Annotated in this window: 210 protein-coding genes and 1 pseudogene (2 of these 211 cut by a window edge); 79 read left to right on the top strand and 132 right to left on the bottom strand. The window is 67.1% G+C overall.

What is annotated here, in order from left to right; translation table 11 throughout:
* On the top strand, nucleotides 1-748 hold the 3' portion of the coding sequence (locus tag AC24R4_RS15735; RefSeq protein ID WP_400391762.1) for an exodeoxyribonuclease III. 29 nt of this gene lie to the left of the window's left edge; 748 of the gene's 777 nt are visible here — the last part of the coding sequence; the start codon falls outside the window, past its left edge; the stop codon is at nucleotides 746-748.
* A gap of 45 nt (nucleotides 749-793) precedes the next feature.
* On the opposite strand, the gene AC24R4_RS15740 is transcribed toward AC24R4_RS15735, so the two are convergent.
* Nucleotides 794-1195 carry a type II TA system antitoxin MqsA family protein gene (locus AC24R4_RS15740; RefSeq protein WP_487523332.1) on the bottom strand — a complete coding sequence of 134 codons (402 nt, stop codon included), beginning with the start codon at nucleotides 1193-1195 and terminating at the stop codon, nucleotides 794-796.
* A gap of 35 nt (nucleotides 1196-1230) precedes the next feature.
* Entirely contained in the window at nucleotides 1231-1527 is a 297-nt protein-coding gene (locus tag AC24R4_RS15745) for a type II toxin-antitoxin system MqsR family toxin (RefSeq protein ID WP_487523333.1), read from the bottom strand.
* Nucleotides 1528-1689: 162 nt separating this feature from the next.
* Here AC24R4_RS15745 and argC point away from each other — a divergent pair, with 162 nt between their 5' ends.
* Nucleotides 1690-2637 (top strand): N-acetyl-gamma-glutamyl-phosphate reductase, encoded by a 948-nt coding sequence (gene argC, locus AC24R4_RS15750; protein WP_400397479.1) that lies wholly within the window; start codon nucleotides 1690-1692, stop codon nucleotides 2635-2637.
* Nucleotides 2638-2723: 86 nt separating this feature from the next.
* On the opposite strand, the gene AC24R4_RS15755 is transcribed toward argC, so the two are convergent.
* Nucleotides 2724-3188, bottom strand: a complete 465-nt coding sequence (locus AC24R4_RS15755) for an excinuclease ATPase (RefSeq protein ID WP_487523334.1) — start codon at nucleotides 3186-3188, stop codon at nucleotides 2724-2726.
* 109 nt (nucleotides 3189-3297) lie between these two features.
* Nucleotides 3298-4233, bottom strand: a complete 936-nt coding sequence (locus AC24R4_RS15760) for a M48 family metallopeptidase (protein ID WP_400392885.1) — start codon at nucleotides 4231-4233, stop codon at nucleotides 3298-3300.
* 117 nt (nucleotides 4234-4350) lie between these two features.
* Here AC24R4_RS15760 and AC24R4_RS15765 point away from each other — a divergent pair, with 117 nt between their 5' ends.
* Nucleotides 4351-5631 (top strand): muropeptide transporter, encoded by a 1281-nt coding sequence (locus AC24R4_RS15765; RefSeq protein ID WP_400392883.1) that lies wholly within the window; start codon nucleotides 4351-4353, stop codon nucleotides 5629-5631.
* 51 nt (nucleotides 5632-5682) lie between these two features.
* On the opposite strand, the gene AC24R4_RS15770 is transcribed toward AC24R4_RS15765, so the two are convergent.
* The 6 genes from AC24R4_RS15770 to argB all read right to left on the bottom strand — a co-directional run bounded on the left by AC24R4_RS15770 (nucleotide 5683) and on the right by argB (nucleotide 11374).
* Nucleotides 5683-6501, bottom strand: coding sequence for an acyl-CoA thioesterase (locus AC24R4_RS15770; RefSeq protein ID WP_400392881.1), 819 nt, complete (start codon nucleotides 6499-6501; stop codon nucleotides 5683-5685).
* Between the two features lie 132 nt (nucleotides 6502-6633).
* On the bottom strand, nucleotides 6634-7242 hold the full coding sequence (gene metW / locus AC24R4_RS15775) for a methionine biosynthesis protein MetW (RefSeq protein ID WP_400392879.1): 609 nt from the start codon (nucleotides 7240-7242) through the stop codon (nucleotides 6634-6636).
* A complete protein-coding gene (metX, locus tag AC24R4_RS15780) occupies nucleotides 7239-8411 on the bottom strand; it encodes a homoserine O-succinyltransferase MetX (RefSeq protein WP_400392877.1) in 1173 nt (390 codons plus the stop codon). Before metX ends, metW begins: the two co-directional genes overlap by 4 nt.
* A 286-nt stretch (nucleotides 8412-8697) precedes the next feature.
* Complete coding sequence (gene slmA / locus AC24R4_RS15785; protein WP_153949909.1) at nucleotides 8698-9354, bottom strand: nucleoid occlusion factor SlmA; 657 nt, start codon at nucleotides 9352-9354, stop codon at nucleotides 8698-8700.
* Nucleotides 9351-10385, bottom strand: a complete 1035-nt coding sequence (locus tag AC24R4_RS15790) for a pyrimidine 5'-nucleotidase (RefSeq protein ID WP_400392875.1) — start codon at nucleotides 10383-10385, stop codon at nucleotides 9351-9353. Before AC24R4_RS15790 ends, slmA begins: the two co-directional genes overlap by 4 nt.
* 71 nt (nucleotides 10386-10456) lie before the next feature.
* Nucleotides 10457-11374, bottom strand: coding sequence for an acetylglutamate kinase (argB, locus tag AC24R4_RS15795; protein WP_066735077.1), 918 nt, complete (start codon nucleotides 11372-11374; stop codon nucleotides 10457-10459).
* Between the two features lie 157 nt (nucleotides 11375-11531).
* On the opposite strand from argB, the gene AC24R4_RS15800 reads away from it, so the two are divergent.
* Nucleotides 11532-11753 carry a cysteine-rich CWC family protein gene (locus AC24R4_RS15800; RefSeq protein ID WP_400392873.1) on the top strand — a complete coding sequence of 74 codons (222 nt, stop codon included), beginning with the start codon at nucleotides 11532-11534 and terminating at the stop codon, nucleotides 11751-11753.
* Nucleotides 11754-11816: 63 nt separating this feature from the next.
* Complete coding sequence (locus AC24R4_RS15805; RefSeq protein WP_153949911.1) at nucleotides 11817-12758, top strand: LysR family transcriptional regulator; 942 nt, start codon at nucleotides 11817-11819, stop codon at nucleotides 12756-12758.
* A 57-nt stretch (nucleotides 12759-12815) separates the two neighbouring features.
* Here AC24R4_RS15805 and AC24R4_RS15810 read toward each other — a convergent pair whose 3' ends face one another.
* Nucleotides 12816-13313, bottom strand: coding sequence for a copper chaperone PCu(A)C (locus AC24R4_RS15810; RefSeq protein ID WP_400392871.1), 498 nt, complete (start codon nucleotides 13311-13313; stop codon nucleotides 12816-12818).
* A 193-nt stretch (nucleotides 13314-13506) separates the two neighbouring features.
* Between AC24R4_RS15810 and AC24R4_RS15815 the strand changes: the two genes are divergently transcribed.
* Entirely contained in the window at nucleotides 13507-14880 is a 1374-nt protein-coding gene (locus AC24R4_RS15815; RefSeq protein WP_400392869.1) for an ATP-binding protein, read from the top strand.
* Nucleotides 14880-15494, top strand: a complete 615-nt coding sequence (locus tag AC24R4_RS15820; protein ID WP_092602904.1) for a response regulator transcription factor — start codon at nucleotides 14880-14882, stop codon at nucleotides 15492-15494. The genes AC24R4_RS15815 and AC24R4_RS15820 overlap by 1 nt, the downstream gene beginning before the upstream one ends.
* 37 nt (nucleotides 15495-15531) lie before the next feature.
* On the opposite strand, the gene AC24R4_RS15825 is transcribed toward AC24R4_RS15820, so the two are convergent.
* Nucleotides 15532-15858, bottom strand: a complete 327-nt coding sequence (locus AC24R4_RS15825; protein ID WP_400392867.1) for a hypothetical protein — start codon at nucleotides 15856-15858, stop codon at nucleotides 15532-15534.
* 303 nt (nucleotides 15859-16161) lie between these two features.
* Here AC24R4_RS15825 and AC24R4_RS15830 point away from each other — a divergent pair, with 303 nt between their 5' ends.
* Nucleotides 16162-16731, top strand: a complete 570-nt coding sequence (locus AC24R4_RS15830) for a YcnI family copper-binding membrane protein (protein ID WP_487523335.1) — start codon at nucleotides 16162-16164, stop codon at nucleotides 16729-16731.
* 90 nt (nucleotides 16732-16821) lie between these two features.
* Here the strand turns inward: AC24R4_RS15830 and hslU are convergent, their stop codons facing one another.
* The 4 genes from hslU to AC24R4_RS15850 all read right to left on the bottom strand — a co-directional run bounded on the left by hslU (nucleotide 16822) and on the right by AC24R4_RS15850 (nucleotide 21109).
* Nucleotides 16822-18153: an ATP-dependent protease ATPase subunit HslU gene (gene hslU, locus AC24R4_RS15835; protein ID WP_153949916.1), complete on the bottom strand. Its 1332-nt coding sequence runs from the start codon at nucleotides 18151-18153 to the stop codon at nucleotides 16822-16824.
* Nucleotides 18154-18172: 19 nt separating this feature from the next.
* Nucleotides 18173-18709 (bottom strand): ATP-dependent protease subunit HslV, encoded by a 537-nt coding sequence (gene hslV, locus AC24R4_RS15840; protein ID WP_092602898.1) that lies wholly within the window; start codon nucleotides 18707-18709, stop codon nucleotides 18173-18175.
* 261 nt (nucleotides 18710-18970) lie between these two features.
* On the bottom strand, nucleotides 18971-19957 hold the full coding sequence (locus AC24R4_RS15845) for a tripartite tricarboxylate transporter substrate-binding protein (RefSeq protein ID WP_153949917.1): 987 nt from the start codon (nucleotides 19955-19957) through the stop codon (nucleotides 18971-18973).
* 240 nt (nucleotides 19958-20197) lie between these two features.
* Nucleotides 20198-21109 carry an alpha/beta fold hydrolase gene (locus AC24R4_RS15850; RefSeq protein ID WP_400393621.1) on the bottom strand — a complete coding sequence of 304 codons (912 nt, stop codon included), beginning with the start codon at nucleotides 21107-21109 and terminating at the stop codon, nucleotides 20198-20200.
* Nucleotides 21110-21305: 196 nt separating this feature from the next.
* Here AC24R4_RS15850 and AC24R4_RS15855 point away from each other — a divergent pair, with 196 nt between their 5' ends.
* The 6 genes from AC24R4_RS15855 to AC24R4_RS15880 all read left to right on the top strand — a co-directional run bounded on the left by AC24R4_RS15855 (nucleotide 21306) and on the right by AC24R4_RS15880 (nucleotide 28165).
* A complete protein-coding gene (locus tag AC24R4_RS15855) occupies nucleotides 21306-21839 on the top strand; it encodes a Fur family transcriptional regulator (protein WP_400393622.1) in 534 nt (177 codons plus the stop codon).
* 62 nt (nucleotides 21840-21901) lie between these two features.
* A complete protein-coding gene (locus tag AC24R4_RS15860) occupies nucleotides 21902-22987 on the top strand; it encodes a CobW family GTP-binding protein (RefSeq protein ID WP_400393624.1) in 1086 nt (361 codons plus the stop codon).
* A gap of 354 nt (nucleotides 22988-23341) precedes the next feature.
* Nucleotides 23342-24028, top strand: coding sequence for an RNA polymerase-binding protein DksA (dksA, locus tag AC24R4_RS15865; RefSeq protein ID WP_228771094.1), 687 nt, complete (start codon nucleotides 23342-23344; stop codon nucleotides 24026-24028).
* Nucleotides 24029-24246: 218 nt separating this feature from the next.
* On the top strand, nucleotides 24247-25437 hold the full coding sequence (locus AC24R4_RS15870) for a GTP-binding protein (RefSeq protein WP_400393627.1): 1191 nt from the start codon (nucleotides 24247-24249) through the stop codon (nucleotides 25435-25437).
* Nucleotides 25427-25873, top strand: coding sequence for a hypothetical protein (locus AC24R4_RS15875; protein ID WP_400393629.1), 447 nt, complete (start codon nucleotides 25427-25429; stop codon nucleotides 25871-25873). The genes AC24R4_RS15870 and AC24R4_RS15875 overlap by 11 nt, the downstream gene beginning before the upstream one ends.
* A 108-nt stretch (nucleotides 25874-25981) precedes the next feature.
* Nucleotides 25982-28165 carry a TonB-dependent receptor gene (locus AC24R4_RS15880; RefSeq protein WP_400393631.1) on the top strand — a complete coding sequence of 728 codons (2184 nt, stop codon included), beginning with the start codon at nucleotides 25982-25984 and terminating at the stop codon, nucleotides 28163-28165.
* A 586-nt stretch (nucleotides 28166-28751) separates the two neighbouring features.
* Here the strand turns inward: AC24R4_RS15880 and AC24R4_RS15885 are convergent.
* The 24 genes from AC24R4_RS15885 to AC24R4_RS16000 all read right to left on the bottom strand — a co-directional run bounded on the left by AC24R4_RS15885 (nucleotide 28752) and on the right by AC24R4_RS16000 (nucleotide 53247).
* The gene (locus AC24R4_RS15885) at nucleotides 28752-29303 is read right to left on the bottom strand and encodes a GNAT family N-acetyltransferase (protein WP_487523336.1); all 552 of its coding nucleotides are present in this window, start codon (nucleotides 29301-29303) and stop codon (nucleotides 28752-28754) included.
* 2 nt (nucleotides 29304-29305) lie between these two features.
* Nucleotides 29306-30259, bottom strand: coding sequence for an MBL fold metallo-hydrolase (locus AC24R4_RS15890; RefSeq protein ID WP_487523337.1), 954 nt, complete (start codon nucleotides 30257-30259; stop codon nucleotides 29306-29308).
* Nucleotides 30256-30507, bottom strand: a complete 252-nt coding sequence (locus AC24R4_RS15895; protein ID WP_400395819.1) for a DUF1289 domain-containing protein — start codon at nucleotides 30505-30507, stop codon at nucleotides 30256-30258. Before AC24R4_RS15895 ends, AC24R4_RS15890 begins: the two co-directional genes overlap by 4 nt.
* Complete coding sequence (locus tag AC24R4_RS15900; RefSeq protein WP_400395817.1) at nucleotides 30504-31007, bottom strand: YbaK/EbsC family protein; 504 nt, start codon at nucleotides 31005-31007, stop codon at nucleotides 30504-30506. Before AC24R4_RS15900 ends, AC24R4_RS15895 begins: the two co-directional genes overlap by 4 nt.
* 18 nt (nucleotides 31008-31025) lie before the next feature.
* Nucleotides 31026-31958: a hydroxymethylglutaryl-CoA lyase gene (locus tag AC24R4_RS15905; protein WP_153946128.1), complete on the bottom strand. Its 933-nt coding sequence runs from the start codon at nucleotides 31956-31958 to the stop codon at nucleotides 31026-31028.
* Between the two features lie 65 nt (nucleotides 31959-32023).
* Nucleotides 32024-32965 carry a 2-hydroxyacid dehydrogenase gene (locus AC24R4_RS15910; protein WP_400395815.1) on the bottom strand — a complete coding sequence of 314 codons (942 nt, stop codon included), beginning with the start codon at nucleotides 32963-32965 and terminating at the stop codon, nucleotides 32024-32026.
* A 526-nt stretch (nucleotides 32966-33491) separates the two neighbouring features.
* Nucleotides 33492-35543 (bottom strand): acetyl/propionyl/methylcrotonyl-CoA carboxylase subunit alpha, encoded by a 2052-nt coding sequence (locus tag AC24R4_RS15915; protein ID WP_400394560.1) that lies wholly within the window; start codon nucleotides 35541-35543, stop codon nucleotides 33492-33494.
* Between the two features lie 66 nt (nucleotides 35544-35609).
* The gene (bioB, locus tag AC24R4_RS15920) at nucleotides 35610-36650 is read right to left on the bottom strand and encodes a biotin synthase BioB (protein ID WP_400394562.1); all 1041 of its coding nucleotides are present in this window, start codon (nucleotides 36648-36650) and stop codon (nucleotides 35610-35612) included.
* Between the two features lie 37 nt (nucleotides 36651-36687).
* Entirely contained in the window at nucleotides 36688-37437 is a 750-nt protein-coding gene (bioD, locus tag AC24R4_RS15925) for a dethiobiotin synthase (RefSeq protein WP_400394564.1), read from the bottom strand.
* Nucleotides 37434-38654 carry an 8-amino-7-oxononanoate synthase gene (bioF, locus tag AC24R4_RS15930; protein ID WP_400394565.1) on the bottom strand — a complete coding sequence of 407 codons (1221 nt, stop codon included), beginning with the start codon at nucleotides 38652-38654 and terminating at the stop codon, nucleotides 37434-37436. Before bioF ends, bioD begins: the two co-directional genes overlap by 4 nt.
* On the bottom strand, nucleotides 38644-40014 hold the full coding sequence (gene bioA, locus AC24R4_RS15935) for an adenosylmethionine--8-amino-7-oxononanoate transaminase (RefSeq protein WP_400394567.1): 1371 nt from the start codon (nucleotides 40012-40014) through the stop codon (nucleotides 38644-38646). The genes bioF and bioA overlap by 11 nt, the downstream gene beginning before the upstream one ends.
* Nucleotides 40015-40478: 464 nt before the next feature.
* The gene (locus AC24R4_RS15940) at nucleotides 40479-41267 is read right to left on the bottom strand and encodes an enoyl-CoA hydratase/isomerase family protein (RefSeq protein WP_400392456.1); all 789 of its coding nucleotides are present in this window, start codon (nucleotides 41265-41267) and stop codon (nucleotides 40479-40481) included.
* 23 nt (nucleotides 41268-41290) lie between these two features.
* Nucleotides 41291-42217 carry a dienelactone hydrolase family protein gene (locus AC24R4_RS15945; RefSeq protein WP_400392455.1) on the bottom strand — a complete coding sequence of 309 codons (927 nt, stop codon included), beginning with the start codon at nucleotides 42215-42217 and terminating at the stop codon, nucleotides 41291-41293.
* 48 nt (nucleotides 42218-42265) lie between these two features.
* Entirely contained in the window at nucleotides 42266-43873 is a 1608-nt protein-coding gene (locus AC24R4_RS15950) for a carboxyl transferase domain-containing protein (protein WP_400392452.1), read from the bottom strand.
* Between the two features lie 70 nt (nucleotides 43874-43943).
* Nucleotides 43944-44378 carry a YchJ family protein gene (locus AC24R4_RS15955; RefSeq protein ID WP_400392450.1) on the bottom strand — a complete coding sequence of 145 codons (435 nt, stop codon included), beginning with the start codon at nucleotides 44376-44378 and terminating at the stop codon, nucleotides 43944-43946.
* Complete coding sequence (locus AC24R4_RS15960; RefSeq protein WP_400392447.1) at nucleotides 44375-45061, bottom strand: HAD family hydrolase; 687 nt, start codon at nucleotides 45059-45061, stop codon at nucleotides 44375-44377. The genes AC24R4_RS15955 and AC24R4_RS15960 overlap by 4 nt, the downstream gene beginning before the upstream one ends.
* On the bottom strand, nucleotides 45058-45717 hold the full coding sequence (locus AC24R4_RS15965; protein ID WP_400392444.1) for a 2-hydroxychromene-2-carboxylate isomerase: 660 nt from the start codon (nucleotides 45715-45717) through the stop codon (nucleotides 45058-45060). Before AC24R4_RS15965 ends, AC24R4_RS15960 begins: the two co-directional genes overlap by 4 nt.
* 51 nt (nucleotides 45718-45768) lie before the next feature.
* On the bottom strand, nucleotides 45769-46899 hold the full coding sequence (locus tag AC24R4_RS15970; protein ID WP_400392441.1) for an acyl-CoA dehydrogenase family protein: 1131 nt from the start codon (nucleotides 46897-46899) through the stop codon (nucleotides 45769-45771).
* A 12-nt stretch (nucleotides 46900-46911) separates the two neighbouring features.
* Complete coding sequence (locus tag AC24R4_RS15975; RefSeq protein ID WP_400392438.1) at nucleotides 46912-47592, bottom strand: SDR family oxidoreductase; 681 nt, start codon at nucleotides 47590-47592, stop codon at nucleotides 46912-46914.
* A 43-nt stretch (nucleotides 47593-47635) separates the two neighbouring features.
* Nucleotides 47636-48826 carry an acetyl-CoA C-acetyltransferase gene (locus tag AC24R4_RS15980; protein ID WP_400392435.1) on the bottom strand — a complete coding sequence of 397 codons (1191 nt, stop codon included), beginning with the start codon at nucleotides 48824-48826 and terminating at the stop codon, nucleotides 47636-47638.
* Nucleotides 48827-48868: 42 nt separating this feature from the next.
* A complete protein-coding gene (can, locus tag AC24R4_RS15985) occupies nucleotides 48869-49540 on the bottom strand; it encodes a carbonate dehydratase (RefSeq protein WP_092600310.1) in 672 nt (223 codons plus the stop codon).
* Nucleotides 49537-51348: a bifunctional isocitrate dehydrogenase kinase/phosphatase gene (aceK, locus tag AC24R4_RS15990; protein ID WP_400392432.1), complete on the bottom strand. Its 1812-nt coding sequence runs from the start codon at nucleotides 51346-51348 to the stop codon at nucleotides 49537-49539. Before aceK ends, can begins: the two co-directional genes overlap by 4 nt.
* A gap of 124 nt (nucleotides 51349-51472) precedes the next feature.
* Nucleotides 51473-52654 carry an isovaleryl-CoA dehydrogenase gene (locus AC24R4_RS15995; protein ID WP_153946144.1) on the bottom strand — a complete coding sequence of 394 codons (1182 nt, stop codon included), beginning with the start codon at nucleotides 52652-52654 and terminating at the stop codon, nucleotides 51473-51475.
* A gap of 167 nt (nucleotides 52655-52821) precedes the next feature.
* Nucleotides 52822-53247, bottom strand: coding sequence for a MerR family transcriptional regulator (locus AC24R4_RS16000; protein WP_400392429.1), 426 nt, complete (start codon nucleotides 53245-53247; stop codon nucleotides 52822-52824).
* A 176-nt stretch (nucleotides 53248-53423) separates the two neighbouring features.
* Between AC24R4_RS16000 and AC24R4_RS16005 the strand changes: the two genes are divergently transcribed.
* Nucleotides 53424-54500, top strand: a complete 1077-nt coding sequence (locus tag AC24R4_RS16005) for an MBL fold metallo-hydrolase (protein WP_400392426.1) — start codon at nucleotides 53424-53426, stop codon at nucleotides 54498-54500.
* On the opposite strand, the gene AC24R4_RS16010 is transcribed toward AC24R4_RS16005, so the two are convergent.
* From AC24R4_RS16010 to argS, 5 genes are all read right to left on the bottom strand, one after another.
* Nucleotides 54497-55324, bottom strand: coding sequence for a helical backbone metal receptor (locus AC24R4_RS16010; RefSeq protein WP_400392459.1), 828 nt, complete (start codon nucleotides 55322-55324; stop codon nucleotides 54497-54499). The genes AC24R4_RS16005 and AC24R4_RS16010 overlap by 4 nt on opposite strands.
* On the bottom strand, nucleotides 55324-56121 hold the full coding sequence (locus tag AC24R4_RS16015) for an SDR family oxidoreductase (protein ID WP_487523338.1): 798 nt from the start codon (nucleotides 56119-56121) through the stop codon (nucleotides 55324-55326). Before AC24R4_RS16015 ends, AC24R4_RS16010 begins: the two co-directional genes overlap by 1 nt.
* 131 nt (nucleotides 56122-56252) lie before the next feature.
* A complete protein-coding gene (locus AC24R4_RS16020; RefSeq protein ID WP_400394037.1) occupies nucleotides 56253-56891 on the bottom strand; it encodes a thiol:disulfide interchange protein DsbA/DsbL in 639 nt (212 codons plus the stop codon).
* Between the two features lie 114 nt (nucleotides 56892-57005).
* Complete coding sequence (locus AC24R4_RS16025; RefSeq protein WP_400394036.1) at nucleotides 57006-57743, bottom strand: SPOR domain-containing protein; 738 nt, start codon at nucleotides 57741-57743, stop codon at nucleotides 57006-57008.
* Between the two features lie 54 nt (nucleotides 57744-57797).
* A complete protein-coding gene (argS, locus tag AC24R4_RS16030; RefSeq protein WP_400394035.1) occupies nucleotides 57798-59618 on the bottom strand; it encodes an arginine--tRNA ligase in 1821 nt (606 codons plus the stop codon).
* A gap of 186 nt (nucleotides 59619-59804) precedes the next feature.
* Between argS and AC24R4_RS16035 the strand changes: the two genes are divergently transcribed.
* Complete coding sequence (locus tag AC24R4_RS16035) at nucleotides 59805-60125, top strand: DUF1840 domain-containing protein (protein WP_153946150.1); 321 nt, start codon at nucleotides 59805-59807, stop codon at nucleotides 60123-60125.
* A gap of 325 nt (nucleotides 60126-60450) precedes the next feature.
* Here the strand turns inward: AC24R4_RS16035 and AC24R4_RS16040 are convergent, their stop codons facing one another.
* Together AC24R4_RS16040 and AC24R4_RS16045 are read right to left on the bottom strand one after the other, a co-directional pair.
* Entirely contained in the window at nucleotides 60451-60870 is a 420-nt protein-coding gene (locus tag AC24R4_RS16040; RefSeq protein WP_400394033.1) for a hypothetical protein, read from the bottom strand.
* A gap of 72 nt (nucleotides 60871-60942) precedes the next feature.
* Nucleotides 60943-61107 carry a DUF1328 domain-containing protein gene (locus AC24R4_RS16045; protein WP_153946447.1) on the bottom strand — a complete coding sequence of 55 codons (165 nt, stop codon included), beginning with the start codon at nucleotides 61105-61107 and terminating at the stop codon, nucleotides 60943-60945.
* A 281-nt stretch (nucleotides 61108-61388) separates the two neighbouring features.
* On the opposite strand from AC24R4_RS16045, the gene AC24R4_RS16050 reads away from it, so the two are divergent.
* Nucleotides 61389-62780, top strand: coding sequence for a sensor histidine kinase (locus AC24R4_RS16050; protein ID WP_400394032.1), 1392 nt, complete (start codon nucleotides 61389-61391; stop codon nucleotides 62778-62780).
* 72 nt (nucleotides 62781-62852) lie between these two features.
* Here the strand turns inward: AC24R4_RS16050 and AC24R4_RS16055 are convergent, their stop codons facing one another.
* The 5 genes from AC24R4_RS16055 to AC24R4_RS16075 form a co-directional block, all read right to left on the bottom strand.
* Complete coding sequence (locus AC24R4_RS16055) at nucleotides 62853-63260, bottom strand: response regulator (protein WP_400394031.1); 408 nt, start codon at nucleotides 63258-63260, stop codon at nucleotides 62853-62855.
* 70 nt (nucleotides 63261-63330) lie between these two features.
* Entirely contained in the window at nucleotides 63331-63963 is a 633-nt protein-coding gene (locus AC24R4_RS16060; protein WP_061956399.1) for a response regulator, read from the bottom strand.
* A gap of 312 nt (nucleotides 63964-64275) precedes the next feature.
* Nucleotides 64276-64665, bottom strand: coding sequence for a hypothetical protein (locus tag AC24R4_RS16065; protein WP_487523339.1), 390 nt, complete (start codon nucleotides 64663-64665; stop codon nucleotides 64276-64278).
* A gap of 328 nt (nucleotides 64666-64993) precedes the next feature.
* Nucleotides 64994-67741, bottom strand: a complete 2748-nt coding sequence (gene metH, locus AC24R4_RS16070; protein WP_400394460.1) for a methionine synthase — start codon at nucleotides 67739-67741, stop codon at nucleotides 64994-64996.
* A 37-nt stretch (nucleotides 67742-67778) separates the two neighbouring features.
* Nucleotides 67779-68843, bottom strand: a complete 1065-nt coding sequence (locus AC24R4_RS16075; RefSeq protein WP_153946156.1) for a homocysteine S-methyltransferase family protein — start codon at nucleotides 68841-68843, stop codon at nucleotides 67779-67781.
* 240 nt (nucleotides 68844-69083) lie between these two features.
* Here AC24R4_RS16075 and AC24R4_RS16080 point away from each other — a divergent pair, with 240 nt between their 5' ends.
* Complete coding sequence (locus AC24R4_RS16080; protein ID WP_400394462.1) at nucleotides 69084-69476, top strand: rhodanese-like domain-containing protein; 393 nt, start codon at nucleotides 69084-69086, stop codon at nucleotides 69474-69476.
* An 82-nt stretch (nucleotides 69477-69558) separates the two neighbouring features.
* Here the strand turns inward: AC24R4_RS16080 and AC24R4_RS16085 are convergent, their stop codons facing one another.
* From AC24R4_RS16085 to AC24R4_RS16100, 4 genes are all read right to left on the bottom strand, one after another.
* Nucleotides 69559-69816, bottom strand: a complete 258-nt coding sequence (locus AC24R4_RS16085; RefSeq protein ID WP_061956410.1) for a BTH_I0359 family protein — start codon at nucleotides 69814-69816, stop codon at nucleotides 69559-69561.
* A gap of 215 nt (nucleotides 69817-70031) precedes the next feature.
* Nucleotides 70032-70862, bottom strand: a complete 831-nt coding sequence (gene pcaD / locus AC24R4_RS16090) for a 3-oxoadipate enol-lactonase (protein ID WP_400394463.1) — start codon at nucleotides 70860-70862, stop codon at nucleotides 70032-70034.
* A 46-nt stretch (nucleotides 70863-70908) separates the two neighbouring features.
* On the bottom strand, nucleotides 70909-71922 hold the full coding sequence (locus tag AC24R4_RS16095; protein ID WP_487523340.1) for a DUF3108 domain-containing protein: 1014 nt from the start codon (nucleotides 71920-71922) through the stop codon (nucleotides 70909-70911).
* Between the two features lie 25 nt (nucleotides 71923-71947).
* The gene (locus AC24R4_RS16100) at nucleotides 71948-72820 is read right to left on the bottom strand and encodes an IclR family transcriptional regulator (protein WP_400395749.1); all 873 of its coding nucleotides are present in this window, start codon (nucleotides 72818-72820) and stop codon (nucleotides 71948-71950) included.
* Between the two features lie 114 nt (nucleotides 72821-72934).
* On the opposite strand from AC24R4_RS16100, the gene AC24R4_RS16105 reads away from it, so the two are divergent.
* From AC24R4_RS16105 to rfaE2, 6 genes are all read left to right on the top strand, one after another.
* Nucleotides 72935-73915, top strand: a complete 981-nt coding sequence (locus AC24R4_RS16105) for a fumarylacetoacetate hydrolase family protein (protein WP_400395746.1) — start codon at nucleotides 72935-72937, stop codon at nucleotides 73913-73915.
* 166 nt (nucleotides 73916-74081) lie between these two features.
* A complete protein-coding gene (locus tag AC24R4_RS16110) occupies nucleotides 74082-74906 on the top strand; it encodes an enoyl-CoA hydratase/isomerase family protein (RefSeq protein WP_153946161.1) in 825 nt (274 codons plus the stop codon).
* 51 nt (nucleotides 74907-74957) lie between these two features.
* Entirely contained in the window at nucleotides 74958-75860 is a 903-nt protein-coding gene (locus tag AC24R4_RS16115; protein ID WP_487523341.1) for a PhaM family polyhydroxyalkanoate granule multifunctional regulatory protein, read from the top strand.
* 62 nt (nucleotides 75861-75922) lie between these two features.
* Complete coding sequence (locus tag AC24R4_RS16120) at nucleotides 75923-77101, top strand: patatin-like phospholipase family protein (RefSeq protein ID WP_400396149.1); 1179 nt, start codon at nucleotides 75923-75925, stop codon at nucleotides 77099-77101.
* A gap of 132 nt (nucleotides 77102-77233) precedes the next feature.
* Complete coding sequence (locus AC24R4_RS16125; RefSeq protein ID WP_153946162.1) at nucleotides 77234-78079, top strand: ferritin family protein; 846 nt, start codon at nucleotides 77234-77236, stop codon at nucleotides 78077-78079.
* Between the two features lie 94 nt (nucleotides 78080-78173).
* Nucleotides 78174-78668 carry a D-glycero-beta-D-manno-heptose 1-phosphate adenylyltransferase gene (gene rfaE2, locus AC24R4_RS16130; protein WP_153946163.1) on the top strand — a complete coding sequence of 165 codons (495 nt, stop codon included), beginning with the start codon at nucleotides 78174-78176 and terminating at the stop codon, nucleotides 78666-78668.
* Between the two features lie 62 nt (nucleotides 78669-78730).
* Here rfaE2 and AC24R4_RS16135 read toward each other — a convergent pair whose 3' ends face one another.
* From AC24R4_RS16135 to AC24R4_RS16145, 3 genes are all read right to left on the bottom strand, one after another.
* Complete coding sequence (locus tag AC24R4_RS16135; RefSeq protein WP_487523342.1) at nucleotides 78731-79522, bottom strand: SPOR domain-containing protein; 792 nt, start codon at nucleotides 79520-79522, stop codon at nucleotides 78731-78733.
* 62 nt (nucleotides 79523-79584) lie between these two features.
* Entirely contained in the window at nucleotides 79585-80412 is an 828-nt protein-coding gene (locus AC24R4_RS16140; protein WP_400394962.1) for a type III pantothenate kinase, read from the bottom strand.
* Nucleotides 80409-81311, bottom strand: a complete 903-nt coding sequence (locus tag AC24R4_RS16145; RefSeq protein WP_487523343.1) for a biotin--[acetyl-CoA-carboxylase] ligase — start codon at nucleotides 81309-81311, stop codon at nucleotides 80409-80411. The genes AC24R4_RS16140 and AC24R4_RS16145 overlap by 4 nt, the downstream gene beginning before the upstream one ends.
* A 138-nt stretch (nucleotides 81312-81449) precedes the next feature.
* Here AC24R4_RS16145 and AC24R4_RS16150 point away from each other — a divergent pair, with 138 nt between their 5' ends.
* From AC24R4_RS16150 to AC24R4_RS16170, 5 genes are all read left to right on the top strand, one after another.
* On the top strand, nucleotides 81450-82580 hold the full coding sequence (locus AC24R4_RS16150) for an MlaE family ABC transporter permease (RefSeq protein WP_153946166.1): 1131 nt from the start codon (nucleotides 81450-81452) through the stop codon (nucleotides 82578-82580).
* Nucleotides 82577-83437 carry an ABC transporter ATP-binding protein gene (locus AC24R4_RS16155; protein WP_400394958.1) on the top strand — a complete coding sequence of 287 codons (861 nt, stop codon included), beginning with the start codon at nucleotides 82577-82579 and terminating at the stop codon, nucleotides 83435-83437. Before AC24R4_RS16150 ends, AC24R4_RS16155 begins: the two co-directional genes overlap by 4 nt.
* Nucleotides 83437-84378 (top strand): MlaD family protein, encoded by a 942-nt coding sequence (locus tag AC24R4_RS16160; protein ID WP_400394956.1) that lies wholly within the window; start codon nucleotides 83437-83439, stop codon nucleotides 84376-84378. Before AC24R4_RS16155 ends, AC24R4_RS16160 begins: the two co-directional genes overlap by 1 nt.
* Before the next feature lie 77 nt (nucleotides 84379-84455).
* Entirely contained in the window at nucleotides 84456-85148 is a 693-nt protein-coding gene (locus AC24R4_RS16165; protein WP_487523962.1) for an ABC-type transport auxiliary lipoprotein family protein, read from the top strand.
* A gap of 50 nt (nucleotides 85149-85198) precedes the next feature.
* Nucleotides 85199-86482 carry a VanZ family protein gene (locus AC24R4_RS16170; protein ID WP_400394398.1) on the top strand — a complete coding sequence of 428 codons (1284 nt, stop codon included), beginning with the start codon at nucleotides 85199-85201 and terminating at the stop codon, nucleotides 86480-86482.
* A 31-nt stretch (nucleotides 86483-86513) separates the two neighbouring features.
* On the opposite strand, the gene pcp is transcribed toward AC24R4_RS16170, so the two are convergent.
* The 6 genes from pcp to pxpB are packed head-to-tail and all read right to left on the bottom strand — an operon-like array spanning nucleotide 86514 to nucleotide 91374.
* Nucleotides 86514-87176: a pyroglutamyl-peptidase I gene (pcp, locus tag AC24R4_RS16175; RefSeq protein ID WP_400394400.1), complete on the bottom strand. Its 663-nt coding sequence runs from the start codon at nucleotides 87174-87176 to the stop codon at nucleotides 86514-86516.
* Nucleotides 87177-87186: 10 nt separating this feature from the next.
* Nucleotides 87187-88137: a DUF979 domain-containing protein gene (locus AC24R4_RS16180; RefSeq protein WP_400394402.1), complete on the bottom strand. Its 951-nt coding sequence runs from the start codon at nucleotides 88135-88137 to the stop codon at nucleotides 87187-87189.
* Between the two features lie 3 nt (nucleotides 88138-88140).
* Nucleotides 88141-88881 carry a DUF969 domain-containing protein gene (locus tag AC24R4_RS16185; RefSeq protein ID WP_153946172.1) on the bottom strand — a complete coding sequence of 247 codons (741 nt, stop codon included), beginning with the start codon at nucleotides 88879-88881 and terminating at the stop codon, nucleotides 88141-88143.
* Nucleotides 88882-88932: 51 nt separating this feature from the next.
* Complete coding sequence (gene pxpA / locus AC24R4_RS16190; protein WP_092600375.1) at nucleotides 88933-89673, bottom strand: 5-oxoprolinase subunit PxpA; 741 nt, start codon at nucleotides 89671-89673, stop codon at nucleotides 88933-88935.
* 34 nt (nucleotides 89674-89707) lie between these two features.
* The gene (locus AC24R4_RS16195) at nucleotides 89708-90727 is read right to left on the bottom strand and encodes a 5-oxoprolinase subunit C family protein (protein WP_400394404.1); all 1020 of its coding nucleotides are present in this window, start codon (nucleotides 90725-90727) and stop codon (nucleotides 89708-89710) included.
* Nucleotides 90724-91374: a 5-oxoprolinase subunit PxpB gene (pxpB, locus tag AC24R4_RS16200; protein ID WP_153946174.1), complete on the bottom strand. Its 651-nt coding sequence runs from the start codon at nucleotides 91372-91374 to the stop codon at nucleotides 90724-90726. Before pxpB ends, AC24R4_RS16195 begins: the two co-directional genes overlap by 4 nt.
* 394 nt (nucleotides 91375-91768) lie before the next feature.
* Between pxpB and AC24R4_RS16205 the strand changes: the two genes are divergently transcribed.
* The 4 genes from AC24R4_RS16205 to AC24R4_RS16220 are packed head-to-tail and all read left to right on the top strand — an operon-like array spanning nucleotide 91769 to nucleotide 94041.
* Nucleotides 91769-92338: a PAAR domain-containing protein gene (locus AC24R4_RS16205; RefSeq protein WP_487523344.1), complete on the top strand. Its 570-nt coding sequence runs from the start codon at nucleotides 91769-91771 to the stop codon at nucleotides 92336-92338.
* The gene (locus tag AC24R4_RS16210; protein WP_487523345.1) at nucleotides 92335-93021 is read left to right on the top strand and encodes a type VI secretion system amidase effector protein Tae4; all 687 of its coding nucleotides are present in this window, start codon (nucleotides 92335-92337) and stop codon (nucleotides 93019-93021) included. The genes AC24R4_RS16205 and AC24R4_RS16210 overlap by 4 nt, the downstream gene beginning before the upstream one ends.
* Nucleotides 93018-93380, top strand: coding sequence for a hypothetical protein (locus AC24R4_RS16215; RefSeq protein ID WP_487523346.1), 363 nt, complete (start codon nucleotides 93018-93020; stop codon nucleotides 93378-93380). The genes AC24R4_RS16210 and AC24R4_RS16215 overlap by 4 nt, the downstream gene beginning before the upstream one ends.
* Nucleotides 93381-93426: 46 nt before the next feature.
* Nucleotides 93427-94041: a hypothetical protein gene (locus tag AC24R4_RS16220; RefSeq protein ID WP_487523347.1), complete on the top strand. Its 615-nt coding sequence runs from the start codon at nucleotides 93427-93429 to the stop codon at nucleotides 94039-94041.
* 84 nt (nucleotides 94042-94125) lie between these two features.
* Here the strand turns inward: AC24R4_RS16220 and lipA are convergent, their stop codons facing one another.
* The 3 genes from lipA to AC24R4_RS16235 all read right to left on the bottom strand — a co-directional run bounded on the left by lipA (nucleotide 94126) and on the right by AC24R4_RS16235 (nucleotide 96380).
* The gene (gene lipA, locus AC24R4_RS16225) at nucleotides 94126-95115 is read right to left on the bottom strand and encodes a lipoyl synthase (RefSeq protein ID WP_092600383.1); all 990 of its coding nucleotides are present in this window, start codon (nucleotides 95113-95115) and stop codon (nucleotides 94126-94128) included.
* A 65-nt stretch (nucleotides 95116-95180) separates the two neighbouring features.
* Nucleotides 95181-95900, bottom strand: coding sequence for a lipoyl(octanoyl) transferase LipB (lipB, locus tag AC24R4_RS16230; RefSeq protein ID WP_400392658.1), 720 nt, complete (start codon nucleotides 95898-95900; stop codon nucleotides 95181-95183).
* 111 nt (nucleotides 95901-96011) lie between these two features.
* On the bottom strand, nucleotides 96012-96380 hold the full coding sequence (locus tag AC24R4_RS16235; RefSeq protein WP_153946177.1) for a DUF2917 domain-containing protein: 369 nt from the start codon (nucleotides 96378-96380) through the stop codon (nucleotides 96012-96014).
* A 195-nt stretch (nucleotides 96381-96575) separates the two neighbouring features.
* On the opposite strand from AC24R4_RS16235, the gene AC24R4_RS16240 reads away from it, so the two are divergent.
* A complete protein-coding gene (locus AC24R4_RS16240; protein WP_092600389.1) occupies nucleotides 96576-97532 on the top strand; it encodes a transcriptional regulator GcvA in 957 nt (318 codons plus the stop codon).
* On the opposite strand, the gene AC24R4_RS16245 is transcribed toward AC24R4_RS16240, so the two are convergent.
* The 7 genes from AC24R4_RS16245 to AC24R4_RS16275 all read right to left on the bottom strand — a co-directional run bounded on the left by AC24R4_RS16245 (nucleotide 97529) and on the right by AC24R4_RS16275 (nucleotide 105714).
* Nucleotides 97529-98689, bottom strand: coding sequence for a tyrosine recombinase XerC (locus AC24R4_RS16245; protein ID WP_400392647.1), 1161 nt, complete (start codon nucleotides 98687-98689; stop codon nucleotides 97529-97531). The genes AC24R4_RS16240 and AC24R4_RS16245 overlap by 4 nt on opposite strands.
* A gap of 17 nt (nucleotides 98690-98706) precedes the next feature.
* Entirely contained in the window at nucleotides 98707-99378 is a 672-nt protein-coding gene (locus AC24R4_RS16250) for a DUF484 family protein (RefSeq protein WP_153946180.1), read from the bottom strand.
* A 63-nt stretch (nucleotides 99379-99441) separates the two neighbouring features.
* Nucleotides 99442-100584 carry a rod shape-determining protein RodA gene (gene rodA / locus AC24R4_RS16255; RefSeq protein ID WP_153946181.1) on the bottom strand — a complete coding sequence of 381 codons (1143 nt, stop codon included), beginning with the start codon at nucleotides 100582-100584 and terminating at the stop codon, nucleotides 99442-99444.
* A gap of 13 nt (nucleotides 100585-100597) precedes the next feature.
* A complete protein-coding gene (gene mrdA / locus AC24R4_RS16260; RefSeq protein WP_400392650.1) occupies nucleotides 100598-102979 on the bottom strand; it encodes a penicillin-binding protein 2 in 2382 nt (793 codons plus the stop codon).
* A 45-nt stretch (nucleotides 102980-103024) separates the two neighbouring features.
* On the bottom strand, nucleotides 103025-103537 hold the full coding sequence (gene mreD, locus AC24R4_RS16265; protein WP_249640870.1) for a rod shape-determining protein MreD: 513 nt from the start codon (nucleotides 103535-103537) through the stop codon (nucleotides 103025-103027).
* Entirely contained in the window at nucleotides 103534-104532 is a 999-nt protein-coding gene (gene mreC, locus AC24R4_RS16270) for a rod shape-determining protein MreC (RefSeq protein WP_400392652.1), read from the bottom strand. Before mreC ends, mreD begins: the two co-directional genes overlap by 4 nt.
* A 138-nt stretch (nucleotides 104533-104670) precedes the next feature.
* Nucleotides 104671-105714 carry a rod shape-determining protein gene (locus tag AC24R4_RS16275; protein WP_019450345.1) on the bottom strand — a complete coding sequence of 348 codons (1044 nt, stop codon included), beginning with the start codon at nucleotides 105712-105714 and terminating at the stop codon, nucleotides 104671-104673.
* An 841-nt stretch (nucleotides 105715-106555) separates the two neighbouring features.
* On the opposite strand from AC24R4_RS16275, the gene gatC reads away from it, so the two are divergent.
* The 5 genes from gatC to gatB all read left to right on the top strand — a co-directional run bounded on the left by gatC (nucleotide 106556) and on the right by gatB (nucleotide 111565).
* A complete protein-coding gene (gene gatC / locus AC24R4_RS16280; protein WP_092600403.1) occupies nucleotides 106556-106855 on the top strand; it encodes an Asp-tRNA(Asn)/Glu-tRNA(Gln) amidotransferase subunit GatC in 300 nt (99 codons plus the stop codon).
* Nucleotides 106856-106907: 52 nt separating this feature from the next.
* Nucleotides 106908-108407, top strand: coding sequence for an Asp-tRNA(Asn)/Glu-tRNA(Gln) amidotransferase subunit GatA (gene gatA / locus AC24R4_RS16285; protein WP_400392655.1), 1500 nt, complete (start codon nucleotides 106908-106910; stop codon nucleotides 108405-108407).
* Nucleotides 108408-108445: 38 nt separating this feature from the next.
* Nucleotides 108446-108916 carry a hypothetical protein gene (locus tag AC24R4_RS16290; RefSeq protein ID WP_400392657.1) on the top strand — a complete coding sequence of 157 codons (471 nt, stop codon included), beginning with the start codon at nucleotides 108446-108448 and terminating at the stop codon, nucleotides 108914-108916.
* Between the two features lie 26 nt (nucleotides 108917-108942).
* Complete coding sequence (locus tag AC24R4_RS16295) at nucleotides 108943-110031, top strand: dienelactone hydrolase family protein (protein ID WP_487523348.1); 1089 nt, start codon at nucleotides 108943-108945, stop codon at nucleotides 110029-110031.
* 64 nt (nucleotides 110032-110095) lie between these two features.
* On the top strand, nucleotides 110096-111565 hold the full coding sequence (gatB, locus tag AC24R4_RS16300; protein ID WP_400394255.1) for an Asp-tRNA(Asn)/Glu-tRNA(Gln) amidotransferase subunit GatB: 1470 nt from the start codon (nucleotides 110096-110098) through the stop codon (nucleotides 111563-111565).
* A gap of 150 nt (nucleotides 111566-111715) precedes the next feature.
* Here the strand turns inward: gatB and AC24R4_RS16305 are convergent, their stop codons facing one another.
* The 13 genes from AC24R4_RS16305 to AC24R4_RS16365 form a co-directional block, all read right to left on the bottom strand.
* Nucleotides 111716-112714 carry a transglutaminase family protein gene (locus AC24R4_RS16305; protein ID WP_400394249.1) on the bottom strand — a complete coding sequence of 333 codons (999 nt, stop codon included), beginning with the start codon at nucleotides 112712-112714 and terminating at the stop codon, nucleotides 111716-111718.
* On the bottom strand, nucleotides 112711-115428 hold the full coding sequence (locus AC24R4_RS16310; protein ID WP_400394251.1) for a circularly permuted type 2 ATP-grasp protein: 2718 nt from the start codon (nucleotides 115426-115428) through the stop codon (nucleotides 112711-112713). Before AC24R4_RS16310 ends, AC24R4_RS16305 begins: the two co-directional genes overlap by 4 nt.
* A 39-nt stretch (nucleotides 115429-115467) precedes the next feature.
* Nucleotides 115468-118890 (bottom strand): transglutaminase family protein, encoded by a 3423-nt coding sequence (locus AC24R4_RS16315; protein ID WP_487523349.1) that lies wholly within the window; start codon nucleotides 118888-118890, stop codon nucleotides 115468-115470.
* Between the two features lie 96 nt (nucleotides 118891-118986).
* On the bottom strand, nucleotides 118987-119685 hold the full coding sequence (locus AC24R4_RS16320; RefSeq protein WP_487523350.1) for a tetratricopeptide repeat protein: 699 nt from the start codon (nucleotides 119683-119685) through the stop codon (nucleotides 118987-118989).
* Between the two features lie 209 nt (nucleotides 119686-119894).
* Complete coding sequence (locus AC24R4_RS16325; RefSeq protein WP_487523351.1) at nucleotides 119895-120878, bottom strand: YadA family autotransporter adhesin; 984 nt, start codon at nucleotides 120876-120878, stop codon at nucleotides 119895-119897.
* A gap of 221 nt (nucleotides 120879-121099) precedes the next feature.
* Nucleotides 121100-121795, bottom strand: a complete 696-nt coding sequence (gene kdpE / locus AC24R4_RS16330; RefSeq protein ID WP_400395758.1) for a two-component system response regulator KdpE — start codon at nucleotides 121793-121795, stop codon at nucleotides 121100-121102.
* A gap of 1 nt (nucleotide 121796) precedes the next feature.
* The gene (locus AC24R4_RS16335) at nucleotides 121797-124643 is read right to left on the bottom strand and encodes a DUF4118 domain-containing protein (RefSeq protein WP_400395756.1); all 2847 of its coding nucleotides are present in this window, start codon (nucleotides 124641-124643) and stop codon (nucleotides 121797-121799) included.
* Between the two features lie 187 nt (nucleotides 124644-124830).
* Nucleotides 124831-125448: a potassium-transporting ATPase subunit KdpC gene (gene kdpC, locus AC24R4_RS16340; RefSeq protein ID WP_487523352.1), complete on the bottom strand. Its 618-nt coding sequence runs from the start codon at nucleotides 125446-125448 to the stop codon at nucleotides 124831-124833.
* A 15-nt stretch (nucleotides 125449-125463) separates the two neighbouring features.
* Nucleotides 125464-127701, bottom strand: a complete 2238-nt coding sequence (kdpB, locus tag AC24R4_RS16345; RefSeq protein WP_400393750.1) for a potassium-transporting ATPase subunit KdpB — start codon at nucleotides 127699-127701, stop codon at nucleotides 125464-125466.
* Nucleotides 127702-127716: 15 nt separating this feature from the next.
* Nucleotides 127717-129549, bottom strand: a complete 1833-nt coding sequence (gene kdpA, locus AC24R4_RS16350; RefSeq protein ID WP_400393748.1) for a potassium-transporting ATPase subunit KdpA — start codon at nucleotides 129547-129549, stop codon at nucleotides 127717-127719.
* Nucleotides 129549-129638, bottom strand: coding sequence for a K(+)-transporting ATPase subunit F (gene kdpF / locus AC24R4_RS16355; protein WP_400393746.1), 90 nt, complete (start codon nucleotides 129636-129638; stop codon nucleotides 129549-129551). The genes kdpA and kdpF overlap by 1 nt, the downstream gene beginning before the upstream one ends.
* Nucleotides 129638-129808 (bottom strand): hypothetical protein, encoded by a 171-nt coding sequence (locus AC24R4_RS16360; protein ID WP_400393744.1) that lies wholly within the window; start codon nucleotides 129806-129808, stop codon nucleotides 129638-129640. The genes kdpF and AC24R4_RS16360 overlap by 1 nt, the downstream gene beginning before the upstream one ends.
* Nucleotides 129809-130022: 214 nt before the next feature.
* On the bottom strand, nucleotides 130023-130994 hold the full coding sequence (locus AC24R4_RS16365) for a magnesium and cobalt transport protein CorA (protein WP_400393742.1): 972 nt from the start codon (nucleotides 130992-130994) through the stop codon (nucleotides 130023-130025).
* Nucleotides 130995-131241: 247 nt separating this feature from the next.
* On the opposite strand from AC24R4_RS16365, the gene minC reads away from it, so the two are divergent.
* From minC to AC24R4_RS16385, 4 genes are all read left to right on the top strand, one after another.
* Nucleotides 131242-132123: a septum site-determining protein MinC gene (gene minC / locus AC24R4_RS16370; RefSeq protein ID WP_400393740.1), complete on the top strand. Its 882-nt coding sequence runs from the start codon at nucleotides 131242-131244 to the stop codon at nucleotides 132121-132123.
* Between the two features lie 49 nt (nucleotides 132124-132172).
* Entirely contained in the window at nucleotides 132173-132985 is an 813-nt protein-coding gene (minD, locus tag AC24R4_RS16375; protein ID WP_101679758.1) for a septum site-determining protein MinD, read from the top strand.
* A 17-nt stretch (nucleotides 132986-133002) separates the two neighbouring features.
* Nucleotides 133003-133257, top strand: a complete 255-nt coding sequence (gene minE / locus AC24R4_RS16380) for a cell division topological specificity factor MinE (protein ID WP_061959726.1) — start codon at nucleotides 133003-133005, stop codon at nucleotides 133255-133257.
* 397 nt (nucleotides 133258-133654) lie between these two features.
* On the top strand, nucleotides 133655-134737 hold the full coding sequence (locus tag AC24R4_RS16385; RefSeq protein ID WP_487523353.1) for a porin: 1083 nt from the start codon (nucleotides 133655-133657) through the stop codon (nucleotides 134735-134737).
* A 4-nt stretch (nucleotides 134738-134741) separates the two neighbouring features.
* Here the strand turns inward: AC24R4_RS16385 and AC24R4_RS16390 are convergent, their stop codons facing one another.
* Nucleotides 134742-135548, bottom strand: coding sequence for a response regulator transcription factor (locus AC24R4_RS16390; protein ID WP_487523354.1), 807 nt, complete (start codon nucleotides 135546-135548; stop codon nucleotides 134742-134744).
* Nucleotides 135549-135704: 156 nt separating this feature from the next.
* On the opposite strand from AC24R4_RS16390, the gene AC24R4_RS16395 reads away from it, so the two are divergent.
* Nucleotides 135705-136463: a response regulator transcription factor gene (locus AC24R4_RS16395; protein ID WP_487523355.1), complete on the top strand. Its 759-nt coding sequence runs from the start codon at nucleotides 135705-135707 to the stop codon at nucleotides 136461-136463.
* A gap of 103 nt (nucleotides 136464-136566) precedes the next feature.
* On the opposite strand, the gene AC24R4_RS16400 is transcribed toward AC24R4_RS16395, so the two are convergent.
* The gene (locus tag AC24R4_RS16400; protein ID WP_400397114.1) at nucleotides 136567-137556 is read right to left on the bottom strand and encodes a Bug family tripartite tricarboxylate transporter substrate binding protein; all 990 of its coding nucleotides are present in this window, start codon (nucleotides 137554-137556) and stop codon (nucleotides 136567-136569) included.
* 202 nt (nucleotides 137557-137758) lie between these two features.
* The gene (locus AC24R4_RS16405) at nucleotides 137759-138037 is read right to left on the bottom strand and encodes a hypothetical protein (protein WP_153946201.1); all 279 of its coding nucleotides are present in this window, start codon (nucleotides 138035-138037) and stop codon (nucleotides 137759-137761) included.
* Nucleotides 138038-138141: 104 nt separating this feature from the next.
* On the opposite strand from AC24R4_RS16405, the gene AC24R4_RS16410 reads away from it, so the two are divergent.
* Nucleotides 138142-139443, top strand: a complete 1302-nt coding sequence (locus AC24R4_RS16410; protein ID WP_400396940.1) for a M20/M25/M40 family metallo-hydrolase — start codon at nucleotides 138142-138144, stop codon at nucleotides 139441-139443.
* 168 nt (nucleotides 139444-139611) lie between these two features.
* On the opposite strand, the gene AC24R4_RS16415 is transcribed toward AC24R4_RS16410, so the two are convergent.
* Nucleotides 139612-140829 (bottom strand): MFS transporter, encoded by a 1218-nt coding sequence (locus AC24R4_RS16415; RefSeq protein ID WP_487523356.1) that lies wholly within the window; start codon nucleotides 140827-140829, stop codon nucleotides 139612-139614.
* A 258-nt stretch (nucleotides 140830-141087) separates the two neighbouring features.
* On the opposite strand from AC24R4_RS16415, the gene AC24R4_RS16420 reads away from it, so the two are divergent.
* On the top strand, nucleotides 141088-141906 hold the full coding sequence (locus tag AC24R4_RS16420; RefSeq protein ID WP_400395328.1) for an AraC family transcriptional regulator: 819 nt from the start codon (nucleotides 141088-141090) through the stop codon (nucleotides 141904-141906).
* Between the two features lie 51 nt (nucleotides 141907-141957).
* Here AC24R4_RS16420 and AC24R4_RS16425 read toward each other — a convergent pair whose 3' ends face one another.
* Both AC24R4_RS16425 and AC24R4_RS16430 read right to left on the bottom strand, forming a co-directional pair.
* A complete protein-coding gene (locus AC24R4_RS16425) occupies nucleotides 141958-143205 on the bottom strand; it encodes a M20 aminoacylase family protein (protein ID WP_400395325.1) in 1248 nt (415 codons plus the stop codon).
* A gap of 224 nt (nucleotides 143206-143429) precedes the next feature.
* Nucleotides 143430-144278 (bottom strand): fumarylacetoacetate hydrolase family protein, encoded by an 849-nt coding sequence (locus tag AC24R4_RS16430; RefSeq protein ID WP_400395327.1) that lies wholly within the window; start codon nucleotides 144276-144278, stop codon nucleotides 143430-143432.
* A gap of 239 nt (nucleotides 144279-144517) precedes the next feature.
* On the opposite strand from AC24R4_RS16430, the gene gstA reads away from it, so the two are divergent.
* Nucleotides 144518-145144: a glutathione transferase GstA gene (gene gstA, locus AC24R4_RS16435; protein WP_487523357.1), complete on the top strand. Its 627-nt coding sequence runs from the start codon at nucleotides 144518-144520 to the stop codon at nucleotides 145142-145144.
* Nucleotides 145145-145171: 27 nt separating this feature from the next.
* Here gstA and AC24R4_RS16440 read toward each other — a convergent pair whose 3' ends face one another.
* The 7 genes and pseudogenes from AC24R4_RS16440 to AC24R4_RS16470 form a co-directional block, all read right to left on the bottom strand.
* Complete coding sequence (locus tag AC24R4_RS16440; RefSeq protein ID WP_487523358.1) at nucleotides 145172-145957, bottom strand: oxygen-binding di-iron domain-containing protein; 786 nt, start codon at nucleotides 145955-145957, stop codon at nucleotides 145172-145174.
* Nucleotides 145958-146089: 132 nt separating this feature from the next.
* Complete coding sequence (locus AC24R4_RS16445) at nucleotides 146090-146707, bottom strand: glutathione peroxidase (RefSeq protein WP_487523963.1); 618 nt, start codon at nucleotides 146705-146707, stop codon at nucleotides 146090-146092.
* 142 nt (nucleotides 146708-146849) lie between these two features.
* Nucleotides 146850-148340, bottom strand: coding sequence for an MDR family MFS transporter (locus tag AC24R4_RS16450; protein WP_400396347.1), 1491 nt, complete (start codon nucleotides 148338-148340; stop codon nucleotides 146850-146852).
* 319 nt (nucleotides 148341-148659) lie between these two features.
* Complete coding sequence (locus AC24R4_RS16455; RefSeq protein WP_400396345.1) at nucleotides 148660-149100, bottom strand: CBS domain-containing protein; 441 nt, start codon at nucleotides 149098-149100, stop codon at nucleotides 148660-148662.
* 187 nt (nucleotides 149101-149287) lie between these two features.
* Nucleotides 149288-149983, bottom strand: coding sequence for a DEAD/DEAH box helicase (locus tag AC24R4_RS16460; protein WP_487523359.1), 696 nt, complete (start codon nucleotides 149981-149983; stop codon nucleotides 149288-149290).
* Nucleotides 149984-150278: 295 nt separating this feature from the next.
* Nucleotides 150279-151106 (bottom strand): annotated as a pseudogene (locus tag AC24R4_RS16465) (DUF72 domain-containing protein); the annotation flags it as partial.
* 110 nt (nucleotides 151107-151216) lie between these two features.
* Nucleotides 151217-151549: a nucleotide pyrophosphohydrolase gene (locus tag AC24R4_RS16470; protein WP_153946211.1), complete on the bottom strand. Its 333-nt coding sequence runs from the start codon at nucleotides 151547-151549 to the stop codon at nucleotides 151217-151219.
* Between the two features lie 126 nt (nucleotides 151550-151675).
* Here AC24R4_RS16470 and AC24R4_RS16475 point away from each other — a divergent pair, with 126 nt between their 5' ends.
* Nucleotides 151676-152335 (top strand): methyltransferase family protein, encoded by a 660-nt coding sequence (locus AC24R4_RS16475; protein WP_487523360.1) that lies wholly within the window; start codon nucleotides 151676-151678, stop codon nucleotides 152333-152335.
* Nucleotides 152336-152389: 54 nt separating this feature from the next.
* Here the strand turns inward: AC24R4_RS16475 and gyrB are convergent, their stop codons facing one another.
* From gyrB to dnaA, 3 genes are all read right to left on the bottom strand, one after another.
* Nucleotides 152390-154915, bottom strand: coding sequence for a DNA topoisomerase (ATP-hydrolyzing) subunit B (gyrB, locus tag AC24R4_RS16480; RefSeq protein WP_400395002.1), 2526 nt, complete (start codon nucleotides 154913-154915; stop codon nucleotides 152390-152392).
* 184 nt (nucleotides 154916-155099) lie between these two features.
* Complete coding sequence (dnaN, locus tag AC24R4_RS16485) at nucleotides 155100-156215, bottom strand: DNA polymerase III subunit beta (RefSeq protein ID WP_092600480.1); 1116 nt, start codon at nucleotides 156213-156215, stop codon at nucleotides 155100-155102.
* Nucleotides 156216-156545: 330 nt separating this feature from the next.
* The gene (dnaA, locus tag AC24R4_RS16490) at nucleotides 156546-158267 is read right to left on the bottom strand and encodes a chromosomal replication initiator protein DnaA (RefSeq protein ID WP_153946230.1); all 1722 of its coding nucleotides are present in this window, start codon (nucleotides 158265-158267) and stop codon (nucleotides 156546-156548) included.
* Nucleotides 158268-159129: 862 nt separating this feature from the next.
* Between dnaA and rpmH the strand changes: the two genes are divergently transcribed.
* The 13 genes from rpmH to AC24R4_RS16555 all read left to right on the top strand — a co-directional run bounded on the left by rpmH (nucleotide 159130) and on the right by AC24R4_RS16555 (nucleotide 169033).
* Entirely contained in the window at nucleotides 159130-159264 is a 135-nt protein-coding gene (gene rpmH / locus AC24R4_RS16495) for a 50S ribosomal protein L34 (protein WP_008650850.1), read from the top strand.
* 142 nt (nucleotides 159265-159406) lie between these two features.
* On the top strand, nucleotides 159407-159853 hold the full coding sequence (gene rnpA, locus AC24R4_RS16500) for a ribonuclease P protein component (RefSeq protein ID WP_400395188.1): 447 nt from the start codon (nucleotides 159407-159409) through the stop codon (nucleotides 159851-159853).
* Between the two features lie 8 nt (nucleotides 159854-159861).
* Entirely contained in the window at nucleotides 159862-160161 is a 300-nt protein-coding gene (yidD, locus tag AC24R4_RS16505) for a membrane protein insertion efficiency factor YidD (RefSeq protein WP_153946232.1), read from the top strand.
* A gap of 22 nt (nucleotides 160162-160183) precedes the next feature.
* Nucleotides 160184-161860, top strand: coding sequence for a membrane protein insertase YidC (yidC, locus tag AC24R4_RS16510; RefSeq protein WP_400395190.1), 1677 nt, complete (start codon nucleotides 160184-160186; stop codon nucleotides 161858-161860).
* A gap of 126 nt (nucleotides 161861-161986) precedes the next feature.
* On the top strand, nucleotides 161987-162757 hold the full coding sequence (gene tam / locus AC24R4_RS16515) for a trans-aconitate 2-methyltransferase (RefSeq protein ID WP_400395193.1): 771 nt from the start codon (nucleotides 161987-161989) through the stop codon (nucleotides 162755-162757).
* Nucleotides 162758-162851: 94 nt separating this feature from the next.
* Entirely contained in the window at nucleotides 162852-163625 is a 774-nt protein-coding gene (locus tag AC24R4_RS16520; RefSeq protein ID WP_487523361.1) for a CHAD domain-containing protein, read from the top strand.
* Between the two features lie 46 nt (nucleotides 163626-163671).
* Nucleotides 163672-165099, top strand: a complete 1428-nt coding sequence (gene mnmE / locus AC24R4_RS16525; protein ID WP_400396628.1) for a tRNA uridine-5-carboxymethylaminomethyl(34) synthesis GTPase MnmE — start codon at nucleotides 163672-163674, stop codon at nucleotides 165097-165099.
* Nucleotides 165100-165258: 159 nt separating this feature from the next.
* Nucleotides 165259-165945, top strand: coding sequence for a DUF433 domain-containing protein (locus AC24R4_RS16530; protein ID WP_487523362.1), 687 nt, complete (start codon nucleotides 165259-165261; stop codon nucleotides 165943-165945).
* A complete protein-coding gene (locus AC24R4_RS16535; RefSeq protein WP_487523363.1) occupies nucleotides 165942-166346 on the top strand; it encodes a PIN-like domain-containing protein in 405 nt (134 codons plus the stop codon). Before AC24R4_RS16530 ends, AC24R4_RS16535 begins: the two co-directional genes overlap by 4 nt.
* 48 nt (nucleotides 166347-166394) lie before the next feature.
* A complete protein-coding gene (locus AC24R4_RS16540) occupies nucleotides 166395-166874 on the top strand; it encodes a hypothetical protein (RefSeq protein WP_487523364.1) in 480 nt (159 codons plus the stop codon).
* Between the two features lie 101 nt (nucleotides 166875-166975).
* On the top strand, nucleotides 166976-167563 hold the full coding sequence (locus tag AC24R4_RS16545) for a TetR/AcrR family transcriptional regulator (protein ID WP_400397385.1): 588 nt from the start codon (nucleotides 166976-166978) through the stop codon (nucleotides 167561-167563).
* 96 nt (nucleotides 167564-167659) lie between these two features.
* A complete protein-coding gene (locus AC24R4_RS16550; protein ID WP_400397388.1) occupies nucleotides 167660-168220 on the top strand; it encodes an OB-fold protein in 561 nt (186 codons plus the stop codon).
* Between the two features lie 231 nt (nucleotides 168221-168451).
* Nucleotides 168452-169033, top strand: a complete 582-nt coding sequence (locus tag AC24R4_RS16555) for an Sbal_3080 family lipoprotein (protein ID WP_400396190.1) — start codon at nucleotides 168452-168454, stop codon at nucleotides 169031-169033.
* Nucleotides 169034-169064: 31 nt separating this feature from the next.
* Here the strand turns inward: AC24R4_RS16555 and AC24R4_RS16560 are convergent, their stop codons facing one another.
* From AC24R4_RS16560 to AC24R4_RS16575, 4 genes are all read right to left on the bottom strand, one after another.
* Nucleotides 169065-171077 (bottom strand): methyl-accepting chemotaxis protein, encoded by a 2013-nt coding sequence (locus tag AC24R4_RS16560; RefSeq protein ID WP_400396192.1) that lies wholly within the window; start codon nucleotides 171075-171077, stop codon nucleotides 169065-169067.
* Between the two features lie 294 nt (nucleotides 171078-171371).
* Entirely contained in the window at nucleotides 171372-172346 is a 975-nt protein-coding gene (locus tag AC24R4_RS16565; RefSeq protein WP_400393888.1) for a M14 family metallopeptidase, read from the bottom strand.
* Nucleotides 172347-172440: 94 nt separating this feature from the next.
* Entirely contained in the window at nucleotides 172441-173421 is a 981-nt protein-coding gene (locus AC24R4_RS16570) for a Bug family tripartite tricarboxylate transporter substrate binding protein (protein ID WP_400393889.1), read from the bottom strand.
* A 137-nt stretch (nucleotides 173422-173558) separates the two neighbouring features.
* Nucleotides 173559-174494, bottom strand: a complete 936-nt coding sequence (locus AC24R4_RS16575) for a LysR family transcriptional regulator (protein ID WP_400393890.1) — start codon at nucleotides 174492-174494, stop codon at nucleotides 173559-173561.
* 90 nt (nucleotides 174495-174584) lie between these two features.
* On the opposite strand from AC24R4_RS16575, the gene AC24R4_RS16580 reads away from it, so the two are divergent.
* On the top strand, nucleotides 174585-175424 hold the full coding sequence (locus tag AC24R4_RS16580) for a MerR family transcriptional regulator (protein WP_400393892.1): 840 nt from the start codon (nucleotides 174585-174587) through the stop codon (nucleotides 175422-175424).
* Between the two features lie 147 nt (nucleotides 175425-175571).
* On the opposite strand, the gene AC24R4_RS16585 is transcribed toward AC24R4_RS16580, so the two are convergent.
* The 4 genes from AC24R4_RS16585 to AC24R4_RS16600 all read right to left on the bottom strand — a co-directional run bounded on the left by AC24R4_RS16585 (nucleotide 175572) and on the right by AC24R4_RS16600 (nucleotide 179975).
* Nucleotides 175572-176444: a metal-dependent hydrolase gene (locus AC24R4_RS16585; protein ID WP_400393894.1), complete on the bottom strand. Its 873-nt coding sequence runs from the start codon at nucleotides 176442-176444 to the stop codon at nucleotides 175572-175574.
* Entirely contained in the window at nucleotides 176441-177442 is a 1002-nt protein-coding gene (locus AC24R4_RS16590; protein ID WP_400393895.1) for an alpha/beta fold hydrolase, read from the bottom strand. Before AC24R4_RS16590 ends, AC24R4_RS16585 begins: the two co-directional genes overlap by 4 nt.
* On the bottom strand, nucleotides 177439-178332 hold the full coding sequence (locus tag AC24R4_RS16595; protein WP_400393897.1) for an SDR family NAD(P)-dependent oxidoreductase: 894 nt from the start codon (nucleotides 178330-178332) through the stop codon (nucleotides 177439-177441). Before AC24R4_RS16595 ends, AC24R4_RS16590 begins: the two co-directional genes overlap by 4 nt.
* Nucleotides 178333-178400: 68 nt before the next feature.
* Nucleotides 178401-179975, bottom strand: coding sequence for a flavin-containing monooxygenase (locus AC24R4_RS16600; protein ID WP_400393899.1), 1575 nt, complete (start codon nucleotides 179973-179975; stop codon nucleotides 178401-178403).
* Nucleotides 179976-180293: 318 nt separating this feature from the next.
* On the opposite strand from AC24R4_RS16600, the gene AC24R4_RS16605 reads away from it, so the two are divergent.
* From AC24R4_RS16605 to AC24R4_RS16635, 7 genes are all read left to right on the top strand, one after another.
* Nucleotides 180294-180905 carry a hypothetical protein gene (locus AC24R4_RS16605; RefSeq protein WP_487523365.1) on the top strand — a complete coding sequence of 204 codons (612 nt, stop codon included), beginning with the start codon at nucleotides 180294-180296 and terminating at the stop codon, nucleotides 180903-180905.
* Nucleotides 180906-180924: 19 nt separating this feature from the next.
* Nucleotides 180925-182520, top strand: a complete 1596-nt coding sequence (locus AC24R4_RS16610) for a GMC family oxidoreductase (RefSeq protein ID WP_400395027.1) — start codon at nucleotides 180925-180927, stop codon at nucleotides 182518-182520.
* A gap of 213 nt (nucleotides 182521-182733) precedes the next feature.
* The gene (locus AC24R4_RS16615) at nucleotides 182734-183675 is read left to right on the top strand and encodes a TetR/AcrR family transcriptional regulator (protein ID WP_400395025.1); all 942 of its coding nucleotides are present in this window, start codon (nucleotides 182734-182736) and stop codon (nucleotides 183673-183675) included.
* 220 nt (nucleotides 183676-183895) lie between these two features.
* Nucleotides 183896-184792 carry a DUF1571 domain-containing protein gene (locus AC24R4_RS16620; protein ID WP_400395024.1) on the top strand — a complete coding sequence of 299 codons (897 nt, stop codon included), beginning with the start codon at nucleotides 183896-183898 and terminating at the stop codon, nucleotides 184790-184792.
* Between the two features lie 227 nt (nucleotides 184793-185019).
* The gene (locus tag AC24R4_RS16625; protein ID WP_487523366.1) at nucleotides 185020-186408 is read left to right on the top strand and encodes a DUF2957 domain-containing protein; all 1389 of its coding nucleotides are present in this window, start codon (nucleotides 185020-185022) and stop codon (nucleotides 186406-186408) included.
* Between the two features lie 120 nt (nucleotides 186409-186528).
* Nucleotides 186529-187752, top strand: coding sequence for a DUF2957 domain-containing protein (locus AC24R4_RS16630; RefSeq protein ID WP_400393423.1), 1224 nt, complete (start codon nucleotides 186529-186531; stop codon nucleotides 187750-187752).
* Nucleotides 187753-187774: 22 nt separating this feature from the next.
* Nucleotides 187775-188626: an OmpW/AlkL family protein gene (locus tag AC24R4_RS16635; RefSeq protein ID WP_400393419.1), complete on the top strand. Its 852-nt coding sequence runs from the start codon at nucleotides 187775-187777 to the stop codon at nucleotides 188624-188626.
* Nucleotides 188627-188704: 78 nt separating this feature from the next.
* On the opposite strand, the gene AC24R4_RS16640 is transcribed toward AC24R4_RS16635, so the two are convergent.
* Genes AC24R4_RS16640 through AC24R4_RS16650 form a run of 3 tightly spaced genes read right to left on the bottom strand, consistent with a single transcriptional unit; the run spans nucleotide 188705 to nucleotide 194649 of the window.
* A complete protein-coding gene (locus AC24R4_RS16640; RefSeq protein ID WP_153946257.1) occupies nucleotides 188705-190183 on the bottom strand; it encodes an efflux transporter outer membrane subunit in 1479 nt (492 codons plus the stop codon).
* A 2-nt stretch (nucleotides 190184-190185) separates the two neighbouring features.
* Nucleotides 190186-193341 (bottom strand): efflux RND transporter permease subunit, encoded by a 3156-nt coding sequence (locus tag AC24R4_RS16645; protein ID WP_400393417.1) that lies wholly within the window; start codon nucleotides 193339-193341, stop codon nucleotides 190186-190188.
* Between the two features lie 39 nt (nucleotides 193342-193380).
* A complete protein-coding gene (locus AC24R4_RS16650; protein WP_400393415.1) occupies nucleotides 193381-194649 on the bottom strand; it encodes an efflux RND transporter periplasmic adaptor subunit in 1269 nt (422 codons plus the stop codon).
* A 441-nt stretch (nucleotides 194650-195090) separates the two neighbouring features.
* On the opposite strand from AC24R4_RS16650, the gene AC24R4_RS16655 reads away from it, so the two are divergent.
* Entirely contained in the window at nucleotides 195091-195804 is a 714-nt protein-coding gene (locus AC24R4_RS16655; RefSeq protein ID WP_400393413.1) for a TetR family transcriptional regulator, read from the top strand.
* A 55-nt stretch (nucleotides 195805-195859) separates the two neighbouring features.
* Here the strand turns inward: AC24R4_RS16655 and AC24R4_RS16660 are convergent, their stop codons facing one another.
* Nucleotides 195860-196951 (bottom strand): ABC transporter substrate-binding protein, encoded by a 1092-nt coding sequence (locus tag AC24R4_RS16660; RefSeq protein WP_487523367.1) that lies wholly within the window; start codon nucleotides 196949-196951, stop codon nucleotides 195860-195862.
* Between the two features lie 213 nt (nucleotides 196952-197164).
* On the opposite strand from AC24R4_RS16660, the gene AC24R4_RS16665 reads away from it, so the two are divergent.
* The gene (locus tag AC24R4_RS16665) at nucleotides 197165-197857 is read left to right on the top strand and encodes a response regulator (protein WP_092600542.1); all 693 of its coding nucleotides are present in this window, start codon (nucleotides 197165-197167) and stop codon (nucleotides 197855-197857) included.
* 1 nt (nucleotide 197858) lies between these two features.
* Nucleotides 197859-199337, top strand: a complete 1479-nt coding sequence (locus tag AC24R4_RS16670; protein ID WP_487523368.1) for a sensor histidine kinase — start codon at nucleotides 197859-197861, stop codon at nucleotides 199335-199337.
* A gap of 153 nt (nucleotides 199338-199490) precedes the next feature.
* On the opposite strand, the gene AC24R4_RS16675 is transcribed toward AC24R4_RS16670, so the two are convergent.
* The 7 genes from AC24R4_RS16675 to AC24R4_RS16705 all read right to left on the bottom strand — a co-directional run bounded on the left by AC24R4_RS16675 (nucleotide 199491) and on the right by AC24R4_RS16705 (nucleotide 208118).
* Nucleotides 199491-200354: a ChaN family lipoprotein gene (locus AC24R4_RS16675; RefSeq protein WP_487523369.1), complete on the bottom strand. Its 864-nt coding sequence runs from the start codon at nucleotides 200352-200354 to the stop codon at nucleotides 199491-199493.
* A complete protein-coding gene (locus AC24R4_RS16680) occupies nucleotides 200351-200716 on the bottom strand; it encodes a DUF2149 domain-containing protein (protein WP_153946262.1) in 366 nt (121 codons plus the stop codon). The genes AC24R4_RS16675 and AC24R4_RS16680 overlap by 4 nt, the downstream gene beginning before the upstream one ends.
* A complete protein-coding gene (locus tag AC24R4_RS16685) occupies nucleotides 200713-201222 on the bottom strand; it encodes a MotA/TolQ/ExbB proton channel family protein (RefSeq protein WP_400397596.1) in 510 nt (169 codons plus the stop codon). The genes AC24R4_RS16680 and AC24R4_RS16685 overlap by 4 nt, the downstream gene beginning before the upstream one ends.
* 276 nt (nucleotides 201223-201498) lie before the next feature.
* Nucleotides 201499-204696 (bottom strand): efflux RND transporter permease subunit, encoded by a 3198-nt coding sequence (locus AC24R4_RS16690; RefSeq protein ID WP_400395340.1) that lies wholly within the window; start codon nucleotides 204694-204696, stop codon nucleotides 201499-201501.
* Between the two features lie 4 nt (nucleotides 204697-204700).
* Nucleotides 204701-205951: an efflux RND transporter periplasmic adaptor subunit gene (locus AC24R4_RS16695; RefSeq protein WP_400395338.1), complete on the bottom strand. Its 1251-nt coding sequence runs from the start codon at nucleotides 205949-205951 to the stop codon at nucleotides 204701-204703.
* 279 nt (nucleotides 205952-206230) lie between these two features.
* On the bottom strand, nucleotides 206231-206875 hold the full coding sequence (locus AC24R4_RS16700; RefSeq protein WP_487523370.1) for an MOSC domain-containing protein: 645 nt from the start codon (nucleotides 206873-206875) through the stop codon (nucleotides 206231-206233).
* Nucleotides 206876-207104: 229 nt separating this feature from the next.
* Nucleotides 207105-208118, bottom strand: coding sequence for a D-2-hydroxyacid dehydrogenase family protein (locus tag AC24R4_RS16705; protein WP_400395472.1), 1014 nt, complete (start codon nucleotides 208116-208118; stop codon nucleotides 207105-207107).
* 522 nt (nucleotides 208119-208640) lie between these two features.
* Between AC24R4_RS16705 and AC24R4_RS16710 the strand changes: the two genes are divergently transcribed.
* A complete protein-coding gene (locus tag AC24R4_RS16710; protein ID WP_400395474.1) occupies nucleotides 208641-210494 on the top strand; it encodes a phosphoenolpyruvate carboxykinase (GTP) in 1854 nt (617 codons plus the stop codon).
* A gap of 78 nt (nucleotides 210495-210572) precedes the next feature.
* Here AC24R4_RS16710 and AC24R4_RS16715 read toward each other — a convergent pair whose 3' ends face one another.
* The 4 genes from AC24R4_RS16715 to AC24R4_RS16730 all read right to left on the bottom strand — a co-directional run bounded on the left by AC24R4_RS16715 (nucleotide 210573) and on the right by AC24R4_RS16730 (nucleotide 213478).
* Nucleotides 210573-210893 (bottom strand): helix-turn-helix domain-containing protein, encoded by a 321-nt coding sequence (locus AC24R4_RS16715; RefSeq protein WP_487523371.1) that lies wholly within the window; start codon nucleotides 210891-210893, stop codon nucleotides 210573-210575.
* Nucleotides 210890-211222 (bottom strand): type II toxin-antitoxin system RelE/ParE family toxin, encoded by a 333-nt coding sequence (locus tag AC24R4_RS16720; RefSeq protein WP_487523372.1) that lies wholly within the window; start codon nucleotides 211220-211222, stop codon nucleotides 210890-210892. The genes AC24R4_RS16715 and AC24R4_RS16720 overlap by 4 nt, the downstream gene beginning before the upstream one ends.
* Nucleotides 211223-211400: 178 nt before the next feature.
* A complete protein-coding gene (locus tag AC24R4_RS16725) occupies nucleotides 211401-212090 on the bottom strand; it encodes a response regulator (protein ID WP_153946269.1) in 690 nt (229 codons plus the stop codon).
* A gap of 5 nt (nucleotides 212091-212095) precedes the next feature.
* Nucleotides 212096-213478 carry a cache domain-containing protein gene (locus AC24R4_RS16730; protein ID WP_400393279.1) on the bottom strand — a complete coding sequence of 461 codons (1383 nt, stop codon included), beginning with the start codon at nucleotides 213476-213478 and terminating at the stop codon, nucleotides 212096-212098.
* 384 nt (nucleotides 213479-213862) lie between these two features.
* Here AC24R4_RS16730 and AC24R4_RS16735 point away from each other — a divergent pair, with 384 nt between their 5' ends.
* The 3 genes from AC24R4_RS16735 (at nucleotide 213863) to AC24R4_RS16745 (ending at nucleotide 216825) form a co-directional block, all read left to right on the top strand.
* Nucleotides 213863-215938, top strand: coding sequence for a carbon starvation CstA family protein (locus AC24R4_RS16735; RefSeq protein ID WP_400393281.1), 2076 nt, complete (start codon nucleotides 213863-213865; stop codon nucleotides 215936-215938).
* 16 nt (nucleotides 215939-215954) lie between these two features.
* Complete coding sequence (locus AC24R4_RS16740; RefSeq protein ID WP_066734504.1) at nucleotides 215955-216149, top strand: YbdD/YjiX family protein; 195 nt, start codon at nucleotides 215955-215957, stop codon at nucleotides 216147-216149.
* 244 nt (nucleotides 216150-216393) lie between these two features.
* Nucleotides 216394-216825 carry a hypothetical protein gene (locus AC24R4_RS16745; protein WP_400393283.1) on the top strand — a complete coding sequence of 144 codons (432 nt, stop codon included), beginning with the start codon at nucleotides 216394-216396 and terminating at the stop codon, nucleotides 216823-216825.
* Between the two features lie 206 nt (nucleotides 216826-217031).
* Here the strand turns inward: AC24R4_RS16745 and AC24R4_RS16750 are convergent, their stop codons facing one another.
* A complete protein-coding gene (locus tag AC24R4_RS16750) occupies nucleotides 217032-217280 on the bottom strand; it encodes a hypothetical protein (protein WP_400393285.1) in 249 nt (82 codons plus the stop codon).
* 188 nt (nucleotides 217281-217468) lie between these two features.
* On the opposite strand from AC24R4_RS16750, the gene AC24R4_RS16755 reads away from it, so the two are divergent.
* Nucleotides 217469-218392, top strand: coding sequence for a LysR family transcriptional regulator (locus tag AC24R4_RS16755; protein ID WP_092600569.1), 924 nt, complete (start codon nucleotides 217469-217471; stop codon nucleotides 218390-218392).
* 57 nt (nucleotides 218393-218449) lie between these two features.
* Here AC24R4_RS16755 and AC24R4_RS16760 read toward each other — a convergent pair whose 3' ends face one another.
* The 4 genes from AC24R4_RS16760 to AC24R4_RS16775 form a co-directional block, all read right to left on the bottom strand.
* Nucleotides 218450-221155 carry a DNA topoisomerase III gene (locus AC24R4_RS16760; protein ID WP_400393287.1) on the bottom strand — a complete coding sequence of 902 codons (2706 nt, stop codon included), beginning with the start codon at nucleotides 221153-221155 and terminating at the stop codon, nucleotides 218450-218452.
* Between the two features lie 158 nt (nucleotides 221156-221313).
* The gene (locus tag AC24R4_RS16765; RefSeq protein WP_400393289.1) at nucleotides 221314-221721 is read right to left on the bottom strand and encodes a thioredoxin family protein; all 408 of its coding nucleotides are present in this window, start codon (nucleotides 221719-221721) and stop codon (nucleotides 221314-221316) included.
* Between the two features lie 34 nt (nucleotides 221722-221755).
* Nucleotides 221756-222910, bottom strand: coding sequence for a DNA-processing protein DprA (gene dprA, locus AC24R4_RS16770; RefSeq protein ID WP_487523373.1), 1155 nt, complete (start codon nucleotides 222908-222910; stop codon nucleotides 221756-221758).
* Nucleotides 222911-222951: 41 nt separating this feature from the next.
* Complete coding sequence (locus tag AC24R4_RS16775) at nucleotides 222952-224127, bottom strand: LysM peptidoglycan-binding domain-containing protein (protein ID WP_400393619.1); 1176 nt, start codon at nucleotides 224125-224127, stop codon at nucleotides 222952-222954.
* 163 nt (nucleotides 224128-224290) lie between these two features.
* On the opposite strand from AC24R4_RS16775, the gene def reads away from it, so the two are divergent.
* Both def and fmt read left to right on the top strand, forming a co-directional pair.
* Nucleotides 224291-224797, top strand: a complete 507-nt coding sequence (gene def, locus AC24R4_RS16780; RefSeq protein ID WP_092600577.1) for a peptide deformylase — start codon at nucleotides 224291-224293, stop codon at nucleotides 224795-224797.
* 114 nt (nucleotides 224798-224911) lie between these two features.
* A protein-coding gene (gene fmt / locus AC24R4_RS16785) for a methionyl-tRNA formyltransferase (protein WP_400393617.1) crosses the window boundary here: on the top strand, nucleotides 224912-225070 show its start. 843 nt of this gene lie beyond the right edge of the window; only the first 159 of its 1002 coding nucleotides appear in the window; it begins with the start codon at nucleotides 224912-224914; its stop codon lies off the right edge, out of view.

The raw sequence follows: 225070 nt of genomic DNA on the forward strand, positions 1-225070 counted from the left end.
CGGCATCCGTTCGGCCCACAAGAAGGGCTTCTTCGAGTGGATGGGCAAGCAGAACGCCGACATGGTCTGCGTCCAGGAACTCAAGGCGCAGCAAGCCGACATGACCGAGGCGTTTCTGGCGCCACACGGCTATCACGGTTTTTTCCACTACGCCGAAAAGAAGGGCTACAGCGGCGTGGGCCTGTACACACGCCACCAGCCCGAACGCGTGGTCACGGGGTTCGGCTGTGCCGAATTCGACGCCGAGGGGCGCTACGTGGAAGTGCAGTATCCGCACCTTGCGGTCATTTCGGTCTATGTGCCGTCCGGATCGAGCGGCGAAGAGCGCCAGGCGGCCAAGTTCCGCTTCATGGAAGCCTTCCTGCCCCACCTGCTGCAACTGAAGGCCACCGGCCGCGAAATCGTCCTGTGCGGTGACGTGAACATCGCCCACAAGGAAATCGACATCAAGAACTGGAAGGGCAACCTCAAGAACTCCGGTTTCCTGCCCGAGGAACGCGCGTGGATCGGCGCCCTGTTCGACACCCACGGCTACGTCGACGTGTTCCGCCAGCTCGACCCGCGCCCCGAGCAGTACACCTGGTGGAGCAACCGCGGCCAGGCCTACGCCAAGAACGTCGGGTGGCGCATCGATTACCACCTGACCACCGCCAGGATTGCCGCCACGGCCAAAGCCTGCGCCATCTACAAGGACGAGAAGTTCAGCGACCACGCCCCGCTGTCCATCGACTACGACTTTCCGTTGTGATGGGGCGCCCCGGCGCAAGGCCGGGGCGGCTGACGGTTTCCGGCCTCAGATGGAGCGGATTTCGTCGAGCAGGTTCGGGTGGCGGTCGAGCAGCTTCAGAAGCTTGACGAGCGCCAGCGGCGGCTTGGTGCGGCCGGTCTCGTAACGCGAAAACGCGTTCACGCCGCCGCCGAAGATTTCGCCGGCCTCTTTCTGGTCCAGATGCAGCTTCTTGCGGACCGCGATGATGAAGGTGGGATCGACAAGGGACGCGTTGACCTGCTTGTTGAAGGCCAGGGCAAGGTCGTCCAGCCTCTCATGCGCCTCCCGGGAAAGAATCCCTTCGCCGCAGAGCGGACACCACTCGCCGTCCACGTCCTCGAACACTGTCGATTCGCCGCGATAGGCATAAGGCAGATCACGCCGTCCCTTGACGAGTTCGGCGCCGCCACATTCCGGGCATTTCATTTCGTTTCCGTTCCTTGGCCGCTGCCGGCCCGCCATCACCGTATCTTGAACGACACCACCAGCAAGTCGCCCTGAACGGTCAATTTGACGTAAAGGCTCCCATAGGGTGTGCGTGGGTGATACACATCCTGCCAGACGCGGTGGTCCCGATACGTCGTCATGCTCTTGTAGAAGTCAGCGGAACCCAGCTTGTCCACCACCGCCAACGCTTCGGCACGCGACATCGACATGGCCTGGTGTCCTTGTGCGGCCGATGCGGTAAACACGACCCGCCTTTCGGCAATCAGCGCCCTCACCTGGGCCAGCTTGTAATGCGCCGTCGATTTCTCCATGCGAGATTAACCTAGTTGGTTATTTTTCACCAGCCCGGAACGCACCGCGCCAACACGCCTCTTTTGGCGTAAACCCTGCGTCCGGCAGTCAATCTCGCTACAATGCAGGTTCTCCGCCCCCAAGGACAGGAGACTCTTCGCATTTTTCATAGTGAGTCCGCCATGGTTTTCAAAGTGTTCGTCGATGGTCAGGAAGGTACCACCGGTCTCCGGTTGCTTGACTATCTCTCGGGTCGCTCCGACGTGGAGCTGTTGCGCATTGCCGATGACAAGCGCAAGGACCCGCAGGAGCGAGCACGCTTCCTGAATGCCTCGGACGTCTCTTTCCTGTGCCTGCCCGATGTGGCTTCGCGCGAAGCGGTGTCGCTGGTCACCAATCCGGACACGTGCGTGATCGACGCCAGCACGGCGTTCCGCACCACCGACAGCTGGGCCTATGGCCTGCCCGAACTGACCCGCGGCCAGCGCGAGAAGATTCGCGCCAGCAACCGCATCGCCGTGCCGGGCTGCCACGCCAGCGCCTTCGTGCTGGCCGTGCGTCCGCTGGTGGAAGCGGGCCTGATGCCGGCCGATTACCCGATCTCGGCGTTCTCGCTGACCGGCTACAGCGGCGGCGGCAAGTCGATGATTGCCGAGTTCGAAGCCGGCGGTAACCCGAAGCTGAACAGCCCGCGTCCGTACGCGCTGGGCCTGGCGCACAAGCACCTGCCGGAAATGCGCGTGCAGGCCGGCCTGGCCCAGGCGCCGATCTTCAACCCGATCGTCGGCAACTTCCTGAAGGGCCTGTCGGTGACGGTGCCGGTGTATCCGTCGCTGCTGCGCACGCCGGCCAATGCCGAAGCCATCCTCGACATCTACCGCAAGCACTACGAGGGCGAGCAGTTCGTCCGCGTGCATCCGTACAACAGCGACGACAACCTGGACCACGGTTTCTTCGACGTCCAGGCCAGCAACGACACCAACCGGGTGGACCTGTTCGTGTTCGGTAACGAAGAGCGCCTGAACCTGGTGGCCCGCCTGGACAACCTGGGCAAGGGTGCGGCGGGTGCAGCGGTGCAGTGCATGAACGTGCGCATCGGCGCGGACGAAGCCAGCGGCCTGAAGGCTTGACGGCCGCACGCGAGCGCGTGAGGCAAAAAAAACCGGCTCCGCGGAGCCGGTTTTTTCATGGGGCGCCGGGCTGGCGGCAGGCTGGATCAGCCTCCCACCTTGACCAGCGTGGCCTTGAGCGCGACGCCGATATAGGCCGCGCCCTTCGCGCACACATAAGTCTTGTCGCTCGACGTTTCGTCGTCCTTCCAGTTGCTGCGGATCTCCATCAAGGCGTTGTTGCCCGTGCTGCTGGCCCGTTGCTGCAATTCCTGCAGCGCCTCGACGAACACGGTCTGGCACAGTTCGGCATCGGTCGGCACAGGCGTGTCCTGCACCCGGCTCACAGGCCGGCGCACGCGCTTCACCGTCTTGAACAACACCGGATTCTGTGCGCCGTCGAGCCGGTTGAAGCCCCACGACATCTGGATGCCCGGGTCGATCCGGGTCGCCGCCGTGGGCGACTTCAAGGCGGCATCGATCGGCATGTTCATGAGTTGGTCGGCCGCGCTGGCGGCGCCCGATGCCAGTAAAGCGGTTGCGACGAGGGCACTGCGCAATGTCTTGTTCATGGGCCTCTCCCTGGTTGAGTCGATCCTCGGCATCGGCGGCGCCACGCGCCTCGAACGCCACCCGGATGATGCTACCCGATCCGCCGCTGCACGAACCAGATTGAAGTGTTTACTTTTTTAGTGGCCGCCGCTGGTCTTCGTCGCCAGCGTCCACCGGCGCGCCGGCCAGGCCAGCCATGTTGGCCTGATGCGGCGCAAGCTTGTCCATCGGCATGTTCATGGTCTTCGCGTAGATCGGCAGCACCTCTTGCATGTGCGCCTCCAGCACCGCGATGCGGCTGCGGCCCGACGGATGGGTCGACGAGAATTCGTCGCCCGCCTGCAGGAACTTGCCCATCTTCTGCCACAGCGTGATGGCGGCGCGCGGGTCGTAGCCGGCGCGGGCGGCGATGTCCATGCCGATCAGGTCCGCCTCGGTCTCTTCCAGCCGCGAGAACCGCAGCGACAACATCTTGGCGTTGGACCCGATGTCCATGTTGCCCAGGTTGCCGAAGCCGGTCAGCTGCGACACCACGTTGGCCCCCAGATTCGAGATTTCCGCCTGCGCCGCGCGCTGGCGCGCGTGCTCTTCCAGCGCATGGGCAATCTCGTGGCCCATCACCACGGCCACTTCGTCGTCGGTCAGCTTCAATTCGTCGAGCAGCCCCGTATAGACGGCCATCTTGCCGCCAGGCATGCAGAAGGCGTTGATCTGCTTCGCGCGGATGACGTTGATCTCCCACGGCCAGCGGCCGGCGCGCGGGTTCCAGAGCACGGTCTGCGGCAGCAGCCGGATGCCGATCTCGCGCAGGCGCTGCACCTGCGGATCGGCGTCGTCCAGCAGCGTATGTTTGGCGATGGCTTCCTGCTTGACCTGTTCGTACTCGCGGGCGGCCTGCTGGTCGATGACTTCCATCGGCACGATCTCGCGCACCTTCGAATAGCGCCGCTCCACACGCACGCCGTCGTCGGGGGCCGCCACCAGTGCCACGTCCTGGGCCACCACGGGCAGCGCCGGTGCCAGCGCCACGGCGGCCAGGATGACGCGCAGGCAGGACTGACGCATGGTCTCGGGCATGATGGGATTCACGGCGGGGCTCGATGCGAAATAAGTCGTGGCGGGTTCGGGGGCAGCGCGAACGGGTGATGCAATAATACACGCCAGCCTTGGCGCCACCCCATCATGAATTTCCAGACCTATCTCGACATCTTCCGCAACCGCCGCATCGGCGCCATGCTGACGCTCGGTTTTGCCTCCGGCCTGCCGCTGGCACTGACTTCCGGCACGCTGCAGGCCTGGATGACCGTCGAAGGGCTCGACATCAAGACGATCGGCTTCTTCTCGCTGGTGGGCCAGGCCTATATCTTCAAGTTCCTGTGGGCGCCGCTGATGGACCGCTACACGCCGCCGATGCTGGGACGGCGGCGCGGCTGGCTGCTGGTGACCCAGCTGGCGCTGGTGGGCAGCATCGCGGCGATGGCCTTCTGCCCGCCGCACCAGGCCCTGTGGGCGCTGGCGGCACTGGCCACGCTGGTGGCCTTCCTGTCCGCGTCGCAGGACATCGTGTTCGATGCCTACAGTACCGACGTGCTGCGCCCCGCCGAACGCGGGGCCGGCGCGGCGGTCAAGGTGCTGGGCTATCGGCTGGCCATGCTGGTGTCGGGCGGCCTGGCGCTCTACCTGGCCGACCGCGTGCTGGGCTGGTCGAACATGTACCTGCTGATGGCCGCGCTGATGAGCGTGGGCCTGCTCACGCTGATGTGGGCGCCCGAACCGGACACCCCGGCGCGCGCGCCCAGGTCGCTGGAAGAGGCGGTACTCGGCCCGCTGCGCGACTTCTTCGGCCGCCAGGGCGCCTGGTGGCTGCTGCTGCTGATCGTGCTGTACAAGCTCGGCGATGCCTTCGCGGGCAGCCTGTCGACCACCTTCCTGATCCGGGGGCTGGGCTTCGACCCCGGCGAGGTCGGCATCGTCAACAAGACGCTGGGCCTGGCGGCCACGATCATCGGCGCGCTGTTCGGCGGGTCGCTGATGGTGCGGCTGGGGCTGTATCGATCGCTGATGCTGTTCGGCGTGCTGCAGGGGGTGTCGAACCTGGGCTACTGGGTCCTGGCGGTGACGCCGCCGCACCTGTGGACCATGGCCGCGACCATCGCTGTGGAGAACATCTGCGGCGGCATGGGCACGGCGGCCTTCGTGGCGCTGCTGATGACGCTGTGCAACCGCTCGTTCTCGGCCACGCAGTACGCGCTGCTGTCGGCGCTGGCGTCGATCGGCCGCGTCTACGTGGGCCCGACCTCGGGCTACATGGTCGAGGCGTGGGGCTGGGCGCCGTTCTACCTCGGCACCGTCATCGCGGCCGTGCCCGGCGTGGCGCTGCTCTGGGCCATGCGCCACACCGTCCACCGCTACGAAGCCCAGGCGCGCGAGCCGGCAGAGGCGGCGGCGGTCCGGCCGGCATAGTTCAAGGCGCCGGGCCCGTCCGGCCATGGCGCACAGGGGCGGGCCCCGGACTTACTCCTTGTAGTAGACGATCTGGTGCGAGGTGGCGAGCAACGCGCCATCGGGGCTCCAGATCTCGGCGGTCTGGTCGAAGAAGCCCTGCCGGAACACGCGCGCCTGGGCGCTGCCCAGCACGTGTCGGTCGCCCAGCGCGGCCAGCGTGGCCGCATCGGCGTGGAAATACGTGGTCAGCGATACCGTGCCGGCCGGCACAAAGCCCGCCCGCTTGAGGAAGATGCGCGGATAGAACGCGTCGCACCAGGCCGCCATGGCAGCATAGTCCGGCGTGCGCGCCGGTTCGTCGCGGATCCAGAATTGCGTCAGGCTGTCCGGATTCTCCGTGCCCGGCGCGGCCGCGGGCTTGGCGCCCCGCACCGCGCGCATGTCATAGCTGTTGATCCATTTCACGGGTGCGAAGCCACCCATCTTCGGCAACGTCTGGGCGGCGGGCACGTCCGGCATCGCCGCTTCGCCACAATTCCATGTTTCGCGGCGCACCGCGAACACGGCGCTGCCGGTGGTGGTGACTTCGCCGTTCTGCAGCACTTCCAGATGCCAGTGCTGGGTCGACCGGTTGGTCCGCGCCGGCCGGGCGACGATCTCGAACGCCCCTTCCGCAATCGGGCCGGCAAAGTTGACGGTCAGCGCGCTGGGATCGCCCAGCCGCTCGGGATGGATCAGCGCCGCCTGCAGCATCGCTGCCGCCGTGGCGCCGCCGAACGGCCCGATCATGTTCCAGTAGGCCTGGCTGGTATGTCCCCGGAAGCGGTGTTCGCCGGCCGGTTCCAGTTGCAGGGCGTGATCGAGCGGATGCAGGGGCGCTTGCGTCATGGCGGTGGATGCAGGAAAAAAGTACGGTCGTTCGGTAACGACGTACGGTATGCCCGCCAGAAGCTTGCGTCAAGCTAGGGACGCTTCGATTCCGCCCTGCAGCGCGCCGGGCGGAATCTGGGGATACCCATGTCAGGTGGCCGTCACCCGGTACACCGCCAGGCTGCCGCGCCAGTTGACGCCCCAGTTCACGGTCACGCCTTCGTGCATCACCACGCGGTCCAGCACGCGCAGGCCCACCTTGGGCGCCAGTTCCTCGAAATCGCGGATCGTCAGCACGCGCACGTTCGGCGTGTTGTACCACTGGTACGGCAGCGACTCCGACACCGGCATGCGGCCCTGGAACACCGACAGCCGGTGCGGCCAGTAGCCGAAGTTCGGGAACGACACGATGCACTCGCGGCCCACGCGCAGCGTGTCGCGCAGTACCTGCGCCGTGTTGTGGATGGTCTGCAGCGTCTGCGACAGGATCACCGTGTCGAAGCTCTTGTCCTCGAACAGCGCCAGGCCGCCCTCCAGGTTCTGCTGGATCACGTTGACGCCCTTCTGGGCGCAGGCCAGCACCTCTTCGTCACGGATCTCGATGCCATAGGCCTTCACGTCCAGCTCGTCCTGCAGCACGCGCAACAGGCTGCCATCGCCGCAGCCGGCGTCTAGCACGGTGGAGTTTGGCTCCACCCAGCGGGCAATCGCGCGAAAGTCGGGGCGCAGCGCGAGGATATTGGGATTGGCGGCGTTCATGCACCGATCTCCTCGGCAATGCGTTCGTAGTAGGCGCGCATCAGGTTGTGATAACGCGGGTCTTCCAGCAGGAAGGCGTCGTGGCCATGCGGCGCGTCGATCTCGGCGTACGACACTTGCCGCTTGTTGTCGAGCAGCGCCTTGACGATCTCGCGGCTGCGGTTCGGCGCGAAACGCCAGTCCGTGCTGAAGCTGACCACCAGGAACTTGGAGTGCGTCTGGGCCATGGTCTTGGTCAGGTCGCCCTGGAAAGCCAGCGCCGGGTCGAAATAGTCCAGCGCGCGCGTGATCAGCAGGTAGGTGTTCGCGTCGAAGTACTCGGCGAACTTGTCGCCCTGGTAGCGCAGGTAGCTTTCCACCTGGAATTCGACGTCGAACGAGAACTGGATGTCCTCGGCCTTCAGCGTCCGGCCGAATTTCTCGGCCATGTCCTCGTCGGACAGGTACGTGATATGGCCGATCATGCGCGCCACGCGCAGCCCGCGCTTGGGCTTCACGTTGTGCGCGTAGTAGTTGCCGCCGTGGAAATCGGGGTCGGACAGGATGGCGCTGCGTGCCACTTCGTTGAACGCGATGTTCTGCGCCGACAGCTTCGGCGTGGACGCCACCACGATGCAGTGGCGCAGGCGGTCCGGGTACATCAGGCTCCAGGCCAGCGCCTGCATGCCGCCCAGGCTGCCGCCCATCACCGCCGCGAACTGGTCGATGCCGAAGTGGTCGGCCACGCGCGCCTGCGCGTTGACCCAGTCCTCGACCGTCACCACCGGGAACAGCGCGCCGTAGGGGGCGCCGGTGGCCGGGTTGGCGCTCATCGGCCCCGTCGAGCCGAAGCACGACCCGAGGTTGTTCACGCCGATGACGAAGAAGCGGTTGGTATCGAGCGGCTTGCCGGGGCCGACCATGTTGTCCCACCAGCCGATATCGCGCGGGTTGTCGGCGGCGATGCCGGCCACGTGGTGCGAGGCGTTCAGGGCGTGGCACACCAGCACGGCATTGCTGCGCGAGGCGTTGAGCGTGCCGTAGGTCTCGACCATCAGGTCATAGCCGGCGATCTGGCTGCCGTTGCGCAGCTTCAGCGGTTCGGCGAAATGCAGGCGCTGGGGCGTGACGACGCCGACGGAATCGGTCGGCACATCGAGCACGCCAGCGGGAGGAGCGACATCGGTCATGGAGCAGGCCCGCGTCAAGTCAGCAGGCGAAAAAAAACCCGACCGGCCAATGCGTAGGGTTCGCAGCCAAGTCGGGCTTTTCGCGGGATTCCGCGTGTCGGTGCTGGAGCGTGGATGATCCATCCGCGAGGCACCGACCCAACCTCTTTAGCCGCATTTATATTGGCAACCGGAGCATCTTCCCCGGGTGCCGCGCGCCCGCAAGCCAGTCATCAAATCGGCGCGACCCGCACATTATAGTGCAAAGCGCCGGCCGCACGCATGACCGCTTGCCGGCGCGGGGCATTTACCCCAGCAGCACGCGCAGCTGTGCGTCGATGTTGTCGCTCGGCAGCTTGCGGAACCCGCTGCGGGCGTAGCGGTGCCAGTGGCCCTGCACCGTGGCGGTAATCAGCGCCACGCGCCCGGGAATATCGGCGTCGGCCGGAAACGCGGCCTGCGTGACCGCCACCTTCAGGCACTGGCGCAGCGATGCCTCGATGCGGTCCACCATCTGGTTGATGCGTTCCTGCAGGCGCTCGTGCTCGCCCACCAGGGCCTCGCCGGTCAGCACGCGCGTCATGCCCGGGTTCTTTTCGGCAAACGTCAGCAGCATGCGCACGATGGCCTGCACCTGGCGCAAGCCATGTTCTTCCTGCGTGGTGATCTGGTTGATCAGGCCGAACACCGTCTGCTCGATAAAGCCGATCAGGCCTTCGAACATCTGCGCCTTGCTGGCGAAATGGCGATACAGGGCCGCCTCGGACACCGACAGCCTGGCGGCCAGCGCGGCCGTCGTGATCTTTTCCCCGCGCGGGTGCTCGAGCATGCCGGCCAGCGTCTGCAGGATCTGAATGCGGCGTTCGCCCGGGCGTGGTCGCTTGCGCGCCGGGGTCTCCGGCTCGATAGCCGATGGGGCGACTGGCATGAGAGCCTCTGCCTCGCGAGCGATGGTTTGCGTCATGACCCGATTCTCCGCTTTTGTCGTAGGAGTTGATGCATCAATTGTACTTTTATGTCCACATATCCCGGGCGATTGACCACGCGGGCACGCATTCTGGGGCCGTGATCGGCCTGCATCTGTGGCGCCGTTGCCGCAGTCCGGGCACTTGACTCGCCGTCCAGGCCGGCCGACGGGTCCTGGCTCTCGGCCGCGACCAGCGTCACGGAACGCTCCTGGGCCGTGTGGCCCACATGCTGGCGATCCTCGGCCGACAGCATCGACCGCGTGGCGGCATCGCGCGCGGCGCCAGCCTGGGCCGGCACCACATGGGGCCGCGACGGCGCGAGCGTGCGCAGGAAGCCAGTGACCCACGCCGTGCGGATGCCGATGGCCGCATAGTGCTTCAGGTGCGACACGGTGTCCTCCACCAGCACCACGCGGCGCGGCGCCACGCCAATCTGCGTCAGCAGCCGGCGCAGCATGCGCCGGTCGGGCTTGGGCCGCAGATGGCCATGCACCCACATGTCCTCGATCGCCACCACGCGCTCGAAGCAGCGGTCGATCCCGGCCACCGCCATCACCGCCATCGCGTAGTCGCGCGGCGCGTTGGTCACCAGGATCTTGCGGCCCGGCAACCGGCGCAGCGCGGCCACCAGCCCGCGGCGCACGCGCACCATGTCCGCCAGTTCGGGGAAGTCGTGCGCGGCACGCAGGAAATCCGCCGGGTCCACCTGGTGATGGCGGATCATGCCCAGCAGGGTGGCGCCGTAACGCTGCCAGTAGTCCACGCGCACGCGGCTGGCCGTGGCCTCGTCGCTGCCCAGTACCCGCGCCACGTAGGCGGTCATCAGCCGGTTGATGGCCGGAAAGATCGCATGCGAGGCATCGTGCAGCGTGTTGTCGAGGTCGAACAGCCACACCGTATCGCCGGACGCATTCCCTGCCGCGTCGCGCAGCAGATGCCGGCGCGGACGGTGGACGGAAGCCTGTCCGGACGAAAGACGGCGTGCGCGATCCCTGCCGCGACGCTGGGTGGGCTGACGGATAAACACGCCTGGATTGTGAACCTGAATGGAGAGGAAGACCGGGAACCCGCACCCGGCGGGCTCCCTGACGGACGCGCTCAGTGCGAGCGGATCATCGTGCCGAAGGCCTGTTCGGTCAGGATTTCCAGCAGCAGCGAATGTTCGATGCGGCCGTCGATGATGTGGACCGAATGCACGCCGCTCTTGGCGGCGTCCAGCGCCGACGAGATCTTCGGCAGCATGCCGCCGGAAATCGTGCCGTCGGCGAACAGTTCCTCGATCTCGCGCGCCGACAGGTCGGTCAGCAGGTTGCCCTTCTTGTCCATCACGCCCGGGATGTTCGTCATCATGACGAGCTTCTCGGCCTTCAGGATCTCGGCCATCTTGCCAGCCACGACGTCGGCGTTGATGTTGTACGCCTGGCCATCGTCGGAAAAGCCGATCGGCGAGATCACCGGGATGAACGCGTCGTCCTGCAGCGCCTTGACCACGGCCGGGTTGATCGCCTCGATATCGCCAACGTAGCCGATATCGATGAAGGTGCCCGGGTTCTCGCGGTCGGGCATCTGCAGGCGCTTGGCGCGGATCAGGCCGCCGTCCTTGCCGGTCAGGCCCACGGCCTGGCCACCGTACTGGTTGATCAGCATGACGATGTCCTGCTGGACTTCGCCGCCGAGCACCCATTCCACCACTTCCATGGTTTCCTCGTCGGTGACGCGCATGCCCTGGATGAACGTGCCGACCTTGCCGACCTTCTTCAGCGCCTCGTCGATCTGCGGGCCGCCGCCGTGGACCACCACCGGGTTCATGCCCACGAGCTTCAGCAGGATCACGTCGCGCGCAAAGCCGTGCTTGAGCTTTTCCTCGGTCATCGCATTGCCGCCGTACTTGACCACAATGGTCTTGCCGTGGAACTTGCGGATGTAGGGGAGCGCCTCGGCAAGGATTTCGGCCTTGAGAGAGGGGGCGATGGCCGCTACCGACGTGGTGGCAGGCCCAGGATTGTCAGCGTTCATGGCTTCGGACATTCCGTGTGATCTGGAGCAGGTATCATGACGAACCGTCCGCCTGACAAGGCGGTACGGGGCGGGCCGGCATTGCGGGCAGGCGCCGATTCTACAAGAAACCGGCGGCGGCATTGCAATCGCGGCAATGCAACAAGGATACAACGCCATGACCGACCCCTCGACGATACAGACCGGCCGGCTGCGCCCCGTGGAACATTGCAGCGCCTGCGGGGCGGCCTTCGTCTGCGGGTATGCGGCAGGGCTGCCGGAATGCTGGTGCGCCAGCCTGCCCCTGCTGCCGGCGCGCCAGATCGTGCCGGGCCGGCATTGCCTGTGTCCCGACTGCCTGAAACGTCGTCAGGCCGAGACACCGCCCGCTTCATCATGAAAATTTTCGCTCCTGCGTTCGGCGAATGACAAAACGGACGCAGTCCGGTTTAACATTCGCGACATGAATAGCCTACGCGGAATCGATCTCAACCTGCTGGTGGTGCTGGAAGCACTGCTGGCCGAACGCCATATCTCGCGCGCCGCGCTGCGGCTGCAGCTGAGCCAGCCGGCCGTGAGCCATTCGCTGGCGCGGCTGCGGCAGTTGCTGGACGACCCGCTGCTGGTGCGAGGCCAGGGCGGACTGGTGTTGACGCCGCGCGCCCACGAGCTGACCGGCCCGCTGGCCGAGGCGCTGGCGCAGGTGCGCATCCTGCTGGGGCCGGGCGGCTTCCAGCCGGCCACGGCGCGGCGCACGTTCCGCCTGGCGATGTCCGACTATGGCGCCCTGGTGGTGTTGCCCCGCCTGCTGCGCGCCCTGCGCCGGGCGGCGCCCAATATCGACCTGGTGGTGACGCAGTCCAGCCGCGAGACCATGACCGCGCAGATCGCCGACGGCGAGCTGGACGTGGCGCTGGCCGCCTTCTCGTTCGAGCCCGAGGGCGTGCGTACGGCGGTGCTGTTCGATGACGATTTCGCCTGCGCGGTGGATGCGGCCACGGTGCGCGACACCGGCCGGCTCGACCACGTGGCCTACCTGGCGCGCTCGCATGTGCTGGTGACGGCCGCCACCGAGCGCGGCGAGGCCATCGACGCCGCCGTGACGCGACTGGGCGGCCGGCGCAAGATTGCCTGCGCGGTGCCGCACTGGAGCGTGGCGCCGGGGCTGATCGTCGGCACCAACATGGTCCTGACCACCGCACGGCGCAGCCTGGAAGCCCTGGCCGACCCGCGCCTGGCCATCTTCGAGGCGCCGTTTACGATTCCGGGCTTCAGCTACAGCATGATCTGGCCCGAAAAGGCCGAGGCCGATCCCGGCCATACCTGGCTGCGCGAACGCGTGCGCGAGGCCGCCACGTCGGCCGACGCGGACGCCGAAGCCGCCGCCATCAGCCTGCGCGGCTGACCCGGCCGGCCAGACCCGGCGCCGCCGGCCCGGGCCGGTCAGTGCCTGGGGTCCCGGTCAGTGCTTGTGGTCCATGTGGCCGGCGTGGCCGCCCGACTGGGCCGACGCGGTCACGTCGCGCACCTCGGCCTTGACGGTCTGTTCCGTCACCTTGCCGTTCTGTTCGATCTTCAGCGTGATGGGCACCGTATCGCCGGCCTTGAGCTGCTGCTTCAGGCCCATCAGCATCACGTGGTAGCCGCCCGGCTTGAGCTGCACGTCCTGCATCTTCGGCAAGTCCAGCGCCTGGATCTGGCGCATCCGCATCACGTTGTTGTCCATCTTCATTTCGTGCAGCTCGGCCGTGGCCACCGGCGACGACACGCCCACCAGCTTTGCCGCGTCGTGCGCGTGCAGCGTCATGAACGCGCCGGACGCGGTCTGGGCCGGCACCGTGCCGCGCACCCAGGCGTCGCTGACGTCGACCTGCGCCATGGCGTGGGCGCTGGCCAGCAGCCCGGCCAGGCCAAGGGTAACGATGGAAGCGGCACGCGCCGCACGGATTTTGGCTTGCATGGGGAACATCTCCACGATTCGGATCGAAGACGACGATATTGGGGGCGACCATTAGACCATGGCTCGGCGGAGCCCGCCTGTCGCCCTGCCCATCGCCCGGTAACCCCACAGTCTGGCAGCCCCGCCCACGGCCCAGAATGCGGCACGGTGTCGCATGACGGGCAACCCGCCGCAGCATTGCTACACTCGCGCCATGCACGCCTCGATCGACCTGTCCCCCACGCCGCTGCCGGCCATCTTCGGCATGCCGGCGCAACGCCATAGCCTGGTCAGCCTGCGCCGCCTGTGCTGGCTGCGCTGGGCCCTGCTGGCCGGCCAGGCCATGCTGCTGGTGTCGTGCGAATCGGTGGCCGGCATCATGCTGCCGTACAAGCCGCTGCTGTTCCTGTTCACGGTCCAGACCGCGTTCAACCTGTATTCGGTGGCGCGGCTGCGCTGGCACGCCACACGCGGCGCCATGCCCGGCGACGGCGAGCTGATGGTGCAGATGATGGTGGACCTGACCGCGCTGTCGGCCATCCTGTTCTATACGGGGGGCGCCACCAACCCGTTCGTGTCGTTCTACCTGCCCGGGCTGGCCATTGCGGCGGCCATCCTGCCGTGGCGGCTGGTGGTGGTGCTGGCGGTCTACGCGCTGTCCTGCTATTCGCTGCTGCTGCTCGAATACCTGCCGCTGCACCTGCACAACCCCGACAACGCGGTGAACTATCACCTGGCCGGGATGTGGCTGAATTTCGTGGCCAGTGCCGTGATGATCGCGTTCTTCGTGGCGCGGCTGTCGAACGTGCTGCGCCAGCGCGACGCCCAGCTCAACCATGCGCGCGAACTGCTGCTGCGCGAGGCGCGCGTCGAGGCGCTCAACGACCAGGCCGCCGCCGTGGCGCATGAAATCGGCACGCCGCTGGCCACGCTGGCCGTGATCGCTGGCGAATTGCGCGCCGATGCCGAGGACGCCCGGCGCGGCGCCACCGCCGTAGCCGGCTACCTGCCCGATTTGCGCACGATGGAGCAGCAGCTCGAACTGTGCCGATCGATCCTGGCGCGGCTGCGCGAGGACCACGAGACGCTGGCCCCGCAGCGCATCGACGCCTGGATCGCTTCGTTTGTGGAACGCTGGCAGTTGCGCCATCCGCAGGCCAGCCTGCAGGCCGACGTGCTGCCCGATGCCGCGGCGCAGGCCGTGGATACGGCGCGCGTGAGCCAGATCCTGACCATCGTGCTGGACAACGCCGCGCGCAGCCAGTACGGCGAGGGCGGCGCCAGCCGTCAGGCCCCGCCGCTGGCGCTGACCGTATCGGTGGACGACGACGCGCTGGTCTGGCGCGTGACCGACCACGGCAGCGGCATTGCGCCCGCGCTGCGCGCGCAGCTGGGCGAAGCGCCGGTGGCCAGCAGCCACGGCGGCCAGGGCATCGGCCTGTATCTGGCGCAAAGCGCCGCCCGCCAGCTTGGGGGCGGGCTGGCATGGCTCGACAACCCCGCGGGCGGCACGGTGACAGAGCTGCGCCTGCCGCTGGCCGGCGCGGCCGCAAACCCGCTCTCCCCGCAATCCGATTTCCAACCGTAATGACCGACGCACCTGCCGACGCACTGGCCGCCGTACCGGCACCCGACGCCACGCCCTTCCTCGTGATCGATGACGACGAGGTGTTTTCCGGCACGCTGGCCCGTGCGCTGACGCGCCGCGGCTACGCCGTGCAGGTGGCGCACAACGGCGGCAGCGCGCTGGCCCTGGCCGCGAAAACGCCGTTCGCCTATGTCACGCTGGATTTGCATCTGGGGCCGCCGCCGGAGGCCAGCGGCACCGCGCCGGCCGAATCGGGGCTGCATCTGGTGGCGCCGCTGCGCCAGGCGCTGCCCGACGCACGCATCCTGGTGCTGACGGGCTACGCGAGCATTGCCACGGCCGTGGCAGCGGTCAAACAGGGGGCCGACGAATACCTGGCCAAGCCGGCCAACGTCGATTCGATCCTGACCGCGCTGATGGCAGGCGTGTCGGAAGAGGCGGCCGAGGCCGCGCTGGAAGAACCGGTGCCGCTGTCGGTGGCCCGGCTCGAATGGGAGCACATCCAGCGGGTGCTGACCGAGCATGGCGGCAATATCTCCGCCACGGCGCGCGCGCTGAACATGCATCGACGCACGCTGCAGCGCAAGCTGGGCAAGCGGCCGGTGTCGCGCTGATTCCGGCTGGACTGACTTGCCGGCCTGGCGCGCGGCGTTACAGGCGCAGTTGCACGTAGTCCCAGCCCAGGTCGTCGTCCGACGCATCGGCCATGCGCACGGCATCGCTGGCGTGGCGGTCGGCCAGCGTCACCAGCGCGCCCGAGGCCATGGCCGTGGCGGCCACGACGGCGCTGCGCTCGGTCTGGTCCGCGGCCCGGGCCGCGTTGGCGGCCGGCACCGCCGCCGCATGGGCGTCGGTCATCACGCCGGGGCGGATGCAGAGAAATACGGTGGCGGCGGTAATGGCCGCCACGACGCCCGTGGCGGCCATGGCCACCCGGCGCTTGCGCACGCGGTTGCGCTTGAAGAAGGTGGTACGCATGGCTGACTCCCTTTTAGGTGTTTGCGCAGGATGCGGTGGCTCCCGCATCGGTCCCATCGACCAGGACGGTGACAGACAAGGTGCGCAAGGGTCGCATTTTCTTCAGGATCGGCGCCAGTGTGCTTACCAATGCTTACGCGGGTTACGGGCGCGACAACGGGCGGGCCGCCTTTGAAACACCGCTGACTTGAAACCGGCCACGCGCGACCGCCGGCCGTGCTGCGGCACCACGTCGCACGCCGGCGCACGATGCGCAAAGTTAGACTGATGCACTTTGTCACATTCTCGGACGACTCCCGCTCCATGATCCCGCGCCTCCTCGCTGCCGCCCTGCCCTCCGCCCTGCCGACCGCGCTGTCCGTGGCCCTGCTTGTCGCCGCGCCGCTGGCCTCTGCCCATATCGTCTTCGAACAGAAGCAGGCGCCCGCGGGCAGCTACTTCAAGGGCGTGCTGATGGTGGGCCATGGCTGCAATGGCAGCGCCACGAAGTCGGTCACGGTGACCATCCCCGAAGGCGTGCAGGGCGCGCATCCGCAGCCGAAGCCGGGCTGGCAACTCGACGTCCAGCGCGCGAAGCTGGCCAGGCCCTATGCCTCGCATGGCAAGACGGTCGAGGACGATGTGCGCACCATCCGCTGGTATGGCAACACGCTGGCCGACCAGCATTTCGACGAGTTCCGCCTGCTGATGAAGCTGCCCGAGCAAGGCGGCAAGCTGTACTTCCCCGTGGTGCAGGAGTGCGAGAACGGCAAGTCGGAATGGACCCAGGTGCCGGCCGAAGGCCAGAACCCGCGCGAACTGAAGTCGCCCGCGCCGGCGCTTGAGGTGATCCCGGTCGATGCCCATGCCGGGCACGCCGGCCACGCGCACTGACCGGGGCGGCTCGGCCCCGCGCAGGCAAAAAAAAAGAGCCGGACAGTGCAAATTGTCCGGCTCTTCTGTTTTGCGGCGAAGCGCCGCGCGTTACAGCACGTAGCGCGACAGGTCCTCGTTGCCCGCCAGGTCGCCCAGGCGTTCATCCACATACGCGGCGTCGATCGTCACGGTATTGCCCGACGACTTCGTGGCGTGGAACGACAGGTCTTCGAGCAGACGCTCCATCACCGTGTACAGGCGGCGCGCGCCGATATTCTCGACCTTCTCGTTGACCGAGAACGCGATCTCGGCCAGGCGGCGGATGCCGTCCGGCGCGAACTGCAGGTCGACCTCTTCGGTCTTCAGCAGCGCCTGGTACTGCTTGGTCAGGCTCGCGTCGGTCTGCGTCAGGATGGCCTCGAAATCCTGCACCGACAGCGATTCCAGCTCCACGCGGATCGGGAAGCGGCCCTGCAGTTCGGGGATCAGGTCACTCGGCTTGGACAGATGGAACGCGCCCGACGCGATGAACAGGATGTGATCGGTCTTGATCATCCCGTACTTCGTGTTGACGGTGGTGCCTTCCACCAGTGGCAGCAGGTCGCGCTGCACGCCCTGGCGCGACACCTCGCCGCCGCCCACGTCGCTGCGGCTAGCGATCTTGTCGATCTCGTCCAGAAACACGATGCCGTTCTGCTCGACGTTGGCGATGGCCTTGTGCTTGAGCTCTTCCTCGTTCAGCAGCTTGGCGGCCTCTTCGTCGATCAGCAGCCGGAACGCTTCCCGGACCTTCATCTTGCGGCGCGCCTTCTTGCCCTGGCCCAGCCCGGCAAACATCGTGCGGATCTGCTCGGTCATGTCTTCCATGCCCGGCGGCCCCATGATGTCCATGTTCGGCATGCCGGCGGCCACTTCCAGCTCGATGTCCTTGTCGTCGAGTTCGCCCTGGCGCAGCTTCTTGCGGAACACCTGGCGCGTGTTCGAGTCCTTGTCCTCCTGCTGCTGGAAGCCGATGTCACGCGGCGGCGGCAGCAGCACGTCCAGCAGGCGGTCCTCGGCGGCGTCCTCGGCCTTGGTGCGCACCTTCTTCATTTCCGATTCGCGCGTCTGCTTGACGGCCATTTCGGCCAGGTCGCGCACGATCGTATCGACATCGCGGCCCACATAGCCCACCTCGGTGAACTTGGTGGCCTCGATCTTGATGAACGGCGCGTCGGCCAGCTTGGCCAGCCGGCGCGCGATCTCGGTCTTGCCCACGCCCGTGGGTCCGATCATCAGGATGTTCTTGGGCGTGATTTCCTGGCGCAGCGGCTCTTCCACCTGCTGGCGGCGCCAGCGGTTGCGCAGCGCCACGGCCACGGCCTTCTTGGCCTTGTTCTGGCCGATGATGTGCTTGTCGAGTTCGGAAACGATTTCCGACGGGGTCATGGTTTGCGACATGGGAATCCGTTGGGGCGCGTCAGTCGATGGTCTCGATGACGAAGTTGGTGTTCGTATAGATGCAGAGTTCGCCGGCGATGGTCAGGGCCTTTTCGACCACGTCCTTCGGCGACAGCTCGGTGTTCTCGACCAGCGCCTTGGCTGCCGATTGCGCATACGCGCCGCCCGAGCCGATGGCCGCGATGCCGCCTTCGGGGTCGAGCACGTCGCCGTTGCCGGTGATGACCAGCGTGGTGTCGCGGTCCGCCGTGATCAGCATGGCCTCCAGACGGCGCAGCGCGCGGTCCGAACGCCAGTCCTTGGCCAGGTCCACTGCCGCGCGGGTCAGGTTGCCCTGGTATTTCTCCAGCTTCGCCTCGAAGCGGTCGAGCAGCGAGAAGGCATCGGCCGTGCTGCCGGCAAACCCGACCAGCACCTTGCCGTTATAGATGCGCCGGACCTTGCGGGCCGTTCCCTTCATCACGATATTGCCGAGCGTGACCTGGCCGTCACCGCCCAGTGCGACCTGATTGCCGCGGCGGACGCTGACGATGGTGGTGCCGTGATACTGTTCCATGGTGCCTTTGCGTGAGAGGTGTTCTGCGGCTAGGTGGCGCCACATGACCGTCTTTCAAGAGGCGGCTATGCCGGCGACGATCTTCCAATATAGGAAATCGCCGATCCGGACGTCGGATCGGGCCCGACCGGCGCCGGCAGCACATGGCGCCGCGGCAGGCACCCGCAAATGGAAAAAAGGCCACGCATGGCGTGGCCTTTTCGGCACCGGGAGCAACTCCCGGAGGGCAATCGGCTGATCGGTCAGCGAACCCGCCAGCCGTCAGTCGGCATACACGCCGGCCTTCTTGATCACCGGCGTCCACTTGTTGATTTCCGACGTCAGGAACGTGCGCAGCGAATCCGGCGTGGCGCGCTGGGCGGGTACGGCCTCGGCGCCCAGTTCCGCCATCTTGGCGCGGAAGGTCGGGTCCTGCACCGACTTCTGCAGCGCGGCCGACAGCTTGTCGATGATCGGCTTCGGCGTGCCCTTCGGTGCGTACATGGCGTGCCAGATCTTCACTTCCACGCCCGGCATGCCTTGTTCGGCGGCGGTCGGGATGTCCTTGAACGCTTCCACGCGGCGCGACTGCATCGCGGCGTAGGGCTTCAGCGCGCCGGCCTTCAGCTGGCCGGCGATGTTGGTGGTCTGGTCGCACATCAGGTTGACCTGGCCGCCGAGGATATCGGTCAGCGCCGGGGCGGTACCCTTGTACGGCACGGTGGTCAGTTCGGTCTGGAGCGCGCTCTGGAACAGCAGGCCGCACAGGTGCGAGGCCGAGCCGATGCCGGCGTTGGCCAGCGACAGCTTGCTGGCGTTGGCCTTGATGTACGGCACCAGGTCCTTGAACGTGGCAGGCGGCAGTTGCTTGTTGCCCACCATCACCATCGGCACGTCGGCCACTTCACCGACCATCTCGAAATCCTTCAGCGGATCGAAGCCCAGGTTGCGGTACAGCGCCGGCGCCGTGGACATGCCGATATGGTGGATCAGGATCGTGTAGCCGTCGCCCTTGGCCTGCGCCACCTTCTTGGCGCCGATGGTGCCGCCGGCACCGCCCAGGTTTTCGATCACGATGGTCGTGCCCAGGTGCTTGGACATGATCATCGTCAGTTCGCGCGCCACCTTGTCGGTCGGGCCGCCCGCGGCAAACGGCACCACCGCCTGCACCGGCTTGCCGCCCGGGTATTCCTGCGCCTGCGCTCCCGTGAAGACACCCACGCCGGCAACGGCCAGCGCGGCTGCAATATTCAATGCCACTCGTTTCATTACGTCTCTCCTGTTCCCTCTTGGATTCCCCGTTCCAACGCTGCGGGTGCCGCCGGGCTTCGTCGTGGTTCGCGACCCCCGAGCGCGTCGATCCATATCGGAAAAACGCGGTGACCATCGGCACGATGTATGGATTCCAGACAGCGTCAAACCCCGCCGACAGGCGGAGCCGGAGGTGGATGTTAGCAATCGCGAACAAGCCCCAGATATAGGGGCTAACCCGCGAGAAAGTGGCGTTTCTTACGAGAATGTAATGAAACTGAGGATTTCTTCACGCAGCGGCTCGGGCGCTTCTTCGGGCAGGTAGTGACCGCACGGCAGCGGGCCGCCCGTGACGTTTGTCCCCACTTCCTGCCAGAGCTGCAGCGGCTCGAAGCAGCGGGCCACCACACCGTGCTCGCCCCACAGCACGCGCACCGGCATCTGCAGCTTGCGGCCGGCTTCGCGGTCCGCGCGATCGTGGTCGAGGTCGATGGTGGCGGCGGCGCGATAGTCCTCGCACATGGCATGCACGCGCGCCGGTTCGCGCATCGCGGCAACGTAGGCGGCCATGGCATCGGGCACGAACGGGCTCGGGCCCGCACCCGGATGTCGCAGCCCCAGCAGCCGTTCGATCAGGAACGCGGGCTCCGCATTGATCAGCGTTTCGGGGAACGGCGCCGGCTGGATCAGGAAGAACCAGTGCCAGTAGGCGACGGCGAATGCCATGTCGGTGGCCTCGTACATGGCCAGCGTCGGCGCGATGTCCAGCAGCATCAACTGGCTGACCGCGTCGGGATGATCCATGCAGAGCCGATGCGCCACGCGCGCACCGCGATCATGGGCGCACAGCGCAAAGCGCCGGTAGCCAAGCTGGCGCATCACCTCGACCTGGTCCTGCGCCATCGCGCGCTTGCTGTAGACATCGTGGGTGGCGCTGCCCGGCGGCGCGCTGCTGCTGCCGTAGCCGCGCAGGTCGGTGGCGATGACGGTAAAGCGGTCGGCCAGCGCCGGCGCCACCTTGTGCCAGATCAGGTGGCTCTGCGGGAAGCCGTGCAATAGCAGCAGCGGCGGCCCCGACCCGCCCCGGACGCCCCCTATCTCGACGTCGCCCACCTTCAGGCGAAACCACTCGAAATTGGGAAACAGCAACGCGCTGGCGTCGTTCTGCATGACATGGTCTCCGGGGTTGTGGTCTGGCCTGCCTGCCGATCATAGGCTTTTTTCCGCGGCCCAGAAGCTGCCCGGATACCGCCTGAAGACTTCCCAGGCGCCCCCGGACGCCGCCCGGCGGCTTCCCGCCCTGGCCAAAAACCCTGTTTGTGCAACTGAATTGCAACTCGCCGGGGGCTATGGTTAAATCGTCGGCATGAACCGCCCCACCCCTCATCCGCCCGCCACGCCCGCGCCCCCGCCCGACGACGCCAGCGCCGGCGCCGGCCGCCTTGACGCGGCGCAGGCGCGCCTGCGCCAGCTTGGCGCACGTGTGACGCAACCGCGCGTGGCCATCCTGGCGTGCCTGATCGACGCCCAGGCGGCGCTGACGCACCAGGAAGTGATCGACCGCCTGCCGGCCGATGGCGACGTGGACCGCGTGACGGTGTACCGGGTGCTGGACTGGCTGGTGGACCAGGGCCTGGCGCAGAAGCGTGCCGGCAACGACCGCGTCTTCCGTTTCACGCTGCTGGAGCACGAGGCGGCGCGCGCCGAAGTGCATCGCCAGCACAGCCATTTCCATTGCACGCGCTGCGACCGCACGTTCTGCCTGGAATCGGCCGGAAAGTCCGTGGCGCCGAAGGTTCCCAGCGGATTCGCGGTCGATCACGTGGAACTGACGGTCAACGGGGTCTGCGCGGAATGCGGCAAGGTGCGCGCGGAGCCCGGCGGCCATGCCGATCACTGAATAGATATTAGATATAGATACGGGCGACCTCTCGATCCCGGCTTTCCTCGGAGCAGAACAATATGTCCAAACTGATTCCGGTCACGATCCTGACCGGCTTCCTAGGCAGCGGCAAGACCACGCTGCTCAAGCGCATCCTCAACGAGCAGCACGGCATGAAGATCGCCGTGATCGAAAACGAATTCGGCGAGGAGAACATCGACAACGAGATCCTGGTGCAGGACGGCCGCGAGCAGATCGTGCAGATGAGCAATGGCTGCATCTGCTGCACGATCCGGGGCGATCTGGTGCAGGCGCTGTCCGACCTGGTCACCCAGCGCGACGAAGGCAAGCTCGACTTCGACCGCGTGGTGATCGAGACCACCGGCGTGGCCAATCCGGGCCCGGTGGCGCAGACCTTCTTCATGGACGAGGAAATCGCCTCGCGCTACCTGCTGGACGCCGTGATCACGCTGGTCGATGCCAAGCACGGCAACATGCAGCTGGACAAGCAGGAAGAGGCGCAGCGCCAGGTGGGCTTTGCCGACGCGATCTTCATCACGAAGTCCGACCTGGTCGACGCGGCCGGCATCGACGACCTGCGCCACCGCCTGAAGCACATGAACCCGCGCGCGCCGATCCGCACGGCCAATTTTGGCGAAACGCCGATCGACACGATTTTCGACCTGCGCGGCTTCAACCTGAACGAGAAGCTGGAGATCGACCCGGAATTCCTGCACGCCGACGCGCACGACCATGACCACGAGCATGGCGAGCACTGCGGCACCGACTGCGGCCACGACCACGGGCACGACCACGATCACGATCACGGCCATGGCCACGCGCACGACCACCATCACCACCATCACCACACCGACCGCATCGCGTCGTTCGTTTTCCGCAGCGACAAGCCGTTCCACTACGGCAAGCTGGAGGAATTCCTGTCGGGCATCCTGTCGGTCTACGGCGAAAAGCTGCTGCGCTACAAGGGCGTGCTCTATATGGAAGGCGTGGACCGCAAGGTGGTGTTCCAGGGCGTGCACCAGCTGATGGGCAGTGACGTGGGCGCCAAGTGGGAAGACGAAACCCCGGGCACCAAGATGGTGTTCATCGGCGTGGACCTGCCGCGCGACGCCATCCTGAAGGGCCTGGCTGCCTGCCTGGCCTGACTTTCCCCCGGGCGCGCCGCCAGGTGCGCCCGCCGCCGCTTGGGCGGCCGGGCGCAGTGCCACCCCCGGCAGCGCCCGCTACCCTCCCCATGGGTGGGAATATCGGGAAAACTCCTGTCTCTTGTCGGTCTTTCTCCCATATCTCCGAAAAATTTGTTCAAGTACAATAGGCCGGATTTGATACGGGCGGCGCACCTCTGGGCGTAGCCGGTATTTGCAGGGCGGCGGTCGTCGTCAGCATGAGGCACAGCCGCCAGCAGGCGCGGTCGTTGGCTTCGTGCGGAGACCGCCCTCCGCGTGGGGACCAACGATCGATGCGCCGTCACTCTTCGACGCGTTGAGAGAGGTGTCCCCATGACAGCCGCAACAAAGACCAAGGAAAGCCGCAGCAAGACAGGTACCGCTGCGGCGGAGACGCTCAAGGCGCCGCCCGAAAAGGCAACGCCAGCTCCCCGCGGCAGTACGGCGCACGCCGATGCGGGCGAGGCCAAGGGAGGCACGCGAAGCAGCAAGACTGCAGCCAGCCAGAGTGAAACAGCCGCTCCGCGCAAGCGGGCGGCCACTGCACCCGAGCGGACGAAGACGCCGCCGGTCGCATCAACAAGAGAATCAGCAGGAACCATGAGCAGCAACAAACTTCTGACTGAAGCTGAAATCCTGAAGATGAGCGACAAGGATTACATGAACGAGGCGCAGCTCGCCTTCTTCAAGAATCGCCTTGAGCAGCTTCGCGACGAGATCCTCAAGAATGCGGACCAGACCACGGAACACCTGCGCGAGACGGTCATCGTGCCGGATCCGGCGGACCGCGCGACGATCGAAGAAGAACACGCACTCGAGCTGCGCACGCGCGACCGTGAGCGCAAGCTGCTGAAGAAGGTGGAGCAGTCGCTGCAGCGCATCGAGTCCGGCGACTACGGCTGGTGCGAGGAAACCGGCGAGCCGATCGGCGTGCCGCGCCTGCTGGCCCGCCCGACCGCCACGCTGTCGCTGGAAGCCCAGCAGCGCCGCGAACTGCGCCAGAAGCTGTTCGGCGACTGATCGTCTCCGGCGGTCACCCCGCGCGGCTGACCCGCTCCGACGCCCAACGGCCCGGTCTTCCGGGCCGTTTTGCTTTGCGCGCCCGCATCGTCCCGATTGCAATTGCCTTTGTGGCGTCACGGCTACGGCACTACCATTGCGGAATACCGCCAGCCTGTTGCCGCGGCCGGCTTTCTGTTACAGTCGCAACTTTGTTGCAATAACAACGTCCTTTCGTCATGGCCGCTCGCCTGCCTGTCACCGTGTTGTCCGGATTCACCGGCGCCGGCAAGACCACCGTGCTGCATCAGCTGATGTCGCAGCCCGGGGTACGCCTGGCCGTGGTCGACAGCCGTGCCGACCTGCTGGCCGAAGTGGACCGGCTGGCCCAGACGGGCCAGTACGATTTCGCCGTGATCGAGGCCGATCCGACCGACGAACCGCTCGGTATCGCCGAAGGCTTCGCGTTCGAGGACGCCCACGGCGAGCAGTCGCCCGGCGTGGCGCACCTGGACACGCTGGTGACCGTGGTCGATGCCAGCCGCTTCCTGACCGACTATCACGACGCCGACTTCCTGTCGGCGCGCGGCCTGGCCGCCCACGATGACGACGACCGCACCGTGGTGGATGTGCTGATCGACCAGATCGAAGTCTGCGACGTCATCGTCATCAACAAGATCGATCTGGTCGATGCCGGCCAGCTGGGCCGCCTGCACGTGGTGCTGCGCGCGCTGAACCCGCGCGCCAGCATTGTCGATGCCAGCCATGGCAACGTGCCGGCCGCGCAGGTCCTGGGCACCGGCCGCTTCGACATGGAAGCCACGCCCAACGCGGCCGGATGGCAGGCGGCGCTGCAGAACGACGCGGTGCCCGATGCCGCCGGCATTGCCACGCTGGTGTACCGCCGCCGGCGCCCCTTCCATCCGCAGCGGTTTGCCGACCTGATCCACACCGAATGGATGCGCGAGCATGGCGACGTGCTGCGTTCCAAGGGCCTGTTCTGGCTAGCCAGCCGCATGGACATTGCCGGGGACTGGAGCCAGGCCGGCGGTGTCTGCCGCCCTGGCGCGGCCGGTGCGTGGTGGGCCGCGATCGATGCCGAGGAATGGCCGGCCGAGGGTCTGGCCCGCGCCGCCATCGAGGCCGACCTGCTCGAAGACGGCCTGCCCGCCGCCTATGGCGACCGCCGCCAGGAACTGGTGCTGATCGGCGCCGACCTGGACGCGCCCGCGCTGGAAGCCCGCCTGGACACCTGCCTGCTGACCGACGACGAAATGGCGGCCGGCCCCGAAGCCTGGGCGGCGTATCCCGATCCGTTCCCGGACTGGGGCGATGCGTTCGACGACGATCACGATCATGACCACGCCCACGGTGACGATCATGACCACGAGCATGGCGACGGGCCGTGCGACTGCGGGCATGCGCACTGAATTCCCGCTCCTCTCTCGCTGGCGCGCGCGCGGCATCGGCTTCTGGCCGGCGCTGTGGCTGGTTACGTGCCTGCTGCTGGCGCAGCACGTGGGCCTGGTCCACCGCGTGGTGCACGGCGGGCTGCTGAACGCCCCGCAGGCCGCCGCCCAGCTCGAATCCGCCGGTTCCATCGAATCCACCGGCACCCCCGATGCCCCGGATGGCGCCGCCGACGCGGGCCATGCCGAACCGTTTACGGTGAAAATCGGCCTCCACTCGTGCGTGCTGTTCGACGGCGCCACGCTGGCCGACACCCATTTCGGCAGCTTTGCGCTGCCGTCCCTCGCCTTCGGCAAGCCGGTCAAGCCGGCCAACCTGGCCTACCGCTGGCCCGATCTGCCTGCGGCACACGCCTTCCAGTCCCGCGCCCCGCCGGCCGCGTTCGCATTCGCCTGACTTGCAGCCGCGTGTGCGGGGTGACACCCCGCGCCCGCGCACGCCTGACCGGGCGCGCCCCGCATTGCCGTGGCCGCGCCCGCCCATACCGAATTCGAATCGCGAGCCATGTACTCGAACTCCAACCGTACTCTGGCGGTGCGCCGCACCCCGCTGGCGGCCCTTGCCGCATTGATCACCGCGGGCCTGTCCTCGCACGCCATCGCCCAGGCCACCGCTCCGGCCGCGCCCGAGGCCCAACCGGCCGCACCGGCCGCTGCCGCACAACCACCTGCCGCGCAGCCCGCCACCCCGACACTGAAGGAAGTGGTAGTCACCGCCAACCCGCTTGGCAGCGACCTGAACGACATGGTCGCCCCGGTGTCCACGCTGGGCGGCGACGCGCTGGCCGTGCGCCAGGCCAGCACGCTGGGCGAAACGCTGAACAGCATGCCCGGTGTCACATCGAGCTACTTCGGCCCGAACGCCAGCCGGCCGATCATCCGGGGCCTGGACGGCGACCGCATCAAGGTGCTGCAGAACGGCGGCTCGACGCTGGACGCCTCCACGCTGTCCTATGACCACGCGGTGCCCATCGACCCCCTCGTGGCCGAGAAGATCGAAGTGGTGCGTGGCCCGGCCGCGCTGATGTACGGCGGCAACGCCGTGGGCGGCGTGGTCAACGTGATCGACAACCGTATTCCGCGCGATCCGATTACCGGCGTCGGCGGCGCGGCCGACGTCAGCGGCACCATTGGCGGCGACAAGGGCCGCAATGCCAGCGGCCTGCTGGAAGCCGGCAACGGCAAGTTCGCGGTGCACGCCGATGCCTTCGTGCGGCAGACCAGCGACCTGCGGATTCCGGGCTACGCCCGCAGCGGCACGCAGCGCGCCAACCAGCCGCTGCCCGAAGGCGAGAGCGAAGCCTACGGCAAGATCCCGAACACCAACGCCCACCAGGAAGGCGGCTCGATGGGCGGCTCTTACACGTGGGCAGACGGCTTCGTGGGCGCCAACTGGTCGACCTATCGCAACGACTACGGCACGCCGGCCGAGGAACACGCGCGCATCAAGATGCGGCAGGACCGCTTTGCGCTGGAGGGCGAGTCGCGCAACCTGGCCGGTGCCACCAACGGCATCTTCGAATCGGTCAAGGGCAAGTTCAGCTACACCGACTACGAGCACCGCGAGATCGAGGGCGGCGAAACCGGCACGACCTTCAAGAACCACGGCTGGGACGCCCGCCTGGAAGCCACGCACGGCAAGATCGGCAACATGACCGGCGTGATCGGCACGCAGTTCGGCCATACCGACTTCTCTGCCCTGGGCGAAGAGGCGTTCGTGCCGAGCACGACCACCGACAACGCCGCGTTCTTCGTGTTCGAGGAACTGCCGCTGATCCCGTCGGGCGACCTGAAGCTGAACTTCGGTGGCCGCCTGGACCACAGCAAGGTGAAGTCCAGCGCCAACGGCAACGACCGCTTCAGCGATGCCGAGCGCAGCTTCAACGCCGGCAGCGCATCGGCCGGCCTGCTTTACAAGCTCAACCCGGTCTGGACGGTCACCTCGAACCTGTCGTACACCGAGCGCGCGCCCACGTTCTACGAGCTGTACGCCAACGGCCCGCACCTGGCCACGGGATCGTTCGAAGTGGGCGACCCGAACGCCGCCAAGGAACGCGCCACGTCGATCGACCTTGGCATGCGCTTCAAGCAGGGCAACCATAGCGGCAGCCTGTCGGGCTACTACAGCCGCTTCCAGAACTACCTGGCGCTGCTGAACACGGGCGGCTATCGCGACGCCGAAGGCAACGTGGTGGCTGCCGGCAGCGACGGCGCGCTGCCCGAACTGCAGTACATGGGGGTGCCGGCCACGCTGTACGGCTTCGAGGCCGAAGGCAAGACGCGCCTGCTGCAGAAGATGCTCACCACCAGCGATTCGCTGGACTTCGAAGCGCGCGCCGACTACGTCCATGGCGAGAACCGCAGCAACGGCCAGCCGCTGCCGCGCCTGTCGCCGCTGCGCCTGGGCGGGTCGCTGGTCTACGCCGCCGGCCCGTGGGGCGCCCGCGTCAACGTGGACTGGAATGCGCGCCAGAGCCGTGTGCCGACCGGCGATACGCCGACCGACGCGTACACGATGCTGGGTGTGGCGCTGACCTACAAGATGAAGCTGTCGGGCACGCAGACGCTGTTCTATGTCCGCGGCGACAACCTGACCAACACCGAGGCACGCAGCGCCACGTCGATCCTGCGCGATATCGCACCGCTACCCGGCCGCAGCGTGCGGATCGGGATGCGGACGCAGTTCTGACGGCTGCATTGCGGCGGCTTGGTTTGCGCCACTCTCCCGCATCGCGGGAGGGGGTGCGGCGCTTCCATTGACGACATGTCGGCACGCAGGGCCTCGATGCCCTCTCCCCCAACCCCTCTCCCATTGCATGGGAGAGGGGAGCAAACCAGCAGTGCGCGAACGCGCCACTGCCCGGACGCAGCGTACGGATCGGGACGCGGACGCTGCGACCGGGCAGCTTGCGGATCGGGGTGCGGACGCAATTGCCGCGGCTTGGTTTGCTCCCCTCTCCCGCATCGCGGGAGAGGGGCCGGGGGAGAGGGCGCGGCGCTTCCATTGACGACATGTCGGCAAGCAGGGCCTCGATGCCCTCTCCCCCAACCCCTCTCCCATTGCATGGGAGAGGGGAGCAAACCTGGCAGCTTGCGGATCGGAGTGCGGACGCAATTGCGGCGGCTTGGTTTTTGCTCCCCTCTCCCGCCAGGCGGGAGAGGGGCCGGGGGAGAGGGCGCGGCGCTTCCATTGACGACATGTCGGCAAGCAGGGCCTCGATCCCATTGCATGGGAGAGGGGCGCAAACCGGCAGTGCGCGAACGCGCCACGGGCGCTATCGCCCTATCGAAAATGACTCGGGTACCAGCGAATACACCGCCGCCGGCACGGGCCGCCCGCGCAGGATCAGGCGATTGCGGGCGATACACTCGAACGCGGCACCGATCTTCTCGGCGACGGCGCGGCTTGCGAGGTTGGTCTCGACGGCCACGATCTCCAGCCGCGTGAGCCCGAGCGTGTGAAAGCCGTAGCAGGCCATCATCGCCGCCGCGCCCGAAGCCAGCCCCTTGTGCTGCTGGCTTTGCCGGATCCAGTAGCCCAGGTTGCCCGTGTTGTCCTCGCGGCGGATCTGATTGATGGCCACCCCGCCGTAAAGCTCGCGGCCATCGGGCGAGAACACGCCGATATCGTAGGCGGCCCCTTCGTCCATCATCGCCGCGCACCGCTCGAACCACTCGCGCGCATCGTAGATGCTGTAGTCGGCCCGCGCCCACGGCATCCACAGCCCCACCGTCGGCATCGACTCGCGCACCGCCATCACGAACTGGGCCTCGTCGCTGGCCCGGAACGGCCTGAGCTGGAATGCCTGGCTGCGCAGCGGCTGCATGGTCAGTCCCGGTTGGCCACCAGGTTGCCGTCACGCCGCAGCGCGCCCACTTTCTCCAGCGCCTGCAGGGTCTGGTCGAACACCGCTTCCAGCGACTGGCCAGGCGTAAAGCGCGCATGCATGCGCTGCATCAGCGGCGTGGCGGCGAACCATGCGAACAGGGCGTCGCGCGGCAGCGCCTGGGCTTCCAGCAACTTGAACTTGGCCAGCACGCGCATCGCATGCGTGGCGTTGCGCAGAGGATCGGCCCGCAGGTAGTCGAGCCGGCTTCGCGCACGGGCCACGGCGCCGGCCACATCGTCGAACAGGCGGCCATGGCCGGGAATCACCAGCCGGACGTCCAGCGTGTCGATCCGCGACAGGACCGCTGCCTGCTCGGCGAACCCGCTTTCGCCGTCAAGCTCGGGAAAGATCACGCCAAAGCCGTTTTCCCACAGCGCGTCGCCCGAAATCAGGATGCGCTCGGCCGGCGCGAACAGCATCACCGCGTGCGGGTCGTGCCCCGGCGCGGCGATCACGTGCCAGTCGATGCCGCCCAGCTGCAGCGTGTCGCCGTCGTGCAGCACGTCGTCGAACGTGAAGCGCGCGCACTGCTGGCCCGTGGCGTCGAAGGTCAGCGCATCGGTGTCCCAGGCCGAGACCGCCGCAGCCTCGGCGGCAGGGATGGCCGTGCGCGGTTGCCAGCGTTGCTGCAGCGCCGCGTTGCCGCCGCAGTGGTCGGAATGCAGATGGGTGTTGATCACGCGCCGCAGCGGCCGGCCGTCGAGCGCGGCTTCCACCAGCGCCACGGTCTGGGCGGCATGGGTGACGTAGCCGGTATCGACCAGCGTGGTGTCCTGCGTGGCATCATCGATCCACAACACGTTGTTCGCGGACAGCCAGCCGCGTTCGAAGACGCGCATCGTGGCAGGCAGCCCCAACGGCGCCCCCGCGCTCGTCGCGCTCGTCGCGCTCATGCCGCGCTGCCTTCGCAAAGCCGCGGCACGCGCGCCGGCAACAAGGCCCAGACGCGGCGGCGTTCTTCGTCATCGGCACCCGACCAGGCGGCGATCTCGGCGATGGTCCGCAGGCAGCCCTCGCAGTAACCGCTGTCGCGGTCCATCTTGCAGATGCTGCGGCACGGTGACGGCACCGGCGACACGATCTGCGCCGCCGCCGCACCGCGCAACAGGTCAGCCAGCAGCCGGCGACGGGCGGGCGTCATGCCTGGGCCTGCGGGCCTTGCGCCACGTCGGCCACTTCGGCGCCGGTCATGGCCTGAAGCTGTTGCGGCGTCAGGTTGAACACCGCATGGGGATGGCCGGCAGCGGCCCACACGCTGTCGTACCGGAACAGGTCGGCGTCCAGCAGCATCACCGGCTTTACCGCATGGCCGATCGGGCAGACGCCGCCAATGGCGTAGCCGGTCTTCTCGCGCACGAACTTCGCGTCGGCCTTGCCCAGCTTGCCGACGCGGGCTTCCACCTTCGACTCGTCCACGCGATTGCTGCCGCTGGCGATCACCATCACCGGCACATCGTCCTCCACGCGGCGGAAGATAATCGACTTGGCGATCTCCGCCACGGTGCAGCCCAGGCCGGCAGCGGCCTCGGCCGAGGTCTTGCCGGTGGCCGGCAGCATCACCACCGGCCGGTCGTGGCCGATGCCGGCCAGCAGGTCCGCCACGCGTTGCGCGGATTCGGGAAGCGTCGGGTTTTCGCTCATGCTTGTTGTTCTCCTGGTTCAGACACAGACCGTGGCGTCGGCCGCTGCCGCCCACTTGGTCAGCAGCGCCTTGCCCACGCGCGAGCTGTTGGCGCGGCCGATGGCCTGCGAGATATAGTCGCCGGCCCGCACCACGGCCTCCAGATCGATGCCGGTGTGCAAGCCCATGCCTTGCAGCATGTACAGCACGTCTTCGGTGGCCACGTTGCCGGTGGCGCCCTTGGCATAGGGGCAGCCCCCCAGGCCCGCCACCGACGCGTGGAAGATGGCGATGCCCACTTCCAGGCTGGCCAGGATGTTCGACAGCGCCTGCCCGTAGGTGTCGTGGAAGTGCCCGGACAGCCGGTCGATCGCGAATTCGGCCGACGCCGCGCGCATCACTTCCTGCACCTTCAGCGGCGTGCCCACGCCGATGGTGTCGGCAATGTCGATCTCGTCGCAGCCCAGCTCGCGCATGCGGCGAACCACGTCGACCACGGCATGCACCGGCACCTCGCCCTGGTACGGGCAGCCCAGCGCGCAAGAGATGCTGCCGCGCAGGCGGATGCCCGCCTCCTTGGCGGCGACTGCCACCGGCTCGAAACGCGCGATCGATTCGGCGATCGAGCAGTTGATGTTCTTCTGCGAGAACGCCTCGCTGGCCGCGCCGAAGATCACCACCTCGTCGGCACCGGCCGCCACCGCGCCCTCGAAGCCCTTCATGTTCGGCGTGAGCACCGAATACAGCGTGCCGGGCCGGCGTTCGATGCGGGCCATCACCTCGGCCCCATCGGCCATCTGCGGCACCCACTTGGGCGACACGAACGACGCGGCCTCGATATTGACGAAGCCGGCGTCGGTCAGCTTGTTGATCAGCGCCACCTTGACGTCGGCCGGCACCATCGCTTTCTCGTTCTGCAGGCCGTCGCGCGGCCCCACTTCGACGATCTTCACGTATTGGGGGATGGTCATGGTTGTCTCCTCGGTCCCTCTGTCCTCTTGTCCTGCCGCCGTGGCGTTCCTGGCCCGGCCGTGGTCTAGTAGCCGCGCTGCAGGTCCACCACGCCGGCAATCGGCTTGCCTTGCGCCAGCAGGCGGATCTTGCCGGCGATCTGCGCGATGCTGTCCTCGCGCAGCGTCAGCGCGGAAATATGCGGCGTGATCGTGATGCGCGGCTCCTGCCAGTACGGATGCTCGGCCGGCAGCGGCTCGGTGCGGAACACGTCCAGCGTGGCGCCTGCGATCTGCCCGTCCTGCACCGCCGCCAGCAGGTCAGCTTCCACCAGGTGCTGGCCACGCGCCACGTTGATCACGTAGGCGCCCCTGGCCAGCTTGTACAGCAGGCCGGTGTCGATGATGTCCTCGGTGTCGGGCGTCAGCGGCAGCACGTTGACCAGCACCTTCAGGCCATCCAGGAACGCCGCCTGGCCGTCCGCGCCATGGAACGACTGCACGCCCTCGACCGTCCTGGCCGACCGGCTCCAGCCGCGCACCGGGAAGCCGAAGCCGGCCAGCGTGCGCGCGATGTGCGAGCCCAGCGTGCCGATGCCCATCACGCCGATCGTGAAATCGGCACGGCGGTGCGGCTTCAGGAATTTCCACGTACCGGCCTGTTCCTGCGCGGCGTAGGCATCGAGCTTGCGGAAGTAGCGCAGCACGGCGGCGGCCACGTATTCGCTCATCTGGGCGGCCATGCCGGCGTCGTCCAGGCGCACGATCGGCACGCCAGCGGGCAGCGCCTCGGGGTCGTTGTCGCGCAGGCGCAGGATGCCGTCCACGCCGGCGCCGAGATTGAAGACCGCCTTCAGGTCCGTGCGGCCGCGCAGCATTTCCAGCGGCGGGCGCCACACCACGGCGTAGTCCGCGCGCTGGCCCTGGCTTTCCTCCCAGGTCACGCATTGCGCTTCGGGCAACACTTCGGCAAAGCCCTCGATCCACGGCGCGTAGCGGCCATCCGGCACGTACAGCTGCAACTTCATCTCGACTCCATCGTTATACGGGTTAGGCCAACGATTATGCGCGCTTTCGGTTTCGCCGTCGGGCGGGTGTGCGATTACCGGCAGGAGGATGCGCGCCCCGGTGTTGCTCCCCTCTCCCATGCAATGCGAGCGGGGAGAGGGCATCGAGGCTTTGGCAGGCGCGTCTGTACCGGCGGTTTTGCTCCCCTCTCCCATGCAATGGGAGAGGGGTGGGGGGAGAGGGCATCGAGGGTCTGCTTGCCGACTTGTCGACTTTTGCACCGCCGCGCCCTCTCCCCCAGCCCCTCTCCCGCCAGGCGGGAGAGGGGAGCAAACCGTCGGGCAGCAGCGTCTGGACCGGCGGTTTTGCACCCCTCTCCCATGCAATGGGAGAGGGGTGGGGGGAGAGGGCATCGAGGGTCTGCTTGCCGACTTGTCGACTTTTGCACCGCCGCGCCCTCTCCCCCCGCCCCTCTCCCGCCAGGCGGGAGAGGGGAGCAAACCGTCAGGCAGCAGCGTCTTCCGCCTGCGCGAGGGGAGCAAACCGTCAGGCCGTCGCGTCTTCCGCCTGCGCGAATGCCAGCAGCTGGGCGCCCTCGGTCACCTGTTCGCCCACGCCGTAGAGCACCTCGCTGACCACGCCGTCGGCCGGGGCGGCGATGGTGTGTTCCATCTTCATGGCTTCCATCACCAGCAGCGGCGTGCCGCGCGTGACCTTGCTACCCGGCTCGACCATCACGGCGATGACCTTGCCCGGCATCGGCGCGGTCAGCTTGCCGCCCTCGCCCTCGGCTTCCCCGGCGTGCGACAGCGGATCGAGCCACTCCAGCACCGTATGGCGGCCCGCGTGGAACACGTGGAAGGTGTCGCCCTCCAGGTGCACCTGGCCGTGCGTGCGGCGCGTGCCCAGATCCACACGGATGTCATCGGCGTTGAAGGTGTAGGCGAACGGGGCGGCCTGGTCGGCGTAGATCAGCGTGTTGCGGCGCTGATCCGGTATCGCGCGCGCATCGCCCTTGAGTACCACTTCCAGCTTGTGGCCGGCGCCCTCGAAGTACAGCGTGCGCACGTCGCGCGCGTTCAGGCGCCAGCCGCCGGCGTGGGTCCATGGCGAGTGGCGGTCGGCCTCGTCCACGCGGCGCTCGCGCGTCTCGCGTTCGAGCAGCGCCGCCACGGCCAGTGCAATGGCCTCGATGCCGACCGACTTCTGCGGCGGGAACAGCACGGTCTGGTTGCGTTCGATCAGGCCCGTATCGAGATCGGCGGTACGGAAGGCCTCGGACTTGACAAGCCGCTGCAGGAACGCCACGTTGGTGGACAGGCCCACCACGTGATAGTGGGCCAGCGCCTGCGCCATGCGCGACAGCGCCTCGTCGCGATCACGGCCCCAGACGATCAGCTTGGCGATCATCGGGTCGTAGAACGGGCTGATGGTGTCGCCCTCGCGCACGCCGGCGTCTATGCGCACGCCGGCCGGGCCATGGGCGTCGCCGCCGCGCATGAACTGCACGGCCGGCGGCGTGCGCAGGAAGCGCAGCGTGCCCGTCGAAGGCAGGAAGCCCTTGTCCGGGTTCTCGGCGTAGATGCGCGCCTCCAGCGCGTGGCCGTCGATCTTCAGTTGGTCCTGCGACAGCGGCAGCGGCTCGCCGGCCGCCACGCGCAGCTGCCATTCGACGAGATCCTGGCCGGTGATCATTTCGGTGACCGGGTGCTCCACCTGCAGGCGCGTGTTCATCTCCATGAAGTAGAACGAACCGTCCTGGTTGGCGATGAACTCCACGGTGCCGGCGCCCACGTAGCCCACGGCGCGCGCGGCGGCCACGGCGGCTTCGCCCATCGCGCGGCGGCGCTCTTCGGTCATGCCGGGGGCCGGCGCTTCTTCGAGCACCTTCTGATGGCGGCGCTGCACCGAGCAGTCGCGCTCGAACAGGTAGACGCAGTTGCCCTGCGTGTCGGCGAACACCTGGATTTCGATATGGCGCGGGCGCGTCAGGTATTTCTCGACCAGCACCTTGTCGTCGCCAAAGCTGGCCGACGCCTCGCGCTTGACCGACGCCAGCGCGGCCTCGAAGCCGTCACCCGCCTCCACCACGCGCATGCCCTTGCCACCGCCGCCGGCGCTGGCCTTGAGCAGCACCGGATAGCCGATGCGGTCGGCCTCGCGCCGCAGCAGCGCCGCATCCTGGTCTTCGCCGTGATAGCCGGGCACCAGCGGCACCGCGGCCTTTTCCATCAGCTGCTTGGCCGCGCTCTTGCTGCCCATCGCATGGATGGCATCCGCCGGCGGGCCGATGAACACCAGCCCGGCCTCGGCGCAGGCGCGCGCGAAGTCTTCGTTCTCCGACAGGAAGCCGTAGCCCGGGTGAATGGCCTGGGCGCCGGTCTCCTTTGCCATCTCGATGATGTGGTCCGCGCGCAGATAGCTGTCGCGCGCGGCCGCACCGCCGATATGCACGGCTTCGTCGCAGAACGCGACGTGACGCGCGTCGGCATCGGCGTCGGAATAGACGGCCACCGTACGAATGCCGAGCCGGCGGCACGTGGCCGCCACACGGCAGGCAATCTCGCCACGGTTGGCGATCAGGATCTTGTTGAACATGGCTCCTCCCTTTGTCTCCGGGTCAAGGCGAGCCAGGCTCCTTCCGATCGGCAGGTTGTACGTCGCTTACCCCGCGTAACCTTCGGTGCGGATATCGAGACGTGCCAGCAGGGCGCGGTCGCGCTCGGCTTGCGGGTTGCCGGTCGTCAGCAGCTTCTCGCCATAGAAAATGGAATTGGCGCCGGCCATGAAGCACAGCGCCTGCAACGCTTCGTCCATGGCCTCGCGGCCGGCGGACAGGCGCACCATCGCGCGCGGCATCGTGATGCGTGCCACGGCGATCGTGCGTACGAACTCGAACGGGTCCAGGGCTTCGGTGCCCGCCAGCGGCGTGCCCTCCACCTGCACCAGGTTGTTGATGGGCACCGACTCGGGGTACGGGTCCATGTTGGCCAGCTGCGCGATCAGGCCGGCCCGCGCCTCGCGCGCTTCGCCCATGCCCACGATGCCGCCGCAGCAGACGTTGATGCCCGCATCGCGCACATGGCCGATGGTGTCCAGGCGGTCCTGGTACGTGCGCGTGGTGATGATCTTGCCGTAGAACTCGGGCGACGTATCGAGGTTGTGGTTGTAGTAGTCCAGGCCCGCGTCCTTCAGGCGCTGCGCCTGTTCGGCCTTGAGCATGCCCAGCGTCACGCAGGTTTCCAGGCCCATCGCCTTCACCTCGCGCACCATGTCGATCACGGGCTCCAGATGGCGGTCCTTCGGGCTGCGCCAGGCGGCGCCCATGCAGAAGCGCGTGGCGCCGTTGGCCTTGGCGGACCGGGCGGCGTCCAGCACGGCCTCCAGGTCCATCAGCTTCTCGGCCGTCACGCCGGCGTCATGGTGCGCGCTCTGCGGGCAGTAGCCGCAATCTTCCTCGCAGCCGCCGGTCTTGATCGACAGCAGCGTGGACAGCTGGACCGTGTTGGCGTCGAAGTTCTCGCGATGCACCTGCTGCGCACGGAACAGCAGGTCATTGAACGGCAGCGCAAACAGCGCGGCCACGTCGTCCACGCGCCAGGCGTCGCCCTCCCGGGGTGCGGCGGCGGCGATGTTGCGGGCCGACTGGCGCAGTGCTTCGGCGGAGATGGTGGCGACGGTCTGGGTTTCAGCGATTTGGGTCATGTTCTGGGAAGTCGTATTCGGTTTCACGATGCGCGGGTCAGGCGTGACGCGGCGCGGCAAGGTTGGACGGTGCAACCGGCGGCATGCTGGCCAGCAGCGGCGCAAGGTCCAGGTGTTGGGCGGCGACGGCCGGCGCCACCTGCCAGGGCAGCTCGCCCAGCATCGGTGCGTCCAGCGCGTCCTGCAGCGTGACGATGTTCTCGGTGAGCAGCAGCATGTCCGGGTCGATGCGGTTGGCGATCCAGCCGGCCAGCTTCAGGCCGCGTGCGCGCACCGCCTCGGCGGTCAGCATGGCGTGGCTGAGGCAGCCCAGCCGCACCCCCACCACCAGGATCACGGGCAGGTCCAGCATCACGGCCAGGTCGGCGGTATTCCAGCGCACCGCGCCCACGTCCAGCGGCACGACAAAGCCGCCCACGCCCTCCACCACCACCGCATCGGCCCTGGTGCACAGCGAATCGAAGGCGGCGCGGATCGGCCCGCGCGTGATGCGCTCGCCTTCCAGCGCAGCGGCCAGGTGCGGCGATGCCGGCGTGCGGAAGAAGAACGGGCACATCTCTTCCTGCGGCACGATCACCGAGCCCGCCGCGCGCAGCTGATCGACATCGTCGTTCTGCCAGCGGTCGTCGAGCCACTCGCCGCCGGCCGCCACGGGCTTCATGCCCACCGTGCTGTAGCCGGCCCCGTACAAGGCGTGCAGCAGCGTGGCGGTGGCGTGGGTCTTGCCCACGCCGGTGTCGGTGCCCGTGACGAAGCAGGCAAAGCGTTCAGGCTTGTTGGCGATCATGCGGCCTCCTTGTGCCGGCGCGGCATGGCGCGCGCGATGGCGTCGAGCAGGCGCGTCACGTCGGCGGCCGTATGCGAGGCCGACAGCGTGATGCGCAGCCGCGCCGTGCCGGCCGGCACCGTGGGCGGCCGAATCGCGCCCACGCGGATGCCATCGGCTTCCAGCGCCGCCGACAGCGCCAGCGATGCGGCGTTATCGCCGACGATCAGCGGCTGGATCGCGGTATCGCTGTCGCCCAGCGTCCAGCCGGCCTGCGCGGCCAGCGTCGCCAGCCCCTGGCGCAATTGCGCGATCAGTCCGGCCAGGTGCGCGCGGCGGCGGCGCCCTTCGTCGCCGGCGATGATTTCCAGGCTGGTCAGCAGCGCGTGCGCCACGGCCGGCGGCGCGGCCGTCGTATAGATGTACGGGCGCGCCGTGTTGACCAGGTGTTCGATGACGGTCTCGTGCGCCGCCACGAAGGCACCGGCCACCCCGGCGGCCTTGCCCAGCGTGCCGATATAGATCAGCCGTTCCGAGCGCAGGCCCAGATGCTCCAGCACGCCGTGGCCGTTGTCGCCCAGCACGCCGAAGCCGTGCGCATCGTCGACGATGATCCAGGCGTCGTGGCGCTCGGCCAGTGCCAGCAGCGCGGCCAGCGGCGCGAGGTCGCCGTCCATGCTGAACACGCTGTCGGTGACGATCAGCTTCAGCCTGCTCTGGCTCGCCTGCAGCAGCGCACCGAGTGCCTGGGTGTCGCCGTGCGGATATCGCTGCACGTCGGCACGGGCCAGCCGCGCGCCATCGATCAGCGACGCATGGTTGAGCGTCTCGCAGAACAGCGTGGCCTCGGCCGTGCCCAGCGACGTCAGCACCGCCAGGTTGGCCATGTAGCCGGCGCAGAAGTACAGCGCCTGCGCCTGCGGGATATAGGGCGCCAGCCAGCGCGCCAGCGCGTGTTCCAGCTCGGCGTGCGCCAGCGAGTGGCCGCTGACCAGGTGCGAGGCGCCGCTGCCGGCGCCGTAGCGGTGCGCGCCCTCGGCCAGCGCGTGGGCGATCGACGCGTGGTTGGCCAGGCCCAGGTAGTCGTTGCTGCAGAAGGTCAGCAGCGGCGTGGGCGTGGCACCGACGGCCCCGACCGACTGGTGCGGGGCGCAGGCCGTATGCGCGATGCGGCGACGGCGCGTCAGCGACTGCGCTTCGCGCTCGGCGGCCGCGCGTTTCAGGTGGTCAAGCAGCATGGCGGGCCTCCTCGGCGGGTGCCAGCACTGCCTGCAGCGTGTCCAGCAGTTGCGCGCCGAGCCAGTTGGCCAGCGCGGCGTCGAACACATAGGGCGGCATCACGTACAGCGTATTGCCGATGGGCCGCGCCAGCACGCCGCGTTCGCGCGCGGCCAGGTGGAAGCGCGCGGCAAAGTCGGCGCCGGCCGCCTCCGGCTCGATATCGGCGGCCCAGATCATGCCGCGCTGACGCACGTGGGTCACGCGGGCATCGGCGGCAATGCCGGCCATCGCGTCAGCCAGCCATTGCGCGCGCTCGCGGTTGCGGGCCAGCACGTCGTCGGCATCGAACAGGTCCAGCGTGGCCAGCGCGGCGCGGCAGGCCAGCGGATTGCCCGTGTACGAGTGCGAATGCAGGAAGCTGCGCGCGATGTCGTCGGCCACAAAGGCCCGCTGGATTTCCGGGCGCGACAGCACCAGCGACAGCGGCAGGTAGCCGCCCGTGATGCCCTTGGACAGGCACAGGAAGTCGGGCCAGGCATGCGCCGGAACCGGATCGCCGTCGCGGGCCTGCTCCCAGGCGAAGAACGTGCCGGTGCGGCCGCAGCCTACAGCAATCTCGTCGGCGATCAGGTGCACGCGGTAGCGGTCGCATAGCGCGCGGGCGCCTTCCAGGTACGACGGGTCGTACATCCCCATGCCGGCGGCGCCCTGCACCAGCGGCTCGACGATCAGCGCGGCGATCTGGCCGGCACGCTCGCGCAGCAGGGTTTCCAGTTCGGCCAGTGCGCGCCGGGCCACCTCGGCGGCCGATTCGCCACGACCGGCCTGCCGGGCATCGGGCGACATCACCACATGGGCGCGGCGCGTGAGCGGGTCGTAGGCGTCGCGGAAGATCTCCACGTCGGTCACGGCCAGCGCGCCCACGGTTTCGCCGTGGTAGCCATGGCGCAGGCACACGAACTCGCGCTTGGCCGACAGGCCCGTGTTGCGCCAGTAGTGGAAGCTCATCTTGAGCGCGATTTCCACGGCGGAGGCGCCATCGGACGCATAAAACGCGTTGCCCAGCGCGCCGCCGGTCAATGCTTCGAGCCGTTCGGCCAGTTCCACTGCCGGCGCGTGGGTGCAGCCGGCCAGCATCACGTGTTCGAGCGTGTTCAGCTGCGCGACCAGCGCGGCGTTGATCGCCGGGTTGGCGTGGCCGAACAGGTTGACCCACCACGAGCTGATGGCGTCGAAATAGCGGCGGCCATCGGCATCGATCAGCCACGGCCCTTCGCCACGGGCGATGGCCAGCGGCGGCTCATTGGCAGCCGCATCGGGGCGCAGGCGCGTACACGGATGCCAGACAGCCCGCTGGCTGCGTGCCGCGAGCGTCATGTCATCGGCTGCTGCGCCGGCGGGATTGGGGACAGGATGTGTCAAGGGGACCCTCCTTTGATTGCCAGGTCCGCCCATGCCGGCGCCGGTCACGGCAAGGCCGGGACGCGCTGGGGCTGCGGGCGGATTGGGGAGGCTCATGTTAGGAAGGTCCGTCTTGTCTTGGCAAACCAGGCGCTGTCAGCGCGTTGGCGTCAGGTTGAGCGAAATAGCGCGATGTTGCCGGCTGCCGTGCCGCGCATGGCACCTGGAATCCTGCTTCTCGCGGGTAACGTCTGGTAAATGGGGGTTAAAAAAATGTGGCGATGAAACGCTGCTCGTGTTCTCCCCTCTCCCGCACAGCGGGAGAGGGGCGGGGGAGAGGGCATTGCGGTTCAAATTGCCACCGTCGAATCTTGAGCGGCTCGCCCTCTCCCCCAACCCCTCTCCCACAAGTGGGAGAGGGGAGCAGATGTGCCATCCCCCTACTGCGGCTTCCACGATGGGGCGCGCTTTTCCAGGAACGACCGTACGCCTTCGCGTCCTTCTTCCGACGCGCGGATGGCGGCGATGCGGTTGGCGGTGTCGGCCAGCAGGTCGCTGTCGATCTCGCGCCCCGCCACTTCCTGCACCAGTCGCTTGCTTTCGCGCACGGCGTTGGGGCTGTTGGCGGCAAGCGTGGCGGCAATCTCGGCCACTTTTTCGTCCAGGTCCTGCGGCGGCACCACCGCGTGCAGGAAGCCCAGGCGCAGCGCCTCGGCGGCGTCGAAGCGTTCGGCCGTGATGAAGTAGCGGCGCGCGGCCTGCTCGCCCATCGCGCGGATCACATACGGGCTGATCGTGGCCGGCAGCAGGCCCAGCTTCGCCTCGGACAGGCAGAAGTTGGCCGTGGCCGACGCCACCGCGATGTCGCAGGTGGCCACCAGGCCCATGCCGCCGGCGTAGGTGTCGCCCTGCACGCGTGCGATCACCGGCTTGGGGCAGACCCAGACCGTGTGGAGCATCTGCGCCAGCGTCAGCGCATCGGCACGGTTCTCGTCGTCCGAGTAGCCGGCCATCTTCTTCATCCAGTTCAGATCGGCGCCGGCGCAGAAGGCCGGGCCGTTGCCGGTCAGCACGATCGCGCGCACCTCGGGGGTGTCGCCCAGCGCCCGGAAGGCGCCGGTCAGTTCGGCGATGACCGTCTCGTTGAACGCATTGCGGACATCGGGCCGGTTCAGCGTGACCGTGGCGATATGGCGCTCGGCGGTCACTGAAAGCGTCGTGAATTGCATGTCTCCTCCGGGTTCTTCGATTGTCAGGATGTCTGGCCGGCGGTCTTCGATCTGGCGGGCTGGGTCCGTTCGGGTATCTCGTCGAACGGCAGACCCAGCTGCCGGAAGAACGCATCCACCGCCGGCAGCCACACCGCCACGCCCGCGCGGTTGCTGAACAGGCGGTGCGAATCGCCGTCGAACTCGCCCACATCGACGAAGCGCGCATCCTTTGCCGCCCCGCTCGCGTTGGCCTTGTAGCTGTTGAACATGCGCTCGGGCAGCGGCCACGGCCAGTAGCTGTCGTTGTCGCCGTAGATCCACAGCGACGGATAACGCGCCCCGCGCCCGTAATCCCCAAACGCGTCGATCAGGTTGTTTTCCCAGCCCACGCAGTTGTCGTTGCGCAGGCCGCCCGCGAAATTGACCACGCCCACCACGCCGGGGTAGCCGATGGCCGACAGCGCCATGGTCGACAGCCCGCCATGCGACTGGCCGATGACGACGATGCGCGTGGCATCGACATAGGGCTGCTGCACCAGGTAGTCCAGCGCGGCCACCACATCCTCGGCCTGCATCATGCCGTTGCGGCGCACGTCGCAACTGCCGCCCACGTACTGGCCGCCCGACTTCGAAAACCCCTGCCGCATCGGCAGTGCCACCACATAGCCGCGCCGCACGAACTCGGCGGTCTGCGCCGCAAAGCGCGCGCGGCCCTGGAACGCGGGCTTGCCCGGCGCCTTGCCGTGGTTGATCACCACCATCGGAAACGGTCCTTCGCCGGCCGGCCGGAAGATCGTGGTTTCCAGGTCGACGGTGGCGTCCACCCCCACCTTCGGCACCATCACCACCTGCTCGACCGACTGCGCCGGCATCGCCACCTGCGCGATGGCCGGGCCGCACCCGATGGTGAAGGCCAGCGCGGCCAGCGCAACCACTGCGCGGCAGGTGGTGGGGACAACTCGGGACATGACAACAACCAACCTTCCAGAAAAAAACCGATCAGCCAATCAAAAAAACTACATGCGGAACACGCCGAACTTCATGTCGCCAATCGGCGCATTGAGGCTGGCGGAAAGACCAAGGCCCAGCACGGTGCGCGTCTGCGCCGGGTCGATGACGCCATCGTCCCAGAGCCGCGCGCTGGCGTAGTACGGATGCCCCTGGCGCTCGTACTGGTCGCGGATCGGCGCCTTGAACGCTTCTTCGTCGTCGGCGCTCCACTGGCCGCCCTTTGCTTCGATACCGTCGCGGCGCACCGTGGCCAGCACGCTGGCCGCCTGCTCGCCGCCCATCACCGAGATGCGCGCGTTCGGCCACATCCACAGGAAGCGCGGCGAATAGGCGCGGCCGCACATGCCGTAGTTGCCGGCGCCGAACGAGCCGCCGATGATGACCGTGAACTTGGGCACCTGGGCGGTGGCCACGGCCGTCACCATCTTGGCGCCGTTGCGGGCGATGCCTTCGTTCTCGTACTTGCGGCCCACCATGAAGCCGGTGATGTTCTGCAGGAACACCAGCGGGATCTTGCGCTGGCAGCACAGTTCGATGAAGTGCGCGCCCTTGAGCGCCGACTCCGAGAACAGGATGCCGTTGTTGGCGATGATGCCCACCGGGTAGCCCCAGATCCGCGCGAAGCCGCAGACCAGCGTGGTGCCGTAGCGCGCCTTGAATTCGTCGAATTCCGATGCATCGACGATGCGCGCGATGACCTCGCGCACGTCGTACGGCTTGCGCGTGTCGGTGGGGATCACGCCATAGAGTTCTTCCACCGGGTACAGCGGCTCCTGGGGTTCGTGCAGGCGGATCTGGTCCGGCTTGCGGCGGTTCAGGTGCTGCACGATATTGCGGGCCAGGCTCAGCGCATGGTGGTCGTTCTGCGCAAAGTAGTCGGCCACGCCGGACAGCCGCGTATGCACGTCGGCACCGCCCAGGTCTTCGGCGCTGACTTCCTCGCCCGTGGCGGCCTTCACCAGCGGCGGGCCGCCCAGGAAGATCGTGCCCTGGTTCTTCACGATGATCGACTCGTCGCTCATCGCCGGCACATAGGCGCCGCCGGCCGTGCACGAGCCCATCACCACGGCGATCTGCGGGATGCCCTTGGCCGACAGGTTCGCCTGGTTGTAGAAGATGCGGCCGAAGTGGTCGCGGTCGGGGAACACGTCGTCCTGGTTCGGCAGGTTCGCGCCGCCGGAGTCCACCAGGTAGATGCACGGCAGGTTGTTCTGCTCGGCGATCTCCTGCGCCCGCACGTGCTTCTTGACCGTCATCGGGTAGTAGGTGCCGCCCTTGACCGTGGCGTCGTTGCAGACGATCACGCACTCCTGGCCGGCCACGCGGCCGATGCCGGTGATGACGCCCGCGCCCGGGGCGGCATTGTCGTACATGTCGTACGCGGCCAGTTGCGACAGCTCCAGGAACGGCGTGCCCGGATCGAGCAGTTGCTGCACGCGGTCGCGCGGCAGCAGCTTGCCACGGCCCAGGTGCTTGGCGCGGGCGTCCTCGCCGCCGCCTTCGGCCAGCCTGGCGATCTTCTGCCTGAGGTCGGCCACCAGCGCCTGCATGGCCTCGGCATTGGCCTTGAACGATTCCGAGCGTGCGTTCAGTTTGGTTTCCAGCGTGGGCATGTCTCTTCCTGTGTTCTCTTGCTTGTCGTGCCAGTTCAGCCGGTAACGTGCGCCGCGCGGGCGCCGCACGTCATTCCTTTCCTTCCTGTTCCTTCAGGTCGCCATCCACGTAGAGCCAGCGGGCCGGGGTGCCGGGCTCGCGCGGCTCGAAGACGAAGCGGCTCAGCTCTTCCAGCCGGTGCGCGCGCCCGCCCACCTTGTAGCGCGCCACGAAGGCCACCGTGGCGTGCGTGTCGTCCTGCTGCGCGTGGGACTTCACCGTCAGCCCGAGCCAGCGCGTGCCGGCATCGGCCGACAGGTCCTCCGGACACGTCGACACATGCCAGGTCTGGCGCAGCCAGCTTTCGTCGCCCAGCACATAGGCGCTGTAGCGCGAGCGCATCAGCGCCTCGGCCGTGGGCGGCACCGCCTCGCCGCGATGAAAACGGCCGCAGCATGTGGCGTAGGCGCCGTTGCCGCACGGGCAAGGCTCCACGCCGGCACCGGACTGGCGCTTTCTTGTCATGCGATCAGCTCCGGCAGGTCGCGCATGTCGGTGAAGATGGTCTTTACGCCCGCTGCCCGGAGTTCGTCGGCGTCGGTGCGCGCGGCATAGCCGAACACGGTCATGCCCGCCGCCACGCCGGCGGTGGCGCCGGTGGGGCTGTCTTCCACCACGGCGCAGCGCGACGGTTCCACGCCCATCGTGCGTGCGGCCAGCAGGTAGACGTCCGGCGCGGGCTTGCTGTGCTCGACTTCGGTGGCCGAGAAGATGTGCTCGCGCTGGTCGTGCGGATCGACGAACAGCCCCAGCAGGTCGGTATGCGTCAGCTGGAGCTTGACCTTGATGCGGTCCGCGCCCGATGCCACGCACACCGGCAGGCCGCTTGCCTTGATTGCCTCGATCGTCTGGCGGATATGCGGCACCGCTTCCAGTTCCTCGATCAGCGCGGCATCGCGGCGCACGAACCATTCGGACAGGAAATTGCGCGGCAGCGGCTTGCCGAGCCGCGCCTCGATATTGCCAAGCTCGTCGCGCACCGCGCGGCCGAGGAACCACTTCATCGATTCCTCCAGCGTGATCTCGATGCCAAGCTCGTTGAGCACGCGGTTCAGCACGCGATGGACGATCGGCTCGCTGTCGACGAGCACGCCGTCACAGTCGAAGATCACGCAATCGAAGCGTGCGGCCTGGTTTGCTGCGGTCATGCGGGTTTCTTTTCCTTGTTGAGTTCGTTGCCGCCGACGGCGCGCAGTTCGGTCTGCCGCCGGCTTTTCAGGTGGGCCTCGATCTGATCGAAACGGTCGAAGCCCCAGAACGGTTCGCCGTCGATGATCACGAACGGCGAGCCAAATACGCCCTTGGCCATCGCCACGTCGATCTCGGCCTTGAGCTGGTCCTTGATCGGGTAGCTCGTGGCGCCTTCGTTCATCGCCACCGGATCGACGCCCAGCGCCTCGGCCAGCTTCGCCAGTTCGGCCGGCTCCGCGATGTTCAGGTCGTCGACGAACAGCGCGCGGTACACCGCCTTGGCAAACGCGGCCGCCAGGTCGGCGCCGTGGTGGTTCTGCAGCCACAGCATGGCGCGGGCGGCGTGCTGCGTCGGCAGCGGGAAGTGCGTCGGGCGCTTGTACTCGATGCCGTGGAACTGCGCGGTGCGCTCGAAATCGCGCCAGCAGTACTCGCCCTTGAGCGGAATCGACGGCAGCGGCGACGAGCCGGTGGTCTTGAACACCACGCCCAGCAGCACCGGATGCCACATCACACCCCGGCCATACTTCTGGGCCAGTTCGTCGATGCGGGTGCTGGCGAAGTAGCCGTAGGGCGAGGAAAAGTCGAAGTAGAAATCGATCGGTGCGGTCATCGCGGGTGGCTCCGGTTCAGGGGGCGACGGTTTGGGGGAACGGCTGGTCTGTCATCCAAGCGCGCGGGCGATCAGAATCTTCTGGATGTCGCTGGTGCCTTCGTAGATCTGGCACACCCGCACATCCCGATAGATCCGCTCGACCGGGAAATCGTTCACATAGCCGTAGCCGCCGAACACCTGGATGGCGTCCGAGCAGACGCGCTCGGCCATTTCACTGGCGAACAGCTTGGCCATGGCGGCCTCCTTCAGGCAGGGCCGGCCGGCGTCCTTGAGCGATGCCGCGTGCCACACCATCTGCCGCGCCACGTCAATCCGGGTGGCCATGTCGGCCAGGCGGAACTGCACGGCCTGGTGCTGGAACAGCGGCTGGCCGAAGCTCTCGCGCTCCTTGGCATAGGCCAGCGCGGCGTCAAACGCGGCGCGCGCCATGCCGATGCTCTGCGACGCGATGCCGATGCGGCCGCCTTCCAGCCCCGACAGCGCCATCTTGTAGCCGGCGCCTTCCTCGCCCAGCAGGCAGTCGGCCGGAATGCGGCAGTCCTCGAACACGATCTGCGCCGTATCGGACGAATGCTGTCCGAGCTTGTCTTCCAGACGGGCGACGATGTAGCCCGGCGTGCGGGTCGGCACCAGGAAGGCGCTGATGCCACGCTTGCCGGCCGCCTTGTCGGTCACAGCCATCACGATCGCCACGTCGGCATGCTTGCCGCTGGTGATGAACTGCTTCACGCCGTTCAGCACGTAGTGATCGCCATCGCGCGTGGCCGTGGTGCGCAGCGCCGAGGCATCGGAGCCCACATGCGGCTCGGTCAGGCAGAACGCGCCCAGCATCTCGCCACGGGCCAGCGGCACCAGCCAACGCTGCTTCTGCGCGTCGTTGGCGAAGGCCATCAGCATGCTGCACACCGGGCAGTTGTTGACGCTGATGACGGTGGACGTGCCGCCGTCGCCGGCCGCGATCTCTTCCAGGATCAGCGCCAGCGACAGGTAGTCGAGCCCCGCGCCGCCCAGTGCCTCGGGCACCGCCACGCCGTAGGCGCCCAGGCGGGCCAGTTCCTTGTGCACGTCCTTGGGAAAGGTCTTGTCGCGGTCCCACTGGGCCGCCTGCGGCGCGATGACTTCCTGCGCGAACTGCCGCACGGCGTCGCGGATCATTTCCTGCTCGGGGGTCAGCAGCATGAGCGTCGGTCCTTACCAGGGGATGGTCGTGCCATCGTAGTTGTGGAAGCTGCCGTTGTCGTTGTGCGTCAGGCCAGCCAGCGTGCGGCGCATGCCGGCCACACTCTGCTGCGGCGTCAGGTCGGCGTTCGGGCCGCCCATGTCGGTCTGCACCCAGCCCGGATGCAGCGCCACGCAGATCGCGTGGCGGGCATCCAGCGACACGCCCTTGAGCACCGCGTTGGCCGCCGCCTTGCTGACGCGGTACATCCACGCGCCATTGCTGTCCATGCCGCCGATACTGCCCATCTTCGACGACAGGACGGCCAGCACGCCGCCCCGGCCGTGGTTGCCGGTCTCGACGAACGGCAGCAGCAGCGGCAGCGCCATCATCGGCCCCAGCACGTTGGTGTGCATCACGGCGTCGAATTCGGGCTGGGCGATGGGCTGCGCGCCCTCGGTGCGCGGGCCGATCACGCCGGCGTTGTAGATCGCCACGTCGAACGACTCGCCATCGAGCTTCCAGCCCAGCCCCGCCACCGCACCGGCGTCGGTCAGGTCAAGCTGGTGGGCTTCGGCGCCCAGCGCCTTGAGCGCCGCCACGCCGTCGGCGCTGCGCGCGGCAGCCACCACGCGCCAGCCATCGGCACGGTACTGCCGGACGAATTCAAGGCCGAGACCCCGGGAAGCCCCAAGGATGAGCGCGGCAGGCATGGCGAGACTCCTTCTCGTTGTCGTTTGCTGTGGCGTGTGTCGATCAGACGATTTCGATGCCGACGGCCGTGGCCTCGCCCCCGCCGATGCACAGGCTGGCCACGCCGCGCTTGCCGCCGGTCTTGCGCAGCGCGCCGATCAGCGTGGTCATGATGCGCGCGCCCGAGGCGCCGATCGGATGGCCCAATGCGCAGGCCCCGCCATGGATATTGACCTTGTCATGCGGAATCTTGAGGTCGTGCATGGCAGCCATCGGTACGACGGCGAACGCTTCGTTGATCTCGAACAGGTCCACGCTGTCGGTGGTCCAGTCCAGCTTGCGGTACAGCTTGGCGATGGCCTCCACCGGCGCGGTCGTGAACCAGCCCGGCGCCTGTGCGTGCGACGTATGGCCCAGCATGCGCGCGACCGGCACCAGGCCCAGCTGCTTCGCGGTGGATTCGCGCATCATCACCAGCGCGGCGGCGCCATCGTTGATCGACGAAGACGAGGCGGCGGTGATCGTGCCGTCCTTGGCAAAGGCCGGCTTCAGCGACGGAATCTTGTCCACCTTGATGCGGCGCGGGCCTTCGTCGGTATCGATGACCGTGTCGCCGCCCTTGCCCGACACCGTGACCGGGGTAATCTCCCAGCGGAAATCGCCGCCCTCGGTGGCACGCTGGGCGCGGCGCACCGATTCCATCGCGAAGGCATCCTGCTGCGCGCGCGTGAACTGGTACTTGGCGGCACAGTCCTCGCCGAAGGTGCCCATGGCGCGGCCCTTGTCGTAGGCGTCTTCCAGCCCGTCCAGCATCATGTGGTCGTAGATCATGCCGTGGCCGATGCGATAGCCGCCCCGGCCCTTCGGAATCAGGTACGGCGCGTTGGTCATGCTTTCCATGCCGCCGGCCACGGCGATGTCGAACGAGCCGGCCAGCAGGCCGTCGTAGACCGACATGGCCGCGCGCATGCCCGAGCCGCACATCTTGTTGACCGTGGTACAGGCGACGTCCAGCGGCAGACCCGCGCCCAGCGCCGCCTGGCGGGCCGGCGCCTGCCCCTGCCCGGCCGGCAGCACGCAACCGAATACCACTTCCTGCACCTGCTCCGGCTTGATGCCGGCCCGCTCCACCGCCGCGCGGATGGCGGCGGCGCCAAGCTGCGGCGCGGTCAGACTGCTCAGTTCGCTCTGGAACGCACCCATCGGGGTGCGCGCCGCGGAAACGATGACGATCGGGTCGTTCGGGTGTTGCATGTCTGTGTCTCCTCGAAGCAGGTGGGCTTCAGTCGTAGTACTTCAGCGAATCGATGCTTGTGGCGGATCGCCGTATTGCTGCAGGGCCGCGGCAATCTGCGTCTGCAGTTCCTCGTTGCTGCTGGCGGCCATGCCCAGGTCGCGCAGCAGGCCGTCGGACACGCCGTAGATCCAGCCGTGCACCGTCACCTGCTGCCCCCGGTCCCAGGCGTCCTGCAGCACGGTGGTCTGGCAGATGTTGTTGACCTGCTCGATCACGTTCAGCTCGCACAGGCGCGTGTGGGCGTCGTCCTCGCGCAGCACGGTGCCCAGGTAGGCCGAATGCTTGTCGGCCACGTCCTGCACGTGGCGCAGCCAGTTGTCGCACAGGCCCACGCGCTCGCGCTTGAGCGCCACCTTCACGCCGCCGCAGCCATAGTGGCCCACCACGGTGATGTGGCGCACCTTCAGCACTTCCACGGCGAACTGGATCACCGACAGCGCGTTCAGGTCGCTGTGCGAGATCACATTGGCGATATTGCGATGTACGAACACCTCGCCCGGTGCCAGGCCCAGGATCTGGTTGGCGGGCACGCGCGAATCGGAGCAGCCGATCCACAGGTATTCGGGCGCCTGCTGGTTGGCCAGGCGCGTGAAGAATGTCGGGTCTTCCGCGTTGACGCGATCCACCCACTCGCGATTGTTGCGGAACAATTGGGCGATGGCATCACTCATGCTGCCCTCCTTGCGTCGTCGGTTGGAGCTGCGCCGTAGCGATGGATGAAGCGTTCTTGTTGTGGATAGGCAAAGAAGTCATGTACATGGCCGGCCAGCAGCCGGTCCTTGTGTTGCTGCCACATGGCGGCGTCAAAGAAATCGGAATGGTGCCGCAGGAACGCGGCCCGCACGCGCGGGTCCCCCAGCAGGAACGTGCGATAGGTCTCCGGGAAGATGTCGTGCGGATGTACGGTGTACCACACCTCGCCGGACATTTCCTCTTCCTCGTTGCGCGGCTCGGGCACGCGGCGGATATTGCAGTCGGTCAGGTACTCGATTTCGTCGTAGTCGTAGAACACCACGCGGCCGTGCCGGGTGACGCCGAAGTTCTTGTAGAGCATGTCGCCCGGGAAGATGTTCGCGGCGATCAGCTCCTTGATGGCGTCGCCATATTCCCGGATGCCGTGGTCCACCTGGGCGTCGGTGCCTTCGTGCAACCAGATGTTCAGCGGGGTCATGCGCCGTTCGATATACAGGTGGCGCACCACGATTTCGTCGCTGCCGTCGCTGCTGCGCTGGTATTCGAGCATCGACGGCACGTGCCGGGTCAGCTCGCGCAGCAGCGCATCGTCAAAGCGCGACAGCGGGAACGCCACGTTCGAGTATTCGAGCGTGTCGGCCATGCGGCCCACGCGGTCGTGCTGCTTCACGAGCTGGTACTTCGATTTCACAAGCGCGCGCGTGGTTTCCTTGGGCGGCGGAAATGCATCGCGGATCACCTTGAACACGTAGGGGAACGACGGCAGCGTGAACACCAGCATCACCAGCCCCTGGATGCCGGGCGCCACGACGAACTTGTCCGACGAATGCTGCAGATGGTGCAGGAAGTCGCGGTAGAACAGGTTCTTGCCTTGCTTCTGCAGGCCCAGCGACGTGTAGATCTCGGCGCGCGACTTGCGCGGCAGCAGGTCGGCCAGGAAGGTCACGTAGGCCGACGGGATTTCCATGTCGACCAGGAAATAGGCATGCGCGAACGAGAACAGCACCAGCAGCTGTTCCGGGCGCAGCAGCACGGTGTCGAGGACCAGCTTGCCGGACGGCCCGTGGATCACCGGAATCGCCATCGGATAGGTCTGGTCGCCGTTCAGCACCCGGCCGATGATGAACGCGGTCTTGTTGCGGAAGAACAGCGACGACAGCGTATGCACCTGGAAATTGGGCGCCACGCGGAATTCGCCGGCATGCGCGTCGAGCGCGCGCAGGACATAGCCGACGTCGCGCTTCAGGTCCTCGAACGGCGTATCGAGCTGGAAATTGTGGACGATCCGCTCGAAGCAGGCGGCCATGCCCTCGCGGCTGCCCGGGTAGTAGGCCCGGTAGGTCGGCCGGGTGGGCGATTCCTCGTTCTCGATGTACTCGGTCGAGACGGCCGGACGCACGAAGATGAAGTCGTTGTTGAAGTACGACCGGTGCAGGATGCGCGTGCAGACCGAATTGAAGAACGTCTCGGCCAGTTCGGGCTGGTGGTGGTTGGTCAGCAGGCCGATGTAGTGCAGCTTGATCTGCTGCCAGATATCGTCGTCGAGCTGCTCGGCGTCGTATTCGTCCTGCAGCGTCACCACGGCCTCGTGCACCCGGTCGTTGTAGAACGCGATGCGGTCGCGCTGCAGCGCCTGCAGCCCGTGCCAGTCGCTGGCCTCGAAACGCGCCTTGGCCGTGACGCCGGCCTCGCGGAACAGCCGGTAGTGCTTGTCGAATCCGTCGAGCAGGGTCCGCGCCACATCGTAGGCAATCTGCGAGGCGAGCAGCTTGGGGAAGTGGGACATGACGCGAAGGTTCCGGACGGGCGCGAGAGACGGCTGGCAGTCGAAATTGTAACGGCGTTCGGGAGCGACCCCCGGGAGTCATCCACGAACGCCTTATGAGGCACTTTCTGCGTTCTACCTCGGTTTACATCGTCTCCGCGAACAGTTCGCGGCCAATCAGCATGCGGCGGATTTCCGATGTACCGGCGCCGATCTCGTACAGCTTGGCATCGCGCCACAGGCGGCCCACCGGATATTCGTTGATATAGCCGTTGCCGCCCAGGATCTGCACCGATTCGCCAGCCATCCAGGTCGCCTTCTCGGCCGTGTACAGGATGACGGCCGCGCAGTCCTTGCGCACCTGGCGCACGTGGTCGGTGCCCAGGGCGTCGAGGTTCTTGCCCACCGTGTACAGGTAGCTGCGGGCGGCCTGCAGCGTCGTGTACATGTCGGCCACCTTGCCCTGGATCAGCTGGAATTCGCCGATACTCTGGCCGAACTGCTTGCGGTCGTGGATATACGGCGTGACCACGTCCATGCAGGCCTGCATGATGCCGACCGGCCCGCCCGACAGCACGGCGCGCTCGTAGTCCAGCCCGCTCATCAGCACCTTGGCGCCGCCGTTTTCGGCCCCGAGGATGTTTTCCACCGGCACCTCCACGTCCTGGAACACCAGTTCGCCGGTGTGCGACCCGCGCATGCCGAGCTTGTCGAGCTTCTGCGCCACCGAGAACCCCTTCATGCCCTTTTCGACGATGAAGGCGGTCATGCCGCGCGCGCCCAGGTCGGGTTCGGTCTTGGCGTAGACCACCAGCACGTCGCAGTCCGGGCCGTTGGTGATCCACATCTTGGTGCCGTTCAGCACGAAGCGGTCGCCCTTGAAGTCGGCGCGCAGCTTCATGCTGACCACGTCGGACCCGGCGTTCGGCTCGCTCATGGCCAACGCGCCAATCCATTCGCCCGACACCAGCCTGGGCAGGTACTTTGCCTTCTGCGCGGCCGTGCCATTGCGGTGGATCTGGTTCACGCACAGGTTCGAGTGGGCGCCGTACGACAGGCCCACCGACGCCGATGCGCGGCTGATTTCCTCCATCGCGATCATGTGGGCCAGGTAGCCCATATTGGCGCCGCCGTACTCCTCGGCCACGGTGATGCCCAGCACGCCCAGGTCGCCCATCTTCTTCCAGGCGTCCATCGGAAACTGGTCGGTCCGGTCGATCTCGCCAGCGCGCGGCGCCAGTTCGGCCTGGGCCCAGCTACGCACCGATTCGCGCAGCATTTCGATGTCTTCGCCAAGGTCGAATTTGAGGCCGGGAAGTTCGGTCATGGTGTGGTCTCCTGGTTCTGTCGCTGGGTCTGTCTCTGTCGCCGGTTCTGTCGCCAGTGCGGTCGCGGTCGGCGCAAGGTTCGGTATCGGGATGTCGGGAGCTATTTTATTGACGTTTACGTAAACGTCAATTGGCGTTGCCACGAAGTGTCGGCTTCGCGGCGGGATCAGGCCGTGTGGGTGTGGCCCGTGTCATGGTGTGCCGCCAGCAGCGCCTTGCACTGGCGTTCGTGCTGGTCGATCTCGGCCAGCTGGGCCTGGAGGTCGTCGAGCTGCCGCTCCAGCGTGCCGCGATGCTGGGCCAGCAGGTGCAGGAAGCGTTCAAGCTGCGGGGCGGTGTCACGCGGCGACTCGTAGAGATCCAGAATTTCGCGGATTTCATTGAGAGTAAGCCCTAACCTTTTGCCACGCAGCGTGAGCTTCAGGCGCGTGCGCTCGCGGCCGTTGTAGACGCGTTTGCGGCCGCTGGGGCCTTCCCGGTCCGGCGACAGCAGGCCCTGGTCCTCGTAGAAGCGGATCGCGCGCGGCGTCACTTCGAATTCGCGCGCAAGATCGGTAATCGTGTAGGTGGCGGAAGATGGCTGAGCCGACATATGGCGTCCTGCAAAAATGAACGGTCGTTCGCGGATTCGTTGCATCATCAACTTTTTCGTCTAAGATGACGTGCATGGCTTGCGAATTGACGTTAACGTTAGCGTCAACTGTCGCGCATGACAATCCGAACAAGAGCGTGCCGGCCGAGTACGCCGCTATCGACGAGACAAACCCCATGAACGCACTCGAACATCAGCTCCAATATCCGTTTGGCGACACCATGCCCGAACCCGGCACGCGCCAGGAAGTCGCGCCGGGCGTGTACTGGCTGCGCATGCCGCTGCCTTTCGCGCTGGCTCACATCAACCTGTGGCTGCTGCGCGACCGCATCGACGGCCGGGACGGCTGGACCATCGTCGATTGCGGGATCACCAACGACACCATCCAGGCGCACTGGGAAACCATCTTCGCCAATGAGCTGGAAGGCCTGCCCGTGCTGCGGGTGCTGGTCACGCACTGCCACCCCGACCACGTCGGCCTGGCGCACTGGATCTGCAAGCGGTGGGATGTGCGGCTGTGGATGAGCCTGGGCGACTACATGTCGGCCCGCGTGATGGCAGGCGGCTCGGGCGTCGGTTCCAATGCCGGCGGCGACTTCGCGGCCAGCCACTTCGCGCGCCATGGACTGACCGACCCCGACAATCTCGAAAAGCTGCGGGCCCGCAAGAGCTACTACCCGTCGCTGGTGCCGGACCTGCCGACCCAGTACCGCCGCCTGATGGACGGCGACACCGTCCAGATCGGCGCCGATCCGGCCAGCGCGGCGTGGCGCGTGATCACGGGCTACGGCCACGCCCCCGAACATGTGGCGCTGTACAACGCGGCCACCAACGTGCTGATCTCGGGCGATATGGTGCTGCCTCGTATTTCGACGAATGTCAGCGTGTTCGACATGGAGCCCGAGGCCAATCCGCTGCAGCGCTATGTCGATTCGCTGGGCAAGTACCTCGATCTGCCCGAAGACGTGCTGATCCTGCCGTCGCACGGCCGGCCGTTCCGCAATCTCCACACGCGGATCCAGCAACTGCGCGAACACCATGTCGACCGCCTGGCCGAGACGCTGGCCGCCTGCGCCGAGAAACCGTGCAACGCGCACGACATCGTCGGCGTGATCTTCCGCCGCCAGTTCGACATCCACCAGCTGACATTCGCGATGGGCGAGGCGCTGGCGCACCTGCACGCGCTGTGGCATCGCGGCGAACTGGTGCGGCAGGTGGGCGACGACGGCGTCATCCGCTTTACGAAGGCCTAGAACCCTTCCGCCAGCGTCTTCAGGTAGCGCGCGCCGGCCACGGCGCGGCTGCCGTACCACGACAGCATCTCGCCATCCACCAGCAGCACCGGCTTGCCGATCTGCCGCTCCAGCGCGTCGGCGTGGTCCTCGGTGAAGCGGTACGGCTCGGTGGACAGCAGCACGGCGTCCAGGTCGCGCACCAGCGCATCGCTCCAGCGGAAGGTCGGATACCGGTCGCCAGCCGCGTTGGGCCGGCTGCAATCGCCATCGACACACACCTGCGGCGTGGCGTCCGGCCAGGTGGCCCAGTTCACCAGCGCCAGCATCTGGCTGATATAGGTATCGCGCGACACCGTCATCCACGGGTCCTGCCAGATTGCGTAGAGCACCCGCCGCGCGGGCCATGGGCGGCTGCGCAATGCATCGAGCCCGGCCCGCAGGTCGGCCGCCAGCCGGTCCGCCTCGGCCTGCCGCCCGAAGATGCCGCCCAGCAGCGCGTAAAGCGCGAAGTTGTCCGCGGGCCGGCACGGATGGGTGACGATCACATGCGGCACGAAGCTTCGGATATCGTCCACGGTCTCGCGCCGGTTCTCGTCGATATTGACGATCACATGCGTCGGCGCCAGCGCGCGCAGGCGGTCGAGCTTGACGTCCTTGGTGCCGCCCACCTTCGCTACCGCGCGGACTGCCGGTTCCGGATGGATGCAGAAGCCGGTGCGCGCCACGATCTGGTCAGCCAGCCCCAGGTCGAACAGCAATTCGGTGATGGACGGCACCAGCGACGCGATGCGCACGGCGCCTTCGGCCGGGCCGTGAGACTGGCCAACCGCATCGGTCCACATCATGCGCGCCTGGACTGCCGCGGCTTGCGCGGCGCGCGCCGAAACAGCGCGTCGTAGAGCCAGCGCGGCATCACGTGCAGCAGCGACGCCACCACGCCCATCTGCCACGGAATCACCGCAAAGCGCGTACCGGCGCCGATCTTGCGCACGGCCTTCTGCGCAAACACGTCGGCGTCCATCAGGAATGGCATCTTGTACGGGTTATGCGCGGTCATCGGCGTGCGGATGTAGCCCGGCGCGATCGTCACCACGCGAATCCGCTCGCGCGACTGTTCCAGCCGCAAGCTTTCCAGCAGCTTGATCACGGCCGATTTCGATGCGCTGTACGCGCCGCCCCCCGGCAGGCCGCGCACGCCCGCCACGCTGGCAATGCCGACCAGCGTGCCGCGCCAGCCGTCCGGCCCGACCGGCTGCGCGCGCATCGGCGCCAGAAATGGCTGAAATGTGGTCAGCGTGCCAAACCAGTTGGTATCCATCACCGTGCGGAAGACTTCCAGGTCTTCGCGCTCGCTGGCGACGGTGCCCACCGAGACACCGGCGTTGGCGACGACCACGTCAGGGCATCCGACATTGGCCAGGAAGTCGGACGCCGCCGCGTTCATGGCGTCGGCGTCGCGGACATCGACGGCGTAGATGCGCACGGCGGCGGGATCGGGCAGGCTGGCGGCAAAGGCGCGAAGCGCGTCCTCACGTCGGCCCACCAGGCCAAGCGTCGCGCCCTGTTCGGCATAGGCGCGCGCCAGGGCCTGGCCAATGCCGCTGGACGCGCCGGTCAGGAAGATTTTCTGGGGGTTCATGGGTGCGAATATAGCGCGGGTGGCCGTCGAGAGGCCGGCGCGTCAAGGTGCCGGAAGCGCCAGAAGCAAAACAGCCCGGTGCATCGGCTGCACCGGGCTGTTGGTATCGATCCGGCCGGGACGGCGGTCGATCAGAGCTTCTTGTCGCGCACGCCGGTGACCAGGAAGTCCATGGCCTGGACGGCGGCGGACTTGGTGCCGGCGATCGACGGCGAGGTCTCGTACTTGCCCTGCACCACCACGGTCGGCACGCCATCGATCTTGTAGGCGTCGGCGATCTTGTTGGCGCGCTGCGCGGCGGTGGTCACCGAGAACGAGTTGTAGGTGTCCAGCCACTGCTTGCGGTCGATGCCGTTGGCGGCCATGAAATCGGCGATGTCATCGGGGGTCAGCAGGCGCTTGCGCTGCTTGTGGATGGCGTCGAACACCTTGGTGTGCATGGCATCGACCTTGCCCAGCGACTCCAGCGCATAGAAGATCTTCGTATGCGGCAGCAGGTCGTCGCGGAAGGCCACCGGCACGCGTTTGAACACCACGTCCTTGCCCTGCTTCTTGACCCAGGCTTCCAGCTCGGGCTCGAAATCGTAGCAGTGCGGGCAGCCGTACCAGAAGAACTCGGTCACCTCGATCTTGCCGGCCGGCACCGGCTGCGGGGCTTTCAGAACCGTGTAGTCCTTGCCTTCGGTCGGCGCGGCCATGGCGGCGGGCGCGGACATCAGCAGGCCGCCTACGGCGGCAGCGGTGGCGATCAGTGCGGCGATTTTCTTCATGTCAGAAGGGCCTTACGGGTTGAACGTGCTCGACGAGCGATGGGATAGCGTCTAAGACCGGGGCGGCGGCACATGGTTCGCGCCAGCCCGCCCCGGACAGAATATTTCGCCGGATTACTGCTTCGTGAAACGGATCACCGAAGCGTCGAAGCCGGCCGACTGCAGGCGGTCGCGCGCACGGTTCATGTCTTCGATCCGGTTGAACGGCCCCAGCCGGACGCGGTACATCTTGACGCCGTTGACGTCGCGGTCGGTCACCTTGGCCTCGAAGCCCTGCATGGCCAGGTTGGCCTTCTGGCGGTCGGCGTCGTCCTGGGAGCGGAACGCGCCCACCTGCAGCAGGTAGCCCACCTTGTTGGCATCGGCCTGGGCAATCTCGGCGATGGGGTCGGCCACCGGCTTTTCGGCCGGACGCGCGGCGGGCTTTTCGGCCGGCTTCTCGGCCGGCTTGCTGGCCACCGCGCCATTGCTGGCGGGCGCCTCGGCCGGACGGCTGGTGGCCACGGGCGGCTGTGCGGCCGGCTGTTCGGGCTGGCCCACCGGCTTGGCGGGCGTCTTGCTCCACAGCGGCTTGTTCGGATCGGCCGGCTCGGCGCCCGGCTGGGCCTGTTGCGCCTGCTGGGTCGGGTTGGGCAGCGTGCTGGCCACGTTGCCGGGCTCGGTCGGACGCGGCGCCGGGCCGCTGTTGCCATTGCCCTTGAACGGCGCGGGCGACTTGGTGATGTACAGCGCGATGACCACGGCTATGGCCAGGCCGACGATCAGCCCGAGCACCAGGCCCAGGAACGTGCCGCCACGCTGCGTCTGGCGATGGCGGACGGCGCGCGGGGCGCGCTTTGCATTGTGTTGCATGGAGTCCTCTTCGGTGTTGCCGGGGATTATAGAGCCAGTCCGATGACGCGCAGTTCAGGCCGCGGGCGTTTCCTGCTCGGGGGCACGGTCCATCCGTTGCGGCGCCGATACGCCGATCACGGCCAGGCCGTTCTTGAGCACCTGCCGGGTGGCCGCCAGCAGCGCCAGGCGGGCGCGCTTGACCGTTTCATCGTCCACCAGCACGCGGTCGGCGTTGTAGAACGCGTGGAAGTCGCCCGCCAGGTCGCGCAGGTAGAACGCCACCGCGTGCGGCGCCAGTTCGCCGGCGGCGGCGGCCAGCATGTCCGGGAACTCGGCCAGGCGGCGGCCCAGCGCGATGGCCTGCGGGCTCACGTCGGCGGCGGTCACGGCCGCCAGGTCCACGCTGGCCAGTTCCGGCAGGCGCGCCTCCCAGTCGGCGCCGCCCCAGGCCTCGAAGATCGAGCAGATGCGCGCGTGGGCGTACTGCACGTAGTACACCGGGTTCTCGTCGTTCTGCTTCAGCGCCAGGTCCACGTCGAACACGAATTCGGTGTCGGCCTTGCGCGACAGCAGGAAGAAGCGCACGGCGTCGCGCCCGCGCGTGAAGTGCGCCGGCCAGTCGGCCACGCCGGCTTCCAGGCAGCCGCGGATGGTCTCGTCGCCGCCGTTGCTCCATTCGATCAGGTCGCGCACGGTCACGTACGAGCCGGCGCGCTTGGAGATCTTCACCTCCTCGCCGTTCTTCATCACGGTGACCATCTTGTGCAGCACGTAGTCGGGGTAGCCCTGCGGGATGCCGATATCCAGGCCCTGCAGGCCGGCGCGCACGCGGGCGATGGTGCCATGGTGGTCGCTGCCCTGCACGTTGATGACCTTGGCGAAGCCGCGCTCCCACTTGGTGGTGTGGTAGGCCACGTCCGGCACGAAGTACGTATAGGTGCCGTCGCTCTTCTTCATGACGCGGTCCTTGTCGTCGCCGTCGTCGGTCGTGCGCAGCCACAGCGCGCCTTCGCTCTCGTACGTCTTGCCGCGGCCGATCAGCGACTGCACGGCGGCTTCCACGCGGCCGTCGCTGTACAGCGACGATTCCAGGTAGTAGCGGTCGAACTTCACGCCGAACGCCTGCAGGTCGATGTCCTGCTCGTTGCGCAGGTAGGTCACGGCAAACTTGCGGATCGACTCCAGATCCTCGACGTTGCCCGACGCCGTCACGGGCTCGCCGTCCGATGCCGAGACCGTCTTGCCGGCCAGGAAGTCGGCGGCGATGTCGGCGATGTAGTCGCCGTTGTAGGCCGATTCGGGCCAGCCCGCGTCGCCCGGCTTCAGCCCGCGCGCCCGTGCCTGGACCGACACCGCCAGGGTGTGGATCTGCACGCCGGCGTCGTTGTAATAGAACTCGCGATGGACCTTCCAGCCCTGCCAGGCCAGCAGGTTGGCCAGCGCGTCGCCCAGCGCGGCCTGGCGGCCGTGGCCGACATGCAGCGGGCCGGTCGGGTTGGCCGACACGAACTCCACCAGCACCTGGCCATGCTCGCCGGCCGGACGGGCCCCGTAGCGGTCACCGTCGCCCAGCACCGCGCGCAGCACCTCGGCGCGGGCCGCCGGGCTCAGGCGCAGGTTGATGAAGCCGGGACCGGCGATCTCCAGCGCCGCCACCAACGCCGATGCGCGCGGATCGGCGGCAACCGCGTCCACCACCTTCTGCGCCAGTTCGCGCGGGTTGGTCTTCAGTGCCTTGGCCACCTGCATGGCGATGTTGCACGCCAGATCGCCGTGAGCCGCCTGCTTGGGGCGCTCGAACGTGACCGCGGGCAGGGCGGCGTCGGCCGGGGCGAGCGCGCGTACGGCATCGGTGAATGCGGCGGCGAGTTGGGAGGTCTGAACAGGCAGCATGGATGTCTGGGCCTTCGAAAGCGGAAATGCCGCCGGGGCTCGGGCGGGCCAAAAAGTGAAGGCCCCGCCCCGTGCGCCGGCAGTGGAAATCGGGAAACGCGGAATTTTATCAGGTGCTATGCTGACATCATGCGACGACCTCTGCGCCCCGCGCCACCCATGTCGCCACTCGTGAAAGGAAACATCATGCTGATCACCTTCAAATCCCACGCGGCGCAAGACCTGATCATGATGAAGGATCTTGCCATCACGCTGCTTGGCATCATCGGCAAGCATCTGGGCGAACGTGGGGTGATCACGACCGAGGAATTGCCGGCGGCAATCCGCAAGCTGGAAGCCGCCGTCCAGGACGCCAGGAAGGTCCACCCGGCCGACACCACGATACACCCGGGCCCGGAAGACGACCGGGAAGAGGAGCCCCTGCACCTGGGGCAGCGCGCCTACCCGTTCCTGGACATGCTGCGCCTGTCGCAGAAGGAAGGCTCCGACGTGATGTGGGGCGTCTGAGCCCGCATCGCCGCCACCCCCGGCCTGATCGTCAGCCCCACCGGCGCGCCATGCGCGACGCCGGTACGCGTCGCCGAACGGCGGCCCGTCCGCGCCGCCCGCCCCGACTTGCCTCCCCGCAGAAAGCAAACTGAAAGGTTGTCGCCATCGATGGGTGGCGCGCAAAAAAAAGAACCCGGACACCGCTTGGTGCCCGGGCGTCCCGGATCAGGGATATATCCGGAAAGGGGGTTGCTGCAGGGGTAAGGGGAGAGACCCTTGAACGTTTTGTTCTGCCTGCGTATCCCTGGGGCGCCGGCGACCTGGGCCGCCAGCCGCCGGTGATCTATTCGCCGTTGCGCCGGCCGGCCAGCAGCAGGCCGATACAGGCGCCAACCAGCGCGGCCACGCCGACCGCCTTCAGTGGCGAATCCACCACGCGCTGCCGGCCGTGGTCGACGGCCACATCCACCTGATCGCGTGCCCAGTGCATGCCGTCGAGGCTGCGATCGCGAACGCGGCCGCTCAGCTCCTGCGCGCGGGCCCGCAGGCGACGGCCAGCGGCCATGCCTTCGGCGGAGCCTTCGTGCGCCAGCACGTCGATCGTTTGCTGCAGTTGCGCGATCAGCGCCTTGACCTCGCCCGACACCGGCCCGACCGCATCGCGGGTATCACGCGCGGCATTCCGGATCTGGCGCACAGCCGAATCGGCGCTGTCCTGCAAATGATTGATTTCCTTGCGGATCTTTGGATTCTGCGTGAGCATGGGTACTCCTATGTCCAGTCCCTGGCGGAGTTGCCCGCCGGTCCCCCGGTCAGGCAACGCGTGCTGCTGCGCTTACCGTCGACGCACCAGCCCCATTACCGCGGCGACCAGCGCCACGACCAGGAAGATAAAGAACAGGATCTTCGCGATTTCCACCGCGCCGGCCGCAATACCACCAAAGCCGAAAAGCGCCGCCACCAGGGCGACAATGAAAAAGACGAGTGCGTAGTACAGCATGACCAGTCTCCCGAGGTTAGCGAGCACACCCGCCTGGCGGCCGGTGCTGCGTTCGGCTTGCGCCACGGTGCGCAAGCTCATAGCCTCATCGTAGGGTTCCACCCTTGGACCGCACACCGATTCGAGACCGATTCAGATGTCAGCCAAGTCCTACAGCGCGCGCCGCTTCGCGCCGGATGCGGTACGCCAGCCGCCCGGGTACGATTGACCGCACCATGACGATGTGATTCCATGGCCGCTCTTCCGCCCCGGCGCGGCGGCGCATCCACCAGCAACCTCCGATGGCCAAGCATTCCCTACTCCTGAGAAACACCCTGCTGCTCGCCGGCGGCATCGTGCTGACACTGGCCGTGCTGATTGCGTCGGAGACCGGCAACCTGCGCCTGCGCGAGGGCTACACCGAAGCCATCCGCTCGCAGCAGCTGCAAAGCGACCTGGGCGAGCTGATCGCCGAACTGGTCAACGCCGAGGCCGGCCAGCGCGGATACCTGCTGACCGGCAAGGAAAGCTACCTCGACCCGTACTACAAGGCGCTGCCCCATATCAGCGAACTGATGTCGCGCATCCGCCAGCACTACGCCAATGATCCGGAAGGGCTGCGCCAGTTCGGCGAGGCGTCGCAGTTCGTCACGCGCAAGCTCAACGAGATGGCGCTGACGCTGGTCTATGGCAAGCGCGACGTCGATGTGGCGCTGGACATGATTCGCACCGACTTCGGCAAGCAGACCATGGAAAGCGCGCGGCGCGGCCTGGAACACCTGCAGGTGCGCGAATCGGGCACGGTCACCCACAACCTCGAAGCGGCCGAGCACGACCTGCAGCTGTCGCGCTACGGCATCGGGCTGCTGACGGCCATCAACATCCTGCTGCTGGTGGCCGTGGGCATGGGCCATCAGCGCCGCATGACGATGGCCGAGGCCGCGCGCGAACAACTGGAAGAGGAAAGCGCGCGGCTGGATCGCAAGGTGCGCGCGCGCACGCGCCAGCTGTCCGCGCTGGCGGCCCACCTGCAGCGCGTGACCGAGGACGAAAAGACGCGGCTGTCGCGCGAACTGCACGACGAACTGGGCGCCATCCTGACCGCCATCAAGCTCGACCTGCACTGGGTGAAGATGCGGGTGCAGCAGACACACCCCGAGGCGCGCGACAAGATCACGCGCGTGATGCAGCATGCCGACCAGGCCATCCAGATCAAGCGCCGGCTGATCGAAGACCTGCGGCCCACGGTGCTGCTGAACCTGGGGCTGCGCGAGGCCATCGTGCAGCAGGTGGAAGACGTGGGCGCCCGCAACCAGTGGGAAACCCAGGTCGACCTGCCCGAGTCGCTGCCGCCGCTGCGCGACAACGCCGCCATCGCGCTGTACCGGATCGTGCAGGAATCGCTGAATAACGCCAGCAAGTACGCTGAGGCCCGGCATATCTCGGTGTCGCTGGCCTGCACGCCGCAGCAGCTGACGCTGACCATCCGCGACGACGGCCGCGGCCTGCCGCCCGATTTCGACGCGGGCAGCACCGCCGGCCATCATGGGCTACTGGGGATGGAACAGCGGGTGCTGGCGCTCGGCGGCACGATGCACATCGATTCGGCGCCTGGCCAGGGGGTATCGATCCGCGTCGAGGTGCCGCTGACCACGTCGGTCCTGGCGCCGCCGGAAGAGACCACCGAAATCTGAGTGCCCGGCCAGGGCGGATCCGCAGCCGGGGGCGTGGGCCCGCTTCGTCAAACGGCTATCCACAAGTGCAAGCTAGGAGGCGGAGGTCGCGTAGTCCTCGATCACGCGGAACACCTGTTCCAGTTCGAGCGACTTGTCGAAGAAATAGTCGGCGCCGGCCTCGGCGCATTGACGGCGGTACATCGACACCTGCGCATGGTTGGTGTAGACGATGCGGATGCCGGACAGGCCGGCCTTCTGCATTTCGCGCAGCACGTTGATGCCGTTGCCCTGGCGCAGCTGCAGGTCGACGATCGACACATCGTACCGGCCATGGGTGGCCAGCTTCACCGCCCCGCTCTCGGTATCGGCCCAGTCCACCGACTCGACGAACGGAAAGGCCGTCAGATATTCCAGCAGCATGCCCCGCAAGACTTCGGAGTCCTCGATCAGGAGGACCCGCAGCGAACGGTTCGAGGAGGCCGTGGCTTGCTCCGGCATGGCGCTTGGCACCTGTCAGGCGAAGAAATGGACGATCAACGGTTCTGGCACGAGAAATCCAAGGTCCGCCCTATTCCACGAGCCCGTTCTTGATGGCGTAGTAGGTCAGGTCGGCATTGGTCTTCATGCCCATCTTCTCCAGGATGCGGGAGCGGTAGGTGCTCACGGTTTTCACGCTCAGGAACAGTTCGTCGGCGATCACCGAGACCGACTGGCCGCGTGACAGCTTGCAGAAGATCTGGAATTCGCGCTCGGAAAGCGTCTGGTGCACCGGCTGTTCGGTCGGCTTGTCGAGCCCGCCGATCAGCAGGTCCGCCACGGTGGGGCTCACGTAGCGGCGGCCCTGGGCCACCGTGCGGATGGCCTTTACCAGGTCATCCGGCGCCGATTCCTTGGTCAGATAGCCCGACGCGCCGGCACGGATCAGGTTGATCGCGTACTGGTCTTCGGGATAGGTGGACAGGATCAGCACCGGCAGGTTGGGCAACCGCTGCCGGATCAGCTTCAGCACATCGATGCCGTTTCGGTCCGGCATGGAAATATCGAGTACGAGTACGTCGAACTCGCTGTCGCGCAACTGCGCCATCACTTCGTCGCCGCTGGCGGCTTCGCCCGTCACCTTGATGTCGGGTTCCTCTGAAATGAACTGGCGCAGACCGGCACGCACGATCTCATGATCGTCGGCGATCAAGACGCGGATCATCGGTGTCTCCACGGTGAGGGGGGCGGCCCGCCTGCCGAAGCACGGCCCGGGCCGGTTTCCTGCATTGTAGTGCCGGCGCGACGCCGAATATGTCGGTGTCAGGCTGACATGACGCGCCACGGCGACATCCGCAACCCGGGCCGCGCCGCGCCGCGCGCCGGCGCAGGCGGCCGGAAAATGCTGCAGTGCGACGCGTACCCACGTGACGCTTCCCCCAAATGCAAGACGGACGCCCGAAGGCGTCCGTCAGTCCATTTGCATACTGCCGGGATGGGGCGGTCTGGAGGGGCCCGCCCGCATCCCGTCCGGCGCTTACTGGATCTTGGTGCCGGCGTCCGCGCCGGCTCCGGCATTGGCGCCCAGGTCACCCTTCTTCGACTTGGCCTTGGCGTGGCCGGTGTGCTTGCCCTTGTTTTCCTTGTCGGTCGGGGTCGACGACAGCGAGGTGTCGGCGCCCGACTTCGCACCCAGGCCGGCCTTGCTGCCCGGATCCGCCGAACTCGGGCTGGCCGGGGTCACCGCGCCACCGGCCGCGCCGCCGGCATTCAGCCCGGCATTCGGGCTGGCATTCTGCGAGGTGGCGTTCACGGAGGCGCCGACGCCCGCTTGGGTGCCAACCGAGGCACCAGTGCCTTGGGCCATCGCAAACGACGAGGCGGCAGCAATCGACAGGGCGGACAGGGAGATCAGCAGCTTCTTCATGGGAGAGACTCCTTTACTGAATGCTCCGCAGCGAAACATTCGCTGCGGCATTCACGCGGTGTCACGTGAACTGGGTTCCAGTCTATGGAGCCGCCCCGGGCCGGGTGTGAGCACTTGTCAGCTTCTGTAAGCAGTCGTGAAGACATTGCAAACATGGCCTGCCGATCGCCCCGCACGCCGGCCGGGCAACGATTTCATCGTATTTCCCTTATGTTTCAACGGCCGTCGCCGTGGTTTCGGCAGCGGGCGCGCGCCATAAAAAAACCGGGGCGCCGCTGTTACGCGGCGCCCCGGTCATTGCAACTGCTTACAGCTGCGGCGAAGCTGCTTACAGGTTCGGCGCGAGCGCGCGTTCCAGCGTCGTACGGTCTTCGCCGCGCCGCGCCGCCATGTCGTCCAGCTGGTCCTGGCCAATCTTGCCGACGCTGAAGTACGTCGAGTCAGGGTGCGACAGGTAGAAGCCGCTCACCGACGCGGCCGGCGTCATGGCCAGCGACTCGGTAATGCCCATGCCGATCTCGGCGGCGTCCAGCAATTCGAACATCGGCGCCTTGACCGTGTGCTCCGGGCAGGCCGGATAGCCGGGCGCCGGGCGGATGCCGCGGTACGCCTCGGCGATCAGCTGGTCGTTGTTCAGCGTCTCGGCCGCGTCGTAGCCCCAGAGGTCGGTCCGCACGCGCTGGTGCAGGCATTCGGCAAAGGCCTCGGCCAGCCGGTCGGCCAGCGCCTTGAGCATGATCGCGCTGTAGTCGTCGTGGTCGGCTTCGAACTGTGCTTCCTTCTTGTCCACGCCAATGCCCGCCGTGACCGCGAACACGCCGATGTAGTCCGCCACGCCGCTCGACTTCGGCGCGACGAAGTCGGCCAGGCTGCGGTTCGGACGGCGCACGCCGTCCACCACCGGGCGTTCGCTCTGCTGGCGCAGGTTGTGCCAGGTCAGCGCCACCTTGCTGCGCGACTCGTCCGTGTAGATCTCGATGTCGTCGTCATTGACGGTGTTGGCCGGCAGCAGCGCCATCACGCCGTTGGCGGTCAGCCAGCGGCCCTGGATCAGGCGGGCCAGCATGCTCTTGCCGTCCGAATACACGCGGCGGGCCGACTCTCCGACGATCTCGTCGTTGAGGATGTCCGGGAATTTTCCGGCCAGGTCCCATGTCTGGAAGAACGGGCCCCAGTCGATGAAATTGGCCAGCTCGGACAGGTCGTAGTTGCGGAATACCCGCCGGCCGATGAACTTCGGCTTGGGCGGCACGTAGGTGCTCCAGTCCAGCGGCGTCTTGTTGGCGCGCGCCTCGGCCAGCGACACCATCGGCGTGGCCTTCCGGTTGGCGTGCTGGGCGCGGATGCGGTCGTAGTCGGACTTCAGGTCGTCCAGGTACTTCGCCGCGCCCTCGTCGGACAGCAGGCTCGACGCCACGCTGACCGAGCGCGAGGCATCCGGCACGTAGACCACCGGGCCCTCGTAGTTCGGCGCGATCTTGACTGCCGTGTGCACGCGCGACGTGGTGGCGCCGCCGATCAGCAGCGGAATCTTCTTCACGCGGAAGTAGTCGTCGCGCTGCATCTCCGAGGCCACGTAGGCCATTTCCTCGAGCGACGGCGTGATCAGCCCTGACAGGCCGACGATGTCCGCACCCTCGACCTTGGCCCGCGCCAGGATCTCGTTGCACGGCACCATCACGCCCATGTTCACCACTTCGAAGTTGTTGCACTGGAGCACCACCGACACGATGTTCTTGCCGATGTCGTGCACGTCGCCCTTCACGGTGGCGATCACGATCTTGCCGCGTGCGCGCACGTCGCCGCCGGCCTCGGCCAGCAGGCGCTTTTCTTCCTCGATGAACGGCAGCAGATGCGCCACGGCCTGCTTCATCACGCGGGCGCTCTTGACCACCTGCGGCAGGAACATCTTGCCCGCGCCGAACAGGTCGCCGACGATGTTCATGCCGTCCATCAGCGGGCCCTCGATCACCTCGATCGGGCGGCCGCCGCGCGCCGCCACCTGCTGGCGCACTTCCTCGGTGTCCTCGACGATGAACGTGGTGATGCCGTGCACCAGTGCATGGGCCAGACGCTCGCCCACCGGCACCGGCGCCTCTGGCGTGCCGCGCCAGGCCAGGTTCTCTTCCTTCTTCTGGCCGCCGCCCTTGAAGCGGTCGGCAATCTCCAGCAGACGGTCGGTGGCGTCGTCGCGGCGGTTCAGCACCACGTCTTCCACGCGCTCGCGCAGTTCCGGGTCCAGCTGGTCGTACACGCCAAGCTGGCCGGCGTTGACGATGCCCATGTCCATGCCCGCTTCGATCGCGTGGTACAGGAACACGGTGTGGATGGCCTCGCGCACCGTGTCATTGCCGCGGAACGAGAACGACACGTTCGACACGCCGCCGCTCACCTTGGCGTAGGGCAGGTTCTGCTTGATCCAGCGCGTGGCTTCGATGAAGTCCACCGCGTAGTTGTTGTGTTCCTCGATACCCGTGGCCACCGCGAAGATGTTCGGGTCGAAGATGATGTCCTCGGGCGGGAATCCCACCTCGTTCACCAGCACGTCGTAGCTGCGCTTGCAGATCTCGGTCTTGCGCTCGAAGGTGTCGGCCTGGCCTTTTTCGTCGAAGGCCATCACCACGCTGGCAGCGCCATAGCGACGGATCAGCGTGGCGTGGTGGCGGAACTGCTCCTCGCCTTCCTTGAGCGAGATCGAGTTCACCACGGCCTTGCCCTGCACGCACTGCAGGCCGGCCTCGATCACGTCCCACTTCGACGAATCGATCATGATCGGCACGCGCGCGATGTCGGGCTCCGACGCGATCAGGTTCAGGAACCGGACCATCGCCGCCTTGGAATCGAGCATCGCCTCGTCCATGTTGATGTCGATGATCTGGGCGCCGTTTTCGACCTGCTGGCGGGCCACGGCCAGCGCCTCGTCGAACTGGCCGTTCAGGATCATGCGGGCGAATGCCTTGGAACCGGTGACGTTGGTGCGCTCGCCGACGTTGACGAACAGCGTGTCGTCATCGATCAGGAACGGCTCCAGGCCGGACAGGCGCATCGGACGCGGGGGCAGCTTGCTCTGGCTCATGATGTGTCTTCTCTAATGCTCGGTGCGTACGATGTGTTCAGGCGGCCTGTTCGGCGTCTTCGCGATACTGGCCCGGCCAGGCACGCGGCGTCTTGTCGGCCACGCGGCGGGCGATGGCGGCGATGTGGTCGGGCGTGGTGCCGCAGCAGCCGCCCACCAGGTTCACCAGGCCCGAGGCGGCGAATTCCTCCACCAGCGCGGACGTGACATCGGGCGTTTCGTCGAAGCCCGTGTCGCTCATCGGATTCGGCAGGCCGGCGTTCGGATAGCACGACACCGCGGCGTCGCACACCTTGGCCAGCTCGGCGATGTACGGGCGCATCAGCGTGGCGCCCAGCGCGCAGTTCAGGCCGAACGTGACCGGCCTGGCATGGCGCAGGCTGTTCCAGAACGCTTCCACGGTCTGGCCCGACAGGATGCGGCCCGACGCGTCGGTCACGGTGCCCGAGATCATCACGGGCACACGCTCGCCGGTGTCCTCGAACAGCTGGTCGATCGCGAACAGCGCGGCCTTGGCGTTCAGCGTGTCGAAGATCGTCTCGACCAGGAACACATCGGCGCCGCCTTCGAGCAGCGCCTTGCCCTGTTCGTAATACGAATCGCGCAGTTCCTCGAAGGTGATATTGCGCGCGCCGGGGTCGTTGACGTCGGGGCTGATGCTGGCCGTCTTCGGCGTGGGGCCGAATGCGCCGGCCACGAAGCGCGGCTTCTCGGGCGTGCTGTACTTGTCGCAGGCGGCGCGCGCCAGGCGGGCCGCCTCGACGTTCATCTCGTACGCCAGCGACGCCATCTTGTAGTCTTCCTGCGCCACGCCCGTGGCACCGAAGGTATTGGTCTCGATCAGGTCGGCGCCGGCGGCCAGGTACTGCTCGTGGATCTCGCTGATGACCTGCGGACGCGTCAGCAGCAGCAGTTCGTTGTTGCCCTTCACATCGACCGGATGGTCGGCGAAACGCGTGCCACGGTACTCGGCCTCGCCCAGCTTGTAGCGCTGGATCATCGTGCCCATGGCGCCGTCGAGAATCAGGATGCGTTCACGCAGCAGCCGGGGCAGGCTGGCGGCCCGGGTATAGGGGCGGGGGGCGGAATGGACTGCGCTCATGGTGGGGCCTGGTCGTGATGCGCGCGCCCGGCCGGCGGGCCGAATGCGCAAATTTGGGCAAGAGGGCGATTTTATCAGGTAGATCAAGGGATTGCGGGCGGGCGCCCGGCCCCGGCCTGCTGCGCCTGGCGCGGTTGTCAGCCGGAGACAGCGCGCCTACACTAGGAGACGTATTCGCCACGAACCAACCTTCGTTCCCGTCGGCTATCGTTCGCTTTTGTCCGATTTTCGTCAGTTCCCATGCAACACTTGAGCCCCAACGATGCCCTGGCGCTGCTCGGCTCCGAGCCCGATGCGCTCTTTATCGACTGCCGCAGCGAAATGGAATACCTGTTCGTCGGCCATCCGCAAGGCGCGCACAACGTGCCCTGGAACGACGGCCCCGACTGGGAGGTCAATCCGCACTTCGTCCAGGCCGTGAAGAAACTGGCCGGACAGGTATCGGCGCGCCCCGTGGTGCTGATCTGCCGCAGCGGCAACCGCTCGTCGGCGGCCGCCCGGGCGCTGGAGGGGGCCGGCTTCACCACCGTCTACAACGTGCTGCACGGTTTCGAGGGCGATCTCGACGCCCAACGCCACCGCAATACCGTCAACGGCTGGCGGCACGAAGGGCTGCCGTGGGAGCAATACTGAACCACCCCGCCGCCCTGACGCGCCAATAAAAAACGCCCGCTTGGCAAGCGGGCGGCTTTCATTTGGGCCGTGCTGGCAATGCTCAGTGCATCACCAGCGGATTGTTCATGACGGTGTCGAACTTGCCCAGAAACTCGTCGACTTCCTCCACGGATGGCTCGCTTTCGATCAGACGCGTCACGTCGGCGCGGAAGGTCTCGGCCATATGACCGCCGAGGAAAATTTCGCGTTTCAGGTTCTTGTCGACGATTTCGTAGCCGCCCGAGGCAAGGGTCGCATGCTCGACATCTGCGCCAAACTCGACAATGCAATAGTTGTCGCTGTTGTAGATCATTTGCATCGCACTACCTCCTGGCGTATGGTTGGCGCCGGTCCCAAGCCTGCCGGGATGACGCGATTTCCTCTCCAAGCTGAGGGTAGTCGTCCGTAATTCAAGTTTTTGCTGCCCGGACGAACCTTTGCGTGCCGTTGCTTCCCTCCTATGTTTGGGCATCGGCGCCCGCCGCAAGTTTCTTGAGCGCCTGACATTACTGTGTTGCGATCTTCCCAATGGCGTTACGGAATATCACACTGCCCGCCACATGCCGCATGCCCCAGGAACGCATCGAAGATCGCATGGAAGCGTTCCGGTTGTTCGATAAACGACAGGTGCGCGGCGTCGGGTAGTACCTCCAGCTTCGCACCGTGAATTTTCCGCGCAATGGATTGGGCCATCGAGACCGGCGCGCCTTCGTCCTGATCCCCTGTCACCACCAGGGTCGGACAATGGATACGGCCGATCGCGTCCGCCAGGTCGAAGGCCACGATGGCCTGCGCCACGCCCACAAAACCCTGGACCGGGGTGGCCAGCAGCATCCGGTGGATACGTTCCACCTGGTCGGGATGCTGCGCGCGGAACGGCTGCGTCAGCCAGCGTTCCATCGTCGCCGGGGCCATGCCCGCCATGCCGTGCGCCTCGGCCTGCCCGATCCGGTTGGCCCACATCGGGTGGGCTTCCATCGGCGTATGGTCGATCGTGTCCACGAGGGTCAGCGACAGCAGGCGGTCCGGATGGCGTACCCCCAGCGTCTGGGCCACCATGCCGCCGACCGATACGCCGCAGACATGGGCCTGTCCGATGTCGAGCGCGTCCATCAGCGCCACGGCGTCGTCGGCCAGCCGGGTCATGGTGTAGGCGCCCACCGGCGCGTCGCTGCCGCCGTGGCCGCGCAGGTCGAAGCGCAACACGCGATAGCGGTCAGACAAATGACGGGCGGTATCGTCCCACAGTGTCAGATTCGCACCGAGCGCATGCATCAGGACCACCCATGGCCCTTCCCGGCCATCGATGCGCGCCTGCAGCTGGACGTCGCCAGCCCGTATTCGCTGCGCCAATGTGTCAGGCATGTTTCAGTCTCCCGCGTGGTCAACACGTGTCACCGCGGCTACGGCATCACCGCCCTTCACTACTACGATAGACCAGATCGATCTGAGTGCCATCGGGCTCCGTCTGACGAAGCCGCGCAGGCATCCAGTTCAGCGACGGCGCCAGCCAGATTTCCACGCGCCGCTTGTCGTTGGCGTGACGCGCAAGCCTCACAAAGTGTCGCGCGCGCACCACGTCGGTGCCGATGTCGATATCTTCCTCGCCCACGTACTGGACCTGCATCGGCTCGACTTCGCGGGTGTCGGCCACGTTGAACGACTCCACCACGCCCGGCGTGGCATAGCGCTGCGGGTCGCCGCGCGCCCAGCCCACCACTTGCAGGAAGATGCTGAAGCGGTCCTGGAAGGCGGTGGGCATCGGCACCTGGCCGCCACGCGTTTCAAACACCACGGTATTGGCCGTGCGGTCGAAGCGTGCCACTTCCACCTTGCTGCGGCGCGCTTCCTCGTAGCGCGTGGGTGCCAGTCCGCGATCGGTCATGTCGCCGCTGCTCTGGAATGCAAAGCGGAACCACAGCACGCGCGTTTCAACGGCCAGCCGGTAGTGCTTGCCGTCCTGTTCCCATCGGATGATGCCGTCGGGGTTTTGCACGCCGTTGACGAAGCTGGCGTAGCGCAGGGTGACCGAAGGGGGGGCCATGTAGCGCGGCCCGGGGGGCGCGGGCGGCGCGGGGGGCGCCGACGTCTCGGCCGGCGCCGGTTGGGCGCTGGGGCTGGCGGTGCCCGTGCCGGTGCCGCCGGCGCCCGTGCTGGCCGAAGTATCGCCGCTCTCGGCCGTGGCCAGCGCCGGCGCGGCAGGCTCCCTGGCAGGTTCGGGGGCTGGAACGGGCGTTTGGGTCTTCGGCGCGGGCTTTGGCGCCGGACGCGGCGGGGCGGGCGGCGCCGGGGGCTTGGGCGGAGGCAGCAGCACCGCTTCGACCGGCGGCGTCTCGCGCGGATCGGGCAATGCCGGGATCGGCACGCGCACCAGGCTGAACAGCAACAGCCCGTGCACGATCGCCACCAGTGCGATCACCGCCATCCATCGGCGCAGGCGCCGTGGACGCTTACGAGGGGTCTCCGTCCCTTGCGGACGGCTGGCTGTCGCCAAGATAACCAAGTTCCGACGAAATCTGTCGCGCGATATCGCGCACACGGCGGTCTACCGCGCCGCCCCATTCTGCATCGAATACGCTCTGCGCGCCCAGCACGATCAGCGCCATCGCCAAATGACCGTTGGCGTCGAACACCGGCGTCGAGATGGCATTGATGCCCGGCAGCACGCCGCCGCGCGTACGCGCCGCGCCGCGCTTGCGCACGTCGGCGCAGATGGCATCGTAGTCGGCCAGCGACGCGGGCATGTCGGGCAGGGCGACATCGCCACGCGTGGCCAGTTCGCGCTCGATCAGCGGCAGTGTCTGGCGCCGGGACAGGTACGCGCCATAGAGCCGGCCCGTGGCGGAATTGAGCAGCGGCATCACATCGCCCAGCCGCAGGCTCACGCTAACCGGATGACTCGATTCTTCCCAGTGGACGATGGTAGGTCCATGGTTGCCCCACACGGCAATGCCGGCGGTCTGGTCGATCTCGTCGCGCAGTTGCGACAGGATGGGCCGCGCCTTGCGCACCGGGTCCAGCCGGTTCAGCCCGGCCAGGCCAAGCTGCAGCGCGAACGGCCCCAGGTCGTAACGCTGGCTTACGGCGTCCTGCGTGACGGCACCCAGGCGCTGGAAACTGACCAGGTAGCGATGCGCCTTGGCCGGGCTCATGCCGGCGGCGGCGGCCAGGTCGCGCAGCATCATCGCGCGCGGCGAGGCGGCCAGCGCCTGCAGCAGCCGGAATCCCACCTCGATGGACTGGATGCCGGCGCGTTTGGCGTCGTCGCGGCCATCCTCTTGTGCCAGGTCGTCGCGGGAATCGTCATCGTCCACAGCGGTCATGCGCAGCTCGGGAAACAGGAATGTGATGCCGGCCATTCTATACGCGGCCCGCGGCCAGCCCGGGCCGCTCCGGTAGACTACCGGCCATTCTTTGCTGCCAATGTTCGATTTCGCATGAAACTCGCCACCCTGAAGGACGGTACGCGCGACGGCCAGCTGGTCGTTGTCTCGCGTGACCTGAAGACCGCGCACTTTGCCACCGAAATCGCCGGCAAGCTGCAGACCGCGCTGGACGACTGGCCCTTTTACGCGCCGCAGCTGCAGGACCTGTACGACGCGCTGAACGCGGGCCGGGCGCGCCATCCGTTCCCGTTCCAGCCGAAGGACTGCATGGCCCCGCTGCCGCGCGCCTACCAGTGGGCGGACGGCTCCGCCTACGTGAACCACGTGGAACTGGTACGCCGCGCGCGCGGCGCCGAGATGCCGCGCGAATTCTGGACCGATCCGCTGATGTACCAGGGCGGGTCCGACGACTTCATCGGCCCGCAGGACGACATCGTCTGCCCGAACGAGGCGTTCGGCATCGACTTCGAGGCCGAGGTGGCCGTGATCACCGGCGACGTGCGCATGGGCGCCACGCCCGAGCGGGCCGCCGAGGCCATCCGCCTGGTGATGCTGGCCAACGACGTGTCGCTGCGCAACCTGATTCCGGCCGAACTGGGCAAGGGCTTCGGCTTCTTCCAGAGCAAGCCGGCCACCGCGTTCTCGCCCGTGGCGGTCACGCCCGACGAACTCGGCGACGCCTGGCGCGACCGCAAGGTCCATCGGCCCATGATCGTGCACTGGAACAGCAAGAAGGTGGGCGCGCCCGACTGCGGCACCGACATGGTGTTCGACTTCGGCCAGCTGATCGCCCACATCTGCAAGACCCGCAACGTGCGCGCCGGCAGCATCGTCGGCTCGGGCACCATCTCGAACGTCGACCGCAGCAAGGGGTACGCCTGCATCGCCGAAAAGCGCATGATCGAGACCATCGAACATGGCAAGCCCGAGACCGAATTCATGAAGTTCGGCGACGCCGTGCGCATCGAGATGTTCGATGCCGACGGCAAGTCGATTTTCGGCGCCATCGACCAGGTGGTGGCGGCCCGCTGACCGGGCCGGCCTCCCGGCACCGCAGGCGGGCGCATCAGGCCAAACCCCGGCTTGCGGCAGACCGCACGGTTGCGCCTATAATTTCCCGACCGCCCGGTCGGGAAATCGACCGGATCATCGCCTTGCCCCGCGCCCTTGCCGGCGCCTTCTTTCCGGAATTCGCCCCATGACCGCCGACGCCAACACGCTCTCCCCCCGCCTGGCCCGCTACCAGGCCCTGACGCTGCGCCGCCACGGCCCGGTCCTGGAAGTGATCATGGGCGCGGCGCAGTCGGCCAACCAGAAGCTGGCCACGGCCGACGCCAACATGCACCGCGAGCTGGCCGAGATCTGGCGCGACGTCTCGGCCGATCCCGACATCCGGGTGGCCCTGATCCGTGGCGAAGGCAAGGGTTTTTCGGCCGGCGGGGACCTGGCGCTGGTCGAGGACATGGCCAACGATTTCGAAACCCGCACCCGGGTCTGGCACGAGGCCCGCGATCTGGTCTACAACGTCATCAACTGCGACAAGCCGATCGTCTCCGCCATGCACGGCCCGGCGGTGGGCGCGGGGCTGGTGGCGGGGCTGCTGGCCGATATCTCGATCGCGTCGAAAACCGCACGCATCGTCGACGGCCATACCCGTCTGGGCGTGGCCGCCGGCGATCATGCCGCCATCGTGTGGCCCCTGCTGTGCGGAATGGCCAAGGCCAAGTACTATCTGATGCTGTGCGAGTCGGTCAGCGGCGAGGAAGCCGAGCGGATCGGCCTGGTATCGCTCGCGGTGGAAGAAGACGAACTGGTGGCCAAGGCGTTCGAGGTGGCCAACCGTCTCGCGGCGGGGTCGCAAACCGCCATCCGCTGGACCAAGTACGCGCTCAACAACTGGCTGCGCATGGCCGGTCCCGCGTTCGATACCTCGCTGGCGCTCGAATTCATGGGCTTTGCCGGCCCCGACGTGCACGAAGGCATGGCGAGCCTGCGTCAGAAGCGGCCGCCCGAATTCCAGTAACCGGCCGTCGCCCTTGCGCGCGGATGGCCCACACGACAGGGGTGCCGCACCATGTTTGGACAGATTCCCGATTTCGGCAACAGCTTCGAGTTCCTGCGCAAGCTCTGGGCCACCGGCAGCGGCATGCCCGGCGGCCTGATGCCAGGCCTGGGCGCCATGACGCCGCCGATGGATCTCGATGAGGTGGACAAGCGCATCCACGACCTCAAGGCCGTGGAAAGCTGGCTGCAGTTGAACGCGAACCTGCTGCGCACGACCATCCAGGGCCTGGAGGTACAGCGCGCCACGCTGGTCGCCCTGCAGACGTTCGGCAACGCGCTGTCGCCCGAGGCCATGCAGAACGCGATGGAAAACGTCGCCCGCGCCGCCAACGCGCCCAGCGCGCATCCCCCGCAGCATCACCACCCGTTCGGCACGGGCCAGACCGTGTCCGAGGCACAGGCCGACGCCGAAAACGACGAGCCGGACGACGATGACGCGCCACCCGACGGCGCGGAAGCCGCCGAGGCCGCGGCCCAGGCTGACGGCGACGCGGCATCGGCCCAGCCCGGCGCGGCCCCGCTGCCGCCCAACGCGTCGCTGTGGTGGAACCTGCTGCAGCAGCAGTTCTCGCAGATCGCCAGCAGCGCGGCGGCCGCCAGTGCCGCGGCAGCCGGCGCCACGCCATTTGCCGGCATGGCCGGCTTCGGCGCGGGGGCAGCCCCCGGGGCCGAGGGCGTGGAGCCCGGCGTGAAAGGCGATCCGCCCGCGCAGCGCAAGCCGGACGCCAATGGCAAGGCCAGGCCTGCAGCGGGCAAGGCCGCCGCGAAGAAGCCTGCGGCAAGGAAGCCTGCAGCGAAGAAGGCCGCTGCGACGGGTACGGCCAAGCGCGCCGCAGGCAAGGCGCCGGCCAAGGGTGCCGCCACCCGATCCCACACCGGCACGCCGGACGCGCCCGAGGACGGCTCCGAGTGACCACGGCCACGCCCGCCAGCGCCTTCGCACGTGCCAGCCAGCGCCAGAGCACGGCGCTGGTGATGATGGGCGGCGGCGCCCGCGCCGCATACCAGGCCGGCGTGCTGTCAGGCATCGCAAAGATCGCGGCGCGCCATGGGCTGGACCACTGCCCGCTGCCGTTCGGCATCATTGCCGGCACGTCGGCCGGGGCCATCAACGGCGCCGGGCTGGCTACCGGCGCGGCCGATTTCCGCACCGCGGCCGACACGCTGGCGGCGCTCTGGCACAGCCTGCATGCCGACGACGTGTACCGGACCGATGCCGTCCAGATGGGCGTGTCGGGCGCACGCTGGCTGTCGTCGCTGGCCTTCGGCTGGATCACCCGCCGCGCACCGCGCGCGCTGTTCGACAACGCGCCGCTGGGCGGCTTCCTGACCGAACTGTTCGAACCCGGGCGGGTGCAGGCCAGCCTCGACAGCGGCGCGCTGCACGCGTTCGCCGTGACGGCGCTGTCGTACAGCACCGGGCGCCACATCACGTTCTACCAGTCGCACCGGCGCATCCATCCGTGGCAGCGCAGCCAGCGGCTGGCCGTGGAGGCCGCCATCGGCGTGGATCACCTGCTGGCCTCGTCGTCGATCCCGTTCCTGTTCCCGGCCATGCCGCTGGAAATCGAAGGCCATCACGAATGGTTCGGCGACGGCACGATGCGGCAGATGTCGCCGCTGTCGCCGGCCATCCATCTGGGCGCCTCGCGCATCCTGGCCATCGGCGCGGCGTCGCGCCAGCGCGCGGGGTGGTTCGATACGGTGCCCTCAGGCGGCTACCCGTCGCTGGCGCAAGTGGGCGGCCAGGCGCTGGCCAGCATCTTCCTGGATGGCCTGCAGGCCGATATCGAACGGCTGATGCATATCAACCGGCTGCTGTCGCGCATGCCCGAGATGGCCAACGATGCCGAAGGCTGGCGCCCCGTGCAGGTGATGACCGTCTCGCCCAGCGAACCCATCGAGGCCATTGCCGCCGAGCACCTGCACCGGCTGCCGCGCACCGTGCGCGCGCTGCTGTCGCCGCTGGGCGGCACCGAGGCACGCGGCGCCGCGTTCGCCAGCTACCTGCTGTTCGAGCCCGAATTCACGCAGGCGCTGCTGGCGCTGGGCGAACGCGACGCGGCCGCGCAGGCCGACGAGATTGCCGCCTTCCTGTACGGCGTGGTGCCGGAAACCAAGCCCACGGCACAGGAAATGTCGGAAGTGTCGTAGCAGCGACATTTTCGACGCCCGCCAGGGACTCCGCCTGGGCAATCCATCGCATCAGGGCTAAAACGGAGTAGAGAAAACATTCGAGAATGATTCTTGTCTGGTAGAATCCGCCCGTAATTTCAAAGGCTTAGCATGCTCTACCCCGAACTGTTCAAATCGTTGGAAGCGGTCCGCTGGCACATGGACAAGGACATCCCCTGGGATACCTTCGACCCGAGCCTGCTGACTGACGACCAGGCGAAGACCATCCGCATGAATGCGATCACCGAGTGGTCGGCCCTGCCCGCCACGGAGATGTTCCTGCGCGACAACCGCCACGATTCCGACTTTTCGGCTTTCATGAGCATCTGGTTCTTCGAAGAGCAGAAGCATTCGCTGGTGCTGATGGAGTACCTGCGCCGCTTCCGCCCGGACCTGGTGCCGACCGAAGAGGAACTGCACGCCGTGCGCTTCGAGTTCGACCCGGCCCCGCCGCTGGAAACGCTGATGCTGCACTTCTGCGGCGAGATCCGCCTGAACCACTGGTACCGCCGTGCCGCCGAATGGCACTCGGAACCGGTCATCAAGCACATCTACCGCACGCTGTCGCAGGACGAAGCCCGCCATGGCGGCGCCTACCTGCGCTACATGAAGAAGTACCTGCACCAGTTCGGCGACAACGCCCGTGCGGCGTTCGCCAAGATCGGCGTGCTGATGGCATCGGCCCGCCGCACGGAAAAGCCGCTGCACCCGACCAACCTGCACGTGAACAAGGCGCTGTTCCCGAACGACACCGTGCAGTCGCGCCTGCCGGACCCCGACTGGCTCGAACACTGGCTCGACGAGCAGATCCGCTTCGACGAAGTCTGGGAAAAGAAGGTCATCGAGCGGATTCTGCACAATATGTCGCTGCTGTTCGAGCGCACGTTCGAATCGGTGCAGGACCTGAACCGCTACCGCAAGGAACTGAACGCAAACCTGCAGGCCGCCCAGGCCTGACGGATTTTCCGGTTCCAGCCGCTGCAACGAGACCCCGTCGGCTACGATGGGGTTTTTCATTTCGGGCGCCGCCGCCCCTCTCCCGACCCGATCCATGACCGCACCCGCCTTCGAATCCAAGCTGGTACCCGCCGACGACATCGCCGCGCTGCACGCCGCCGTGGCCGCGCTGCCGCGTCCGCTGGTCTTTACCAATGGCGTGTTCGACATCCTCCATCGCGGCCACGCCACGTACCTGGCCCAGGCGCGCGAACTGGGCGCCAGCATGGTGGTGGGCGTGAACAGCGATGCGTCGGTGAAGATGCTGGGCAAGGGCGACGACCGCCCGCTCAACCACGAAGCGGACCGCATGGCCCTGCTGGCCGCGCTGGAATCGGTGGACCTGGTGGCGATGTTCCGCGAGCAGACCCCGGTGGAACTGATCCGCCTGGTGCGTCCGGACATCTACGTGAAGGGCGGCGACTACGACATCGACACGCTGGAAGAAACCCGCCTGGTGCGCAGCTGGGGCGGCCAGGCCTATGCCATCCCGTTCCTGCACGACCGCTCGACGACCAAGCTGCTGACGAAGGTGCGGGCGCACGGCTGACACCCTGGCCGCCGCCCTAGCGACACGGCCCTGCTGACGGGGCCCTGATTACGCGGCTCCCCCTACCCCGCCCGCGCGGCGCTCCCTTCGCCGCGCGCCTGCGTCATCCCTTTGCACGACTGCAGCAACTCCGCGCCGTAGCGCAGGCGGACTTCATCCATGCGAGTCCGCACAGCGTCGTCGGCGTGCGCCACGCGCAGCCAGTGGCGCGACACGGCACGCGGCGCGTCGCTGACCAGCGCCGTGCGCACCCCCAACCCGCGCAGCGTTTCCAGGAATCGGTCGGCCCGTTCGCGCTCGCGGAACAGGCCCAGCGACACCGTGTACGACTCGGGGTCATCGGCGCTCACGACCGACACATCGGTCACCTTGCGGCGGCGCAGCTCGGCCAGCTTGCGGTCGGCGTTCTCGCGCGTGGGCTGGGGCGGCAGATGGACCCACCAGCGCACCTGCTCGCTGCGTTCGAACTGTTCCACCGTCAGCGGCGAACCCGCCGCGATGGCGGCCAGGTCTTCCTTGGCGCGTTGCACGGTCTGCGACGTGAAGCCGCCCATCTCCAGGCAGGCATCGGCCGGCGCGGCGGCCAGCGTCACGCTGCCCGGCGCCGCCTTGCCCGCGGGCGCTGCGCCGGCGGGCATCTCGCCGCGTGGCGCAGGCGCCGACGCCTCGGCGGGCTGCGGCAGCACCTCCATGCGCTCGCGGCGCACCTGCTGATCCACACGTTGCGGCTCGCGTGGGCTCTCCAGCGTGCCGCCCAGCGGATGCGGCCCGAAAACGCCCAGCACGGCCGCCAGCATCAGCAGATTGGCGATCAGCAGGATCAGCAGCAGGACAGTCAGGCCTCTCCGGGACATTTGGCGCGAGTCGGTCGAGTGATGGGCACCGGCAAAGGCTGGCCGGCGAGGATGACAGGGGCTCAGGCGGGCAGCGCCATCGCATGCAGCCCAAGCAGCACAAGATTATCGTGCATCTCGAACGGCATCGCGAGCGCCCCGGCCACCGCGTGCCGCGCGCCGCCCGACAGCAGGCAGCGTACCGGGCCGTGTTCGGCCAGCACCCGCCATGTCCGCTCGACGGCGCCGGCCTGCGCGGCCAGGCAGCCCGCCGCAATCGCGTCGTGAGTGTTGTCTGCGCCCAACGCCCGCACCGCGCGCGTGGCGCCGGCGCCGGTATCGCGCACATCCAGTTCGGGCAGCTGCGCGGTATTGCGCGCCAGCGTGCCCAGCATCAGTTGCAGGCCCGGCAGGATCAGGCCGCCCTCGAACCGGGCGCCATCGGGCGTGGGGGTCACGATGTCGAGTGTCGTGGCCGTGCCCGCCGTGACGATCAGCAATGTCTGATCCGGCAGCCAGCGATGCGCGCCGATGCTGCCCACCCAGCGGTCCACCCCAAGCTGCGTCGGCTCCCGATAGCCGTTGGCCAGCCCGCCATGCGCGGCCGTGGTGCGTACCCATGTCAGCGCGGCCGCGCTGCCGAAGGCCTCCACCAGCAACGCATCGACCTTGCCCGCCAGCGTCGGGCCGGCCACGTTGGCGATCCACACCGCCGGCACGCGGCCGCCCGCCAGTTGCTGCCACGTGCCCAGCAGCGCAGCCCGCTCGGCGGGCGCGGCATGGGCGGTCGCGCCGGCGTGCTGCCAGGGCGTGGGCAGTGCGCCGGCCGCGGGGGCCTGAGCGGGCACGTCATCGTCGCACCAGGCCCATTTGAGCCGTGTATTGCCGATGTCGATCAGCAGCGTACTCATGCGGTGGCTCCGCGCAGCGACACCTCGCCGCTGGCAATGCGTTGCAATCCATCGGCGGTTTCCAGCAGCAGGTGGCCGTCGCTGTCCACGCCGCGCGCCAGGCCTTCGGCCAGCACCTGCCCGTCATGCAGCAGCCGCACAGGTTCGTTGCGGAAGGCATCGCGCGCCGACCACGCCGGCGCCAGCGGCGCAAAGCCCTGGGCCAGGAACGTGGCGCGCATGGCCGCCAGCCGGTTCAGCACGGCGGCCAGGATGCGCGTGGGGTCGCGCTGCGGATCGAACGACGCCATGGCCTCGGACACACCCGCCAGTTCGCGGCCCAGCGCCGCTTCCATGCCGGTGTCGCGCATCAGGTTCAGCCCGATGCCGATCACGGCCCACAGCCGCTGCGGCCCGGCCGGCACCGATTCGATCAGGATGCCGGCCAGCTTGCGACCGTCGATCTGCAGGTCGTTGGGCCACTTCAGGCCCACGCGCGCGCCGCAGGCGGCGTCGCAGTCTTCCAGCGCCTGGGCCACGGCCAGCCCCACGGCCAGGCTCAGGCCGCTGAGCCGTGCCGGCGCCAGCGCCAGCGGCATCGCCACCGAAAACATCAGCCCGGCGCCCTGCCAGGGCCGCCCCTGCCGGCCACGGCCGGCGGTCTGGCGGTAGGCCACGCGCACGCGCGCGGCGTCGTCGGCCCATGGCGCGCTGCGGCTGGCCTGGGTCAGGTCGGCATTGGTCGAGCCGGTTTCCGCCACGACCTCGACCTGCCATGACCGGGCGGGGCCGCCGGCGAGCGCCTGGCGCAGGGTGTCGGTGTCGATCCGCCATGCCGGCAGGGTGGCGGCATTGGCGGCATCGGCGGCACGGTGGTTGGCGGCGGCATCGGGAAAGTCTGGCATGGGGACGGCAGGCATCTGGAATTCATCCGGCGGGGCGAAGCATGGCGCGGAGTCTGGCGAGATTGTAGCCGTGGCCGTGTCAGCGGATGTCCGGTCGCGTGTCCCCGGTTGGTAGCATAGAATCGAGACTCCGCCATCACATCATCGCCGCTTTTGGATCGCCAGCCGACGCCCGCCATTGATATCTCGCGCCAGGACGGAGCCTGCAGCATACAGCTGCAAGGGGACTGGACGGCTCTTGCACTTGCCGGCTGCCATGAGGCGCGCGGCCTGCGCGCCCAGCTGCATGAACTGACCGAGGCGCCCCAGCATGCCGAATGGTCGCTGGCCGGCGTGACGCGGCTCGACCATATCGGCGCGCAACTGATCTGGCAGGCCTGGAACGGCCGCATGCCCGAGCGCGTGGCGCTGAACGACGGCCAGCGCCGGGTGTTCGAGCGCATTCAAAACCTGCGCACCGACGGCTGGCGCAAGACGATGGTCGACCGTTTCAATCCGGTGACCCTGCTGGGTGCCAAACTGCTGTCGTTCTTCGCCCAGCTGGCCAACGGCATCACCATGCTGGGCCAGCTGGCATTCGACCTGCTGCGTTTCGCGCGCGCGCCGCATCGCGGCCCGTGGCGCGAGATCTCCGCGAATGTCTACAACGTCGGCTATAAGGCACTCGGGATCACGGCGCTGGTCGGGTTCCTGATCGGCATCGTGCTGTCCTATCTGTCGGCCAACCAGTTGCGCACGTTCGGCGCCAGCACCTTTATCGTCAACATCCTGGGCATGGCGGTGATCCGCGAACTGGGGCCCGTGCTGGCCGCCATCCTGATCGCCGGCCGCTCCGGCTCCGCCATTACCGCCCAGATCGGTGTGATGCGCGTGACCGAGGAGCTCGACGCGATGAGCGTGATGGGTATCTCGCACGGCTTCCGGCTGATCATGCCGCGCGTGATCGCGCTGTCCATCTCGATGCCGCTGCTGGTGGCGTGGACCGACGTGATGGCGCTGGCCGGCGGCATGGTGGCCGCGCGCTACCAGCTCGACATCAGCTACGCGTTCTTCCTGCGCCAGCTGCCCGATGCGGTGCCGGTGGCGAACCTGTGGCTGGGCCTGGGCAAGGGCGTGGCGTTCGGCATGCTGATTGCGCTGACCGCCTGCCACTTCGGGCTGCGTATCAAGCCCAACACGCAGAGCCTGGGCCAGGGCACCACGGCATCGGTGGTGACGTCGATCACCGTGGTCATCCTGGCCGATGCGGTCTTTGCCATCCTGTTCAAGAACGTGGGGCTATGAATACCATCGCCACGCCGCAAGTCGGCCCCGACACCCCGCGCGAGAAGATCATCGAGGTGCGCGACCTCGTCAAACGCTATGGGGACAACGTCGTGCACGACGGCCTGAACCTGGACGTCTATCGCGGCGAGGTGCTGTCGATCGTGGGCGGCTCGGGCACGGGCAAGACGGTGCTGCTGCGCCAGATTGTGGGGCTGGAGCGGCCGACGTCGGGCACCATCAAGGTCTTCGGCGAGAACCCGGCCAGCCTGAACGCCGCGCAGCTGCAGACGCTGCGCAACCGCTGGGGCCTGCAGTTCCAGCGCGGCGCGCTGTTTTCGGCGCTGTCGGTCATCGACAATATCGCGCTGCCGCTGCGCGAAATGCGCGCGCTGCCCGACAACCTGATCTGCCAGGCATCGCTGCTGAAACTGCAGCTGGTGGGGCTGTCGGCCAGGGACGCCGACAAGATGCCGTCGGACCTGTCGGGCGGCATGATCAAGCGCGTGGCGCTGGCGCGTGCGCTGGCACTGGAACCCGAGCTGGTTTTCCTGGACGAACCCACGGCGGGCCTCGATCCGATGGCGTCCGACGACTATGTGGCCCTGATCCGCGAATTGCGCCGCGAACTGGGCCTGACGGTGGTCATGATCACGCACGACCTGGACACGCTGGTGGCGCTGTCCGACCGCGTGGCCGTGCTGGCCGACCGCAAGGTACTGGCCGCCGCGCCCATTGCCGAGGTGATCAAGGTCGATCACCCGTTCATCCGCGAATATTTTCTGGGCGACCGCGCCCAGCGCGCGCTGCAGGCGCTGCCCGCCCTCAAGGGCCCCGGCAGCCCGGCCGCGCCCACTGGAAACACTGGAGAGACCTGATGGAAAACAAGTCAAACGCCTTCCTGGCAGGCGTGTTCACCATCGGACTGGCGATCCTGGTGCTGTTCTCGCTGTTCTGGTTCAGCAGTGACCACGCCGTGCGCGTGCCGTACGACCTGATCACGCGTTCGACGGTCAACGGGCTGGGACCGCAGGCCGACGTGAAGTATCGGGGCCTGGATGTCGGCAAGGTGTTGTCGATCAAGTTCGATCCGCAGGTGCCGGGCCAGATCATCGTGCGCATCAGCGTCAACCAGGACACGCCGATCACGCGCACCACCTATGCCACGCTGGGCTTCCAGGGCGTGACCGGCATCGCCTATGTGCAGCTGGACGACACCGCGCGCGAGGATGGCGCTGCCGCCAGTTCGCCGCCGCTGCATACGTCGGCACGCGAGCCGGCGCGCATCGTGATGCGGCCGGGCTTCTTCGAGGAACTGGAAAAGCGCGGCGACTCGCTGCTGACCCAGACCGAGACGCTGATGTCGTCGCTCAACGAGATGTTCCAGACCACCAACCGCGACGAGCTGATGGCCGCCATCAAGTCGGTCCACAAGACCGCCGACGACTATTCGAAGCTGGCCGCGTCGCTGCAGCCCGCCGCCGCCCGCCTGCCGCAGGCCGTGGACAACCTGAACGCCACGCTGGCGTCCACGCGCCGGCTGGCCGATGACCTGGCCAGCCCGCATGGCACGGTGATGAGCACCGTGAACCGCGTGGGCGAGAACATGCAGGGCGCCGCCGATTCGGTGCAGCAGGCGGCCGGCATCTTCACCCAGGAAACGCTGCCGCAGATCAACGGGCTGGCGCGCGATGCCCGCCAGGCCACGCGCAGCATCGACCGTGCGGCCGGCCAGTTCAACGACCAGCCCAGCAGCGTGCTGTTCGGCGGCTCGGCCGTGGCCCCCGGACCCGGCGAGCCGGGCTTCCAGGCCCCCTGAACCGCCGCCACGCCATGCGTCAGACCCACCGTCGGGAATCCACCATGAAAACCCGTTCCGCCCTTGCCTCGCTGGCCATGCTGATGGCGCTGTCCGCCCTGACCGCCCTGACCGCCCTGTCCGGCTGCAGCGTGCTGTCGCCCGCCAAGCCAAGCACCACCTACGACCTGGGCCCGCTTGCCGCCGCACCGTCCCAGCCGCCCGCCCGCCTGCCCAAGCTGCGCGTGGCCGATACCGGCGGGCCGACGTGGATGGACGGCCGGGGCATCTATTACCGGCTGCAATACACCCAGGCCCAGCGGCTGCAGGCCTACGCCACGCAACGCTGGGTGGACGCCCCGACACGGCTCTTCGACGACCGCCTGCGCGACGCGGTGTCCGGGCGCGGCGAACTCACGTGGTACGGCGACACCAGCGTGCCGGCCGTCAAGGTGGACCTGCTGGGCTTCGAGCAGGTCTTCGACTCGCCTACCAGCAGCCGCGGCGTGGTGCGCGCGCGCGCCACGGTATTCCACAAGTCGCTGATCGGACAGAAGACCTTCGTCGCCGAGCTGCCGGCGCCCAGTGCCGACGGCGCCGGCGGCGTGAAGGCGCTGTCGGCCAGCAGCGATGCGGTGATCGCCGCCATCCTCGACTGGGCCGCCACGCTGCCGCTGGAAGCCGCCGCCGCAGCCGGCCCGGCGCCGCTGCCGCGCGCGAACCCGCCCGGGCGCAACGCGGTGCCGCTGCCGACCGACGAAACGCCCACGCCCACGCCCCCGCGCCAATGAGGCACGGAAAGCCTATAGTGCGAATCAGGCCGTAAGGTTTCACGCAGTCAATGGCACCGGATACGCCCCTGCCTCCTTCGCCCCCGACGCCCCCAGAGGCCCCGCCGCAGCCGGAGCTCGAGGGCTGGTTGCCACGTCATTCGCCGCTGGCGCGTGTGGGGCTGATCTGCTTCACGTTGCTGGTGGTCTACGCCAGCCTGTATCCGTTTTCGGGATGGTTGAACAACGGCATCTCGCCGTTCGCCTTCCTGACCGCGCCCAAGCCGCGCTACATCACCGAATTCGACCTGCTGACCAATGTGCTGGGCTACTGCCCGTTCGGCGCGCTGGTGGTGCTGTCGCTGCATCCGCGCGTATCGGGCGCGCGCGCCACGCTGATCGCGCTGGTGGCCGGCGCGCTGCTGTCGTCGGTCATGGAAGCCCTGCAGACGTGGCTGCCCACCCGGATTCCGTCGAACATCGACCTGATCACCAACGCGCTGGGCGCGCTGCTGGGGGCCGCCGTGGTGGCGCCGTTCACCAGCGCGCTGATCGACCGCGGCAACCTGACCCGCCTGCGCATGGCGTGGTTCGAGCCGCATGCCAGCTTTGCGATCGTGCTGATCGTGCTGTGGCCGTTCGCGCAGGTGTTTCCGCAGGAACACCTGTTCGGCATGGGCGGCATCGTGCGCGAATGGCTGACCGATCCCGATTCCTGGCCGATGATGTGGGTGCAGGCCTACTTCCCGGCGCTGATCGCCTGGCAGGACAGCATCAACCTGCGGCCCGACGACCTGCAGAACCAGTTGCTGCTGGAAACCATGGTGACGGCATCGAGCTGGATCGGCACCGGCCTGTTTGCATCGGTGGCCATGCGGCGTACCGCGCCGATGCTGCGCATCCTGGCGGCGCTGCTGACCGCCGCGCTGATGATCAAGGCCGGCGTGGCGGAACTGCAGTTTCCCGACGACAACGCGTTCAACTGGCTGTCCGAAGGCGGACGCTTTGCCCTGCTGACCAGCTCGCTGGTGCTGGTACTGCTGCTGCGCGTGCCACGTTGGCTGCGCGCCGTGCTGGCGGTGGTGTCGCTGACCGGGCTGGTGATACTGACCAATATCCTGCCGCCGAACCCGTATGCGTGGATTTCGGAGCAAGGCTGGCGCATGGGCCGCCTGGTGCACTTCAACAGCCTCGCGCAATGGCTGGGCTGGGTCTGGCCGTTCCTGGCCTTCTTCTACGTGGTCTGGCGCTTCGAGCAGATCACGCTGCGGCGGCGACTGCAGAAGCGCGCCCAGCGCCGCGCGACGGCGCGGGCCGTGGCCGCCGCGACGGAAACCCGGCAGGAATCGAAGTAGGCGTCAGCGGCGCATTGCCGCTGGCGACGTGTCAGTGCAGCTGGCCGCCCTGCTCGCGGATATCGGCATCGGTCGACAGCGACGTGGCCACCGCCACGCGCAGGCCGGCGACCAGCGTATCGAGCGCCAGGCTGGGCGCGCCGGGATGCCGGGCGGCCTGCTCGGGCAGGTACGGAATGTGGATGAAGCCGCCGCGTGTGGCCGGGGCCGCCGCGTGGCGTTGCGCCAGCGCATGCATCAGCCCGTAGAACACATGGTTGCAGACAAAGGTGCCGGCAGTTTGCGACACCATCGCCGGCACGCCGGCTGCGCGCATGTCGCGCACGATGGCCTTGATCGGCAGCGTCGAGAAATACGCGGCCGGGCCATCGGGCGCAATGATGTGGTCGATGGGCTGCGCCCCGGCGTTGTCGGCAATGCGGGCATCGTCCACATTGATCGCCACGCGCTCGATCGACATCTCGGTGCGGCCGCCAGCCTGACCCACCGCAATCACCACCTCTGGATTTAAAGATTCTACGAGTTGCGCCATGGCGTCGATGGCGTTGCCGAACACGCACGGCAACTGGCGCGCGACAATCACCGCATCGCCAACGCGCTGGCCATCGAGCGCTCGCACCGCCTCCCACGAGGGATTGATCGGCTCTTGTTCAAACGGCTCGAAGCCGGTCAGCAGGACGGTACGAACGGACATGGCAGTTTCCTTACATCAGGAAGTACAACAGGAAGATATTGGCGATCAGGATGCCGAACGCGGTGGGCAACTGCGCGCGGATCACGGCGTTCTTGTCTTCCAGTTCCAGCAGCGCGGCGGGCACGATGTTGAAGTTGGCCGCCATGGGCGTCATCAGCGTGCCGCAGTAGCCCGAGAACATGCCGATGGCCGCCATCACGGCCGGGTTCGCGTGGAACATGCCCACCAGGATCGGCACGCCTACGCCGCCTGTCATCACCGGGAACGCGGCAAAGCCGTTACCCATGATGACCGTGAACAGCGCCATGCCCACGCAGTAGACCGTCACCGCCACGAACTTGAAGTCCATGTTGATGTACGACGTGGTCAGGTGCGCCACGGCCTTGCCCACGCCGGCATCGGCGAACACCAGGCCCAGCATGGCCAGCATCTGCGGCAGCACCAGCGCCCAGCCCAGCGCCTCGATCAGGCGGCGGGATTCGCGCATGCTCTGCGCCGGCGTGTCGCGCGTCAGCCAGCAGACCACGAACAGCGACACCAGGCAGCCGACACCCAGCGACACGAACGTGACGTTCTTCGGATCGAGCAGCGGCAGCCCGGCAATCCTGAAGTCCTTGAACAGCACCGTGCCCAGCACCGTGATCAGCGGAATCAGCAGCGCCGGAATGAACAGCTTGTTGCCCAGGCGCTGGGCGCTGGCGCGGCGCTTGTCTTCCGGCAGCGTGCCGTGCTTGCCATGGCCCACGCCGCCAAACCCGGCGATCAGCGCCATCACCACGGCACCCACGCCGACCACGGCCGGCGGGATCTTGTCGCCGATCAGGAAGATGACCGCATAGAGCAGCCAGAACAGGCCCGTGGTCAGACGGCGCGGATGCGTCTTGTCCGCGAACGTCATCAGCGCGGTGATCAGCAGGACAAAGCCGGCCAGCCAGTAGAGGTATTCGATCGAGATAATCATCGCTTACTCCCCCTTGGCCGCGGCGGCGACGGTGGCCGACGTGCCGGCCGGTTGCTTGCCACCGAGTTCGCGGGCCAGCCAGCCATCGAGGCGCTTCAGGCGCACGGCATGGATCAGGAAGGCGCAGATCGCGGTGGGGATGCCCCACACGGCAATGTGCAGCGGCTCGACGTCGATGTTCGACGACAGCAGGAACGTGTGCATCAGCGCGATGGCACCGAACGCCACGAAGATGTCCTCGCCAAAGAACAGGCCCACGTTGTCGGTGGCCGCGCAGAAGGCCAGCACGCGCTGGCGCACCGGCTCGGGCAGGTGACCGAAGCGGGTCTCCGCCGCGCCTTCGGCCATCGGGGCCAGCAGCGGGCGCACCATCTGCGGATGCCCGCCCAGGCTGGTCAGGCCCACGGCGGCGGTCAGCTCGCGCACGGCCAGGTAGACGATCAGCAGGCGGCCGACCGTGGCCGATGCGATGCGCGAGATCCACGCCTGCGCATGCTCGCGCAGCCCGTGGCGTTCCAGCAGGCCGATCACGGCCAGTGGCAGCAGGATGATCAGCGGCAGGTTACGTGCCTTGACGAAGGCCGTGCCGATGGCGGTGAAGATTTGCATGACCGGCATCGACGCGGCCAATCCCGTGACAATGGCGGCTGCCGCCACCACCATCATGGGATTGAACCGCAGGACGAAGCCAAGGATGATGACGCCGACCCCGAGCAGGGGCCAAAGATTGACAGCCGATTCCATGGGAAACACCTGATAGCGAGTGAAGCAAAGCCTGCGCCTGACGGGGGGCCGTCAGTTGCCGGCCCGGATGGCGATGCCTTCCGCGCCGAGCCGTTCCCGGATGCGGCGCGCAAAGGCAAGCGCGTGGGCGCCGTCGCCGTGCAGACACACGGTTTCGGCGCGAATCGGTACCCAGGTGCCGTCGATCGCGCGCACCTGCTTGTCGCGAATCATCGAGAGCGTCTGGTTGAGGGCGACGTCTTCGTCGTCATGCAGCGCGCCGGGCGTGCCGCGCTTGACCAGCGTGCCGTCGGGGTTGTAGCCGCGGTCGGCGAACACTTCTTCCTTCACGCGCAGGCCCGCGTCGCGCGCCATGGTGATCATCTGGCTGTTGGCCAGGCCGAAGAAGACGAGGTCGGAGTCGTAGTCGCGCACGGCGCGGATGATCGCGTCGCACAGCCTGGCGTCGCGCACGGCCATGTTGTACAGCGCGCCATGCGGCTTCACGTGGGCCAACTGGCCGCCCTGCGCGCGCACCATCGCGTCGAGCGCGCCGATCTGGTACAGCACGTCGGCATAGACCGCCTCGGGGTCGCGCTGCATTTCGGTACGGCCGAAATTCTCGCGGTCCGGAAAGCTCGGATGCGCGCCGATGGCCACGTTGTTGTCCAGCGCCCACTTCACGGTCTGCAGCATCGTTGCCGCATCGCCCGCGTGCCAGCCGCACGCCACGTTGGCGGAACTGATCAGCTGGATCAGGGCTTCGTCATTGCCGCAGCCTTCGCCAAGGTCGGCATTCAGGTCGATTTGCATGGGCGTTCTCCGGATGTGTGGGGCGATTTAAGGGTTATGCGACGAACCGGGTGGTCGTGCGGCGGCGCGCGGCAATCTGCAGGCCCTGGCTCTGCCAGCGCAGCGCCTGGTCGATCTGGCGCAGGTAGCGATCCACCTCGGCCTGGGCGGCGGCGGCCTCTTCGACGGTCACCTGCCGGAAGCGCACCGTGGCGCCCAGCGGCACCTGGGCCAGGCGCCACAGGTCGGCGCCGATCACGGTACCGATCTTCGGATAGCCGCCGGTGGTCTGCGCGTCGCTCATCAGCGCGATCGGCTGGCCATTCGGGGGTACCTGCATCACGCCCGGCACCACGCCGTGCGACAGCAGATCGCCCGAACGGTCGGCGCGGCGCGCCAGCACGGGGCCCTGCAGGCGCAGGCCCATGCGATTGCTCTGCGGCGTGATCGACCAGTCCGACGACCACAGCGCCGCCTGCGATTCGGGCTCGAAATCGGGATACTCGGGGCCGGCCAGCATGCGGATCACCAGCGCATTGCCTTCGCGGTTGACGGGCAGCGCCCAGCCCGGCGCGGCCACGCCGACCCAGTCCTGCTCGGCGTCGATGCCGGGGCGGCCCACGGGCAGATGGTCGCCTTCCTTCAGCACACGGCCTTCGAAGCCGCCGAAGCTGGACTTGAGATCGGTGCTGCGCGAATGCATCACCAGCGGCACATCGATGCCGCCCGCCACGCACAGGTAGGTGCGCGAGCCACCGCGCGGCGCGGGCAGCGTCAGCGTTTCGCCACGTCGCACATCGAAGGCATGCCAGGACCAGACCGGCACGCCATCGACATTCGCGCTGCACTCGGCGCCGGTCAACGCCACGCGCATGTCTGCCTCGAAGCGCAGCGCCGCGCGGCCCAGCGTGAATTCGATGGCCGCCGCATTCGGGTCGTTGCCCAGCAGCCGATTGCCCACCTTCAGCGCCAGCCCGTCGGCGGCGCCCGAGCGGCCCACGCCAAAGCGGCGGAATCCGGTACGGCCCAGGTCTTGCACCGACGCCTGCGCGCCAGGTCGGAGGATCTCGATCACAGCAGCACCTCCTCGGCAACGAAACGCACGGTGTCGCCGGGCGCGAACAGCGATGGCGGATCGCGGTCCGCCACGAACAGCTGCGCGTCGGTGTGGCCAATCAGCTGCCAGCCGCCGGGCAGTACGGCCGGATAGATGCCGGTCTGCTCGCCGCCAATGCCCACAGCACCGGCCGGCACCGCCAGGCGCGGCTCGCGGCGGCGCGGCGTGGCCAGTTCGGGCGCCATGCCGCCCATATAGGCAAAGCCAGGCTGGAATCCCAGGAAATACACGACGTATTCGCCCGCGGCGTGGCGACGCACCACTTCGTGCGGCGTCAGGCCGGTATGCGCGGCCACATCGGCAATATCGGGACCGAACTCGCCGCCGTAGCGCACTGGAATCTCCACAAGCTTGCCCGTGGTGTTGCGCGTCTCGCCCGATGCCCACGCGAGCTTCAGGTTGCGCTCCAGCGCCGCCACATCGGCGGTGTCGTCAAAGGTCAGCGTGAGGTTGTTCATGCCCGGCACCACGTCCACCACGCCACGCCAGTCGGCCGCACGTTCGGCCATGGCCCAGATGCGGCGCTGAACTTCCAGCGAGGCTGGCGGCGCGACGCTGTAGAGCAGCGCCTGTTCGGCCAGACGGTGAACGGAGCATTGAGGCATGGACGGGCTCGCTGGTTGGGGGCGGGGCTTCGATCCCTGCAGTGTAGGCACCGCACGGACCGCGACATGGCTCGCCAATGAACCCGATGTGACTCAATCGAATTTCATCAACGATTTATCGATAAATTCATCATATCGAAACATGGCAATGCCCGGCACTCGGGGTAGACCCTATGTAGTTATGCACCGTTAGCGGCAATTTCGCACCAAAAGCGCATCAATATGACGGATAAAGCGCTAGCGCTGAAAGTTCGTTGAAAGGCGACCAGAAGACATCCAGCCGCGGGCCTGAAGGCCGTGAGCTTTTGACACCAGGCAAACGAAGGCGAACCTGAGACGACCACCCCGGATGGCGCTGCTAGATTGGCGTCGCTTCTAACCCAAGGGGAACGCGATGATCCGATGCAATCTGGTGGAGGGAGATCGGTCGAGCGCCAACGGCGTGACGCTGGAAGGGATGCCGCAGGACACCATCAACGGCAAGCGCATGGCATTCCTGGGCGCCAGGGTCTATTGCCCCGCGTGCAGGACGACCGGGCAGATTGTCGGGGTGGGACCGCGGCATCTGAGCGACTTTATGGGTCAGCAGGAGGCCCTGGACGGAGATCTATGCGTCTGCAAGTGCGACCCGTCGCCGATCATGATTGCGTCCCAGAACTTGGTGTATCACCAGTTCGGGCCTGACGAGCTTGCGACGATGGGATTGGACCCATTCGGCAAGCCCCTTCCCCGCGCGGCGCGCACAAGCAACGATGGCCAGCACCGCTTCGACGAACAGGTGCAGCTGGTAGCCCCACCCGGATACGAGATCGCCGGCATGCGCTATCTGATCAAGGGCTCGGACGGTTCGGTGAACCGTGGCACCGTCCCGGCTGACGGCATGCTGCCGCGCATCTTCACGTCGTCGGAGACGACCTATACGGTGCTCTGGGGAGATGCGGCAGCTGCGGAGGACGAGGCATGACAGTCGTCGTCGCCCGCCATCGGGTTCCCGCCACGGGAAAGGCGAAGGTCAAGACAACGCGTACCGAGGATTCCCTGGTCTGCCTGGAAGTCGAGCCGGTGACATTTGCGCAATTGTGGGCAAGCTATCCCGACGAGTCCAACCCACACAAGAACGCCAATTACACGAACCAGTGCGCCATCCGACTTAGCATTGCGCTACACGGTGTTGAGGTCGATATGAAGTCCTTCTCCGAGCGGACGGTGCCGAAGATGCCTGGCAAGAAGCAACTCGGTCGCGACGTGTACCGTAAGCCCGGCAAAAAACCGCGGGATCCCGACAAACCAGTCGCCCTACGTGCCTACGAAATGGCCACGTGGCTGAAGCAACGGCCGCAGTTCTGTGGCATGCCAGCAAAGCCGGAAGACATTACAGGCCAGGATTGGCAGACGAAGGTACGGGGCCGCACCGGGATTATTTATTTCTTTGGATATTGGCGACAGGAGGGGGACAGCGGCGGCCAGCTCACGGGTGGCCACATTGACCTGTGGAATGGCTCGCGATTGACCATCACCAGCCCATTGGGAGCGATTTACACAATGGGGCGATGGGCAGGCATACGCACCGCCTTCGTGCCGTTCACGAATATCGGCTACTCGGATCTCGGTGCTTCCGTTGAAATATTGTTCTGGGAAATCAAGTGAAACGCCTGCTCGCCATTGCCGCAGGATTTCCCAGCGGAATCACTCTCACGTGGATATGTCTGTATGTTTTCAGTCGGCTCGATTGGCCGGTATCAGGGGCCATCGTCAGAGACAGGAAAAGCGATTGTTGGGATCTCGAACACTGCGCCAACCCCCATGCGACCGATTATGTCTATTTGACGCTATTTCTACTATGGCCCGCCATATACTTTTCCACGATCAATGGTCTTGCGTATCGCAAGTGGTCATTAAAGAACTGGGCGTGGTCGACGGGTATAGGAGGCCTGCTAGCGATGGCATTCTATTATCTCTCATACGCAGGACCGGGCATCATCGCTTATTTGACGAATGCTCGTTGAAAAAACAGGTCTGGGCCCGTGCAGACATCCTGTGCCTCGATATCAAATGAAAACGCCAATTCTCGTCCAACGACTGATCGCGGTCTGCCTGTTTGCCGTGCTGATGATCGTGCCGCTGTATCTTGCGTCGAGCAGCTTCACATGGAATATGCGCTATGGCACGCCGCTGCCAACATTGTTTCTGCTGGCGTTGGCTGGCTGCGTGGGCCTGGTACTGACCTGTATGGCGCTGAACTGGCGAAGCCTGGCCAGCAGCCGGTCGTACTTGATGTTGTCCTGCACCGTTTGCCTGGCGATAACTGTCGCGCTGGGCGCCTTCTACTTCATGGAAACGTTTCGGGAGCTTGCCGGCATGTACCGGACGAGTCTGATCCGGGCGGACGGAAGCCACCCGCACATGGTCATTGCAACCAGGGACGTGGAAGGGATTTACTACGAAGGGGATTATTCGAAGGTCGTCCCCATCCACCAATGGGAACGTTGCGTCCTGAGCGGCACGATGACGTGTTCGGAAACGCCCAGGATTGCCTATATGGACTGTCAATCGAAGGGGCGCCTGAACGTAACGGAGCCCTTTTGGAAAGACTTTGCGCTCATTCCAAGAGAGAACGCGCCCGGCGTTGACCCCATCAAGACGATCAACCAGTGTGACGAGGATTGAAACGTCCGTCGGCACACATTGCGACAGTTCTGCTGCATGGCTCCCGGCCCGCTCGACGGGCCGACCGGGAGCCAGCCGGCGATATCACGCAAACCCCGCCTGATGTGCCTGCTGGTCGGCGTGGTACGAGCTGCGGACCATGGCGCCCACAGCGGCGTGGGTGAAGCCCATCTTGTAGGCCTCTTCCTCGAACATCTTGAACGTGTCCGGATGCACGTAGCGCATCACCGGCAGGTGGTGGTTCGACGGGGCCAGGTACTGGCCGATTGTCAGCATGTCGATGTCGTGCGCGCGCATGTCGCGCATGACTTCCAGGATTTCCTCGTCGGTCTCGCCCAGCCCCACCATCAGGCCCGACTTCGTGGCGACGTCCGGGTTGCGGCGCTTGAATTCCTGCAGCAGCTTCAGCGAGTGCGCGTAGTCGGCGCCCGGGCGGGCCTGCTTGTACAGGCGCGGCACCGTTTCCATGTTGTGGTTCATCACGTCCGGCGGGGCCGTCAGCAGGATGTCCAGCGCCTTGTCCAGGCGGCCACGGAAGTCGGGCACCAGCACTTCGATGCGGGTGTTCGGCGACAGCGCGCGCGTCTGCGAGATGCAGTCCACATAGTGCTGGGCGCCGCCGTCACGCAGGTCGTCACGGTCCACGCTGGTGATCACCACGTAGTTCAGCTTGAGCTGGGCGATGGTGCGCGCCAGGTTGCCCGGCTCGTTCACGTCGAGCGGGTCCGGGCGGCCGTGGCCCACGTCGCAGAACGGGCAGCGGCGCGTGCACTTGTCGCCCATGATCATGAACGTGGCCGTGCCCTTGCCGAAGCATTCGCCGATGTTCGGGCAGCTGGCTTCCTCGCACACGGTGACCAGGTTGTTGGCGCGCAGGATGTCCTTGATCTCGTAGAAGCGCGAATTGCCGGTGGCGGCCTTGACGCGAATCCAGTCCGGCTTCTTGAGCTTTTCGGCCGGCACGATCTTGATGGGGATGCGTGCGGTCTTCTCGGCCGACTTCTGCTTCTTGGTGGCGTCGTATTCAGGCGTTTGCGGGGCTTCGCTGGACGTGGCGATCAGGGCGTCGCTCATACTGTTCTCCGCACGCGCAGCCGCGTGCATGTTTGGCGTTGATTCGGGGCCGGGCGTGCCACGGTTCAGGCAGCCTCGGCAGCGGCATTCCCGTGGGCCTGTGCGCGCGCCTCGCGTGCGGTCAGGACCTCGCACAGGGCCGCCGCCAGGCGTTGTGCGATTGCGGGTTGTTGTGCCGCGGTGACGGGCAGCGGGCCGGCATCGTGCGCCGCCGCGAAGGTGGCGCCCGCAGTGGCCATGTCGACCGTTTCCAGTCCGGCATAGCCGCAGGGGTTGATGCGCAGGAACGGGTCCAGGTCCATCTGCACGTTCAGGCTGACACCGTGGTAGCTGCAGCCGTTGCGGATCTTGAGGCCGAGCGCGGCAATCTTGGCGCCCTGGTGCGGACCCTCGGACAGGTAGATGCCGGGCGCGCCGGGCTTGCGTTCGGCTGCGAGATTATACGCCGCGAGCGTGTCCAGCACGGCCTGCTCGATGTCGTTGACCAGCTCGCGCACCATGAGGTGCCGGCGCCGCAAATCGAGCAGCAGGTAGGCCACGACCTGGCCGGGTCCGTGATAAGTGATCTGGCCGCCACGGTCGATCTTCACGACCGGGATCGCGTCGTCGGGGGCCAGCAGATGTGCGGGGTCTCCGGCCTGCCCGAGCGTATAGACCGGCGGGTGTTCGACCAGCCAGATCTGGTCGGGCGTCTCGGGCGTGCGGGCGGCGGTGAATGCCCGCATCGCGTCGAAACAGGGCTCGTACGGCTGGCGGCCCTGATCGATGACTTGGATCGGATGCATGCCCGAGAGTGTAACGAAAAGGGCCGGTCTGCGCTGAGGCAGACCGGCCCTGTTTCCGGTCAAGTCTTGTCTGGCGGCGGCCATACGCGCCTCAGCCGCCGCGCCGCCGGGTCATGAGGCGTGGATCTTGTCCTGCCCCGGCGTCCATTCCGTGCCTCGAACCAAGCGCCGCACGGCGCGCAACACCAGGTGCGGCAGGTCGGCCAGGGTCAGCACCGGGCGCCGGGCCTCGGCAATCAGTGCCAGCCGCACCGGGCCCTTGGCGCGCGGGTCCACGCTGAGCACGATCTCGTCGCCGCGACGCAACAGCAGACTTCCGCCACAGCGCAGCCAGTAATCCTCGGAATCATTCTCGCGGGTCACCCATACATCGACACCCTTGGCATCTTCCACAAACAGGCGCTGGGCGGCATGCACCGACAGCGGGGCAACCTCGCCGGGGCTCAGCGTAAAGACGGTCGTTGTGAGTAGGGCTTTCATGATGGCTTCTCCGTGAGTCCGGGGGCCCACCGTGTTGTCGGCGTCGCCGGAACTGGCTTGGTCATTGGACCAGCACAGTTCAGGGCTTTGTTTGGCGGGGTCCGGTGAAGTGAATTCTAGTGATGACCCCGCCGCTGGCAAAACGATATATATTCTTGGGTCTTGTTAGCTCATCTCACATAGACGAGGTCCATCATGGTCTGGAGCGGCACCTGGAACCCGGACGATCCCCGTAGCTGGAAACGCGAATTTCCGCGCCTGCCGGCCCTGGCCGCCTTGCGCACGTTCGAGGCGGCCGCCCGCCACGAGAGCTTCTCGCGGGCTGCCGCGGAGCTGTTCGTCACCCATGGCGCCGTCAGCCACCAGATCCGGGCGCTGGAGGAAGAGCTGGGCCAGCCGCTGTTCGAGCGGCGCGGCAAGCGCGTGATGCTGACCGCCAACGGCCGGCTCTATGCCGAGCGCGTGCGCGACGCGCTGCTGCAGATTGCCGACGCCACGCGCGCGCTGCAGGCCGGCAACCGCGAAAAGCGGCTGACCATCAGCACCATGCCGTCGTTCGCCGCGCGCTGGCTCACGCCGCGCATCGGCAGCTTTATCGAGCAGCATCCCGAGTTCGACGTGGAACTGCTGTCGTCGAACTCGCTCGTGGATTTTGCCAATGAAGAGGTGGACGTGGCCCTGCGCATGGGCGGCGGCCAGTATCCGGGTCTCTACGTCGAACGCCTGCTGGACGATGTGTTCTTTCCGGTCTGCAGCCCCAGGTTCAATGGCGGGCGCCTGCCCGAGCAGCCCGCGCACATGGCCGGCATGCCGCTGCTGCGCGGCGAGGGCGATCCATGGAAGCCCTGGTTCGAGGCGGCCGGACTGGCCTGGTCCGAGCCGACCAAGGGCCTGATGATGCAGGACTCGTCGCTGCTGCTGCAGGCGGCCGCCGAGGGCCAGGGCATTGCGCTGATCCGCTCGTCGCTGGCCTATAACGACCTGCTGTCGGGCCGCGTGGTGCGCCTGTTCGACGTGAGCATTCCGTGCCCGTGGCTGCTGCATTTCGTCTGCACCCATGCCAGCCTGGCCACGCCGAAGGTGCAGGCCTTCCGGAATTGGCTGCTGCCCGAGATGGAGCGGTTCCGGAACATTCTTTCGCAATGGACCTAGCGGTCCGGGGCGTCCGTACTGTCGGAGCTGTCGGTACTGTCGGCGCTGCCGGTGCCGCCGGCCCCGTCCCGGTCATCGGCCCCCGCCGGCGCTGATCCGGGTACGCCTTTCTTCTTCCGGCCGGCCCGGGGATGGGCCTGGTCGTAGACCTTGGCCAGATGCTGGAAGTCGAGCGACGTGTAGACCTGCGTGGTGGTGATGCTCACGTGGCCCAGCATCTCCTGCACCGCGCGCAAGTCGCCCGACGACTGCAGGACATGCGTGGCGAACGAGTGCCGCAGCATATGCGGATGCACATTGGCCGGCACGCCGGCAGCCAGCGCCTGCTGCTTGATCCGCATCTGTACCGTACTGCCCGACAACCGCTTGCCGCGCGTGCCCAGGAACAGCGCGTGCTGGTCCTCCGGCAAGGCGCCGGGCCGCAGCAGTGTCTCGCGTACCGCAAGCCAGGCCTTCAGCGCCTCCAGCGCCTTGCTGCCCACCGGCACGGTCCGCCGGCGCGATCCCTTGCCGATCACCGTGACCTCGGCCCCCGCCAGGTCGAGCCAGCCCGCCGACCGGTATTCGCCTTCTTCGGTATAGCGCACGTCGAGCTGGATCAGCTCCGACAGCCGCAGCCCGCTGGAATAGAACAGTTCGAAAACGGCCTGGTCGCGGATGGCTTCGGCCGTGTCGCCGCGCCGGTGCGCCACCAGCGCCACGGCGTGTTCCACGGACAGCGCCTTGGGCAGCGGCTGCCCGCGCTTGGGCGCCCGCACCCCGTCCACCGGATTGGCGGTCACGCCATGGCCATGCCGCGCCGCCCACAGAAAGAAGCCGCGCCAGCCGGACAGCGTGCGCGCGATGGTGCGCGCCGACAGGCCGCTGCCGTGCAGCCGGGCGGCGAAGGATCGGATATGTCTGGTTTCCAGCGACAGCAGCGGCACGCCAGCGGCAAAGCGCGTGGCGGATTCCTGCAGCACGGACAGATCGCGCGCGTAGCTGGTCAGCGTGTGGTCGGCCAGCTTGCGATTGGTGGCCAGCCAGTCCAGGTAGCGCAGCACCAGCGGATCGGGAACTGGCTTCTCCGCCACGGCGGCGGCCATGGTAGCCGTGGTGGCCGTGGTGGCCGCTGGGGCCGTCACGGCATCACCCTTGCCCGGCTGGCGCTTGCGCATGGCGGAATAGCGAAAATTCAGTCGCGCAGGCGGTTCAGGGCGGCGCCGGCCACTTCGCCGATCTGCCCCAGGTAGGCGGTGCCCATGCCTTCGTGGAAGCGGCGCGGCTCGGGCGAGCCCAGCACCAGCAGGCCGAACGCGGCGCCGGGGCCATCGTCGCCGGGGCGGGCCGGCACGCGCAGCGTCACCATGGCCAGCGACGCGATGTCGTCGCGCTCCAGCAGGCTGGCGGCCTCGAAGCCGCTGTTGGCGCCGCAGTACGGTGCGCGCAGGCCTTCGGCGAACAGGCGCAGGTCGTCGCTGGCGCCCTGCGCCACTTCGATATGGGCAAACGCTTCGCCCACGTTCCACAGGCGCAGCGCCACGGCCGGCACATCGAACACCTGCTGCAAGCCGTCCTGCACCGCGTACGGCAGCGCGTGCGAATCGGCCTCGGCCAGCAGGCGCAGCTGCCAGGCGTGCATGCGCTGCTGCGTGCGGTCGTTCTCGTGGCCGTGCCGAACCAGGTCGGCCAGCTTCAGTTCCAGCCCCTTGTTCTTCTCGCGCAGGATTTCCATCTGGCGCTCCTGCAGCGACACGGCCCGGTGGCTGTGCGGACTGGTCAGTTGCACCGTGGCCAGCAGTTCGGCATGGTCCTCAAAGAACTGCGGGTTGCTTTGCAGATAAGCGGCGACGTCCTGGGCGTTCATAAGCTTTTACCGATTCCATTTTTTCGGTTGGCAGTGTAGCAAAGTGACGTTGGCGCGAGCGGGTCAGGTCTGGATGAGCCGCTTCTGTCGCGAAATGCTCATCAGGATGCCGATCCCCATGCCCAGCGTCACCAGCGCGGTACCACCGTAACTCAACAGCGGCAGCGGCACACCCACCACGGGCAGGATCCCGCTCACCATGCCCATGTTCACGAAGGCGTAGGTGAAGAAGATCAGCGTGATCGAGCCGGCCAGCAGCCGCGAGAACAATGTCGGCGCGTTGGCCGCAATATAAAGCCCGCGGAAGATCAGCAGCAGATACAGCACCAGCAGCACGGCATTGCCGATCAGCCCGAATTCCTCCGAAAACACCGCGAAGATGAAGTCGGTGTGCTTTTCGGGGATGAACTCCAGGTGCGTCTGCGTGCCCTTGAGCCAGCCCTTGCCGGTGACGCCGCCCGAGCCGATCGCGATGATCGACTGGATGGTATGGAAGCCCTTGCCCAGCGGGTCGGTGGTCGGGTCCAGCAGCGTGCACACGCGGTGCTGCTGGTAATCGTGCAGGATCGGCCAGCTCACGCCCGGCGCGCAGATCTGGCTTTCATAGCTGATCAGCAGCGTGATCGCCACGACGCCCAGGCCCAGCAGCGGCAGGATGATCTTCCACGACAGCCCGGCGAAATAGATCACGTACAGGCCGGCGGCCAGCACCAGCAGGCCGGTGCCCAGGTCGGGCTGCTTGGCGATCAGGCCCACCGGCACGCCCAGGATGATCAGCGCCACGACGAAGTCGAACCACCGGATCACCCCCTCCCGCTTCTGGAAGTACCACGCCAGCATCAGCGGCATCGAGATCTTCATGATCTCCGATGGCTGGATCACCATGCCCACATTGAGCCAGCGGCGCGCCCCCTTGCGGATCAGGCCGAACATGGCCACCGCGATCAGCAGCGCCACCCCGACCGTATAGAGCGGCACGGCGATCCGCATCAGCAGCTGGGTCGGCATGTAGGCGATCACGATCATCACGACGTACGACAGCAGGATGTTGCGCAGCTGGTCTTCCACGCGGCCCGGCATGTCGATCGCGGCCGAATACAGCGCCACGATGCCCGTGGCGAACAGCAGGAAGACGATCAGCGCCAGCGGCTTGTCGAAGCCGGTCAGGGCGGTCTTGATCGTCGATGCGACGCGGCGTTTGTCCATGGCGCGTCTCCTTTTACTCTGAAACGGGTTTCTTGCCGGCTGCGTCGGCCTGGGCAAGGTTGGCGGTCCTGGCCGGCCTGGTGCGCGGTGCCGGGGCCGGTGCCGATGCCGGTGTGACATGCGGCGGCGGTGCCTTGGGCGCCGATGCCGGCGGCTTGCTGTGGCCCAGCGCCTGCAGCATGCGGTCGTCGAGCGTGACCACTGCCGATGCCGGCGCGATGGCGGCCGGATCGAGCTGCGTGGCGATCGACTCGGATGCGCCAGTCGCCCGGGCCGCAGGCACCGGCACGGATGCCCCGGCCACGGCGCTGGCCCCCGGCGCGCTGGCGGCGGCCTCGGCGCCCGAGGCTGCCGCAACGGCAGCCGGTGCGGTCTGCATCACGGTGGCGGTTGCCGCGTTGGCGGTGTCGCCCGTGGTGAACACGCTCGGCGTATCCACCGGCGGCCGGTTGCCGGCGCGCAGCGCCTCTTCGGGCGGGGGCGCGGTGGCCTGCAATTCCTCGGGCCACTTGCGCAGCAGGTAGTAGTCCATCACCTTGCGGGCGATCGGCGCGGCCACGGCGGCACCGAAGCCGGCGTTCTCGACGATCAGCGCCAGCGCGATCTTCGGATGGTCGGCCGGCGCGAACGCCGTGTACAGCGAGTGGTCACGCTTGCGTTCGTCGATCGCGTGGTGGTTGTACTTCTCGTTCTTGCCCAGCGTATAGGTCTGGGCCGTGCCGGTCTTGCCCGCCGACTCGTACGCCGCGCCGGCAAACACCCGGGCCGCGGTGCCGTTGTGGGTCACCGCCACCATGGCGCGCTTGATCACGTCGATATCGGCCTGCTTGAACGGCAGCCGGTAGCTTTCCTTGGGCACGGTCAGCGTGCGCTTGCGGTTGACCGAATCCTCGACGGCCTTCACCAGGTGAGGCTTCATCGCCACGCCGTTGTTGACCAGGATCGACACCGCATTGGCCAGCTGCAGGATCGTGAAGCTGTTGTAGCCCTGGCCGATGCCCAGCGAGATGGTCTCGCCGTCATACCACTTCTGCTGCTCGGGCTTGCGGTAGGCCTTGCGCTTCCACTCGGTGGACGGCAGGATGCCGCGGCTTTCGCCCTCGATGTCGATGCCCGTGATCTGGCCGAAGCCCAGCGGCTTCATGAAATCGTGGATGGCATTGACGCCCATGTCGCGCGCCAGTGCGTAGTAATAGGTATCGCACGACTGCACGATCGACGCCTGCATGTCCACCCAGCCGTGACCGCCCGGCTTGTCGTCGCGGAATGTGTGGTTGCCCAGCGTGAAGAAGCCCGGATCGTGCATGCCCCAGGCCGCCGTGCGCTTGCCCGTGGTCAGTGCCGCCAGCGCCATGAACGGCTTGTACGTCGAGCCCGGCGGATAGGTGCCGCGCAGGGGCCGGTTCAGCAGCGGCTTGTCCGGCGATCCGTTGAGCTCGTCCCAGGTCTTGGAATCGATCCCCTCGACGAACAGGTTCGGATCGAAGGTCGGCTTCGAGACGAAGGCCAGGATGTCGCCGGTTTCCGGCTCGATCGCCACCAGCGCACCGCGGCGGTCGCCGAATAGCTGTTCCGCCAATTGCTGCAACCGGATGTCCAGCGAAAGGATCAGGTTGTTGCCCGGCGTGGCCGGCGACGTGGACAAAGTACGAATCGGGCGGCCACCGGCGCTGACTTCCACTTCCTCGAAGCCGGTCAGTCCGTGCAGTTCGGTCTCGTAGCTCTGCTCCAGGCCGATCTTGCCGATGTAATTGGTGCCCTTGTAGTTGTCGATATCCTTGCGCGGATCGTACTTGGCGGGGTCGGCGTCGTTGGCCTCGTCCATCGCCTCGATCCGCTCCTGGTCGCGCTGCGAGATGCGGCCCAGGTAGCCCACCACGTGGCTGGCCGACTCGCCCAGCGGGTACTGGCGGAACAGGCGCGCACGCACGTCCACCCCGGGAAAGCGGAAACGCTGCGCCGAGAACCTGGCCACTTCCTCGTCGGTCAGCTGGCTGCGGATCGGCAGGCTTTCAAAGCTGCGCGATTCTTCCAGCAGGCGTTTGAAACGGCGGCGGTCGCGTGGCTGGATATCCACCAGCCTGGCCAGTTCGTCGATCGTGTTGTCGAGCGTATCGGTCAGCTTGGACGGCGTCACTTCCAGCGTGTACGCGGAATAGTTGCGTGCCAGGATCACCCCGTTGCGGTCCATGATGATGCCGCGGTTCGGCTCGATCGGCGCCACGGAGATGCGGTTGTCCTCGGCCTTGGCCGAGTACTGGTCGTGCTTGTACCACTGCAGCCACAGGAAGCGGGAGAGCAGCAGGCCAAAGCAGATGACCGTGAACAGGGCTGCCGCCGCCACGCGGATGCGGAAGCGGCCGATTTCCAGTTCGACGTTGCGGATTTCGGTCATGGCGGTACTGCGGGCGGCGTGGCGGTGTCAGGGAGGGATGAAGGGCTAGATCGGACGCGTTTCGTCGATGTCGGCCGAGCGGCGCTGGGGCGCCAGCAGCAATGCGGTGGCCATCGGCCAGAGCACGGCTTCGATCAGCGGCGCCACCAGAAGTTGCCAGCCCGGCAGCGGCGCGCCCATCGCCAGGCGGATCACCACCGGCACGGCATGGGTGATGAACAGCAGCGGCATCACATGCAGCGCCTGCGTGTAGACCGAAAACCACAGCACGCGGCGGTGGATCGTGATCGCGAAGTACGCCAGCAGCGTATAGGCCAGCGCGTGCTCGCCCAGCAGCCGCGCATCGTGCACGTCCATCAGCAGGCCTAGCAGAAACGCCACGCCCATGCCAACCTTGCGCGGCTGGTGGATGTTCCAGAACACCAGCACCAGGGCCACCATGTCGGGAATCCACAGCGTGGTGCCCCAGGGCATCAGGTTCCACAGGAAGGCCAGCACGAAGGTCAGCGTGATAAACGCGGGATTGACCGGTCGCAGCAGGTATTGGGATGTCGTCACTGGGAACGCTCCGGGGATTTCTGCTTGTCGGTGGCCTTGTCGGCGGGCTTGTCGGCCGCCTTGTCCGCCGCCTTCTGCTCGGCACCGGCGCGGGCCGCGGCCGATCGGGCGCCCTTCTCGGCCTTGGTCGGGGCAGCTTCTTCCTGCGGGCGGGGGCCCAGGCCGGACTCGTAGCGCACCACCAGCAACTGGCGATGCGAGCGCACGCCGGCCACCGGTTCGCAGTACACCCGCGAGAACGCGGTGTCGGCCTTGCGCTCGATCTGGACGATCTTCGCCACCGGCAGGCCCGGCGGATAGGTGCCGTCCAGCCCGGACGTCACGAGCAGGTCGCCCTGCTGCAGGTCGGCCGACGCGGCCATGAAGCGCAGGTCCAGCAGCCCGGCACGCGAGCCGCCGAATGCCACGCTGCGCAGGCCGTTGCGCACCACCTGGACGGGAATCGCCTGGTCCTTGTCGGTCAGCAGCGTCACTTCGGACTGGAACGGCGACACGCGCGTGACCTGGCCGATCACGCCGCGTTCGTCGATCACCGGGTAGCCGGCGCGCAGGCCGTGCGCGCTGCCATGGTCGATGACGATGCGCTGGCTGTACGGGTCGCGGGCGTCGTAGAGAATCTCGGCCGCCGTGACCGGCGTGGCCGACTGCTGCTGCAGGTTCAGCAGCTTGCGCAGCTGGTTGTTCTCGGCTTCGAGCTGGGCCTGGCGCACGGACGCATTGGCCTGCTCCACCGAGCTGCGGCGCAGTTCGCGGTTTTCATTGGTCAGCGTGACCGACGACTGGGCGTAGTCAAGGACGCCGCGCAGCGCGTCGCGCGGCACCAGCACCAGGCGTTCCACGGGCATGAGGACGGTGGCGGCCACCTGGCGCGCGACGCGCATGGCGTCAAAGCGCGCATCGACAATCAGCAGCGCCAGCGCGATCGCCACGAAGATGACCAGGCGTGCAACGGCGGATGTGCCTTGCTTGAAGAGCGGCGGTGGAGAGTAATCCATTTACCGGTGCGCAGGCGAAACCATTCCGCCAGCGCGTCCGCCCGCCCCTTGGTGGGCATGGCGGTCCGGGCTGGCGGGGGAAGACATCAAAGGTCGCGGGGACGGGGCGACGCAGGTCACCACGGTCCCTGCCTCGTATTACTCGTAGGAGAAGATGCTGCCGAGCTTGTCCATGCGCTCCAGCGCCATGCCCGAGCCGCGCACCACGCAGGTCAGCGGATCTTCGGCCACCAGCACCGGCAGGCCGGTTTCCTCGGCCAGCAGGCGGTCCAGGTCGCGCAGCAGTGCGCCGCCGCCGGTCAGCATCATGCCGCGTTCGGCAATGTCGGCGCCCAGTTCGGGCGGGGTCTGTTCCAGCGCGATCTTCACGGCGGACACGATCTGGTTCAGCGGATCGGTCAGGGCTTCGAGGATTTCGTTGGACGACACGGTGAAGGCGCGCGGGATACCCTCGGACAGGTTGCGGCCCTTCACTTCCATTTCGCGGACTTCGGAGCCCGGGAAGGCCGAGCCGATTTCCTTCTTGATCGCTTCGGCGGTCTGCTCGCCGATCAGCATGCCGTAGTTGCGGCGGATGTAGTTGACGATCGCTTCGTCGAACTTGTCGCCGCCCACGCGCACCGAACCCTTGTAGACCATGCCGCCCAGCGAGATGATGCCCACCTCGGTGGTGCCGCCGCCGATGTCGACGACCATCGAGCCCGACGGCTCCGACACCGGCAGCCCGGCGCCGATCGCGGCCGACATCGGCTCCTCGATCAGGTACACCTGGCTGGCGCCGGCGCCCAGCGCCGATTCGCGGATGGCGCGGCGTTCCACCTGGGTGGAACCGCACGGCACGCAGATGATGATGCGCGGGCTCGGACGCAGCAGCTTGGTGTCATGCACCATCTTGATGAACTGCTTGAGCATCTGCTCGGTCACGGTGAAGTCGGCGATCACGCCGTCCTTCATCGGGCGGATGGCCTCGATGTTGCCGGGCACCTTGCCCAGCATCTGCTTGGCTTCCTTGCCCACCGCCGTAATCGTTTTCTTGGCGTTGGGACCGCCTTCCTGACGGATGGCCACGACCGACGGCTCGTCCAGGACGATGCCCTTGTCGCGCATGTAGATCAGGGTGTTGGCGGTGCCCAGGTCGATGGCCAGGTCGTTGGAGAAATAGCTGCGGAGAAATCCGAACATCAGGAATCCTGTCTTCTGTTGGTTCGCGGGTATGCGAAGCGGCCGGTGCCTGTAGCGGCCCGGCCACGAATACGTTTGCAAGGGTGATGGTTCACGGCTCCCCCGGTGCGTGCGGCTGCCGCCGGCACAAGCCGGCGCGCCCCGGTACCCCTGGCGCGGACAAGCCCCGGTGCGCCAGCGGGAATCCGCTTCGCCGGCGCATGCCTGCACGCCGGACCTACGGGAACCTTTGATTAGACTCTGCGCGAAAGTTCGCGGACAGATGCGCGGGACAGGGCAGGAACACGCCTGACGTGTGGCAGTAGCCTAATCGGAGGAACCAGTTTCCTACGACTGAAAATACGATGAAAACGGGCCGCTAATCCGCGGCGTTGCCCTGATGCTGGCACATTACTGTTGCATGGTTGCGACGCCGGCCACGGTATGCCGCCCGATCCAGCCCCCTGGCACCCCGGCGATGCGCGCCCGGAACCCGGTCCTGGATGCTGCGACTGTGCCGACGGCATCACCACCCGCCCGCTTTGCCGCAACCCAAGTGGCGCGCGCGTTGCGGGAAGACAGCAGCGCGTAATGATACCTTATAATTCACGCTGTTTCGGGGCGTTTGGACCCTGAAAAACTTGTAACTTCGACGATCCTGGGGTGCCCCCCGGGCGCACCCGTCCGGCACGCCTTGGCCACCCCGCCAGACGCCGGGCCCATGGCGCCCTTCCAGGCACCCCGACGGCCACCCGACGACGGTTGGGTGGACGCCGGTTCCGAACCGGCGTCCGCTCCCCCGCCCGGCCGCAACATCTCCAGTCCGCAGGACTGAATCCGGCGAGAAGCGCCGCACCACGCCATGGCTCTCGAACTTTCCGACGTCAAGCGCATCGCGCACCTGGCCCGCATCGAAACCAGCGATGCCGAGGCCGAGCATACGCTTGTGCAGCTGAACAACTTTTTCTCCCTGGTCGAGCAGATGCAGGCGGTGGACACCACCGGCATCGAGCCGCTGGCCCATCCGCTGTCGGCCGTGCGCGACATCGCCCAGCGCCTGCGCGACGACGCCGTGACCGAATCCGACCGCCGCGCGGACTACCAGCGCCCCGCCCCGGCCACCGAGAACGGCCTGTACCTGGTGCCCAAGGTCATCGAGTGACGGCAGCGCGCTGCCCTGCCTTGTCGCCCATCCAGACGCCATCCGACCCGATATGACCTTTTCCGCTGATCACCAGACCTCGCTGCGCCAGATTGCCGATGCGCTGGCCGCCCGTTCCGTGTCCGCCGAGGAACTCGCCCGCGACTACCTGGCCCGCATCGACGCCGCCAGGCACCTCAATGCCTTTGTCGACGTCAACCCCGACCTGACGCTGGCCCAGGCCCGCGCCGCCGACGAGCGCCGCGCCAACGGCCAGGCCACGCCGCTGACCGGCGTGCCCATCGCCCACAAGGACGTCTTCGTGACGCGCGGCTGGAAGTCCACCGCCGGCTCGAAGATGCTGGCCAACTACGAAAGCCCGTTCGACGCCACCGTGGTGGAACGCCTGGGCGCGGCCGGCATGGTCACGCTGGGCAAGACCAACATGGACGAATTCGCGATGGGTTCGTCCAACGAGAACGCGTACCAGGGCGCCGTGCGCAACCCGTGGGACACCAACCGCGTGCCGGGCGGCTCGTCGGGCGGCTCGGCCGCTGCCGTGGCCGCGGGCCTGGCGCCGGCCGCCACCGGTACCGACACCGGCGGCTCGATCCGCCAGCCGGCATCGTTCTCCGGCATCACCGGCATCAAGCCGACGTATGGCCGCGTGTCGCGCTACGGCATGATCGCGTTCGCGTCGTCGCTGGACCAGGGCGGCCCGATGGCCCATACGGCCGAGGACTGCGCGATGCTGCTCAACGGCATGGCCGGCTTCGACCCGAAGGATTCCACCAGCCTGACCCCGGAACTGGGCGGCGTGGACGAGGACTTCACGCGCCTGCTGGGCCAGCCGCGCGCCGGCGCCACCGCCGACAAGCCGCTGGCCGGCCTGCGTATCGGCCTGCCGCGCGAGTATTTCGGCAAGGGCCTGTCCGCCGATGTGGAAAAGACCGTGCGCGCCGCGCTGGCCGAGTATGAACAGCTTGGCGCCACGCTGGTGGACGTGTCGCTGCCCAAGACCGAGCTGTCGATCCCGGTGTACTACATCATCGCGCCGGCCGAGGCTTCGTCGAACCTGTCGCGCTTCGACGGCGTGCGCTACGGCCACCGCGCCGCCGAATACCGCGACCTGCTCGACATGTACAAGAAGAGCCGCGCCGAAGGCTTCGGCCCCGAGGTGAAGCGCCGCATCATGGTGGGCACGTACGTGCTGTCGCACGGTTATTACGATGCGTACTACCTGCAGGCGCAGAAGATCCGCCGCATCATCGCCGACGATTTCCAGCGCGCGTTTGCCGAGTGCGACGTGATCATGGGCCCGGTGGCGCCCAGCGTGGCCTGGAAGCTGGGCGAGAAGACCGCCGACCCGGTGCAGATGTACCTGGCCGATATCTTCACGCTGTCCACCAGCCTGGCCGGCCTGCCCGGCATGAGCGTGCCGGCCGGCTTTGGCGACGGCAACATGCCCGTGGGCCTGCAGATCATCGGCAACTACTTCGACGAAGCGCGCCTGCTGCAGGCGGCCCACGCGTTCCAGCAGGCCACCGACTGGCACCTGCGCCGTCCGGCCTGATCGCGCATCCGCCAAACCGCCCACTGCCCCGAGCCATCATGCGCATGCACGCCCTGCCCCGCATCCCGCTGAGACTGGCCGCCGCCCTGGCGGTGGCCGTGACGCTGGCCGGTTGCCAGATTCCGTTCGCTGGCCGCTCCACGCCCATCGCGGCGCGCGACATCGACCTGGCTGGCAACTGCCAGCGCACCGAGGACGACGGCTTCCGCGAGGACGCGCAGCTGCGCGTGGCCGACAACACCGTGCAGCAGCTGCAGTGGAAGCTGTGGGTGGGCAAGCGTGGCTCGTGCAGCTTCAACCTGGCCGATTTCCGCCAGGTGCGCAAGACGCCTCATATCGAGCTGCGCGCCAACGACGGCAGCGCCTGCAAGCTGATGGTCTGGCAGGACCCGCGCCGCGTCACGCTGGCGCACGCCAGCTGCCAGTCGCACTGCACGCCCGGCATCTATGAAGAGGCGTGGCCCGTGATGTTCGAACCGGGCACCGGCGAATGCGCGCGCACGCGCTGACCCCGGGCTGAATTCGTCGATCGACCATGCCACGCCTGTTCCCGCCCACCTTGCCGCCGAAGGCCTCGCCGCTGGTTCCGACCACGGTGGGCCGCTGGCTGCGCGGGACGCTGGCTGGCGTGGCGGTGGTGGCGGCGCTGATGCCGGCCGCACCGGCCCAGCCGGCGGTGTCGATGGCCCCGCTGTCGCCGCCGTCGCCCCTGACCGCCCCGGTCGGCCCGGCCAGCGCCGCGGTGGTGGCCGCGCCGGCCCCCGCGACCGAGCCTGCCACCGCGCGGGTGCGGCTGCCCGCCGATCCGGGGTCGCCCGCGCTGACCGCCTACTGGTTCATGCCGCGCGAGGGCTCCGTGGCCCGCAGCCAGCTGCTGCCCGTGGTGGTGGCGCTGCACGGCTGCGGCGGCCTGGTGGACATGAAGGTGGCGGCCAGGCGCGCCGGGACAATCGAGGAAGTGATCGATCCGGCGGCCGGCCTGCAGGGCCGCTATCGCGAATACGCGCACTGGCTGACCGAGCGCGGCTACGCCGTGCTGATGCCCGACAGTTTCAGCGCGCGCGGCAAGGCCCAGGGCATCTGCACGGAATCGTTCGACGCACGATCGATCGACGACAAGACGCGCCGTGCCGACGCCCTCGCCGCGCTGCGCTGGGTGGCAAAGCAGCCGGGCATCGACACCCGCCGCATCGTGCTGCTGGGCTGGTCCAACGGCGCGCAGGCGGTGCTGGCCACCATCGATGCCAGCCGGCCCTGGCCCGCCGATGCGCCGAACGTGGACCGCGCCGTGGCGTTCTACCCGGGCTGCAAGCGCGCCGTGCAGCAGCACGATTTCAGGCTGCGGTCGCCATTGCTGCTGATGATCGGCGGCGCCGACGACTGGACGCCCGCCACGCGCTGCGCGATGCTGCAGAACGCGGTGCAAAGCCGGCAGCCCAAGGCCCGTTTCCGCCTGGAAATCTATCCGGGCGCGTACCATGGCTTCGACGGCACCAGCGAGCTGCACGTCCGGCGCGACATCACCGCGCGCCATGGCTCCGGGGTCACCGTCGGCGGCGACGCCGTGGCGCGCGTGGCCGCGCTGGCCCAACTCGATTCCTGGCTGACGAGTCCCGATCCCTGACGACACAGACAACGCAGGGCCTGGAATTCGGCAACCGAAGCAACCTACACAGTAAAGCACTCAGATTAGGAAAACCGCCATGCAATGGGAAGTGGTGATCGGCCTGGAGACGCACGCACAGCTCTCCACGGCCTCCAAGATTTTCTCCGGCGCCTCCACCGCGTTCGGTGCCGAGGCCAATACGCAGGCCTGCCCCGTGGACCTGGCGCTGCCGGGCGTGCTGCCCGTGCTCAACAAGGGTGCCGTCGAGCGCGCCATCCAGTTCGGCCTGTCGATCGACGCGAAGATCGCGCCGCGCAGCATCTTCGCGCGCAAGAATTACTTCTACCCCGACCTGCCCAAGGGCTACCAGATCAGCCAGTACGAGATTCCGGTGGTGCAGGGCGGCCAGATCACCGTGCAGGTGGAAGGCAAGCAGGGGGTCTACGAGAAGACCATCAACCTGACGCGCGCCCACCTGGAAGAAGACGCCGGCAAGTCGCTGCACGAGGACTTCGCGGGCATGACCGGCATCGACCTGAACCGTGCCGGCACGCCGCTGCTGGAAATCGTGACCGAGCCCGACATGCGCAGCTCGGCCGAAGCCGTGGCCTATGCGAAGGCACTGCATTCGCTGGTGGTGTGGCTGGGCATCTGCGACGGCAACATGCAGGAAGGCAGCTTCCGTTGCGACGCCAACGTGTCCGTGCGTCCGGTGGGCCAGGAGAAGTTCGGCACGCGGCGCGAGATCAAGAACCTGAACTCGTTCCGCTTCCTGCAGCAAGCCATCGACTATGAAGTGCAATGGCAGATTGCCGAGATCGAGGATGGCCGCGAGATCGTCCAGGCGACGGTGCTGTTCGACCCGGACACCGGCGAAACGCGCGCGATGCGCACCAAGGAAGACGCGCACGACTACCGCTACTTCCCCGACCCGGACCTGATGCCGCTGGAAATCGATGCGGCGTGGATCGACCGCGTGAAGGGCGCGCTGCCCGAGCTGCCGGCCGCCATGCAGGCACGCTTTGTGTCGCAATATGGGTTGTCCGCCTACGATGCGAGCACCATCACCGCGACCAAGGCCCTGGCCAGCTACTTCGAGGCCGTGGTCAAGGAAGTGGGTGCCGCCAGCGCCAAGCCTGCCGCCAACTGGCTGATGGGCGAGATCGCATCGCAACTGAACCGCGACGGCATCACGATCGACGCCGCGCCGGTGAGCCCGGCTCAACTGGCGAAACTGCTATCGCGCATTGCCGATGGCACGGTATCGAACAACACGGCCAAGAAGGATGTGTTTCCGGCGATGTGGGCCGGCGAATCGGACGGCGACGCCGACGCGATCATCGCGGCCAAGGGCCTGAAGCAGATGTCCGACACCGGTGAACTGGAAAAGATCATCGACGACGTGCTGGCCGCCAACGCCAAGTCGGTGGAGGAATTCCGCGCCGGCAAGGAAAAGGCGTTCAATGCGCTGGTGGGCCAGGCAATGAAGGCCACCAAAGGCAAGGCCAACCCGGCCCAGGTCAATGAACTGCTGAAGAAGAAGCTGGGCTGATCGCCGATCAGATCCGTCTCCTTTTCTAAAGAAACGGCCACGTGGAAAACCACGTGGCCGTTTTTTTTGGTCCGCTCAGCGGGCGGCGCCGGTCATGCGGATTCGGGCGCTGCCGACCGACACCGACCTGGCGCGGTCGCAGTGGACCGGTCAGGCCACGGGCCGGACGGCCCCCGCCACCGGCACCACGCTGACCTCCACCTCCACCGTATGTTCGCCGCCGCCCACGATCACGCCGTGCAGCAGCGGCACGTCGCTGTAGTCGCGTGCGATGGCCAGCGTCACGTGGCGGGTGTCGGCCAGCACGTCGTTGGTGGGATCGAGGTCGATCCAGCCGTTGGCGGGGCACCAGACGCCGGCCCACGCGTGCGAGGCATCGGCGCCGAGCAGGCGCGGCTCGCCCGGCGGTGGATCGGTGCAGAGATAGCCGCTGACATAGCGCGCGGCCAGGCCGATCGAGCGCAGGCAGCCGATCATCACCTGCGCAAAGTCCTGGCACACGCCGCTGCGCAGCGCAAAGGCCTCCAGCGCGGGCGTATGCACTTCGGTGGTCTCGCCGTGGTAGGCGAAGTCGGCGTGGATGCGATGCATCAGGTCGATGGCGCCAGCGGCCACCGTCACGCCCGGCGTGAAGCTCTGCAGCGCGTAGTCGCGCAGGTCGGCGTGCAGCGCCACGTTCGGCGATGCATAGACGAACTCGGTCTCGGGATGGAACGGCTGGCCGGCACGGTAGCGCAGTTGCTGCGCCGCCGCTTCCCAAGGCGTGCCTTGCGCCGCATCGAACCCGGCCCAGCGCGGCATCAGCGTGACCGTGCTGCGGGTGGTCAGGCGCATCGTCTCGTGCGGGACGTCGAGCATGAAGTGCAGCACGTTGTTGCCGAACGCGTCGGTTCGCATGTGCTGGTGCGTCGGCGCCGGTTCCACATCGGTCCGGTGCGCCCCCACGGCCTGCCACGGGTACGACGGCGGCGTCACCACGGCACGCTGCTGCGCATGTTCCACGGGCCAGGCGTACTGGTAGGTGGTGACGTGGTGCACGTCCAGCGTGGTGGGCAAGTCCGATGGCGTGGCCGATGGCGTGACCGGCGGGGCGCCGGCCGGCCCGGGCGGCCCGGCTTCAGCGTGGGGATTGGCCGGCAGGCTGCTCATGGCAGGTCCGTCTCCGGTGCCACGCCGGCATGGCTGAAGTAGCGGCCGCCGATTTCGTCGGACAGCCTGGCCATGCGCGCGCCAAGCTGATCGCACAGCGCCGCCAGCTTGGGATAGCGGTCCTTGTCGCGCTCGCACAGCAGCGAGCGCGACGGCAGCGCGGTTGCCGGCGGCAGCAGTTCGGCCAGTGGCACGCGCGTCTGCCCGGTGGCGCCGGTCGGCAATTGCGCGAGCTTGTCGCGCAGGCGGTCCAGCACGCCGTAGAGGCCGCGCGGATTGGTCGGCTCCAGCACCAGCAGATCCACCAGCGCGGCCACGTCGCTCCGCCCCGGGAACAGCGAGCGGTACGTCAGCGTGCTGTCGAACAGGTGCAGCAGCATGTCGAAGCCGCTGCGCGACGCCAGCGCGCCGCTGCCTTCGGCCAGTTCCAGGAACAGCGCCAGCGTGCCGAGCCGTTCGATATGACGGCCGATAAAGACCAGCCGCCACGCTTCGTCGCGCGTCATGCGGTCGCCCTGCGCGCCGCTGATCGCGCCCAGCTGCATCGCCAGATGCTCCAGCGCGGCCAGCACCTTCGAGCGGTCGTAGGCCCCGTCGCCGTGGGCTGCCGTGCCGGCCGGGCAGGCCGCATCGGCCATCGCGTCCTGGAAGTCGTTGCGCGCGGCCAGGATGGTGCGCCAGTGATCGTTCGACAACCGGTTGCGGATCTCGTTGGCGGCACGCGCGTGGCTGGCCAGCGTCGGCATCAGGCCCGTCGCGGCATGCGGATCGGCCAGCGTGGAGACCAGGCTGCGTTCGAACACGCGCAGCGACGCCTGCGGCGACGGCGTGTTCGGGGCCACCAGCCCGAACCACTGCGCCAGCAGGCCCAGCATGTTCAGCGTGCCGTCGTCGGTCTCGTCGTTCGATTCGATCGAACCCAGTATCTGTCGGCACACGCGCACCACGTTTTCCGCGCGCTCGGCATAGCGGCCGGCCCAGTACAGGTTCTCGGCCGCGCGGCTCGATACCGCCAGCGGCCGGGGCACCGCCGCCGGGCCCAGCGACGGCAGCGCAGTACGCGGTGGCGATGGCGGCGCCGATGCCGGCCCGCTGCGCGCATGGCCGGCCGGCGCCGGCATCAAGCCCTGCGCCGGCTGGTTCGACAGCACCCAGGTGTCGGCACTGGTGCCGCCAAGCTGCATCGACACCGCTTCCAGATGGGGCGGTGCGAGCCGCGTGAAGCCGCCCGGCATGACCTGCCAGCCGCCATTGCCATCGGCAACCGCGAACACGCGCAGCATGGCCGCGCGCGAGCCGATCCGTCCGCCGCCCTTGCCGTCGGGCTCCCAGCAAGGCGTGTGCGAGAGCGGAAGCGGCGCCTGGAGCGTAAATCGATCTGGCGTTTCGGCGATGCGGGCACGCCATGCATCGAGCGGCTGCAGACCCTTTTCCATGCCCAGCAGCGTATCGGCCGGCGTGCGCGGATAGGTGGGCATCACGAACGCTTCGTCGAGCAGGCGCAGCGCCTCTTCCTGCGCGGCGGCCTCGCCGCACCACCAGCTCATGACCGATGGCAGCGCCAGCGGCTCGTCCAGCAGCGCCTGCGCGATGCCGGGCAGGAAGCCGTGGATCGCGGGCGACTCCAGAAAGCCCGATCCCGGCACGTTCGACACCGCCACGTTGCCCGCGCGCATCGCTTCGAGCAGGCCGGGCACGCCCAGCATCGAATCGCTGCGCAGCTCCAGCGGATCGCAGAACACATCGTCAAGGCGGCGCAGGATCACGTCCACGCGTTCCAGCCCGCCGAAGGTCTTCAGGTAGACCACGTCGTTGCGCACGGTCAGGTCCTTGCCTTCGACCAGCGTGATGCCCAGGTAGCGCGCCAGGAACGTGTGCTCGAAATAGGTCTCGTTGAACGGCCCCGGCGACAGCAGCACGATCTGCCGCCCCGTGCCCATACCGGCGCCCATGCCGGCGCCCATACCGGCGCCCATGCCCGCGCTGACGCCCTCTTCGGCCAGACCCGCCGGTGCCGCGTGGGCCAGGGTCGAGATCAGCTGGGCGAAGGTCGGCGGCAGGCGCCGCACGCGCAGTTCGCGAAACGCCTCGGCATACTGGCCCGACACGATCAGCCGGTTTTCCAGCGCATAGCCCATGCCCGAAGGCGTCTCGGTACGATGGGCGATGACCGTCCAGCCGTTGTCGGTATGCACGAGGTCCACCGCCACGGTCTGCAGGAAGCTGCCGCCCGGCGGCTGGTAGCCCTTGAGCGGGCGCAGGTAGCCGGGATGCCCGTAGACCAGCCCCGGCGGCAGCAGCCCGCGCGTGAGCAGTGTCTGCGGCCCGTAGATATCGGCCAGGATGGCGTTGGCCAGCGTCGCCCGTTGCGTGACGCCGGCCTCGATCACCGCCCAGTCGGCTTCGGACACCAGGAACGGAAAGACCTCCAGCTGCCAGGCCCGCGCGCCGCCCTGGTCGGCGTAGACGTTGTAGGTCACGCCGTTGTCGCGGATGCGGCGCGACACGGCCGCCGCATGGGCGTTCAGCGCGGCGGGGCGCAGGTCGTCCAGGATGCCGAAGAAGCGCGCCCACGGCTCGCGCAGCGTGCCGTCGGGCAGCCGCAGTTCGTCGCGATGGCCGTCGGGCACGGGCAGCGCCAGCCGGCCCGCCAGGGCGGCCGGCGCGTCGGCAATATCCGATCCATCGAAAGGCAGCGACGACTGCAACGGCACGGCTGACGGTTCTCCTGTGGGGCGGGCACGCCAGGTGCGCTAGGCAATATCGCGCAGGTCCAGCGTGAACGGGAATTCCAGGCTGCGGCGTGGCGGCGGCGCCACCGACCGCCCCGGCGTATGCCCGATCGCGAAAAACCGCGCCAGGCGCCGGCTTTCCGCCTCGTAAGCATTGACCGGGAATGTCTGGTAATTACGGCCGCCCGGGTGCGAAACATGATACTGGCAGCCGCCCAGGCTGCGGTCCATCCACGTATCCACCACGTCGAAGGTCAGCGGCGCGTGCGACGGGATGGTCGGATGCAGCGACGATGGCGGCGCCCAGGCGCGATAGCGCACGCCGGCCACGTACTCGCCGGCCCGCCCGGTGGGCTGCAGCGGAATGGTCTGGCCATTGACCGTCACCACATGCCGGTTGTCGTTCATGCCCAGCACGGTCACCTCGATGCGCTCCACCGACGAATCGACATAGCGCACCGTGCCGCCGGGCGCGCCCTCCTCGCCCATCACATGCCACGGCTCCAGCGCCGTGCGCAGCGTCAGCGACAGCCCGGCCACGTCGATCTCGCCCACGCGCGGGAAGCGGAATTCGAAGTGCGGCGCGAACCAGCTGGACTCGAAGACAAAGCCGGCGGCGCGCATTTCGGCCAGCACATCGTCGAAATCCATCTCCACGAAGGTGCCGAGCATGAAGCGGTCGTGCAGCGCCGTGCCCCAGCGCGTGAGCCGCGCGGTGTACGGCGTGCGCCAGAAGCGTGCCACCATCGCCCGCAGCAGCAGTTGCTGCACCAGGCTCATGCGCGCGTGCGGCGGCATCTCGAACGCGCGCAGTTCCAGCAGGCCCAGCCGGCCAGCCGGCCCGTCGGGCGAGTAGAGCTTGTCGATGCAGAACTCCGAACGGTGCGTGTTGCCCGTCACGTCCACCAGCAGGTTGCGCAGGATGCGGTCGATCAGCCACGGCGGCACCTCGCCATTGCCGACCACCTGGCTCAGGTCAAGCTGGCGGCGCAGTTCGTCGAACGCGATATCGAGTTCGTAGACCTGGTCGTTGCGCGCCTCGTCCACGCGCGGCGCCTGGCTGGTCGGGCCGATGAACAGCCCCGAAAACAGGTACGACAGCGACGGATGGTTGTGCCAGTACGCGATCAGGCTGGCCAGCACGTCGGGCCGGCGCAGGAACGGGCTGTCGGCCGCCGTGGCGCCGCCCAGCACGAAGTGGTTGCCGCCGCCGGTCCCGGTGTGGCGCCCGTCGAGCATGAATTTCTCGGTGGACAGATGCGTCTCGTGCGCGGCCTGGTACAGGTAGTCGGTGTGGTCCACCAGTTCCGGCCAGTTGGCGGCGGGATGGATGTTGACTTCGATCACACCCGGATCGGGCGTCACCTGCAGCAGCTTCAGGCGCGGGTCGCGCGGCGGCGGATAGCCTTCCATCACGATCCGGACGCCCAGTTCGGCGGCGGTGGCCTCCACCTCGGCCACCAGCGCCAGGTAATCCTCCAGCACGGTCAGGGGCGGCATGAAGACATAGAGGATGCCGCGCTTGTCATCCATCGACCGCGCTTCGACGGCGGGGCCGGCGGCACGGCTCGGGTGGCGCACCTCCACGCAGACTGCCGTGCGGATGGTGTCGCTGGACGATACCCCTCGCGCTGGCGCCGTGGCCGGCGTGGCGGATTGGCCACCCGGGCGGGGCTGGCCTCGCGCTTCGGCCCGGCGCGCGGCCATCGCCGCCGGGCTGTACGCGGCGGCCGGCGACTGCGCGCGCAGCGGCGCCGCGGCCGGCAGCGGTGCGCGCGGCGCGAACGGGTCCTGCTCGAATTGCCACGGGTAGTCCGCCTTCGACACCCACGGCAGCGAATCGAGCGGCAGCCGGTAGCCCATCGGCGAATCGCCGGGCAGCAGGTACATGCGTTCGTCGCGCATGAACCAGCGGCCGGTCAGCCAGCTGCCATGATCGTCGCGCGCCAGCGGCAGCACGTAGCCGGTGACGCTGGACAGCCCCGCGTCGAACACGCGCCGCAGCCGCGTACGCTCCAGTTCGTCGTCGAGCCTGGCCTCGAACGGATCGACGTTGACCGGCAGCCGGCGCTCGCGCCACAGGTAGTACCAGACATCTTCGTAGCCGGGCGTGACGGTGTCGGCTTCCAGGCCCAGCCGACGCGTCAGCGTTTCGAGAAACCGCCGGGCATCGGCCGATGTGTAGGCATCGGGCTCGCGCTCGTCGGCAAACAGCGCCGGGTCCTGCCAGCACGGCTGCCCATCGGCGCGCCAGCAGATCGACAGCGCCCAGCGCGGCAACTGTTCGCCGGGATACCACTTGCCCTGCCCGAAATGCAGGAAGCCGCCCTCGCCGTAGCGCGCACGCAGCTTGTGCACCAGTTCGGTGGCCAGCCCGCGCTTGGTGGGCCCCAGCGCATCGGTGTTCCACTCGGCGCCGTCACGGTCGCGCGCGGCGACGAAGGTGGGCTCGCCGCCCATCGTCAGCCGTACGTCGAGCGCCTGCAACTGGCGGTCCACGGCCAGGCCGGCCGCGTCGATGGCCGTCCACTGCGCATCGGTATAGGGCTTGGTCACGCGCGGGGACTCGTAGATCCGCGAGATCGACATATGGTGCCCGAACGTCACCTCGCATTCGTCCACCGCGCCGCTGACCGGTGCCGCATTGCTGGGCTCCGGTGTACAGGCCAGCGGGATATGGCCCTCGCCGGCCAGCAGTCCCGATGTGGGATCGAGCCCGATCCAGCCGGCGCCGGGCAGGTAGACCTCGCACCAGGCGTGCAGGTCGGTGAAATCGGCCTCGGCACCGACCGGGCCATCGACGGCCTTCACGTCGGGGGTCAATTGCAGCAGGTAGCCGGACACGAAGCGCGCGGCCAGCCCCAGATGCCGCAACGTCTGTACAAGCAGCCAACCGGTGTCGCGGCACGACCCCGACCCGTTTTCGAGCGTGGTCTCCGGCGACTGCACGCCCGGCTCCATGCGGATCAGGTAGCGGATCTCGCGCTGCAGCCGCTGGTTCAGGTCCACCAGGAAATCCAGCGTGGCGCGCGGCGCGCGGTCGATGCTGTCGACGAACGCGGCAAGGCGCGGCGTCAGCGGGTCTTTCGCCAGGTAGGGCGCCAGGTCGTGGGCCAGCCCGGCATCGTAGGCAAACGGAATCTTCTCGGCCGACGGCTCCAGGAAGAAATCGAACGGGTTGTAGACCGCCATCTCGGCGATCAGGTCCACCGTCACGCGGAATTCCGTGGTCGGCTCCGGAATCACCAGGCGGGCCAGGTAGTTGGAGAACGGGTCCTGCTGCCAGTTGACGAAATGCTGCACCGGTTCGATGCGCAGCGAGTAGGACAGGATGGGCGTGCGGCAATGCGGTGCCGGGCGCAGGCGTACGACTTGCGGCGACAACTGCACCGGACGGTCATAGCGGTAGTGTGTGACATGACTCAGCGCGACGTGCGTGACCACTGGCGACCCCCGGGGTTGTGTGTAGCGTCAGGCTTAGCAAGACTTGTACCGCCTGCCCGTGCCTGCCCACGGACGGCGGCCGGCAACCGCGCCGGCCTACATCTGGTTCTTCGCGCGCAGGCCCTCTTCCAGCAACGACCGCAGCTTGGCCAGCGCGCCGGGATCGCCGTGCGCGGCCGCCCGGGCGTACCAGATCTTGGCCTGCTCGATATCCTTGTCCACGATGCCGGGGTAGCCGCGTTCGTAGTAGCTGCCGACGATGTACTGCGCCCCGCCGTCGCCGGCGGTGGCCGCCTTCGCGTACCAGGTGAACGCGCGGCCGTAGTCCAGCGGCACCCCGCGCCCGGTGAAGTAGTTGGTGGCCAGCGCCATCTGCGCCTGGATATGGCCGCCCTGCGCCGCGCGCTCATACCAGCGGTTGGCCTCCTCCAGCGACTTCGGCACCAGCTTGCCGCGCTCGTAGAGATCCCCGACTGTGTACTGCGCATGTGTCATCTGGTTGTCGGCCGCGCGGCGCAGCCAGACCAGCGCTTCTTGCGGCCTGGCTGTCGTACCTTCGCCACGCAGCAGCATCATCGCGTAGTTGAACTGGGCCAGCCGGTTGCCCTTCTGGGCCGCCTCGGCGAAACCCTTGATCGCCGCATCGAAATGACCGGCTTCATAGGCGGCAACCGCTTCGCGGGTCTGCGCCTGGGCCGGCGCGGGCGGTTCCGGGGCCGCGTGGGCGTGGAAGCCGGCGACTGCGGCGAGCACCAGCACCGCCAGACGGATCTTCGAGGTAACGGTCGCGGGCATGGTGAACTCCGAAGGCCGGCAAGGCTGGCAGGCTGGCTGGATAGCGGGACGGTGAATTCAGTGTAGTTGGCGATTCCGCGCGCCGCCCATCCATATTAAGGATGTAGTTCCGTGTTTATTGCTAGAAAATATTCTTTTCATGAATAATCCAACACAGAGGCGTGCTGGCACCCCCATGACCGCCAGTTGTGCCAGCACGCCGCCCCAGATCAGCGACCTTCCAGTGCCGATACCCGCGTGGCCAGCGCGGCGATCTGACGGTTGATGGCGACCAGTTCCTGGCGGAGCTGGTCAAGATTCACCGCATCGGTGCCCTGGGTGGCAGCCGCCACATTCACGATCTGCCGGCGTTCGGCTGCACTGCCCACGGATACCGAAGCCGGGCGGTCGCAAACCGAATTGGTGCCAAGCGCGACGCCGGCCTTGACTTCCACGCGCGCACCACTGCCCAGCGCGGTGCCGAAGGCGGCGGTGGCCCGTGCGTTGTCGCCCAGTGCCAGCGCGCTGACCTGGTCTGCCAGTGCCCCCGATCCCACGGCGGTAGCCAGCGCGTCGGCCGCAGACGCGCTGGCGCCGACTGCCAGGCCCTGTGCGCCGCTGGCGTACGCCTGGTCTCCGATCGCCACGCCCCGGGCGCCCGACACCACGGCCAGTCCAAGCGCAACGCTGGTGACGCCCGATGCGCTGGCTTTCGTCCCAATGGCGACGGCATCGCTGGCACTGGCGGTACTGGCCACGCCAATGGCGACGCTGTACGCCGCGGTGGCATTGGCCAGGCGCCCGAACGACGAGGCGCTGTCGCCGGCGGCCACGGCCTTGATACCCACGGCGGTGGTGTTGACCGCCGATGCAACGGTGGAACTGCCCAGTGCCGTGCTGCTGTCGCCGGTGGCAGCACTGCGGGCGCCCAGCGCCGTCGACCACACTGCGGTGGCCGTGGCCTCCCGGCCCACCGCCGCGCTATAGCTCCTGCCGCTGTGGGCGCCCGTGCCAATGGCCAGCGTGTTGTTATCGCCATCCGCCAGGGCGGTGTCCCCGATGGCGATCGAGTCGCCCCCGGTGGCGGCGGCCGATTGGCCGATGGCAATCGCGTTCCCCCCACTGGCGTTGGCGTCGGGCCCGGTGCTGTTGGCGCGGAAGTACTGAACGCCTGCGGCCAGTGCGGCAGCGGGCTGAGATACGTTTTGTGTCATTGCGTCGCTCCAGATATCAGTTTCGGAATGCCTCCCCGACAGCCGGCGTGCGTGCCATGGCTGTCACGGATGGCGATCCGATCCTTTCAAACTGCGACGTACAGGGCCATGGAATCTGGTAGGCCAGGACGGTTCCATGGCGCTGCCTGGCGTCCTGTGATGGCGGGGCGCGGCACCGCGCGGACGCGGCGACCCGGTTACCCGGTTACCCGCCTACCCGCCTACCCGGCGAACCGGTATCCGACCCCTACCTCGGTCAGCAGGTGCACGGGCTGCGCGGGGTCCAGCTCCAGCTTGTGGCGCAGGTGTCCCATGTAGACGCGCAGGTAGTGGCTGCTTTCCGAGTGCGCCGGGCCCCAGACCTCGCGCAGCAGTTCGCGATGGGTCATGACCTTGCCGCGGTGGGCGATCAGCACCGCCAGCAGCCGGTATTCGATGGGGGTCAGATGCACCTGCGCGTCGCCTCGCGTGACCAGCCGGTTGGCCATGTCCACGCGCACATCGCCGAACGTGATCTGCGGCGTGCCCTGCGGGTTCGTCCTGGCGTGGCGGCGCAGCAGCACGCGCACGCGCGCCACCAGTTCGCCCACGCCGAACGGCTTGGTCAGGTAGTCGTCGGCGCCGGCATCCAGCGCCGCGATCTTGTCGGCTTCGTCGGTGCGGGCGGACAGCACCAGCACCGGCACCTCGGTCCAGGTGCGCATTTCGCGGATCAGCGTCATGCCGTCGCCATCGGGCAGGCCCAGGTCCAGGATCACGATGTCGGGCTGGCGCGTGCCGGCATCGATCAGCCCGCGCTTGAGCGTGTCGGCCTCGTGCACGGTGCAGCCATCTGCCTGCAGCGATTCGCGCACGAAGCGTCGGATATGGGGTTCGTCCTCGACCAGCAGGACGGTCGGCGAATAATCGAATGGCATCTCAGTGCGGATCGGGAAGGATGGCGTCGAGCGGCTCGGGCTCGACGGCGGGAGGATTGCCGCGCGGCAGCGCCAGCGTGAAGCGGGCGCCGGGGCCGGCCGACTCCACCCAGATGCGGCCGCCGTGGGCCTGCATGATGGCGTCGCACACGGCCAGCCCCAGGCCCACGCCGGCGGTGGCCGATTCGCGCTGGCCACGCGTGAATTTCTCGAAGATATGGCGCTCCTGGCCCGGCGCCACGCCGTGGCCTTCGTCCTCGACGATCAGCCGCACTTCGTCGTCCAGCAGCGCGCCACGGATGCGCACGACCGTGCCGGGCTCGGTGTACTTGGCCGCATTCTCCAGCAGGTTGCACAGCACGCGTTCCATCAGCACGCCGTCGCATTCCACCAGCGGCAGCGCGGCCAGGTCGGCCACCTGAACGCGATGCGCCTTCAGTGCCTCGCGCATCGACGCCAGCGCGGCGCCCACCAGTTCCTCCAGCGATTGCCAGCCGCGCTGCAGTGCCACGTCATGCTGCTGCAGCCGGGCCATGTCGAGCAGGTTGACCACCATGGTGCGCATGCGCAGCGCCTGGCCGCGCATGGCGTCCACGGTCTCGGCCACGTCACCGGCCAGCGGCGGCGTGGCGCGCTGCAGTGTCTCGGCCATGCCGATCAGCCCGGTCAGCGGCGTGCGCAGGTCGTGCGACACGGCGGCCAGCAGCGAACTGCGCAGCCGCTCCGATTCGATCGACACCAGCGCGCGCTGCGCCACTTCCACGTAGTGCAGCCGCTCGATGCCGATGGCGATCAGCGTGGCGAAGACGTCGGCCTGGCGCCGCAACCCGGGCTCGGCCAGCGCGTGCCAGGCGCGCGGCTCCACGGCCAGGACGCCGCGCGTCTGCATCGGCGCCTTGAGCGGCAGGTACAGCACCGTGCTGCCCGGCAGCGTATGGGTGCCGGTGCCGGCCGGCTGGCCATGGTCGAACACCCACTGCGCCAGCACCGTGTCGATGGCCTCGCCTTTGTCGGACTTGTCACCAGGCCCGCCCGGCGGGCCGCCCGCCATCGGCAGCAGCCGCCCCTGTTCGGACACCAGAAAGAACGTCACATGGGCCTCGAACGCGGCGCGCATGAAGCGGCTGCCGATCTCGACCACCTGGTCGGTGGTCAGCGCGGCCGACAGCTCGCGGGCCAGTTCGTACAGCGTGCGCGCATCGGTTTCGCGCCGCACGGCCACCTGCGCCTGCTCGCGCAGGCCGGCGGTCAACTGACCGATGACCAGCCCCACCGTCAGCAGCACGAAGAACGTCAGCAGGTACTGCACGTCGCTGACGGCGAACGACATCCGGGGCGGCACGAAGAAGAAATCGAACGCCGCCACCGCCAGCACCGATGCCAGCGCCGCCGGTCCCCGGCCATGGCGCAAGGCCACGCCGACCACGCCCGCCAGGAACAGCATCGCGATGTTGACGAGGTCGAACCACGGGCGCGCCAGCATCGACAGCACCGTGGCCCCGGCGCACCACACCACGGCGAACGCGTAGTCGCGCCGGCGGGTGCGTGCCAGTTCGGCGGCGGCCTGGGCGTCGGCATCGGGATGGGACTCCGCGATCTGCGGCGCGCGCGGGCGCAGGTCGGCGCGCGTGGTGTCGGCGGCCACGCGGATCACGTCGATCTCGGGGCAGCCGGCCGCCAGCGCATCGGCAAATGTCTGCCTGCCGATCAGCCGGTTGCCGGCCCCGAGCACCGGCGACAACGCGCGCGCCAGCCACATGCGTGCCCGATCGATCAGGCTGCCCTCGGCGTGCCAGTCGTTGCGGGCGCGCCCCACCAGCACCTTGGTCAGGTTGTGGCGGCGCACGTAGCCGGCCACCGCCTTGACCATGTCGTGCCCGGCCAGGGTTTCGGTGCGCGCGCCCAGTTCCTCGGCCAGTTGCATGGCCGCGCGCACGCGCACGCGGACCGGGTCGGCCAGCGGCATCAGCCGTGGCGTGGCGATGGTGACCACGTGCCAGTCGCAATCGAGCTGGCTGGCCAGGCGCCGCGCGCTGCGCACCACCTGTTCGGCATCGTCGCCGGTGCCAATGCACGCCAGCACGGCCTCGCGCGTGCGCCAGACCGGCTGGATCGCCTCGGCATGGCGGTAGGCGCGCACGTCGTCATCGACGCGGTCGGCGGTGCGGCGCAGCGCCAGTTCGCGCAGCGCGATCAGATTGCCCTTGCGGAAGAAATGCCGGGCCGCGTGGCGCGCCTGGTCGGGCAGGTACACCTTGCCTTCGCGCAGCCGGCGCAGCAGTTCGTCGGCGGGCAGGTCCACCAGCACCACCTCGTCGGCGCCGTCGAACACGGCGTCGGGCACGGTTTCCCAGACGCGCACGCCGGTGATGCCGCCCACGGCCTGGTTCAGGCTGTCCAGGTGCTGGACGTTGACCGTGGTCCAGACGTCGATGCCGGCGGCCTGCAGCTCCTGGATGTCCTGCCAGCGTTTGGGATGGCGGCTGCCCGCCGCGTTCGAGTGCGCCAGTTCGTCCACGAGCACCAGCGCCGGGCGCCGCGCCAGTGCGCCATCGAGATCGAATTCCTGCAGCACGCGATCCCGATAGGGCACATCGCGCAGCGGCAGGCGCTCCAGGCCGTTCACCAGCGATTCGGTTTCGGCGCGGCCGTGGGTTTCCACCACGCCGATCGCCACGTCCACGCCCTGTTCGCGCAAGGCGCGCGCGGCGGTCAGCATGGCGAAGGTCTTGCCCACGCCGGCCGATGCACCAAAGTAGACCCGCAGCTTGCCACGCGCGGCACGCACGCTCTCCGCCTGCATGGTTTGCAGCAGGGCGTCGGGGTCCGGGCGGGCGGCGTCAGTCATGGTGTGTGGATTGTGCCACGCAGGCATTCGCGGTGTGTGCATGCGCCGGCCCTCTCCCCCGGCCCCTCTCCCGCGCGCGGGAGAGGGGAGCAAACAGCCAGCATTTGATATACCCCGGGTGTTCTCCCCTCTCCCGCCTGCGGGAGAGGGGCGGGGGAGAGGGCAAGCGCATCGACCACCACGGAATCTATTTCAGCCCATCCAGCGCAAGATTCAACTTGAGCACGTTCACCGCCGGCTCCCCGAGCACCGCCAGGCCCGGGCCCTCGGTGTGCGCCGCGATCAGCGCCTCGACCTTCGCTTCCGGCAGGCCGCGCAGGCGCGCCACGCGCGCCGCCTGGTATTGCGCCGCGGCCGGGCTGATGTGTGGATCGAGGCCGCTGCCGGAGGCCGTCACCAGATCCACCGGGATCGCTGCCTTGTTGTCCGGGTCGGCGGCGTGCAGCGCATCGATACGCGCTTTCGCCGCATCGGTCAGCGCCGGGTTGGTCGGGCCCAGGTTCGAGCCCACCGACGCCGCGCCGTTGTACGGCATCGGCGCCGTGGCCGACAGGCGGCCCCAGAAGTATTTCGGGTCCGAGAACGGCTGGCCGATCAGTTCGGAGCCGACCGTCCTGCCGTTCTGCACGATCAGTGACCCGGCGGCCTGGTGCGGAAACACCGCGCGCGCGATGCCGGTGACCACGCCCGGATAGAGCAGCCCGGTGACGATGGACAGGCCGACGAACACGGTCAGCGCCGGGCGCAGCATGCCGGTCTGGCGCGCCGGCTCGGCCGGCAGGTTGATTTGGGCTTGTGAAGGCATTGCAGTTCTCCCTATTCAGATCCAGCCGAACATCGTCAGGAACATGTCGATCAGCTTGATGCCGGCAAACGGCACCAGGATGCCGCCCAGGCCGTAGATCAACAGGTTGCGGCGCAGCAGGATGGCGGCGCCCAGCGGGCGGTACACCACGCCACGCAGCGCCAGCGGAATCAGCGCCACGATGATCAGCGCGTTGAAGATCACGGCCGACATGATGGCCGACGCCGGCGTGGACAGGTGCATCACGTTCAGCAGGTTCAGCTGCGGATACGTGGTGGCGAACGCGGCCGGGATGATCGCGAAATACTTGGCCACGTCGTTGGCCACGCTGAAGGTGGTCAGCGACCCGCGCGTCATCAGCATCTGCTTGCCGATCTCGACGATCTCGATCAGCTTGGTCGGGTTGCTGTCCAGGTCGACCATGTTGCCGGCCTCGCGCGCGGCCTGCGTGCCGCTGTTCATGGCCACCGCCACATCGGCCTGCGCCAGCGCGGGGGCGTCGTTGGTGCCGTCGCCGGTCATCGCCACCAGGCGGCCCTGGCCCTGGTATTCGCGGATCAGCGCAAGCTTGGCCTCGGGCGTGGCCTCGGCCAGGAAGTCGTCGACGCCGGCCTCGGCCGCGATCGATGCCGCCGTCAGGCGGTTGTCGCCGGTGATCATCACGGTGCGGATGCCCATCTTGCGCAGTTCGCCGAACCGCTCGCGGATGCCGGTCTTGACGATGTCCTTGAGCTCCACCACGCCCAGCACGCGCACACTGTCCTCGGTGCCTTCGGAGATGGCCTCGGCCACCACCAGCGGCGTGCTGCCGGCGCGCGCCACATCGTCCACGGCCTGCATGACGGCGTCTGGGAACTTGCCGGCGCGCTCGGTCACGTAGCGGCGCACCGCATCGGCCGCACCCTTGCGCACGCTGCGCACGACGTTGCCTTGCGCCACATCGACGCCGCTCATGCGCGTCTGCGCGGTGAACGGCACGAAGACCGGGGCGGCCAGTCCGCGCGCGCCCATCTCCGGCGCGGCCACGCCGGGCTGCTGGCGCGCCAGCGCGACGATGCTGCGGCCCTCGGGCGTTTCATCGGCCAGCGACGACAGCCAGGCAGCCTCGGCCAGCTGGCGCTCGTTCACGCCCGGGGCGCAGAGGAAGCGCGCGGCCTGGCGATTGCCGTGAGTGATCGTGCCGGTCTTGTCCAGCAGCAGCACATCGACGTCGCCGGCGGCCTCCACCGCACGGCCCGACGTGGCGATCACGTTCGCTTCCATCATGCGGCTCATGCCCGCCACGCCGATGGCCGACAGCAGGCCGCCGATCGTGGTCGGGATCAGGCACACGAGCAGCGCCACCAGCACCGTCACCGATACCGGCACGCCGGCCTGGGTCACCAGCACCGCATAGAGCGAGTACGGTTGCAGCGTGGCGGTGGCCAACAGCAGCACCAGCGTCAGGCCCACCAGCAGGATCGTCAGCGCGAGCTCGTTCGGGGTCTTCTGGCGCTTGGCGCCTTCGACCATGCTGATCATGCGGTCGATGAAGCTTTCGCCCGGATTGGTCGTGATGCGGACCACGATCCAGTCGGACAGCACGCGCGTGCCGCCGGTCACCGACGAGAAGTCGCCGCCCGATTCGCGGATCACCGGCGCCGATTCTCCCGTGATGGCACTTTCATCGACGGAGGCCACGCCTTCGATGACCTCGCCGTCGCCGGGAATCATCTCGCCGGCTTCGACCAGCACGATGTCGCCGCGACGCAGGTCGGTGGCGATCACCGGCTCGGTGGCGCCGGCGGCGCGCGCGTCGCCACGGCCCGGGCGCACCACGCGCGCCATGGTGGTGGTCTTGAGCCCGCGCAGCGCGGCGGCCTGCTGCTTGCTGCGGCCTTCGGCCAGGGCTTCGGCAAAGTTGGCGAACAGCACCGTGAACCACAGCCAAACGGCAACGGCCAGGATGAAGCCCGCCGATTCGCTGCCCTGCGCGTGGCCGAGCCACGCACGCAGGAACAGGATCGTCGTCAGGATGCTGCCCGCGTAGACCACGAACATCACGGGGTTGCGCAACTGCGCGCGCGGCGTGAGCTTGCGCAGCGCCTCGATCATGGCCGGCTTGACCAGTTCGGGCGAGAACATGCCGCGTGCGGGGCGCGGGTGATGCGGCATGCCGCCGCCGGCCGCCGTGGCGGTCGCATTGGCTGCCGGGCCGGCGGGACGTGACGGCGCGGCCGGGGTGTTACGCGTCGCCGGGGATTGTTGTTGCATGAGAATCTCCGCGAATTACTTGGCGGCCGCCGCAACGGCGGCGGGCTGCAATTGCTCTGCGACCGGGCCCAGCGCCAGCGCGGGCACGTAGGTCAGTGCGCCAACCAGCAGGACCGAACCCACCAGCAGCACCACGAACAGCGGGCCGTGCGTGGGCATCGTGCCGGACGTGGCCGACGTGCGGCGCTTGGCGGCCAGCGATCCGGCCATGGCCAGCACCGGGACGATGATCCAGAAGCGGCCGAACCACATTGCCGCGGCCAGCAGCACGTTGTAGAACAGCGTGTTGGCGGACAGCCCGGCAAAGGCACTGCCGTTGTTGTTGGCCGCCGACGACAGCGCGTACAGGATCTCCGAGAAGCCGTGCGTGCCGGGGTTGAACACCCCGGCGCGGCCCGGCTCCGCCATCACCGCGATGGCCGTGCCGACCAGCACCAGCAGCGGCGTCACCAGGATGGCCACGGCGGTCATCTTCATCTCGTAGGCCTCGATCTTCTTGCCCAGGTATTCGGGCGTGCGGCCGATCATCAGGCCCGCGATAAAGACCGCCAGCACCGCGTAGACCAGCATGCCGTACAGGCCCGAGCCCACGCCGCCGAAGACCACCTCGCCCAGCTGCATCAGCAGCATCGGCACCAGCCCGCCGATGGCCGTGAACGAGTCGTGCATGGCGTTCACGGCGCCGCAGGACGCGGCCGTGGTGATCGTCGCGAACAGCGCGCTGGCCGAAATGCCGAAACGCACTTCCTTGCCTTCCATGTTGCCGCCGGCCTGCAGCGCCGATGCCACATGGTCAACCGGCAGCGCCGACAGCGCGGCGTTGACCTGCTGCTCGGACGCCATCGCCGCCAGCGCCATCACCACGAAGATCACCGTCATCGACGCGATCACGGCAACGCCCTGGCGGCGGTCCCTGACCATCTCGCCAAACGTGAAGCACAGCGCGGCCGGGATCAGGAAGATCGCCAGCATCTCCATCAGGTTCGCCAGGGGCGTCGGGTTCTCGAACGGATGGGCCGAGTTGGCGTTGAAGAAGCCGCCACCGTTGGTGCCCAGCATCTTGATCGCTTCCTGCGACGCCACCGGGCCCATCGCCAGCGTCTGCGTGGCGGTCTTCCTGTCCTCGGTCACGGGCTTGCCATCGCGGTCCAGCACCGGCTGCCCGGCCGCATCGACCACCGGTTGCGTGTATTCCACGGCCGACACCAGCGGCACATCCTTGTAGCTGTCGAAATTCTGGATCACGCCCTGCCCGACCAGCGCCACGGCCATGACGACCGACAGCGGCAGCAGCACATACAGCGTGCTGCGCACCAGATCGACCCAGAAGTTGCCGATGGTCTGGGCGCTGTGGCGCGCAAAGCCGCGAATCAGCGCGAACACCACCGCAATGCCGGTGGCCGCCGAAACGAAGTTCTGCACCGTCAGCGCCAGCATCTGCGTCAGGTAGCTCATGGTGGACTCGCCGGCATAGCCCTGCCAGTTGGTGTTGGCCACGAAGCTGATGGCGGTGTTGAACGACGAATCGGGCGACACCGCGCCAAACCCCTGCGGGTTCAGCGGCAGCATGCCTTGCAGGCGCTGGATGGCGTACACGGCCATCACGCCGATCACGTTGAACACGATCACGGCGACGGCGTACTGCTTCCAGCCCATTTCGGCATCGGCGCGCACGCCGGCCAGGCGGTACAGCACGCGTTCGAGCGGACGGCCCCATGCCGTCAGCCCATAGTTGCCCTCTTCGACGGCGCGGCGCATGTAGCGGCCCAGGAACGGGGCCACCACGAACAGCACGGCAAGGAACAGGGCGAGCAGCCCCAGAAACTGGGAGAAGGTTGACGTGGGCATCAGAATTTCTCCGGCCGGAACAGTGCAACGAGCAGGTAAACGAAGATGGCGACGGCCAGGCCGCCGCTGAGCAGGTCGGTCCAGTCCATCAGAGCCTCCGGTCGGTTGCCGAATGCTTGGGCTGGGCGGGCTTCGCGCCGGTGTCGTCGGCGCCGCCCCGGCCAGCGGGCAGGTTGGCGCCCAGCGCGGCGCACAGGGCCAGCAGCGCGCCCGTCAACGCGCCGAAGGCCAGCAATACGAGGAAATAGATCCCGTCCATGATGTGGGTGCAGGCGGGTCGCCTGCAGAGTGATTCACGGATAGGAGGTTAGGGATCGGGGGGTAAAAACGGGGTAGAGAGGGGGAGAGGGCGTGTAAACGAAATATAAAAACGGAAATATAAAAACGGCGAAATACAAAGGCGCGCGGCGCCGTGCCGCCCGGGCGCGATGGTGCGCCTCCGCCCGGCGCGAGAGAGGGGAGAAACAGCCGCCTTAGATCCAGCCGGCCCGGTGCAGCTTGCGCCAGAGCAGTCCGCAGGCCGTGACGGTGAAGCCGAGCACCACCGGATACGCGTAGTGCCACTTCAGCTCGGGCATGTCGCTGAAGTTCATGCCGTACAGCGAGAACACCACCGTCGGCACGGCCAGGATGGCGCCCCAGCCGGCCAGCCGCTTGACCACCTCGTTCTGCGTCACCGTCACCAGCGCCAGGTTGACCTGAACGGCCGTGGTCAGCATCTCGCGCACCACGTCCAGCGACCGGACGATGCGGCTGCAGTGGTCCTCGATATCGCGGAAATACGCGCGCAGTTCCTTGGGCACCAGGTCTTCATGCAGCCGGATCAGCTGGCCGCAGATGTCCTCCACCGGGTACACGGCATTGCGCAGCCGCAGCACCTGGTGCTTGACGTGGTAGAGCCGCTGGATGGCCTCGCGGTCGAATTCGTCGCGGAAGATGCCCTGCTCCAGCTGCTCGAAGGTGTCTTCCAGCCGCGTGACGATGGGCAGGTAGTGGTCCACCACGAAGTCCATCAGCGCGTACAGCACATAGCCCGGGCCATTGGCCAGCCCCTGCGGGTCTTCCTCGCAGCGTTGCCGCACGGGCGCGTAGGTGGAACTGGCCCCGTGGCGCACCGACACCACGTAATTGGGGCCGACAAACAGGTGGGTCTCGCCCACCACCACCTCCTCGCCGGCCAGCTGCGCGGTGTTGAGCACCACGAACACCGAATCGCCGTAGGTTTCGAGCTTGGGCCGCTGGTGGGCGTCCAGCGCGTCTTCCACGGCCAGGTCGTGCAGCCCAAAGGCCTGCTGCACCCGGCGCAGCAGCGTCAGGTCGGGCTCGTGCAGGCCCAGCCAGACGAACGTGCCCGGTTCCGCCAGCACCTGGCCGATATCGGCGAAGTCCACCTTGCCAAGCTTCTTGCCATTGCGATACGCCGCACAGTTGACGATGGCGCCCATGGCTCCTCCGCGATCAAGATGCGCAATCGTAACAAGGGCGGCAGAACCGTGCGATAGGCGTTGCTGACATCAGGGTGTACCCGAAGCCGGGCCATCCCGGTACCCATACCGCCCCGCCCGCCACATGCGCGCGCCCTTGCGGGGGGCATATGGTCCGCATGGTTCACCCCCTGCGGGCCGACCAAGATTTGTTACAGTTCCCGAGAAATCCGACGTTAGAATGTCCCATTTCCACGGTCACCCGGCTATGTCCCAGAAGAAATCGCCACGCTTCGAGCTGCGCAGTGGCAATGTCGACGCCCTCCTTCTCGCCCTGCAGACCGCGGACATCGACGCGCTGCGGGATGACCTTCTCTCCCGCTTCGAATCGACCCCCGATTTCTTCTCCGACGACGTGGTGGCGCTGGACCTGCGCCGCCTGGACGGCGACAGCGCGCTGGCGCTGGACCGCGTGATCGACACCCTTTCCACCCTGAAGGCGCGCGCCATCGGCGTGGTGGCGCGCCCCGACCAGCGCGGCTGGGCGGGCGGCTTCGGGCTGCCGCTGCTGGACAGCCAGAGCCGGCGCGGCGGCCGGGACGACGCGGCCCGGGACCGGCCGGACGCCGAAAAGGGGGCCGAAAAGGGTGCAGAATCGGCTTCCGGACAGGGTGCTTCCGATGACGCGTCCGCCAGCGCCAGCCCGGCCGGCAACGGCGCGCAGGGCGCCGAGGCGGGCGCGGCCAACGGCAGCGCATCGGAAATCGCCGAAATCATGGCCGCCGCCAACGCCGCGGCCGCCACGCCGCGCGCCATCCCCACGCTGCTGATCGACAAGCCGCTGCGCTCGGGCCAGCAGGTGTACGCGCAGGGCGACGTGGTGATCCTGGACTTGGTCAGCTACGGCGCCGAGGTCATCGCCGAAGGCAACATCCATATCTACGCCCCGCTGCGCGGCCGTGCGCTGGCGGGCGTCAAGGGCAACCCGGACGCGCGCATCTTCTGCACGTGCCTGGAGCCCGAACTGATTTCCATCGCCGGCATCTACCGGACCGCCGAGCAGACGCTCCCGGCCGACGTGCTCGGCAAGTCGGCCCAGGTGCGCCTGGCCGACGAGAAGCTGATTCTTGAACCGCTGCGGATGAAATAACGCCGCCGCGCCCATCACGACGAACCACTTTCATACCGGACCAAGAGCCATGGCAAAAATCATCGTAGTGACCTCCGGCAAGGGAGGCGTCGGCAAGACCACCACCAGCGCGAGCTTCGCCGCCGGCCTGGCCCTGCGTGGCCACAAGACTGCCGTGATCGATTTCGACGTCGGCCTGCGCAACCTCGACCTGATCATGGGGTGCGAGCGCCGCGTGGTGTATGACCTGATCAACGTGGTGCAGGGCGAAGCCAACCTGCACCAGGCGCTGATCAAGGACAAGAAGTGCGAGAACCTGTTCATCCTGCCGGCGTCGCAGACGCGCGACAAGGAGGCGCTGACGCGCGAGGGCGTGGAAAAGGTCATCAACGACCTGAAGGCCATGGATTTCGAATTTATCGTCTGCGATTCGCCGGCCGGCATCGAGACCGGCGCGCTGATGGCCATGTACTTTGCAGACGAGGCGCTGATCGTGACCAACCCCGAAGTCTCGTCGGTACGTGACTCGGACCGCATTCTCGGCATCCTGGCCTCGAAGACCAAGCGCGCCAGCGAAGGCGAGACCATCAAGGAACACCTGCTGATCACGCGCTACAACCCCAAGCGCGTGCATGGCGGCGAGATGCTGTCGCTGACCGATATCCAGGAAATCCTGCGCATCAAGTTGATCGGCGTGGTACCGGAATCGGAAGCCGTGCTGCATGCTTCGAATCAGGGCACGCCGGCCATCCATCTGGAAGGCACCGATGTGGCCGACGCCTATGGCGACGTGGTGGACCGCTTCCTGGGCAAGGACAAGCCGCTGCGTTTCACTGACTACCAGAAGCCGGGCCTGCTCTCGCGCATCTTCGGCAACAAGTAAAAGGAGGGCTCATCCATATGTCGATCCTGTCCTTCCTGCTCGGGGAGAAGAAGAAGTCCGCGTCGGTCGCCAAAGAGCGGCTGCAGATCATTCTCGCCCACGAACGAACCGGCCATTCGGCGCCGGCCGATTACCTGCCGGCCCTGCAGCGCGAACTGGTGGCCGTCATCTCGAAGTACGTGAAGATCAGCGACCAGGATCTGCGCGTCAGCCTTGAGCGCCAGGACAACCTGGAAGTGCTCGAGGTCAAGATCGAGATTCCGCAGGCCTGACCTGCCGCAGCGCCGGCAGCGTCGGCGCCGCGGCCATGGCCATCCCCACCGAGGGATAACCCTTCCCCACATTCGTTGGGGATATTGCAGCGCAACAACCGCCCGGCGCGGCGGTTGTATGGCGCGCTGCCGCCCGCCTCCCTTCCCGCTCCCCGCCTGACCTGCACCGCCCTGGCGCATGGTGCCATGCACCAATTCGCGGGCCTCCCCACATTGTGTAGCGGCAAACCAACGGATTTGCACCAAATGTCTTCCCGGAACGCGCCTGCGCTTCGGATTTATGTCCGAAGCAGCCGCCTTTTGTTAAATTTTCGCGGCGTTTAGTGCAAACGTTATCCACAAAGACGGACGCGCCGTGATCCGGGGCGATCCGACCACAAGACAGAAAAGGAGCACCATGAAGAAATCGCTACTGGCCCTCGCCGTTGGTTCGCTGTGCGCAGGCAGCGCGTTCGCGCAATCGTCGGTGACGCTGTACGGTATCGTTGACCAAAGCGTCCGTTTCCAGACCAATGCCGATGCCGGCAACCACAGCCAGACCCAGGTCACGAACGGCGCCATCACCAACAGCCGTTGGGGCCTGAAGGGCTCGGAAGCCCTCGGCAACAACCTGAAGGCGATCTTCCAGCTGGAAAACGGCTTTGATCCGGATACCGGCAGGGCGAACCAAGGTGGCCGCCTGTTCGGTCGTCAGGCCTACGTCGGCCTGTCCGGCGATTTCGGCGCGGTCAAGCTGGGCCGTCAGTACACGGAAGGCTTCAACCTGTTCGGCGACTTCGACCCGCTGACCATCGGCAACTACGACAACAACGCCTGGCCGTTCTTCCTGACCCAGTTCCGTTCGGACAACGTGGTCAGCTACTCGGGTTCGTTTAGCGGCCTGAACGTCGGCGCCAGCTACGGTTTCGGTGAGCAGGCCGGCAGCATGACCAAGGGCCAGTACTGGGGCACCCGTGCTTCGTACGACATCGGACCGTTCGGCATCGGCGCCGTGTACCAGGAAATCCGCGACACGACTGCTGCCAAGAACCGCCAGCAAATGTGGGGCGTGGCTGGTAAGTACGGCGTCGGCCCGGCCAAGCTGTTCCTGGGTTATATCGGTGGCAAGGACCGCACCGGCATGATCGATTCGAACTTTTTCACCCCGGCCAACACGGGTAACCCGATCCCCACGGGCGGCAATGCGTCGGCCAACCCGCGCAAGGACACGATCGGCTACGTTGGTGCCACGTATCAGGCCACCCCGGCCCTGGTGCTGACCGGCGTGTTCTACGCCGACTTCATCGACAACAAGAACGGCATCGCCGACAGCAACGGCAAGCGATACACCGGCGTTCTGCTGGCCGAGTACTCGCTGTCGAAGCGCACGCAGGTCTACGGCACGGTCGACTTCAACAAGGTGACCGGTGGCGTGAAGACCGAACTGCCGGGCCGCAACAACCAGACCGGTATCGCCGCTGGCATCCGCCACATTTTCTGATCGTTCACTCGATCGGCTGTTCTGGGAAAGGCACCTTCGGGTGCCTTTTTTTTCGTCCGGCCCCGGCCCCTGCCGCCTGCGCGGCCGTGTCGCGGGCGGGCCCGTCGTCCAGCAGTTCCAGCCGGTAGCCGTAGGTGTACACCGGCACCACGCGCACCCCGTTTTCGTCCCACAGCCCGAGCTTGTTGCGCACGCGCGAGATGTGCGTGTCGATGGTGCGCGACATCGGCGAGAACTCGCGTCCCCACACCGCCGTCACCATGTGGTCGCGCGGCACCACCCGATTGGCATGGCGGAACATCAGCAGCGCCAGTTCGAATTCCTTGGGCGTGAGCGGCACCACCGCGCCGTCTCGCGTGGCCTGGTGCGTCACGATGTCGAAGGCGTAGCGGCCCCAGCTCAGGCGGTCGTCGTCGCGCTGGCGCGTATCGGGATAGACCCGCCGCAGCAGCGCCTGGATGCGCGCGGACAGTTCCACCGGCCGGATCGGCTTGACCATGTAGTCGTCGGCGCCGGCCGCCAGCGCCACCGCGATATCGGCCTCGGCCTGGCGCCGGGCCACGAACATCACCGGCAGGCGCGGGTCCAGGTGCGTGCGCACCCAGTGCAGCACCTCCAGCCCGGATACCTGCGGCACGTCCCAGTCCAGCAGCAGCAGGTCGAATGTGACCTTGCGCAGGGTCAGCAACATGCGGCGGCCGTCGGTAAAGGTCACGCATTCATGGCCGGCGCCGTTCACGATGGCGCGGATCATCGCCGCCTGGGCGCTGTCGTTCTCCAGGGAAGCCACCCTCAGTCCTGTCTTCGTCATGCGTCGTCGCGCGCCCCGCTTCGGGGCCCCGGTGAATAAGTCCGACGACCATTAGATGCGGAGTTGCGCACAAACCCTATAAGACGATGCTCATTTTTGTGTCCGCCACAAATGTTTACTTCGTCCTGGGCGGGCCGAGACCCTACCATGGGCCGCATGGAACGACTGGCAAGGACCTGCAAGGAACCCAACGTGAAGATCGCCGCGCTTGAAGATAATCCGGCTCGCATCATGGTGCTGGAGCGCGCCCTGCAACGGGGCGGGCACCATCTGGCACGCTTTCGCTGCGGGCCGCCCCTGGTGGACGCCATCCATGCCGAGCCCTTCGACATGCTGCTGCTGGACCGCGACGTGGCCGAGGCCGATGCCGAGGAATTGCTCGACTGGGTCCGACGCACGCTCGGACACGCCCTGCCCGTGATGATGTTCGGCGCCAGCGATGCCGAATCGGATGTGGCGCGCTGCCTGATGGCCGGTGCCGATGCCTATGTGCCGCAGCCGGTGCGCGACGGCGAACTGCTTGCGCGCATCGAGGCACTGGGCCGGCGCGCCGCCACGCAGCCCGTGCGGCCGGCCACCGCGCCGGCCGGGGTGCTGGACGACGGTCCCGACCAGCTGGTCTGCGGGGAATTCCGCTTCGCGGTGGCCGAGCGCCAGGTCTGGGTGAAAGGCATGCCGGTGACGCTGTCGCCCAAGGAGTATGCGCTGGCACTGCTGCTGTTCCGCAACCTCGGCACGCTGGTGACGCGCCGGACGATGATCGACAAGGTCTGGCGCGGTGCCGACATGGAAGAACAGTCGCGCACCATCGACAGCCATCTGTCGCGCATCCGGAACAAGCTGGCGCTATGGCCGTTCAACGGCGTGATGCTGCGCACGGTCTACCGGCTGGGCAGCCGGCTCGACGTGGCTTGAAGAAAATACGATGAAGGCGCGAGGCAGGTGCGAGGACGGTGTGAGGAAGGCGCCATGGGGGCGATCTGGGCGAAACCCCCTGCCCCCGGGCCCCTCGTTTCGCTCAGTCCGCCTTGATGCCCGCTTCCTTGACGATGCGGGCGTTTTCCTGCGATTCGGCTTGAATGGCCTTGGCAAACTGCGCCGCCGAGCCGCCGGTAGGCACTTCGCCGCCGCGCAGCAGGCGGTCTCGCACCTCGGGTTCGGCCAGCGCCTTGTTCAGTTCGGCGTTGAGCTTGTCGATGATGGCCGCCGGCGTCTTGCCCGGCGCGAAAATGCCGAACGTCGAGGTCAGGTTGGCCTTCGGATAGCCGAGTTCGTCGAAGGTCGGCACGTTGGGCAGGCTGTCGAGCCGCCTGGGTGCGCCCACGGCGATGGCCCGCAGGCGGCCGGCCTGCATATGCTGCGTCAGCATCGGGCTGGCGTTGGTGCTCATCACCTCGAACTGGCCGCCCAGCGCATCGTTCATCTGCTGGCCCGCGCCCTTGTAGGGAATCAGCGTGATGTCGGCCCGGGACTTCGCGCGCACCTGTTCCAGCATCACGTGGCCCACGGTGCCCAGGCCCGACGTGGCCCAGCGCACCGAGCCCGGCCTGGCCTTCGACTGGGCGATCAGGTCCGGAAACGCCTTGCCGGTGAAGCTGGGCGTGGCGATCACCAGCACGGGCGAGTACATCACGCTCATGACCGGCGCCACATCGCGCTGGGGGTCATAGTTGACGCGGCCCACGTGCGGATTGAGCGTCAGCGGGCTGGTCGAGGCGAAACCGAGCGTGTAACCATCGGGCGCGGCCTTGGCCACGGCGTCGATGCCGATGCTGCCGCCAGCGCCGGCCTTGTTTTCCACCACCACCGACGTGCCCATCTGGACCGACAGCTTTTCGCCCAGCGCGCGCGCCACGGCGTCGCTGATGCCGCCGGTGGGATAGGCCACGATCATGCGGATCGGCCGGCTCGGGTAGTTGTCGGCGGCAAGGGCGGGGGCAGCGGCGGCGGCCATCAGCGTAACGGCGAGGCAGGCGGCGCGCAGCGGCAGGAGACGGAAAACGGCCATGGTCGGGCTTGAAAGCGGGAAATACGTGGGAGGGGCGCGTACGCGGCGCGCGAAAGACATCGTCTGGGTACCGGGTGGCGCGCGTCGGCGGCATCCGGGCAGCCGCTATCTTAGCTGATCGGCTATGCCACCCGGGCCGGGCGGGCGGCTATCGCACCAGCGGGTGTCGGGACGGCTATCGCACCAGGGGGTGCAGGGACGGCTATCGCACCAGGGGGTGCTCGGGCACCCACGACACGAACAGTTCGTTGGCGCGGTCGTAGAGCCGCCAGCCCGTACCGCACTCGCGGCAGGTGAACGACATCATGCTGAAGGGCACGCCAGCCGCACTCTGGCTGACCAGCGGCGCGGTGTTGCGCAGCGCCAGGCACGGATGCGGCTCGCGGCGGCGCGGATCGTCGGCAAGGGCAAGGCAGTGGGCGCAGGCGGGACGGGCAGACATGGCGGGTAATGCGGAGGGCTGGGGCACGGCGGACTTCATGACCCAGATGATGCCGCAAAACCGATGCCAGGGTACTGGACCCGTGCGCGTTGCGCGCGCAACATGTGGGCTCCACACCACCAGGAAGAAAGAGGAGTCGTTCCGTGTCCGTCCCCCGCCCCGTGTTTCGTCATCGTCCTGTCACCCTGTCGTCGGTCGCCCTGGCCGCGGCGCTGTTTGCCGGCACCGCCGCAGCCGCGCCGGTCGAACCTGTCTACCGGCTTGCCCAGCAGGAAAAGCCCGCGCTCATCGGCACCATGAAGGATCTGGTGTCGATCGAATCCGGCAGCAAGGACATCGAAGGCCTGGACCGCATCGCCAACCTGATCCGCGACCGGCTGGCCGCCATGGGTGGCGACGCCAGGCTGGTGGCGCCGGCCGAGGTCTACCGCATGGAGGACACGCCCGAGACCGTGGGCAAGATGGTGCATGCCACATTCCAGGGCACGGGCAAGCGCAAGATCATGCTGATCGCCCACATGGACACCGTGTACCTGCGCGGCATGCTGGCGCAGCAGCCGTTCCGCGTGGAAGGCGACAAGGCCTACGGGCTGGGCATCGCCGATGACAAGAACGGCGTGGCGGTGATCCTGCACACCGTGGCGATCCTGCAGAAGATGAACTTCAAGGACTACGGCACGCTGACCGTGCTGATCAACGGCGACGAGGAAATCAGCTCGCCGGGCGCCCGCGCGATGCTGACCAGGCTCGGTTCGGAGCAGGACGCCGTGTTCTCGTGCGAGGCGACGCGCGTGACCGGCGACCGCCTGTCGCTGGCCACCAGCGGCATCGGCGCTATCGCGCTCAAGGTGGACGGCAAGTCGTCGCACGCGGGCAGTTCGCCGGAACTGGGCCGCAATGCGCTGTACGAGATGTCGCACCAGATCCTGCAGATGCGCGACTTGTCGAATCCCGATACCGGGCTCAAGGTCAACTGGACACTGTCGCAGGCCGGCACCAATCGCAACGTGATTCCCGCCGTGGCCACGGCCCAGGCCGATGTGCGCGTGCTGCGCACCACCGACTATGACGGCCTGGAAAAGACGTTGCAGGAGCGGACCAGGAAGACGCTGATTCCCGACACCAAGGTCGAGGTCAAGTTCGAGCGCCGCCGCCCGCCGCTGGAAGTCACGCCGGCCGCGCGCGCCCTGGCCGCCCATGCCCAGGGCATCTATGCGGAAATCGGTGAAAAGCTGGCCGTCTATGACACGGCCGAAGGCGGCGGCACCGATGCCGCATTCGCCGCGGCAGCCACCAAGGCCCCGGTCATCGAGCGTTTCGGCCTGCGCGGGTTCGGCGCCCATTCGAACGACGCCGAGTATGTGGACCTGAACTCGGTCACGCCGCGCCTGTACCTGCTGACGCGCATGATCATGGATGTGTCGCAGGACAAGGCCGGCAAGTAAATAAGTCCCCTTGGTTTTGCTCCCCTCTCCCATGCAGTGGGGAGAGGGGCTTGGGGTTGAGGGCAATGAGGTTCTGCTTGCCAACCGTCTCAATCTGAACCGCTGTACCCTCTCCCCCGCCCCTCTCCCGCTCGCGGGAGCGGGGAGAAAACCGGCGGGTGATTCAAATCAAGCCGCCTTCGCGCGCGCCCGCAGGTCTGGCAGGAACACCGCCAGCAGCCCCAACAGCGGCAGGTAGGCGCAGAACCGGTAGACCGATTCGATGCCATGGGCGTCGGCCAGCTTGCCCAGCACGGCGGCGCCGATGCCGCCCATGCCGAACGCGAAGCCGAAGAACAGGCCCGACACCATGCCGACCTTGCCCGGAATCAGTTCCTGGGCAAACACCAGGATGGCCGAGAACGCCGACGCCAGGATGAAGCCGATGATCACCGTCAGCACGGCCGTCCAGAACAGGTTGGCGTGCGGCAGCATCAGCGTGAACGGCGCCACGCCCAGGATCGACGCCCAGATCACGCGCTTGCGGCCGATGCGGTCGCCGATCGGGCCGCCCAGGATCGTGCCCGCCGCCACCGCGAACAGGAACAGGAACAGATAGACCTGCGACGTCTGGCGCGTCAGCGCGAACTTCTCCATCAGATAGAACGTGTAGTACGTGTTCAGGCTGGCCATATAGAAATACTTCGAGAAGATCAGCAGCAGCAGCACCGTCATGGCGCGCACGACGGTCGATGTCGGCAGCTTGGCCAGCGCGCCGGCGGCGGCCTTCTTCTTTGCGGCGCGCTCGGCCAGATGGCGGCCGTACCAGCCGCCGATCTGCCACAGCACCGCAATGGCCAGCACCGCCGCCAGCGAGAACCACGCCACGCTGCCCTGCGTATGGACGATCCACGCCGCCAGCAGCGGACCCATGGCGCTGCCGCCATTGCCGCCCACCTGGAAGATCGATTGCGCCAGGCCATGCTGGCCGCCCGACGCCAGCCGCGCCACGCGCGACGACTCAGGATGGAAGATCGACGATCCGGTACCGACCAGCGCCGCCGCCACCAGCAGCACGCCGTAGCTGGGCGCCACCGACAGCAGCAGCAGGCCACCCAGCGTGAAGCCCATGCCGATGGCCAGCGAATGGGGCTTCGGGTGCTTGTCCGTGTACAGGCCGACGATCGGCTGCAGTAGCGATGCGGTGATCTGGTACGTCAGCGTCAGCAGGCCAATCTGGGCGAAGCTCAGGTGGAAGCCGCCCTTGAGCATCGGATAGATGGCCAGGATCAGCGACTGGATCATGTCGTTGAGGAAGTGCGCGAAACTGATCGCGTACAGCACGCGAAAGCGCGTGCCCTCCTCGCGAGGCGCCGCGGCGGCGGCGGAATTGACGGTTGTGCTCATGGTCGGGGGCGCATTGGCCAGTTTTCTTCTCGGGAATCTTCCGGGACCCGTTTCGACGGGATTAAAGGAAGTGTGACGATGCTAATTGGCAAATCTGCGCCTGTCCTGCGAGAATGAGGCCGCAACCTTGGAGAAAAGGACATGCCGGGTACCCCGCGACCGCCACAGCGCCGCAAGCAATCCGCCTTGCCGGCATTCGCCGCCCACCCTGCCCCGCGCATCGCCTGGGTCGATCACGACACCCCGGGCAGCAGACCCCTGCCCCCCGATGCGCCGCGCGATCCCGCCATGGACGCCCGCGCCGACACCTATGCCGAGCGCCCCGCCTATATCCAGTACGACCGCAGCCCGATGCCCGTCACGGCCATGGCTGCCGACTATGTGCCGGGCCACGTCACCAAGCCCCACCAGCATCCGCATGCCCAGCTGATTCATGCCATGCATGGTGTGATGGTGGTCTCGACGGCCGAAGGCCAGTGGACCGTGCCGCCCACGCGCGGCATGTGGATGCCGGGCGGCACCACGCACTGGATCCGCATGGTGGGCCGGGTGCAGATGCGCACCGCCTATATCCGCCCCGACGCCGCGCCCGATCTGCCCACGGCATGTACCGTTCTAGGCATATCGCCGCTGCTGCGCGAGCTGATCCTGGCCGCCATCGACGTGCCCGCTCTATATGAGATGGATTCGCGCGATGGCCGCCTGATGCGGCTGCTGCTCGACGAAGTGAAGCTGGTACCGACGCTGCCGCTGCACCTGCCCCGCCCCACCGACCCGGACCTGCGCACGATCTGCGACCAGATCGTCGGCGAGCCCGATACCGGCCTGACCCTGGCCGACTGGGGCACGCGGCTGGGCGTGGACCCGAAGACGATCCAGCGGCGCTTTGCGCGCGAAACCGGGATGACCTTTGGCCAGTGGCGCCAGCAGGCGCGGCTGCTGGCCGCGCTGGAGCGCCTGGCAGCCGGCGACAAGGTGGTGGATGTGGCGCTCGACATGGGCTACGACAGCCCGAGCGCCTTTGCGACGATGTTCCGGCGGCAGTTTGGTGTGCCGCCGAGCGCCTTCTTCAAGTGACCCGCCCTGCCCTGGCGGCCGTCGATCCGCAAACCTGCGGCGGATCGATCGTTATTCCGCCAGATATCGTTCCACCAGGCGTGTCCAGTACGCCGCGCCCACGGTCAGGTTGTCGTCGTTGAAGTCGTAGCCGGCGTTGTGCAGCAGCGGCTGGTTGGCGCCGTTGCCCATCCGCACGAAGCAGCCCGGGCGCTGCTGCAGGAAGTACGCGAAGTCCTCGCTGCCCGCGATGCGATGGAAATTGCCGATCGCCCGCTCCGGGCCCACCAGTTCCTCGGCCACCTGCCGGGCGAATTCGGTCTCCGCCTCGCTGTTGACCAGCACCGGATAGCCGCGCACGTAGTCGATATCGGCGGCGGCGCCATAGCCCTCGGCATGCGCCGTGACCAGCTGGCGGATACGCGCTTCCATCGACGCCCGCACCTCGGCGCTGAACGACCGCACGCTGATTTCCATGCGCGCGCTGTCCGGGATCACGTTTGGCGCGTGGCCGGCGTGCAGCGTGCCGATGGTGACCACGGCGGTCTCGTTCGGATCGACATTGCGTGCCACGATCGATTGCAGCGCCATCACCAGGCTGCCGGCCACCAGGATCGGGTCGATCGACTGGTGCGGGCGGGCCGCGTGGCCGCCCTTGCCGCGAATGGTGATCGTCACCGTGTCGCACGCGGCCATGAACGGCCCCGCGCGGAACATGAACGTACCGGCTTCCACGCCAGGGTGGTTATGCAGGCCGAAGATGGCGTCGCACGGAAACCGTTCGAACAGGCCATCGGCCAGCATGCGCTCGGCCCCGCCGCCGGCGCCGATTTCCTCGGCAGGCTGGAAGATCAGGTGGACCGTGCCGTTGAAATGGCGCGTGCGCGCCAGCTGGCGGGCTGCGCCCAGCAGCACGGCGGTGTGCCCGTCGTGGCCGCAGGCGTGCATCCTGCCTTCGTTGACGCTGGCGTATGGCAGGTTGGTGCGCTCGTGGATCGGCAGCGCGTCCATGTCGGCGCGAATGCCGACGCTGCGCTGGCTGCTGCCCGACCGCAGCGAGGCCACCACCCCGGTGCCGCCCACACCGCGCGTCACGGTGTAGCCCCACCCTTCGAGCTTGCTGGCGACAAGCTCGGCGGTACGGACTTCATTGAAGGCGAGTTCGGGATGCTGGTGGATGCTGCGGCGGATGTCCTGCAGTTCGTCACGCGAGTCGAGCGTGTCATGCAGGGTGCAGAAGGTGCGGGTGGGACCGTTCCGGGCGAGGCTGACCGGGACGGTCTTCAATATCGACTCGATTTCGGGGGCGTGTTCAGACATGGCATTGCTCTTGTTTGGCAGACATCATGTAAGAACAGTATTTCACGCCCCCCCGTGAGGTAAAACCCCGAATGGGAATTTCGTGCGAAAGCGCCCCATATGGTCCCAAAACTGTTGCCCTTAACGGACGCTTTGTTTGAAAACGCGACGCTTTGCAAGACGATGTTTCAGCGGGGAACCTCGCGAAGCCACGCGGTCGCCCCGCATTTTTCACATCGCAGAATCTAGCGTTCGCCGTACGCCACAACCTTCTGGCTCTGTTCGCCCAGGCCCTCGATGCCCAGGCGCATCACATCGCCGGCCTTCAGGTAGCGCGGCGGCTTGAAGCCCATGCCCACGCCGGGCGGCGTACCGGTGGCGATCAGGTCGCCGGGTTCCAGCGTCATGAAGCGGCTGACGTAGCTGACCACCGTGGCCACGTCGAAGACCATCGTCGCGGTGCTGCCCTTCTGCATGCGCTCGCCGTTGACGTCGAGCCACATGCCCAGCTTCTGGGCGTCGGGCACCTCGTCGCGGGTGACCAGCCACGGGCCGACCGGGCAGAACGTGTCGCAGCCCTTGCCCTTGTCCCACGTGCCGCCGCGTTCGAGCTGGAATTCGCGCTCGGACACATCGTTCACCACGCAGTAGCCCGCCACGTGCTCCAGCGCCTGGGCCTTGGACACATTGCGCGCCGTGGTGCCGATGACCACGCCCAGTTCCACTTCCCAGTCCGACTTCTGCGACGCGAACGGCAGCATCACGGCGTCGTTCGGGCCGTTCAGCGAGGTATTCGCCTTCAGGAACACGATCGGCTCGGCCGGCAGCGGCATGCCTGCCTCGGCGGCATGATCGGCGTAGTTCAGGCCGATGGCGATGATCTTGCCGATGCCGGTCCAGGGCACGCCGTGGCGCTGGCTCTCCACCACGGGCAAGGTGGCCGGGTCGATCGCCGCCAGCCGGGCCAGCGCCGCCGGCGCCAGCTCGCCCGGGCCGATATTGCCGACGACACCGGACAGATCGCGCACGCGCCCATCACGGTCAACCAGGCCCGGACGCTCGGCGCCGGGGTTTCCTACACGGACTAGCTTCATCTTGTCTCCTATGGGGGTCAGGTCAGCCTCGCGAGCATATCGCAAGCCAGCGGCCCGCGCGCGGCCCCGCACGCCCGTCCCCGAGCGGCCTGCGTCGGCGTTCTTCTGACACATCATGCAGGCCATGCATCTTTGCATACCCGCTGTGCATCGCCACGCATTGTGGGGGCCCGGGCCGCTGCCTAGACTGCCATCACCGCACGCCGCACTCCGCGCCGTGCCGTCTCCCAAGGAATCCCATGAAGCTCTACTACTCGCCCGCCGCCTGCTCGATGGCCGTTCATATCGCCCTGCGCGAAGCCGGCCTGCCCGTCACGCTGGCCCGCGTCGACCTGATCCATCACACGCTGGCCGAGCCCGAAAACGGCACCAACGACTACTACGCCATCCACCCGCGCGGCTATGTGCCACTGCTGCAGCTCGATGACGGGTCGCGCCACAGCGAGGCGTCCGCCCTGCTCCAGTTCATCGCCGACCAGGTGCCGGCACGCAACCTGCTGCCCGCGCCCGGCAGCCAGGCCCGGCTGGAGGCCGTGGGCTGGCTGACGCTGATCTCCACCGAACTGCACAAGGTGTTCAGCCCGTGGCTGTGGCACAAGGAAACCGACGCCAGCACCGTCGAGGCCTGCAAGGCCAAGCTGCACAAGCGTTTTGGCGAACTGGACGAACACCTGGCGTCGCGCGATTACCTGCTGGGCAGCCAGTTCAGCGTGGCCGATGCGTACTGCTTCACGATCGTCAGCTGGGCCCGGCTGCTGCACCTGAAGCTCGATGCGTACCCGAAGCTGCAGGAATATCTGTCGCGCGTGGCCGCGCGCGCGGCCGTACAGGCGGCAATGCGGGCCGAAGGCCTGGTGCGCGACTGACGGCGCGCCCGCAGGTTCAGCGCAGGATCAGCGCAGGACCTGCGTGGGCAGCTGATAGTGACTGGCGTCGATCAGGTCCAGCCCGCACTGGAGCTGCTCGACCCAGTCGATGAACCGCGCCACCATCTGGCGCCCCCGGATCGACGGCCCGTGCTGCGGCACGATGCACTGGATATCAAGCGTGCGCGCCATGGCCGCCCATAGCCGGCAGGCCTTGTTGCCGCTCATGTAGCGGCGGTGGAACCCCAGCATGCGGGCCGCGTGGGCATCGAAATCGGTCACGTCGCCGCGCGCGTCTTCCGTCGAGGTCATCGACGCCCCGAGATCGCCCGAAAACAGGATTCTGCTGATCGGATCGAAAAACTGGAAATTGCCCTCGGAATGCAGGAAATGGGCCGGCACGGCCATGATCGACGACTTGCCCAGCGGCACCACCATGCCCGCATCGGGAATCGGGACAATGCGCCCGGCGGTCTTGCCGGTCTGGCAGAAATGCGGCAGGAAGCGCGCCCAGACCTCGGAGATCAGCACGCGGCTGTCGGACGCCGTCAGCCAGCGCCCCACCGACGCCACAATGTCGGGATCGGCGTGCGACGCCAGTACGTAATCGAGCTGCTTGGGCGGGAAATAGCGGCTGATCGTCATGTACAGCTCGCTATAGGTCATCTGCCCGCCCGGGTCGATCAGGGCCGCGTGCCCGTGATTGACCACCAGGAACTGGTTGCTCTGCACCGCATCGCCATGCGTATCGTCGACCAGGTCCGTAAACGCCAGGCAGACATGCCCGTTGCATTCGTAAAGCACCTTGCTCATGACTCCCTCAACCGCTTGTGTTTATTTTTAAGCGGCGAAAGTACTCAGTTGCGCAGTGTTTTCAATTGATGTGAATCAAAAATCATGGAAAGCGGGCCGAAAAAGCCGGACGGGCGCCGGCTGCGGGGCCATTCAGCGCGTGGACAGCAATTCTTCGATCTTGGCCACGAACTGCTTGTCGTCGGGCTTGACCATGCTGTTGTAGCTGCCCACGACCTGGCCCTTGCGGTCGATCAGGTATTTGTAGAAATTCCACTTCGGCGCGGTGCCGGTTTCCTTGGTCAGCAACACGTACATCGGGTTGGCTTCGCCGCCGCGCACGTGGGACTTGCCGAGCATCGGGAACTTGACGCCGTAGGTGTTGTAGCAGAAGTCCGAAATTTCCTTGGCCGAACCGGGCTCCTGCGAGAAGTCGTTCGACGGGAAGCCCAGTACCACCAGGCCGCGCTCGCGGTACTTGGCGTAAAGCGCCTCCAGGCCTTCGTATTGCGGCGTGAAGCCGCAATAGCTGGCCGTATTGACCACCAGCACGACCTTGCCGGCGTACTGGCACAGGTTCTGGGGCGATTCGTCCTGCAGCCGCGGGAAACGGAAATTCAGCGACGCCGGGCAGTTACCGGCCGGCTGTGCCGACACCGTGGCAGACTTGTCTGCCGCGCGGGCAGGGTGCGGCAGCATGGCGGCCGCGGCGGCCAGGCCCAACGCGCCCAGCAGGGCGGTGCGCTGGAAGTGTTGCCGCATCCGGTCCATGTGGACTGCAGTTGCCAGGGTGCGTTCGCGAGACATGGGTACGGGCTCCGGTTTCCTGTAGTGCAGCAAAGTCTACGCCCTCGGGCGATTCGCGTCATGACGCGGGGCGGCAGCGGCAGGCGCCCCCGGCCCCGGACGACCTTCAATCCATATGAATCTTGGCCGCGTGTTCGGTCACGCTGCTGCGCAGTTCCAGGTCCGGCATGCGTCGCACGATGACCAGCGCGATGATGGCCGCGACCGCGCCCGCCGCGAAGATCATGTGAAAGCCCGCTTCCACGCCGCCCGCCAGCACCTGATGCACGGCCGGCGACAGATGGGCCATCGCCTCGCTGCCATGGCGCAGCGAGCCCAGGTCCAGCGCCTGGTTCACGCCCGAGCGCGCCAGCGCGTCGCGGAATTCCATCGCCAGCAGCGTGCCGGCCAGTGCGCCGCCCAGGGCACTGCCCAGCGAGCGGATCACCAGCAGCGCGCCGGTGCCGGCGCCCATGTCGCGGCGCTCCAGCGCGTTCTGCACCGAAATCAGCGTGCCCACCATCGACATGCCCAGGCCGATGCCGGCAATCGTCATCGCCGCCAGTACCAGCGTCGTGGGCACGGCGGCCGTGACCGTGGCCAGCGACACCAGCCCCACGGCGGCGGCCACGTAGCCGCCGGTCAGGATCTCGCGCATGCGTCCCAGGCGAGGCGCCAGCCACGCCACCACGAAGTTGCCGGCCACCGTGGACAGCAGGAACGGCACCACCAGCAGGCCCGACGTCGAGGCATCGGCATCACGCACCAGCTGGAAGTGCAGCGGCAGCGCGAAGATGCACAGGAAGATGTTGAGCGCAGCCAGCGACGAGGCGCCCACGCCCATCACATAGGCGCGGTTGGCGAACAGGCGCGGCGGCAGCATCGGATCGGCGGCGCGCCGTTCCTGCCAGGCCAGCAGCGCCACGGCCACCAGCGTCAGCAGAAGCAGGCCGCCCATTTCCAGCGAGATCCAGTCGAAGGCTTCGCCCGCCCAGCTCATCGCCAGCAGAAAGGCGACGATGGCGACCGCCAGCAGGCTGGCGCCCAGCCAGTCCACCTGCGGCCGGCCGCCCCGGGCACGCAGGTGCGCCAGACCGCGATAGCACATGGCCATCGCCAGCAGGCCCAGCGGCACGTTGATCCAGAACAGCCAGCGCCACGACATGTGGTCGGACACCCAGCCGCCCACCAGCGGCCCCGCAATCGAGGAGACCGCCCACACCGTCGCCAGGTAGCCCTGGTAGCGGCCGCGCTGGCGCGGCGCCACCACATCGGCGATGGCCGCCTGGGCCAGCGACATCAGCCCGCCGCCGCCCACGCCCTGCAGCGCGCGGAACAGGATCAGCTGCGTCAGCGACTGCGCCAGCGCGCAGGCCACCGATGCGGCGATAAATAGCGAAATCGCCAGCATCAGCAGGCGCCGGCGGCCGAAACTGTCCGACAGCTTGCCGTAGAGCGGCGTGGTGACCGTCGACACGATCAGATAGGCCGTGACGATCCACGACAGATGGCCGAAACCGTTCAGGTCGTTGGCGATGGCCGGCACGGCCGGAATGACCACGGTCTGGTCGAGCGCGGCGAGCAGGATACAGAGCACGATGCCGCCAATTACGCGCATGATCGCGGCGTGGTCGTGGGCATCGGGAGCGGCGTCCAGCGTGACGGACGGGGAAGGCGAGGGCGATGACATGCAATGGGATGCGGAGGGTGTGGGGGCGCCGATGGTGCTGCACAGATCACAAAAACGACAGGCCGCACGGCATCGACGCGGCCTTATTCAGTGACCGCATAATTATATGCATGCTTAGTATTTTTTCGCTCGAGCCGATTGCCCGCAAAAGGCGGCGATGGGACAAAAACCACAGGCCAAGCGACGCCCGGGCACGTTCGCCACGTGCCCGGGGTGAGACGGTTGGATTCGCCCGCGGTGGGGGCGGCTAGCGCGAGCCGCCCGTGATGTAGTGTTCCAGCTGTTCGATCGTGAAGCGTTGCTCGCTGATGATGTCGTTGACGAGGTCGCCGATCGACAACATCCCCATCAGCGTGTCGCCATCCATCACCGGCAGGTGACGCAGGCGATGCCTGGTCATCAGCGCCATGCAGTCGTCTGTGCTCTGATCGGCACGTACGTAAATCACGGCGGTGGTCATGATTTCCTTGACCAGCGTCTCGCGCGACGTGCGTTGCATCAGGATCACCTTGCGCGCGTAATCCCGTTCGCTCAGGATGCCGACGATCTTGTCGTGTTCCATTACCAGCAGTGCGCCGATGCCCTTGTCGGCCATCAGCTGCAGCGCCGCGTACACCGTCGCCGTGGGTGGAATACTGTAGATGGCGTGATTTGCCTTGTTTTCCAGAACCTGCCGTGCGGTCTTCATGTCACCGACTCCTTGTTGCCGTTTTGGAAACAGTCGCTGCCCAGACGCGATCGATCTGCGGTGCTGCGCAATAGCCCGCACCCCCCGGGGGCCTGGCCGCGTCTATCCAGATTAGCAAACGAAAGCGCCGCCTTACAGGGTGACTTTCACGAATCTTCGTCGGGCGGTGTTGGCATGGCGCGCGGCGTCAGACAGACGGCGGCTCGCCCATCCCCAGCCGGACGGCGCGCGGCTTGCGCTGCCATTGCCGTGCCAGACGGACGATGTCCGGCGGCGGATCGGCGTCGGGCGACGCATGGAACAGCAGCGTCTGCCGCGACTTCGGGCAACGGCTGGCCACGAAGGCGATGTCATCGGCAAACCCCATGTCGAGCATGGTGTCGGCGGCTTCGAAGATGACCGTGTTCACTGCCCGCAGATCCAGGCTCGCCGCATCGATATGGTCGAGCAGGCGTCCCGGGGTGCCCACAACGATATGCGCGCCGTGAATCAGGCTATCGATTTGTGCCCGGATCGGCATGCCGGTGCAGAGCAGCGCTACCTTGACCTGGCCGGCCACGCGCGCCAGCTGCCGGATGCGCCGCGCCACCATGTCGGCGCGATCGCGCGTGGGACACAGCACCAGCGCCTGCACGTCGAAGCGTTGCGGATCGAGCCGGTGGAGCAGGGCGATCGCCAGCGTGGTGGCCCTGCCGCCCTGGCGCGCCTGCACGATCAGGTCGTGCCCGGCCAGCGCCAGGGGCAGGGCGGCGGCCTGCAGCGGCGTCATCGAAACGTGGCCCGATTGCGCCAGCGCGTCGAGCCACATCGGTTCCAGCGGCAGCACCGAAAAGGGTTCGCGCCGAAGCGCAATCACCGGGGATGGGGGCCGGCTGGCACGCATGGCCTTACGCGGCGGCGCGGGTGGCGGCTTTCCTGGCAGCGGCTTTCTTCGCGGGCGCCTTCCTTGCCGGCGGCGTGGGCGCGGCTGGCTTGGTGGCGGCCTTCTTCGTTGCGGGCTTCTTCGTCGCCGTCTTCGTTGCCGCCTGCTTTGCAGCGGCCTTCCTTGCCGGAGTGTTCTCTCCGGAGGACTTCTTTGCGGTGGCCGTTGTTGCGCGGGCCTTTGTTGCCGGGGCCTCCGCCGATCCCCCGACGGCAGCCGGCTTCGACACCGCAACCTTCACCGGGACCTCCTCGGTCGGTGTCCAGCCCAGCCGTTCGAGCAGCGCGCCGGCCGCAGACGGCGCCCGCTCCTTCGCACCGTTGATGAAGAACAGGTAGACCGTCTTCGGCTTGAGCTTCGCGCCCGGTTTGTCTTCCACCGCCGGCAGGTCGTCGGGCGCCTTGCCTTCGGCCCAGCTTGCGACGCGCCCGGCCCACTGGTCCAGGTCCTTCGGCGCGTAGCCGGTCGCCAGCTTCTCCTGGGCATTCATCAGGCGCGCGTAGACAAAGTCGGCGGTCAGATCGGCAAATGACGGAAATTTTGGAGAATCGGTGAATACCGTGGCCGCCTTGAACTTGCGTGCCAGCTTCAGGTATTCGTCGCACATGAAGCTGGCGTGGCGCACCTCCAGCACGTGGCGCAGCGGCACGCCTTCCACGGCATCCGGCAACAGGTTCAGGAAGGCCTCGAAGTCATCGGGCACGAACTGCTTGGTCGGTGCGAACTGCCAGACGACAGGGCCAAGCTTGTGGCGCAACTCGGCGATGCCGCTGTCGATAAAGCGATGAATCGAATCGGCGCCCTCGGCCAGAATGCGCCGGTTGGTGGCGAAGCGCGACGCCTTGACGGCGAACACGAAGTCATCGGGCGTGGCATCGCGCCAGTTGGCAAACGACGCGCGCTTCTGCGTGCCGTGATAGGTGCTGTTGATCTCGATCGCGGTCAGGTGGCGGCTCGCATATTCCAGCTCGCGGGCCTGCGGCAGGCCCGCCGGATAGAAATTGTCGCGCCACGGCGCGAAATTCCAGCCGCCGATACCAATGTGGACATTGCCAAATGACTTGCCTTGCTTGCGCACTGCCATGGCGCCATCTCCGCGAAAGACGATGGACCAAGTCTAGCCGCATTTGCCGCACGCGGCTGTCAGGATGCGGACACGTGATTCGCGCGCGGCATGCTGTTTCGCGCCCTGGCCTACTTTCCCTCGTCCGGCGCCGGATACTTGCGCGCGTTCATCTCCATCTTGGCGCGCACCGCCGCATCGAGGTCGACGCCCAACGCCGTCACCAATTGCGTCAGGTAGATCGTGATATCGGCCAGTTCCTGCTCGACGTGTGCACGCTCGGTCGTCGACATGATGCCGCGCGACTCTTCCTCGGTTTGCCACTGGAAGATTTCCACCAGCTCGGCCACTTCCACACTGAGCGCCATCGCCAGGTTCTTCGGGCTGTGATACTTGCCCCAGCCCCGCGCCTCGCCGAAGGCGAGCGCCGCTTGCTGGAGGTTGCTGAGGTCGATAAGAGCCATGGTCTGCCTGGTGCGAATTCGGGATCAGGCGGCATTGTCCCATTGATCGTGGACGATTTACGGCTCGACAGCGCGATGCCGGCAGGCATACCCTGCCAGACTCATCCCACCGCAGACGGAGGCCACATGCGACCTTCCCCCCGCCTGGTGTTCTTCACCCTGACCGGTTCACTCGCGTATCTGGCGCTGCCCATCGCCGGATGGGGCGGCGTCGCCGCCTGCTTCGCCAACCCCGTCCGGACCGCCGCTGTCGTCGGCACCCTGGCCATGGCCGTTATCGCCATCTTCTCCGGCGGGAATATCAGTACCGGCGAGCGCGAAGATCGCAGCAACCGTTGGGTGCTGATGGCGTTCGGCGTCCTCGGACTGCTGACAGGCTATGTACCGGCACTGTCCGATCGGCTCAACTTCTGGACAATCGGCGACGAAGCGGTGCGCTGGATCGGCCTGGCGCTGTTTGCCGGCGGCGGCACGCTGCGGCTCTGGCCCGTATTCGTCCTCGGCAAACGGTTCAGCGGACTGGTTGCCATCCAGCCCGGCCACACCCTGGTGACCACAGGCATCTACGGCGTGATCCGGAATCCCAGCTACCTGGGGCTCATGATCGGTTCGCTAGGGTGGGTACTGGTGTTCCGATCGCTGATCGGTGTGATGCTGACTGCGCTGATGTTATGGCCGCTGATCGCGCGGATCCGGGCCGAAGAGGCCCTGCTGCGCGAGACATTCGGAGACGAATATGCGCGCTATTGCGCGCGGACATGGCGGATGGTGCCGGGGGTGTGGTGAAAGCGCCAAAAAAAATCCCGGCCTGAGCCGGGATTCCTGAGCGTTTGCAACCCATCAAACGTCGATATTACGCGCCACCAGCGCGTTGCTCTCGATGAAGTTGCGGCGCGGTTCCACTTCGTCGCCCATCAGCGTCGTAAAGATCTGGTCCGCCGCGATGGCGTCTTCGATCTGTACCTTCAGCAGGCGGCGTTGCGTCACGTCGAGCGTGGTTTCGAACAGCTGCTCGGGGTTCATTTCACCCAGGCCCTTGTAGCGCTGACGCGAAACGCCGCGCTCGGCTTCGCTGAGCAGCCACTGCATGGCCTGGTGGAAATCCGCCACGGTCTGCTCGCGCTGCTTTTCGCCTTCGCCGCGCTTGACCTTGGTGCCGTCCGGAATCAGGCCCTGGAACGTGGTGGCCGCGCGCGACAGGGCCGCGTAGTCGGCGCCATGCACGAAGTCCGCATCCAGGTGCGACAGGCGCACATTGCCATGGTGGCGGCGGGCGATCATCAGGCGATGCTTGTCGGTCTTTTCGTCGAATTGCGCGTAGACGTCGGCCGTGCCGTCATCGTTCACGGCGGCACCGATCAGCGTCTTGGCGTGCATCTCGGCAAGCTTGGCCTTCAGCGCCACGGCCGAGGCCTCGGCGGCTGCGGCGCTGTCGAGGTCCAGCGACACGCCGTCGGCGATCGCCCGCAGTGCCTCGGCATCGACGATGCGCGACAGGCGGCCGATCACGCCTTCGGCCAGCTGGTACTGGCGGGCCAGTTCGCTCAGCGCATCGCCATTGATCTCGCTGCCGTCCGGACGCACCAGGCCCGCCTTTTCCATCGCAAGCTTCAGCATGTACGCGTTCAGCTCGGTGTCGTCCTTGATGTAGCGTTCTTCCTTGCCGTGCTTGATCTTGTACAGCGGCGGCTGCGCGATATAGACGTAGCCACGCTCGATGATGTCCGGCATCTGGCGATAGAAGAACGTCAGCAGCAGCGTGCGGATGTGCGAGCCGTCCACGTCCGCATCGGTCATGATGATGATGCGGTGGTAGCGCAGCTTTTCGAGGTTGTAGTCGTCCTTGCCGATGCCCGTGCCCAGCGCCGTGATCAGCGTCAGCACTTCCTGGCTGGACAGCATCTTGTCGAAGCGCGCACGCTCCACGTTCAGGATCTTGCCCTTGAGCGGCAGGATCGCCTGGAACTTGCGGTCGCGGCCCTGCTTGGCCGAGCCGCCTGCGGAGTCACCCTCCACCAGGAACAGTTCGGACTGGGCCGGATCCTTCTCCTGGCAGTCGGCCAGCTTGCCGGGCAGCCCCATGCCGTCCATCACACCCTTGCGGCGCGTCATTTCGCGGGCCTTGCGGGCGGCCTCGCGCGCGCGGGCGGCATCCACGATCTTGCCGCAGATGATCTTGGCGTCGTTCGGCGTTTCCAGCAGGAAGTCCGTCAGCGCCTTGCCGACCAGATCTTCCACGGGCAGGCGCACCTCGGACGAGACGAGCTTGTCCTTGGTCTGCGAGCTGAACTTCGGCTCGGGCACCTTCACCGACAGCACGCACGCCAGGCCTTCGCGCATGTCGTCGCCGCTGGTTTCGATCTTGGCCTTCTTGGCGATCTCGTTTTCTTCGATGTACTTGTTGATGACACGCGTCATCGCCGCCCGCAGGCCGGTCAGGTGGGTACCGCCGTCGCGCTGCGGAATGTTGTTCGTGAAGCAGAGCACCTGCTCGTTGTAGCCGTCGTTCCACTGCATGGCCACTTCCACGGCAATGCCGTCCTTCTCGGCGTTCGCGTAGAAGATGTTCGGATGCAGCGTGGTCTTGGCGCGGTTGATGTACTCCACGAAGCCCTTCACGCCACCCGAGAAGGCAAAATCCTCTTCCTTGCCCGTGCGCTGGTCCAGCAGCTTGATATGGACGCCGTTGTTCAGGAACGAGAGTTCGCGGATGCGCTTGGACAGCACTTCGTAGTGGAACTCGACGTTCGTGAAGATTTCCTCGTCGGCCAGGAAGTGCACTTCGGTGCCGCGCTTGTCGGTGGCGCCCACGATCTTCATCGGCGAGACTTCCACGGGCTGGCCATCCGGGCCGGCCACGGTCTCGATGATGCGGTTCTGCACCTCGCCCTTGGCGAATTCGATCAGGTTGACCTGGCCATCGCGGCGCACCGTCAGGCGCAGCCACTTCGACAGCGCGTTCACGCACGACACGCCCACGCCGTGCAGGCCGCCAGACACCTTGTAGCTGTTCTGGTTGAACTTGCCGCCGGCATGCAGCTCGGTCATGGCGATCTCGGCGGCGCTGCGCTTCGGCTCGTGCTTGTCGTCGAACTTGACGGCAGGCGGAATGCCACGGCCGTTGTCGACGATCGAGATCGAGTTGTCGCTATGGATCGTGACCTGGATCTCGGTACAGTAGCCGGCCAGGGCCTCGTCGATCGAGTTGTCGAGCACCTCGAACACCAGGTGGTGCAGGCCGGTGCCGTCCGATGTATCGCCGATATACATGCCGGGACGCTTGCGCACCGCTTCCAGGCCTTCCAGGATCTGGATCGAAGAGGCGCCGTAAGTGTTTTCCTGCTGCGGTTTCTGCTGATCGGTCATGTTTTCCTACTCACGATACTCACGGCAAATGCGGAGAAATCCGAACCTGCGCCGGACGGCGACGGGTGCGGAACATCCGCATTCGCGGGTTACTTAAAAACGGCAAAAGGGGCGGATCCCGTGGACCCGGCCCCTGCTGCGGTGTGTGCCCGATTGTGTATGGATGGCGACTTGATGCTGGCCATCAAATGCGCATCGGCATCACGACGTACTTGAAGTTGTCGTCTTCCGGCACGGTAATCAGCGCACTCGAATTGGAGTCGCCGAGGCTGACCTGCACCTGCTCGCTCTTGAGATTGCCGAGCACGTCGAGCAGGTAAGTCACGTTAAAGCCGATATCGAGCGCGTCGCCCGAATAATCGAGTTCCAGTTCTTCCTGCGCCTCTTCCTGGTCTGCGTTGGTCGAGCTGATCTTCAGCACGTGCGTGTCGAGAATGCAGCGCACGCCCTTGAACTTGTCGGTCGTCAAGATGGCGGTACGCTGCAGCGCCTGTTGCAGCTGCACGCGGTCGATCGCGAACGCGTTCTTGTAGCCCTTCGGGATCACGCGCTGGAAGTCCGGGAACTTGCCCTCCACCAGCTTGCTGATCAGTTCCACGTTGGCAAACGAGAACTTGACCTGGTTGGCGGCCAGCTGCACCTGGACCGGATCGTCGTTGTCTTCCAGCAGGCGCTGCAGTTCCAGGATGGTCTTGCGCGGGATGATGACTTCCTGGCGCGAACCCACGCCAGTCGCCTCGTTTTCCAGTTCCACGCCGCAATACGCCAGGCGGTGGCCATCGGTGGCCACGGCCATGACCTTCTTGCCGTCCACCACCAGCAGCATGCCGTTCAGGTAGTAGCGGATATCCTGCTGGGCCATCGCGAAGTGCACCATCGCCAGCAGATGCTTGAACGTCTTCTGCGGCAGGCTCACGCTCGCATTGAATTCGGCGGCCTCGGCAACGGTCGGGAATTCTTCCGCGGCCAGCGTCTGCAGTGCAAAGCGGCTCTTGCCCGATTGCACGGTCATGCGCTTGTCGTTCAGCGACAGCGCCACGTCGCCGTCAGGCATCGCGCGCAGGATATCCAGCAGCTTGCGCGCGGCCACGGTGGTGGCCACGTCGTCGCTGCCCACGCCGCACTCGGCGTGCGTGGTGATCTGGATCTCGATGTCGGTCGAGAGGAAGGACACGTTCGAGCCGGACTTGCGAATCAGCAGGTTGGCCAGGATCGGGAGGGTGTGGCGGCGCTCCACGATGCCGCTCACGATTTGCAGCGGACGCAGCAGGTTGTCTCGCGAGGTTTTGACCAATTGCATTGAATTTATCCTTCGTCGTTTGTCGTCGGCGACCGCGGAATCAGGTAAAACTCCGATATCCAATTTCCACTTTGGAATCAAAGAGTTAATGCCGGATTGTACCAAGGATAAGCCGCTGCGGTGAAGCGGGGCGAATCCGGCGGGGCGCCGGGCTGTGCACAAAAAGCCACGCTCCGGGCGCCTACGTCCGCCAATTCGTCCCGACTCACCGCAAAGCCTTATCTGAGGCCGGTTTCCCGCGATGCAACAGTTGCTCTGGCGCCCGCTTGCCGCCGGACGCGCACCCAGTAGTATGCCAGCCCGGCAAGGCCGCCCTGCAATTCCCGCGAATCAGCCCTTGAGCGTCTGTTCCAGCACGTGCAGCTCGTGGTTCAGCTGCGCGTCCTTGCCACGCTCGTCGGCGATCTTGCGCACGGCATGCAGCACCGTGGTGTGGTCGCGTCCGCCGAACAGCTCGCCGATTTCCGGCAGGCTCTTCTGCGTCAGTTCCTTGGCCAGGTACATCGCGATCTGGCGCGGCCGCGCAATATTGGCCGGCCGCTTCTTCGAGTACATGTCCGCGACCTTGATGTTGTAGAAATCGGCGCAGGTCTTCTGGATGTTCTCCACCGAGATCTGTCGGTTCTGCACGGTCAGCAGGTCCTTGAGCGCCTCGCGCGTAACCTCGATCGTGATGTCCTTGCCATGGAAGTTCGAGAACGCCAGGATCTTGCGCAGCGCGCCTTCCAGTTCGCGCACGTTGGAGCGCAGGTGCTTGGCGACGAAGAACGCCACTTCTTCCGGCACGCTCACGTTCTCGGCGGCGGCCTTCTTCATCAGGATGGCCACGCGCATTTCCAGCTCGGGCGGCTCGATCGCCACGGTCAGGCCGGAGTCGAAGCGCGAGATCAGCCGGTCGTCGATGCCGGTGATTTCCTTCGGATACGTATCGCTGGTGATGATCACCTGCGCGCGGTTGGCGATCAGCGCCTCGAACGCGTAGAAGAATTCTTCCTGCGTGCGGTTCTTGCCCGAGAAAAACTGAATATCGTCGATCAGCAGCAGGTCGAGCGAGTGGTAATACCGCTTGAACTCGTCGAACGCCTTCCGCTGGTAGGCCTTCACCACGTCCGACACGTATTGTTCGGCATGGATATAGCGGATGCGCGCGCGCGGGTTCTCCATCAGCATGAAGTTGCCGATGGCATGGATCAGGTGGGTCTTGCCCAGGCCGACGCCGCCGTACAGATAGAGCGGGTTGTACGACTTGCCCGGGTTGTTGGCCACCTGGATGGCCGCGGCGCGGGCCAGCTGGTTGGCCTTGCCGGTCACGAAGTTGTCGAACGTCAGGATCGGGTTCAGGCGCGAACGCTCGTGCACCGTGTCGGTCGGCTGCGTGCCGGCCGCGGCCGGCTGCTGGGCCGGCACGCGATAGGAACGCGCGCTGGCTTCGGACGCATCCATCTGGGCCACGTCGATGTCGCCCATGTCCTGCATCGGCATATTGGAGGCCGCCTGCAGCGGATGCCCGGTCGGCGCGGCGCCGCGATGCGGCATGCCGCCAGGGCCGGCCGGGTACGGCACCTGGCCGGCCGGCGCGCCATAGCCGGGCTGGCCGCCGTTTGGCTGGCCGGCGTGCTCGTGATAGCCGCCCGCCTGGAGCGACTGCGGATGCGGCGCCGGCGCATGGCCATATGCCTGGCCCGGCATGCCGGCCGAGGCGCCGGGATAGGCGCCGCCGCCCGTACCCATTGCAGCGGACGTCATGCCATCGTGGCCGCCCTGCTGCATGGCCTGTTGCGTATAGGTGGCCGCACGGCCCGAGGCCGCGGGGTCCAGAACGAAGTGAACGCTAACCTGCGTTTCCCAGTATTCGCACGCAAGCGCGGTGATCCGCCCCGAAAACTGGCTCTTGACCCAGTCGAGCTTGAAGCGGTTGGGCGCGGCAATCCGCAGCGCATGCGCTTCCTCGTCGAAGGCGACGGGCGCCAACGGCTTGATCCAGGTTTTGAATTGTTGGGGCGTCAGTTCGCGCTCGAGTTGCGCGGCTGCTGCCTGCCAGAAATCTTGCATGTGTTCTTCTGAGTGACCGTGCCATCGTGCCGATGCCACGTCACGGGTGGACGCGGCGCTTGCGTTCCGGGCCCCTGCACATGCCTTGTGCGTCATGTCGCGACGGCGAAAGGCAATAGGCCGTCCACGGATGCAAGGCATCGAAACGGCAGCTTTATCGGGTATACATCGCGGTATACCGAGGCAGGCAGACCCGGGTTGCGCGTGCGCCACGCGGCCCGTGTAGTGTTTGGACCCGGATTGTACCCCCCGCCCCAAGTTATCCACAAAGGATAACCCTGTGGACAAGTTGTGAAAATTCAGTGGATTTGTGTGCACAACCGACGCGGAAGCCGCGCCAGACAAAGGCCTTCCGCACCCGATAATCCATCGGAAACAAGGACTTGACCCGCTGCGCTACCACCGATAGGTGACCGGGAATACCCACAGAGTTACCCACCGACCGTTGTGGACAATGAAGCACTGCGGTGAACAGGGGCCTGTACCGCACATGTCGCGCGCATGCCGGAAGTGGCCGTCCAGCGCCTTGACACTCGCGTCGAAAATCGGTTAAATGGCGGGTTCTGCGATGCGGCAGGGGATCACGTATGCGCATCGCCGGGTCTGGCCCGTACCGCCACATGTCAAACATGTGCGGCATCAGGCAAGCGGCCTGATCCCCGCCAGCGCCCCCGGCCCATACGGCCAAGGGCCAGCGGCGGCCGGCAGCAAGACAGAACCAGAATCGTCGGCATCGCCGCAGCAACCTCAACGGATACCGAGCGTCTGCATTGCGGCAGCCCCATGCGAACCATACGCGGCGGCCAAGGCGTCCCGGCAACGGCCGACGCCCGGAAAGCCCGGATCAACCAGAGAGTGCAACATGAAACGTACCTACCAACCTTCCGTTACCCGCCGCAAGCGTACCCATGGTTTCCGCGTGCGCATGAAGACCCGCGGCGGCCGTGCCGTGATCAACGCCCGCCGCGCCAAGGGCCGCAAGCGCCTGGCAATCTGAGGGCCGGGCGACCGGCCCGGATGGCAGGCAGCGTGACGGTTTGTCGTCCGCGTTGCATCCGTCGTCCGGTCCAGCGCCTCGCACTCAGGATGGCCAGGACCGCCGCCGCCGAAGCCCGGCTTGTCCGCTAGCTTTGACCAGCGTGTCGACCCATGCCTTTCCCAAAGCCGCGAGGCTGACAAAGACGGATGAATTTTCATCCGTTTTTGCTTTGCGGCCCCGGCGTCGCAGTACGCATTTCGTGCTGTACGTGCGGGCCAATGGCCAGCCTCAGGGCCGGCTGGGCATCGTCGTAGGCAAGAAGTTCGCGCCGCGTGCCGCGGAGCGCAACCTGGTGAAGCGCATGGTGCGGGAACTGTTTCGCAGCCGGCAGGACCAATTCGCGGGCCGCGATATCCTGTTGCGGCTGCAGGCAAGGTTTCCGCGTGCGGACTTTGCCAGCCGGTCGGCCATACGGCGCGCCTGCCAGGCCGAACTTGGCAGCTTGCTGGATGTGGCCGCCCGGCCGCTGCCACCTGCGCCAACCGTCCCGGCATCCGGCGAGCCGCCTGCGGCGGCCGCACCTGCCGCGCCACCCGCGCCTGCCTGATCATCATCATGAAGCGAATCCTGCTTGCCCTGCTGCGCGTCTACAAGATCGCCCTGAGTCCTTACCTGGGCTCGCAGTGCCGCTTCCTGCCAACGTGTTCCGACTATGCCCGCGACGCCATCATCAGCCATGGCCCCGCGCGTGGCACGTGGATGACCGCGTGCAGACTCTGCCGTTGCCATCCTTTCGCAAAGGGCGGGTATGATCCCGTGCCCGAGCCTGTAGTACACGGAAAGGCCTCAGCGGTGCCTCCCGCAGCCACCGCATCCGCCCGCCCGTCCATCACGGTCCGGCTTCCCAGACCCTGATTCCCCCAGACCATAGCGAGACATGGATATCAAACGCACCATCCTGTGGGTCATCTTCTCGATGTCCCTCGTGCTGCTCTACGACAACTGGCAGCGCGCCAACGGCCACGCGTCGATGTTCTTCCCGAGCGCCAACACGCAACAGCAGGCCGCCCCGGCCGCTGGCGCAAGCGGCGCCACGGCGCAGGGTGACGTGCCCAAGGCCAACGCCACCAGCGCGTCGGCCCCGGGCGCCGTGCCGGGCGCGCCGCAGGCGGCTGCCCAGCCCACGGGCGAGAAGGTCATCGTCACCACTGACGAAGTGCGTGCCGAGATCGACACCGCAGGCGGCATCCTGTCGCGCCTGGAACTGCTCAACGAGCACGAGAAGGACGGCAAGCCCGTTGTACTGTTCGAACGTGATGCACAGCGCACCTACCTGGCGCGTTCGGGCCTGATCGGCGGCGACCTGCCGAACCACACCACGGTGTTCACGGCCGCCCCGGGTGCCCGTTCGCTGGCACCGGGCCAGGACAAGCTCGACCTCGTGCTGACCGCCGAGAAGAGCGGCGTGAAGTTCGTGAAGACCTACACGTTCCGCAAGGGCAGCTACGTGGTCGACGCCCGCTTCGACGTGACGAACACCGGCACCGCGCCGGTTTCGCCGACGCTGTATCTGGAACTGGCACGTGACGGCACCAAGGTGGAACAGTCGCAGTTCTACAGCACGTTCACGGGCCCGGCCATCTACACGAACGCCGACAAGTACCACAAGATCACGTTCGACGACATCGCCAAGGGCAAGGCCTCCGTGCCGGCTGCCACCGACAACGGCTGGGTGGCGATGGTGCAGCACTACTTCGCGTCGGCCTGGATTCCGCAGAACGGCAAGCAGCACAGCTTCTACGCCGAGCAGATCGACCCGAACCTGTACCGCGTGGGTATCCAGCAGCCGCTGGGCCAGCTGGCGCCGGGCGCCACGGTGAGCACCGATGCCCGCCTGTTCGCCGGCCCGCAGGAAGAGCGCATGCTCGAGCAGATCACGCCGGGCCTGGAACTGGTGAAGGACTACGGCTGGCTGACCATCCTGGCCAAGCCGCTGTTCTGGCTGCTGGAAAAGCTGCACGGCTTCCTGAACAACTGGGGCTGGTCGATCATCGCGCTGACCGTGCTGATCAAGCTGGTGTTCTTCCCGCTGTCGGCTGCCAGCTACAAGTCGATGGGCAAGATGAAGGACCTGCAGCCGCGCATGACGGCCATCCGCGAACGCTACAAGGGCGATCCGCAGAAGATGAACCAGGAAATGATGGCGCTGTACCGCACCGAGAAGGTCAATCCGCTCGGCGGCTGCCTGCCCATCGTGATCCAGATCCCGGTGTTCATCGCGCTGTACTGGGTGCTGCTGTCGTCGGTGGAAATGCGCGGTGCGCCGTGGCTGGGCTGGATCCATGACCTGTCGGTGCCGGACCCGTTCTACATCCTGCCGATCGTGATGGCCGTGTCGATGTTCGTGCAGACCAAGCTGAACCCCACGCCGCCGGACCCCGTCCAGGCCAAGGTCATGATGATCATGCCGCTGGTGTTCTCGTTCATGTTCTTCTTCTTCCCGGCCGGCCTGGTGCTGTACTGGGTGGTGAACAACATCCTGTCGATCGCCCAGCAGTGGCAGATCAACCGCATGCTCGGCAAGGGCAAGACCGCGGCGGTGGCCAAGAGCTGATCCGGCGGTTGCAAACCCGACCCACGAAAAACCCGGCTGCCAGCCGGGTTTTTCTTTTTCCGCGTATGCTTCCAGTCTTATGTCTTATATAAGACTTGAGCCCGCAACAGAACAAGGGGATACGCCATGACGTGGTCGGCCAGCCAGTACGTGCAATTCGAGGATGAACGGACCCGCCCGGTGCGGGACCTGGTCGGGGCCATCCCCACCGCCAACGCCGCACGCGTGGTCGACATCGGCTGCGGGCCCGGCAACTCGACCGAGGTGCTGGCGGCCCGCTACGGCAGCGCCGAGGTCACCGGCCTGGACAGCGACGCCGACATGATCGCCGCCGCGCGCCAGCGGCTGCCAAACCTGCGCTTCGAGATCGCCGACGTCACGCAATGGGCCGATGGCGGCCCCTGGGACGTGATCCTGGCCAATGCGGTATTCCAGTGGGTGCCCGATCACGCCACGCTGTTTCCGTCGCTGGTCGGCAAGCTTGCGCCGGGCGGCAGCCTGGCCGTGCAGATGCCGGACAACCTCAACGAGCCGCCGCACCTGCTGATGCGCGAAACGGCGCTGAACGGCCCCTGGGCGCCCAAGCTGGCGGCCGCCGCCGATGCCCGCACCGCACTGGCATCGGAACGCTGGTATTACGAACAGCTGAAGCCGCACTGCTCGCGCGTGGATATCTGGCGCACGATCTACCAGCACCCGCTCAAGGGCGGGGCGGCCGCGGTTGTCGAATGGTTCAAGGGCAGCGGCCTGCGGCCCTTCCTGGCGCCGCTGGACGAGGCCGAGCGTGCCGAATACCTGCGGCAGTACGAAGCCGCGCTGGCCCAGGTGTTTCCCGCCATGCCCGACGGCACCGTGCTGCTGCCGTTCCCGCGCGTGTTCATCGTGGCGACGCGTTAGGAATCAGACGGCGGCGGACGGCGGCGGCGTGCGCCATCGCCTACACTAGACGGACGTTGCGCAGTAACTCTCTTTCCACTTCAGAGACATCGCAATGAGCCGTCAGCCTGTGCTGCACCGGAAAATGCGTCCCGCCGCCGCGTTCGTTGCCTTGGGCGAAGCGGGCCTGAGGGCCGTTCACGATCGTCTGGACGCACTGCAGCATCGCGACGAGGTCGAGGATGTTCACGCGCTGCGCGTCGCCGTACGTCATCTTCGTGCCGTGGCCTGGGCGTTCGGGCCCGTGCTGCAGGGCCAGGTAAAGGCCCGCTGGAAACAGGTGCTGCACGATGTCGCCGACGCCGCCGGCAATGTGCGCGACTGGGACGTCTTTATCGCCGAGACCCTGGCCCCGGCCCTGGTGAAGCAGCCGGAAGACGCCATGCTGGTGGCACTGATCGACACCGCCCAGGCCAGGCGCACGATCGCCCACGCCGAGATGATGACAAAACTGTCACGTTACCGGCAAGCCCCGCTCCCGACGTTGAAACGCGACCTGCTGCATCTGTCGGAACAGGATGCCAAGGGCAGGCTGGAGAATTTCGCACCCAAACGGATCCGCAAGGCGCGCGACAAGGTTCGGGAGCGGGCTCGCATCGCCCGGGACGGGAAGACCGAACACGTCCACAAGCTGCGCATCGGCAACAAGCGGCTGCGCTATGCGATCGAGGCGCTGTCGGACGTCTTGCCCGGCCGCTACCGCAAACGCCTGCGCAAGAAGCTGGTGGCGCGGCAGTCGGAACTTGGCGCCGTGATCGACGGTGCCGTGGCGCGGCGGCTGCTGTGCGAGTGCCTGTCCGTCGATCCCCCGGGCGACTCGCCGGCATGAGCCGCGGCCCATCCTGCCGGCTGGGCGATCTGCGACAATACCGCACATGACAGCAACCCAGCTTCCCATCGCCGCCATCGCCACCGCACCGGGCCGCGGCGGCATCGGCGTCGTGCGCGTATCCGGCCCCGATGTCGGCAGCGTCATGCGCGCCGTCTGCGGCCGCGCGCTGCAGCCGCGCCATGCCACCTACCTGCCGTTCCTGGACGGCCACGGCAAGGTCATCGACCACGGCCTGGCGCTGTACTTCCCGGCACCCAATTCCTACACCGGCGAGGAAGTGCTGGAACTGCAGGGCCACGGCGGACCCGTGGTGATGCAGATGCTGCTGGCGCGCTGCCTGGAGGCCGGCAAGGCCATCGGACTGCGCGTGGCCGAGCCCGGCGAATTCACGCGCCGCGCGTTCCTGAACGACAAACTCGACCTGGCGCAGGCCGAGGCCGTGGCCGACCTGATCGAAGCCAGCACCGAGGCCGCCGCCCGTTCGGCAGCACGCTCGATGGAGGGCGAGTTCTCGCGGGCCATCCACGCGCTGGTCGAACAGGTCATCCACCTGCGCATGCTGGTGGAAGCCACACTCGACTTCCCCGAGGAAGAAATCGACTTCCTGGAAGCGTCCGACGCACGCGGCCAGCTCACGCGCATTCGCGAAAGCCTGGCTGGCGTGCTCAAGCAGGCGCGGCAGGGGTCGCTGCTGCGTGAAGGGCTGTCGGTGGTGCTGGCCGGGCAGCCGAACGTCGGCAAGTCGTCGCTGCTCAATGCGCTCGCGGGCGCGGAGCTTGCCATCGTCACGCCGATCGCCGGCACCACGCGCGACCGCGTGCGCGAAACCATCCAGATCGACGGCATTCCGCTGCATATCATCGACACCGCCGGCCTGCGCGACGATGCCGCCGACGAGGTGGAACGCATTGGCATCGAACGCACCTGGGACGCCATCCGCCGCGCCGACATCGTGCTGCACCTGGTGGACGCGGCCGACTACCTGGAACACGGCATTTCGGAAATCGACGATCACATCGACGACCGTCTGAGCGGCCAGCTGCCGCCGGGATCGCCGATCGTGCGCGTGGTCAACAAGATCGACGTGGCGCCGGCGGCCGGCCAGATGGGCTTCGGCGGCAACCGCCCGCACGTGGTGGCCGCCAACGGCCCGAATCCCACCGAGATCTGGATCTCGGCACGCACCGGCGCCGGCATCGACCTGATGCGCCGCGAACTGCTGCGCCTGATCGGCTGGCAGTCGGGCAACGAAGGCACCTTCCTGGCCCGCGAACGCCACCTCACCGCGCTGCGCAACGCACAGTCACACCTGGACTGCGCCGTCGAACGCGCCGAGCAAAACGCCCAGGCCCTGGACCTCTTCGCCGAAGAACTCCGGCTCGCGCAGGACCACCTGAACAGCATCACCGGCGAGTTCACCAGCGACGATTTGCTGGGGACGATCTTTACGCGGTTCTGTATTGGGAAGTGAGCGCGGGGCAGTGGTCCAAGCCGTGGGCAGAACCTGCGCGATCACTGAGCGGGGTCAAGCAGGTATCCCGCGCAACGCCCGCTGCGCCATCGCCGATTTCGGTAGAATCGGCTTCGATCGAACTCAGGTCACAACGGCGCATTTCTACGGGGAGGATTTATGAAGCTGACAGGCATCGGCCTGTATACCTTTCCAGAAGCCGCCCGGCTGACGAGGATTCCCGTCCGCGATCTTCGCCGTTGGCTCGACGGCTACGCGTACCAGCACAAGCGAAGCCAGACAGCCGCCGCTGTCCCGCCGCTCTGGGATACAGAGCTTTCGCGCGCGGAACTCGATGGCATCAGTTTCCATGATCTCCTGGAGGTCCGTTTCGTAAAGGCATTCCGACAGCATGGCGTAAGCCTGCAGACAATCCGGGTGGCCAGTGTGCGTGCACGTGAATTGTTCGCAAGCGACTATCCATTCACGTCCCGGCAATTCAGGACGGATGGACGCACGATCTTTGCGTCCGCGATGCGCGAAACCGGCGAGACCGAACTGCTGGACCTGGTAAGGCAACAGTACGCATTCCGCAAGGTCATCGAGCCGTCGTTGTATCGGGGGATCGAGTTCGGTCCCGACGAATGTGCCGCACGCTGGTATCCGTCCCCGCGCAGCAAGGCCGTCGTTCTGGACCCGCAGATTGCCTTCGGCAAGCCGGTCGTGACCGACGGCGCCGTCAAAACCTCAGTCCTTCATGAAGCCTACCTCGCGGAAGGCGACAAGGGTCTTGTTGCCAAGCTCTACGACGTACCTGTTGCCGCCGTCGATGCAGCCATCGCCTTTGAGGAAGGGTTGGCATCGTGAAGTTCTTCGTCGACAACAATCTGCCTCCGGCCCTGGCAAAAGCACTTCACGCCCTGTCCGAGCCCCATGGACACTCGGCGGCTCATCTGAAGGACATGTTTCCACCCAACACTACCGACGAGGCGTGGATCGAAACGCTGTCCAGGCAAGGCGGCTGGTCGATCGTTACACACGACAAGCTCAACAAGGGCCTGGAACGGGAAGCTCTGCGCAGAGCGGGCTTGATCGTGTTTCTGCTGGACAGAGGATGGTCAAATCACACGTTCTGGGATAAGGCGCATAACCTGGTGCGGTGGTGGCCGCGGATCATCGATCAATCTGGCGGCATGCGAGGCGGGGCTGCCTTCAAGGTTCCTTACAATTTTTCCGGAAAAGGGCGGTTCGAACAGGTTGTCCTTTAAGACACGCTGGCCGCATACGTGTCCGTCATGCCTCCGCGACCCACCAACATGTCTCGCCCCCTCACCCCCGGCGAACAATCCCTCGCCCGCTCTGTCTTTGGCGATGCCATCGACTACGCCGTTGTCCGCATTCACCATCGCAACTTTGTCTTCTGGCAGGGTGCGAACTACATCATCACGCCCGATGGTCACATCTATCTGGGCCGCAAGCTGCGCGGGCTGACCGACATCAGTGCGGCGGGCCTGGCGATGCAGGGGCTGTTCATCCACGAGATGGCGCATGTGTGGCAGCACCAGCAGGGCATCAACGTACTGGTGCGCGGCGCGCTGGAGCAGGTGCGGCATTTCTGCGGCTTCAACCAGTACCGGTACCGGCTGGAATCGGGCAAGGCGCTCTCCCAGTACAAGCTGGAACAGCAGGGCGAGATCCTGCGGCATGTCTTTCTGGCCCGGCAGGGCCTGCCCACGCCGTACACCACCGCGCAGTACCTGGCCGCGCTGGGCAGTGGGGGGCCGACCATCGTGTGATGCGTCGATGGCATCGCGAGCGAAGGCAGCCTCCATGGCGTCGCGTTGACTTGCATGGCGATGTGGCGGACCATCGTCCCCATTGCCATCTGGAGTAGATCATGCCCCGCGTATCGAAAGCGGAAGCGGAGAAGAACCGCGCCATCATTGAGCAGGTGTCGTCGCGGCTGTTTCGCGAGCAGGGCTTCCACGGCATCAGCGTGGCAGACCTGATGGGCGCCGCCGGGCTCACGCATGGTGGCTTCTACGGCCATTTCGAATCGAAGGACGCGCTCGCGGCCATCGCCTGTACCCGGGCGTTCGAGGAATCCGAGGCGCGCTGGCGCAAGCGCGTCAACGAAGCGCCGGACCACGCCACGGCGCTGTCGTCGCTGATCGAGGCCTACCTTTCCACGCGCAACCGGAACAACGCGGGCACCGGCTGCGCGGTGGCGGCACTGGCCAATGATGTGGCCCGCGAGGGCGACGACAAGCCCGTGCGCGCCGCCTTCTACGAAGGGCTGGAGACGTTGATCGACATCCTGGCCGAGGTGCAGCCCGATGCCGATGCCGACACACGCCGCAGTGCGGCCCTGGCGCAGATGGCCACGCTGGCCGGCGCGTTGATCCTGTCGCGGGCCACGCAAGGCACGCCGCTTTCCAACGAGATTCTCGCCGCCACCCGCGCCCGGCTACTGGCGGAAGGCTGACGCGGCGCCGGGCGCGCTACACTGGCGGACCTCGCCGTGCCGCATTCCGGTCCGACGCCCCTGAAGCCCCCTGAAGTCCCCCCTGAAGCCCGCCCGATGTTGAGTCGCACCAGACAAATCCTGATCGCCGTTGTTGCTGTCGTCGTCCTTTTCCTGCTGTGGTTCGTTGGCAATGAGAAGCACGACACCGCGCCGCTTGCCTCCGTCTCCGCTCCCGACGAGCCCGCCAGCGTGCCGCGCGGCATTCCGCGCAACGGCACGCTCGACCCGATCAGCATCGATCCCAATCGCCCCGCCGATTTGCTGCCCCAGTACCAGGCAGACGGTCTGGCCGACGACTATCGCAGCGACGCCGCCGCGGCGGACGACCGCTATCGCGGCCGCTACTTCATCGTCGAAGGCGTAGCCAGTGGCGTGCGCCGCGACGGCGACAACCTGGTGCTGGAAATCCGTACCGACAACCCCGGCCAGGTGGTCCGCGCGGCGCTGCTGCGCCAGCAGATCTGCGGCCCGGGCACGCGCGCCTGCGAAGTCGAAGCCCGTGCCACGATGGTCCGGCGCGGCCAGAAGGTGGCCGTGGAATGCACGGGGGCGGGCCAGGGCGAAGGCGGCACGCCGTTGCTGTCCGAGTGCCTGCTCCGGGGCGGCGCGAACTGACGCAACGGCCCGGCCCTCCGCATCCGGGCGGGCGGTGCCCCACACATGATTTGCGAGGCACTTTTGCGATTTGCGGCATCTGTCGCCCGCTGTTCCCCGCATTGACTGCCCGCCGGCACGCCTACATTACGCAGGCATGCTGCCGGCAATGCGTCCCTGAACCGCCTCGGTCGAAGTCTGAAGCGGATCCGGACGGCCGGCACCCTCGCCGACGCGCATCCAGGATCCAAGATGAAGAGAGCAACGATAGCCGCCACGCTGGCCCTGCTGGCCACGGGCTGTTCCACCTACCAGAGCGTGACGCCGGTCGACCGCGCAGACCAGGTCGACCCGATCGCCGGCTACCAGAACGGTGCCTATGGTGGTCCGGCGCAGTTTCGCGTGGGCGGCAATCGCGTGGTGGGCGCCGATGGCGCGCTGTTCTGCGTGATTACCCACCAGGTCAATGGCAACGCGTATGTGGAAGATTTTGCCAATTCGCTGCGGGCGCGCAACTTCGAGGTGAAGATGCTGCCGCCGTATTCGTCGGTGGCGTCGTGCCCGATGACGGCCGTCTACACGGCCCAGCGCCAGACCTACATCACGCCGTTCCTGGTATCGGCCGATATCACCGTGTTCCGCAACGGCGAGCGCGTGGGCAAGGCCGTCTTCAATGCCAACCGCAGCGCGGGCGGCATCAACCTGAGCCACCTGATCCAGCCCGATGCGAAGATCGAGGAACTGGTCGACCGGCTGTTCCCGGGCCTGAAGCCCCAGCCGGCGCCGGCCCAGGCGTCGCCCGCCCCGGCACCGGCAGCGGCCCCCGCGGCCTGACGCCGAGGGGCCGCCGGGAAGCGCCGGCTGGTCAGGCCAGCCGGAATACCTCCACCGCCTGGCGCAATTCCTGCGCCTGGTGATGCAGGCTTTCGGCCGCTGCGGCCGCCTCTTCGACCAGGGCCGCGTTCTGCTGCGTGACCCCGTCCATCTCGGCCACGGCACCGCTGACCTGGGCCAGCCCCTGTGACTGCTCGCGCGATGCCACGCTGATATCGCCCATCAGCGCCGCAATGCCTTCCACGCGGCGCACCACGTCGTCGATCGCCGTTCCGGCCTGCTGCACGGCCTCGTTACCGCTCTTCAGGTCAGCCACGGTCCGTTCGATCAGCTGCTTGATCTCGCCCGCCGCACTGGCACTGCGCTGCGCCAGGCCGCGCACCTCGCCAGCCACCACGGCAAAGCCGCGCCCGTGCTCGCCCGCACGCGCGGCTTCCACGGCGGCGTTGAGCGCCAGGATGTTGGTCTGAAACGCGATGCCGTCGATCATGCCGATGATGTCCACCACCTGCTGCGCGTTGCGATGAATGTCGGCCATGGTGCCCACCACGCGGCCCACCGTGCTGCCGCCCGCGCGTGCTGCATCGGCGGCGCTGGCCACGGCCGCGTTGGCGTCGTGCGCGTTGTCGGCGTTCTGCTTCACCGTGGCGGACAGCTGCTCGATGCTGGCCACCGTGCGTTCCAGGCTGCCGGCCTGCGACGCCGTCCGCGCCGACAGATCGGCATTGCCGCTGGCAATCTGGCTGGTGCTGCCGGCGATGGCGCCAATGCTGCTGCGCACCTTGTCGACGATGCCGGTCAGGCCCTGGCCCACGCCGTCGATGGCGCGCATCAGCTGGCCGATCTCGTCGTTGCGGCGCGTATCCAGGCGCGCGGTCAGGTCGCCCGACGCCAGCCGGCCCGCCGCGTCGGCGGCTTCGCCCAGCGGATGGCTGACCATCCGGCGCAGCAGCCACCAGAACGCGGCCGACACGGCCAGCGCCACCAGCAGGCCAAACGCCAGGAAGCGGTTGCGGCTGGCCACGAGTCCATCGCGCAGCGAAGCCATCGGCACCGTGCCCGCGATCAGCCATTGCCATTCGGGGTAGGTCACGAAGGCGGTCAGCCGTTCGGCGGGCGCGCTGTTGCCGATGGCCACCGTGCCGACCACGGCACCGTCCCTGGCGGCAATCATGTCGCGAATCCACGGCTTGCCGTCGGCGTCCCTGGCGTCGATCTGCACCGTGCCTTCGGAGCCCGAGCGGTCCACCAGGATCTTGCCCTGGTCGGCGCCGGCCTTGGCATCGATGACGATGAACTGGCCGTCGGCGCCAATCGTCTTGCGGCGGATGCGGTTCTTCAGCGCGGCCAGTTCGGCCTCGACGTTCACGCCCACGTACAGCGCGCCAACGATCTTGCCTGCGGCGTCGCGCACGGGCTCGTACTTGCTCATATAGGGCTTGCCGAACAGCCAGGCCAGCGATCGGTACGACTTGCCCGACGCCACCGCGGCATAGGCCGGACTGGTGCGGTCCAGCAGCGTGCCTACCGCGCGCTGTCCGTCCTGCTTCTTGAGCGACGTGGTCACGCGAACGTAGTCGTCGCCGGTGCGGGCGAACACGGTGGCCACGACGCCGCCGGTATTGGCGAAAAAGCGATCCGGCACCTCGAAGCTGTTGTTCAGCAGCAGGTCGCCGCTACGGAAGGCCGGCGTGGCCTTGCCCGACACTTCGATGGTCTGGGACGGGTCCACCGCGTACGGGCCGGGCAGCACCGACGCAAAGTTCAGCAGGAAGCGGTCGGCCTCCTGCAGCATGGTGTCGTCGAGCTGGGCCACCAGTTCGCGCAGGGTCTGGCTTTCGGCGCCGATGGCGTCGCGGGCCTGCGATTCGAGCTGGTTCATGCTGCTCAGCGACAGCGCCAGCGAGAACGCGCAGAAGGCAATGATCTGAACAGCCAGCACAACCAGCGCAATGCGCGTGCCGATGCTCCAACTGCCGGCAACCGCGCGCACGCGGTCCGCCGCAGCCTGCCGGGGCAGGGTAAGGGATGAGGTAGAAGACAAGGGGCGCTCCGTGAATAACGCCATGCGCCGTTGTGACGCACGGGCGACGTCCGCTCTGACGGCAGATCGTCACATCGCAGTTATCGGATGACGAGACAACACCCTTGAATTAAAGAAATGCTTAATCTAGCCGTCGCCACCTATGTCACGGCATGACAGGAAAAACGGGCACCGGGCGCGGCCTCTTGTGGGGGCCGCTTGCCGGTGCTGACCGCTGAAACACCGCTATGCAACCCGTTTCAGTGCTTTGATCGTGGACGTGGTTTTTCGGGTTTTTCCTGTCGCGCGCGTGGTTCAGCTTTCGAGCTGCCCCAGGCGTACGACCGTGACGCCGGGACGCAACTGGCGCAGCGACGGCATGACCAGTACGCAGTTGGCGTACGGCGTGGTCACCGGCTCGCCATCGCGCCAGCCGATCACGGTACCGGCGTCGGCAAAGGTTTCGAGCCCGGTGTAGGGGCCCGCAAAGCGGAAGTCCATGCTGCTGGCCACCACGGGCTCCGTCACGCGGACCACACGCTGCGTGGCGGGCAGCGGCCGCACCCAGCCGGCCGGCAGGTCGGCTTCGTCGATGATGCCGGCATTGAGCAGGAAGCGCGCGGTGCTGTCGCGCGCCACATCCACGGCGGCGGTCTCCCAGTGCTGGCCGCATTCGATCAGCAGCGCATTGCGCGGGCTGGCGGCATCGCCAAAATCGGCGTAGTCGCGCATGCGGCGGCCTTCGGGGTGACCTTCGTCGACGATGATGTCGGCCGGCGCGCCCACGGCGCGGGACAGCGCGATGCCCTTGTCCAGCGGGCCCGATACGATCAGCGGGCGGCTTTTCTCGTGCATCGAATGCAGGTCGAGCAGCAGGTCCACCGTGTCGATCACCGGACGCATGGCGCGGGCCCGGCGCAGTTCCGACGAATCGCGCGACAGGTCGTCCAAGACGGCAGCCGTCCACACGCGGTTGAAATCCTGGTCGACAAAGCGCGAGGCGTCGGGCCGGGCCGCGTCGAAGGTGGCATACGCCTCGACATTGGCAAAGGCCAGCGTCAGCCGGCCGCGCCGAGGCCGCAGGCCGTGGTCGAGCAGGCCGGCCACGGCAATCGCGCCGCAAACCTCGTTGCCGTGCGTGAGCGCATTGATCATCACATGCGGACCCGGCAGGCCGCTGTCGAACGTATGCACGTAGGCGATGCCGGTGTTCCCTTGGGCATAGGGCCGGATATCGGGAAATTCGACTTCGACCGGATAGGCGTCGAAGGCGGGGGCACTCTGTGTCATCTGGACTTCCTTGGCTACCCTCGCCTCGGGCGGGGGCAACTATTGTTATGACCTATCAGGCTTGGCTATTACGCCAAGCCATTATTCTTCACATTTATTCCCGGATGTCGGCGGCCTGCACGATCGTCTTGTACTTGGCCGTCTCGCGCTTCACGAAGCTGCCGAACTGGGCTGGATTGGCCGGTTGCACTTCCACACCGGCCTCGGCCAGCTTCTTGCGCACGTCCGGCAGCGCCAGCACGGCCTGCATTTCAGTATTCAGCCGATCGATAACGGGCTTAGGCGTGGCGCTAGGCGCCATCAATCCGAACCATACTCCCATGTCCACGCCCTTGAGCGCCGGGGTCTCTGCCAGGGCCGGCACGTTGGGCGCCACGCTGGCGCGCTTGGACTCGGTCACGCCATAGGCGCGCACGCGGCCGGCCTGGATATGGGGCAGCGCCGACGACAGCACCATCACCGCCAGGTCGATCTGGCCGCCGAGCAGGTCGGTGGCCATGGCCGAGGCGCCCTTGTATGGCACGTGGGTAATGTTGACCTTGCCCTGCTGCTTGATCAGTTCGCCGGCCAGGTTCAGCGGCGTGCCAACGCCCGACGACGCGTACGACAGCGTGCCCGGCTTGGCCTTGGCCAGCGCAATCAGTTCATTGGCGTCCTTGGCCGGCAGCTGCAGCTTGCCGACCAGCACCATCGGCTGGGTGCCGACGAAGGTGATCGGCGCCAGGTCTTTCTCGCCGTCGTAGCGCACCGCCGGATTGGTCAGGCGGGCAATCGACACCTCGCTGCCCGAGCCCATCAGCAGCGTGTAGCCATCGGCTTCGGCCTTGACCACCTTCTGTGCCCCGATGGTGCCGCCGGCGCCGCCCAGGTTTTCAATCACCACGCTCTGGCCCAGGCGCTTGCCCAGTTCGGGCGCGACGGTACGCGCCACCAGATCGACGCTGCCGCCGGCGGTGTAGCCCACCACCAGCGTGATCGGCTTGGTCGGATAGCCGCCGGCCGCCCCGGCGCTGGCCGGAACGAGGGCACTACTGGCAAGGGAAACGGCGGCAAGCGCGCGCAGCATCGGGTTCATGATTTCTCCGGCAGGTCTATGGTCTATGAATGTTTTCCGGCGATGGTAGAGAGCGCGCACGGCTGCGGCATGCGGCTTTGGCAATCGGGATTGCCATTTCGGCAAGGACGAAAATGGTGCGCGCCGGCGCACATGCACTACTTCGAGGCGGCCTGCCAGAACGCTTCGGCCAGCGGACGCATCGCCGCGCGCGGCCGGTACAGGCGGATGTCCAGCGCCAGGTCGGCGCTGTCCCCACCGTGCAGGTCGGCCCGCACCAGGCGTCCGGCATGCAGGTCGTCGGCAATCAGCCGCGCCGGCAGCCAGGCCAGGCCCATCCGCTGGCGCACCATCTCGTGAACCGACTCCGCGAAGTCGCTCACGGCAATCACATCGAGCCAGCTTGCCAGCTTGCGCCGTGCGATCTCCTGGTTGACCATGCGGCCCATGGTCAAGGTCTCGGCATAGGCAATCATCTGCACCGGCACCGGCCGCGCCCCGGGCTTGGGCTTCTGCAGCCGGAACGCGGGCGCGCCGCGCGCCGTGGCGGCCGACACGCAGACCAGCCGCTCCACACCCACGGCGTGGAAGCGGTAGCGCGCGTCATCGAGCATGATCGGCAGGTCGTGGGGGCTGTAGCAGAGCAGGAAGTCGGCGTCGCCTTCGGTGAACATTTCCAGCGCGTCGTGCGTGGCGTGCGTGGATAGCCGCGTGCGGAAGCCCGCGCCGACCGGATCCTCGCGCAAGGCGTCGCGCAGGCCCGCCAGCCACGCCGGCACCATCGACCGCGCCAGCGTCTTGCCCGTAGCGATGGTGATGGTGCTGGCGTCGGCCCGGTGCGCAGCCCGCAGCGCCACGCGCGTGTCGTCGAGCGTGCGCAGCGCGGACTGGGCGGCCTCAAGAAACTGCCGCCCCTCGTGCGTGAGCCGCACCGGAAACACGCTGCGGTCGATCAGCGGCGCGCCGGCCCACACTTCCAGCGCCTGCATGCGGCGCCCGAACGCCGGCGGCGTGACGTTGCGCAGCTCCGCAGCACGCGCGAGGCTGCCAGCCTGGGCCAGACAGACGAAATCTTCGAGCCAACGGATATGCATGGGGACCGGGAATGTTGTGGGCGCATTGTAACGTCGCTGTCGCGACGTGCCGCCGGTCGTGCCGCCAGCCGCTCGGTTAGAATTTTCGCCATGCCTCCACCCAAACGCGGCGCCAGCCCAACCTCCTCCGCTGCCGGCCCGTCCGATGCGACGCCATCGGACCGCGCCGCCTTTCCCGAATACACGATCGACGAACTGGCCCGCGCGGCCGGCACCACGGTGCGCAACATCCGTTCGTACCAGGACCGTGGTCTGATCGACCCGCCCGAGCGGCGCGGCCGGGTGGGCATCTACACCCAGACCCACCTGGGCCGGTTGCGGCTGATCCATCATCTGCTGGCACGCGGCTACACGCTGGCCAACATCATGGAGCTGCTCAAGGCCATCGTCGAAGGCCACGACCTGCGTTCGATCCTGGGCCTGGAAACGGCCATCAGCAGCCCATGGAACAGCGAGGCGCCGCGTCATTATTCATATCTGGCGCTGGCCCGCCTGTTCGGCCGCGCAATCTCGCGCCCGGCGCTGGCCAAGGCCATTTCACTGGGATTGCTGGAGCCCGATGGGATCGGCTACCTGGCGCGCAGCCCGCGCGCGTTGGCCGCCGGTGCGGAAATGGCCCGCGCCGGCTTTGCGCTCGAAGACGTGCTGGACATCATCGACCACGCACGCGGCCACTTCCAGACCGTGTCGGACCGTATCGTCGGCATGGTGGTGCGCGAACTCGACAAGTTCGGGGAAGGACAGCTGCCGCCGCCATCGGAGGTGCCGCGCATCGTCGATGTGCTCTGGCGCATTCGCCCGCTGGCGCTCGTGGCGCTGGAAACCGAGATGATGCGAGCGCTGGAAATCTCGGCGAACAAGTATCTCGGGGACCGGGTGGCGGCGATTCTGGAACACCTGCACGACAAGGATCGCGTGGCAGGCGATTGACGCGCCGGCCCTCTCCCCCGACCCCTCTCCCGCCTTGCGGGAGAGGGGAGCAAACCCGCTGCATTTCAACCACCCGTGGTTGTCTCCCCTCTCCCGCCAGCGGGAGAGGGGCCGGGGGAGGGGGCATGCGCCTGAAGCACTACCGGCTCACGCGGCGCTCCGGATCGACGGCGCGCGCGTGCTGGCCCCTGCGCGAATCGCCGTATCTTCAATTTCTGCGATCAACGGCATGATCCGATGCAGTTCGGCGCGGTTGTCCTCGTCCCACGGATGAAAGCCCGGGCGGAAGTAGTCGAACCACTCCGGAATCATCTTGCGCAGCACGCCGGGCGAGCCCCACAGGAAGTTCACCACGCGGCCGAAGCCCAACAGCTTGTTGCGGCACGTCTTGTCGGCCATCACCAGCCGCACGTGGAACACGAACACCATCGCCCAGAACGTGACGGTGGTCGTCAGCATCGTGAACGTGCGCAGCAGGTAGCGATACGGCCCCGGCTTCATCACCGTATTCCAGACGTCGTAGGCCACGGCCTTGTGCTCGGTTTCCTCCAGCGCATGCCACGTCCACACCTGCCGGTAGCCGGGTTCCGATTCGCCCATGTGGCGGGGGTCGGACAGCATGCCGCCGGCCAGCATTGCCGTGTAGTGCTCCAGCGCGATGGTGTGCGCCAGCTGCCACGACTTCGGCAGCACCCTGCGCAGCAGGTTGAGCAGCGTCGCCACCGCGCGGTCGAGCTTCGACGCGGGCAGGCCGGCATCGTCGAGCAGCCGGTTGTAGAGGATGTGCTCGCGCGTGTGCATCGCTTCCTGCCCGATGAAGCCGGCCACGGCCTGCTTGAGTTCGGGGTCGGTCACGCGGTCGCGGTAGTTGCGCACGCTGTCCATGAAGAAGCGTTCGCCGGCCGGGAAGAAGATCGACAGCGCGTTGATGAAGTGGGTCACGTGCTGCCCGCGCTCGTGCCAGTCGCAGATGCGTTCTGGCGGGAGGTGGGGATGCACGTCGCGTCGGACTGGCATCATGGTGTGGGCTCCGGTTGTTGGGTGGCTGGCGCCGCGCGGGCGCCGTCCAGGAAGCGCAGCAGGTCGGCCGCCACGCGCTGCGGGTCTTCTTCCATCGGCACATGGCCAAGACCCGCGTAGCGGTGCAGCGTCACGTCGGGGATACGTGCCGCGAACTCTGCGGCGTGCGCGGGCGGAATCCAACGGTCGCGGTCGCCCCACAGCACCAGCGTGGGTTGACGCACGCCGCGCAGGCGCTCGGTGTCGAGCTGATCGAAATCGAGCTTCGGCACCATGCGGCCCACCGCTTCGCGGCTGCCTGCTGCGTAAAAGAAATCGACATAGCGGCGAAACGTGGCCTCGGGCACGCGCGCGGCATCGCCATACACATCGCGCGTGGCCGCGCGGATGATCCATTCGGGCAGCAGCCACGGCGCCGACCAGCGCACCGCGGCGTGACGGAACAGGTCGATATAGATCGGCAGCTTCATCGGAAAGCCGGCGGCGTCGATCAGCACCAGCCGGTTCACCATGGCCGGCCGGCGCGCGGCCAGGTCCCAGGCGATCAGGCCGCCCAGCGAGTTGCCGATGAAGGTGGCGCGCGACAGGTGCAGCGCGGCCAGGAAGCCGTCGATAAAGCGGCGGTAAACGTCGATATCCATCGTGGCGATACGGCCATGTGCGTCGCGCAGCGGCCCGGTCAGGCCGAACGGCGCCAGGTCCAGGCGAATCACCCGGTATTGCTGGCGCAGCGCGGGCATCAGCCCTTCCCACGTGTGCAACGACGCGCCAAAGCCGTGGATCAGCACCAGCGGCTCGCCCTCCGGCACGCCTTCCTCGGTGTAGTGCACGAGCGCGCCCATCACCTGCACCCAGCGTGACGCGGGCAGTGCGTAGCGGCGCGCCAGCGCATCGCGCGACAGGCTGACCAGGCCCAGGCGGCCCTGGCCGAACCAGCGCGTGAACGTGCCCGGGGGCGACTGCAGCGCGGCCTCGCGGGACAGCGTGGCGCGGGTCATGCGCGCTCTCCGCCGCGCGCGGGTGCCGTGGCGGCATCCGGCACGAGCTGCTTGCGCTTGCGCCGCGTCTCGCGCACCACCAGCGACTGGTATGCGGCCGGCAGCAGGCGCGCCATCGCGTCGGCGGCCACGGCATCGGGGCCGATCAACACGCGACGCCTGTTGGCACGCACGCCGTCCAGGATCACGCGCGCGGCCTTGTCGGCCGTGGTGATGAAGAACTTCTCGAACTCATCGCGGCCCTGCTGCGCGTCGCGCACCAGCAGGCCGTTGACGCTCGGCGATACCCGGCTGGCCCGCGCGATATTGGTCTTGATGCCGCCCGGATGAACCGTGGTGGCCGACACGCCGCAGTCCATCAGATCCAGTTCCTGGCGCAGCGCCTCGGTGAAGCCGCGCACCGCGTACTTGCTGGCGTTGTAGGCGCCCATGCCGGGCTGTGCGAACAGGCCGAACACGCTGGACGTATTGACCACGTGGCCTTCGCCGCTGGCCTTCAGGTGCGGCAGGAACGCCTTGGTGCCATACACCACGCCCCAGAAGTTGATGCCGATGATCCATTCGAGGTCGTCGTAGCTCATGCCCTCGACCGTGCTCGACAGCGCCACGCCGGCGTTGTTGAAGATCAGGTTCACGCGGCCGTGGTCGCGCACCACCGCGTCGGCCCAGGCATAGACGGCCGCACGATCGGCCACGTCTACCGGCGCGACCGTGGCGCGCACACCGGGCGCGGCACGCTGCACGTCGGCCAACGTCTGCGCCAGCCCGGCTTCGTTGCAGTCGGACAGCGCCACGTGGCAGCCCGCCTGCGCCAGCTGCACCGCCAGGCAGCGGCCCATGCCGGAGCCGGCACCGGTGATCGCGGCAACCCTGTTGCGGAAATCCTTCATGCCTTGCCTCCTGAGTTCTTGTGTCTGGTTCGGATGCGTAATGGCCTGCGGGTGCGCGGGCGCCCTGGTCAGGCGCGGATTGGCGCTGCCTGTTCGGTCGGCTCGGTGTCCGCCAGCGGTTCGACGCTGGCGTGGCGCACGGGCCAGCGTTCGTAGTCGCTCATGCGGAACGATTGCGTGGCACGGCGGAACTGGAACGTGAAGCCCGGCCACAGGGTGGTGTTCTTCTTGCTGCGCGGGTCGATGTACCAGCTGGCGCAACCGCCGGCGGCCCAGATCGCGTGACCGAGCTTCTGCTGGATGCCACGGTTGAACGCGGCCTGCACGGCCGGGCGCACGTCCACGGCCTGCACGCGCGCCTGGCGCATCTGGCGCAGCGCATCGAGCACGTAGTTCACCTGCGACTCGATCATGAAGACCATCGAGCTATGACCCAGGCCGGTGTTGGGGCCGACGATCATGAACAGGTTCGGAAAGCCGGCCACCGTGGTGCCCAGGTATGCCTCGGCGCCATCGCGCCAGGCGTCCAGCAGGTCGCGCCGGTCCCGGCCGACAATCACGCCGCGCGGCAGCGGATCGGTGGCATGGAAGCCGGTGCCAAGGATGATCGCGTCGGCGGGCCGGCGCGTGCCGTCGCGCAGCACCACGGCGTCGGGCGCCACGTGGTCGATCCCCGTGGTCACCACATCGACATTGCTGCGCGTCAGCGCCGGGTAATAGTCGTTGGAAATCAGCACGCGCTTGCAGCCGATGGTGTAGTTCGGGGTCAACGTCTGCCGCAGCGCGGGGTCTCGCACCTGCTTTTTCAGATGGCGGCGCGCCACGCGTTCCACGGCCTTCATCAACTTGGGGTGCACCACGAAGTCGAGCACGCGCGATTCCAGCCTCCAGTAAAGGCTGGTGCGCAACAGCGCCTGCGTGAAGGGCAGATGGCGAAACAGCCATTGCTCGGCGGCCGTCACCCGACGGTCGGGCTTGGGCATGATCCACGGCGGCGTGCGCTGGTACAGGTCGAGCTGCGCCACCTGCGGCGCGATCTGCGGCACGAACTGGATGGCGCTGGCGCCGGTGCCGATCACGGCCACGCGCTTGCCGGCCAGCGGATAGTCATGGCGCCACTGCTGCGAATGGAACACGGTGCCGGCGAAGCGATCCAGCCCGGGGATATCCGGAATCGATGGCCGGCTCAGCCCACCCATGCCGGCGATCAGCACGCGGGCGCGCACACGGCGGCCATCGCGCATCCGCAGGCGCCAGAGCGCGGCAGGCGCGTCCCATTCGGCATGCGCCAGTTCATGGCCCAGCCGCAGATGCGGACGCAGCGCGAAGCGGTCGGTGCAATGTTCCAGGTAGCGGCGAATCTCGGGCTGCGTCGAGAACATGCGCGACCAGTCGGGATTCGGTGCAAACGAGAACGAATAGAGATGCGATTGCACGTCGCAGGCGCACCCGGGGTAGTGGTTGTCGCGCCACGTGCCGCCCACTGCATCGGCCTTCTCGAAGATCAGGAAGTCATCCACGCCCGACTGCTTGAGACGGATACCCATGCCGAGCCCGGCAAAGCCGCTGCCGATGATGGCGATGTCGCAGGCCTGCTCCGCTTCGGTCGGAAGATGAGCCTGCAGGTCCAGAGGTGCATTCATGGGGCGGCTTTCCGGTGCGGCGCGACGGGTTGTGGCCGGTTGGCGGGACGTCGTCGACACCGTTGATCGTGACATTGAACGATGTCATCGTAGGCACCGAGATTTTGCCGGTCAATGCGATGGTTTGAAGAATCGTTCTATTTTTGGCCGTTTTCCAGCGTCGTTGGCATCACATTAAACGACGTTAGCGCCGCAAGACCCGCTTCGGGCGCACGGCTCGGTCGTGCGTTTGAAACCCGTGCACCAGGGCGAAATATTTTCGGGCGCTTCGGCAGAATCGCAACGCCGCCACCACAAGACACCCATCACGGAGACACGATGCCCACACCTGCCCGCGCGGCCGCACCGCCCCAGTCACCGGATCGAAACGAACCGCATGACGCCTCCCGCCGCCTGTTCCTGAAGGTGGGGACAGGCTTTTCGGCGGCCATCGCGTGCTCGACGCTATTGCCCGCGCTGACTGGCTGCTCGCCGGCCAACACGCCGCCGGCGCCCGGCATGGCCTTTCTGCGGCCCGCCGATATCACGCTGTTTCGCGCGCTGCTGCCGGCCGTGGCGATCGACCTGCAAGCCCACGACGGCGCCACACGCGGCCGACGCATCGATGCAGCCATGAAGAACATCGACGGCACGATCGCCGCCATGGGCCAGAACGGCCAGCGCGAACTGCGCAAGCTGCTGGATCTGCTGGCGAGCACGCCGCTGCGATGGGCGCTGGCAGGCATGCGGACGCCCTGGGACCAGGCCACGCCCGAACAGGCGACAGCCTTTCTGGCGCGCTGGCGCGGCAGCCGCTTTGCCACCCTGAATGCCGGCGGCGTGGTGCTGGTGAAACTGGCCAGCGTCGCCTATTACGTGCTGCCCGATACCTGGGCGGCCAGCGGCTACCCCGGCCCCAATCCCGCGATCTATCGCGCCCTTCACAGCTGAGTTTCCAGCGGAATTCCCCATGCCGATCAACGATATCTACAGCGCCGGCATCGCGTCCGGCTGGAAGGTGCTCGACGCCGCCACGTTCACCGCGCCCCGTACGTTTGACGCCGATGTGGCCATCGTCGGCACCGGCGCGGGCGGCGGCATCGCCGCCGAGGTGCTCAGCGACGCCGGGCTGAGCGTGCTGCTGCTGGAGGAGGGCGGCCTGCATACGTCCGACAGCTTCCGGGACATGGACGAAGCGCGCGCCTATCGCGACCTGTACCAGGAGGCCGCCGCCCGCGCCACGTCAGATGGCGCGATCTCGATCCTGCAGGGCCGTGCCGTGGGCGGCAGCACCACGGTGAACTGGTCGTCCAGCTTCCGCACGCCGCCGCAGACGCTGGCGCACTGGGCCGCCGAACACACGGTTGCCGGCCACAGCCAGGCCGACATGGCACCCTGGTTCGCGCAGATCGAGGAACGCCTGGGCATGGCGCCGTGGGCGATGGACCCGAACCCGAACAACGCCGTGCTGCGGCGTGGCTGCGAAAAGCTGGGCTGGGAATGGCACGTGATTCCGCGCAACGTGAAGGGCTGCTGGAATTCCGGCTATTGCGGGCTCGGCTGCCCGGTCAACGCCAAGCAGTCGATGCTGGTGTCCACCCTGCCGAACGCGCTGGCGCGCGGCGCCACACTGGTGCACCGGCTGCGCGTCCGGACCATCGACCACGACGGCAAGGTCGTCAGCGGGCTGACTGGCGATGCCCTGGGCCAGGACGGCTACACCCCGACCGGCGTCAGTGTCAGCGTACGGGCTCGGTACGTGATCGCCGCCGGCGGGGCCATCAACACGCCGGCGCTGCTGCTGCGCTCGCGCGTTCCCGATCCGCATGACCGGCTTGGGCAGCGTACTTTTATTCATCCAGTGAATTTGAGCATCGCGGAAATGCCGGAAAAAATCGATCCATATTATGGCGCGCCCCAATCGGTGGCTTCCGATCATTTCCAGTGGCGTGACGGCGCAACGGGCCCGATGGGGTACAAGCTGGAAGTACCGCCGATGTTTCCAGGCATCAGCGCCGGCGTGTTCAATGGCATGGGACAGACGCTGCAGCGCGAAATGGCCGCGTTGCCGCATACCAACGCCATGCTGGCCCTGCTGCGCGACGGGTTCGTACCCGACAGCCCCGGCGGCCGCGTCAAAATCGCCGACGACGGCAGCCCCATCCTGGATTACGAAGTGAGCGACTACCTATGGGATGGCGTCCGCCGCGCCTACCTCAGCATGGCCGAGGCCCAGTTCGCGGCCGGCGCCGTTCGCGTACGGCCGGCCCACCTCGATGGCAGTGACTACACGACGTGGGCGCAGGCGCGCGCTGCCATCGGCCAGCTGCCGCTGAAGAAATTCCGCGTGCTGCTGTTCAGCGCCCACCTGATGGGCGGCTGCGCGATGAGCGAAGACCCTGCGCGCGGTGTGGTGAACAGCGCCGGCCGCCACCATCATCTGCAGAATCTGTACGTATTCGACGGCTCGGTGTTTCCGACAAGCATCGGGGCCAACCCGCAGTTGTCAGTCTTCGCCTTGACGGCGCAGAATGCCTCTGTGTTGCGCAAGACCATCATGGCGTGACCGGAGGACTGCCAGGCAACGCGGTGCGTGGCAGGGACTTGCAATTTAGAGCATGTCTTCGAAAAATGGTCTTGTGAAACGCTCGGGGCGCTGGATAGGCTCCCTACAACCGTTTGAAGCATCCGTATGCCAACAGAGCAAGGAGCGGACGGTTGTGGATTTGTAGTTTTTTTTGCAGGGGTCCACAGCGGTTTTTCAGCGAGAGACGCCCCCATGAAGACCGGGAAAACCACGGCAGGAGATACCAAGGCTCGCATCCTCGATGCGACCGAGAAGTTGTTCATTGAGGTTGGCTATGAAGCGACTTCGCTCAGGCAGGTCACGTCCCGAGCGATCGTCAATCTGGCCGCCGTCAACTATCACTTCCGTAGCAAGGAAATCATGATGCAGTCGGTGTTGAGCCGCCGGCTGGATCCGCTCAACACGCGGCGACTTGCATTGCTGGATGCCTGCGAGGCACGCTGGCCCGGCAACGCCATCCGCTGCGAACACGTGATGGGCGCCCTGTTCGTCCCCGCGCTGCAGATGGCGCGCGAGCCCGACATTGGCGGCCCCTCATTCCTGCGCCTGCTCGGGCGCGTGTATTCCGATACCTCACCGTTCATCCAGTCCTGGCTGATGGGGCACTACGCCCCCGTGTTCGGACGCTTCTTCGAAGCGTTTGCGCGCGCGCTGCCCGACGTGCCACGGCAGGAGCTTGGCTGGCGGCTGCACTTCGCCCTCAAGGCGCTGGCCGGTGTGCTGGCCGGCGACGAGCTCGGCAACCTGATGCCCGCGTTCACGCAAGGCAAGCGGATGAGCGATGCGCAGGTGCTGGCGCAACTGACATCGATGGTGGTGGCCGCCCTCAAGGCGCCATCGCCGGCGGTGCAGGAGCTTGGCGCCCTGCAGGAAGTATTCGAGATCGGCGAGGCCCAGCAGGCCGACGAGCAGGCCAGCATCGCGGCGATGGCCGCCACGGCCGAAAACGAGGCCCAGGAGCTGGCTGCCGCGACGGCTGCCGCAATGGGCCGCGCACGGCGCAGCGCGCGGGCCGCGCGCAGCGAAACCGCAACGCGCCCGCCCACCGCCAGCATGACGGTGCGCCGCGAGCATTGCGCCACCTTCCCCAGCAATCCGCTCGACGACTGGATGCGTACCCGCCCCAGGACATAGCGGCACGCCGCCGCGGTCTCCACCGGGACCGCGGCGCGCGCTGCGGCGAGCCGCGACGGTAACCGTCGCCTTCACTACCGACCTGTCGATCCGCCACGCCCACCGCGAGGCGTGACCCGCTGCGCGCCGCGGTTCCGGTGCGCATCCAGCCTGCCGTGTTCCGCACGGCCGGAGGGGCCCCGTCTTGCCTGAAGAAAGCAAAACACACTGGAGACTCGCCATGAAGCAGATGTTCGTGATCGCCGCGTTCGGCGGCATCCTCGGATTCCTGGCCACGCCGCCGGGCAGCCTGTTCGAAGCCCACGCGCAGGGCGCACCGGCCGCGCAATCGGCCCGTACGCCCACGCCGTACGACGGCCTGCCCACATCGCAACAGACGGCGCTGCTCGGCAAGCAGATTGCCAGCGGTGAACTGGCGGCGATGACCGATGCGCAGGTGCTGGCCGTGTTCGACGCCCTGCAGCCGGAGGCGCTGCTGACGTGGGCGCGGCAGGAAATCAACCGCTATCCCGAATACGAATACTGGATGACGCGCCAGGAGCGGCTCAACGGCCAGTGGCAGGACAAGCCCGCGCGCATGATGATCCGCTACCGCCATATGCCGCGCCAGCTCTATGCAAAGTGGCTGCCCAACGGCGTGCAGGCCGGGCAGGAAATCATCTACGACGAGACCCGGCGCAAGGAAGAGATGTACGGCCACCTGGGTGGCGTCATGGGCTTCACGTCGATCTGGACGGCCATCGACGGCACGCTGGCGAAATCGCAATCGAACCATACCGTGCGCGACCTGGGCTTCCAGTTCGTGCTGTCGATGCTGGAACGCGACGCCAAGACGCTGCGCGCCGCGGGCCTGTCCGAGAAGTACACCCGCACCGAGATCGTGCAGGAGCAGGGCACGCGCATGGTGGCGCTGACCTGGGACCTGCCCGAAGGCGCGCCCAGGTATTACGCCAAGAAGGTGCAGCTGATGTTCGACCTCAAGCATCCGTGGCCGCGCATGGAAACGGCCTGGGACACCGACGGCAACATGGTCGAGAAGATCGTCTTCGAAAAGGCCGTGAAGAAGACCTTCGATGCCTCGGCGTTCGACCCGGCCAACAGCGAATACAAGTTCTGATACCGCCGGCACCAGGCGCCACCCCCCGTTTGAATAGGCGCACATCGGGCCGCGCACACGGTTTGAACAAGGGCGCGAGGCGCTTGGCGGACAACGGCAGACGGCACAGCGGCAATGTTTGGAACATGCGCTCTATTGCGCGCAGGCGCTTGAAACGCGAGATTCCGACCACCGTGCGACACCTCGGCCAGTGCCGGTGCGCCCGTCATAAGAACGAGGAGACCACCATGAAACAGTCGAACTTTCGACGCACCGCCTTTTGCCTGGCTGGGGTAAGCCTGACGATCGCGCTGTCCGCCTGCGGCGGCGGCGACGGAGAACCCGGCGGCAGCACGCCGCAAGCCACTGCGCAGCAATGCGCCACCAACGGAACGTGCAGCCCGTCGGGCCCCACGGTGAACCAGCCCGTGGCCCCCATCTGCCCGAGCGTGCTGGACTACCGCACCACGTACACCGGCGGATCGGGCGCGGGCGAATTCGTGAAGATCCAGCTCGACAGCACCCAGGGCACGTATCGCATCCAGTTCCTGGAATCGCCAGTGCCGAAGACCACGGCCGATATCTACCCGACGCGCGCCGGCGTCACCATCACCGGGACGATGTCGCATCCCACCCGGCCGTTGCCCACTGCAGCCCAGAACAACTGCGCATACGAACTGAAGACCGCGACGGCATCGGACGGCACCTCGCAGGCGCTCATCGATCCGGCCCATCCTCCCATCCTGTTCGTCGGCAATGGCGTGGCCGGCGGCGGCATTCCGGGTGCCACGATCAAGTACAACGGCCTCGGCGGCACCGACGCCCTTCCCGGCTTTGGCGCCATCCCCGCCACGACCTTCGCGATGTACCCGGTGCTGGCCTTTGCCGAAACCGAGACCGATTTCAGCAAGGTGGCCGGCAGCTACAACGTGCTGGGCTACCACCTGATTCCGTCAGGGGGCAATCCGCTCTCGACGAACCACTTCGTGCCCACGGTCGCCAACAAGGTAGAGACCATCAACGCCGATGGCACCTGCACGGTGGCTTCGGGCAACTGCGTGACCACCGGCAAGGCCTGGAAGCTGCGTGCAGGCACCGACGGCGCCTTCGAAAGCTTCGACGCCAGCGGCCTGAAACCGTATCCGTTCTTCTTCACCCAGACGTTCGCGGCCGGCAACCAGACGCTGGCCAAAGGCGTGCTGATCGTGGGCAAGCTCGAAGGCAAGCTGGTGCCGCTGCTGGTGCGCGTGGGCTACGCGCGCGTCGACTTCTCCGACCTGTCCAACATCATCCTCAGCGTCGACGACGAATCGGGCATCGCGCTGATGTCGCCGACCACGGCGACCAGCGCCGCCGCCCTCAAGGGCGGCTACATCGGCTCGGGCAGCGACTTCAAGTACGTGGCGTCGTCGCTGCACGACAACGTCGGTGCCTGGCTCGATCCGCAAGACCCGTCGCTCACGCCGCTCGGCGGCTTCCAGATGGATCTCACGCAGGCCACGCGCCCCGGCGTGGTGAGCACCGTCGACAACAGCGGCAAGGCCGGTGCGCTGATCACCACCGGCCCCGTGTACGCCCACCTGTTCGGCGACGCCTCCGCTCCGACCTTCCGCGTCAGCGCGGTGGCCAACCGCTAGCGCGCGCCGCGTATCCAGAACCCTGCCTCACACATAAGAAAGCACCAAGGAGACATCATCATGCAGCTGCCGCAAACGCATTCGCCGCGCACCGCCGGCGCCCCCTCGCAGCGGACCTGGATGCCGCGCCTGGCGCTGGCGCTTGTCACCACCGCCTTGCTGGCCGCCTGCGGCGGCGGTGGCGGCGATGGCGGCGGCAGCAGCACGCCCGCCGCGGTGACGCCGCGCCTGTGCCCCGCATCGGTCGATTACTCGACGCCGTACATCGGCGGCACCGGCTCCGGCGAGCTGGTCAAGGTGCAGATCGACACCACCCAGAAGACCTGGGCCGTGACGTTCCTCGATTCGTCGGTGCCGCGCACCACGGGCACCGTGTCGCCGACGCGTTCGGACCCCACCGGCGGCAAGAATGTGATGACCGGCACGCTGGCGCAGGAAACCGGCCTGCCGACGCAGAAGCTGAACCAGTGCGCCTTCGTGCTGCAGGGTGCGAGCCTGGACCCGGCCCGCCCGGCCAAGCTGTTCCTGGGCGAGGGCGTGATGGGCGGCACCATCCCGGGCGCCCGCATCCAGTTCAACGGCCTGCTCGGTGCGGGCGCGGTGCCCGACACCACGTTCCCGTACTTCCAGTTCATCGGCTTCGCGCAGACCGAGACCGACCTGGGCAAGATCGCCGGGCTCTACAACGGATCGGGCTTCCACGAGATCCCGTCGAAGAACTTCGCCCAGGTGGCGCAGGACTACCGGATGTCGCTGGCTGCCGATGGCTCGTTCACGGTCTGCGACAACAAGGCGGGCGGCACCTGCAAGCAGAAGGGCAACAAGTTCGTGGCGCAATCGGATGGCGCACTGGTGTCGACCAACTATGAAGGCGAACAGCCGCCGACGCTGGGCAATGTGATGGGGCGCGCGTACCTGATTGTCGGCAAGCTGCGCGGACAACTGGTGCCGGTGATGATCCGCGTGGGCTATGCCAGCGCCGACAAGCTGCCGCTGGGCGCCGACGACGAGATCGGCATCGGCATGATGGCGCCCGCCGTGGCCGCCACGCAGGGCACCGTCAATGGCGAGTACGTCGGCGTGGACAGCAACTTCGACTACAAGACCACGGCACTGGTGGGCGCGGACGCCGCCATGCTCGACCCGTTCCACGCGTCGGACGCCACGCGCGCCGTGGCGCTGAAGCTCGACTTCTCGCAGACCACGGCCGGCGTGATCACCACCACGCGCAAGGAGGGCACACCCGGTATCACCGGCAAGCTGATGTTCACCGGCGGCGTGTTCGGATTCCTGGAAAACCGCAACGGCAGCCCGTACTTCACGATCGGCGCGTTCGTCGAATAACAGGAACCGGGGAGACATGACCATGCAGAACAAGCGACTTGCCGTGAAGCACCTTCTTGCCCTGGGCGCCACCGTTGCCGCGTGCCTTGCCGCGCCCGCGCTCGCCCAGAAGGCGGGCGACAACGTGGTGTCGGCCGGCTGGTTCCATATCCAGACCTTCGGCACCAGCGGGCCGCTGACCACCAACGTGGTGGATGTGCCGATCAACTATCCGCTGGGACTGCCATCCACGTTCTCGGCTCCGGGCAGCGGCCTGTCGTCGTCGAACGCCGACACGCTGGGTCTCACGTTCAGCCACTTCGTGACCGACCACATCGCCATTACCGCCGTGGGCGGCATTCCGCCGACCTTCAAGATCTACGGCCATGGCGAGCTGATTCCGCCGGGACCGGCCGGCGCACTGGGCCACCAGAGCCTGGGGGACCCGTCGCTGAATCCGATCATCACGCAGGCGCGGCAATGGAGCCCGGCCGCCATGGTGCAGTATCACTTCCGTTCGCCCGGGGTAACGTTCCGGCCGTTCGTCGGCCTCGGCGTGTCGTATAACTTCTTCACCGATATCAAGGTGAATCCGGCCTTCGCCCAGTCGGTCAACAACAACCTTGGCGCCATCCTGGCGGCGGGGGCCGGCATCCCGGGGCAGACTTCGGTCAGCGCCGATGCCTCGTCGTCCTGGGCGCCGGTGTTCAACGTCGGCGGCACGTACAACGTCAACGAGCACTGGGGCGTGACCGGCGCGGTGACGTACATTCCGCTGAAATCGGAATCGACGATGACGATCAAGGCGTCGGACGGCACCGTGCTGTCGACGTCGAAGACCACGCTGCGGCCCAATCCGCTGGTCTTCTTCCTGGCGGCGACGTACAAGTTCTGAGCGGCTGTCACGCGCGCAAGAAAAAGGGCGAGGCCATCGCGGCCTCGCCCTTTTCACTTCTGCTTCCGGACCGACGCGTTACTGCGTGGTCTGCGTCGCCGGCTGCGGCGCCGCCTGGGCCACTGCGCCGGTTTCCTTCAGCCCGCCGCCCAGTGCGCGATACAGGTCGATGGCATTGGTCAGGCGCAGCTGGCGTGCCTGCACCAGTGCCTGCTCGGCCGAGAACAGCTGGCGCTGCGCATCGAGTTCGTCCAGGTAACTGGCCACGCCGCTGCGGAAGCGCAGGCGCGACAGCTCGTAGCGCGCGGCTTCCGCATTGCGTTGCGCCTCCTGGCCCGCCACCTGCTCTTCGAGCGTGCCGCGCGCCACCAGTGCATCGGCCACTTCGGCAAACGCGGTCTGGATTGTCTTCTCGTAGTTGGCGACCTGGATGTTCTTGCGCACGTTGGCCAGATCCAGGTTCGACAGGTTACGGCCGTAGTCGAAGATCGGAAGCACCAGTTGCGGCGAGAACGACCACACGCCGGCACCGTTGTCGAACAGGCTGGTGAACGACGTGCTGATGTTCCCGGCGCTGGCCGTCATCGTGATCCGCGGGAAGAACGCCGCGCGGGCCGCCCCGATGTTCGCGTTGGCGGACAGCAGCGCCTGTTCGGCCTGGCGGATATCGGGACGCTGCGTCAGCAGTTCCGAGGGCAGGCCCTCGGGAATGTCGCTGATGATGCGCTCGTCGGACAGGCGCATTGGCGCCGGCAGGTTCGGGATCTCGGCGATCGGCTTGCCCACCAGCACTTCGAGCGCATTCTGGGCCTGCGCACGCTGGCGCGCCAGCTGCGCGGCAGAGACGCGCGCCTGGGCCACCAGCGATTCGTTGTCGCGCAGGTCCAGCGCCGAGGTGGCACCGGCATCGAAACGCTTCTTCGACAGTTCGTACGTGCTCTGGCGCGCCTCCAGCGTCTCGCGCGCCAGGTCGTACTGCTCGGCGGCGGCGCGTTCGGCCAGATAGGACTTGGCCACTTCCGAGACCAGCGAGATATAGGCGGCCCGATGCGCTTCCTCGGTGGAGAAGTACTGCGCCAGCGCGGCATTCGACAGGCTGCGCACGCGGCCGAAGAAGTCCAGCTCCCACTGCGTCACCGACAGGCCCACCTGGTAGATGTTGCCGGTGAACGACTGGGACACGCCCGAGGTCGTGCCCGAGAACCGCCCGCGCTGGAAGCTCGCGTTGCCGTTGATGGTCGGCAGCAGGTCGGCGCGCTGGATCTGGTACTGCGCGCGCGCTTCCTCGATCCGCAGCGCGGCCGTGCGCAGGTCGCGGTTGTTTTCCAGCGCCGTGGCAATCAGCGTCTGCAGGCGCGGATCGGTGAAGAACTCGCGCCAGCCGATATCGGTGGCTTGGCGCGTTTCGCCGCTCTTCACCTCGGCCGTGGCATAACCCTCCGGCGCAGCCGGATAGCTGCCAGCCACGGGGGCGGCGGGGCGGTCATAGTGCGGCGCCAGCGTGCAGCCGCTCATCACCCCGGCCACCAGCAGCAATGTGGTCAAAGTCTTGGTCATTGTCAGATTTCCCTCTGGCTGCTTTCCAGGCGCGCCTGCTCACGTTCGTGCTGGGCGCGGCTGCCCTTGAACCGGCTGCGCACCACGACGAAGAATACCGGCACCAGGAAGATGGCCAGCAACGTTGCCGTGATCATGCCGCCCATCACGCCGGTACCGATGGCGCGCTGGCTGCCCGAGCCCGCGCCCGTGGAGATGGCCAGCGGCAGCACGCCCAGGATGAACGCCATCGACGTCATCAGGATCGGGCGGAACCGCAGGTGCACCGCTTCCAGCGTGGCATCGACCAGGCTGCGGCCCTGCGCCTGCAGGTCCTTGGCGAACTCCACGATCAGGATGGCGTTCTTGGCCGACAGACCGATCGTGGCGATCAGGCCCACCTTGAAGTACACGTCGTTGGGCATGCCGCGCAGCGTCACGCCCAGCAGCGCACCGATCACACCCAGCGGCACCACCAGCAGCACCGATACCGGGATCGACCAGCTCTCGTAAAGAGCCGCCAGGCACAGGAACACGATGATCAGCGACAGCGTGTACAGGATCGGTTCCTGCGATCCGGCCAGGCGTTCTTCATATGACTGGCCCGACCACTCGAAACCGAAGCCAGGCGGCAGCTTGGCGAAGTTCTCTTCCATCACGCGCATCGCCTCGCCCGTGGACTTGCCCGGCGCGGCCTGGCCTGCCAGCTTCACGGCCGGCATGCCGTTGTAGCGTTCCAGGCGCGGCGAGCCCATCACCCATTGCGACGTGGAGAACGCCGAGAACGCCACCATGTCGCCGTTGGCATTGCGCACGCGCAGCTTGCCCAGGTCGTCGGGCAGCAGGCGGTCAGACCCCTGCGCCTGCACGATCACGCGGCGCACGCGGCCTTCGTAGATAAAGTCGTTCACGTACGACGAGCCAAACGAGATCGACAGCGTCTGGTTGATGTCCGCCACCGCCACGCCCAGCGCACGCGCCTTTTCGCGGTCGATGTCGATGCGCAGCTGCGGCGCGTCTTCCTGGCCTTCCGGACGCACGCCCACCAGGGCAGGCGATTGCGCGGCCATGCCGAGCATCATGTTGCGCGCTTCCATCAGCTTCGCGTGGCCCTGGCCAGTACGGTCCTGCAGGCGGAAGTCAAAGCCCGACGAGTTGCCCAGCTCGGAAATGGCCGGCGGGTTCAGCGGGAAGATGATCGCGTCCTTGATGAACGACAGCGCGCCGAACGCACGGCCCACCAGGGCCTGCGCGGTCTGGTCCGCACCCGGACGCTCCTTCCAGTCCTTCAGCCGTACGAACGCAATGCCGCCATTCTGGCCACGGCCGAAGAACGAGAAGCCCGCCACGGTGATCATCTGGTCCACCACCTTCGATTCCTTCTGCAGGTAGTAGTCCTCGATCTGCTTGAGCACGCCGATCGTGCGCTCTTGCGTGGCGCCCGTGGGCAGCTGCACCACCGTGATCATGTAGCCCTGGTCTTCGTCAGGCAGGAACGACGACGGCAGGCGCTGGAACAGCAGGACCACGCCGGCGATGATCACCGCGTACACGATCAGGTAGCGGCCCGAGCGCTTGAGGATGCGCGCCACGATGCCCTGGTAGCCGGTCGACGCCGTGGCGAACGTCCGGTTGAACCAGCCGAAGAACCCCTTCTTCTCGTGATGATGGCCTGCCTCGACCGGCTTGAGCAGCGTTGCGCACAGGGCCGGGGTCAGCGTCAGGGCCAGGATGGCTGAGAACACCATCGACGAGATCAGCGACAGCGAGAACTGGCGGTAGATGTTGCCGACCGAGCCCGAGAAGAAGGCCATCGGGATGAACACGGCGGTCAGCACCAGCGTGATGCCGACGATGGCGCCCGTGATCTGGCTCATGGCCTTGCGGGTGGTCTCGCGTGGCGAGAGACCTTCCTCACTCATGATCCGCTCGACGTTCTCGACCACCACGATGGCATCGTCCACCAGGATACCGATGGCCAGCACCATGCCGAACATGGTCAGCACGTTGATCGAGAAGCCGAACGCCAGCATGGCGCCGAACGTCCCCAGCAGCGCCACCGGCACCACCAGCGTCGGAATCAGCGTGGCCCGGAAGTTCTGCAGGAACAGGTACATCACCAGGAACACCAGCACCACGGCTTCCAGCAGCGTCTTGACCACTTCCTCGATCGAGATCTTCACGAACGCGGACGTGTCGTAGGGAACGCTGAATTCGTAGTCGGGCGGGAAGAACCGCTGCAGCTCGTCCATCTTCGCGCGCACGGCGGTGGCCGTGGCCAGCGCGTTGCCCGTGGGCGACAGCTTGATGGCGATGGCCGAAGCCGGCTTGCCGTTGATGCGGGCCAGCGTCGAATAGTCGGCGCCGCCCAGTTCCACGCGGCCCACGTCCTTGATGCGTACCGACGAGCCGTCCGGATTCACGCGCAGCAGGATGTTGGCGAACTGATCGGGCGTGGTCAGCCGGCTTTCGGTGTTGACCGTGGCGTTCAGCTCGGTGCCGCGCGGCGACGGCGTGCCGCCGAGTTCGCCCACGGCCACCTGGATGTTCTGCTCCGACACGGCGGCGGTCACGTCCAGCGGCGTCAGGTTGTAGCCCGTCAGCTTGGCCGGGTCCAGCCAGATCCGCATCGCGTACTCGGTGCCGAACAGGTCGGCGGCACCCACGCCGGGCACGCGGCGGATCGAATCCACCACCTGCGCCGACACGAAGTTGCCGAGCTCGATCGCGTCGGATTTACCCGACTTCGACGAGACCGTGATGAACATCATGTAGTTGTTGCCGGCCTTGTCGACCCGCACGCCCTGTTGGCGCACCTCCGCCGGCAGACGCGCTTCCACGCGCTTCAGGCGGTTCTGCACTTCCACGGAGTTCAGGTCGGCGTTCGAGCCCGGCGCGAACGAGATGTTGATCGTGGCCAGCCCCGACGATTCGCTTTGCGATTCGTAATAGAGCAGGTTGGGTGCGCCGTTGAGCTCCTGCTCGATCGGCGTGATCACCGAGTCCTCGATCGTCTTGGCCGACGCACCGGGGTAGGTGGTGGTCACCGTGATGATCGGCGGGGCGATATTGGGGTACTGCGCAATCGGCAACTGCACGATCGACAACAGACCGCCCAGCGCGATGATCAGCGCGAGCACCCACGCGAACACCGGCCGGTCGATAAAAAACTTCGCCATGAAACTGGCTCCCTTTTATGGCTTTGGTCGAGGGCCCGATCAGCCCTGCTTGGCGGCCGACTTGTCGTCGGCCTTGGCGTCCCTGGCGTCCTTGCCGTCCGCGGCGGGCTTGTCGCCCTGCGCGGTGGCGGCCGGCGCCGATGCCGGGGCATCGGCCGTCTTCGGGGCCTGGAACGGCACGGCCTTGGCCGGCGCGCCCGGGCGCACCTTCTGCAGGCCTTCCACGATCACCTTTTCGCCGCCCTTCAGGCCTTCGGTCACGACCCAGCGGTCGCCGATGGCCTGCGGCGCCTTGACCGGCAGCGCGGCCACGTTGCCGTCGGCGCCCACCACCAGCACGCTGGCGCCCTGGGCGCTGCGGATCAGCGCGCGCTGCGGCACGGTCAGCGCGTTCTCGTCGACACCCTGCTCGATCTTCACGCGCACGAACGTGCCCGACAGCAGTTCACGCTTCGGATTCGGGAATTCGGCCCGCAGCGTGATGGCGCCGGTGGTCGGGTCGACGGTCATGTCCGAGAACAGCAGCTTGCCCGTCGCGGCGTATTCCTTGTCGCCGGCTTCCGGGTACAGATGCACCTTGGCCCCGCCGTTCACCCCCTTGACCTTGCCCGATTCGATGGCGGCACGCAGGCGCGCCACTTCCGAAGCCGGCTGGGTAAAAGTTACCCAGATCGGGTCAACCTGCTCGACGGTGGTCAGCTTGGTGGCTTCGCCCTTGCCGACCAGCGCCCCTTCGGTCACCAGCGCCCGGCCCACGCGGCCGGAGATCGGCGACGTCACGGTCGTGTAGCCAAGATTGATCTGGGCCGTGGTCACGGCGGCCTTGGCGGCGGCGATGTCGGCATTGGCCTGGCCGGCGGCGGCCACGGCCTCGTCATATTCCTGCTTGCTGACCGCGTTTACTGCCACCAGCGGCTTGTAGCGTTCGGCCTTCTGGCGCGCGGAGACCGCATTGGCTTCGGCGCGCTCCAGTTGCGCCTTGGCCGAGGCCAGTTGCGCCTGGTACGGGGCCGGATCGATGCGGAACAGCACCTGGCCGGCCTTGACCTCGCCGCCCTCGGTGTAATTGCGGGACAGGACGATGCCTTCGACGCGCGCACGCACTTCGGCAGTGCGCACACCTTCGAGCCGGCCCGGCAGTTCATTGACAACGGCAACCGCGGACGGCGTGACGGTGACCACACCCACTTCCGGCGGCGGCATCGCGCCGCCCTGAGCCGCCTTCTGGCCACAGGCAGACAGCGCCAGGGCAGCGGCAGTGACGGCGGCAGCAACGGCTGCGCTACGGATACGTTGGGACTTCCTCATCGATAACCCCATGATGAAAATTTGAGATCTGCCGCGCCGCCCCCAACACCAACACTGGGCTGGGCTGGAAGCAGGCGCGCCCCGGGAGCGGGGCGCGGCGGCTAAAAAAGTGATGCTTGAGTCAAACGGACGCCAGCGCTTGCGGGTGGCTGATCACCGCAGGCGGCCAAAAAAACGGCTTGGCCGAAATCCGGACAGGCGAGTAGTATAGATACATTCGCGCATGTATGTAAGTCCCGCTTACCAAATTAGCGCAGTTAGCAACACATGGCACCTGTTGTGTGCATTGGAATGTTCCGCCCCTGTGAGCACGATTGTTCCATTCAAGGTACGATGCGGCCGCCGGTGCGGTAGAGCAATTTGGAAAGAAGCCCTTCGGCGCATTTGCGCGTTGGCATAGGAGACCCGGACGGCCATCCACTGGCCCCGGGAAAAGAGGAAATGGTCAGACGTACCAAGGAAGAAGCACTCGAGACGCGCAACCGGATTCTGGACGCGGCGGAGGCCGTGTTCCACGCCCGTGGCGTGGCGCGCCCGTCGCTGGCGGACATCGCCGAGGCGGCCGGTGTCACGCGCGGCGCGATCTACTGGCACTTCAAGAACAAGAGCGACGTGTTCGCCGCCATGGCGGACCGCGTGAACCTGCCCGTGGAAGCGTTGTGCGCGCCCGAGCGGCTGGCGCTGCAGGAAGATCCGCTCGGCGGCATACGCGACATCTGCGCCTTCGTGTTCCGTCAGACCGTCACCAATCCCCAGTGGCGCCGCGTCTTCGAGATCATTTTCCACAAGTGCGAGATGGTGGAGGACAACGGCGCCATCTTCGAACGCCAGCGCGCGTCGCACCAGGACGGCACGGTCAAGATGCGCGAGCATCTGCGCCTGGCCATGGAGCGCGGCCAGTTGCCGGCAGACCTGGATCTGGACCTGGCCGTGATGGCATTCCACGCCGCGATCGGCGGCGTGCTGGCCCACTGGCTGTTCTCTCCGACCGATTTCGACCTGAACCGCGAGGCCGAGCGCTTGGCGGACACCTTCATCGATACGCTGCGCCTGTCCCCGGCCTTGCGCGTGGGCTACGTGCCGCGCCCGATGGCGCCGCTGGACCAGGAAATGGCGGCGCTGTGCGAGCGCCAGCCGCAGGTCGTCGCCGAATAGCATCCGGCGCCGGCCGCTTCAGCCCGGCCGCCCCCAACCACCGACCCCGCCCGGCTCAACCCTTGAGCGCCTCGCGCCAACGCGCGAGGAAGGCCTTCTTGCGCAGGGCGTCCTGCGCGGCGAGCAGGCCCGGCCCCACGCTGATCGGCTTGAGCGCGTAGCCCAGCCGCTCGGCCAGGGCATTGGCCGTATGCGCACTGTCGGTATCGGTGCGGATGGTATAGAGCTGCGACGTGGACTGCCCCAGCAACGCCTGTCCTGCGCGCGACAGCAGGTAATCGAGCCATAGCCGGGCGGCATTGGGCCGCGGCGCCCGCCGCGCGATAAATGCCACGCGCGACATCACCAGCGTGTAGTCGCGCGGCGCAATTACGCCGATCCCGGCGCCGCGCTCCATCAGCGACAGCGCGTACGACCCCAGCAGGTTGTAGCCGAGCACCAGTTCTCCGCTGGCGATGCGCTCGACCATGTCGGCCGTCGATGCCGACATCTGCACCTGGGCACGCCCCAGCGCCTGCGCCAGGTACCAGAATTCGTTGCCCATGCGGGCGTCCTGCTGCGCCAGCAGGTAGCCCACCCCCGAACGCTCCACGTCGTACGTCACCACCTTGCCGCGCCACTGGGGCGCATGCTCCTGCAGCAGGCGCGCCAGGCCGCTGCGGCTGCCCGGCACATGCGCCGACGCGAAATGCTTGCGGTTGTAGACGATGACGGCCGGCTCGAACGTCGTGCCCCAGGCTTCGTCGCGCCACACCGCCCAGCTGGGCAGACCGGGGCGCTCGGGCGACTCGTAGCGTTGCGCATGGCCATCGTTGACGAGCTTGATCTGCAGGTCCATGGCCGTGCTCCACAGCACGTCGGCGTAGGCGGCGTCGCGGCTGGGCGGCGCCGGGCCCATGCCCGCGCTCTCGGCCAGGAACCGCTCATGCAGTTGGAGCGTGTTGAGGTCCTGGTAACGCACGCGCACGCCGGGATATCGCGCCTCGAACCCCTGGATCAGGGGCTGCACCACTTCCAGGTCGGTGGATGCGTACACCGTGACGCCTCCCTCGCGCTGGGCGCGGGCGATGACGTCGGCGTAGTCGCCCGGATATCCATCCGGCACACGCGGCCCTGGCTGGGCCAGCGCCGGGACCCCCATGGCCATGGCACCACCTGCCAGCAGCAACTGGCGACGCGTGAAGCAGGACGGTTCCGGGGGTGGGGGCGGCACGGGCGGCGGAGAAGACAGGACGATGGTGTGCGGACGTGAGCGAGGCAGCCAGCAGACACCTGCGGGCAGGGCGGGGGTATTATAGGCGCCCGCGGCACGCAGGGGCGGCCCGCGAGACACGACAAGAGCGGGCAGAGGAGGTCCGGCATGCGCATCCTGCTGGTGGAAGACGAAGTGGAACTGGCCCGCTGGGTGGCACGTGCGCTGGAGCAGGGCGGCTTCGTGATCGAGCACGTCGCCGATGGCCTGCAGGCCGAAGCGCGCCTGATGGCCGAGGAGTACGACGCCGTGGTGCTGGACCTGCGTCTGCCCGGCAAGGACGGCCTGGCCGTGCTCAAGTCCATGCGCGGCCGCGACGACCGCACCCCGGTGCTGATCCTGACCGCCCAGGACACGCTCGATGAACGCGTGCGCGGCCTGAACCTGGGCGCCGACGACTACCTGCCCAAGCCGTTCGCCATCGCCGAGCTCGAAGCCCGCATCCTCGCCCTGATCCGCCGCAGCCGCGGCCGTGCGCATCCGCGCCTGCAATGCGGCACGCTGGTGTTCGACGGCGAGACCCGCAGCTTTACGCTGGGCGGCGCACCGCTGTCGCTGACGCCGCGCGAATCGACGCTGCTCGGCGCCCTGCTGGCCCGCAGCGGCCAGCCGCTGACCAAGGCGCAACTGCTGGACAAGGTATTCTCGCTCGATGCCGACGTGAGCCCCGACGCCATCGAAGTGCTGGTCTACCGCCTGCGCAAGAAGCTGACCGGCCACGGGGTCACCATCGTCACGCTGCGCGGGTTCGGCTACCTGCTGGAACCCGAAGCCACGGAACCGCCCCGGGCCGGAGCCTGACATGTGGCGCCGCCACCTGCGCCAGCGCGCGCGCCTGCCGGTGCGGCTGTGGCTGCGCGGCAGCCTGCGTCGCCAGCTGCTGATCCTGCTGGTACCGGCGCTGGCGCTGATGATGGCTGTCGACACCTGGTTCACCTACGGCACCCTGCGCGATGCCGCCAATACGGCCTACGACCGCTCGCTGTACGGCTCGATCCGCACCATCGACAACGCCATCGGCATGGCTGGCGAAAGCGTGCAGCTCACGCTGCCCGACGCGGCGATGGAGATGTTCGAGACGGCCGCGCAGACCCACGTGTTCTATCGCGTGTCGATGGAGCGCGGCGGCGGCATCGAGACCGTGACCGGCTACGACGACCTGCCGCTGCCCAAGGGCCCGCTGGCCAACAACGTGCCGCGCTTCAACGACGCCATCTACCACGGCGATCCGGTGCGCGTTGCCACGATGGCGCGGCCCATCTACCGGCCCGACGCCAACATGCGCGTCATCATCCAGGTGGCCGAAACGGCAGAGCCGCGCGCCGCCCTGATCGGCAACGTCTGGCGCAGCGCACTGCTGCGCGATATCGCGCTGATCGTGCTGTCGGCCGTGATCCTGGTCGGCGGCATCACCTACGTGCTCAAGCCGCTGCAACGGGTACGCGACGACGTCCGCGCCCGTTCGCCCGACGATCTCGCGCCACTGGCCTTCGACGTGGTGCCCGTGGAGGTGCGGCCGCTGGTCGATGCGGTCAACCTGCACGTATCGCGCTCGGAGACCATGGCGCAATCGCAGGCGCAGTTCATTGCCGACGCCGCGCACCAGCTGCGCACGCCGCTGGCCATCCTCAAGACCCAGGCGGAATTCGCGCAGCGGCAGTTGCAGCTGCGGCAGGACGAGCCGGCCCGCGAAGCCGCCGCCGAAGCCGTCGGCGGCATCGTCACGCAGCTGGAACAGGCCGCGCGCCTGACCAACCAGTTGCTGGCCCTGGCGCGCGTGCGGCAGCCGGGGCGCGAAGGCGCCACGCAGGACGACGAAGCGGGCATCATCGACGCCGTCACGGTGGCGGAACAGGTGGCGCTGGACTACCTGCCGCTGGCGCGCGGCAAGCAGCAGGATTTCGGATGGGAGCGGCCTGCCGGCCTGACGCTGCCGGTCCGCGCGGACGCCGCCCTGCTGCGCGAGGCGCTGGCCAACCTGGTACACAACGCGATCCAGTACTCGGGGCGCGGCAGCCGTATCACGCTATCGGCCGCACAGCGCGACGGCCGCGCGCTGCTGGTGGTCGAGGACGATGGCCCCGGCATTCCGGAGCGCGAACGCGAGAAGGTGTTTGCGCGCTTTTACCGGCGCGTGGAGAACACCGAGCCCGGGTCAGGCCTCGGGCTGGCGATCACGCGCGAGATGGCGGCCAGGTTTGGCGGCAAGGTGACGCTGCGCGATGCCACGCAGGGCCGGGGATTGCGCGCGGAACTGAGTTTCGCGCTGGCGGATACTTAGCGCTGTCCGGCTCCCCTCTCCCGCGAGCGGGAGAGGGGCTGGGGGAGAGGGCGTGGCGCATCCAATCCCGTATTCGACAAGCAGAACCTCAATGCCCTCTCCCCCGACCCCTCTCCCATTTCATGGGAGAGGGGAGCAATGCAAGCAGGCGGCTCACTGTTTCATCGGCCTCCCCATCACCGCCCCCTTGCACGGGTCGTCGCGCTCCTTCGCCGGTACGCGCACCACGACGTCGAAGCCCTTGTCGGGCGAATCCGATTCGATATACCCGACGCTGAGCACGCGCGAACCGTGCTCGGGCAGCCAGCGCGGCACGCCGATGTCGCGCCGCACGTGGCCGTTGCCCGCGATCAGCACTGCGCCCCGGCTGGCGTAGGGCCGCAGCGTCTGCGCCATCACGGCGTCGCGTGCAGCCTGCGCGTTCAGCATGCCCGGCAACATGGCCTGCGGGAAATGGCCGCAGTGGCCGGCGTCGAGCACGGCAGTCTGTGCCGTCACGATGTCGGCGGGCAACGCGCCATCGAGCCCCAACGCCACCTGCTGGTCCGTGGGAAAGACATCGCCATAGCCACCGCGCACGATCCTTGCCGCATCGGCCCGCGACAGGTTGGCCGCGCGCAGCGGCAAGTCGTACTGCAGCGCCAGCGCCACCACGGGCTTGTACAGCGCCCAGTCCCATCCGCTCGGGCTGCCGGCCGCCTGTTCGATCAGGTAGTCGGCATCGTGCGGCCGTTCGCGCCGGGCGCGCTCGATATCGGGCTGACGCTCGCGGTCGAACTGCTCCATCGCGATGGCCGGACGCCAGCCCGCTTCCACCGCACGCGTCAGCGCCTGCAGGCGCTGCTGCTGGGCCGGCGCGCTGTCGTGGACTTCGCCCAGCAGCACGTAGGACTTGTCGGCGAACATCTGGCCGATCGCGGCCGGCGTGGCAGGGGGCGGGGTGGCGGTCGATGCGCAGCCGGTGGCAAGCGCCACCGCCGCCGCCATCGCAAGCAGGACAACGGGTGTGCGCATCATGGCCGGGCGGGCTCCGGTTGCGTTTGTGCCTGGGTGCCGCCGTTCGCTGCCGCCGGCGTCTCGGGTACGTAGACCATCGATCCATCCTTCATGCGATAGGCCACGCCGGCCTTGATGCCGTCGCCGGACCCCACCTGGCCGCTGGCCTGGTAGCGCACGATCTTCTCGCCCTGGCGCGACACGATTTCCATGTTCGGCTTGCCCGGGTTGGAGATGATCGTCACGTCCTGGTGCGTGAACGGATTGAGCGGGTTCTGGGCGATGGTCACCAGCAGGGCGGCAATCACCACCAGAAACACGTCGATCAGGTTGACGACCGACAGGATCGGATCGTCGGCCTCGCTCTCCTCCAGGAACTTCATGCCTCGGACTCCCATTGCGGCTGCGACTGGCCCAGCCAGACCAGTTCCTCGGCCAGCCAGCGCCGGCGCACATTGACCACCCAGAACGTGATGCTGGCCGCGATCAGCGCCAGGATCACGGCCGAGAACGCGATGGTCAGGTTCTCGCCGACATTGGCCAGATTCCCGCCGGACAGGCTCTTGAGCGCCGGCCCCATCGGGATCATCGTGGCCACCAGGCCCAGCATCGGTGCCACGCGCGTGGCAATGCGCGGACGTTCCAGCAGCTTGTGCGCCGTGACGTCCAGCGCGTCGGGGTGGCTCACCTTGTGCCGGCGCGCCCAGGCGACCAGCGGATAACCGCGGCCCGAGCTGACGGGATGGCGACCGCGCAACCAGGCCTGCATCGCAAAATCGCCAAGCGCCCAGAACGCATAGAGGAACAGCAGCCCGATCAGCGCCAGCGTCGGATACAGGAACAGCTGGCCAACGTCGTACATCAAGGTTTCAAGCAGGGTAGGGGTCATGGTCAAGCGCGGATATCCATGCGACGAATAACGAGACGCATGTATTTCAAAATGCAATTCTTTTTGTAGATCGATGTGCGGATCTGCCCGCCCGGCCCGGGCCGGGGCGGGCAGTTGCCAGGGGCAAGGCCCCGGCCAGCCAAGATAGCACCGGCACGATGGCTGTGCCAGGTGACTTGCGCACCTGTTTACGGGAATCAGTGGGGGAAGCCGCGGATAAGGGACCGGAATGGCCCCCCGTCCCGCGCGGGGCGGGGGGCGCACCCCTGGTGTCAGTCAGTGTGCAACCGCCTCGGGCTGCTTCGCTTCCAGCGGATTGCCTTCCGAGTCGATCTGCAGCGGGCCGGTGCCCGAATAACGGTCCAGCGCCAGGTAGATCACCGGCGTGATGAACAGCGTGATGACCTGCGAGAACAGCAGGCCGCCCACCACGGCCAGGCCCAGCGGCTGGCGCAGTTCGGCGCCGGCACCCAGGCCCAGGGCCAGCGGCAGGGCGCCCATCACGGCGGCGAACGTGGTCATCATGATCGGGCGGAAGCGCAGCAGGCAGGCCTGGCGAATGGCCCTGCTTGGCGCCATCCCTTGTTCGCGCTGGGCCGCCAGCGCGAAGTCGATCATCATGATTGCGTTCTTCTTGACGATGCCGATCAGCATCAGCACGCCGATTGTTGCAATCAGCGACAGTTCGACGTTGAAGAGGAACAGCGTCAGCAACGCGCCGATGGCCGCCGACGGCAGCCCGGCCAGGATGGTCAGCGGATGGATGTAGCTCTCGTAGAGCACGCCCAGCAGCGTGTAGATGACCGCGATGGCCGCCACCAGCAGCACCACCTGCGTGGCCTGCGACGACTGGAACACGGCGGCGTCTCCGCCCCAGCTGGTGAAGATCGACGACGGCATCTCGATTTCGCGGCTGAAGCGGTCGATCAGCTTCGAGGCATCGCCCAGCGCCGCGCCCGGCGCCAGGTTGAACGACACGGTCACCGACGGCAGCTGGCCCTGGTGGTTCACCGCAATCGGGCCCACCCGGCGCTCGGTCGTGGCAAACGCCGACACCGGCACCATCTGCCCGGTCTTGCTGCGCACGTAGAGCTTGGAGAAAGCGGTCTCGTCCACACGATCGACATCGGCGGCGGTGAGGATCACGTAGTAGTTGTCGATCGGCGTATAGATCGTCGATACCTGGCGTTCGCCAAAGGCCGTGTACAGCGCCGCGCGGACGTCCTGCATCTGCACGCCCATCGCGTTGGCCTTGTCGCGGTCGATGGTCAGCTGGGCCTCCAGGCCCGACTGCTGCGAATCGCTGGTCACGTCGCGGAATACCGGCTCGGCGCGCATCTTCGCCATCAGCTTGTCGCTGTACTCCTGCAACTGGCCCGACTTCACGCTCTGCAGCGTGTACTGGTAGCGGCTCTTGCTCTGGCGGCCGCCCAGGCGCAGGTTCTGCACCGGCGAGAAGTACACCTGCAGGCCCGGCACGCCCGACACATCCTTGCGCAGCGATTCCACCACCTGCGGCATCTTCGGGCGCTCGCCCAGCGGCTTCAGCTCCACGAACATGCGGCCCGTGTTGATGGCCGGCGACGGGCCGCCGCCAATCGACGCCACCACGCTCTTCACCGCGGGGTTGGCGCGGATGCGCTCGGCCGCATCGCGCAGGCGGTCCGACATGGCGTCGAACGAGATATCCTGCGGGCCTTCGGCGTTGACCTGGATCTGGCCGATGTCTTCCTCGGGGAAGAAGCCCTTGGGGATCTTCACGAACAGCACGGCGGTCAGCACGAACGTCAAACCCGCTGCCGCCAGCACCACGCGGCGGTGCGCCAGGCACCAGTCCAGGCCATGCGCATACTTGTGCAGTGTCCACTCGAACAGGTCTTCGAACCATTGCGTGGCACGCAGGCCGATGGTCTGCTTCTGCTGCACGGGATGCACGGGCGCGCCGGGCGCGTGATCGCCATAGGCATGTTGCGATTCGTCCACCGGCACGTTTTCGGCCGACAGGAAGCGCGCGCACAGCATTGGAATCAGCGTCAGCGACACCAGCGCCGACACCAGGATCGACAGCGACACCACCGCGGCGAATTCGTGGAACAGCAGGCCGATCACGCCCGGCATGAAGAAGATCGGGATGAACACCGCCACCAGCGAGATCGAGATCGACAGGATGGTGAAGCCCATCTCGCGTGACCCCACCAGCGCCGCCTTCAGCGGCGGTACGCCTTCCTCGATGTGGCGCACGATGTTCTCGAGCATCACGATGGCGTCGTCCACCACCAGGCCCACGGCCAGCGTGATGGCCAGCAGCGACACGTTGTCCAGGCTGTAGCCGAACGCCTTCATCAGCGCCACGGTGCCGATCAGCGAAATCGGCAGCGACACCGTGGGAATCAGCGTGGCCGCCGCGCGGCGCAGGAACAGGAAGATCACCATCACCACCAGCGCCACGGTCAGCGCCAGCGTGAACTGCACGTCGTGGATCGACTCGCGGATCGAGTTCGAGCGGTCGTTCACCACGCTCACGTTGACCGACCCCGGCATCTGCTGCACCAGGCGCGGCAGCGCGCCCTTGATGGCATCGACCACGGCCACCGTGTTGGCGTCGGGCTGGCGCAGCACGGCCAGCACGATCGACCGCTCGTTGTTGAGCCAGCTGCCGGTCTTGATCGTCTCGACGCTGTCTTCCACGTCGGCCACGTCAGACAGCCGCACCACGGCGCCGCTGGGCTGGCTGGCCACGATGATGTTGCGGAACGCGTCGGCGCTGGTCATCTGGCGGTTGGCCTGGATGGTCAGCGTCTGGCGCGCGCCGTCCAGCGTACCCACCGGCGTGTTCGCGTTGGCGCGATTGAGTGCGGTGGCCAGCTCGTCGAGCGTCATGCCACGGGCCGCCAGCGCGTCGGGGTGGGCGCGCACGCGCACCGAAAAACGCTTCTGGCCGAAGATCTGCACCTGCGCCACGCCGGGCAGCGTGGCCAGCGTGGGCGAGATCAGGTTGTCGCCAAACGCGTTCAGTTCGCCCAGGCTCATCGACGGCGAGTTGATCGCCAGCAGGATCACCGGCGCATCGGCCGGGTTCACCTTGCGGTACGACGGCGGCACCGTCATCTCGATCGGCAGCGACCGCTGCGCGCGGAACAGCGCGGCCTGCACGTCCACGGCCGCGTCGTCGATATTGCGGTCGCTGTTGAATTCGATCGTGATGCTCGAATTGCCAAGCGTGTTCGACGAGCTGATCACCGTCACGCCCGGAATCGTGGCGAACTGCTTCTCCAGCTGCGTGGCCACCGACGCGGCCATGGTCTCGGGGCTGGCGCCGGGCAGCGTGGCCGTGACCTGGATCACGGGCGAGTTGAAGCTGGGCAGGGCCGCGATCGGAATCGTCGGGTACAGCACGATGCCCGTGACGATGACGGCCAGGCACAGCAGCACCGTCATCACGGGCCGGCGGATACAGAGCTCGGACAGCGACATGGTCTTAATGTCCGCGATTGGCCGATGCCGGCGCTGCGGCGGCCGGCGCCGAAGCGCCCCGCGCGGCGGCCTCGCGCACCAGCGTGCCCGGACGCAGGTTCTGCGCGCCTTCGGTCACCACGCGGGCACCCGGCTGCACGCCTTCCACCACGGCGGCGGCGGCGGTGGTCACCACCACCTTGACCGGCACGCGGGCCACCTTGCTGTCGGGTTGCACGATATAGACAAAGCGGCCTTCCGGCCCCGTCACCACGGCTTGCGGCGGCACGCTCAGCGCGTTCTTCAGCACCTGCACCGTGGCGTTCACGTTGGCGTAGGTGCCGGGCCAGAGCCGGTGCTCGTCGTTGGGAAACATCGCCTTGACGCGGATGCTGCCGTATTGCGGGTCCACCGTGTTGTCGACGAACGTGATCTTGCCGCTCACCGGGGCCGGATTGCCGTCGTTGGGCTGCGCGGACACCGTCACCGGGCCCGCCTGCAGCGCCTCGCGCAGCGAGGCCAGCTGGCGCTCGGGCAGCGTGAACATGACCGTGATCGGCGCGATCTGGGCAATCGTCACCATCGCGGGCGTGGTGGTGGTGTTGGCCGGGGTCACCAGCGAGCCCGGGAACACGTTGATCACCCCGGTCCGGCCGCCGATGGTGGCGCGGATCTGCCCGTAGCTGACGGCGACCCGCCCGGCCTCGATGGCCGCCTGGTCGGCCCGGATCGTGGCTTCGAAGCCGTCCACCTTGGCCTGGGCGGTATCCACCGCGCTGCGCGAGATGAAATTGCGCTGCAGCAGCTCCTGGCTGCGGGCCAGCGTGCGGCGTGCATCGGCCAGGTCGGCCTGGTCGCGCATCAGCTGGGCGCGTGCGCGGGCCAGGTTGGCCTCGTCCATGCGCGTGTCCAGCGTGAACAGCAGGTCGCCCGGCTTCACGGACTGGCCTTCCTTGATATGGACGGTACGCACGGTGCTGGAAACCTGCGGACGCACGTCCACGGTCTGCATCGCGGTCACGGTGCCGTTGGCGGTGACCTCCACGGGCACGTCTGACTGCCGGACCACAGCGGTGCTCACCGTCGTGACGGCCGGCCCCTTGGCCGCCGGTTTCGGCGCCAGCCACGCCTTCCAGCCAAACCAGCCTGCCAGGGCCAGCACCACCAGCCCTGCGATAGCCACCCAGGGCAAAGCGCGGCCGCGTCCCGTCGAAGTGGACGCGCTCCAGTTGCCATCGACGAAGCCTTTCGGCTGGTCGATCCCGTCTGTTTTCATGTGAGGACCCTCAAATGCCGCATGGCGCGCTCCCCAAATGGCCCCGGATTCTTGGACCCGGTCATGCCCGCGCAAATCGCTACTAGTACCGCATTGCGCCTTCTAGGCAAAGTACGATGTATTACAAGCCATTACAGCATCTCGGGGAGGATGTCCGGACCAGCGGGAAAGAGTCGGTCGAATTGCTTGTATCTGAAGCAAAACATTATCAGAAAAGCGTGACGACTCAACTTGGGACTAACGCGGTCTTGCCCGGGGATGCGCCCGCCGGGCGGCGAATCACGCGCCGGGGCGCGGGTTCAGGCAGGCCAGCGGGATCTGGCGGGGGCCGGGCAACAGCAGCAGGGTGTCGCCGGCGCGGATCACACCCGGCCGCGCCACGCTCAGATAGACGCCGGAAAAGCCGCTGTGCGTCATGTCGCGCACGGCCTGCGCATAGCCCATCGCGGCGTTGAGCTTGTAACACGGGCGGCGTGGCGATTCCACCACAAATTCGACCTCACCGACGCGCACACGGTCGCCCACCCACAGCGCGGTCTCCAGCAGGCCCTGGGTCGTCAGGTTTTCGCCCAGCGCGCCAAAGGCCAGCGGCCGCTCGGCTTCTTCCACGCCGGCCTCGCGGCGGCGCGTGTTCCACCATGTGTAGTGTTCGATCGGATAGGCATACACGGCCCGGCCCGGTCCGCCATGGATGGTGCGGTCCACCTGCTCGTCGCCCGCCAGCCCCAGGCGGTGCACGCCCACGGCAATCGGATGATGCAGGGTACTGAGCGGATGCTTGCGGATGGCCGACATGACGACGGCCTCGGTGCCGGCCCCGGCCACCACCAGGGGCAGGGCCACGCCGACATTGATCGCCAGCAGACGGCCAACGGCCGTGCCACCGGCGCCTGCGGGATTGGGACGCGGATCGGATTCGGCCACGGGACGCCCTCCTTGCGTGTGCGGGGCCTGCGCGCATGCACCGGGACGCAGGTGCCACGCGCTGACGTTTTGAACCGAGTGTACCGGCTCGTCCGCGCGCTGGAAGGGGTGGAATGTGGGCAAACAGACGCACGCGGGGGGCATGCGGGGGGCATGCGGCGGCGTCTGTCCGGGGTGGCCGGCGCCGCGGAAACGGCGCCCGGTCCGTCGGGTTCAGCGGTTCAGCGGTTCAGCGGTTCAGCGCGGGCGTGAGGGCCTTGGGATTGACGATGCTGTCGTGCTTGCCGTCCAGCACGTCGAGGATGTTCTGGAAGGCGGTGCGGAAGTACAGCTCGTAGCTGTCGCGCTCCACATAGCCCAGGTGCGGCGTGCAGATGCAGTTTTCCATGCGCAGCAGCGCGTGGCCCTGCAGGATCGGCTCCGACTCGAAGACATCGATGGCCGCCATGCCCGGGCGCCCCCGGTTCAGCGCCGCCACCAGCGCGTTTTCCTCGATCAGCTCGGCGCGGCTCGTGTTGACGAACAGGGCCGTGGGCTTCATGCGCTGCAGGTCGGCCAGCTTGACGATGCCGCGCGTCTCGTCGGCCAGGCGCAGGTGCAGCGACAGCACATCGCTGTCGGTAAAGAGCTGTTCGACCGATTCGGCCACATTCAGTCCGTCCTCGCGGGCGCCCTGTTGCGACGCCTCGCGCCCCCAGACCAGCACGTTCATGCCGAAGGCGCGCCCATAGCCGGCCAGCAGGCGGCCGATCTTGCCGTATCCCCAGATGCCCAGCGTCTGGCCGCGCAGGACCTGGCCCAGGCCGAAGTTCGGTGGCATGGTGGTCGACTTCAGCCCCGACTGCTGCCACGCCCCGTGCTTGAGGCTGGCCACGTACTGCGGAATGCGCCGCTGGGCGGCCATGATCAGCGCCCAGGTCAGTTCCGCCGGCGCCACCGGCGACCCGACACCCTGCAGCACCACCACGCCACGGTCGGTACAGGCCTCCAGATCCACATGGCTGCCGGCACGTCCGGTCTGGCTGATGATTTTGAGCTTGGGCAACTTTTCCAGCAATTGGCGCGTCACCCGCGTGCGTTCGCGGATCAGGACCAGCGCCTCCACGTCCGAAAGCCGCGCGGCCAGCTGGCCCACGCCCTTGACGGTGTTGTTGAAGACCTTGACGTCGTGCCCTTCCAGCAGGGAAAAGCACGGCAGCTTGCGTACAGCGTCCTGGTAATCGTCGAGAACGGCAATCTTCATGGGTGACTCTTTGACCTCGGGGGCTTGGTGCGCGCGGCCACAGAATCAGCGCGCGACCGACAGTATTGTTGACTACCCTGACGCAACATTGACAGATGACAGTCCCGGCGGGCCAGCCCCGCGCGGCCAGTTGCGCGGGTCGTTCCAGGCATTCCGGCAGGGGAGACAATGCTGCGCAGCAAAAAACAGGGCGTCCGTACAGTGGTATTCTTGCCCGCCTCCGCGGCGCAACAGTGCGGTCGAGCCCAGCTCCCGCCCCCTGTTCGCCGCCGGACAATGCCCGACCGGACCCTGCCGCCCGCCAAAAGCGGGCGAAGCGCAACTGTAGCGCAGCCGCAGGGGCCCCCGCGACCATTTGCGCGGAATCGGTCGTCGCCGAGTTGTAACGGGATGTGACGGTCACGGAACGAGTGCGCCATGCCCAACGTGGCAAGCCGCGCCGGCGTCCGCCTTTCCCCGCGAGACCCGGCCACGACCCGGATCGGGCATGACAAGGTTTCCCTTTTGCTTTGGAGCAGTCAGATGAACCACCCCACCATGCAAGGCACCCCGGCACTGAACGTGCCGACCTGGGTCAAGAACCAGAAACTGGTCGCCTGGGTTGCAGAAATCGCCTCTCTCACCAAACCCGACCAGATCTATTGGTGCGACGGCTCGCAGGAAGAATACGACCGCCTGTGCGAGCAAATGGTGGCCGCTGGCACCATGCGCCGCCTGAACCCGGCCAAGCGCAAGAATTCGTTCCTGGCCCTGTCCGATCCGTCCGACGTGGCCCGTGTGGAAGACCGCACCTTCATCTGCTCCGAGAAGAAGGAAGACGCGGGCCCGACCAACAACTGGACCGCCCCGGCCGAAATGCGCACCACGCTGGCCGGCCTGTTCGACGGCTGCATGCGCGGCCGCACCATGTACGTGGTGCCGTTCTCGATGGGCCCGCTGGGTTCGCCGATCGCCCACATCGGCGTGGAACTGTCCGATTCGCCGTACGTGGCCGTGAACATGCGCATCATGACCCGCATGGGCCGCGCCGTGTACGACGTGCTGGGCAGCGATGGCGAGTTCGTGCCGTGCGTCCACACCGTGGGCAAGCCGCTGGCGGCCGGCGAGAAGGACGTGGCCTGGCCGTGCAATCCGACGAAGTACATCGTGCATTTCCCGGAATCGCGCGAGATCTGGTCGTTCGGCTCGGGCTACGGCGGCAATGCGCTGCTGGGCAAGAAGTGCTTCGCACTGCGCATCGCGTCGACGATGGGCCGTGACGAAGGCTGGCTGGCCGAGCACATGCTGATCCTGGGCGTGACCTCGCCCGAAGGCAAGAAGTACCACGTGGCCGCCGCGTTCCCGTCGGCCTGCGGCAAGACCAACTTCGCCATGCTGATCCCGCCCAAGGGCTTCGACGGCTGGAAGATCACCACGATCGGCGACGACATCGCCTGGATCAAGCCGGGCCAGGACGGCCGCCTGTACGCGATCAACCCCGAAGCCGGCTACTTCGGCGTGGCCCCGGGCACCAGCGAGAAGACCAACTTCAACGCGATGGCGACCCTGAAGGAAAACGTCATCTTCACCAACGTGGCGCTGACCGACGACGGCGACGTGTGGTGGGAAGGCATGACCAAGGAGGCCCCGGCACACCTGATCGACTGGCAAGGCAAGGACTGGACGCCCGCCATCGCCAAGGAAACCGGCGCCAAGGCTGCCCACCCGAACGCGCGCTTCACGGCACCGGCCTCGCAATGCCCGTCGATCGACGAAAACTGGGACAACCCGGCTGGCGTGGCCATCGATGCATTCATCTTCGGCGGCCGCCGCAGCACCACGGTGCCGCTGGTGACCGAAGCCCGCAACTGGACCGAAGGCGTGTACATGGCCGCCACGATGGGTTCGGAAACCACCGCCGCCGCGGCCGGCCAGCAAGGCGTGGTGCGCCGCGACCCGTTCGCGATGCTGCCGTTCTGCGGCTACAACATGAGCGACTACTTCGGCCACTGGCTCGCGCTGGGCAAGAAGCTCGAAGCGGCAGGCGCCAGGTTGCCGAAGTTCTATTGCGTGAACTGGTTCCGCAAGGACGCCGACGGCAACTTCGTGTGGCCGGGCTTCGGTGAAAACATGCGCGTGCTGTCGTGGATGATCGACCGCGTGGAAGGCCGCGGCCAGGGTGTGGACCACGTGTTCGGCACGTCGCCGCGCTACGCCGATTTGAACTGGGACGGCCTGCCGTTCACGGCCGAGCAATTCGACCTGGTCACCTCGATCGATCAGGACGCCTGGCAGAAGGAACTGGCCCTGCACGACGAACTGTTCACCCAGCTCCAGCACAACCTGCCGCAAGCCCTGGTGGAAACCAAGGCCGCACTGGCCAAGCGTCTGGGCTGATCCCCTGCTGCACCCGCTGCATCGAAAGCCGACCGGCCTTGCCGGTCGGCTTTTTTGTTTGCCCGGAGCGCCGCGCGGTCAGCCCTTGATGGCCTTGCGCTGGCGCTTGAACGCCGCCAGCGCCGCCACGGCAAACAACTGGCTACGCCCAACCTCGGCATGGGGCGTCAGCTTCCCATCGCGGACAAGGCGCCGAAACGTGGCCATCGAGACTTCAAGATACTCCGCAGCCTCGCTGGCCGTGAATTCGGCATGGGCCAGGTCGCCGAACACTTCGTCGTGGCTGAAATTCTCGTCACGAAAGGCCTGTTGGCCAATCATCACGAAGAAGGCTTCGCGTTCGACTTCCGGCAACTGGCGCAGGTCGTTGAACAAGGTTTGTGCGGTCATGGTCTTCATGCGTTCCTCTCTGCTCTGAGATACCTCTTCAGCAGGTCATAGAAATTTTCGTGCGGCCCCACCTGATAGAAGTCGATCATGACGAAATCGATGTCTATCCCTTCAGCCGCCAGCTCGGGTGTAGGCGAGCGATAGGCCATCAGGTATTCCTGCCGCTGAAACCGGAATTTGTGTACCCGGATGCCTGCCAGGTCGCCCGTTTTGGATTCGCCGGCGGCCGGGTCTTCGCAAACGAGTTCCACCTCGTCTTCGATAGCCTTCTGCAACGCCATGCGCGCCTTTTTGACGAAGTCCCGGAAAGGCCGTTTATAGTTTGGTGTCGCGATCATTTATCGGATCAATTTTGATTTTATAACAGATCACGACGTGCGAGGCAAGGCTCGGCAAAAGCGCAACGCACGTCAGCATCCCGCGACGTTACGCAGCAAGCGTTCGCTTGTAGATAGGACGATTCTGGAAGTGTTGCCGTCCACGGACCTGGGCGTGGCGGCGCAGGGCTACCCCAAACTACGCCGGATCGTTCTCTATCCCCAGTTGCTGGACGGCGTACTTCACCAGCTCGGCGCGGCCTTCGATGCCGAGCTTGCGTTTCAGGTTCAGGCGGTGGGTTTCCACGGTGCGCACCGATACGCCCAGGCGCGCCGCGATGTCCTTGTTGGACTGGCCGCGGCCAATGCCGTGGAGGATGTCGCGTTCGCGCGGCGTCAGGGCGTCGAGCGGGCTGATCGCATGTTCGGCCATGCCCCGGGCGATGCGCGCACTGTAGAACACGCGCCCGGCCAGCACGGCCTGGATGGCGGCCATCAGTTCGTCGGCCGGCGCGTCCTTGAGCACGTAGCCGCGCGCGCCCGCCCGGATGGCCTGGCGCACGTATTCCAGGTTGTCGTGCATCGACACGATCAGCACGGCCACTTCGGGATAGGCATCGTGCAGCGCCCCGGCCAGCGCGATGCCGCCCATGCCGCGCATGCCGATATCGGTGATCACCAGCTCGGGCAGGTTTGCCGGTCCGGCGCCGGCCAGCCACGCCAGCGCGGCCTCGCCGTCGTCGGCTTCGCCTACCACCTCCAGGCCGGGCTGCAGCGTCAGGTGCATGCGCATGCCGTCGCGCACCAGCGCGTGGTCGTCGATCAGCAGGACCCTGGCCTGGGCGGTCGGTGGCGGAATGACGGGCTCGTCGTCGTGTGCAACGGTCATAGGGGTCAGGACAGCGGAATGTCGGAAGGGAGATTGACCAGCGGCAGCATCGCCACGAGCCGCGTGCCCGACGGCATCGACACGATGTCGAACTGGCCGCCCAGCGCCGCCATGCGTTCGCGCAGGTTGCGCAGGCCGATGCCGCGCTGCGGGTCGTGCTGCATGCGGGCCACGTCGAAGCCGGTGCCGTTGTCGCGCACGGTCAGGCGGGTGGCCGATGGAGAAAATTCGAGTTCTACGTCCACGCGCGAGGCATGCGCGTGGCGTTCGACATTGGTCAACGCCTCCTGCGCAATGCGGAACAGCGCCGTCGCCTGCTCATCGGCCAGTTCGCGGGGCTGTCCGGTCTGCGTGACCTCCACCCGCAGCGTGCTGCCCGCCTGCATCTCGCGCGCCAGGTGCTGCAGGGCCGCGTACAGGCCCAGGTCGTCCAGCAGGGCCGGCCGCAGGTTGCGCGATACGCGTCGTACTTCATTGAAAGCGGAATCGAGCCGGTTCAGTGCCATGCCCAGGATGGGGGCCACGGAGGCGCCTTCCGACGGCGCCAGCCGAATCCGGTTGGCGGCGGCTTCCAGCACCAGCTTGACCGACACCAGCAACTGGCCGATGCCGTCGTGCAGTTCGCGCGACAACCGCGCGCGCTCTTCCTCCTGCGACTGCACCACGCGCTGGGCCAGCTGGCGCAGCTTGGCATCGGCCTCGCGGTGTTCGCTGATATTGAGCGCAAGCCCGCTGGCGGCCACCAGCAGGATGCTGATGGCGGCAATCACGCCGATCCAGGCCATGGTCTCGCGGATATCGGTCTCGGCGCGTGCATCGAGCTGGCGCAGCGTCTGCTCCACATCGTCCAGATAGATCCCGGTGCCCAGCATCCAGCTCCAGCCGGGCACGGCCACCACGTAACCCAGCTTGGGCACGGTCTGTTTCGACGACGGCTTCTGCCACATGTAGCGCACCGAGCCGCCGCCCGCCTTGGCCGCCGTGACCAGTTTCTGGATCGTCAGCGCGCCTTGCGGATCACGCATCAGCCACAGGTCCTGGCCCACCAGTTCCGGCTGGCGCGGATGCATCAGATTCCGACCCTGCAGGTCATAGACGAAGAAATAGCCGTCGGGGCCGTAGTCGAGCCTGGCCAGGGCTGCCATGGCGGCCTGGCGCGTGGCGTCGTCAGTGCGGCCCGACTGCACCATCGGCGCGATGGCGCTCTGGGCCAGATCCACATAGTGGCGCAGCTCGGTTTCCTTGCTCTGCAGGTAGGCGGCTTCCACCAGCGCGCGCTCGTGACGGGCCAGCGCGGTGGCCTGGAAGCGCACGGCCAGCGCAATGCCCAGCATCGCGACAGCCAGGGGCGCCACGGCGAGCAAAAGTATCTTTTGGCGGAGTTTCATCTGAACCGGGGGTAAACACCGATGCCGGGAAGGCCGCTTGATTTCGTCGGTCTAAGTACTACTACGCAAGGGTGTTGCGTAGTTTCGCGCTTGTGTCGACATGGGCGGGTGTCAATACTACACGCCGGACACGCGCCCGGGCCCGCCCGCGGCGCAAATCCGACGCAGTAGGTGCTTCCTGGCCCAGGCGATCCCGCCCCTGGGGGGCACTGCCTGCCTGCACGACAAGATCCGGGTCCAGACGAGAAACAGACCGGACGCCGCAGACATCCAGGAGACTCCCTTTCCGCGCGATCGTCGTTCGGCGCCATCCGGCACCGCCCCCGCTGCCCGGGCTCCCTGTCGCCGCAGGTTCTTTCAGCCGGTCTGAGGAGACCCTTCAACATGAATCGCATCGGACAACACCTGTTGTGGCTGGCCGTCGCCGTACTCGGCGCGTTTGCCTTCGCCACTGTCGCGCTGTCGCGCGGTGAAGCCGTCAGCGCACTGTGGATCGTGGTTGCCGCGCTCTGCATTTACCTGATCGCCTACCGCTACTACAGCCGCTTCATCGCCGACAAGGTGATGCAGCTCGACCCCAAACGCATGACGCCCGCGTGGCGCCACAACGACGGCCTGGATTACGTGCCGACCAACAAGGCGGTGCTGTTCGGCCACCACTTTGCCGCCATCGCCGGCGCCGGGCCGCTGGTGGGCCCCGTGCTGGCCGCGCAGATGGGCTACATGCCCGGCATGCTGTGGATCCTGGCCGGCGTGGTGTTTGCCGGCGCGGTGCAGGATTTCATGATCCTGTTCATCTCCACGCGCCGCGACGGCCGCTCGCTGGGCGACCTGGTGAAGTCCGAAATGGGCACCGTGCCCGGCCTGATCGCGCTGTTCGGCTGCTTCATGATCATGATCATCATCCTGGCGGTGCTAGCGCTGATCGTGGTCAAGGCGCTGGCCGGCTCGCCGTGGGGCACGTTCACCGTGGCGGTGACCATCCCCATCGCCATCTTCATGGGTATCTACACGCGCTATATCCGTCCGGGCCGCATCGGCGAGGTGTCGGTGATCGGCTTCGTGCTGCTGATGCTGGCCATCATCGGCGGCCAGTACGTGCACGAAAGCGCCGCGCTGGCGCCGCTGTTCACTTACGACGGCAAGGCGCTGACGTGGATGCTGATCATCTACGGCTTCATCGCCGCCGTGCTGCCCGTGTGGCTGCTGCTGGCACCGCGCGATTACCTGTCGACCTTCCTGAAGATCGGCACCATCATCGCGCTGGCCATCGGCATCCTGATCGTGGCGCCGGAACTGAAGATGCCGGCGTTCACGCAGTTCGCGCAGGGCGGCGGCCCGGTGTGGTCGGGCAACCTGTTCCCGTTCCTCTTCATCACCATCGCCTGCGGCGCGGTGTCGGGTTTCCACGCGCTGATCTCGTCGGGCACCACGCCCAAGCTGCTGGAAAACGAAACGCACGCGCGCTTCATCGGCTATGGCGCAATGCTGGCCGAGTCGTTCGTCGCCATCATGGCCCTGGTGGCCGCGTCGGTGATCGAACCCGGCGTGTACTTCGCGATGAACAGTCCGGCGGCCGTGATCGGCACCACGCCGGAGGCCGTGGCCCAGGCCGTGTCGACCTGGGGCTTCGTGATCACGCCGGACGTGCTGATCCAGACCGCCAAGGATGTTGGCGAAAATACGATCATCTCGCGTGCCGGTGGCGCGCCGACGCTGGCCGTGGGTATCGCGCACATCCTGCACCAGGTGGTGGGCGGCCAGGCCATGATGGCGTTCTGGTACCACTTCGCCATCCTGTTCGAGGCGCTGTTCATCCTGACCGCGGTTGACGCCGGTACCCGTGCCGGCCGCTTCATGCTGCAGGATCTGCTGGGCAGCTTCGTGCCGTCCCTGAAGCGCACTGAATCGCTGCCGGCCAACCTGATCGCCACCGCGCTGACCGTGGCGGCCTGGGGCTACTTCCTGTACCAGGGTGTGGTCGATCCGCTGGGCGGCATCAACACACTGTGGCCGCTGTTCGGTATCTCGAACCAGATGCTGGCCGCCGTGGCGCTGGTGCTGGGCACCTGCGTGCTGGTCAAGATGAAGCGCGGCCAGTACGCCTGGGTGACGCTGCTGCCCACCTGCTGGCTGCTGGTCTGCACGCTGACCGCCGGCTGGCAGAAGCTGTTCGATGCCGACCCGAAGGTGAGCTTCCTGACGCACGCGTCGAAGTTCAGCGCCGCGATTGCCGAAGGCAAGGTGCTGGCGCCGGCCAAGTCGATGGAGCAGATGCACCGCATCGTCTTCAATGACTACCTGGACGCCGGCCTGTGCGCGCTGTTCATGTTCGTGGTGCTGTCGATCGTCTTCTACGGCTTCAAGACCGCCATGTCGGCCCGCAACCAGGGCAAGCGCACCGACCGCGAAACGCCGTTCGAACCGCTGCCGGCCCAGGCATCGGCCGCCTCGCACTGACCCAAAGGAGCCACACATGCTGGATCAGATCGGAAACATGGGACGTTACCTGGGCCAGTCGCTGCGGCTGATGGTGGGCCTGCCCGACTACCAGACCTACGTGGCCCATATGGAAAGCACCCATCCGGACCGCGCGCCCATGACGTACGAGGAATTCTTCCGCGAACGCCAGGAAGCCCGGTACGGGGGCGGACAGGGCAAGTGCTGCTGACGGCGGCACTGGCCCGGCCCCCCCGGGTAAAAGGAGAAAGCGGCCCTGCGGGGCCGCTTTTTCATGCCCGTCCCCGGCGCTGGCTTGTGACGTATCATGGCGCGCTGTTGCGCCGGAACATCGTTTTTTAACGGTTCGATACCGTTTCTGCAGCGGGTTACAGCACCTCACAACTGGTTACAGCAAGGGTAGGGCTGCTTCTCTACACTCCGTTTCCAGATACACACCACATAAGGAAAACACGATGTCTCGCCATCCTCTCCGCAATCTGACTCTGGCTCTTGCCCTCTCGGCGGCTACGCTGCCGGCGTTTGCAGGAGGTGATCTGAACAACGCACTCGGCGGTGGCCTGGGTGGCGTGGCAGGTGCCGCTGTCGGTGGTGCCCTGGGCGGTAGCACCGGGTCGATCATCGGCGGCGCAGTCGGCGGTGGCGCCGGCGGCGCACTGACCTCGAACCGCCGCGAACGCACCGGCGCCATCATCGGCGGCGCACTGGGCGGCGGCGCAGGCACCGCAGCCGGCAACGCCATGGGCGGCCGTACCGGCGGCCTGGTCGGCGCGGGTCTGGGCGGTGCAGCCGGCGCCGCACTGGGCGGCAATGTGTCGCGCAGCAACTCGTACGACGATGACCGCCGCTACTACAAGCGCAGCAAGCATCGTCATCACCACGATTAATCCAAAACGGGCCCTGCGGGGCCCGTTTTTACATCCGCCCTCCGACTTTCAGAAGGTACGCCTGGCGGATCAGGTCAGTCTGTGGGAAATCGGCATCAAGGCGGGCTTGGGTAAATCCGCCAACCACGCGGGTCGTGTGACACCGGCCTCAGAAAACAAAAAACCCGTACCGATTGGTACGGGTTTTTTTCGGAATGCCTGGCGGATCAGATCTTGGCGCCGTCCGAGTAGACGTCGAACGACTTGGCGCCGTCGGTGAACGAATCGACCTTGCCAGTCTTGGCACCGTCCGTGAACGTGTCGAACTTGCCGGCCTTCGCGCCGTCGGTGTACGGGTCGAAGCGGGTGGCCTTGGCGCCATCGGTGTAAGGGTCGAACTTGCCGGCCTTAGCGAAGGCGGGTGCGGCGGACAGGGCAACAACGGCTGCAGCGATCAGGGCGATTTGGCGGTTCATGGCGAATCCTTCACTTTATTCGAGGATGCCGCCGTTCTGACTATTGCTGCGTCGCGGCATCGGTTAGCGTGATATTAGGCATTCCCCTGATATGAATAAATAGCCGCGTCCACAATGATTGATTGTGGTTTCAACAATAAACTACCCGTACCGTGTAAAAGTTCACGGCGGAAGCGGGAGACTATGTCATGGATCGGCTGCAATCGATGCGCGTCTTCGCCAAGGTCGTCGAACTTGGCAGCTTCGCCCGTGCGGCGCAGCAACTGGAAATGTCCAACGCCGTGGTCACGCGCTATGTGGCCGACCTGGAAAGCCATCTCGGCACGCGGCTGCTGAACCGCACCACGCGCAGCCTGTCGCTGACCGATGCCGGCGAAACCTACCTGCAGCGTTGCGCCCAGATTCTTGAAGACGTCGAAGAGGCGGAGTCGATCGTCACCGCCCGTAGCCAGTCGTTGTCCGGCACGCTGCGGCTGGTGGCGCCGGTCATGTTCGGCCTGCACTTGCTGCCGCAAACCCTGGAGCGGTTCCACCAGCGTTACCCGGACGTGGTCTTCGACGTGCAGTTGTCCGACCGTGTGATCGATATCGTCGAGGAAGGGCGCGACGTCGGCGTGGTGCTGTCCGACCTGGGTCTCGGCTCCCACCTGGTGGCCCGGCCGCTGATCTCGGCCGAAATCATCCTGTGCGCCTCGCCGGGCTATCTGCGCGAGCATCCGCCGCTGCGCACCGCCCACGACCTGTCCAATCATCGCGCCATCGCCATGCGCATTCCCACGGCCGAGCATGAGTGGACACTGTCCGGCCCGGAAGGGGAGGTGACCGTGCCGATTCGCCCGGGCCTGCTCTGCAGCAACGCCGAACTGGCACACCAGGCGGCGCTGGCCAATATGGGCATCGCCATGCTGTCGTCGTACCTGGCCCGGCCCAATATCGAGGCGGGACGGCTGATGCACATCCTGCCGCAGTACCAGTTGCCGCGCCGCGACGTGAGCGTGGTCTACCCGAGCCGCAAGTTCCTGCCCACCAAGGTGCGCGCCTTCATCGACTTCCTGCTCGACGAGGGCAAGCAGCGGGCCGGCGAGAATCTCGTCAAGCTGGCCAGCCAATAAAAAAGCGAGGCACCTGCCTCGCTTTTTAGTTTGCCACCCCGAGAGCCTGGCGAGTGCTTACTCCTCGGCTTCCGCCGTCTGCTTCGCCTTCCTGGCCGCCGGCGTCTTTGCCGCCGTCTTCGTGGCTACCTTCTTTGCCGGTGCGGTCTTGGCGGCAGCCTTCCTGGCCGGCGCCTTCTTGGCAGCCGTTTTTGCCGCCGTTTTTGCGGCGGCCTTGGCCGGCGCGCCCTCGGCTTCGTCGCCCTTGGCTGCCGACTTCGCCGCCGCGGACTTCGCCGCCGGCTTGGCGCCCGCCTTGGGCTCGCGTGCCTCGAACTCGAAGCCGATCTTGCCGTCCGGCTGCTTGACCAGGAACGCCTTGAAATTGCGGCCCGTGCGCGACGACTTGAAGCCCGTCAGCAGGTCCGTCTTGCCGGCGGTCAGCAGCTTGCCGATCTGCTCGCGCGAGATTTCCTGCTGCAGGATGATCTTGCCGGTCGTGAAGTCGCAGGTCTTCTCGCTGCCCACGGCGTTCTCGCAGACGTACTTCATGCCGTGCTCGTAGACCCGGCCGTTGCACTTCGGGCAGTGGCCCACCGGCGTCTGTCCGCTGAAGTCCACCGGTTCGTCGTCTTCCTCGTCGTTCTGCCCGAAGTCGAACTCCATCTTCCAGTGGCCTTCGTCGTCCTTGGCCAGCTTCAGGATGGCGGCGAACGGACGGCCCATCTTGCTGCGGAAGCCCTGCAGCGGACCGATTTCCTTCTTCTGCAGCAGTTCCTCGACTTCGTCGATCTCGAACTGGCGTCCGCCCGGGATCTTGCTGATCGAGAAGTCGCACGCCGTACAGGCAAAGCGACGGTAGTTTTCCTTGACCTGGCCCCCGCACTGCGGGCACGGCGTGTGCAGTGTGGCGTAGTCGCCAGGGATCGTGTCGCTGTCGTATTCCTTGGCGCGCTTGACGATCTGCTGCGTCATCTGCGCGATCTCGCGCATGAATTCATCACGCTTCAGACGGCCGCGCTCGATCTGCGACAGCTTGTGTTCCCACTCGCCGGTCAGCTCGGCCTGGGTCAGTTCCTGCACGCCCAGGCCGCGCAGCAGCGTCATCAGCTGGAACGCCTTGGCGGTCGGAATCAGTTCGCGGCCTTCGCGCACCAGGTATTTTTCGGTCAGCAGGCCTTCGATGATGGCCGCGCGCGTGGCCGGCGTGCCCAGGCCCTTGCCGGCCATGGCCTCGCGCAGCGCGTCGTCGTCCACCAGCTTGCCGGCACCTTCCATCGCCGACAGCAGCGTCGCTTCGTTGTAGCGGGCCGGCGGGCGCGTGCTCAGGCCGACGGACTCGACCTTGTCGGTCTTGACGCGCTCGTCCTTCTGCACCGGCACCAGGTTCGCGTCCTTGTCGTCCTTGCCCTGCGCTTCGCGGCCGTAGATCACAAGCCAGCCCGGATTGACCAGCACCTTGCCTTCGGTCTTGAAGTGATGGCCCGCGACCTCCGTGATCCGCGTGGTCACCTGGAACTCGGCCGCCGGGAAGAACACGGCCAGGAAGCGGCGCACGACCAGGTCGTACAGCTTCTGTTCGGGCTCGGACAGGTTCTTCGGCGCCTGCAGCGTCGGGATGATGGCGAAGTGATCGCTGATCTTGCTGTTGTCGAAGATCTTCTTGTTCGGCTTCACCCAGCCTTGCGACAGGATCTTCTTGGCGTGCGGCAGGTAGTTCGGCGAGCTGTCGGCCAGCATGTCCATGGTCTGCTTGACCGTGTCCAGGTAGTCCTCGGGCAGCGCGCGGGCGTCGGTACGCGGGTACGTCAGCACCTTGTGCTTTTCATACAGCGCCTGCGCCAGGCCCAGCGTGTTCTTGGCCGAAAAGCCAAAACGCGAGTTGGCTTCGCGCTGCAGCGTGGTCAGGTCGAACAGGGCCGGCGACTGCTGCGTGGACGGCTTCGATTCCTCGGTGACCGTGCCCGGCTTGTCGCGGCAGGCCGCCACGATGCTCTTGGCCTCGGCTTCGCTCCACAGGCGCGACTCGCGTGCCTCGGCGTCGAAGTCGTTCTTCTTGAACTTCGGGTCGAACCAGCGGCCCTCGTACAGGCCGGCGGCGGCAATGAACTCGGCGCGCACTTCCCAGTAGTCGCGCGGCACGAAGTGTTTGATCTTCTCTTCGCGCTCCACCACGATCGACAGCGTCGGCGTCTGCACCCGGCCCACCGTGGTCAGGAAGAAACCGCCGCCCTTGCTGTTGAAAGCCGTCATCGCGCGCGTGCCGTTGATACCGACCAGCCAGTCGGCCTCGGAACGGCAGCGGGCCGCGTCGGCCAGCGGCAGCATTTCCTCGTCCTCGCGCAGCGCGGCAAACCCGTCGCGGATCGCCTGCGGCGTCATCGACTGCAGCCACAGCCGGCGCACGGGCTGCTTGGCCTTGGCCTGCTGGGCGATCAGCCGGAAAATCAGTTCGCCTTCGCGCCCCGCGTCACAGGCGTTGATCAGCGCGGTCACATCCTTGCGCTTGATAAGGCGGTTGAGCACTTTCAGGCGCGATTCGGTCTTGGCGATCGGGCGCAGGTCGAAATGCGGGGGGATCACCGGCAGATTGGCGAAGCTCCACTTGCCGCGCTTGACCTCGTAGTCGTCGGGCGCGGCGATTTCCACCAGGTGGCCAACCGCCGAGGACAGCACGTAGTCGTCGCTCTCGAAATACTCGTCGTGCTTGGTAAAGCCCCCGAGGGCGCGCGCAATATCGGCAGCGACCGATGGCTTTTCCGCGATGATGAGGGCTTTAGACATTCAACGGGTCCTTGTGGCGCCACCGCGTGAAGTGCAGTGGGCGCCTCTTGAAATTCACGGCAAACTATGTAAACAGCAGGCCTGGGCTTTGAGGCGCCAATAATAAGCGCGGTTCCGACGGGCGTGCAAGCGACCGCCGCCGCCCGCCCTGACCACGCTCAACCGTTATCGGCACCGCCGCCAAGCAACCAGGGCAGCACTTCAGGGATGTCTGGCGCCGTGCCGGACATGGTACCCCCACGCGACAGCATCCGATCCAGCACATCGAGGTGGGGCAGCACGGTTCCGTAAAACTGCGGTGCGCCGCCAGCGACGGGCTGAATCAATACAGTAGGAAAGTTTTCGATGTCGATGTCCTCTCCCAGATAGTCGGAGTGGGTTTCGACATCGATCCAGACGAAACAGTCGTCCGGATAACGTGCCGCCAACGCCGCAAAGCCCGGCAGGTAGTCCTTGCACGTGCCGCACCATGCGGCGCAAAGACAGGCCACCAGCCGTCCCTGCGGACGGGCATGAAGCGCCTGGCGCAGGGCTGCGGCATCCTGCTCGGGGAAGTAAACGGCCATTCCAGTCGAAAAGTGAGGCAAAGGCGATACCGGATCATGCCAGACGCCGGAAACGGTTGCCTGGCAGACGCTCGGCCGCGCCGGCCAGTTCCAGTTGCAGCAGTGCGGCCGATACCGCCTCCGCCGCCATGCCGGTGCCCTCGCACAATGCATCGAGCGTGACAGGATCATAGGCGAGCGCCGCCCCGAGCGCGTCGGCCGCCCCCGGCTGCGGGGTGGCCGATACCGATGCCGGGCTGGCCTTCGTCCCCGCCGGCGTCCTGGTTGCGCGGCCGGCCCCGGTTGGCGGGGCCAGGTCGGCGAATTCCTCGAACACGTCGGCCGCCGACTCCACCAGCTTGGCGCCCTGGCGGATCAGCTTGTGGCAGCCGCGCGAAAGCTCGGCGTGGATCGAACCGGGGATGGCAAACACCTCGCGCCCGATTTCGGACGCCAGGCGGGCGGTGATCAGCGAACCCGACCGCTCGGCGGCTTCCACCACCAGCACGCCCCGCGCCAGCGCCGCGATGATGCGGTTGCGACGCGGAAAATGGTTCGGCAATCCCGGCGTACCCAGTGGGAATTCGCTGACGATGGCGCCGCCGGTATCGACGATCTGGTGCGCCAGCTTGTGGTGGCGGGCGGGATAGACGATGTCCACGCCGGTGCCCACGATGGCGACCGTGCCGCCGGGCCCGTCCAGTGCCGCGGCATGCGCTGCGGCATCGATGCCGAGTGCGAGCCCCGACACCACGGTCAAGCCGGCATCGGAAAACGCCGAAGCGAACGTCTGCGCATTGCGCACGCCCTGTGCCGTGGCATGCCGCGCGCCGACGATGCCCAGTGACGGCGCCTGCAGGCGTGCGGCCTGCCCGTTCACGTAGAGCACCAGCGGCGGATCGGCCAGGTCGAGCAGGCGCGCCGGGTAGGCGGCGTCGCCCATCGTGACCAGATGGTGGCCAGGGCTGTCGAGCCATTGCAGCGTGCGATCGATCCGGGCGGATACGTCAGCGTCGGGCGGCGCGGCGAGCACGCGCGCCACCGCGGGCTCCGCGGCGTCGCGGAGCCTGGCAAGGTCCTGGGCCAGCACGGCCTGGGGCAGTCCGAAAGCCGCCAGCAGCCGGCGGCCGGCCTGCACCGAAACACCGGGGGTAGCCGTCAGCCGCACCCAGGCAGCCACTTCGGCTGGGTTGCGAGTCGAATCGGTCATCGAACAACGCGGCGGCGCGCGCTCGCGCACGCGCCCGCCGGTTACTGCGGGCTGGTGGCGCGGTCGCCAACCTTCATCACATTGCTGGCATCGGTCACCAGCGCGTAGGCAATGCCCGGGAAGACGCGATACACGTAGGCCAGCCCATAGCGGTCATCGGGCAGCGTGATGCTGCGGTTGCCGTCGGTCGGATCCTTGGCCACGCCGCCCACGCGCGACAGCGCCAGCACGTGACCCGGCTCCAGCCCACCGTTGGCGCCCAGGTTCAGCACCACCACCTGCTTGGCGCCACCGTATTCCACGCCGCCATAGACGGCGGCGATGCGGGCCTCGACGTTGCCTTCCGGCGCATGGGGCACGTAGCGCACCAGTTCGCGCGCCGGCTGCGGCAGCAGCAGCGAACCCGCGCCCATTTCCTGCGGCGACTGGGTGGCCTGGACCGTGGTGACCGCGTCCGGGCCTTCCGGACCGCGCATCACGCGCACGCTGCCCTGGTACTGGGCTTCGAAGCCGATCACGGCATTGCTGACCGGGTCGCGCACCGGCAAGGCCGGCTTGAACGCCTGCCAGTCGCTGCCGATCGCCGCGTCGGCCGATGCGATGCCGCGCACGTAGCCGGTATCGCCACGCCCCATGTAGACGCGGGCATCGGTCAGCGCAACGATGCGGGCCGACGAATCCACCGCATCCTTTTCCACGACCAGCGGACGCGTCAGGAACGGCTCGATGTCGGACGCAGGGATGCTCAGGATGGCCTCGCCGTTGCCGCCCTCGCCGCGCACGCGCGGCGACAGGCGGGTGTCGCCCTGGGCGCCGCCGGGCGCCGTGGTCGACAGGTACGCGCGGCCATCGCGCTGCACCAGGTAAAGGATCTGTCCCGGGTAGATCAGGTGCGGATTGCGAACCTGCTGGCGGTTCATGCCCCACAGCGCCGGCCAGCGCCACGGCTGGCGCAGGTACTGGCCCGAAATGCCCCACAGCGTGTCGCCCGAGCGCACGGTGTACTGGCCTGGCGCGTTGGGCGCCAGTTCGGAAACGGGGATACCCTGCTGGGCGGTCGCATCGGCCTGGGCGAGCTGTGCCGCCGAGACATTCAGATCGGCCGCCTGAACCGCCATGCCGGCGCCGGCTGTGACGCCGGCGACACATAGCATGGCGAGGGTGAACGCGTGCAGCCTGCGGCCCGACGCCGCCTGTTCTTTGGTAAGATCGCGCATTTTCCTGACCGGTCGGGAGAACGACCGGATTGACCCTAGGTAGAGCGTGCCTGCTGCGGCGCGCCTTGAATTTTTGTACTAGCGCCCCGATTCTGCATGGAAACCCCGCACGCCGCAACGGCGGTCGGGCAGTGGACAGCACCCGGCGTTGCGCCCGAGCATCATGGCCAAACTCGACATCCTCACCTACCCCGATCCTCGCCTTCATACCGTGGCCAAGCCCGTGGCGGTGGTGGACGACCGTATCCGCCAGCTGGTCCAGGACATGGCGGAAACCATGTACGACGCGCCCGGCATCGGCCTGGCCGCCACGCAGGTGGACGTGCACGAGCGCGTGATCACGATCGATGTTTCCGAGACGCGCGACGCACTGATGGTGTTCATCAACCCGGAAATCGTCTGGGCCAGCGACAACCGCAAGGTCTGGGAAGAGGGCTGCCTGTCGGTGCCCGAAGTCTATGACCGCGTGGAGCGCCCCGACCGCGTCAAGGTGCGCGCGCTCAATGAAAAGGGCGAAACGTTCGAGCTCGATGCCGACGACCTGCTGGCCGTATGTATACAGCACGAGATCGACCACCTGAACGGCAAGGTATTCGTGGAATACCTGTCGCCGCTCAAGCTGAACCGCATCAAGAGCAAGCTCCAGAAGCGCGTCCGCTCGCGCATGTAAGGATGTAACAGGGGCGTGCCACGCGGGTGGCGTCTGCTATCGTTACATCTTCCAAGACACATCACGTACCGGCCGCTATGCGGCCGGTGTCGTTTCCACCTGCGGATTTCCGTCATGACTCAAGCCCAGCCACTGCGCGTCGCGTTTGCCGGCACGCCCGAATTTGCGCGCGTTGCCCTGGAGGCCATTCACGCCGCCGGCTTTCCGGTGGTGGCCGTCCTGACCCAGCCCGACCGGCCTGCTGGCCGCGGCATGCAGCTGCAGGCCAGCCCG

Source organism: Cupriavidus sp. CER-90 (assembly GCF_057652055.1).

Excerpts from the sequence above, each read along its gene's own strand:
- AC24R4_RS16400 (WP_400397114.1), bottom strand. The coding sequence starts at position 137,556 with ATGGCCGTTTTCCGTCTCCTGCCGCTGCGCGCCGCCTGCCTCGCCGTT.
- can (WP_092600310.1), bottom strand. The coding sequence starts at position 49,540 with ATGAGTGATGCCATCGCCCAATTGTTCCGCAACAATCGCGAGTGGGTG.
- AC24R4_RS16135 (WP_487523342.1), bottom strand. The coding sequence starts at position 79,522 with ATGTCCCGGAGAGGCCTGACTGTCCTGCTGCTGATCCTGCTGATCGCC.
- AC24R4_RS16430 (WP_400395327.1), bottom strand. The coding sequence starts at position 144,278 with ATGAAGCTAGTCCGTGTAGGAAACCCCGGCGCCGAGCGTCCGGGCCTG.
- AC24R4_RS15950 (WP_400392452.1), bottom strand. The coding sequence starts at position 43,873 with ATGCCCACGCTGGAAACCAAACTGAACGCACGCTCGGAATCGTTCAAG.
- AC24R4_RS16290 (WP_400392657.1), top strand. The coding sequence starts at position 108,446 with ATGCGCATGCACGCCCTGCCCCGCATCCCGCTGAGACTGGCCGCCGCC.
- argS (WP_400394035.1), bottom strand. The coding sequence starts at position 59,618 with ATGCTGCCTGTTCAGACCTCCCAACTCGCCGCCGCATTCACCGATGCC.
- AC24R4_RS16705 (WP_400395472.1), bottom strand. The coding sequence starts at position 208,118 with ATGAAGATTGCCGTTCTCGACGATTACCAGGACGCTGTACGCAAGCTG.
- AC24R4_RS16000 (WP_400392429.1), bottom strand. The coding sequence starts at position 53,247 with ATGTCGGCTCAGCCATCTTCCGCCACCTACACGATTACCGATCTTGCG.
- AC24R4_RS16690 (WP_400395340.1), bottom strand. The coding sequence starts at position 204,696 with ATGTCGCTGTCCGAGCTCTGTATCCGCCGGCCCGTGATGACGGTGCTG.
- AC24R4_RS15915 (WP_400394560.1), bottom strand. The coding sequence starts at position 35,543 with ATGTTCAACAAGATCCTGATCGCCAACCGTGGCGAGATTGCCTGCCGT.
- AC24R4_RS15825 (WP_400392867.1), bottom strand. The coding sequence starts at position 15,858 with ATGCGTACCACCTTCTTCAAGCGCAACCGCGTGCGCAAGCGCCGGGTG.
- AC24R4_RS16100 (WP_400395749.1), bottom strand. The coding sequence starts at position 72,820 with ATGACCGCTGTGGACGATGACGATTCCCGCGACGACCTGGCACAAGAG.
- AC24R4_RS15870 (WP_400393627.1), top strand. The coding sequence starts at position 24,247 with ATGGCCGCTCGCCTGCCTGTCACCGTGTTGTCCGGATTCACCGGCGCC.
- AC24R4_RS16325 (WP_487523351.1), bottom strand. The coding sequence starts at position 120,878 with ATGACACAAAACGTATCTCAGCCCGCTGCCGCACTGGCCGCAGGCGTT.
- AC24R4_RS15745 (WP_487523333.1), bottom strand. The coding sequence starts at position 1,527 with ATGGAGAAATCGACGGCGCATTACAAGCTGGCCCAGGTGAGGGCGCTG.
- hslU (WP_153949916.1), bottom strand. The coding sequence starts at position 18,153 with ATGTCGCAAACCATGACCCCGTCGGAAATCGTTTCCGAACTCGACAAG.
- slmA (WP_153949909.1), bottom strand. The coding sequence starts at position 9,354 with ATGACGCAAACCATCGCTCGCGAGGCAGAGGCTCTCATGCCAGTCGCC.
- AC24R4_RS15755 (WP_487523334.1), bottom strand. The coding sequence starts at position 3,188 with ATGAACAAGACATTGCGCAGTGCCCTCGTCGCAACCGCTTTACTGGCA.
- AC24R4_RS16685 (WP_400397596.1), bottom strand. The coding sequence starts at position 201,222 with ATGACCCCTACCCTGCTTGAAACCTTGATGTACGACGTTGGCCAGCTG.
- AC24R4_RS16640 (WP_153946257.1), bottom strand. The coding sequence starts at position 190,183 with ATGACCAAGACTTTGACCACATTGCTGCTGGTGGCCGGGGTGATGAGC.
- pxpA (WP_092600375.1), bottom strand. The coding sequence starts at position 89,673 with ATGCAAATCGACCTGAATGCCGACCTTGGCGAAGGCTGCGGCAATGAC.
- AC24R4_RS16180 (WP_400394402.1), bottom strand. The coding sequence starts at position 88,137 with ATGATTATCTCGATCGAATACCTCTACTGGCTGGCCGGCTTTGTCCTG.
- argB (WP_066735077.1), bottom strand. The coding sequence starts at position 11,374 with ATGAACGCTGACAATCCTGGGCCTGCCACCACGTCGGTAGCGGCCATC.
- AC24R4_RS16540 (WP_487523364.1), top strand. The coding sequence starts at position 166,395 with ATGTCTCGCCCCCTCACCCCCGGCGAACAATCCCTCGCCCGCTCTGTC.
- AC24R4_RS16075 (WP_153946156.1), bottom strand. The coding sequence starts at position 68,843 with ATGAGCGCAGTCCATTCCGCCCCCCGCCCCTATACCCGGGCCGCCAGC.
- AC24R4_RS16335 (WP_400395756.1), bottom strand. The coding sequence starts at position 124,643 with ATGACTGACGCCGCCCGCCCGGACCCCGACGCCCTGCTGCAAACCATG.
- AC24R4_RS15855 (WP_400393622.1), top strand. The coding sequence starts at position 21,306 with ATGAACCGCCCCACCCCTCATCCGCCCGCCACGCCCGCGCCCCCGCCC.
- dnaN (WP_092600480.1), bottom strand. The coding sequence starts at position 156,215 with ATGCAATTGGTCAAAACCTCGCGAGACAACCTGCTGCGTCCGCTGCAA.
- AC24R4_RS16445 (WP_487523963.1), bottom strand. The coding sequence starts at position 146,707 with ATGGACCGGATGCGGCAACACTTCCAGCGCACCGCCCTGCTGGGCGCG.
- AC24R4_RS16660 (WP_487523367.1), bottom strand. The coding sequence starts at position 196,951 with ATGGCCATGGGGGTCCCGGCGCTGGCCCAGCCAGGGCCGCGTGTGCCG.
- AC24R4_RS16475 (WP_487523360.1), top strand. The coding sequence starts at position 151,676 with ATGCGACCTTCCCCCCGCCTGGTGTTCTTCACCCTGACCGGTTCACTC.
- minE (WP_061959726.1), top strand. The coding sequence starts at position 133,003 with ATGTCGATCCTGTCCTTCCTGCTCGGGGAGAAGAAGAAGTCCGCGTCG.
- AC24R4_RS16585 (WP_400393894.1), bottom strand. The coding sequence starts at position 176,444 with ATGATGCCAGTCCGACGCGACGTGCATCCCCACCTCCCGCCAGAACGC.
- AC24R4_RS16605 (WP_487523365.1), top strand. The coding sequence starts at position 180,294 with ATGCCCACACCTGCCCGCGCGGCCGCACCGCCCCAGTCACCGGATCGA.
- kdpE (WP_400395758.1), bottom strand. The coding sequence starts at position 121,795 with ATGCCATTCGATTATTCGCCGACCGTCCTGCTGGTCGAGGACGAACCC.
- kdpF (WP_400393746.1), bottom strand. The coding sequence starts at position 129,638 with ATGGACTGGACCGACCTGCTCAGCGGCGGCCTGGCCGTCGCCATCTTC.
- AC24R4_RS16455 (WP_400396345.1), bottom strand. The coding sequence starts at position 149,100 with ATGAAGACCGCACGGCAGGTTCTGGAAAACAAGGCAAATCACGCCATC.
- AC24R4_RS16210 (WP_487523345.1), top strand. The coding sequence starts at position 92,335 with ATGACAGTCGTCGTCGCCCGCCATCGGGTTCCCGCCACGGGAAAGGCG.
- metW (WP_400392879.1), bottom strand. The coding sequence starts at position 7,242 with ATGAACGCCGCCAATCCCAATATCCTCGCGCTGCGCCCCGACTTTCGC.
- tam (WP_400395193.1), top strand. The coding sequence starts at position 161,987 with ATGACGTGGTCGGCCAGCCAGTACGTGCAATTCGAGGATGAACGGACC.
- AC24R4_RS16695 (WP_400395338.1), bottom strand. The coding sequence starts at position 205,951 with ATGAAAACAGACGGGATCGACCAGCCGAAAGGCTTCGTCGATGGCAAC.
- AC24R4_RS16385 (WP_487523353.1), top strand. The coding sequence starts at position 133,655 with ATGAAGAAATCGCTACTGGCCCTCGCCGTTGGTTCGCTGTGCGCAGGC.
- pxpB (WP_153946174.1), bottom strand. The coding sequence starts at position 91,374 with ATGCCTCAATGCTCCGTTCACCGTCTGGCCGAACAGGCGCTGCTCTAC.
- AC24R4_RS16205 (WP_487523344.1), top strand. The coding sequence starts at position 91,769 with ATGATCCGATGCAATCTGGTGGAGGGAGATCGGTCGAGCGCCAACGGC.
- AC24R4_RS16615 (WP_400395025.1), top strand. The coding sequence starts at position 182,734 with ATGAAGACCGGGAAAACCACGGCAGGAGATACCAAGGCTCGCATCCTC.
- AC24R4_RS16275 (WP_019450345.1), bottom strand. The coding sequence starts at position 105,714 with ATGTTCGGATTTCTCCGCAGCTATTTCTCCAACGACCTGGCCATCGAC.
- AC24R4_RS16110 (WP_153946161.1), top strand. The coding sequence starts at position 74,082 with ATGACCGCCGACGCCAACACGCTCTCCCCCCGCCTGGCCCGCTACCAG.
- bioF (WP_400394565.1), bottom strand. The coding sequence starts at position 38,654 with ATGCTGCTTGACCACCTGAAACGCGCGGCCGCCGAGCGCGAAGCGCAG.
- AC24R4_RS15875 (WP_400393629.1), top strand. The coding sequence starts at position 25,427 with ATGCGCACTGAATTCCCGCTCCTCTCTCGCTGGCGCGCGCGCGGCATC.
- AC24R4_RS15975 (WP_400392438.1), bottom strand. The coding sequence starts at position 47,592 with ATGCCTGCCGCGCTCATCCTTGGGGCTTCCCGGGGTCTCGGCCTTGAA.
- AC24R4_RS16450 (WP_400396347.1), bottom strand. The coding sequence starts at position 148,340 with ATGCGCGTAATTGGCGGCATCGTGCTCTGTATCCTGCTCGCCGCGCTC.
- kdpB (WP_400393750.1), bottom strand. The coding sequence starts at position 127,701 with ATGCAACAACAATCCCCGGCGACGCGTAACACCCCGGCCGCGCCGTCA.
- AC24R4_RS15940 (WP_400392456.1), bottom strand. The coding sequence starts at position 41,267 with ATGCAATTCACGACGCTTTCAGTGACCGCCGAGCGCCATATCGCCACG.
- AC24R4_RS16185 (WP_153946172.1), bottom strand. The coding sequence starts at position 88,881 with ATGGAATCGGCTGTCAATCTTTGGCCCCTGCTCGGGGTCGGCGTCATC.
- gatC (WP_092600403.1), top strand. The coding sequence starts at position 106,556 with ATGGCTCTCGAACTTTCCGACGTCAAGCGCATCGCGCACCTGGCCCGC.
- gatA (WP_400392655.1), top strand. The coding sequence starts at position 106,908 with ATGACCTTTTCCGCTGATCACCAGACCTCGCTGCGCCAGATTGCCGAT.
- AC24R4_RS16575 (WP_400393890.1), bottom strand. The coding sequence starts at position 174,494 with ATGCATATCCGTTGGCTCGAAGATTTCGTCTGTCTGGCCCAGGCTGGC.
- AC24R4_RS16295 (WP_487523348.1), top strand. The coding sequence starts at position 108,943 with ATGCCACGCCTGTTCCCGCCCACCTTGCCGCCGAAGGCCTCGCCGCTG.
- AC24R4_RS16165 (WP_487523962.1), top strand. The coding sequence starts at position 84,456 with ATGCTGATGGCGCTGTCCGCCCTGACCGCCCTGACCGCCCTGTCCGGC.
- AC24R4_RS16245 (WP_400392647.1), bottom strand. The coding sequence starts at position 98,689 with ATGCGCAAGCGCCAGCCGGGCAAGGGTGATGCCGTGACGGCCCCAGCG.
- AC24R4_RS16630 (WP_400393423.1), top strand. The coding sequence starts at position 186,529 with ATGCCGCGCCTGGCGCTGGCGCTTGTCACCACCGCCTTGCTGGCCGCC.
- mnmE (WP_400396628.1), top strand. The coding sequence starts at position 163,672 with ATGACAGCAACCCAGCTTCCCATCGCCGCCATCGCCACCGCACCGGGC.
- AC24R4_RS16720 (WP_487523372.1), bottom strand. The coding sequence starts at position 211,222 with ATGATCGCGACACCAAACTATAAACGGCCTTTCCGGGACTTCGTCAAA.
- AC24R4_RS15970 (WP_400392441.1), bottom strand. The coding sequence starts at position 46,899 with ATGCTGCTGACCCCCGAGCAGGAAATGATCCGCGACGCCGTGCGGCAG.
- AC24R4_RS16085 (WP_061956410.1), bottom strand. The coding sequence starts at position 69,816 with ATGCAAATGATCTACAACAGCGACAACTATTGCATTGTCGAGTTTGGC.
- AC24R4_RS15770 (WP_400392881.1), bottom strand. The coding sequence starts at position 6,501 with ATGACGCAAGCGCCCCTGCATCCGCTCGATCACGCCCTGCAACTGGAA.
- AC24R4_RS16415 (WP_487523356.1), bottom strand. The coding sequence starts at position 140,829 with ATGAGCACAACCGTCAATTCCGCCGCCGCCGCGGCGCCTCGCGAGGAG.
- pcp (WP_400394400.1), bottom strand. The coding sequence starts at position 87,176 with ATGTCCGTTCGTACCGTCCTGCTGACCGGCTTCGAGCCGTTTGAACAA.
- dksA (WP_228771094.1), top strand. The coding sequence starts at position 23,342 with ATGACAGCCGCAACAAAGACCAAGGAAAGCCGCAGCAAGACAGGTACC.
- AC24R4_RS16395 (WP_487523355.1), top strand. The coding sequence starts at position 135,705 with ATGGAACGACTGGCAAGGACCTGCAAGGAACCCAACGTGAAGATCGCC.
- AC24R4_RS16545 (WP_400397385.1), top strand. The coding sequence starts at position 166,976 with ATGCCCCGCGTATCGAAAGCGGAAGCGGAGAAGAACCGCGCCATCATT.
- AC24R4_RS16115 (WP_487523341.1), top strand. The coding sequence starts at position 74,958 with ATGTTTGGACAGATTCCCGATTTCGGCAACAGCTTCGAGTTCCTGCGC.
- AC24R4_RS16080 (WP_400394462.1), top strand. The coding sequence starts at position 69,084 with ATGCAACACTTGAGCCCCAACGATGCCCTGGCGCTGCTCGGCTCCGAG.
- AC24R4_RS15900 (WP_400395817.1), bottom strand. The coding sequence starts at position 31,007 with ATGAGCGAAAACCCGACGCTTCCCGAATCCGCGCAACGCGTGGCGGAC.
- AC24R4_RS16220 (WP_487523347.1), top strand. The coding sequence starts at position 93,427 with ATGAAAACGCCAATTCTCGTCCAACGACTGATCGCGGTCTGCCTGTTT.
- AC24R4_RS16460 (WP_487523359.1), bottom strand. The coding sequence starts at position 149,983 with ATGCGTGCCAGCCGGCCCCCATCCCCGGTGATTGCGCTTCGGCGCGAA.
- mrdA (WP_400392650.1), bottom strand. The coding sequence starts at position 102,979 with ATGACCGAAATCCGCAACGTCGAACTGGAAATCGGCCGCTTCCGCATC.
- AC24R4_RS16240 (WP_092600389.1), top strand. The coding sequence starts at position 96,576 with ATGGTCTGGAGCGGCACCTGGAACCCGGACGATCCCCGTAGCTGGAAA.
- bioD (WP_400394564.1), bottom strand. The coding sequence starts at position 37,437 with ATGATCGCCAACAAGCCTGAACGCTTTGCCTGCTTCGTCACGGGCACC.
- AC24R4_RS16390 (WP_487523354.1), bottom strand. The coding sequence starts at position 135,548 with ATGACGAAGACAGGACTGAGGGTGGCTTCCCTGGAGAACGACAGCGCC.
- rodA (WP_153946181.1), bottom strand. The coding sequence starts at position 100,584 with ATGGACAAACGCCGCGTCGCATCGACGATCAAGACCGCCCTGACCGGC.
- AC24R4_RS16580 (WP_400393892.1), top strand. The coding sequence starts at position 174,585 with ATGCCTCCACCCAAACGCGGCGCCAGCCCAACCTCCTCCGCTGCCGGC.
- AC24R4_RS16665 (WP_092600542.1), top strand. The coding sequence starts at position 197,165 with ATGCGCATCCTGCTGGTGGAAGACGAAGTGGAACTGGCCCGCTGGGTG.
- AC24R4_RS16565 (WP_400393888.1), bottom strand. The coding sequence starts at position 172,346 with ATGACACAGAGTGCCCCCGCCTTCGACGCCTATCCGGTCGAAGTCGAA.
- AC24R4_RS16035 (WP_153946150.1), top strand. The coding sequence starts at position 59,805 with ATGCTGATCACCTTCAAATCCCACGCGGCGCAAGACCTGATCATGATG.
- AC24R4_RS16645 (WP_400393417.1), bottom strand. The coding sequence starts at position 193,341 with ATGGCGAAGTTTTTTATCGACCGGCCGGTGTTCGCGTGGGTGCTCGCG.
- AC24R4_RS16160 (WP_400394956.1), top strand. The coding sequence starts at position 83,437 with ATGGAAAACAAGTCAAACGCCTTCCTGGCAGGCGTGTTCACCATCGGA.
- bioB (WP_400394562.1), bottom strand. The coding sequence starts at position 36,650 with ATGACCCAAATCGCTGAAACCCAGACCGTCGCCACCATCTCCGCCGAA.
- AC24R4_RS15845 (WP_153949917.1), bottom strand. The coding sequence starts at position 19,957 with ATGAAACGAGTGGCATTGAATATTGCAGCCGCGCTGGCCGTTGCCGGC.
- AC24R4_RS16365 (WP_400393742.1), bottom strand. The coding sequence starts at position 130,994 with ATGGGCGCCATCGTCAACTGTGCGGCGTATCGCAATGGCAAGAAGCTT.
- yidD (WP_153946232.1), top strand. The coding sequence starts at position 159,862 with ATGAAGCGAATCCTGCTTGCCCTGCTGCGCGTCTACAAGATCGCCCTG.
- AC24R4_RS16025 (WP_400394036.1), bottom strand. The coding sequence starts at position 57,743 with ATGCAACACAATGCAAAGCGCGCCCCGCGCGCCGTCCGCCATCGCCAG.
- AC24R4_RS15885 (WP_487523336.1), bottom strand. The coding sequence starts at position 29,303 with ATGCAGCCGCTGCGCAGCCAGGCATTCCAGCTCAGGCCGTTCCGGGCC.
- AC24R4_RS16235 (WP_153946177.1), bottom strand. The coding sequence starts at position 96,380 with ATGAAAGCCCTACTCACAACGACCGTCTTTACGCTGAGCCCCGGCGAG.
- AC24R4_RS15905 (WP_153946128.1), bottom strand. The coding sequence starts at position 31,958 with ATGACCATCCCCCAATACGTGAAGATCGTCGAAGTGGGGCCGCGCGAC.
- AC24R4_RS16600 (WP_400393899.1), bottom strand. The coding sequence starts at position 179,975 with ATGAATGCACCTCTGGACCTGCAGGCTCATCTTCCGACCGAAGCGGAG.
- AC24R4_RS16405 (WP_153946201.1), bottom strand. The coding sequence starts at position 138,037 with ATGAAGTCCGCCGTGCCCCAGCCCTCCGCATTACCCGCCATGTCTGCC.
- dnaA (WP_153946230.1), bottom strand. The coding sequence starts at position 158,267 with ATGCAAGATTTCTGGCAGGCAGCAGCCGCGCAACTCGAGCGCGAACTG.
- AC24R4_RS16595 (WP_400393897.1), bottom strand. The coding sequence starts at position 178,332 with ATGAAGGATTTCCGCAACAGGGTTGCCGCGATCACCGGTGCCGGCTCC.
- AC24R4_RS16655 (WP_400393413.1), top strand. The coding sequence starts at position 195,091 with ATGGTCAGACGTACCAAGGAAGAAGCACTCGAGACGCGCAACCGGATT.
- def (WP_092600577.1), top strand. The coding sequence starts at position 224,291 with ATGGCCAAACTCGACATCCTCACCTACCCCGATCCTCGCCTTCATACC.
- AC24R4_RS16715 (WP_487523371.1), bottom strand. The coding sequence starts at position 210,893 with ATGAAGACCATGACCGCACAAACCTTGTTCAACGACCTGCGCCAGTTG.
- AC24R4_RS15960 (WP_400392447.1), bottom strand. The coding sequence starts at position 45,061 with ATGACCGCAGCAAACCAGGCCGCACGCTTCGATTGCGTGATCTTCGAC.
- AC24R4_RS16320 (WP_487523350.1), bottom strand. The coding sequence starts at position 119,685 with ATGCCCGCGACCGTTACCTCGAAGATCCGTCTGGCGGTGCTGGTGCTC.
- mreC (WP_400392652.1), bottom strand. The coding sequence starts at position 104,532 with ATGGATTACTCTCCACCGCCGCTCTTCAAGCAAGGCACATCCGCCGTT.
- aceK (WP_400392432.1), bottom strand. The coding sequence starts at position 51,348 with ATGTCCCACTTCCCCAAGCTGCTCGCCTCGCAGATTGCCTACGATGTG.
- hslV (WP_092602898.1), bottom strand. The coding sequence starts at position 18,709 with ATGGAACAGTATCACGGCACCACCATCGTCAGCGTCCGCCGCGGCAAT.
- metX (WP_400392877.1), bottom strand. The coding sequence starts at position 8,411 with ATGACCGATGTCGCTCCTCCCGCTGGCGTGCTCGATGTGCCGACCGAT.
- AC24R4_RS16530 (WP_487523362.1), top strand. The coding sequence starts at position 165,259 with ATGAAGCTGACAGGCATCGGCCTGTATACCTTTCCAGAAGCCGCCCGG.
- AC24R4_RS15945 (WP_400392455.1), bottom strand. The coding sequence starts at position 42,217 with ATGTCCCGAGTTGTCCCCACCACCTGCCGCGCAGTGGTTGCGCTGGCC.
- AC24R4_RS16635 (WP_400393419.1), top strand. The coding sequence starts at position 187,775 with ATGCAGAACAAGCGACTTGCCGTGAAGCACCTTCTTGCCCTGGGCGCC.
- AC24R4_RS16730 (WP_400393279.1), bottom strand. The coding sequence starts at position 213,478 with ATGAAACTCCGCCAAAAGATACTTTTGCTCGCCGTGGCGCCCCTGGCT.
- minD (WP_101679758.1), top strand. The coding sequence starts at position 132,173 with ATGGCAAAAATCATCGTAGTGACCTCCGGCAAGGGAGGCGTCGGCAAG.
- AC24R4_RS15765 (WP_400392883.1), top strand. The coding sequence starts at position 4,351 with ATGAATTTCCAGACCTATCTCGACATCTTCCGCAACCGCCGCATCGGC.
- AC24R4_RS16250 (WP_153946180.1), bottom strand. The coding sequence starts at position 99,378 with ATGAACGCCCAGGACGTCGCCGCTTATCTGCAAAGCAACCCGCAGTTC.
- AC24R4_RS16015 (WP_487523338.1), bottom strand. The coding sequence starts at position 56,121 with ATGAACCCCCAGAAAATCTTCCTGACCGGCGCGTCCAGCGGCATTGGC.
- AC24R4_RS16775 (WP_400393619.1), bottom strand. The coding sequence starts at position 224,127 with ATGCGCGATCTTACCAAAGAACAGGCGGCGTCGGGCCGCAGGCTGCAC.
- AC24R4_RS15810 (WP_400392871.1), bottom strand. The coding sequence starts at position 13,313 with ATGCAAGCCAAAATCCGTGCGGCGCGTGCCGCTTCCATCGTTACCCTT.
- lipB (WP_400392658.1), bottom strand. The coding sequence starts at position 95,900 with ATGCATCCGATCCAAGTCATCGATCAGGGCCGCCAGCCGTACGAGCCC.
- AC24R4_RS16305 (WP_400394249.1), bottom strand. The coding sequence starts at position 112,714 with ATGAGCAGCCTGCCGGCCAATCCCCACGCTGAAGCCGGGCCGCCCGGG.
- AC24R4_RS15910 (WP_400395815.1), bottom strand. The coding sequence starts at position 32,965 with ATGAAGTTGCAGCTGTACGTGCCGGATGGCCGCTACGCGCCGTGGATC.
- AC24R4_RS16550 (WP_400397388.1), top strand. The coding sequence starts at position 167,660 with ATGTTGAGTCGCACCAGACAAATCCTGATCGCCGTTGTTGCTGTCGTC.
- yidC (WP_400395190.1), top strand. The coding sequence starts at position 160,184 with ATGGATATCAAACGCACCATCCTGTGGGTCATCTTCTCGATGTCCCTC.
- AC24R4_RS16140 (WP_400394962.1), bottom strand. The coding sequence starts at position 80,412 with ATGAGTACGCTGCTGATCGACATCGGCAATACACGGCTCAAATGGGCC.
- AC24R4_RS15740 (WP_487523332.1), bottom strand. The coding sequence starts at position 1,195 with ATGAAATGCCCGGAATGTGGCGGCGCCGAACTCGTCAAGGGACGGCGT.
- AC24R4_RS16020 (WP_400394037.1), bottom strand. The coding sequence starts at position 56,891 with ATGAAGAAAATCGCCGCACTGATCGCCACCGCTGCCGCCGTAGGCGGC.
- AC24R4_RS15965 (WP_400392444.1), bottom strand. The coding sequence starts at position 45,717 with ATGACCGCACCGATCGATTTCTACTTCGACTTTTCCTCGCCCTACGGC.
- AC24R4_RS16625 (WP_487523366.1), top strand. The coding sequence starts at position 185,020 with ATGAAACAGTCGAACTTTCGACGCACCGCCTTTTGCCTGGCTGGGGTA.
- AC24R4_RS15955 (WP_400392450.1), bottom strand. The coding sequence starts at position 44,378 with ATGACAAGAAAGCGCCAGTCCGGTGCCGGCGTGGAGCCTTGCCCGTGC.
- AC24R4_RS16570 (WP_400393889.1), bottom strand. The coding sequence starts at position 173,421 with ATGAACCCGATGCTGCGCGCGCTTGCCGCCGTTTCCCTTGCCAGTAGT.
- pcaD (WP_400394463.1), bottom strand. The coding sequence starts at position 70,862 with ATGCCTGACACATTGGCGCAGCGAATACGGGCTGGCGACGTCCAGCTG.
- AC24R4_RS16760 (WP_400393287.1), bottom strand. The coding sequence starts at position 221,155 with ATGTCTAAAGCCCTCATCATCGCGGAAAAGCCATCGGTCGCTGCCGAT.
- lipA (WP_092600383.1), bottom strand. The coding sequence starts at position 95,115 with ATGAGCGACGCCCTGATCGCCACGTCCAGCGAAGCCCCGCAAACGCCT.
- AC24R4_RS16060 (WP_061956399.1), bottom strand. The coding sequence starts at position 63,963 with ATGATCCGCGTCTTGATCGCCGACGATCATGAGATCGTGCGTGCCGGT.
- AC24R4_RS16010 (WP_400392459.1), bottom strand. The coding sequence starts at position 55,324 with ATGTGGACCGATGCGGTTGGCCAGTCTCACGGCCCGGCCGAAGGCGCC.
- rpmH (WP_008650850.1), top strand. The coding sequence starts at position 159,130 with ATGAAACGTACCTACCAACCTTCCGTTACCCGCCGCAAGCGTACCCAT.
- AC24R4_RS16045 (WP_153946447.1), bottom strand. The coding sequence starts at position 61,107 with ATGCTGTACTACGCACTCGTCTTTTTCATTGTCGCCCTGGTGGCGGCG.
- AC24R4_RS16145 (WP_487523343.1), bottom strand. The coding sequence starts at position 81,311 with ATGCCTGCCGTCCCCATGCCAGACTTTCCCGATGCCGCCGCCAACCAC.
- AC24R4_RS15820 (WP_092602904.1), top strand. The coding sequence starts at position 14,880 with ATGACCGACGCACCTGCCGACGCACTGGCCGCCGTACCGGCACCCGAC.
- AC24R4_RS16610 (WP_400395027.1), top strand. The coding sequence starts at position 180,925 with ATGCCGATCAACGATATCTACAGCGCCGGCATCGCGTCCGGCTGGAAG.
- AC24R4_RS15800 (WP_400392873.1), top strand. The coding sequence starts at position 11,532 with ATGACCGACCCCTCGACGATACAGACCGGCCGGCTGCGCCCCGTGGAA.
- AC24R4_RS15890 (WP_487523337.1), bottom strand. The coding sequence starts at position 30,259 with ATGAGCGCGACGAGCGCGACGAGCGCGGGGGCGCCGTTGGGGCTGCCT.
- AC24R4_RS16120 (WP_400396149.1), top strand. The coding sequence starts at position 75,923 with ATGATGGGCGGCGGCGCCCGCGCCGCATACCAGGCCGGCGTGCTGTCA.
- AC24R4_RS16425 (WP_400395325.1), bottom strand. The coding sequence starts at position 143,205 with ATGTCTGAACACGCCCCCGAAATCGAGTCGATATTGAAGACCGTCCCG.
- AC24R4_RS16050 (WP_400394032.1), top strand. The coding sequence starts at position 61,389 with ATGGCCAAGCATTCCCTACTCCTGAGAAACACCCTGCTGCTCGCCGGC.
- AC24R4_RS16040 (WP_400394033.1), bottom strand. The coding sequence starts at position 60,870 with ATGCTCACGCAGAATCCAAAGATCCGCAAGGAAATCAATCATTTGCAG.
- AC24R4_RS16105 (WP_400395746.1), top strand. The coding sequence starts at position 72,935 with ATGAAACTCGCCACCCTGAAGGACGGTACGCGCGACGGCCAGCTGGTC.
- AC24R4_RS16675 (WP_487523369.1), bottom strand. The coding sequence starts at position 200,354 with ATGATGCGCACACCCGTTGTCCTGCTTGCGATGGCGGCGGCGGTGGCG.
- AC24R4_RS16360 (WP_400393744.1), bottom strand. The coding sequence starts at position 129,808 with ATGGACGGGATCTATTTCCTCGTATTGCTGGCCTTCGGCGCGTTGACG.
- AC24R4_RS16065 (WP_487523339.1), bottom strand. The coding sequence starts at position 64,665 with ATGAAGAAGCTGCTGATCTCCCTGTCCGCCCTGTCGATTGCTGCCGCC.
- AC24R4_RS16440 (WP_487523358.1), bottom strand. The coding sequence starts at position 145,957 with ATGAGCAAGGTGCTTTACGAATGCAACGGGCATGTCTGCCTGGCGTTT.
- AC24R4_RS15995 (WP_153946144.1), bottom strand. The coding sequence starts at position 52,654 with ATGACCGAACTTCCCGGCCTCAAATTCGACCTTGGCGAAGACATCGAA.
- metH (WP_400394460.1), bottom strand. The coding sequence starts at position 67,741 with ATGAGCCAGAGCAAGCTGCCCCCGCGTCCGATGCGCCTGTCCGGCCTG.
- AC24R4_RS16470 (WP_153946211.1), bottom strand. The coding sequence starts at position 151,549 with ATGGCTCTTATCGACCTCAGCAACCTCCAGCAAGCGGCGCTCGCCTTC.
- AC24R4_RS16765 (WP_400393289.1), bottom strand. The coding sequence starts at position 221,721 with ATGGCCGTTTACTTCCCCGAGCAGGATGCCGCAGCCCTGCGCCAGGCG.
- gyrB (WP_400395002.1), bottom strand. The coding sequence starts at position 154,915 with ATGACCGATCAGCAGAAACCGCAGCAGGAAAACACTTACGGCGCCTCT.
- kdpC (WP_487523352.1), bottom strand. The coding sequence starts at position 125,448 with ATGCCTTCACAAGCCCAAATCAACCTGCCGGCCGAGCCGGCGCGCCAG.
- AC24R4_RS16680 (WP_153946262.1), bottom strand. The coding sequence starts at position 200,716 with ATGAAGTTCCTGGAGGAGAGCGAGGCCGACGATCCGATCCTGTCGGTC.
- AC24R4_RS16755 (WP_092600569.1), top strand. The coding sequence starts at position 217,469 with ATGGATCGGCTGCAATCGATGCGCGTCTTCGCCAAGGTCGTCGAACTT.
- AC24R4_RS16095 (WP_487523340.1), bottom strand. The coding sequence starts at position 71,922 with ATGGCGGTGATCGCACTGGTGGCGATCGTGCACGGGCTGTTGCTGTTC.
- AC24R4_RS16620 (WP_400395024.1), top strand. The coding sequence starts at position 183,896 with ATGAAGCAGATGTTCGTGATCGCCGCGTTCGGCGGCATCCTCGGATTC.
- AC24R4_RS16125 (WP_153946162.1), top strand. The coding sequence starts at position 77,234 with ATGCTCTACCCCGAACTGTTCAAATCGTTGGAAGCGGTCCGCTGGCAC.
- rfaE2 (WP_153946163.1), top strand. The coding sequence starts at position 78,174 with ATGACCGCACCCGCCTTCGAATCCAAGCTGGTACCCGCCGACGACATC.
- minC (WP_400393740.1), top strand. The coding sequence starts at position 131,242 with ATGTCCCAGAAGAAATCGCCACGCTTCGAGCTGCGCAGTGGCAATGTC.
- AC24R4_RS16520 (WP_487523361.1), top strand. The coding sequence starts at position 162,852 with ATGAGCCGTCAGCCTGTGCTGCACCGGAAAATGCGTCCCGCCGCCGCG.
- AC24R4_RS16740 (WP_066734504.1), top strand. The coding sequence starts at position 215,955 with ATGCTGGATCAGATCGGAAACATGGGACGTTACCTGGGCCAGTCGCTG.
- AC24R4_RS16005 (WP_400392426.1), top strand. The coding sequence starts at position 53,424 with ATGAACGCACTCGAACATCAGCTCCAATATCCGTTTGGCGACACCATG.
- AC24R4_RS16710 (WP_400395474.1), top strand. The coding sequence starts at position 208,641 with ATGAACCACCCCACCATGCAAGGCACCCCGGCACTGAACGTGCCGACC.
- AC24R4_RS16155 (WP_400394958.1), top strand. The coding sequence starts at position 82,577 with ATGAATACCATCGCCACGCCGCAAGTCGGCCCCGACACCCCGCGCGAG.
- dprA (WP_487523373.1), bottom strand. The coding sequence starts at position 222,910 with ATGACCGATTCGACTCGCAACCCAGCCGAAGTGGCTGCCTGGGTGCGG.
- AC24R4_RS15880 (WP_400393631.1), top strand. The coding sequence starts at position 25,982 with ATGTACTCGAACTCCAACCGTACTCTGGCGGTGCGCCGCACCCCGCTG.
- AC24R4_RS15805 (WP_153949911.1), top strand. The coding sequence starts at position 11,817 with ATGAATAGCCTACGCGGAATCGATCTCAACCTGCTGGTGGTGCTGGAA.
- AC24R4_RS15850 (WP_400393621.1), bottom strand. The coding sequence starts at position 21,109 with ATGCAGAACGACGCCAGCGCGTTGCTGTTTCCCAATTTCGAGTGGTTT.
- AC24R4_RS15760 (WP_400392885.1), bottom strand. The coding sequence starts at position 4,233 with ATGCGTCAGTCCTGCCTGCGCGTCATCCTGGCCGCCGTGGCGCTGGCA.
- AC24R4_RS16555 (WP_400396190.1), top strand. The coding sequence starts at position 168,452 with ATGAAGAGAGCAACGATAGCCGCCACGCTGGCCCTGCTGGCCACGGGC.
- gstA (WP_487523357.1), top strand. The coding sequence starts at position 144,518 with ATGAAGCTCTACTACTCGCCCGCCGCCTGCTCGATGGCCGTTCATATC.
- AC24R4_RS16725 (WP_153946269.1), bottom strand. The coding sequence starts at position 212,090 with ATGACCGTTGCACACGACGACGAGCCCGTCATTCCGCCACCGACCGCC.
- kdpA (WP_400393748.1), bottom strand. The coding sequence starts at position 129,549 with ATGCCCACGTCAACCTTCTCCCAGTTTCTGGGGCTGCTCGCCCTGTTC.
- AC24R4_RS16670 (WP_487523368.1), top strand. The coding sequence starts at position 197,859 with ATGTGGCGCCGCCACCTGCGCCAGCGCGCGCGCCTGCCGGTGCGGCTG.
- AC24R4_RS16590 (WP_400393895.1), bottom strand. The coding sequence starts at position 177,442 with ATGACCCGCGCCACGCTGTCCCGCGAGGCCGCGCTGCAGTCGCCCCCG.
- argC (WP_400397479.1), top strand. The coding sequence starts at position 1,690 with ATGGTTTTCAAAGTGTTCGTCGATGGTCAGGAAGGTACCACCGGTCTC.
- AC24R4_RS15830 (WP_487523335.1), top strand. The coding sequence starts at position 16,162 with ATGATCCCGCGCCTCCTCGCTGCCGCCCTGCCCTCCGCCCTGCCGACC.
- AC24R4_RS16650 (WP_400393415.1), bottom strand. The coding sequence starts at position 194,649 with ATGAGGAAGTCCCAACGTATCCGTAGCGCAGCCGTTGCTGCCGCCGTC.
- AC24R4_RS16170 (WP_400394398.1), top strand. The coding sequence starts at position 85,199 with ATGGCACCGGATACGCCCCTGCCTCCTTCGCCCCCGACGCCCCCAGAG.
- AC24R4_RS16750 (WP_400393285.1), bottom strand. The coding sequence starts at position 217,280 with ATGAACCGCCAAATCGCCCTGATCGCTGCAGCCGTTGTTGCCCTGTCC.
- AC24R4_RS16735 (WP_400393281.1), top strand. The coding sequence starts at position 213,863 with ATGAATCGCATCGGACAACACCTGTTGTGGCTGGCCGTCGCCGTACTC.
- AC24R4_RS15815 (WP_400392869.1), top strand. The coding sequence starts at position 13,507 with ATGCACGCCTCGATCGACCTGTCCCCCACGCCGCTGCCGGCCATCTTC.
- bioA (WP_400394567.1), bottom strand. The coding sequence starts at position 40,014 with ATGACGCTCGCGGCACGCAGCCAGCGGGCTGTCTGGCATCCGTGTACG.
- AC24R4_RS15860 (WP_400393624.1), top strand. The coding sequence starts at position 21,902 with ATGTCCAAACTGATTCCGGTCACGATCCTGACCGGCTTCCTAGGCAGC.
- AC24R4_RS16745 (WP_400393283.1), top strand. The coding sequence starts at position 216,394 with ATGTCTCGCCATCCTCTCCGCAATCTGACTCTGGCTCTTGCCCTCTCG.
- AC24R4_RS16055 (WP_400394031.1), bottom strand. The coding sequence starts at position 63,260 with ATGCCGGAGCAAGCCACGGCCTCCTCGAACCGTTCGCTGCGGGTCCTC.
- AC24R4_RS15980 (WP_400392435.1), bottom strand. The coding sequence starts at position 48,826 with ATGCAACACCCGAACGACCCGATCGTCATCGTTTCCGCGGCGCGCACC.
- AC24R4_RS15895 (WP_400395819.1), bottom strand. The coding sequence starts at position 30,507 with ATGACGCCCGCCCGTCGCCGGCTGCTGGCTGACCTGTTGCGCGGTGCG.